This window comes from Thermomonas alba (assembly GCF_022419205.1).
Classification (GTDB): domain Bacteria; phylum Pseudomonadota; class Gammaproteobacteria; order Xanthomonadales; family Xanthomonadaceae; genus Thermomonas; species Thermomonas alba.
This window is the reverse complement of record NZ_JAJOZU010000003.1, coordinates 112,969-342,697: the sequence shown is the minus strand read 5'-3', so window position 1 is coordinate 342,697 and position 229,729 is coordinate 112,969. Positions and strand designations below refer to the sequence as shown.

The 229,729-nt window shown below is 67.9% G+C and carries 197 protein-coding genes, 8 tRNA genes, 3 pseudogenes and 1 riboswitch (2 of these 209 running past the window's edge); of the genes and pseudogenes, 74 read left to right on the top strand and 134 right to left on the bottom strand.

Going from position 1 to position 229,729, the window contains the following annotated elements; genetic code table 11:
• On the top strand, positions 1–2,691 hold the 3' portion of the coding sequence (locus ML342_RS06465; protein WP_240126212.1) for a bifunctional diguanylate cyclase/phosphodiesterase. The gene continues 321 nt to the left of window position 1, outside the view; only the last 2,691 of its 3,012 coding nucleotides appear in the window; its start codon lies beyond the left edge, outside the window; it ends in the stop codon at positions 2,689–2,691.
• A 42-nt stretch (positions 2,692–2,733) separates the two neighbouring features.
• On the opposite strand, the gene cphA is transcribed toward ML342_RS06465, so the two are convergent.
• Both cphA and ML342_RS06455 read right to left on the bottom strand, forming a co-directional pair.
• Positions 2,734–5,304, bottom strand: coding sequence for a cyanophycin synthetase (cphA, locus tag ML342_RS06460; protein ID WP_240126211.1), 2,571 nt, complete (start codon positions 5,302–5,304; stop codon positions 2,734–2,736).
• Entirely contained in the window at positions 5,304–7,505 is a 2,202-nt protein-coding gene (locus ML342_RS06455) for a cyanophycin synthetase (protein WP_240126210.1), read from the bottom strand. The genes cphA and ML342_RS06455 overlap by 1 nt, the downstream gene beginning before the upstream one ends.
• A gap of 134 nt (positions 7,506–7,639) precedes the next feature.
• On the opposite strand from ML342_RS06455, the gene ML342_RS06450 reads away from it, so the two are divergent.
• Together ML342_RS06450 and ML342_RS06445 are read left to right on the top strand one after the other, a co-directional pair.
• The gene (locus ML342_RS06450; protein ID WP_240126209.1) at positions 7,640–9,946 is read left to right on the top strand and encodes a cyanophycin metabolism-associated ABC transporter; all 2,307 of its coding nucleotides are present in this window, start codon (positions 7,640–7,642) and stop codon (positions 9,944–9,946) included.
• A complete protein-coding gene (locus ML342_RS06445; protein ID WP_240126208.1) occupies positions 9,936–10,403 on the top strand; it encodes a cyanophycin metabolism-associated DUF1854 family protein in 468 nt (155 codons plus the stop codon). Before ML342_RS06450 ends, ML342_RS06445 begins: the two co-directional genes overlap by 11 nt.
• Positions 10,404–10,589: 186 nt before the next feature.
• On the opposite strand, the gene cysN is transcribed toward ML342_RS06445, so the two are convergent.
• From cysN to ML342_RS06345, 20 genes are all read right to left on the bottom strand, one after another.
• A complete protein-coding gene (gene cysN / locus ML342_RS06440) occupies positions 10,590–12,476 on the bottom strand; it encodes a sulfate adenylyltransferase subunit CysN (RefSeq protein WP_240126207.1) in 1,887 nt (628 codons plus the stop codon).
• Positions 12,476–13,381 carry a sulfate adenylyltransferase subunit CysD gene (gene cysD / locus ML342_RS06435; RefSeq protein WP_439655166.1) on the bottom strand — a complete coding sequence of 302 codons (906 nt, stop codon included), beginning with the start codon at positions 13,379–13,381 and terminating at the stop codon, positions 12,476–12,478. Before cysD ends, cysN begins: the two co-directional genes overlap by 1 nt.
• 40 nt (positions 13,382–13,421) lie before the next feature.
• Positions 13,422–15,062: an FMN-binding glutamate synthase family protein gene (locus tag ML342_RS06430; RefSeq protein ID WP_240126206.1), complete on the bottom strand. Its 1,641-nt coding sequence runs from the start codon at positions 15,060–15,062 to the stop codon at positions 13,422–13,424.
• Between the two features lie 17 nt (positions 15,063–15,079).
• Positions 15,080–15,166, bottom strand: a tRNA-Leu gene (locus tag ML342_RS06425).
• An 80-nt stretch (positions 15,167–15,246) separates the two neighbouring features.
• Positions 15,247–15,320: transfer RNA gene (locus ML342_RS06420), tRNA-Cys, on the bottom strand.
• Positions 15,321–15,380: 60 nt separating this feature from the next.
• Positions 15,381–15,456, bottom strand: a tRNA-Gly gene (locus tag ML342_RS06415).
• Between the two features lie 48 nt (positions 15,457–15,504).
• On the bottom strand, positions 15,505–16,092 hold the full coding sequence (pgsA, locus tag ML342_RS06410; RefSeq protein WP_240126205.1) for a CDP-diacylglycerol--glycerol-3-phosphate 3-phosphatidyltransferase: 588 nt from the start codon (positions 16,090–16,092) through the stop codon (positions 15,505–15,507).
• 9 nt (positions 16,093–16,101) lie between these two features.
• Positions 16,102–17,967 (bottom strand): excinuclease ABC subunit UvrC, encoded by a 1,866-nt coding sequence (uvrC, locus tag ML342_RS06405; protein WP_240126204.1) that lies wholly within the window; start codon positions 17,965–17,967, stop codon positions 16,102–16,104.
• Positions 17,968–17,971: 4 nt separating this feature from the next.
• A complete protein-coding gene (locus ML342_RS06400) occupies positions 17,972–18,451 on the bottom strand; it encodes a low molecular weight protein-tyrosine-phosphatase (protein ID WP_240126203.1) in 480 nt (159 codons plus the stop codon).
• Positions 18,444–19,229: a 3-deoxy-manno-octulosonate cytidylyltransferase gene (gene kdsB, locus ML342_RS06395; RefSeq protein ID WP_240126202.1), complete on the bottom strand. Its 786-nt coding sequence runs from the start codon at positions 19,227–19,229 to the stop codon at positions 18,444–18,446. Before kdsB ends, ML342_RS06400 begins: the two co-directional genes overlap by 8 nt.
• A gap of 61 nt (positions 19,230–19,290) precedes the next feature.
• Positions 19,291–20,304 carry a tetraacyldisaccharide 4'-kinase gene (gene lpxK / locus ML342_RS06390; protein ID WP_439655165.1) on the bottom strand — a complete coding sequence of 338 codons (1,014 nt, stop codon included), beginning with the start codon at positions 20,302–20,304 and terminating at the stop codon, positions 19,291–19,293.
• Entirely contained in the window at positions 20,301–22,052 is a 1,752-nt protein-coding gene (gene msbA, locus ML342_RS06385) for a lipid A export permease/ATP-binding protein MsbA (RefSeq protein WP_240126201.1), read from the bottom strand. The genes lpxK and msbA overlap by 4 nt, the downstream gene beginning before the upstream one ends.
• Positions 22,049–22,489, bottom strand: coding sequence for an ExbD/TolR family protein (locus ML342_RS06380; RefSeq protein WP_240126200.1), 441 nt, complete (start codon positions 22,487–22,489; stop codon positions 22,049–22,051). Before ML342_RS06380 ends, msbA begins: the two co-directional genes overlap by 4 nt.
• A gap of 7 nt (positions 22,490–22,496) precedes the next feature.
• Positions 22,497–23,123, bottom strand: a complete 627-nt coding sequence (locus tag ML342_RS06375) for a MotA/TolQ/ExbB proton channel family protein (protein WP_338064994.1) — start codon at positions 23,121–23,123, stop codon at positions 22,497–22,499.
• A 19-nt stretch (positions 23,124–23,142) separates the two neighbouring features.
• Complete coding sequence (locus tag ML342_RS06370; protein ID WP_240126199.1) at positions 23,143–25,581, bottom strand: DNA internalization-related competence protein ComEC/Rec2; 2,439 nt, start codon at positions 25,579–25,581, stop codon at positions 23,143–23,145.
• A 94-nt stretch (positions 25,582–25,675) separates the two neighbouring features.
• On the bottom strand, positions 25,676–26,380 hold the full coding sequence (gene lolD, locus ML342_RS06365; protein WP_240126198.1) for a lipoprotein-releasing ABC transporter ATP-binding protein LolD: 705 nt from the start codon (positions 26,378–26,380) through the stop codon (positions 25,676–25,678).
• Positions 26,373–27,617, bottom strand: a complete 1,245-nt coding sequence (locus ML342_RS06360) for a lipoprotein-releasing ABC transporter permease subunit (RefSeq protein ID WP_240126197.1) — start codon at positions 27,615–27,617, stop codon at positions 26,373–26,375. The genes lolD and ML342_RS06360 overlap by 8 nt, the downstream gene beginning before the upstream one ends.
• Positions 27,618–27,640: 23 nt before the next feature.
• Positions 27,641–28,012: a hypothetical protein gene (locus ML342_RS06355; protein WP_240126196.1), complete on the bottom strand. Its 372-nt coding sequence runs from the start codon at positions 28,010–28,012 to the stop codon at positions 27,641–27,643.
• Positions 28,013–28,043: 31 nt separating this feature from the next.
• Positions 28,044–28,304: an FAD assembly factor SdhE gene (locus ML342_RS06350; RefSeq protein WP_240126195.1), complete on the bottom strand. Its 261-nt coding sequence runs from the start codon at positions 28,302–28,304 to the stop codon at positions 28,044–28,046.
• A gap of 35 nt (positions 28,305–28,339) precedes the next feature.
• Complete coding sequence (locus ML342_RS06345; RefSeq protein ID WP_240126194.1) at positions 28,340–29,659, bottom strand: MFS transporter; 1,320 nt, start codon at positions 29,657–29,659, stop codon at positions 28,340–28,342.
• Between the two features lie 160 nt (positions 29,660–29,819).
• Between ML342_RS06345 and cyoA the strand changes: the two genes are divergently transcribed.
• Genes cyoA through ML342_RS06310 form a run of 7 tightly spaced genes read left to right on the top strand, consistent with a single transcriptional unit; the run spans position 29,820 to position 36,550 of the window.
• Positions 29,820–30,872, top strand: a complete 1,053-nt coding sequence (cyoA, locus tag ML342_RS06340; RefSeq protein WP_240126193.1) for a ubiquinol oxidase subunit II — start codon at positions 29,820–29,822, stop codon at positions 30,870–30,872.
• A gap of 24 nt (positions 30,873–30,896) precedes the next feature.
• Entirely contained in the window at positions 30,897–32,918 is a 2,022-nt protein-coding gene (gene cyoB, locus ML342_RS06335; RefSeq protein ID WP_240126192.1) for a cytochrome o ubiquinol oxidase subunit I, read from the top strand.
• Entirely contained in the window at positions 32,911–33,567 is a 657-nt protein-coding gene (gene cyoC, locus ML342_RS06330) for a cytochrome o ubiquinol oxidase subunit III (protein WP_240126191.1), read from the top strand. Before cyoB ends, cyoC begins: the two co-directional genes overlap by 8 nt.
• On the top strand, positions 33,564–33,950 hold the full coding sequence (gene cyoD / locus ML342_RS06325; protein ID WP_240126190.1) for a cytochrome o ubiquinol oxidase subunit IV: 387 nt from the start codon (positions 33,564–33,566) through the stop codon (positions 33,948–33,950). Before cyoC ends, cyoD begins: the two co-directional genes overlap by 4 nt.
• Positions 33,951–33,964: 14 nt before the next feature.
• Positions 33,965–34,693: an SURF1 family protein gene (locus ML342_RS06320; protein WP_240126300.1), complete on the top strand. Its 729-nt coding sequence runs from the start codon at positions 33,965–33,967 to the stop codon at positions 34,691–34,693.
• Positions 34,680–36,005 (top strand): ATP-binding protein, encoded by a 1,326-nt coding sequence (locus tag ML342_RS06315; protein ID WP_240126189.1) that lies wholly within the window; start codon positions 34,680–34,682, stop codon positions 36,003–36,005. Before ML342_RS06320 ends, ML342_RS06315 begins: the two co-directional genes overlap by 14 nt.
• Positions 36,002–36,550, top strand: a complete 549-nt coding sequence (locus ML342_RS06310; RefSeq protein WP_240126188.1) for a response regulator transcription factor — start codon at positions 36,002–36,004, stop codon at positions 36,548–36,550. Before ML342_RS06315 ends, ML342_RS06310 begins: the two co-directional genes overlap by 4 nt.
• A 63-nt stretch (positions 36,551–36,613) precedes the next feature.
• Here ML342_RS06310 and ML342_RS06305 read toward each other — a convergent pair whose 3' ends face one another.
• From ML342_RS06305 to ML342_RS06285, 5 genes are read right to left on the bottom strand one after another with little or no spacing between them, the layout of a single operon-like run.
• Positions 36,614–37,396: a succinate dehydrogenase iron-sulfur subunit gene (locus tag ML342_RS06305; protein WP_240126187.1), complete on the bottom strand. Its 783-nt coding sequence runs from the start codon at positions 37,394–37,396 to the stop codon at positions 36,614–36,616.
• 19 nt (positions 37,397–37,415) lie between these two features.
• Positions 37,416–39,203, bottom strand: coding sequence for a succinate dehydrogenase flavoprotein subunit (gene sdhA, locus ML342_RS06300; RefSeq protein ID WP_240126186.1), 1,788 nt, complete (start codon positions 39,201–39,203; stop codon positions 37,416–37,418).
• A 7-nt stretch (positions 39,204–39,210) separates the two neighbouring features.
• Positions 39,211–39,615 (bottom strand): succinate dehydrogenase, hydrophobic membrane anchor protein, encoded by a 405-nt coding sequence (gene sdhD / locus ML342_RS06295; protein ID WP_240126185.1) that lies wholly within the window; start codon positions 39,613–39,615, stop codon positions 39,211–39,213.
• Positions 39,612–40,028 (bottom strand): succinate dehydrogenase, cytochrome b556 subunit, encoded by a 417-nt coding sequence (gene sdhC, locus ML342_RS06290; RefSeq protein ID WP_240126184.1) that lies wholly within the window; start codon positions 40,026–40,028, stop codon positions 39,612–39,614. Before sdhC ends, sdhD begins: the two co-directional genes overlap by 4 nt.
• Before the next feature lie 51 nt (positions 40,029–40,079).
• Complete coding sequence (locus tag ML342_RS06285; protein WP_439655176.1) at positions 40,080–40,268, bottom strand: DUF1674 domain-containing protein; 189 nt, start codon at positions 40,266–40,268, stop codon at positions 40,080–40,082.
• A 40-nt stretch (positions 40,269–40,308) separates the two neighbouring features.
• Here ML342_RS06285 and ygfZ point away from each other — a divergent pair, with 40 nt between their 5' ends.
• The gene (gene ygfZ, locus ML342_RS06280; protein ID WP_439655175.1) at positions 40,309–41,160 is read left to right on the top strand and encodes a CAF17-like 4Fe-4S cluster assembly/insertion protein YgfZ; all 852 of its coding nucleotides are present in this window, start codon (positions 40,309–40,311) and stop codon (positions 41,158–41,160) included.
• Between the two features lie 155 nt (positions 41,161–41,315).
• Here the strand turns inward: ygfZ and ML342_RS06275 are convergent, their stop codons facing one another.
• Positions 41,316–41,951: a HutD/Ves family protein gene (locus ML342_RS06275; RefSeq protein ID WP_240126182.1), complete on the bottom strand. Its 636-nt coding sequence runs from the start codon at positions 41,949–41,951 to the stop codon at positions 41,316–41,318.
• On the bottom strand, positions 41,948–42,310 hold the full coding sequence (locus tag ML342_RS06270) for a ComEA family DNA-binding protein (protein WP_240126181.1): 363 nt from the start codon (positions 42,308–42,310) through the stop codon (positions 41,948–41,950). The genes ML342_RS06275 and ML342_RS06270 overlap by 4 nt, the downstream gene beginning before the upstream one ends.
• Before the next feature lie 232 nt (positions 42,311–42,542).
• On the opposite strand from ML342_RS06270, the gene ML342_RS06265 reads away from it, so the two are divergent.
• From ML342_RS06265 to ML342_RS06255, 3 genes are all read left to right on the top strand, one after another.
• The gene (locus ML342_RS06265; RefSeq protein WP_240126180.1) at positions 42,543–44,051 is read left to right on the top strand and encodes a M20 family metallopeptidase; all 1,509 of its coding nucleotides are present in this window, start codon (positions 42,543–42,545) and stop codon (positions 44,049–44,051) included.
• Positions 44,052–44,164: 113 nt separating this feature from the next.
• Positions 44,165–46,774, top strand: coding sequence for a DNA mismatch repair protein MutS (gene mutS / locus ML342_RS06260; protein WP_240126299.1), 2,610 nt, complete (start codon positions 44,165–44,167; stop codon positions 46,772–46,774).
• An 81-nt stretch (positions 46,775–46,855) separates the two neighbouring features.
• Positions 46,856–46,932 (top strand) — tRNA-Met (locus tag ML342_RS06255).
• Between the two features lie 205 nt (positions 46,933–47,137).
• Here the strand turns inward: ML342_RS06255 and nuoN are convergent.
• The 14 genes from nuoN to ML342_RS06185 are packed head-to-tail and all read right to left on the bottom strand — an operon-like array spanning position 47,138 to position 61,919.
• On the bottom strand, positions 47,138–48,601 hold the full coding sequence (gene nuoN / locus ML342_RS06250) for an NADH-quinone oxidoreductase subunit NuoN (RefSeq protein ID WP_240126179.1): 1,464 nt from the start codon (positions 48,599–48,601) through the stop codon (positions 47,138–47,140).
• 4 nt (positions 48,602–48,605) lie between these two features.
• On the bottom strand, positions 48,606–50,117 hold the full coding sequence (locus ML342_RS06245; protein WP_240126178.1) for an NADH-quinone oxidoreductase subunit M: 1,512 nt from the start codon (positions 50,115–50,117) through the stop codon (positions 48,606–48,608).
• Positions 50,118–50,151: 34 nt separating this feature from the next.
• The gene (gene nuoL / locus ML342_RS06240; RefSeq protein ID WP_240126177.1) at positions 50,152–52,218 is read right to left on the bottom strand and encodes an NADH-quinone oxidoreductase subunit L; all 2,067 of its coding nucleotides are present in this window, start codon (positions 52,216–52,218) and stop codon (positions 50,152–50,154) included.
• A 4-nt stretch (positions 52,219–52,222) separates the two neighbouring features.
• Positions 52,223–52,534, bottom strand: a complete 312-nt coding sequence (gene nuoK / locus ML342_RS06235) for an NADH-quinone oxidoreductase subunit NuoK (protein ID WP_240126298.1) — start codon at positions 52,532–52,534, stop codon at positions 52,223–52,225.
• A gap of 11 nt (positions 52,535–52,545) precedes the next feature.
• Positions 52,546–53,184 carry an NADH-quinone oxidoreductase subunit J gene (locus ML342_RS06230; RefSeq protein WP_240126176.1) on the bottom strand — a complete coding sequence of 213 codons (639 nt, stop codon included), beginning with the start codon at positions 53,182–53,184 and terminating at the stop codon, positions 52,546–52,548.
• Between the two features lie 13 nt (positions 53,185–53,197).
• Entirely contained in the window at positions 53,198–53,689 is a 492-nt protein-coding gene (gene nuoI / locus ML342_RS06225; RefSeq protein ID WP_240126175.1) for an NADH-quinone oxidoreductase subunit NuoI, read from the bottom strand.
• The gene (gene nuoH, locus ML342_RS06220; protein ID WP_240126174.1) at positions 53,686–54,795 is read right to left on the bottom strand and encodes an NADH-quinone oxidoreductase subunit NuoH; all 1,110 of its coding nucleotides are present in this window, start codon (positions 54,793–54,795) and stop codon (positions 53,686–53,688) included. The genes nuoI and nuoH overlap by 4 nt, the downstream gene beginning before the upstream one ends.
• Positions 54,792–57,026, bottom strand: coding sequence for an NADH-quinone oxidoreductase subunit NuoG (gene nuoG / locus ML342_RS06215; protein WP_240126173.1), 2,235 nt, complete (start codon positions 57,024–57,026; stop codon positions 54,792–54,794). The genes nuoH and nuoG overlap by 4 nt, the downstream gene beginning before the upstream one ends.
• The gene (gene nuoF / locus ML342_RS06210) at positions 57,023–58,390 is read right to left on the bottom strand and encodes an NADH-quinone oxidoreductase subunit NuoF (RefSeq protein ID WP_240126172.1); all 1,368 of its coding nucleotides are present in this window, start codon (positions 58,388–58,390) and stop codon (positions 57,023–57,025) included. Before nuoF ends, nuoG begins: the two co-directional genes overlap by 4 nt.
• Positions 58,390–58,917, bottom strand: coding sequence for an NADH-quinone oxidoreductase subunit NuoE (gene nuoE, locus ML342_RS06205; protein ID WP_240126171.1), 528 nt, complete (start codon positions 58,915–58,917; stop codon positions 58,390–58,392). Before nuoE ends, nuoF begins: the two co-directional genes overlap by 1 nt.
• On the bottom strand, positions 58,914–60,224 hold the full coding sequence (locus ML342_RS06200) for an NADH-quinone oxidoreductase subunit D (protein WP_240126170.1): 1,311 nt from the start codon (positions 60,222–60,224) through the stop codon (positions 58,914–58,916). The genes nuoE and ML342_RS06200 overlap by 4 nt, the downstream gene beginning before the upstream one ends.
• Positions 60,221–60,979, bottom strand: coding sequence for an NADH-quinone oxidoreductase subunit C (locus ML342_RS06195; RefSeq protein WP_240126169.1), 759 nt, complete (start codon positions 60,977–60,979; stop codon positions 60,221–60,223). Before ML342_RS06195 ends, ML342_RS06200 begins: the two co-directional genes overlap by 4 nt.
• On the bottom strand, positions 60,976–61,566 hold the full coding sequence (locus tag ML342_RS06190; RefSeq protein ID WP_240126168.1) for a NuoB/complex I 20 kDa subunit family protein: 591 nt from the start codon (positions 61,564–61,566) through the stop codon (positions 60,976–60,978). Before ML342_RS06190 ends, ML342_RS06195 begins: the two co-directional genes overlap by 4 nt.
• Positions 61,563–61,919 (bottom strand): NADH-quinone oxidoreductase subunit A, encoded by a 357-nt coding sequence (locus ML342_RS06185; protein ID WP_240126167.1) that lies wholly within the window; start codon positions 61,917–61,919, stop codon positions 61,563–61,565. Before ML342_RS06185 ends, ML342_RS06190 begins: the two co-directional genes overlap by 4 nt.
• A gap of 322 nt (positions 61,920–62,241) precedes the next feature.
• Between ML342_RS06185 and ML342_RS06180 the strand changes: the two genes are divergently transcribed.
• On the top strand, positions 62,242–64,026 hold the full coding sequence (locus ML342_RS06180; RefSeq protein ID WP_240126166.1) for a DEAD/DEAH box helicase: 1,785 nt from the start codon (positions 62,242–62,244) through the stop codon (positions 64,024–64,026).
• 221 nt (positions 64,027–64,247) lie between these two features.
• On the opposite strand, the gene ML342_RS06175 is transcribed toward ML342_RS06180, so the two are convergent.
• Both ML342_RS06175 and ML342_RS06170 read right to left on the bottom strand, forming a co-directional pair.
• Positions 64,248–64,403, bottom strand: coding sequence for a hypothetical protein (locus tag ML342_RS06175; protein ID WP_240126165.1), 156 nt, complete (start codon positions 64,401–64,403; stop codon positions 64,248–64,250).
• Entirely contained in the window at positions 64,400–65,152 is a 753-nt protein-coding gene (locus ML342_RS06170) for a sulfurtransferase (RefSeq protein WP_240126164.1), read from the bottom strand. The genes ML342_RS06175 and ML342_RS06170 overlap by 4 nt, the downstream gene beginning before the upstream one ends.
• Before the next feature lie 78 nt (positions 65,153–65,230).
• Here ML342_RS06170 and ML342_RS06165 point away from each other — a divergent pair, with 78 nt between their 5' ends.
• The gene (locus ML342_RS06165; RefSeq protein WP_240126163.1) at positions 65,231–66,487 is read left to right on the top strand and encodes a TIGR03862 family flavoprotein; all 1,257 of its coding nucleotides are present in this window, start codon (positions 65,231–65,233) and stop codon (positions 66,485–66,487) included.
• A gap of 21 nt (positions 66,488–66,508) precedes the next feature.
• Here ML342_RS06165 and ML342_RS06160 read toward each other — a convergent pair whose 3' ends face one another.
• The gene (locus ML342_RS06160; protein WP_240126162.1) at positions 66,509–68,260 is read right to left on the bottom strand and encodes a M1 family metallopeptidase; all 1,752 of its coding nucleotides are present in this window, start codon (positions 68,258–68,260) and stop codon (positions 66,509–66,511) included.
• Between the two features lie 218 nt (positions 68,261–68,478).
• Between ML342_RS06160 and ML342_RS06155 the strand changes: the two genes are divergently transcribed.
• Complete coding sequence (locus ML342_RS06155) at positions 68,479–69,786, top strand: hypothetical protein (protein WP_240126161.1); 1,308 nt, start codon at positions 68,479–68,481, stop codon at positions 69,784–69,786.
• A 59-nt stretch (positions 69,787–69,845) separates the two neighbouring features.
• On the opposite strand, the gene ML342_RS06150 is transcribed toward ML342_RS06155, so the two are convergent.
• Positions 69,846–70,112, bottom strand: a complete 267-nt coding sequence (locus ML342_RS06150; RefSeq protein ID WP_240126160.1) for a DksA/TraR family C4-type zinc finger protein — start codon at positions 70,110–70,112, stop codon at positions 69,846–69,848.
• Between the two features lie 310 nt (positions 70,113–70,422).
• Between ML342_RS06150 and ML342_RS06145 the strand changes: the two genes are divergently transcribed.
• Together ML342_RS06145 and ML342_RS06140 are read left to right on the top strand one after the other, a co-directional pair.
• Positions 70,423–72,099, top strand: a complete 1,677-nt coding sequence (locus ML342_RS06145; protein ID WP_240126159.1) for a long-chain fatty acid--CoA ligase — start codon at positions 70,423–70,425, stop codon at positions 72,097–72,099.
• 178 nt (positions 72,100–72,277) lie between these two features.
• Positions 72,278–73,174 carry a crotonase/enoyl-CoA hydratase family protein gene (locus ML342_RS06140; RefSeq protein WP_240126158.1) on the top strand — a complete coding sequence of 299 codons (897 nt, stop codon included), beginning with the start codon at positions 72,278–72,280 and terminating at the stop codon, positions 73,172–73,174.
• A 9-nt stretch (positions 73,175–73,183) separates the two neighbouring features.
• Here the strand turns inward: ML342_RS06140 and ML342_RS06135 are convergent, their stop codons facing one another.
• The 3 genes from ML342_RS06135 to lysS all read right to left on the bottom strand — a co-directional run bounded on the left by ML342_RS06135 (position 73,184) and on the right by lysS (position 78,059).
• On the bottom strand, positions 73,184–75,361 hold the full coding sequence (locus tag ML342_RS06135; protein ID WP_240126157.1) for an ATP-binding protein: 2,178 nt from the start codon (positions 75,359–75,361) through the stop codon (positions 73,184–73,186).
• A gap of 2 nt (positions 75,362–75,363) precedes the next feature.
• Positions 75,364–76,422, bottom strand: coding sequence for a response regulator (locus ML342_RS06130; RefSeq protein ID WP_240126156.1), 1,059 nt, complete (start codon positions 76,420–76,422; stop codon positions 75,364–75,366).
• Between the two features lie 125 nt (positions 76,423–76,547).
• Complete coding sequence (lysS, locus tag ML342_RS06125) at positions 76,548–78,059, bottom strand: lysine--tRNA ligase (RefSeq protein WP_240126155.1); 1,512 nt, start codon at positions 78,057–78,059, stop codon at positions 76,548–76,550.
• Positions 78,060–78,236: 177 nt separating this feature from the next.
• Here lysS and ML342_RS06120 point away from each other — a divergent pair, with 177 nt between their 5' ends.
• Complete coding sequence (locus tag ML342_RS06120; protein ID WP_240126154.1) at positions 78,237–79,274, top strand: GGDEF domain-containing protein; 1,038 nt, start codon at positions 78,237–78,239, stop codon at positions 79,272–79,274.
• A gap of 72 nt (positions 79,275–79,346) precedes the next feature.
• Here the strand turns inward: ML342_RS06120 and prfB are convergent.
• The 12 genes from prfB to hrcA all read right to left on the bottom strand — a co-directional run bounded on the left by prfB (position 79,347) and on the right by hrcA (position 96,247).
• Positions 79,347–80,475, bottom strand: a protein-coding gene (gene prfB, locus ML342_RS06115; protein ID WP_240126153.1) for a peptide chain release factor 2 whose coding sequence is annotated in 2 segments (ribosomal slippage) — positions 79,347–80,399 and positions 80,401–80,475 — 1,128 coding nt in all. Because the reading frame shifts where the segments join, the coding sequence is not laid out codon by codon here.
• Between the two features lie 51 nt (positions 80,476–80,526).
• Positions 80,527–82,206, bottom strand: a complete 1,680-nt coding sequence (gene recJ, locus ML342_RS06110) for a single-stranded-DNA-specific exonuclease RecJ (protein WP_240126152.1) — start codon at positions 82,204–82,206, stop codon at positions 80,527–80,529.
• Positions 82,203–83,126 carry a phosphoglycerate mutase gene (locus ML342_RS06105; protein WP_240126151.1) on the bottom strand — a complete coding sequence of 308 codons (924 nt, stop codon included), beginning with the start codon at positions 83,124–83,126 and terminating at the stop codon, positions 82,203–82,205. Before ML342_RS06105 ends, recJ begins: the two co-directional genes overlap by 4 nt.
• A 2-nt stretch (positions 83,127–83,128) precedes the next feature.
• Positions 83,129–83,593: a transcription elongation factor GreA gene (greA, locus tag ML342_RS06100; protein WP_500809968.1), complete on the bottom strand. Its 465-nt coding sequence runs from the start codon at positions 83,591–83,593 to the stop codon at positions 83,129–83,131.
• 11 nt (positions 83,594–83,604) lie between these two features.
• The gene (gene carB, locus ML342_RS06095) at positions 83,605–86,853 is read right to left on the bottom strand and encodes a carbamoyl-phosphate synthase large subunit (RefSeq protein WP_240126149.1); all 3,249 of its coding nucleotides are present in this window, start codon (positions 86,851–86,853) and stop codon (positions 83,605–83,607) included.
• Positions 86,846–87,991 (bottom strand): glutamine-hydrolyzing carbamoyl-phosphate synthase small subunit, encoded by a 1,146-nt coding sequence (gene carA, locus ML342_RS06090; protein ID WP_240126148.1) that lies wholly within the window; start codon positions 87,989–87,991, stop codon positions 86,846–86,848. The genes carB and carA overlap by 8 nt, the downstream gene beginning before the upstream one ends.
• A gap of 117 nt (positions 87,992–88,108) precedes the next feature.
• Positions 88,109–88,774 carry a 4-hydroxy-tetrahydrodipicolinate reductase gene (locus tag ML342_RS06085; RefSeq protein WP_439655174.1) on the bottom strand — a complete coding sequence of 222 codons (666 nt, stop codon included), beginning with the start codon at positions 88,772–88,774 and terminating at the stop codon, positions 88,109–88,111.
• 140 nt (positions 88,775–88,914) lie between these two features.
• The gene (locus tag ML342_RS06080; protein WP_240126146.1) at positions 88,915–91,131 is read right to left on the bottom strand and encodes a DUF1631 family protein; all 2,217 of its coding nucleotides are present in this window, start codon (positions 91,129–91,131) and stop codon (positions 88,915–88,917) included.
• Positions 91,132–91,284: 153 nt separating this feature from the next.
• Positions 91,285–92,409 carry a molecular chaperone DnaJ gene (dnaJ, locus tag ML342_RS06075; RefSeq protein ID WP_240126145.1) on the bottom strand — a complete coding sequence of 375 codons (1,125 nt, stop codon included), beginning with the start codon at positions 92,407–92,409 and terminating at the stop codon, positions 91,285–91,287.
• Between the two features lie 152 nt (positions 92,410–92,561).
• Positions 92,562–94,478, bottom strand: a complete 1,917-nt coding sequence (gene dnaK, locus ML342_RS06070) for a molecular chaperone DnaK (RefSeq protein WP_240126144.1) — start codon at positions 94,476–94,478, stop codon at positions 92,562–92,564.
• A gap of 113 nt (positions 94,479–94,591) precedes the next feature.
• Positions 94,592–95,140, bottom strand: coding sequence for a nucleotide exchange factor GrpE (gene grpE / locus ML342_RS06065; protein WP_240126143.1), 549 nt, complete (start codon positions 95,138–95,140; stop codon positions 94,592–94,594).
• Positions 95,141–95,197: 57 nt separating this feature from the next.
• Positions 95,198–96,247 (bottom strand): heat-inducible transcriptional repressor HrcA, encoded by a 1,050-nt coding sequence (gene hrcA, locus ML342_RS06060; protein WP_240126142.1) that lies wholly within the window; start codon positions 96,245–96,247, stop codon positions 95,198–95,200.
• A gap of 76 nt (positions 96,248–96,323) precedes the next feature.
• Here hrcA and recN point away from each other — a divergent pair, with 76 nt between their 5' ends.
• From recN to ML342_RS06040, 4 genes are read left to right on the top strand one after another with little or no spacing between them, the layout of a single operon-like run.
• On the top strand, positions 96,324–97,982 hold the full coding sequence (gene recN, locus ML342_RS06055; protein WP_240126141.1) for a DNA repair protein RecN: 1,659 nt from the start codon (positions 96,324–96,326) through the stop codon (positions 97,980–97,982).
• A 38-nt stretch (positions 97,983–98,020) separates the two neighbouring features.
• Positions 98,021–99,031, top strand: a complete 1,011-nt coding sequence (locus ML342_RS06050) for an amidohydrolase family protein (RefSeq protein WP_240126140.1) — start codon at positions 98,021–98,023, stop codon at positions 99,029–99,031.
• 25 nt (positions 99,032–99,056) lie between these two features.
• Entirely contained in the window at positions 99,057–100,331 is a 1,275-nt protein-coding gene (kynU, locus tag ML342_RS06045; RefSeq protein ID WP_240126139.1) for a kynureninase, read from the top strand.
• Positions 100,321–101,673, top strand: a complete 1,353-nt coding sequence (locus ML342_RS06040; RefSeq protein WP_240126138.1) for an FAD-dependent oxidoreductase — start codon at positions 100,321–100,323, stop codon at positions 101,671–101,673. The genes kynU and ML342_RS06040 overlap by 11 nt, the downstream gene beginning before the upstream one ends.
• Positions 101,674–101,685: 12 nt before the next feature.
• Here the strand turns inward: ML342_RS06040 and aroA are convergent, their stop codons facing one another.
• The 3 genes from aroA to ML342_RS06025 all read right to left on the bottom strand — a co-directional run bounded on the left by aroA (position 101,686) and on the right by ML342_RS06025 (position 104,482).
• Complete coding sequence (gene aroA / locus ML342_RS06035; protein WP_240126137.1) at positions 101,686–102,999, bottom strand: 3-phosphoshikimate 1-carboxyvinyltransferase; 1,314 nt, start codon at positions 102,997–102,999, stop codon at positions 101,686–101,688.
• Between the two features lie 37 nt (positions 103,000–103,036).
• Positions 103,037–104,122, bottom strand: coding sequence for a 3-phosphoserine/phosphohydroxythreonine transaminase (gene serC / locus ML342_RS06030; RefSeq protein WP_240126136.1), 1,086 nt, complete (start codon positions 104,120–104,122; stop codon positions 103,037–103,039).
• An 87-nt stretch (positions 104,123–104,209) separates the two neighbouring features.
• On the bottom strand, positions 104,210–104,482 hold the full coding sequence (locus ML342_RS06025) for a polyhydroxyalkanoic acid system family protein (RefSeq protein ID WP_240126135.1): 273 nt from the start codon (positions 104,480–104,482) through the stop codon (positions 104,210–104,212).
• Between the two features lie 106 nt (positions 104,483–104,588).
• Between ML342_RS06025 and ML342_RS06020 the strand changes: the two genes are divergently transcribed.
• Positions 104,589–105,368 carry an FHA domain-containing protein gene (locus ML342_RS06020; protein ID WP_240126134.1) on the top strand — a complete coding sequence of 260 codons (780 nt, stop codon included), beginning with the start codon at positions 104,589–104,591 and terminating at the stop codon, positions 105,366–105,368.
• A gap of 10 nt (positions 105,369–105,378) precedes the next feature.
• On the opposite strand, the gene ML342_RS06015 is transcribed toward ML342_RS06020, so the two are convergent.
• Positions 105,379–106,104: a DUF8198 family protein gene (locus tag ML342_RS06015; protein ID WP_240126133.1), complete on the bottom strand. Its 726-nt coding sequence runs from the start codon at positions 106,102–106,104 to the stop codon at positions 105,379–105,381.
• Positions 106,105–106,194: 90 nt separating this feature from the next.
• Here ML342_RS06015 and ML342_RS06010 point away from each other — a divergent pair, with 90 nt between their 5' ends.
• From ML342_RS06010 to ML342_RS06000, 3 genes are all read left to right on the top strand, one after another.
• Positions 106,195–107,460, top strand: coding sequence for a patatin-like phospholipase family protein (locus ML342_RS06010; RefSeq protein WP_240126132.1), 1,266 nt, complete (start codon positions 106,195–106,197; stop codon positions 107,458–107,460).
• A gap of 75 nt (positions 107,461–107,535) precedes the next feature.
• Positions 107,536–108,249 (top strand): phasin family protein, encoded by a 714-nt coding sequence (locus ML342_RS06005; protein ID WP_240126131.1) that lies wholly within the window; start codon positions 107,536–107,538, stop codon positions 108,247–108,249.
• Positions 108,250–108,446: 197 nt separating this feature from the next.
• Positions 108,447–109,409 carry a restriction endonuclease gene (locus tag ML342_RS06000; RefSeq protein WP_240126130.1) on the top strand — a complete coding sequence of 321 codons (963 nt, stop codon included), beginning with the start codon at positions 108,447–108,449 and terminating at the stop codon, positions 109,407–109,409.
• Positions 109,410–109,458: 49 nt separating this feature from the next.
• On the opposite strand, the gene ML342_RS05995 is transcribed toward ML342_RS06000, so the two are convergent.
• Positions 109,459–111,447 (bottom strand): SDR family oxidoreductase, encoded by a 1,989-nt coding sequence (locus ML342_RS05995; protein WP_240126129.1) that lies wholly within the window; start codon positions 111,445–111,447, stop codon positions 109,459–109,461.
• 147 nt (positions 111,448–111,594) lie between these two features.
• On the opposite strand from ML342_RS05995, the gene ML342_RS05990 reads away from it, so the two are divergent.
• The 13 genes and pseudogenes from ML342_RS05990 to ML342_RS05935 all read left to right on the top strand — a co-directional run bounded on the left by ML342_RS05990 (position 111,595) and on the right by ML342_RS05935 (position 120,950).
• The gene (locus tag ML342_RS05990; protein WP_240126128.1) at positions 111,595–111,852 is read left to right on the top strand and encodes an acyl-CoA-binding protein; all 258 of its coding nucleotides are present in this window, start codon (positions 111,595–111,597) and stop codon (positions 111,850–111,852) included.
• 13 nt (positions 111,853–111,865) lie between these two features.
• Positions 111,866–112,492 (top strand): TetR/AcrR family transcriptional regulator, encoded by a 627-nt coding sequence (locus tag ML342_RS05985; RefSeq protein WP_240126127.1) that lies wholly within the window; start codon positions 111,866–111,868, stop codon positions 112,490–112,492.
• Positions 112,493–112,690: 198 nt separating this feature from the next.
• Complete coding sequence (locus ML342_RS05980) at positions 112,691–113,308, top strand: cysteine dioxygenase family protein (RefSeq protein ID WP_240126126.1); 618 nt, start codon at positions 112,691–112,693, stop codon at positions 113,306–113,308.
• 315 nt (positions 113,309–113,623) lie between these two features.
• Positions 113,624–114,775: a glycosyltransferase family 4 protein gene (locus ML342_RS05975; protein WP_240126125.1), complete on the top strand. Its 1,152-nt coding sequence runs from the start codon at positions 113,624–113,626 to the stop codon at positions 114,773–114,775.
• Complete coding sequence (locus tag ML342_RS05970) at positions 114,753–115,304, top strand: phosphatase PAP2 family protein (RefSeq protein WP_240126124.1); 552 nt, start codon at positions 114,753–114,755, stop codon at positions 115,302–115,304. The genes ML342_RS05975 and ML342_RS05970 overlap by 23 nt, the downstream gene beginning before the upstream one ends.
• A 67-nt stretch (positions 115,305–115,371) precedes the next feature.
• Positions 115,372–116,157: an SDR family oxidoreductase gene (locus tag ML342_RS05965; RefSeq protein WP_240126123.1), complete on the top strand. Its 786-nt coding sequence runs from the start codon at positions 115,372–115,374 to the stop codon at positions 116,155–116,157.
• A gap of 4 nt (positions 116,158–116,161) precedes the next feature.
• Positions 116,162–116,440 (top strand): annotated as a pseudogene (locus tag ML342_RS05960) (DNA-formamidopyrimidine glycosylase family protein); the annotation flags it as partial.
• Positions 116,383–116,601 carry a zinc finger domain-containing protein gene (locus ML342_RS11995; protein ID WP_369408258.1) on the top strand — a complete coding sequence of 73 codons (219 nt, stop codon included), beginning with the start codon at positions 116,383–116,385 and terminating at the stop codon, positions 116,599–116,601. The pseudogene ML342_RS05960 and the gene ML342_RS11995, both read left to right, overlap by 58 nt.
• A gap of 9 nt (positions 116,602–116,610) precedes the next feature.
• Positions 116,611–118,038, top strand: coding sequence for an aldehyde dehydrogenase (locus tag ML342_RS05955; RefSeq protein ID WP_240126122.1), 1,428 nt, complete (start codon positions 116,611–116,613; stop codon positions 118,036–118,038).
• Complete coding sequence (locus tag ML342_RS05950) at positions 118,035–119,315, top strand: TraB/GumN family protein (RefSeq protein ID WP_240126121.1); 1,281 nt, start codon at positions 118,035–118,037, stop codon at positions 119,313–119,315. Before ML342_RS05955 ends, ML342_RS05950 begins: the two co-directional genes overlap by 4 nt.
• Positions 119,312–119,977 (top strand): carbonate dehydratase, encoded by a 666-nt coding sequence (gene can / locus ML342_RS05945; RefSeq protein ID WP_240126120.1) that lies wholly within the window; start codon positions 119,312–119,314, stop codon positions 119,975–119,977. The genes ML342_RS05950 and can overlap by 4 nt, the downstream gene beginning before the upstream one ends.
• Complete coding sequence (locus ML342_RS05940; RefSeq protein ID WP_240126119.1) at positions 119,974–120,399, top strand: RidA family protein; 426 nt, start codon at positions 119,974–119,976, stop codon at positions 120,397–120,399. Before can ends, ML342_RS05940 begins: the two co-directional genes overlap by 4 nt.
• Positions 120,400–120,404: 5 nt before the next feature.
• Positions 120,405–120,950: a 3-hydroxyanthranilate 3,4-dioxygenase gene (locus ML342_RS05935; RefSeq protein ID WP_240126118.1), complete on the top strand. Its 546-nt coding sequence runs from the start codon at positions 120,405–120,407 to the stop codon at positions 120,948–120,950.
• A gap of 96 nt (positions 120,951–121,046) precedes the next feature.
• Here the strand turns inward: ML342_RS05935 and pnp are convergent, their stop codons facing one another.
• From pnp to moaA, 26 genes and pseudogenes are all read right to left on the bottom strand, one after another.
• The gene (gene pnp / locus ML342_RS05930; RefSeq protein WP_240126117.1) at positions 121,047–123,140 is read right to left on the bottom strand and encodes a polyribonucleotide nucleotidyltransferase; all 2,094 of its coding nucleotides are present in this window, start codon (positions 123,138–123,140) and stop codon (positions 121,047–121,049) included.
• Between the two features lie 162 nt (positions 123,141–123,302).
• Positions 123,303–123,563, bottom strand: a complete 261-nt coding sequence (gene rpsO, locus ML342_RS05925) for a 30S ribosomal protein S15 (RefSeq protein ID WP_240126116.1) — start codon at positions 123,561–123,563, stop codon at positions 123,303–123,305.
• 134 nt (positions 123,564–123,697) lie between these two features.
• Positions 123,698–124,699 carry a tRNA pseudouridine(55) synthase TruB gene (gene truB / locus ML342_RS05920; RefSeq protein ID WP_240126115.1) on the bottom strand — a complete coding sequence of 334 codons (1,002 nt, stop codon included), beginning with the start codon at positions 124,697–124,699 and terminating at the stop codon, positions 123,698–123,700.
• Positions 124,689–125,060, bottom strand: coding sequence for a 30S ribosome-binding factor RbfA (rbfA, locus tag ML342_RS05915; protein WP_240126114.1), 372 nt, complete (start codon positions 125,058–125,060; stop codon positions 124,689–124,691). The genes truB and rbfA overlap by 11 nt, the downstream gene beginning before the upstream one ends.
• A 16-nt stretch (positions 125,061–125,076) precedes the next feature.
• Positions 125,077–127,026, bottom strand: a pseudogene (infB, locus tag ML342_RS05910) (translation initiation factor IF-2); the annotation flags it as partial.
• A gap of 141 nt (positions 127,027–127,167) precedes the next feature.
• A pseudogene (locus ML342_RS12040) lies at positions 127,168–127,707 on the bottom strand (translation initiation factor IF-2); the annotation flags it as partial.
• Between the two features lie 98 nt (positions 127,708–127,805).
• Positions 127,806–129,293 carry a transcription termination factor NusA gene (nusA, locus tag ML342_RS05905; RefSeq protein ID WP_240126112.1) on the bottom strand — a complete coding sequence of 496 codons (1,488 nt, stop codon included), beginning with the start codon at positions 129,291–129,293 and terminating at the stop codon, positions 127,806–127,808.
• 6 nt (positions 129,294–129,299) lie between these two features.
• Positions 129,300–129,911 carry a ribosome maturation factor RimP gene (gene rimP / locus ML342_RS05900; RefSeq protein ID WP_240126111.1) on the bottom strand — a complete coding sequence of 204 codons (612 nt, stop codon included), beginning with the start codon at positions 129,909–129,911 and terminating at the stop codon, positions 129,300–129,302.
• Between the two features lie 337 nt (positions 129,912–130,248).
• A complete protein-coding gene (gene ffh / locus ML342_RS05895) occupies positions 130,249–131,616 on the bottom strand; it encodes a signal recognition particle protein (RefSeq protein WP_240126110.1) in 1,368 nt (455 codons plus the stop codon).
• Between the two features lie 103 nt (positions 131,617–131,719).
• Complete coding sequence (gene modC / locus ML342_RS05890; RefSeq protein ID WP_240126109.1) at positions 131,720–132,787, bottom strand: molybdenum ABC transporter ATP-binding protein; 1,068 nt, start codon at positions 132,785–132,787, stop codon at positions 131,720–131,722.
• Position 132,788: 1 nt separating this feature from the next.
• A complete protein-coding gene (modB, locus tag ML342_RS05885) occupies positions 132,789–133,466 on the bottom strand; it encodes a molybdate ABC transporter permease subunit (RefSeq protein WP_240126108.1) in 678 nt (225 codons plus the stop codon).
• Between the two features lie 42 nt (positions 133,467–133,508).
• A complete protein-coding gene (gene modA / locus ML342_RS05880) occupies positions 133,509–134,426 on the bottom strand; it encodes a molybdate ABC transporter substrate-binding protein (RefSeq protein WP_240126107.1) in 918 nt (305 codons plus the stop codon).
• A 33-nt stretch (positions 134,427–134,459) separates the two neighbouring features.
• Positions 134,460–135,776, bottom strand: a complete 1,317-nt coding sequence (locus tag ML342_RS05875; protein WP_240126106.1) for an MFS transporter — start codon at positions 135,774–135,776, stop codon at positions 134,460–134,462.
• A gap of 19 nt (positions 135,777–135,795) precedes the next feature.
• Complete coding sequence (locus tag ML342_RS05870; protein WP_240126105.1) at positions 135,796–136,671, bottom strand: peptidylprolyl isomerase; 876 nt, start codon at positions 136,669–136,671, stop codon at positions 135,796–135,798.
• A gap of 3 nt (positions 136,672–136,674) precedes the next feature.
• Positions 136,675–137,376, bottom strand: coding sequence for a respiratory nitrate reductase subunit gamma (narI, locus tag ML342_RS05865; protein ID WP_240126104.1), 702 nt, complete (start codon positions 137,374–137,376; stop codon positions 136,675–136,677).
• Between the two features lie 4 nt (positions 137,377–137,380).
• The gene (gene narJ, locus ML342_RS05860) at positions 137,381–138,082 is read right to left on the bottom strand and encodes a nitrate reductase molybdenum cofactor assembly chaperone (protein ID WP_240126103.1); all 702 of its coding nucleotides are present in this window, start codon (positions 138,080–138,082) and stop codon (positions 137,381–137,383) included.
• Entirely contained in the window at positions 138,079–139,626 is a 1,548-nt protein-coding gene (gene narH, locus ML342_RS05855) for a nitrate reductase subunit beta (RefSeq protein ID WP_240126102.1), read from the bottom strand. Before narH ends, narJ begins: the two co-directional genes overlap by 4 nt.
• Positions 139,623–143,366 carry a nitrate reductase subunit alpha gene (locus ML342_RS05850; protein ID WP_240126101.1) on the bottom strand — a complete coding sequence of 1,248 codons (3,744 nt, stop codon included), beginning with the start codon at positions 143,364–143,366 and terminating at the stop codon, positions 139,623–139,625. The genes narH and ML342_RS05850 overlap by 4 nt, the downstream gene beginning before the upstream one ends.
• Before the next feature lie 28 nt (positions 143,367–143,394).
• Positions 143,395–144,897: a NarK family nitrate/nitrite MFS transporter gene (locus ML342_RS05845; RefSeq protein ID WP_275672397.1), complete on the bottom strand. Its 1,503-nt coding sequence runs from the start codon at positions 144,895–144,897 to the stop codon at positions 143,395–143,397.
• A gap of 42 nt (positions 144,898–144,939) precedes the next feature.
• Positions 144,940–145,305 carry a DUF7009 family protein gene (locus ML342_RS05840; RefSeq protein ID WP_240126100.1) on the bottom strand — a complete coding sequence of 122 codons (366 nt, stop codon included), beginning with the start codon at positions 145,303–145,305 and terminating at the stop codon, positions 144,940–144,942.
• Complete coding sequence (mobA, locus tag ML342_RS05835; protein WP_275672407.1) at positions 145,253–145,876, bottom strand: molybdenum cofactor guanylyltransferase; 624 nt, start codon at positions 145,874–145,876, stop codon at positions 145,253–145,255. Before mobA ends, ML342_RS05840 begins: the two co-directional genes overlap by 53 nt.
• Entirely contained in the window at positions 145,857–146,351 is a 495-nt protein-coding gene (locus tag ML342_RS05830) for a molybdenum cofactor biosynthesis protein MoaE (protein WP_240126097.1), read from the bottom strand. The genes mobA and ML342_RS05830 overlap by 20 nt, the downstream gene beginning before the upstream one ends.
• A 3-nt stretch (positions 146,352–146,354) precedes the next feature.
• Positions 146,355–146,618, bottom strand: a complete 264-nt coding sequence (locus tag ML342_RS05825; protein ID WP_240126095.1) for a MoaD/ThiS family protein — start codon at positions 146,616–146,618, stop codon at positions 146,355–146,357.
• Positions 146,618–147,871, bottom strand: coding sequence for a molybdopterin molybdotransferase MoeA (locus ML342_RS05820; RefSeq protein WP_240126093.1), 1,254 nt, complete (start codon positions 147,869–147,871; stop codon positions 146,618–146,620). The genes ML342_RS05825 and ML342_RS05820 overlap by 1 nt, the downstream gene beginning before the upstream one ends.
• Positions 147,868–148,869, bottom strand: a complete 1,002-nt coding sequence (moaCB, locus tag ML342_RS05815) for a bifunctional molybdenum cofactor biosynthesis protein MoaC/MoaB (RefSeq protein WP_072756288.1) — start codon at positions 148,867–148,869, stop codon at positions 147,868–147,870. Before moaCB ends, ML342_RS05820 begins: the two co-directional genes overlap by 4 nt.
• A gap of 28 nt (positions 148,870–148,897) precedes the next feature.
• The gene (gene moaA, locus ML342_RS05810) at positions 148,898–149,878 is read right to left on the bottom strand and encodes a GTP 3',8-cyclase MoaA (protein ID WP_072756295.1); all 981 of its coding nucleotides are present in this window, start codon (positions 149,876–149,878) and stop codon (positions 148,898–148,900) included.
• Positions 149,870–150,026, bottom strand: a riboswitch (molybdenum cofactor riboswitch). (Overlaps the previous gene by 9 nt.)
• Positions 150,027–150,272: 246 nt before the next feature.
• On the opposite strand from moaA, the gene ML342_RS05805 reads away from it, so the two are divergent.
• Positions 150,273–150,677 carry a ribonucleotide reductase subunit alpha gene (locus tag ML342_RS05805; protein WP_072756287.1) on the top strand — a complete coding sequence of 135 codons (405 nt, stop codon included), beginning with the start codon at positions 150,273–150,275 and terminating at the stop codon, positions 150,675–150,677.
• A 1-nt stretch (position 150,678) separates the two neighbouring features.
• On the opposite strand, the gene ML342_RS05800 is transcribed toward ML342_RS05805, so the two are convergent.
• Positions 150,679–151,011, bottom strand: coding sequence for a hypothetical protein (locus ML342_RS05800; protein WP_240126092.1), 333 nt, complete (start codon positions 151,009–151,011; stop codon positions 150,679–150,681).
• A gap of 156 nt (positions 151,012–151,167) precedes the next feature.
• Between ML342_RS05800 and moeB the strand changes: the two genes are divergently transcribed.
• The 4 genes from moeB (at position 151,168) to ML342_RS05780 (ending at position 154,987) form a co-directional block, all read left to right on the top strand.
• Positions 151,168–152,298 (top strand): molybdopterin-synthase adenylyltransferase MoeB, encoded by a 1,131-nt coding sequence (gene moeB, locus ML342_RS05795; RefSeq protein ID WP_240126090.1) that lies wholly within the window; start codon positions 151,168–151,170, stop codon positions 152,296–152,298.
• 27 nt (positions 152,299–152,325) lie between these two features.
• Positions 152,326–153,117: a cytochrome C assembly family protein gene (locus tag ML342_RS05790; protein WP_240126088.1), complete on the top strand. Its 792-nt coding sequence runs from the start codon at positions 152,326–152,328 to the stop codon at positions 153,115–153,117.
• 83 nt (positions 153,118–153,200) lie between these two features.
• Positions 153,201–153,659, top strand: coding sequence for a MarR family winged helix-turn-helix transcriptional regulator (locus ML342_RS05785; RefSeq protein WP_240126086.1), 459 nt, complete (start codon positions 153,201–153,203; stop codon positions 153,657–153,659).
• Positions 153,660–154,009: 350 nt separating this feature from the next.
• Positions 154,010–154,987, top strand: a complete 978-nt coding sequence (locus ML342_RS05780; RefSeq protein WP_240126085.1) for a zinc-binding dehydrogenase — start codon at positions 154,010–154,012, stop codon at positions 154,985–154,987.
• Between the two features lie 19 nt (positions 154,988–155,006).
• On the opposite strand, the gene radA is transcribed toward ML342_RS05780, so the two are convergent.
• A complete protein-coding gene (gene radA, locus ML342_RS05775) occupies positions 155,007–156,395 on the bottom strand; it encodes a DNA repair protein RadA (protein WP_240126084.1) in 1,389 nt (462 codons plus the stop codon).
• A 207-nt stretch (positions 156,396–156,602) separates the two neighbouring features.
• Between radA and ML342_RS05770 the strand changes: the two genes are divergently transcribed.
• From ML342_RS05770 to ML342_RS05730, 9 genes are all read left to right on the top strand, one after another.
• Positions 156,603–157,853 carry a dicarboxylate/amino acid:cation symporter gene (locus ML342_RS05770; protein WP_240126082.1) on the top strand — a complete coding sequence of 417 codons (1,251 nt, stop codon included), beginning with the start codon at positions 156,603–156,605 and terminating at the stop codon, positions 157,851–157,853.
• Positions 157,850–158,779 carry a homoserine kinase gene (locus ML342_RS05765; RefSeq protein WP_240126080.1) on the top strand — a complete coding sequence of 310 codons (930 nt, stop codon included), beginning with the start codon at positions 157,850–157,852 and terminating at the stop codon, positions 158,777–158,779. Before ML342_RS05770 ends, ML342_RS05765 begins: the two co-directional genes overlap by 4 nt.
• A gap of 114 nt (positions 158,780–158,893) precedes the next feature.
• Positions 158,894–158,970, top strand: a tRNA-Arg gene (locus ML342_RS05760).
• Between the two features lie 55 nt (positions 158,971–159,025).
• Entirely contained in the window at positions 159,026–160,558 is a 1,533-nt protein-coding gene (amaB, locus tag ML342_RS05755) for an L-piperidine-6-carboxylate dehydrogenase (RefSeq protein ID WP_240126079.1), read from the top strand.
• Between the two features lie 10 nt (positions 160,559–160,568).
• Positions 160,569–160,859, top strand: a complete 291-nt coding sequence (locus ML342_RS05750) for a DUF4190 domain-containing protein (protein ID WP_240126077.1) — start codon at positions 160,569–160,571, stop codon at positions 160,857–160,859.
• Positions 160,860–160,863: 4 nt separating this feature from the next.
• On the top strand, positions 160,864–161,919 hold the full coding sequence (locus tag ML342_RS05745) for a quinone-dependent dihydroorotate dehydrogenase (RefSeq protein WP_240126075.1): 1,056 nt from the start codon (positions 160,864–160,866) through the stop codon (positions 161,917–161,919).
• Positions 161,916–162,971, top strand: a complete 1,056-nt coding sequence (gene murB, locus ML342_RS05740; RefSeq protein ID WP_240126074.1) for a UDP-N-acetylmuramate dehydrogenase — start codon at positions 161,916–161,918, stop codon at positions 162,969–162,971. Before ML342_RS05745 ends, murB begins: the two co-directional genes overlap by 4 nt.
• A 38-nt stretch (positions 162,972–163,009) precedes the next feature.
• Positions 163,010–163,909, top strand: coding sequence for a DMT family transporter (locus tag ML342_RS05735; protein WP_240126296.1), 900 nt, complete (start codon positions 163,010–163,012; stop codon positions 163,907–163,909).
• An 83-nt stretch (positions 163,910–163,992) separates the two neighbouring features.
• Positions 163,993–164,556: a hypothetical protein gene (locus ML342_RS05730; RefSeq protein WP_240126072.1), complete on the top strand. Its 564-nt coding sequence runs from the start codon at positions 163,993–163,995 to the stop codon at positions 164,554–164,556.
• A 30-nt stretch (positions 164,557–164,586) separates the two neighbouring features.
• On the opposite strand, the gene ispG is transcribed toward ML342_RS05730, so the two are convergent.
• Positions 164,587–165,840 carry a flavodoxin-dependent (E)-4-hydroxy-3-methylbut-2-enyl-diphosphate synthase gene (gene ispG, locus ML342_RS05725; protein WP_240126070.1) on the bottom strand — a complete coding sequence of 418 codons (1,254 nt, stop codon included), beginning with the start codon at positions 165,838–165,840 and terminating at the stop codon, positions 164,587–164,589.
• 59 nt (positions 165,841–165,899) lie between these two features.
• On the opposite strand from ispG, the gene xseA reads away from it, so the two are divergent.
• The gene (gene xseA, locus ML342_RS05720; protein WP_240126068.1) at positions 165,900–167,504 is read left to right on the top strand and encodes an exodeoxyribonuclease VII large subunit; all 1,605 of its coding nucleotides are present in this window, start codon (positions 165,900–165,902) and stop codon (positions 167,502–167,504) included.
• Here the strand turns inward: xseA and ML342_RS05715 are convergent.
• Entirely contained in the window at positions 167,473–170,313 is a 2,841-nt protein-coding gene (locus tag ML342_RS05715) for a bifunctional diguanylate cyclase/phosphodiesterase (RefSeq protein WP_240126066.1), read from the bottom strand. The genes xseA and ML342_RS05715 overlap by 32 nt on opposite strands.
• Positions 170,314–170,407: 94 nt before the next feature.
• Here ML342_RS05715 and ML342_RS05710 point away from each other — a divergent pair, with 94 nt between their 5' ends.
• Positions 170,408–172,174, top strand: a complete 1,767-nt coding sequence (locus ML342_RS05710) for an ABC transporter transmembrane domain-containing protein (RefSeq protein WP_240126065.1) — start codon at positions 170,408–170,410, stop codon at positions 172,172–172,174.
• A 44-nt stretch (positions 172,175–172,218) separates the two neighbouring features.
• Here the strand turns inward: ML342_RS05710 and ML342_RS05705 are convergent, their stop codons facing one another.
• Positions 172,219–172,839 (bottom strand): YdbL family probable chaperone protein, encoded by a 621-nt coding sequence (locus tag ML342_RS05705; protein ID WP_240126063.1) that lies wholly within the window; start codon positions 172,837–172,839, stop codon positions 172,219–172,221.
• 29 nt (positions 172,840–172,868) lie between these two features.
• Positions 172,869–174,884 carry a hypothetical protein gene (locus ML342_RS05700; protein WP_240126062.1) on the bottom strand — a complete coding sequence of 672 codons (2,016 nt, stop codon included), beginning with the start codon at positions 174,882–174,884 and terminating at the stop codon, positions 172,869–172,871.
• Between the two features lie 33 nt (positions 174,885–174,917).
• On the opposite strand from ML342_RS05700, the gene ML342_RS05695 reads away from it, so the two are divergent.
• Positions 174,918–175,649 (top strand): response regulator, encoded by a 732-nt coding sequence (locus tag ML342_RS05695; RefSeq protein ID WP_240126054.1) that lies wholly within the window; start codon positions 174,918–174,920, stop codon positions 175,647–175,649.
• A gap of 154 nt (positions 175,650–175,803) precedes the next feature.
• On the opposite strand, the gene pgi is transcribed toward ML342_RS05695, so the two are convergent.
• The 6 genes from pgi to pcnB form a co-directional block, all read right to left on the bottom strand.
• Positions 175,804–177,309 carry a glucose-6-phosphate isomerase gene (gene pgi / locus ML342_RS05690; protein ID WP_240126052.1) on the bottom strand — a complete coding sequence of 502 codons (1,506 nt, stop codon included), beginning with the start codon at positions 177,307–177,309 and terminating at the stop codon, positions 175,804–175,806.
• An 11-nt stretch (positions 177,310–177,320) separates the two neighbouring features.
• Positions 177,321–177,701 (bottom strand): aspartate 1-decarboxylase, encoded by a 381-nt coding sequence (panD, locus tag ML342_RS05685; RefSeq protein ID WP_240126051.1) that lies wholly within the window; start codon positions 177,699–177,701, stop codon positions 177,321–177,323.
• Positions 177,702–177,800: 99 nt separating this feature from the next.
• Positions 177,801–178,655: a pantoate--beta-alanine ligase gene (panC, locus tag ML342_RS05680; protein WP_240126049.1), complete on the bottom strand. Its 855-nt coding sequence runs from the start codon at positions 178,653–178,655 to the stop codon at positions 177,801–177,803.
• Positions 178,652–179,467: a 3-methyl-2-oxobutanoate hydroxymethyltransferase gene (panB, locus tag ML342_RS05675; RefSeq protein ID WP_240126047.1), complete on the bottom strand. Its 816-nt coding sequence runs from the start codon at positions 179,465–179,467 to the stop codon at positions 178,652–178,654. The genes panC and panB overlap by 4 nt, the downstream gene beginning before the upstream one ends.
• A 66-nt stretch (positions 179,468–179,533) precedes the next feature.
• Positions 179,534–180,043 carry a 2-amino-4-hydroxy-6-hydroxymethyldihydropteridine diphosphokinase gene (gene folK, locus ML342_RS05670; protein WP_240126045.1) on the bottom strand — a complete coding sequence of 170 codons (510 nt, stop codon included), beginning with the start codon at positions 180,041–180,043 and terminating at the stop codon, positions 179,534–179,536.
• Positions 180,040–181,314 (bottom strand): polynucleotide adenylyltransferase PcnB, encoded by a 1,275-nt coding sequence (pcnB, locus tag ML342_RS05665; RefSeq protein ID WP_439655173.1) that lies wholly within the window; start codon positions 181,312–181,314, stop codon positions 180,040–180,042. Before pcnB ends, folK begins: the two co-directional genes overlap by 4 nt.
• Before the next feature lie 212 nt (positions 181,315–181,526).
• Between pcnB and ML342_RS05660 the strand changes: the two genes are divergently transcribed.
• Positions 181,527–181,602, top strand: a tRNA-Glu gene (locus ML342_RS05660).
• A gap of 124 nt (positions 181,603–181,726) precedes the next feature.
• Positions 181,727–182,050 carry a ferredoxin FdxA gene (gene fdxA / locus ML342_RS05655; RefSeq protein WP_240126042.1) on the top strand — a complete coding sequence of 108 codons (324 nt, stop codon included), beginning with the start codon at positions 181,727–181,729 and terminating at the stop codon, positions 182,048–182,050.
• Between the two features lie 103 nt (positions 182,051–182,153).
• Here fdxA and ML342_RS05650 read toward each other — a convergent pair whose 3' ends face one another.
• Positions 182,154–182,657: a hypothetical protein gene (locus ML342_RS05650; RefSeq protein ID WP_240126040.1), complete on the bottom strand. Its 504-nt coding sequence runs from the start codon at positions 182,655–182,657 to the stop codon at positions 182,154–182,156.
• Positions 182,658–182,669: 12 nt separating this feature from the next.
• Entirely contained in the window at positions 182,670–183,575 is a 906-nt protein-coding gene (gene dapA, locus ML342_RS05645; RefSeq protein WP_240126039.1) for a 4-hydroxy-tetrahydrodipicolinate synthase, read from the bottom strand.
• 180 nt (positions 183,576–183,755) lie between these two features.
• On the opposite strand from dapA, the gene ML342_RS05640 reads away from it, so the two are divergent.
• The 3 genes from ML342_RS05640 (at position 183,756) to ML342_RS05630 (ending at position 186,284) form a co-directional block, all read left to right on the top strand.
• Positions 183,756–184,316, top strand: a complete 561-nt coding sequence (locus ML342_RS05640) for a glycine cleavage system transcriptional repressor (RefSeq protein ID WP_240126037.1) — start codon at positions 183,756–183,758, stop codon at positions 184,314–184,316.
• 14 nt (positions 184,317–184,330) lie between these two features.
• On the top strand, positions 184,331–184,804 hold the full coding sequence (locus ML342_RS05635; RefSeq protein ID WP_240126036.1) for a peroxiredoxin: 474 nt from the start codon (positions 184,331–184,333) through the stop codon (positions 184,802–184,804).
• An 82-nt stretch (positions 184,805–184,886) separates the two neighbouring features.
• On the top strand, positions 184,887–186,284 hold the full coding sequence (locus ML342_RS05630; protein WP_240126035.1) for a PhoH family protein: 1,398 nt from the start codon (positions 184,887–184,889) through the stop codon (positions 186,282–186,284).
• Here ML342_RS05630 and ML342_RS05625 read toward each other — a convergent pair.
• The 18 genes from ML342_RS05625 to rimO all read right to left on the bottom strand — a co-directional run bounded on the left by ML342_RS05625 (position 186,263) and on the right by rimO (position 205,926).
• Positions 186,263–187,936, bottom strand: a complete 1,674-nt coding sequence (locus ML342_RS05625; protein ID WP_240126033.1) for a SulP family inorganic anion transporter — start codon at positions 187,934–187,936, stop codon at positions 186,263–186,265. The genes ML342_RS05630 and ML342_RS05625 overlap by 22 nt on opposite strands.
• On the bottom strand, positions 187,933–188,193 hold the full coding sequence (locus ML342_RS05620; protein ID WP_240126031.1) for a helix-turn-helix domain-containing protein: 261 nt from the start codon (positions 188,191–188,193) through the stop codon (positions 187,933–187,935). The genes ML342_RS05625 and ML342_RS05620 overlap by 4 nt, the downstream gene beginning before the upstream one ends.
• A gap of 284 nt (positions 188,194–188,477) precedes the next feature.
• Positions 188,478–188,554, bottom strand: a tRNA-Arg gene (locus ML342_RS05615).
• A gap of 89 nt (positions 188,555–188,643) precedes the next feature.
• A tRNA-Ser gene (locus ML342_RS05610) sits at positions 188,644–188,736 on the bottom strand.
• A 54-nt stretch (positions 188,737–188,790) separates the two neighbouring features.
• Positions 188,791–188,997, bottom strand: coding sequence for a carbon storage regulator CsrA (gene csrA / locus ML342_RS05605; protein WP_240126030.1), 207 nt, complete (start codon positions 188,995–188,997; stop codon positions 188,791–188,793).
• A gap of 137 nt (positions 188,998–189,134) precedes the next feature.
• Entirely contained in the window at positions 189,135–191,768 is a 2,634-nt protein-coding gene (gene alaS / locus ML342_RS05600; protein WP_240126028.1) for an alanine--tRNA ligase, read from the bottom strand.
• A 192-nt stretch (positions 191,769–191,960) separates the two neighbouring features.
• The gene (locus ML342_RS05595) at positions 191,961–192,467 is read right to left on the bottom strand and encodes a regulatory protein RecX (protein WP_240126026.1); all 507 of its coding nucleotides are present in this window, start codon (positions 192,465–192,467) and stop codon (positions 191,961–191,963) included.
• A complete protein-coding gene (gene recA / locus ML342_RS05590) occupies positions 192,464–193,498 on the bottom strand; it encodes a recombinase RecA (RefSeq protein WP_240126025.1) in 1,035 nt (344 codons plus the stop codon). The genes ML342_RS05595 and recA overlap by 4 nt, the downstream gene beginning before the upstream one ends.
• Before the next feature lie 183 nt (positions 193,499–193,681).
• Complete coding sequence (gene lexA, locus ML342_RS05585) at positions 193,682–194,317, bottom strand: transcriptional repressor LexA (RefSeq protein WP_240126023.1); 636 nt, start codon at positions 194,315–194,317, stop codon at positions 193,682–193,684.
• 33 nt (positions 194,318–194,350) lie between these two features.
• Positions 194,351–194,851: a CinA family protein gene (locus ML342_RS05580; RefSeq protein ID WP_240126021.1), complete on the bottom strand. Its 501-nt coding sequence runs from the start codon at positions 194,849–194,851 to the stop codon at positions 194,351–194,353.
• Positions 194,852–194,956: 105 nt separating this feature from the next.
• Positions 194,957–197,578 (bottom strand): TonB-dependent receptor, encoded by a 2,622-nt coding sequence (locus ML342_RS05575; protein ID WP_240126020.1) that lies wholly within the window; start codon positions 197,576–197,578, stop codon positions 194,957–194,959.
• A gap of 236 nt (positions 197,579–197,814) precedes the next feature.
• Entirely contained in the window at positions 197,815–198,210 is a 396-nt protein-coding gene (locus ML342_RS05570) for a type IV pilin protein (protein WP_240126018.1), read from the bottom strand.
• Positions 198,211–198,242: 32 nt separating this feature from the next.
• Positions 198,243–201,974 carry a PilC/PilY family type IV pilus protein gene (locus ML342_RS05565; protein WP_240126016.1) on the bottom strand — a complete coding sequence of 1,244 codons (3,732 nt, stop codon included), beginning with the start codon at positions 201,972–201,974 and terminating at the stop codon, positions 198,243–198,245.
• Positions 201,975–202,002: 28 nt separating this feature from the next.
• A complete protein-coding gene (locus tag ML342_RS05560; RefSeq protein WP_240126015.1) occupies positions 202,003–202,566 on the bottom strand; it encodes a pilus assembly PilX family protein in 564 nt (187 codons plus the stop codon).
• Positions 202,563–203,405, bottom strand: a complete 843-nt coding sequence (locus tag ML342_RS05555) for a PilW family protein (RefSeq protein WP_240126013.1) — start codon at positions 203,403–203,405, stop codon at positions 202,563–202,565. The genes ML342_RS05560 and ML342_RS05555 overlap by 4 nt, the downstream gene beginning before the upstream one ends.
• A 20-nt stretch (positions 203,406–203,425) precedes the next feature.
• Positions 203,426–203,896, bottom strand: coding sequence for a type IV pilus modification protein PilV (gene pilV / locus ML342_RS05550; protein ID WP_240126011.1), 471 nt, complete (start codon positions 203,894–203,896; stop codon positions 203,426–203,428).
• Between the two features lie 14 nt (positions 203,897–203,910).
• A complete protein-coding gene (locus tag ML342_RS05545; RefSeq protein ID WP_338064992.1) occupies positions 203,911–204,450 on the bottom strand; it encodes a GspH/FimT family pseudopilin in 540 nt (179 codons plus the stop codon).
• Between the two features lie 129 nt (positions 204,451–204,579).
• Positions 204,580–205,926: a 30S ribosomal protein S12 methylthiotransferase RimO gene (rimO, locus tag ML342_RS05540; protein ID WP_240126007.1), complete on the bottom strand. Its 1,347-nt coding sequence runs from the start codon at positions 205,924–205,926 to the stop codon at positions 204,580–204,582.
• A 114-nt stretch (positions 205,927–206,040) separates the two neighbouring features.
• Here rimO and ML342_RS05535 point away from each other — a divergent pair, with 114 nt between their 5' ends.
• Together ML342_RS05535 and ML342_RS05530 are read left to right on the top strand one after the other, a co-directional pair.
• Positions 206,041–206,706 carry a dienelactone hydrolase family protein gene (locus ML342_RS05535; RefSeq protein WP_240126006.1) on the top strand — a complete coding sequence of 222 codons (666 nt, stop codon included), beginning with the start codon at positions 206,041–206,043 and terminating at the stop codon, positions 206,704–206,706.
• Positions 206,703–207,122, top strand: coding sequence for an HIT domain-containing protein (locus ML342_RS05530; RefSeq protein WP_240126005.1), 420 nt, complete (start codon positions 206,703–206,705; stop codon positions 207,120–207,122). The genes ML342_RS05535 and ML342_RS05530 overlap by 4 nt, the downstream gene beginning before the upstream one ends.
• 7 nt (positions 207,123–207,129) lie before the next feature.
• On the opposite strand, the gene dcd is transcribed toward ML342_RS05530, so the two are convergent.
• On the bottom strand, positions 207,130–207,705 hold the full coding sequence (dcd, locus tag ML342_RS05525; RefSeq protein WP_240126003.1) for a dCTP deaminase: 576 nt from the start codon (positions 207,703–207,705) through the stop codon (positions 207,130–207,132).
• Positions 207,706–207,786: 81 nt separating this feature from the next.
• Entirely contained in the window at positions 207,787–208,635 is an 849-nt protein-coding gene (gene apbC / locus ML342_RS05520) for an iron-sulfur cluster carrier protein ApbC (protein WP_240126001.1), read from the bottom strand.
• 119 nt (positions 208,636–208,754) lie between these two features.
• Between apbC and ML342_RS05515 the strand changes: the two genes are divergently transcribed.
• The 3 genes from ML342_RS05515 to rnfB all read left to right on the top strand — a co-directional run bounded on the left by ML342_RS05515 (position 208,755) and on the right by rnfB (position 211,986).
• Positions 208,755–209,204 (top strand): DUF2147 domain-containing protein, encoded by a 450-nt coding sequence (locus tag ML342_RS05515; RefSeq protein WP_240125999.1) that lies wholly within the window; start codon positions 208,755–208,757, stop codon positions 209,202–209,204.
• A gap of 114 nt (positions 209,205–209,318) precedes the next feature.
• Positions 209,319–211,376 carry a methionine--tRNA ligase gene (gene metG, locus ML342_RS05510; RefSeq protein ID WP_240125997.1) on the top strand — a complete coding sequence of 686 codons (2,058 nt, stop codon included), beginning with the start codon at positions 209,319–209,321 and terminating at the stop codon, positions 211,374–211,376.
• Positions 211,377–211,557: 181 nt separating this feature from the next.
• Positions 211,558–211,986 carry an Rnf electron transport complex subunit RnfB gene (gene rnfB, locus ML342_RS05505; RefSeq protein WP_240125995.1) on the top strand — a complete coding sequence of 143 codons (429 nt, stop codon included), beginning with the start codon at positions 211,558–211,560 and terminating at the stop codon, positions 211,984–211,986.
• A gap of 21 nt (positions 211,987–212,007) precedes the next feature.
• Here the strand turns inward: rnfB and ML342_RS05500 are convergent, their stop codons facing one another.
• The 6 genes from ML342_RS05500 to ML342_RS05475 all read right to left on the bottom strand — a co-directional run bounded on the left by ML342_RS05500 (position 212,008) and on the right by ML342_RS05475 (position 219,196).
• On the bottom strand, positions 212,008–212,937 hold the full coding sequence (locus tag ML342_RS05500; RefSeq protein WP_240125994.1) for a TraB/GumN family protein: 930 nt from the start codon (positions 212,935–212,937) through the stop codon (positions 212,008–212,010).
• On the bottom strand, positions 212,934–213,893 hold the full coding sequence (locus ML342_RS05495; protein ID WP_240125992.1) for a DUF1684 domain-containing protein: 960 nt from the start codon (positions 213,891–213,893) through the stop codon (positions 212,934–212,936). Before ML342_RS05495 ends, ML342_RS05500 begins: the two co-directional genes overlap by 4 nt.
• The gene (mutL, locus tag ML342_RS05490; protein ID WP_240126295.1) at positions 213,872–215,677 is read right to left on the bottom strand and encodes a DNA mismatch repair endonuclease MutL; all 1,806 of its coding nucleotides are present in this window, start codon (positions 215,675–215,677) and stop codon (positions 213,872–213,874) included. The genes ML342_RS05495 and mutL overlap by 22 nt, the downstream gene beginning before the upstream one ends.
• Positions 215,678–215,715: 38 nt before the next feature.
• Complete coding sequence (locus ML342_RS05485) at positions 215,716–217,146, bottom strand: N-acetylmuramoyl-L-alanine amidase (RefSeq protein WP_439655164.1); 1,431 nt, start codon at positions 217,144–217,146, stop codon at positions 215,716–215,718.
• A 117-nt stretch (positions 217,147–217,263) separates the two neighbouring features.
• On the bottom strand, positions 217,264–217,719 hold the full coding sequence (gene tsaE / locus ML342_RS05480; RefSeq protein WP_240125990.1) for a tRNA (adenosine(37)-N6)-threonylcarbamoyltransferase complex ATPase subunit type 1 TsaE: 456 nt from the start codon (positions 217,717–217,719) through the stop codon (positions 217,264–217,266).
• A 4-nt stretch (positions 217,720–217,723) separates the two neighbouring features.
• Positions 217,724–219,196, bottom strand: a complete 1,473-nt coding sequence (locus ML342_RS05475; protein ID WP_240125989.1) for an NAD(P)H-hydrate dehydratase — start codon at positions 219,194–219,196, stop codon at positions 217,724–217,726.
• Positions 219,197–219,275: 79 nt separating this feature from the next.
• Here ML342_RS05475 and queG point away from each other — a divergent pair, with 79 nt between their 5' ends.
• The 6 genes from queG (at position 219,276) to ML342_RS05445 (ending at position 227,965) form a co-directional block, all read left to right on the top strand.
• Positions 219,276–220,340, top strand: coding sequence for a tRNA epoxyqueuosine(34) reductase QueG (gene queG / locus ML342_RS05470; RefSeq protein WP_240125988.1), 1,065 nt, complete (start codon positions 219,276–219,278; stop codon positions 220,338–220,340).
• Between the two features lie 9 nt (positions 220,341–220,349).
• Entirely contained in the window at positions 220,350–222,599 is a 2,250-nt protein-coding gene (gene parC, locus ML342_RS05465) for a DNA topoisomerase IV subunit A (protein WP_240125986.1), read from the top strand.
• Positions 222,600–222,699: 100 nt separating this feature from the next.
• A complete protein-coding gene (locus ML342_RS05460; protein WP_240125984.1) occupies positions 222,700–223,353 on the top strand; it encodes a thiopurine S-methyltransferase in 654 nt (217 codons plus the stop codon).
• A 64-nt stretch (positions 223,354–223,417) separates the two neighbouring features.
• Entirely contained in the window at positions 223,418–224,818 is a 1,401-nt protein-coding gene (gene hemN, locus ML342_RS05455) for an oxygen-independent coproporphyrinogen III oxidase (RefSeq protein ID WP_240125982.1), read from the top strand.
• Between the two features lie 40 nt (positions 224,819–224,858).
• A complete protein-coding gene (locus ML342_RS05450; RefSeq protein WP_240125980.1) occupies positions 224,859–225,611 on the top strand; it encodes a helix-turn-helix domain-containing protein in 753 nt (250 codons plus the stop codon).
• Positions 225,612–225,715: 104 nt separating this feature from the next.
• Entirely contained in the window at positions 225,716–227,965 is a 2,250-nt protein-coding gene (locus tag ML342_RS05445) for a nitric-oxide reductase large subunit (protein ID WP_240125978.1), read from the top strand.
• Between the two features lie 72 nt (positions 227,966–228,037).
• Here the strand turns inward: ML342_RS05445 and rlmKL are convergent, their stop codons facing one another.
• On the bottom strand, positions 228,038–229,729 hold the 3' portion of the coding sequence (gene rlmKL / locus ML342_RS05440) for a bifunctional 23S rRNA (guanine(2069)-N(7))-methyltransferase RlmK/23S rRNA (guanine(2445)-N(2))-methyltransferase RlmL (RefSeq protein WP_240125976.1). It continues 468 nt past the right edge of the window; only the last 1,692 of its 2,160 coding nucleotides appear in the window; its start codon lies off the right edge, out of view — the gene reads right to left on this strand; it ends in the stop codon at positions 228,038–228,040.

The window sequence follows — 229,729 nt, the reverse complement described above, 5'->3', positions numbered from 1 at the left end:
CATGCGCCCACCCTGTACCTGCACCAGCCGGCCCAGGGGCTGGGCGAATCGGCGCGAATCCGCGCGGTCGTGGCGTTTGATCTGCTGCGCGAACAGGGCCCGGCGCTGGTTCCACCGTTCTACTCGGTGTACATGGACTTCGTCGAGGACGGCCTGCTGGTGTACTCGCGCGGTCGCAATCTCGCCGCTGCCGCAACCGCCAGCTATACCAATCGCGACTACCCCACGATGCAGGGCTCGCAGCCGCAGCGCAACCCGCTGCGCCAACGGTTCTGGACGCCGGTCTATCTGGATCATCAGGCCAACACCTGGATGGTGTCGGTGATCCAGCCGCTGGACTGGCAAGGGCAGTGGGTCGGCACCGTCGGCCACGACGTCGCCATACAGACCTTGCTCGAGCACAATGCGGCGGCGGACGAAGTCGATGGTCTGAACGCCGTGATCAGCCGGCAAGGCGATCTGATCGCGCATCCGCAGCTGCATCGATGGACCGCTTCCGGAAACCGGCCGTTGCGCATCACGACCCTCGGCGATCCGCTGCTGACGCAGGCCTTCGCCACCATCACCGCCGCCGGCACCGCCCAGGGTGCGCGGCGCTCTCCGGATGGCCGGCTATGGGTGGCATGGGCGACCATCCACGGCCCGGGCTGGTACCAGATCTATGTGCTACCGCAGGCCTTGCTCGATCGCCTGCTGGCGTGGGGGCTCGCGGCCCTGTTCGCGATCGGGGTGCTGGGCCTGCTGCCGGGGATGTGGCTGCTGCGGCGTCGGATCGAGCGGCTGATCGCGCGGCCGCTACGCCAACTCACGCGCGCCGCCGATGAGCTCAGCCAGGGCCTGGACCCCAATCCGGTGGTGCTCGACGGAAACGACGAGCTGAGCCGGCTGGCAACGGCCTTCAACGACATGGTCGAAGAGCTGGCGCAGCAGCGCGCCTTGCAGCAGGCGCACGCCCAGGCGCTGCAGACCGAAGTGGACGATCGTCGCGAGTTCATGCAGCGCCTGGAGGAGGAACGCACCCGCCTGCACACCCTGCTCGGCGCGATGCGTCAAGGCATCTTGTTCGTGGATGCGCAGCAGCAGGTGGTGTATTGCAATCCCGCCTTTCTCGGCATCTGGGGCTTTGCCAGCGCGGATCGGGTCATCGGGCGCAACGCCGTCGAGGGCCTGGCCGAGATCGTGCCGCTGTTAAGCGATCCGGCCGCGCTGCAAGCGCGCCTGGCGCATGCGATCGAACATCCGCTGGAGCCGGCGCATTTCGAGATCCCGCTGAAGGACGGCCGCATCATCACCCACGACGCCTACCCGCTGCAGGATGCGCAGGGCCGGCACATGGGCCGGCTATGGGTACAGGAAGACGTCACTCGCGAGCGCGAAGTCGCAGCGCAGCTGGTCGCGCTGGCCGAATGCGACACGCTGACCGGCCTTCACAACCGCCATCGCTTCGAGCAGGACCTCGACGCCTTCTTCCACACCGCCGAGCGCACGCCCAGCCAGCTGGCGCTGCTGGTGTTCGATCTCGACGAGTTCAAATACGTCAACGACACCTACGGCCATCGCGCCGGCGACGCCGTGCTCAACCGGGTCGCGGTCGAGGTGCGCACGCTGATCCGCAGCGAGGACACCCTGTACCGGCTGGGCGGCGATGAGTTCGTGGTGCTGATGGCGCACGCCAGCCAGCATGAGGCCGCCCAGCTGGCCGAGCGCATCGTCCGCCGCATCACCCAGATTCCCCAGGAAATCGAGGGGCAGACCCTGCGCCTGACCTGCAGCCTGGGCATCGCCCACTTCCCCACCCACGCCGGCAACATCCAGGATCTGCTGGCGCATGCCGACACGGCGATGTACCAGGCCAAGCACACCGGCAAGAACCGCTGGAGCATCTACCGCCCGGATCACGATGCCTCGCGCGCGATGGCCATTCATTTGAGCTGGAACGACCGCATTGCGGAGGCTCTCGAACGCGGCCGGTTGCGCCTGCATTTCCAGGGCATCTACCGCGCCCGTGATGGCCATCTGGAGCATCTGGAAGCATTGCTGCGAATGGAAGATGCCGCCCACCCCGGCACCTTGATCCTGCCTTCGGAGTTCATCGGCCACGCCGAAAAGAGCGGCAAGATCCTGGACATCGACCGCTGGGTGATCCGCCAGTGCATCGGCCTGCTGGCCGCGCATCCGCACCTGCCGGCGCTGGCGGTGAACATCTCAGGACGCTCGTTCGACGATCCCGACCTGCCCGCCTTCATCGCCGATGAACTGCGCCAGCGGCACGTCGCGCCGCGCCGGCTGCTGGTGGAGCTGACCGAGACCGCGGCAGTCTCGGACATGGGCGATGCCGCGCGCTTCATCGCGGCGCTGCGCCGCACCGGCTGCCTGGTATGCCTGGACGATTTCGGCGCCGGCTTCGCCTCGTTCGCCTACCTCAAGCACCTCAATGCGGACATCCTCAAGATCGACGGCATGTTCATCCGCAACCTGCCGCAGGACATCGACAATCAGGCGTTCGTGCGCGCGATCATCGAAGTGGCGCGCGGCATGGGCAAGCAGACCGTGGCCGAGTTCGTGGAAGACGGACGCACCCTGCTGATGCTGCGCGAGATGGGCGTGGACATGGTCCAGGGCTATCACCTGGACCGCCCCAAGGCCGAGCACCCGGCCCTGCACCCGCCGCCGTTTCGCGCACGCGAGTAGCGCTCACGCCGGGCGGACCGATGCGCGCCAGCGCCAATGTGCTCAGCCGGCGCCGATGCGCGCGCGCAGGTGCGCCAATGACTCCTCGACCTGATCGACCAGCACCAGGCACAGCTCGCCCGGCTGCAGCAGCTCGAGCGCGCGGTCGATCGCGGCGAACTCGCCGCGGATCTCTTCCACCACCCGGGTACGCGGCGCGCCCTGCAGGCCCTCGCGCAGCAGCCGCAGCACCTCGCCGTCGGCACGTCCGCGCTGGCAGGCGTCCTGGTACAGGATCACCGTGTCGAACGCCGCGCCGAGGATGCGGGTCTGCTTCCGGATATCCTCATCGCGACGGTCGCCGGCGCCGCTGATCACCACCGTGCGCCGCAGCGCCGGCAGGTTCTCCACGGCCGCGACCAGTGCCGCCATCGCATCCGGGTTGTGGCCGTAGTCGGCGATCACGGTGGCGCCCTTGAACGGCAGCACGTTGAAGCGGCCCGGGGCGTTTGCCGTGTCGGCATTGAAGCTGGCCAGGCCCTGGCGGATCACGCCCCAGTCAAGCCCCAGCGCCCAGCCCGCGGCGAGCGCGGCCATCGCGTTGTCCACCTGGAAGCCGATGCGGCCGCCGTGGGTCAGCGGCACCCCGGCCAGCGGCACCCGGATCTCGACGCTGCCCTCCATCGCCACCAGGTCGCCGTTCTGCACGAATACCACCCGCCCGCCCTGGGCGCGGTGCGCGGCCAGCACCGGCTGCTCGCCATCCGCGGCGAAGAAGATCACCTTGCCCGGACACTGCCTGGCCATCGCCGCAACCACCGGATCGGCCGCATTGAGCACCGCAAAGCCGGATCGGGCGACATTGCGCACCACCACGCGTTTGAGCACCGCGAGATCCTCCACGGTGGTGATGAAGTTCAGCCCGAGATGGTCACCGCTGCCGATGTTGGTCACCACCGCCACGTCGGCCTGATCGAACCCCAGGCCCTCGCGCAGCAGCCCGCCGCGCGCGGTTTCCAGTACCGCCGCCTCCACCAGCGGGTTCATCAGCACGTTGCGCGCGCTGCGCGGGCCGGAGCAGTCACCGGAATCGATCTGCACGCCATTGACGTAGATGCCATCGGTACTGGTCATGCCCACGCTCAGCCCACGGGTGCGCAGCAGATGCGCGATCAGGCGTACGGTGGTGGTCTTGCCGTTGGTGCCGGTCACTGCGACGATCGGTATCCGCCCGTTTTCGCCGGGCGGGAACATGGCGTCGATGATCGCCTTGCCCACGTCGCGCGGCTTGCCGTACGACGGCGCCAGGTGCATGCGCAGACCCGGCGCGGCATTGACCTCGACGATTCCGCCGCCCTGCTCTTCCAGCGGGCGCAGCACCGTCTCGCAGACCACGTCCACCCCGCAGATGTCCAGCCCGACCATGCGCGCGGCCTCCACCGCGCGCGCCGCCACCTCCGGATGCACGTCGTCGGTGACATCGGTGGCGGTGCCGCCGGTGGACAGGTTGGCGTTGTTGCGCAGCACCACCCGGCGCCCTTTCTCGGGGATCGAATCCGGGCCAAGACCCTGCTTCTCCAGCGTGCGCAGGGCGATTTCATCGAGCCGGATGCGGGTCAGCGAGGTCGCATGGCCCTCACCGCGGCGTGGATCGGCATTCACCTGCTCGATCAGCGCACGCACGCTGGAGACGCCATCCCCGATCACGTTCGGCGGCTCGCGCCGGGCCGCCGCCACCAGCCGATCCCCGACCACCAGCAGACGGTAATCACCACCGGGCAGGTAGCGCTCCACCATCACCTCGTCGCGGAACTCGCGCGCTACCTCGAACGCGCGGCGGATGTCGGCTTCGGTGTGCAGATTGACGGTGACGCCCTTGCCCTGGTTGCCGTCCAGCGGCTTGACCACCACCGGCAGGCCGATCTCCTGCGCGGCCGCCCAGGCATCGTCGGCGCTGGCCACCGGCCGCCCCTCCGGCACCGGCACCCCGGCGGCGCGCAGCAGCTTCTTGGTCAGCGCCTTGTCCTGCGCGATGGCTTCCGCGATCGCGCTGGTGCTGTCCATCTCCGCGGCCTGGATGCGCCGCTGGCGGCTGCCCCAGCCGAGCTGCACCAGACTGCCGGAGGTCAGACGCCGGTACGGGATGCCGCGGTTCACCGCGGCTTCCACGATGGCACCGGTGCTGGGCCCCAGGCGCTCGTCCTCGTCCAGCGCGCGCAGCTCCGCGAGCGCGGCTTCGAGATCGAACGGCGCGTCTTCGCGCGCGGCCCGACACAGCTGCTCCGCCAGTTCCAGCGCGCGCCGCCCGACCGCCTCCTCGCTGTACTCCACCACGATCTGGAACACGCCCGGCTCCACCGTGCGCGCGGTGCGGCTGAAGGTCACCGGGCAGCCGGCCTGCGCCTGCAGGCACAGCGCGGTGAACTCCAGCGCGTGCGCCAGGGTGAGGGTCTCGGACTGGCGGGTGGCACGCAAAAAGCCGAGTTCCGGAAAACGCTGGCGCAGGCGTTCCTCGAAGCCCGGGATGGCCTCCAGCGGCTGCTCACCCTGGCGCAGCGTGACGATGGCCTCGATCGCGGTGCGCCGCGTCCACAGATTGGGGCCGCGCAGGGCCCGGATGCGGGAGATTTCCATTACGCGCCCATCGCGTCATTGGCGCGGGCAGTGGCCGCCCGCTCCTGTTCGAAATGTTCGATGCCAGATGGAATCAACGCCACCGGCACCTCCGCCGCCCAGGCGGCGGCAATCGCTGCCAGCACCGCATCCAGCTGCGCCGATGGCGCTCCGGATGCCGTCAGCCGGAAGCGCGACAGCCGCGCCAGCGGCTCTTCGTTGCCGTCACTGGCCAGCACGATCGCGCCGCTGCGCACGAACACCGCGCGCCCGCCCTGCGCCAGATGCGGCTCCAGCGGCGCGGCATCGGCCTCGCGCGCGAACAGGATGACTTCGCCATCGCACAGCCCGGCCATCCCAGCCACCGCAGGCTCGCAGGCATTGAGCACCGCGACGCCCTGCGCCAGCACCACGTCCACCTGGGTACGCAGCACCGCGTGCAGGCGCCCGGGCGAATCGATGTAGAACTCCGCCAGCGCGGGATCCGGATCGGCATCGGTCAGCACGCCGACCTGGCAGCGGTCGTACGGCAGTCCCTCGCTCAGGATCGCGCGGGCGCTGGTCTCGATCACGGCCGCCTCGATCTCGCGGTTGATCAGCAGCCGCTGGCCGGCATCGAAATGCTGGCTGGGAAGCGCTGTCAGCCGGCGCTGATCGAGGAACAACCCCTCGCCGCAGGCCAGACCGACCCGCCGCCCGGCCAGACGCAGCAGGTGCGCGGTCAAGCGCGCCAGCAGCGCCGGTTCGCGCCGTCCGAGCACGCCGACGATCGGGATGCGGCCGTCGTCGCCCGGCGGGAAAAGATGATCCACGATCGCCTGCCCGACCGGGCGCGGCCTGCCGACCGCGGGCTTGAGGTGCATCAGCAGGCTGGGGCCGGCGTTGACCTCGACGATCGCGCCGCGCGTCTCCGACAGCGGCCGCGCGACGTCGCGCGTCACCAGATCGATCCCGGCGATGTCCAACCCGACCACCCGCGCGGCCTGGATGGCGGCCGCGGCGACTTCGGGATGCACCTCGTCGGTGACGTCGAAGGCCATGTTGCCGTGGCGCAGGATGAGCACCTCCTGCCCGGCCGGCGGCACCGACTCCGGCGTATAGCCCTGGCGCTGCAGCTCGTGGAGGGCGATCGGTTCGCGCTCCAGTAATAGGGTTTCCAGCGGGAAGCCCTCCTCCTCGCCGCGGCGCGGGTCGCTGTTGATCTGCAGGTCGATCAGCTCGCGGATGGTCGAGCGGCCGTCGCCCACCACCCGCGCGGTGTCGCCCTTGTTGGCCGCCACCAGCCTGCCGCCGACCACCAGCAGGCGGTGCTCGTCGCCCTCGATGAATCGCTCCACCATCACCGCGCTGCCTTCGGCCAGCGCGCCGGCGTACGCGGTTTCCACGTCCTGCCGGGTCTTGAGGTCGGCGAACACGCCGCGCCCGTGGTTGGCATCCAGCGGCTTGACCACCACCGGCAGGCCGATCTCCTGCGCCGCCGTCCAGGCGTCCGCGGCATCCTCCACCAGCCGCCCTTCCGGCACCGGCACGCCGCAGCTGGCTAGCAGGGTCTTGGTGAGGTCCTTGTCGCGCGAGATGCTCTCGGCAATGGCGCTGGTGCGCTCGGTCTCGGCGGTCCAGATCCGGCGCTGGCGGCGGCCGTAGCCCAGCTGCACCAGGTTGCCGTCGGTGAGCCCCAGGTGCGGGATGCCGCGTTCGCCGGCCGCTTCCACGATGGCCGCGGTGCTGGGCCCGAGCAGGCGGCGGTCGGCCAACTCACGCAGCGGGGCCAGGCGCGCCGGCAGGTCGAACCCGGTGTCGTTGATCGCCGCCATCAGCAGATCGCGCGCCAGCAGCAGGCAGGCGCGGCTGACCTGCTCGTCGCGCGAGCGCACGGCCACCTTGTAGAGGCCGCGCGGCCCGGCCTCGCGCGCCTTGCCGAAGCCGGTCTGCATGCCGACCTGGGTCTGCAGTTCAAGGGTGACATGCTCGAGGATGTGCGCCGGCCAGGTGCCTTCGCGCAGACGCTGCACGAAGCCGCCCGGCGCGCCCACGCTGCAGCGATGCTCCTGCAGTCCCGGCAGCCAGGCCAGCAGGCGCTCGGTGAGCCCGTCGATGCGGTTGGAGGGATAGTCCTCGAGACCACCGATATCCACCCAGGCTTCCAACACCGGGCGGTAGGTCCAGAGGTTGGGGCCGCGTAGATAAATGGTCCGCAGAATGATGATGTCGTCGTGTTTCATGCCCGGCGCTGCGACGGCCAGACGCGCCCCACATGGGCATCGTTGCCGCTCGCTATACTTTCTCCCTCTGGATGCGACACAGAGTAGCGGAGCCGGGCTCTGCCGTCATATTACGGATTCTTAAGAAAGCCCTCATGCCCGCCCCTGCCCATCAGACTCCCGACGCCTCGCCCTCCATTTGCCAGGGGTTGCCCGACCACTGGCAACAGCCGCTGCAGCAGCGGCTGCAGCCCGGCGAAACCGCACTGGCCGCGCTCACGATCGACCTCGACGATGCCCTGCACTACGGCGACGGCGTGCTGGTGCTGACCGACCGCCGCCTGCTCGCATGCCCGCCGCGCGCCGCGCAGTGGCAGGACTGGGCGCTGACCGAGGACCTGCAGCTGCGCCACGGCGACCACGCCGGGATCGGCCAACTGGAGCTGGTGGATGCCCACCGCCGCCTGTTCCACTGCCGCTTCACCCTCGACCAGAACCTGGCCGCGCTGCGCCTGCTGGCCCAGTTCGAACGCCTGCAGCGGCGCGCCGAAGATTCCGACGCCGCGCATGAGGACGACGAGCCGCTGTGCCCGCTCTGCAAGGCGCCGCTGCCGCCGGACGAGGACGAATGCCCGGCCTGCGTGCGCGAACTGCATACGCCGCCCTCCACCTGGACCCTGCTGCGCCTGTGGCGGTTCGCGCGCCCCTACCGCGGCGCGCTGCTGGCCGGCTTCCTGCTCACCCTGGCCTCGACCGGCGCCACCCTGGTGCCGCCGTACCTGACCATGCCGCTGATGGACAAGGTGCTGATCCCGTTCCAGAACGGGCAGCCGATCGACCAGCGCCTGGTGCTGATGCTGCTGGGCGGCATCCTCGGCTCGGCGCTGCTCGCCTGGTTCCTGGGCTGGGCGCGCACCTACATCCTGGCGCTGGTGTCCGAGCGCATCGGCTGCGACCTGCGCACGGTGACCTATGAACATCTGCTCACGCTGTCGCTGGAATACTTCGGCGGCAAGCGCACCGGCGACCTGCTGGCACGGATCGGCTCGGAGTCCGACCGCATCTGCCTGTACCTGTCGCTGCACCTGCTGGACTTCGCCACCGACGTGCTGATGCTGGCGATGATCGCGGCCATCCTGTTCTCGATCAATCCGATGCTGGCGCTGGTGACGCTGCTGCCGCTGCCGCTGATCGCATGGCTGATCCAGTTGGTGCGCAACCGCCTGCGCACCGGCTTCGAAAAGATCGACCGCGCCTGGTCGGATCTGAGCAGCGTGCTGGCCGACACCATCCCCGGCATCCGGGTGGTCAAGGCATTCGCCCAGGAGGGCCGCGAAGCCCGCCGCTTCCGCGAGGCCAACCGCCACTACCTCGCGATCAACGACCGCCTGAACAAGGTGTGGTCGCTGTTCACCCCGACCGTGACCTTGCTCACCGAGCTAGGGCTGATCGTGGTATGGGCATTCGGCATCTGGCAGGTGTCGCGGCACCAGATCACGGTGGGCGTGCTGACCGCGTTTCTGACTTACATCGGGCGCTTCTATACCCGTCTGGATTCGATGAGCCGGATCGTGTCGGTGACCCAGAAAGCAGCCGCCGGCGCCAAGCGCATCTTCGACATCCTCGACCATATCTCCAGCGTGCCGGAGCCGGCACAACCGGTGCCGCTGCCCGCGCCGCGCGGGGCGCTGACGCTGCGCGACGTCGGCTTCCGCTACGGCAGCCGCGGCGTGCTGCGCGGCGTGAGCCTGGACATTCGCCCCGGCGAGATGATCGGCCTGGTCGGCCACAGCGGCTCCGGCAAGACCACCCTGGTCAACCTGATCTGCCGCTTCTACGACGTCACCCAGGGCGCGATCCTGGTGGACGGCATCGACATCCGCTCGGTCGCGCTGGCCGACTACCGCCGCCACATCGGGCTGGTGCTGCAGGAACCCTTCCTGTTCTTCGGCACCATCGCCGAGAACATCGCCTACGGCCGCCCCGACGCCAGCCGCGAGGAGATCGTGGCCGCCGCCCGCGCCGCGCACGCGCACGAGTTCATCCTGCGCCTGCCGCACGGCTACGACTCGCTGGTGGGCGAACGCGGCCAGGGCCTGTCGGGCGGCGAACGCCAGCGCATCTCGATCGCGCGCGCGCTGCTGATCGACCCGCGCTTTTTGATCCTGGACGAGGCCACCTCGTCGGTGGACACTGAAACCGAGAAGGAAATCCAGCGCGCGCTCGACAACCTGGTTCAAGGCCGCACCACCATCGCCATCGCCCATCGCCTGTCCACCCTGCGCAAAGCCGACCGGCTGGTGGTCATGGAGCGCGGCCGGATCGTGGAGGTGGGCCCGCACGACGAGCTGATGGCACGCCAGGGCGCGTACTGGCGGCTGTACCAGGCGCAGCTGCGCAACGTGGACCAGGAAGAGGCGCTGGCCGAACTGCCGCTGGAGGGGGTGGCGCATGAGCGCTGAGTACCGGCTCGAACGCAATGCCTTCGGGCGGCTGGTGCTGACCACCGCCGATGGCCGCGTGCACGAGGGCGTGGTGGCGGTGCGCGCCTTCCCGCTGAGCGCGCCAGACACCGGGATCGCGCTGGTCGGCGGCGATGGCCACGAGCTGGCCTGGATCCCGCGCCTGGATGCGCTGGACCCGGCACGGCGCGCACTGGTGGAGGCCGAACTCGGCCAGCGCGAGTTCGTGCCGGTGATCCGGCGCCTGCGCGAGGTGTCCACCTTCGCCACCCCCAGCCAGTGGACGGTAGAGACCGATCGCGGTGAAACCCGCTTCATCCTCAAGAGCGAGGACGATATCCGCCGGCTGGGCGCGCACGCCCTGCTGGTCGCCGACAGCCACGGCGTGCACTACCTGATCCCGGACCTGCTGGCACTGGACCGCCACAGCCGCCGCCTGCTCGACCGTTTCCTCTAGGGAAGGTCTGAACAACGCCATCCAGGCGTTGTCAGCCCACGCCGAGTCCGGTACAGGCCCGGACTCGGCTCACACGCATCAATCACTTGCGTGATTGATGCGTGGCCGGCCCTCCATGGCCGGCGGGACCCTCTGAGTTGATCAGAGGGTCCCTAGCGCACCGCCGCTTCCTTCCTGCTTCTCGCGCTAGACCTCCAGCCCCAGCGCCGCGATCACCTGGTCGGCCAGCGCCACCGGGTCGGCGCCGCTGGTACGCAGATGCAGCTCCGGATGTTCCGGCGGCTCGTAGGGTGAATCGATGCCGGTGAAGTTGCGCAGTTCGCCGCGCCGGGCCTTCGCATACAGGCCCTTCACGTCGCGCCGTTCGGCTTCTTCCAGCGGCGTATCCACGAATACTTCGAGAAACTCGCCCGGCTCGAACAGACTGCGCGCCAGCTCGCGTTCGGCGCGGAACGGGCTGATGAAGCTGACCAGCACGATCAGCCCGGCGTCGGTCATCAGCCTGGCCACTTCGGCCACCCGGCGGATGTTCTCCACTCGGTCCTCCGGGGTGAAGCCTAGGTCCTTGTTGAGCCCATGCCGCACGTTGTCGCCATCCAGCACGTAGGCGTGCCGGCCCAGCGCCAGCAGCTTGCGGTCCACCAGATTGGCGATGGTGGACTTGCCGGCGCCGGACAGTCCGGTGAACCACACGCAGCGCGGCGACTGGTGTTTGATCCGGGCACGCGCGGCCTTGTCCACGTCCAGGTGCTGCCAGTGGATGTTGGCGGCGCGACGCAGGGCGAAGTCGAGCGTGCCGGCGGCGACCGTGGCATTGCTGTGGCGGTCGATCAGGATGAAACCACCGAGGGTGCGGTCCTCGGCATATGGCGCGAACGCCAGCGGCTGGTCGAGGTGCAGGTTGCACACCGCGACTTCGTTCAGTTCCAGGTGCTTGGCCGCCAGCGCCTCCTGGGTGTTGACGTCGATCTTGTGCTTGATCTCGGTGACCGAGGCGCCGACCGTGCGTGTGCCGAGCTTGAGCAGGTACGGCCGGCCCGGCAGCAGCGGCGCATCGTCCATCCACAGCAGGTGCGCCGCGAACTGGTCGGCCACTTCGGGCGGGGCGGCCGCGGCAGCGATCACATCGCCGCGGCTGGCATCGACTTCATCGGTCAGCGTCAGGATCACCGACTGCCCGGCCACCGCCTGTGCCAGATCCCCGCCGGCAGTGACGATCCGCGCCACCCGCGAACGCCGCCCGGACGGCAGCACCACCACTTCGTCGCCCGGCGCCACCCGACCGCAGGCCACGGTGCCGGCAAAGCCGCGAAAATCCTGATTGGGGCGGCACACACACTGCACCGGCATCCGGAACGGCGCATCGCCGCGTTCACGTGTGATCGGCGCCGTTTCCAGCAGTTCCAGCAGCGCCGGGCCGTCGTACCACGGCATCGCCGGGGAGCGCGCGATCATGTTGTCGCCGCGCAGGGCCGACAGCGGCACGGCGTCCACCCGCGCGATGCCCAGCTGCGCAGCCAGCGCGCGGTAGGCCTCCTCGATCCGCGCGAACACCGCCGGGTCGTAGCCCACCAGGTCCATCTTGTTGACCGCCAGCACCACGTGACGGATGCCCAGCAGCGACACGATGTAACTGTGCCGGCGGGTCTGGGTGAGCAGGCCCTTGCGCGCGTCCACCAGCACCACCGCGAGGTCGGCGGTGGAAGCGCCGGTGGCCATGTTGCGGGTGTACTGCTCGTGCCCCGGGCAGTCGGCGACGATGAACTTGCGGCACGCGGTATCGAAGAAGCGGTAGGCGACGTCGATGGTGATGCCCTGCTCGCGCTCGGCGGCCAGCCCGTCCACCAGCAGGGCGAAGTCGATCTCGCCGTTCTGGGTGCCGTGGCGGCGGCTGTCGGCTTCGAGCGCACGCAGCTGGTCGTCCATCAGCTGCCGCGTGTCGTGCAGCAGGCGGCCGATCAGGGTGCTCTTGCCGTCGTCCACGCTGCCGCAGGTGATGAAGCGCAGCAGCTGCTTGTGCTCGTGCTGACGCAGGAGGTCGGCCACCTGCGCCTCGGCATCCTGCATGTGCATCAGAAGTAGCCCTCCTGCTTCTTCTTCTCCATCGAATCGGCCGGGTCGTGGTCGATCACCCGGCCCTGGCGCTCGGAGGTGCGCGCGGCCAGCACCTCGGCCACCACCTGCGCGGGGGTTTCGGCCTCGGACTCCACCCCGCCGGTCAGCGGGTAGCAGCCCAGGGTGCGGAAGCGCACCTTCTTTTGCTGCGGCACCTCCCCTTCGCACAGCGGCATGCGCTCATCGTCCACCATGATCAGCACGCCGTCGCGCTCCACCACCGGGCGCACCTTCGCGAAGTACAGCGGCGGCAGCGCGATGCCCTCGCGCAGGATGTACAGCCACACGTCCAGCTCGGTCCAGTTCGAGAGCGGGAATGCGCGCACCGACTCGCCCTTGTGGATGCGGGTGTTGTACAGGCTCCACAGCTCCGGGCGCTGGTTCTTCGGCTCCCAGCGGTGCTGAGCGGTGCGGAAGCTGAAGATGCGCTCCTTGGCGCGCGATTTCTCCTCGTCACGGCGGGCGCCGCCGATCGCACAGTCGTAGCCGCCCTGCTCCAGCGCCTGGCGCAGCGCGCGGGTGCGCATGATCTCGGTATAGACGCTGACGCCATGAGTGAACGGATTGATGCCCTGGCGCACGCCTTCTTCGTTGATGTGGACACGCAGCTCCACGTCGCCGCGCGCGGCCACCTGCGCGCGGAAGGCGTAGGCTTCATGGAACTCGAAGGTGCTGTCGATGTGTAAAAGCGGGATGGGCGGGCGCGCCGGGTAAAACGCCTTGCGCAGCAGATGCAGCAGCACCGTGCTGTCCTTGCCGATCGAATACAGCAGGACCGGGTTGCGGAACTCGGCCGCAACCTCGCGCAGGATGTGGATGCTTTCGGACTCGAGCCGGTCGAGGTGGGAGAGGTGCGTATCCAATGCCAGTGAACCAGGATGCCTCGGCAGGCCGGCAAGCGTATCAGGTCGCCTTGCTCTCCCGCAGGCGCAGGACATGCGCCGGCGGCGTGAAGGCATCGCTGCGCGCGTGCGCCCAGAAATCGCGGAACACCGCATGCCCCGGCACCCGCCCGCCCAGCAGGTCGCCCGGCGCGAGAAAACGATACAGCGCCGCCAGCGAACGCACCTCGGTCGGCGACACCCGACGCAGGATGTGCTCAGGGCCGAGCTGGGCGGGATGCGACAGCCCCGCCGCGCACAGCAGATCGCGCAGCGCCGCGACGGTATTGCGGTGGAACTCGTACACCCGGGTCGCCTTGTCGGCCACGTCCAGATGCTTCCAGCGTGATGGGTCCTGGGTGGCGATCCCGGTCGGACAGCGGTTGGTGTGGCAGCTCAGCGACTGAATGCAGCCCAGCGCGAACATGAAGCCGCGCGCGGCGTTGCACCAGTCGGCGCCCATCGCCAGGGTGCGCGCGATGTCGAACGCGCTGACGATCTTACCGGCTGCGCCGATGCGAATGCGCTCGCGCAGGTTCAGCCCGACCAGGGTGTTGTGCACCAGCATCAGGCCCTCGTGCATCGGCACCCCGACGTGGTCGATGAACTCGGCCGGAGCCGCGCCGGTGCCGCCCTCGGCCCCATCGACCACGATGAAATCCGGCAGCAGCTGGGGCTGGGCATCGGCGTGTTCGACCATCGCCTTGGCGATCGCGAACCATTCCCAGGGATGCCCGATCGCGAGCTTGAAGCCGGTCGGCTTGCCACCCGCCAGTTCGCGCAGGCGGGCCACGAACTGCAGCAGTTCCAGCGGCGTGGAAAAGGCCGAATGGCGGGCCGGCGAGACGCAGTCGCGCCCCATCGGCACCCCGCGGGTGGCCGCGATCTCGGCGGTCAGCTTGGCCGCCGGCAGCACCCCGCCGTGGCCGGGCTTGGCGCCCTGCGACAGCTTTACCTCGATCATCTTCACCTGCGGATCGCGCGCCTGCGCGGCGAAGCGCTCCGCGCTGAAGCTGCCGTCCTCGTTGCGGCAGCCGAAATAGCCTGAGCCGATCTCCCACACCAGGTCGCCGCCGCCCTCGCGGTGATAGGGCGAAATCGAGCCCTCGCCGGTGTCGTGGTAGAAGCCGCCGCGCTTGGCGCCCGCGTTGAGCGCGCGGATCGCCGCCGCCGAGAGCGCGCCGAAGCTCATCGCCGAGATGTTGAACACGCTGGCCGAATAGGGCTGCGCACAGCCGGCGCCGACCAGGATGCGGAAGTCGGGATCCAGTACCTCCACCGGGCTGAGCGAGTGGTTGATCCACTCGTAGTCGATCCCGTACACGTCCTGCAGGCTGCCGAACGGACGCACGTCGCTGACGTGCTTGGCGCGCTGGTACACCAGCGCGCGCTGCTCGCGCGAGAACGGAGCCTGCTCGGTATCGGACTGGATGAAGTACTGCCGCATCTCCGGGCCGATGGTTTCGAGGCCATAGCGCACATGCGCCAGCAGCGGATAGTTGCGGCGCAGGGTGCTCTTGCGCTGCAACAGGTCGAAAGTGCCAACCGCGGCGAGTGCGCCGAATACGGCCACGCCCCACCACGCATGGGGATGCCACCGCGACAACGTCAGAAAGAGCGCCGCCAGCAGCAGGCTGGCGACGTACACAGCATAGCGGGCCACGGCGACTCCCTGCGAAATGGTGCCCGGAGTCGGGATCGAACCGACATGGCCTTGCGGCCGAGGGATTTTAAGTCCCTTGCGTCTACCAGTTTCGCCATCCGGGCTGTTCCCGAAGCTTAGCGCGAAGCACGCAGCGGCCGCACCCGGAAAACGAAAAGCCCCGCAGCGCTGCGGGGCTTTGGATTGGAGGCCGGGGTCGGAATTGAACCGGCGTACGCGGATTTGCAGTCCGCTGCATAACCACTCTGCCACCCGGCCGGTGACGATGTCATCTTACCGAAACGACGAAGCCCCGCGGAACGGGGCTTCGTTGAGATTTGGAGCGGGAAACGAGACTCGAACTCGCGACCCCGACCTTGGCAAGGTCGTGCTCTACCAACTGAGCTATTCCCGCGTTGGAGCCCGGCATTTTACGGGCTTTTTTCAGGGCGTCAACAGGGTCTCACGGATTTTTTTCGTTCGCGCCGCATGCCTCGTCAGCCCGCAGGGTTGGCCAGGCCGCGCGCAGGTACTCGAAGCCAGACCATAGGGTCAACAGGGCCGCTGCCGCCAGCAGCCACTCGCCGATCACGAATACCGGGATCCCGAGCAGCGGCGCGCGGTACAGCAGGAACGCCAGCGCCACCATCTGCACGATGGTCTTGATCTTGCCCACCAGCGCCACCGCCACCTTGGCGCGCTGGCCCAGCTCGGCCATCCACTCGCGCAGGGCCGACACCGCGATCTCGCGACCGATGATCACGCTGGCCCATAGCGCCATCCACACCGTATGGTGGTGCTGCACGGTGATCACCAGCGCGGTGGAGACCATCAACTTGTCCGCCACCGGATCCAGGAATGCCCCGAAGCGCGAGAACATCCGGTAGCGACGCGCGATCCAGCCATCCAGCCAGTCGGTGAGCGAGGCCGCGACGAATACCACGGTGGCGGCCAGGTTCGACCAGCGGACATCGAGGTAATACACCGCCACCAGCACCGGAATCAGGGCGATGCGGGCCAGGGTCAGCCAGGTCGGGACGGTCAGCGTCATCCGCGCATTCTACTGGTCGCCCTCGCCCGGCGCCGCCTGCGCCAGCCCGTGCAGGGCATCCCACAGGCGCTGCGCCAGCGCGCGGTTGATGCCCTCGACCCTGGCGATCTCATCCACCGATGCCGACTTGAGGCCCTGCAAGCCGCCGAAATGCTTGAGCAGCGCGGCCCGCCGGCGCGGCCCGATACCCGGAACGTCCTCCAGCCGGCTGCTGCTGCGCGCTTTCTGGCGTCTGCCGCGATGACCGGTGATCGCGAAGCGGTGCGCCTCGTCGCGCACCTGCTGGATCAGCTGCAGCGCCGGGGAAGCGGCGCCCGGCTGGACTTCGCGGCCATCGGGCAGCAGCAACGTCTCCGCCCCCGGCTTACGCTCCGGACCCTTGGCCACGCCGACCAGCACGACCCCGGTGATGCCCGCCTCGGTCAGCACGTCGCGCGCCTGCGCCACCTGCCCGGCGCCGCCGTCGATCAGCAGCACGTCCGGCCGCACCGCCTCCGGCGCGCCCTCGGCGGCGGGCCGGAAGCGGCGCTGCAGCGCCTGGCGCATGGCCGCGTAGTCGTCGCCCGGCTCGATCCCGGCGATGTTGTAGCGCCGGTACTGCGTGCGCACCGGACCGTGCGCGTCGAACACCACGCACGAGGCCACGGTGGCCTCGCCCATGGTGTGGCTGATGTCGAAGCATTCGATCCGTGCCGGCACCTCAGCCATCCCCAGCAGCTCGCGCAGGGCCTGAAGGCGCGCCTGCTGCGCGCCGCTGCTAGCCAGCTCCGCCGCCAGCGCCAGCTGGGCATTGCGCCGCACCAGTTCCAGATGCGCGGCGCGCTCGCCGCGTACGTTCACGCGCAGGGCGACCTTGCGACCGGCATGCTCGGAAAGGGCCTGCTCGATCAGCATGCGCTCGGGGATGTCGCCGTCCAGCACGATCTCCGCCGGCGGCGGCTGTTCGGCGTAATACTGCGAGACGAACGCGGCCAGCACCTCGCCCGCGCTGTCCTCTCCGTTGGTCTTCGGGAAGAACGCGCGGGTGCCGAGATTGCGGCCGCCGCGGAATGCCAGCAGCAGCACGCAGGCCGCTCCGCCCTGCATCGCCACCCCCAGCACGTCGAGGTCGGCGCTGCGGCCGTCCATGGTGTGGCGCGCCTGCAGCCTGCGGATGGTCGCGATCAAATCGCGCAGGCGTGCGGCCTGCTCGAACTCCAGGGCATCGCTGGCCGCCTGCATCGCCGCCGCCAGGTCTGCGTCCAGCTGCTGACTCTTACCTTCCAGAAAAAGCCCGGCGCGGCGCACCGCATCGGCGTATTCAGTCGCCTCTACCCGCCCCACGCAGGGCGCGCTGCAGCGGCCGATCTGGTACTGCAGACAGGGCCGGCTGCGGTTGTGGAACACGCTGTCCTCGCAGCTGCGCAGGCGGAACAGCTTGTGCATCAGGTCGAGCGTTTCGCGCACGGACGCCGCGCTCGGATACGGCCCGAAATAGCGCCCCGGGATCGCGCGCGGGCCGCGATGGAAGGCCAGCCGCGGCCACTCCTCATGGGTCAGCAGCACGAACGGGTAGCTCTTGTCGTCGCGCAGCATCACGTTGTAGCGCGGCTTGAGCGATTTGATCAGCTGGTTTTCCAGCAGCAGCGCATCGGCCTCGCTGTGGGTGACGGTGGTTTCGATGCGCGCCACCTGCGCCAGCATCGCCATGATCCGCGCCGGCTTCGGCGCGGCGTTGAAATAGCTGCCGACGCGGTGGCGCAATGCGCGCGCCTTGCCGACGTACAGCACGTTCCCGGCGGCATCCAGCATGCGATAGACGCCAGGTGCCAGCGGCAGCGACGCCGCAAATGCGCGGCCGTCGAAATCCGCAGCGGTCGTCCTGCGCCGGTTCATGCGCTCACAGCCGCCCCAGGCGCACCCGCTCCACGATGCCCTGCGCCGCCGCCTCGATCAGCCGAAAGGCGCGCTCGAAATCGCGCGCGCTGCCGTAGTACGGGTCGGGAACGTCTTTGTTCCCCAATCCGGCCCACTCCAGCAGCAGCTCCACCTGCGCGTGCGAAGTGCGCGGCTTGCGGATGCGCGCCTCGTGCAGGATGGTACGGTCGGCGCACAGGATCAGGTCGAAGGTTTCGAAATCCTCCGACGTCAAGCGACGTGCGCGCAGCATCGAAATATCGACGCCATGCCCGGCCGCGCAGGCGATCGCGCGCGGGTCCGGCGCCTGGCCCAGGTGCGAATCGCCGGTGCCGGCGGAGTCCACCCGCACCCGCGCATCCAGCCCCGCGGCCTGCAGGCGCGCGCGCAGCACGCCCTCGGCGGTCGGCGAGCGGCAGATGTTGCCCAGGCACAGCATCAGGATCGAAAACGGTCTAGCCATTCGGTTCCTTGCCTCGTTGCTCCCTGTAAATACGCTCGGCGCGCGCCAGATCCTCCTCGGTGTCCACCCCCGGCGGGAACGGCGACGGCGCCAGTTCCACCGCGATCCGCCAGCCGGCCTCCAGCGCGCGCAGCTGTTCCAGCGCCTCCACCTGCTCCAGCCGCCCAGGCGGCAGCGCCGCGAATGCGCGCAGCGCAGACACCCGGTAGCCGTAGATGCCGATGTGGCGCAGCCATTGGCCTTCCGGCATCGCGGTGCGGTCACGCGCAAATGCATCGCGCGGCCACGGCACCGGGGCACGGCTGAAATACAGCGCATCGCCGCTGGCCGCGCGCACCACCTTGACCGCGTTGGGATCGAGCAGGGTCGCGAGCGCATCGATCGGCGTGGCCAGGGTGGCGATGCCGGCGCCGCTGGTGGCCACCGCGCGCGCCACGCAGGCGATGCCATCCGCCGGCGCGAAGGGCTCGTCGCCCTGCAGGTTGACCACGATCGTGTCCGCGTCCCAGCCAGCCATGCGCGCGCATTCGGCCAGGCGGTCGGTGCCGGAGGCATGCGCGGCCGAGGTCATCGCCACCTGCACCCCGCTGCCTTCCAGCGCTGCGGCGATGCGGGCGTCGTCGGTGGCCACCCACACCTGCCGGGCGCCGGCGGCAAGCGCGCGGCGGGCCACGTGCAGCACCATCGGAATGCCGCCGATCGTGCGCAGCGGCTTGCCCGGCAGGCGCGAGGCCGCATAGCGGGCAGGAATGGCAACGATGAAATCCGGCGTGTTCATAAGGACATTATCGCCGCTCGCCTGCGCAGACGGGCCGGTCGTTTGCACCTGGCGGCGGCGCTCACGGCGCGCGCGTCGGCAGCCGCGCCCGCAGCGCCTGCCAGAAGGCCTCCGGCAGCTGCGCCCGGACCGGCACCGCGTACCAGTCTGGGCGCGCAAAGGCGGCGCATTTGACCGCATCCTTCTCGGTCATCAGCACCGGTAACGGGCTGCCGAACGTGAAATCCTCCGGCGCATAAACGTGATGATCGGGGAATGCGTGCGGCACCACCGCGATCCCGACCGCGCGCAGCATGGCGAAGAATCGCTCCGGCTCGGCGATCCCGGCAACCGCATGCACCCGCTGCCCGGCCAGCGCGCTCAGCGGCAGGCGGCGCCCGCCGCCAAGCGGACGTAGCTCGCCCGGTGCCAGCCGCATCGGCCATTCGCCGGCGCCTGCGGCGAGCTCGGCACCTGCGAGCGCACCGAGGTTGAGCACGCGCAGATCGCAATCGGCGGCGCGCTCCAGCGGCTCACGCAGCGGACCGGCCGGAAGCAGGCGGCCGTTACCGTAGCGGCGGCGCACGTCCTGCACCTCGATCTCCACGTCGCGCGCCAGTCGGTAATGCTGCAACCCGTCGTCGCAGACCACGATATCGCACCCCGCTTCCGCCAGTGCGCGCGCCGCCGCCACGCGGTCACGGTCCACCCGTACCAGCACGCCGGTCGCCTGCGCGATCAGCAGCGGCTCGTCGCCGCACTGCGCCGGCGACATATCCGGAGTGACCCAGCGCGGCGTGCGCGCATGCTGGCGGCCATATCCGCGACTGGCGACTCCGGGCGTCCAGCCCGCAGCGCGCAGGTGCTCCACCAGCGCCAGCACCAGCGGGGTCTTGCCGCTGCCGCCGGCCACCAGATTGCCGACGACGATCACCGGCACGCCGGGGTGCCAGCGCCGCCACCAGCCACGCCGATACCCGAGGCGACGCAGCGCGACGACTGCGGCATAGACCACCGCCAGCAGGCGCGCCCAGACCGGTGGCGGGCTGCCGTCGAACCACCAGGCGGGCGTGTGCGGCAGACGCCGCGGGCTCAAGCGCCGCCCTCCCGGAACTGCATCGCGTGTAGATGCGCATACACGCCGCCGCGCGCCAGCAGTTCGGCATGGGTGCCCTGCTCCACCAGCCGGCCTTCATCCAGCACCAGGATCTGGTCGGCGTGCTCGACGGTGGACAGCCGGTGCGCGATCACCAGGGTGGTGCGGTCCGGGATCAGGTGGGCCAGCGCCTCCTGCACCAGCCGTTCGGAGGCGTTGTCGAGCGCTGCGGTAGCCTCGTCCAGGATCAGGATCGGCGCATCCTTGAGCATGGCGCGCGCGATCGCCAGGCGCTGGCGCTGGCCGCCGGAGAGCTTGCCGCCCTTGATGCCGATATGGCTGTCCGCGCCCTGGGGCATGTGCGCCACGAACTCCAGCGCATTGGCGCCACGCAGCACCCGCTGCACGTCCTCCGGCGAAGCCTGCTGCAGTTCGCCATAGGCGACGTTCTCGGCCACGCTGCCGTCGAACAGCATGACCTGCTGGCCGACCATCGCCAGCTGCCGGCGCAGGTCGGCCAGGCGGTATTCGGGCAGCGGATGTCCATCCAGCAAAATCTGCCCGCCGGCGGGCTCATAGAACCGCGGAATCAGTTTGACCAGGCTGGATTTTCCGCTGCCGGAGCGGCCGACGATCGCGGTGACCGTGCCGGGACGCGCCACGAAGCTGATGCCCTGCAGCGCCGGGCGCGGCTGGCCGGGATACTGCAGGGTCACGTCGCGAAACTCGATCAAGCCGCGCGCGCGCTGCAACGGACGGGTGCCCGTATCGACCTCATCCTCGGCATCCAGCACGTGGAACAGACGCTCGGCCGAGGCCACCCCGCGTTGCAGCATGCCCTGCACGTTGGTCAGCTGCTTCAGCGCCGGGATGATCGCCAGCATCGAAATCATCAGCTGCACGAACCCGCCCGCGGTCAGGCGCCCGGCCAGGGCCTCGCGCCCGGCGAAGAACAGCAGCAGGGCCAGCCCCACCGCGCCGGTCAGCTGCACCACCGCCGAGGAGATGCTGCGGGTGGCCTCCACCTTCAGGCTCAGACGCAGATTGTCGTCGGCCAGCCTGGCATAGCGCGCGATTTCCATCGCCTGCGCGCCGTATACCTTCACGTCCTGCTGATTGGACAGCGCCTGGTCGGCGGCCTGCATCATCTGCGCCGACGTCTCCTGCACCTTGTGCCCGTAGCGGCGGTAGCGCCGGCCCACCCTGTCCATCATCCATGCGATCAACGGCCCCAGCAACAGCACCGCCAAGGTCACCCGCCAACTGGCGTACAGCATCACCGCCAGCATCGCCACCACCTGCAGTGACTGCTGCAGCATGACCTTGCCAGCATCCACCACCGCCTGCGCCACCTGGTCGCTGTCGGACCCCAGCCGCACCAGCATGGATGGCACCGGCTCGCCGTCGAAGCGCAGGCCCGGCAGGCGCAGGTATTTGTCCATCGCGCGCACGCGCATGTCGCGCGCCATTCCGCGCGCGGCCTTGGCCATGTAGATGTCGGTGAGATAGCCGGCCATGCCGCGCACCACGAAGATGCCGACGATCGCCAGCGGCAGCAGGATGCCGAACTCGCGATTGCGGGCGACGAAGGTTTCATCGACCATCGGCTTGGTCAGCACGCCGAACGCGCCGGCGGCGGCCCCCTCCACCAGCAGCCCCAGCAGCGCCAGCAGCAGCATGCCGCGATAGGGAACGATCAAGGTGAGCAGCCGCCGATAGACCGCCCAGGCGGTAGGCGACAGGCTCATTGGGAGCTCCCGCGCGCGCCGGCAGTATCCGGCGCGGTGGCATTGGCGATCGTACGGAACCCGAGCTGGCCCAGCGCCTCGTAGGCGGTCACCACTGCCTGCCAGGGCGTGCGCGCATCGGCGCGGATCAACACCACCCGCTCGCGGTCATCGCCGGCGACCTCACGCAGCGCCTGCTTGAGGGACTCCACGTCGGTGCGCAGCACTTCGCGATCGCCCACGAAATAGCGGCCCTGCGCGTTGATCAGGATGCCCAGCGGCTGCGCGCGCGTATCCGCTGGCTGGCCGTCGGCGCGCGGTAGCTGCAGCTTGAGCACCGAACGCGCGTCGAACGTGGTGGTGACCACGAAGAAGATCAGCAGGCACAGCACCACGTCGATCAACGGCACCAGGTTGATCTCGGGAACATCGTCGCTGCGGTGGTCGGCAATCCGCATGCTCGCCTCAGCCCTTCTTCTTGTTGCTGGCGACGGCATCCAGCACATCGGCCAGCTGCATCGCCTCGTGCTCCATGTCCACGATGTAGCCGGCGATGCGGCTGCGGAAATGGCGGTGGAAGACCAGCGCCGGGATCGCCACGACCATGCCCGTGGCGGTGCACACCAGCGCCTTGCCGATGCCCCCCGCCAGCTGGTTGGCATCGCCGATGCCGTGGTCGAGGATGCCGAGGAACATCTGGATCATGCCGACCACGGTGCCGAACAGGCCCAGCAGCGGGCCGGCGGCGGCGATCGTGCCGAGTGCGTTCAGGTAGCGCTCCATCCGGTACACCAGGTGGCGGCCCACATCCTCGACCCGCTCGCGCATCACCTCGCGCCCACGCCCGCGCACGTCCAGCTGCGCCGCCAGGAGTGCGCCCAGCGGCGAAGTCGCGCGCAGCGATTCAATGTGCGCAGGTTCCAGCGGCTTGCCGCCCCCAACCCATTCGCGCACTTCCTCGCCCAGGCCCGGCGGCAGCACGCGTTCGCGACGCAGGCTCCAGAAGCGCTCGAGGATGATGGCCAGCGCGGCCACCGCCAGCAGCAACAGCGGGATCATCGGCCAGCCACCAGCCTTGATCAGTTCCAGCACGGGTCGCTCCTTTCGGCCTTCATGGCCGCGAAAACTCCGGCGCGTAGCATAGCCCAGCCATCTGCCCACGCCGGCGCACCGCATCCCATAGCCGCGGTTGCGCGCGGCGCTGCTCGCGCAGCTGCACGCCCGTCGCCGTCAGCCAGACCCGGATCGCGCCCGAGCGCGCGCTATCCAGCACCTCGGTCCCTGCCCCGCACCAGCGCCTTACCACCTCCCCACGCGGATGGCCGAAGCGGTTGTCGGCCCCGGAGGACACCAGCGCCAGGCGCGCACCGGTGGCCGCCACGAACTCCGGCGCGGAGGAGCCGGCGCTGCCGTGGTGCGGGACCACGACCACCGTGCTGGCCACGGCCTGCGGCTGTTCGCGCAGCAGTTTGCGCTCCACATACCCCCCGATGTCGCCAGCGAGCAGCGCGCTGGCATGGGCGGTTTCGATCCGCAGCACGCAGGCCGCCTCGTTGCCCAGATATGGGAACCCCGGCCCCGGATGCAGCACGCGGAAGCGCACGCCGTCCCACTGCCATTGCTGGCCCGCCAGGCAGGGCGCATCGCCGCGCGCCGGGCTGCCCTCGGGCGCCAGCACCCGCGGCAGTGGAAACGCCGCCGCCACCGCCTCGCGCCCACCGGCATGGTCGTTGTCGCCGTGGCTGATGATCGCCAGATCGAGGCGGCGCACGCCCAGCGCATGCAGGGCCGGCACCACCGCGCGCTCGCCGGCGTCGAACCCGTCCGCCTGCGCCGGCCCCATGTCGTACAGCAGCGCGTGCCCGGCGGTGCGCACCAGCACCGCCAGGCCCTGGCCGACGTCGATGACCACCAGTTCCGCCTCGCCCGGGGCCGGCAGCTCGCGCGGCGGGAGCAGCAGCGGCAGCCACAGCAGCAGACCCAGCCAGCGCGCGGGCAGCCCGCGCGGCAGCAGCAGCCACAGCGCCCCGAGCAGGGCCAGCGGCAAGGCATACCAGCGCGCCTGCGGCAGCCAGGCCAGCGCCAGCGGGCTATCCGCAATGGCGGCCAGCAGCGGCCACGGCAGGTCGAAACAGGTGGCCGCGGCCTGCCAGCACCACGCGCCCCAGCCCGCGTGCAGGACCTCGGCCAGCACCCCCAGCAGGCTCAGCGGCACCACCACCAGGCTCCACCACGGCACCGCCACCCCATTCGCCAGCGGCCCCGCCAGCGAGGCCTGCCCGAACAGCACCACGCACAGCGGCAGCAGCCCCAGGCTCGCCACTCCCTGCGCTTTGAGGAAGCCGCCCAGCAGGCCGCGCCAGCCGCGGCCATCACCCTCCGGCAGGCACCACAGCAGCCAGGCCACCCCGGCGAAACTGAGCCAGAAGCCGGCCCCGAGCACAGCCAGCGGGTCCAGCGCCAGCAGCACCCAGACGCCCAGCGCCAGCGCATCGGCCATCCCCAGCCGTCGCCGCAGCCAGCGCGCGAGCACCAGCACCGCAATCATCACCGCGGTGCGCAGGGTGGGTACCGCCATCCCGGTCAGCAGCGCGTACCCGAAGGCCCCCAGCACCGCCCCTGCCCCGGCCGCGAACGGCCGCGGCCGCCAGCGGCAGAGCGGCGGCCACAGCCACCACAGCGCGCCCGCCAGCAGCGCGCAGAATCCCGCCACCAGCCCGACATGGAAGCCGGAAATCGCGATCAGGTGGGTCAGCCCGGCCGCACGCAGGCGCGTCCAGTCGCGGGTGTCGAGCGCGCGGGTATCGCCCAGCGCCAGCGCCTGCACGTAGCGCGCGGAAGGCCCGGGCACCGCCGCGGCGATGCGCTCGCTCATGTCCTCGCGCCAGGCGTCGATCCCGGCCGGGGCGGCCAACTGCCGCGCCGTCGCCGGTTTCTGCAGGGTACCGGTGGCGGCGATGCGCGCGCCCAGCGCGTACATCTCGGCATCGCCGCCACCGGGGTTGCGCAGTCCGCGCGGGGCGCGCAGGCGTGCCTGCAGCACCCAGCGGCTGCCGGCGCGCAGCTGCAGACGCGGACGCGGGTCGTCCTCGTACCAGGCCAGGCGCAGGCGCTGGCCGCGCAGCGCCGGCGGCAGCGTGGCCGCATCGTCAAGCTGGAACAGGAACCGGGTTCGGCGCGGCTCGTGCACCGGCAGGTCGAGCACCTGCCCCTGCAGCCGGACTACCTGCCCCTGCAGCGACGCCGGCAGCTGCGCCGCCAGCACCACGGTGGCTTGCAGGCCAGCATAGGCCAGGCCGAGCAGGAATCCGCCAACCAGGCGTGCGATGCCGCCCCGCAAGAACAGACCCAGGCCCATCACGCCGACAACGGCCAGCAATGGCCAGCGCGGCAGCGACGGCAGCGCCAATACGGCACCGACCCCGGCCAGCAGCATCGCGGCGCTGGCCGGCCCGAACGGGGCCACCGGGATCGCCGCAATCCCTGGCCATGACCAGCGCGGGAGTGGCAATGCCGTGGGGGATGCCGGGGCCGCGATCGGGGATGCCATGGCGGCAGTCTCGGCCGTGGCCATCCGCGCGTCGCTCGGCGGATGACGCGCGTCGGGGTCGGGGTTTTCTTGCCGCGCCCGAAGGCAGCGAGGCTTACACCTCGGAATGCGCCAGCGGGCGCAGGCGTCCCTCGTGCAGCTCCAGCACCCGGTCCAGCCGGCGCGCCAACCCGCGGTCGTGGGTCACCAGCACCAGGCTGGTGCGCTGCGCGCGGTTGAGTTCGAGCATTTGCGCGAACACCTGCGCGGCAGTTTTCTCATCCAGGTTGCCGGTGGGCTCATCGCCGAGCACGCAGGCCGGCTTGTTGACCAACGCGCGCGCCACCGCAGTGCGCTGACGCTCGCCGCCCGACAGTTCGCCCGGCTTGTGCTGCAGGCGTTGCCCCAAGCCGACGGCCTCCAACATCGCGCTGGCACGCTGGCGCGCCACTTCCGGCGACTGCCCGGCCAGCAGCACCGGCATCATCACGTTTTCCAGCGCGGTGAACTCCGGCAGCAGATGGTGGAACTGATAGACGAACCCCAGCGCGCGGTTGCGCAGGCGGCCACGCGCGGCGTCCGACAGCGCGCTCATCTTGTGCCCGGTCACGTACACCTCGCCAGCGGTGGGTACGTCCAGCCCGCCCAGCAGGTGCAGCAGGGTGCTCTTGCCTGCCCCGGACGCGCCGAGGATGGCCACCGTCTCGCCCGCATGCACGCAAAAATCGAGACCGTCGAACACCGGCGTATAGAGCCTGCCTTCGGCGTAAGTCTTGCCGAGATTTTCGGCGCGGATCACCGCCTGCATCGCCTCACTCATAGCGCAGGGCCTCCGCCGGAGCCGTGCGCGCCGCGCGCCAGGCCGGATACAAGGTGGCGATGAAGGCCATCGTCAGCGCCACCAGGACGATGACGACCACATCCTGGGTCTGCATGTCAGTCGGCAATCCGGTGATGTAGTACACGTCTTCCGGCAGCAGCTGCACCCCCAATAAGGATTCGATCGCCTGCAGGATGCGGTTGAGGTTGAGGGTGAGCAGGATGCCGCCGATCACGCCGGCCACGGTGCCGATGATCCCGATCAGGCTGCCCTGCACCATGAACACCCGCATCACCTGCCCCGGGGTCAGGCCGAGGGTGCGCAGGATGGCGATGTCAGCCTGCTTGTCGGTCACCAGCATCACCTGCGAGGACACCAGGTTGAACGCGCCCATCGCCACGATCAGCGACAGCAGGATGCCCATCACCGTCTTTTCCATCTTCAGCGCGCGGAACAGATTGGCGTTGTCCTGGGTCCAGTCGCTCACCCGATACGGCCCCTTCAGCTTCAGCGCCAGCGCGCGCGCCACGTCGAAGGCCTGGTCCATGTCATGCAGCTTCAGGCGCACCCCGGTCACGCCCTCGCCCATCCGCAGCAAGCGCTGGAGGTCGGCCAGGTTGACGACCGCCAGGCCCTTGTCGAACTCGTTGTAGCCGGCCTCGAAGATGCCGCTGACCCGGAACCGCTTCATGGTCTGCACCCCGCCCACCGGGGTGCTGCGGAAATCGGCCAGGGTGACGATCACATCGTCGCCCACCGACACCCCCAGCCACAGCGCCAGCTCCTTGCCCAGCACGATGTTGAAACTGCCGGGCGTGAGCTGCGCCAGCGTGCCCTGCACCATCTTCGCCGGCAGCACCGACACCTTGCCTTCCTGCGCCGGGTCCACCCCGCGCAGCATCGCCGGCTGGTTGCTGGCACCGGAAATCAGCGCCTCCTTCTCGATGTAGGGCGCGGCCCCGGCCACCCGCGGGTCGGCCATCGCCACCTGCACCGCATGCCGCCAGTCCTGCAGCGGCTGGCCGTAGCCGCTGACGGTGGCGTGCGCGGCCATGCCCAGCATGCGATTGCGGATCTCCTTCTGGAAGCCGCTCATCACCGCCAGCGTGGTGATCAATGCCGTGACGCCCAGCGCGATGCCGAGGATCGACGCCAGCGAGATGAACGAGATGAAGCCGTTGCGGCGCTTGGCGCGCAGATAGCGCAGGCCGATGGCGACAGGAAGCGGTCTGAACATCGCAATCCTTGGCAGAAAGACGCTTATCCTGCCACCGATCCTGGATCCGCGGCAGGCGCCAGCCGCCGAATCGCCAGCTGCAGTTCACGCCGACCCGCGGCGCCGAGCTGATCCGGCCAGAACAGCCGCCATGTCCAGCACCCGTCTGCCCGCTGCCAGCCGACGAAGGTCAGCGGCCCGCGCACCCGCACGCGCAGCGCGCGCAGCAACTGACCATCGCAACGCATGCTGCCGGTGGCAGGCATGATCTCCACTACGCAGCCTGGCAAGCGCCGATAGCGGCGCAGCTGCGCGCTTGCGCCCGCGACCACCAGCAGCGCGCCCGGCCAGGCCAGCGCGACGGGCAGGTCGCAAGCCAGCACACAGAACACGCCCAGCGCGGCCAGGCCGGCCAATGCGGCCTGGCCCAGGCGAGAGGGCCGCCATTCAAACCGGCAGCTGGCGGATGTGCTGGATGAGCGCGGCGAGGTCGGCATCGGGCGGGGTCTCGTGGCCGAGGAACCAGCGCCAGAGTCTGTCGTCTTCGGTATCCAGTAGCCGCAGGAACACTTCGCGCTCGTGGGTCGGACTTTGCCGCCACCGGCGCTCCAGCCAGCGCTCGAGCAGCTGATCCAGCTCGCGCATGCCACGCCGGCAGCGCCAGCGCAGTTTGCGCAGCTCGGCCTCGTCGTCCGGCGCCTGACTCATCACATCCGTCCTCTCACCCTATGCGCCGTGCCGGCTCAAGCCTGCATCTCGCCACGCCGGATGCGGTGGTGGATCAGCAGCGCCACGAACGTGCTGATCGCGCCCGAGAGCAGGTAGGCGCCGAGGAAAGCCAGCCCGAAGTTGGCGCACAGCCACAGTGCCACCAGCGGGGCGAAGGCGGCGCCGATCAACCAGGCAAAATCGGTGCTGAGCGCGGCGCCGGTGTAGCGATAGCGCGCGCCGAAGTTGCGGGTGACCGCGCCGGAGGACTGCCCATAGGACAGCCCCAGCAGCAGGAAGCCAATCAGGATGAAGGCATCCTGGGCGAGCTTACCGCCCCCCAGCAAGGTCGGCGCGAAACCGCTGAACATCGCGATCGCCAGCGCCAGCCCGCCCAGGGTGGGAATCCGCCCGAAGCGGTCGGCGATCACGCCCGAGGCCAGCACCCCACCGATGGCGATGAAGCCCCCCAGCACCTGCAGCCACAGCAGATCGACGATCGACTGCCGTTCGAACAGCAGCCACCACGACAGCGGAAAAATGGTGACGATGTGGAACAGCGCATAGCTGGCCAGCGGAGCGAAGGCGCCGATCACCACGTGGCGGCCCTTGACCTCGATCAGCTCGCGCAGCGGCACCGGCTCCAGCTCGCTCTGATGCATTTCCCGCTCGTATTCGCGCGTGACCACCAGGCGCAGGCGCGCGAACAGCGCCACCACGTTGATGGCGAAGGCGGCGTAGAACGGATAACGCCAGCCCCAATCGTAGAAATCCTCCGGACCCAGGCTGGCGAGCAGGTAGGCGAACAGGGCCGCGGCCACGATGAAGCCCACCGGCGCCCCCAGCTGGCCGAGCATGGCGTACCAGCCGCGCCTGTGCTTGGGCGCGTTGATCGCCAGCAGCGAGGGCAGCCCGTCCCAGGAGCCGCCCATCGCCATGCCCTGCAGCATCCGCAGCAACGCCAGCAGGACGATGGCCGCGCTGCCCAGCGTGGCATAGCCCGGCAGGAAGGCGATCCCAGCGGTGGCGATTCCCAGCATGAACAGCGCCACCGTGAGCTTGGTGCCGCGGTCCCAGCGCCGCTGGATCTGCATCGACAGCACCGTGCCCAGGGGACGCACCACGAATGCCAGCGCAAAGATGGCGAAGGAATACAACGCGCCGGTCAGCGCGTCGGTGAACGGGAAGAACACCTTGGGAAATACCAGCGCCGAGGCGATGCCATACACGAAGAAATCGAAGTTCTCGGAGGCGCGGCCGATCACCACGCCGACCGCGATCTCGCCCGGGGCCACATCGTGGCTGGCTTGACGGCCGTGGTCATGGTCGGTAGCAGTGGAGAGCTGGGCAGACATGAGCTTTTCCTGAATGCGGATGTGCGCCAGGCACGGAACACCGCTATCAAACCATAGGTGATGCGTTTTGTCCTTGCGATAGGACAAAACGTCCAATCGTCTTCATGCGCAGCTGACGTTAAAGTGTGCGCCGACTCCCCCAAGTCGATTCTCGCCAACCATGCCCAAGCTCTCCCGTGCCGCGTGGCTGCTGCCCGCGCTGCTGGCCGTTTCCGGCTGCGCACGCACCGTCGTGCTCGATCCCTCCGGCGACGTCGCCCGCCAGCAAGGTCAACTGATCGTCGTCGCTACCGCGCTGATGCTGATCGTGATCGTGCCGGTGATCGCGCTCACCCTGTTCTTCGCCTGGCGCTACCGCGCCTCCAACCGCGCCGCCAAGTACACCCCGGACTGGGACCACTCCACCCAACTGGAACTGGTGATCTGGGGCGGCCCGCTGCTGATCATCCTGGCGCTGGGCGCGATCACCTGGATCACCACCCATACCCTCGACCCCTACCGCCCGCTGGACCGCATCGCGCCCGGCAAGCCGGTGCCAGCGGACGTCAAGCCGCTCGAAGTGCAGGTGGTCTCGCTGGACTGGAAGTGGCTGTTCATCTACCCCGAGCAGGGGGTGGCCGCGGTGAACGAGCTGGCCCTGCCGGTGGATCGCCCGGTGCGCTTCAAGCTCACCTCATCCAACGTAATGAACGCGTTCTACATCCCCGAGCTGGCCGGCATGATCTACACCATGCCCGGCATGCAGACCGAGCTGAACGCGGTCGCCAACAAGCCGGGCAAGTTCGTTGGCTTCTCCTCCAACTACAGCGGCGCCGGGTTCTCCTGGATGCGCTTCGCCGTGCACGCCACCGACGCTGCCGGCTTCGACGCCTGGGTGGCAAAGGCCCGCGCCAGCGGCAGCGCGCTGGATCGCGCCACTTACCTGCAGCTGGAGAAACCGAGCGAGCGCGAGCCCGTTCGCCTGTTCGCGCACGTCGACCCGACCCTGTACGACGCCGTCCTGAACCGCTGCGTGGATCCGAGCCGGATGTGCATGCACGAAATGATGGCGATCGACGCCACCGGCGGCCGGCGCGCCGCCGACAGCGGCATGGCCGTGCTGCGCGAGCGCAGCCGCGGCGATCTGCGCGGCCGTCCTTATGTCCCCGGTGCCACCTGCACCGCCGACGAGGTCAAGCCCGCCGCGTGGACCCTGGCCCTGCGCGCTCCCTGATTCTTCGTTTCTGAAATGACGATCATGACCCCCACCCCTTCCCCCGATCCCTACGCCAGCGTCTCGCCCTGGCTGGGCAAGCTCAGCCTGGCGGCGATCCCGTATCACGAGCCGATCCTGGTCGCGACCTTCATCGGTGCCAGCCTCGCCGCGTTGACGGTGCTGGCGCTCATGACCAAATACCGCCTGTGGGGCACCTTCTGGCGCGATTGGGCCACCAGCATCGACCACAAGAAGATCGGCATCATGTACATGGTGCTGGGTCTGGTGATGCTGCTGCGCGGCTTTGCCGACGCACTGATGATGCGCGCTCAGCAAGCGATCGCCTTCGGCGACAACCTCGGCTATCTGCCGCCGCATCACTACGACCAGATCTTCACCGCGCACGGCGTGATCATGATCTTCTTCGTGGCCATGCCGTTCATCACCGGGCTGATGAACTACGTGGTACCGCTGCAGATCGGCGCGCGCGACGTGGCATTCCCGTTCCTGAACAACTTCAGCTTCTGGATGACCACCGCCGGCGCGATGCTGGTGATGATCTCGCTGTTCGTGGGTGAGTTTTCCAAGGCCGGCTGGCTGGCGATGGCGCCACTTTCTGGGATCGACTACAGCCCCGACGTAGGCATGGACTACTACATCTGGGCGCTGCAGATCGCGGGTGTGGGGACCACGCTGTCGGGCATCAACCTGATCGTGACCATCATCAAGATGCGCGCGCCGGGCATGAGCCTGATGAAGATGCCGGTGTTCACCTGGACCTCGCTGTGCTCGAACATCCTGATCGTGGCCAGCTTCCCGGTGCTGACCGCGGTGCTGGCGATGCTGACGATGGACCGCTACATCGGCACCAACTTCTTCACCAACGACCTCGGCGGCAACCCGATGTTGTACGTGAACCTGATCTGGATCTGGGGCCATCCCGAGGTCTACATCCTGATCCTGCCGCTGTTCGGCGTGTTCTCCGAAGTGGTGTCCACCTTCACCGGCAAGCGCCTGTTCGGCTATAGCTCGATGGTGTACGCGACCGTGTGCATCACCATCCTGTCGTACCTGGTGTGGCTGCACCACTTCTTCACCATGGGCTCGGGCGCCAGCGTGAACTCGTTCTTCGGGATCACCACCATGATCATCTCGATCCCGACCGGCGCGAAGATGTTCAACTGGCTGTTCACCATGTACCGCGGCCGCATCCGCTTCGAGGTGCCGATGCTGTGGACGATCGGCTTCATGGTGACCTTCACCGTGGGCGGCATGACCGGCGTGCTGCTGGCGGTGCCGCCGGCCGACTTCGTGCTGCACAACTCGCTGTTCCTGGTCGCGCACTTCCACAACGTGATCATCGGCGGCGTGGTGTTCGGCGTGTTCGCCGGCATGTACTACTGGTTCCCGAAGGCGTTCGGCTACAAGCTCGATCCATTCCTCGGGAAGGTTTCGTTCTGGTTCTGGTTCCTGGGCTACTGGTTCGCGTTCACCCCGCTGTACGTGCTGGGCCTGATGGGCGTCACCCGCCGCATGAGCCACTTCGACGACCCCAGCCTGCAGCCGTGGTTCATCGTGGCCGCGTTCGGCGCGCTGCTGATCGCATTCGGCATCGCCGCGTTCCTGCTCAACCTGTTCGTCAGCTTCCGCAAGCGCGAGCAGCTGCGCGACGTCACCGGCGACCCGTGGGATGGCCGCACCCTGGAATGGTCCACTTCCTCGCCGCCGCCGGCCTACAACTTCGCCTTCACCCCGGTGGTGCGCGACAACGATGCGTGGTGGGACATGAAACAGCACGGCTACAAGCGCCCGCAGAGCGGCTTCCTGCCGATCCACATGCCCAAGAACACCGCCGCCGGCGTGGTGCTGGCTGCGATCAGCCTGGTGCTGGGCTTTGCCCTGGTCTGGCACATCTGGTGGCTGGCGATCGCCTCGTTCGTGGCCCTGGTCGGCGCCGCCATCGTGCACACCTTCAACTACCAGCGCGACTTCTACATTCCGGCCGCCGAAGTGGCCGCGACCGAAGCTGCGCGCACCCAGCAACTTGCCAACGCCCATGTCTGACGCAACCCTCTCTGACGCGACCCTGCTGCCCGCGAGCGGCCGTCCGGCCGACCCCACTGCGGCCTTTCTCGACCTGAAGGGGCAGCACCATCCGGAGAACGGCTCGCTGCTGGGCTTCTGGATCTACCTGATGAGCGACCTGCTCATCTTCGCCTGCCTGTTCGCGACCTTCGGGGTCCTCGGCCGTAGCTACGCCGCTGGTCCCTCCGGCGCCGAGCTGTTCGACCTCGAGCTGGTGGCAGTCAACACCGCGCTGCTGCTGCTGTCGTCGATCACCTACGGCTTCGCGATGATCGCAATGCAGGCCGGCAGCAAGCGCGGCGTGCTCGGCTGGCTGGCGGTCACCGGCCTGCTCGGCGCGGCTTTCGTGAGCCTGGAACTCTACGAGTTCCTGCACCTGATCCACGAGGGCGCAGGCCCGCAGCGCAGCGCGTTTTTGACTTCGTTCTTCGCGCTGGTCGGCACCCACGGCCTGCACGTCAGCTTCGGCATCGTCTGGCTGCTGACCATGCTGGTGCAGGTGGGCCGCTTCGGCCTGACCAGCGCCAACCGCCGGCGCCTGCTGTGCCTGTCGATGTTCTGGCACTTCCTGGACCTGGTCTGGATCGGCGTGTTCACCTTCGTTTACCTGATGGGCGTGCTGCAATGAGCCAACATCCGCATTCCTCCCACGAGCACCACGACGACCACGGCGCCCCGCACGTTCATTTCAGCCTGCGCGGCTATGTCACCGGTTTTCTGCTGTCGGTGATCCTGACTGCGATCCCGTTCTGGCTGGTGATGGACAAGGTCATTCCCAGCGCGACCATCACCGGTATCGTGCTGGTGGCGTTCGCGGTCGTGCAGATCCTGGTGCACATGGTGTATTTCCTGCACCTCGACGCCCGTTCGGAAGGCGGCTGGAACCTGCTTTCGGTGATCTTCACCGTGATCTTGGTGGTGATCCTGCTGGCCGGCACCCTGTGGGTCATGTACCACATGAACGCCAACATGATGCCGATGAGCGCGCACGGCGCGCAGATGGTGGACTGACGCGGGGGTTGCCGATGCACGCAAATCGCTGCGGCCGGATTGCGTTACTGGCGCTTCTGGCCGTCTGCGGCATCGGCTTCATCGCGCTGGGAATCTGGCAGGTGCAGCGCCTGCACTGGAAGCGTGCGCTGATCGCACGGGTCGAGCAGCGCGTGCATGCCCCGCCCGCGCCTCCTCCGGCTCCCGCCGCATGGCCCCGCGTGAGTGCAGAGCGCGACGAATATCGACATGTGGCGCTGCAAGGCCGCTATCTGCAGGGAAAAGACACCCTGACCCAAGCCACCACCGAACTCGGCGCCGGGTACTGGGTGCTGAGCCCGCTGCAGTTGGCCGATGGGACGCTGATCCTGGTCAATCGCGGCTTCGTGCCGCAAGGGCTGCGCCCCCCGCCGCCTCCCTCCGGCCTGGTCCAGGTACGCGGCCTGCTGCGCATCAGCGAACCGGGCGGCGGATTCCTGCGCGTCAACCGACCCGCCGAGGATCGCTGGTACTCACGTGACGTGACCGCCATCGCGCAGACGCGGGGCCTGCGCAACGTCGCGCCCTACTTTGTGGACGCCGAGGCGAGCGACGAGCCTTCCGGCTGGCCACGCGGCGGATTGACGGTCATTCATTTCCGCAACCAGCACCTGCAGTACGCGCTGACCTGGTTCGTGCTCGCAGGCATGGCGCTATGGGGCGTCTGGCGCCTGCTGTCCGAGCAGCGCCAAATGCGGCACCATGCCCCTGATGGCAGCCCCTGATCCCACCCGCGCGTCCTACCATCGTGGCCATCGCCGCGCGGATTGGCGCGACACGGCACGCGGCAAGAACATGCAGCAGCTGCAGCAGCTGCGCTGGATCGCGATCGGCGGCCAGCTGCTGGCGATCCTGGTCGTGCACTTCGGCATGGACATTCGCCTGCCGCTGGCGCCGATGCTGCTGGTGCTGGCCGGGCTGTGCCTGTTCAACCTCGCCGCGCCGCTGTACTGGCGGCGTCTGCACCACGTCCGCCAGCGCCACCTGCTGCTGTCGCTGCTGGTGGATGCCGCTGCCCTGACCATCCTGCTGCATTTGGCCGGCGGCATCGCCAACCCGTTCGTGTTTTTGTACCTGCTGCAGGTCGTGCTGGCAGCGATTCTGCTGCGCCCGCGCGCGCGCTGGCTGATGGTGGCGGTGACCAGCTCCTGTCTATTGTGGCTGGCCCTGACTCCAAGCCCGGTGCGCCTGGCCGCGCATCCCGATGCCGGCCTGGCTGACCGCTATGTGCAGGGCCTGCTGCTGTGCTTCGTGCTGGTGGCCGCGCTGCTGGTGGTGTTCATGGGCCGGATCGGAGAGATCCTGCGCGCCCGCGACGCGCGCCTGGCCGCGCTGCGTCAGCGCGCAATCGAGGAGGAACACATCGTGCGAATGGGCCTGCTGGCCACCGGCGCCGCGCATGAGCTGGGCACCCCGCTGGCCACCCTGGCCGTGATTCTCGGCGACTGGCAGCACCTGCCGCACTTCACGTCCGATCCTGAGCTGCTGAACGACGTGGTCGAGATGCAGGCGCAAGTCTTGCGCTGTAAAGCCATCGTGCGCGGCATCCTGCAATCGGCCGGTGAACCCCGTGGAGAGGCGCCACACCTGACCGATCTGCGCACATACGTAGACACCCTGGCCCAGGAATGGCGCCAGCGCACCCAGGACCGGCTGGCCCTGGACAACCAGCTGCAGCCGGGCATTACCATCATCGCAGATCCGGGCCTGCAGCAAATGCTGTTCAATGTGCTCGACAACGCACAGGAAGCCTCGCCCGGCCAGGTATCGCTGACCGCTACCCTGGGGTCGGATACCCTGGTATTCACCGTGGAGGACATGGGCCCGGGGTTTCCGCCGGAGGTACTCGAGCGCCTGGGCAGCCCCTATCTTTCCAGCAAGCAGACGCCCGGGCGCGGCCTGGGCTTGTTCTTGTCGATGAACGTGGCGCGCACCCTGGGGGGCAAGATCAGCGCCAGCAATCGGCCCGAAGGCGGCGCGCGTGTACAGATACGCATCCCCCTGCAGGCCGTGACTCACGATTCGGAGGCCCCATGACCGAAGCCAGTGCTCGCAAGCTGCTGCTGATCGAAGACGATGCCTCCTTCGCGCGCACGCTCGCCCGCTCGTTCGAACGCCGCGGCTACGAGGTCCGCACCGTGCCCAGCCTGGAAGCGCTGCAGGCCATGCTGGCCGATGATGCGTTCTCCCCCACCCACGCCGTGGTCGATCTCAAACTGGCGGGTGGCAGTTCGGGGCTGACCTGCGTCAAGGCCCTGCACGCCCACGACCCCAACATCGTGATCGTGGTGCTCACCGGCTACGCCAGCATCGCCACTGCGGTGGAAGCGATCAAACTCGGCGCCCGCCACTATCTGGCCAAGCCGTCGAATACCGACGATATCGAAGCGGCGTTCGCGCGCGAGCAGGGCGATCCGGATGCGGCGCTGGGAAGCCGCCAGACTTCGATCAAGACGTTGGAGTGGGAGCACATCCACGAAGTCTTGGCCGCCACCGGCTTCAACATCTCGGAAGCCGCGCGTCAGCTCGGCATGCATCGGCGCACGCTGGCACGCAAGCTGGAAAAACGGCATGTCAAGTAAGGACAGAAATGCAAAGGCCGCCGCCGGTGAAGGCGACGGCCTTGCCGAGGCAGCACTCGGTGCTCAGACCTTGCGCGCCAGCATCAGCTTTTTGATCTCGGCGATCGCCTTGGCGGGGTTCAGCCCCTTCGGGCAGGTGCGCGCGCAGTTCATGATGGTGTGGCAGCGGTAGAGCTTGAATGGATCTTCCAGCTCGTCCAGGCGCGCCCCGGTGTCCTCGTCGCGGCTGTCCACGATCCAGCGGTAGGCCTGCAACAGGATCGCCGGGCCGAGGTAGCGCTCGCCATTCCACCAGTAGCTGGGGCAGGACGTGCTACAGCAGGCGCACAGGATGCATTCGTATAGGCCATCCAGCTTGGCGCGGTCTTCCTTGCTCTGCAGGCGCTCGCGGTCCGGCGGCGGCGGAGTCTGGCTGCGCAGCCACGGGCGGATGCTGGCGTGCTGGGCGTAGAAATGGGTGAGATCCGGCACCAGGTCCTTCACCACCGGCATGTGCGGCAGCGGGTAGATGCTGATTTCCTTACCCTTCACGTCCTCGACCGCGCAGATGCAGGCCAGGGTGTTGGTGCCACCGATGTTCATCGCGCAGGAGCCGCAGATGCCCTCGCGGCAGGAGCGGCGGAAGGTCAGGGTTGGATCGATCTCGTTTTTGATCTTGATCAGCGCATCCAACACCATCGGGCCGCATGCCGCCATGTCCACTTCATAAGTGTCCATGCGCGGGTTCGCGCCATCGTCCGGATTCCAGCGGTAGATCTTGAAGGTGCGCGGCTGCTTGGCGTCCTTCGCCGGGAAATGCTTGCCCGGCTGGATCTTGGAGTGCTTCGGGAGGGTGAATTCAGCCATGGAGTTTCGTCTCCCGGAATCAATAGACACGCTTCTTCGGCGGCACCACTTCGACGTCGCCGGTGAGCGTGTACATGTGCACCGGGCGGTAGTCGATGCGGGTGTTGCCTGCTTCGTCGGCCCAGCAAATGGTGTGCTTGAGCCAGTTTTCGTCATCGCGCTCGGGGAAGTCTTCGCGCGCATGTGCGCCGCGTGACTCCTTGCGGTTTTCGGCGGAGACGATCGTCACCAACGCCTGGCCCAGCAGGTTCTGCAGTTCCAGGGTCTCGATCAGATCCGAGTTCCACACCAGCGAACGGTCGGACACTTTCACATCGGCGAAGCTGGCATGGATCTCGCGGATGGTCTTCACACCCTCGGCCAGGGTCTCACCGGTGCGGAACACCGCGGCATCGCGCTGCATGGCGCGCTGCATGTCGAGGCGGATCTTGGCGGTGGGGAGGTCACCATCGGCATGCCGCAGGCGATCCAGATTCGCCAGCGACTTGTCGCAGGCATCTGCCGGAAGCGGCTTGTGCGGCGCCCCCGGCTTGATGGTCTCGGCGCAGCGATTGGCCACCGCGCGACCGAACACCACCAGATCCAGCAGCGAGTTGGAGCCGAGGCGGTTGGCCCCGTGCACCGACACGCAGGCGGCCTCGCCGATCGCGTACAGGCCAGGCACCACCGCGTCGGGGTCGCCATTCTTCAGCTGCACCACTTCACCATGGTAGTTGGTGGGGATGCCGCCCATGTTGTAGTGCACGGTCGGGATCACCGGAATCGGCTGCTTGGTGACATCCACGCCCGCGAAGATGCGGGCGCTCTCGGCGATGCCCGGCAGCTTCTCGTGGATGTCTTTTGGATCGAGGTGGGTGAGATCCAGATGGATGTGATCTTTGAGCGGACCAACGCCCCGACCCTCGCGGATTTCGATGGTCATCGAGCGCGATACCACGTCGCGGCTGGCCAGGTCCTTCGCGTTCGGCGCGTAGCGCTCCATGAAGCGCTCGCCGTTGGCATTGCGCAGGATGCCGCCTTCACCGCGCACGCCCTCGGTGATCAGGCAGCCCGCGCCATAGATGCCGGTCGGATGGAACTGCACGAACTCCATGTCCTGCAATCCCAGCCCGGCGCGCAGCGCCATCCCGCCGCCGTCGCCGGTACAGGTGTGAGCGGAGGTCGCGGAGAAATAGGCACGCCCATACCCGCCGGTCGCCAGCACCACGCCGTGCGCGCGGAACAGATGCAGGGTGCCTTCGGCCATATTCAGAGCCAGCACACCGCGGCAGACGCCCTCCTCATCCATGATCAGGTCGAGCGCGAAGTACTCGATGAAGAACTGCGCCTGGTGCGCCAGCGCCTGCTGATAAAGCGTATGCAGAATGGCATGGCCGGTGCGGTCGGCGGCGGCACAGGTACGCTGGGCGATGCCCTTGCCGTAGTGGGTGGTCATACCGCCGAACGGGCGCTGGTAGATCTTGCCGTCCTCGGTGCGGCTGAACGGCACCCCCTGATGTTCGAGTTCGATCACCGCCGGAATCGCCTCGCGGCACATGTACTCGATGGCGTCCTGGTCGCCCAGCCAATCGGAGCCCTTGATGGTGTCGTAGAAGTGGAAACGCCAGTCGTCCTCACCCATGTTGCCCAGCGCGGCAGAGATGCCGCCCTGCGCCGCCACCGTGTGGCTGCGGGTGGGAAAAACCTTGGTCAAGCATGCAGTCTGCAACCCTTTCTGGGCCAGACCGAACGTGGCACGCAGGCCGGCGCCGCCGGCACCGACCACCACCATGTCGAACTTGTGTTCCTGAATCTTGTAAGCAGGCATCTTGAGATCAGCTCCCGAGCGCGACGCGCAGCACTGCAAGCACGCCGGCAATGGCCGCCAGCGCACAGACGAAAAGGATGGCCAGCTGCGCCAGGGTGGCGGTCAGCGGGGTGTGTACATAATCCTCGACGATCACCTGCAGGCCGAGCCGCGCATGCCAGAACATGCCCAGCAGGAATGCCACCAGCACGGCGGCATTGACCGGATCGGCCACCAGCGCATGCATCACCGCGTAATCAGCACTGCGCAGGGCCAGCAGCATGCCCAGCAGCCACAGGCCGGACAGGCCGGTGGCGATCGCGGTGACGCGCTGCCAGATGAAATGGTGCGTGCCGTCTTTGGCGGACCCAAGTCCACGCGCACGCTTGAGTGGAGTCCGCATCTCCATACCGCCATTCATGCCCGTATTCATGCCTGCCCCCAGTGCGACAGCACCACGCCCCAGCCAATCGCCGCCAGCACCACGCTGCCGATGATCGAGATCCAACTGTTGCGCACGAAATCGGGAACCGAAAACCCCAGGCCGCCATCCTGCAGCAGGTGGCGGATGCCGTTGATGAGGTGGTAAGCCAGGGCCCAGCTGAAACCAGCCATCAGTACCCGTCCCAACGGCGACCCCAGGCATTCGGTGAAGGCAGCCCAGCGCTGCACGCCGCCGGCCAGCGCCATCAAGCCATACACGAAAGCCAGGGCCCCGACGGCAAGAATCGCGCCGGTGATGCGGTGAAGGATGGAGGAGGCCATCTGCGCCTGCCAGCGGTAGATCTGCAGATGCGGCGAGAGCGGGCGCTGGCGAAAGCGCGGTTCGGAATCGGAAGCAGCCATGCTGGTGCGTTCTCCGGGCTGGGCGGCCAAGGCCGCATGACGACGGGTGGGTCAGAAATCGATGCAGCGGCCGTTCTTTTCCCAGTCGCCGTAACGGGTAGGATCCAGACCTCCGCGACCACCGATCTCGATACGGTCGGGACGCTCGGCCGGATGCTTCGGCGCCGCAGCCACGGCCTCGGTAGCCGGTTCAGGCGCAACGGGCGTGGATGCAGGCGGTGCCGGGGATTGGCCTATGATCGACGTATTCACGATTCCGCAAGTTTACGCCTGCCAAGCAATGGACAACAAGCCGCACGCCGCCGCTCATGCTTTCCGTCTGCCGGACCACCGGATCCTGGCCATCACCGGCCAGGATGCGCTGGCATTCGCGCAGGCGCAGTTCATGAACGACCTCACCCTGCTCACCGATGGGCAGTGGCAATGGAACGGCTGGCTGACTGCAAAAGGCCGGGTGATCGTTCTGTTCGCTCTGCTGCGGCTGGACCCGCAAACGCTCTGGCTGCTGCTGCCGGACGCAGATCCCGCCCCGCTGGCCGAAGCGTTGCGGCGCTACGTGTTTCGCAGCAAAGTCTCGTTTTCGTTGCCTGCGCTGGACGTCGCTGGCCGGTTCATCGCACCCGCGCAGGCTGCAGGCAATCGCTTTGCGCAGCCGACGCAAACATGGTTCGAACTGGATATGAGCGGCGATGCCGGCGCGCGCACGCTGATGATCGGCGCGCCCGCGACCGAAGACGCAGCCGCGCGTGCGCAGTGGGATGCATCTGACCTGATCCACGGCCTGCCCCGCCTGCCGCGCTCGCAGGCCGAACTCTGGACGCCGCAGCAGCTTTCACTGGAGCGGCTGCGCGCCTTCAGCGTCAAGAAAGGATGCTATCCAGGACAGGAAATCGTGGCGCGCACCCACTTCCTGGGCCAGGCCAAGCGCGGGCTGGCGCTGCTGGAGGCCGATGCGCCGCTGGCGGTCGGCAGCGATGTGCTACTCGCGGGACAAGCGCTCGGCACCATCGTCTCTTGCGTAGAGCGCACCGCCCTTGCCGTCTTGCCGCACGAGCGCGCGGCCGGCCTTTTGCAAACGCAGGATGGCCAGCCGCTGCAGGAGCGCTCGCTGGCGGGTGGGCTGGCGCGCTGATCCGGGCCGTCCGACGGGCGACGGCCGAGAACCCGCCGCAAGCCCCCCCCCGAAAAAACGCGGCACGTCCCTGTGCCGCCGGTGGTGTCGCGTCCTGCCACACCGCCCAAAAACGCTCCAGACAAGCATGCGCCTCCAACTGCCAAGAAGCGCGTTCACAACCGGGTGATGCGCACCAGCAGCGCCGCGCCTTCACCTGACAGCGCCAGACGGCTGATGGCCTCGCCTCCCTCCAGAACCAGGGTGTCGCCGGCGTGCATCACCGCATCCGTCGCTGCGATTTGCTGTCGGGCCTGCCCTTGCAGCAAGTGCAGCAGCCAGGTTTCACGCCGGCCTGCGAACAGCACCATCGAACCCGTGAGCGGCCGATGCCAAAGCTGGACATCCAGATGTCCGCGCTTCCACATCAAGCCGAAATCTCGGCACGGCCCACCCAGCAACTCGGCACGAACGGCACGGTCTCCGGAAAAGCGCAGCACCCCGTACGGCAAACGCAACTCCTGGGTACGCCCATCCTCGAACACGATCCGCATGCCATCGCCCTGCAGCAGCACCAGCAAGCGTTCCATGCCGGGATACGCGGAGAACGGCGCGTCCTGGTCGATCTCGGCCAGCGACAGCCGCCAGTCCCAGTCCTCGCGCTCCGGCATCCGCAGCACTTCCGAGGTCCAGCCAGCCCCGTTCTTCCAGCGCATGCGGCGGTACTCGGACGCGCGCAGGATGCGCACGCCGCACGGCGGGGCGTCCTGCCCCGCCGTCACGGCACCGTCGCAGGCGCAATCGGCGCTCACCGGCGCACCACCTGCGCCGGCTTGACCGCTGGCTTGGCGATTGGCTTGGCCCCGCCGGCCGGCTGAGCCGCAGAGGTCAACGGACGCGCACCGCCCACCGAAATCCGGTCGCGGTTCTTTTCCACCGTCTTCAGGCCGATACCCTTGACCATCGCCAGCTGCTCCGGACTGCGGAAGGGGCCATTGGCCTTGCGGTAATCGACGATCGCCTGCGCCTTGGCCGGACCGACGTTGACCAGCACGCGATCCAGGGTGGCGGCATCGGCGGTGTTGATGTTGACGGTCTCGCCGGCGAATGCGCTGCCGGCCAGCGCGACGCACAAAACCAGCGCGGACAGCAGGGAAAACAGAGATTTCATGACGGTACTCCTCAAAGGTGGTGGGCTTCCTTGCCGGAGCGCATACCGCGTCCCGGTGTGCATAGCGTGCGCGGCGGGACATCAGCAGCCTATCGGGCGGCATCTCGGTCCGCATCGGAGGTTTTCCGGTATGTGGGGTAGGAAAAATCTGATCCCGCGACACGCTTCTCACGGCCGCCCGGAGCCGGGGCGTACAATCAGAAGATTCACGACTCTCTGAGTGGACTCCCGCATGTCTAGCCCTCACGTCGATATCGACGCCCTGCGCGCCTTCGTGGATCGCCAATGGGATGTCGAGATCGTTCCGCAGTTGATCGAGTACATCCGCATTCCGAACAAATCGCCGATGTTCGACCCGGACTGGGTGGAGAACGGCCATATGGACCGGGCCGTGGCGCTGATGGAATCCTGGGCCAAGGCGCAGCCGATCCCGGGCATGCAGGTGGAAGTGGTGCGCCTGGAGGGCCGCACGCCGCTGATCTTCATCGACATCCCGGCCGCCAACGGCGGGCGCGACGATGACTGCGTGCTGCTGTACGGTCATCTCGACAAGCAGCCGGAAATGACCGGTTGGGATGCCGACAAAGGGCCTTGGCTCCCGGTGCTGCAGGGCGATCGCCTGTACGGCCGCGGCGGGGCCGACGATGGGTACGCGATCTACGGCTCGCTAACCGCGATCATGGCGCTGCAGGCGCAAGGCGCCGCCCACGCGCGCTGCGTGGTACTGATCGAGGCCTGCGAGGAATCCGGCAGCTATGACCTGCCCTATTACGTGGACCACCTGGCCGATCGCATCGGCAAACCCTCGCTGGTGGTCTGCCTGGATTCCGGCTGCGGCAACTACGAGCAGCTGTGGTGCACCACCTCGCTGCGCGGGCTGGCCGGCGGCAATCTCACCGTGAAGGTGCTGTCGGAAGGCGTGCATTCCGGCGATGCCTCGGGGATCGTGCCCTCCAGCTTCCGCATCCTGCGCGATCTGCTCTCCAGGATCGAGGACGAAGACACCGGGCGCATCCTGCTCGACGGGCTGTACGTGGAGATCCCGGCCGAACGCCGCGCGCAGGCGCAGAAGGTGGCCGAAGTGCTGGGCAACGCGGTGTACGACAAGTTCCCGCTGCTGTCCGGCATGGTGCCGATGAGCGACGACCTGACCGAGCTGGTGCTCAACCGCACCTGGCGCCCGGCGCTGTCGATCACCGGCGTGGACGGCATCCCGCCACTGGATTCCGCCGGCAACGTGTTGCGCCCGTTCACGGCAGTCAAGCTCAGCCTGCGTCTGCCGCCTACGCTGGATGGCAAACGCGCCGGCGAACTGCTGCAGGAAGCCCTGCTGCGGGATCCGCCCTACGGCGCCCACGTCAGCCTCCATCTGGAGAAAGCCAGCACCGGCTGGAATGCCCCGCCGATGGCGCCGTGGCTGGAGCAGGCGATCGAGCAGGCCAGCCAGGACTTTTTTGGCAAGCCTGCGATGTACATGGGCGAAGGCGGCACCATCCCGTTCATGGGCATGCTGGGCGAGAAGTTCCCGGGCGCGCAGTTCATGATCACCGGCGTGCTGGGCCCGCATTCCAACGCGCACGGCCCGAATGAGTTCCTGCACATTCCGATGGGCAAGGCGGTCACCGCCTGCGTGGCGCGGGTGGTGTCCGCGCACCATGCCGCCAGCCTGCGCGGCGAAACCAACGGCGTGCCCGTCGCCGCCGGCAATGCCTACGCCGGCACTCGGCATGCCTGCTGCTGATTGATCCTGCCCCGCCGCGCCCGCGCGGCGCGGCGGCGCCCTCCCGCCGCGACATCCTTCTACAATCGGGCCACGGCATGCGATATCTCGCGGCCGCCTGCCCGTATCAGCCCATGCCTGTCGATCCCGCTGCCGCTGCCGCCGCCAAGCCCGCCGAACACACTCCGCTGATGAAGCAGTACTTCGCCGCCAAGGCGGAGCATCCGGATGTGCTGCTGTTCTTCCGCATGGGCGACTTCTACGAGCTGTTCTATGACGACGCCCGCAAGGCAGCGCGGCTGCTGGACATCACCCTGACCCAGCGCGGGCAATCGGCCGGCCAGCCGATTCCGATGGCCGGGGTGCCGGTGCATGCCTATGAAAGCTATCTGGCGCGGCTGGTGGCGCTGGGTGAATCGGTGGCCATCTGCGAGCAGATCGGTGACCCAGCGCAGGCCAAAGGCCTGGTGGAGCGCAAGGTCGTGCGCATCGTCACTCCGGGTACGGTGACCGACGAAGCCCTGCTGGACGATCGCCGCGACACCCTGCTGCTGGCGATCAGCCGCGGCGGTCCGTCCAGCAAGGGCCGAAGCTACGGCCTGGCCTGGGCCGATCTCGCCAGCGGCCGCCTGCGCGCAAACGAAGTGACGGGCGAGGATGCGCTGGAAGCCGAGCTTGCACGCCTGCAGCCCGCCGAGCTGCTGATCGCCGATGACGATGGCTGGCCGACGTGGATACTCGAATCCCGCGGCCTGCGCCGGCGCGCGCCGTGGCTGTTCGACCCTGACAGCGGCCGCCGCCAGCTGCTGCAGTTCTTCGGCGTGCACGATCTCAGTGGCTTCGGTCTGGAAACCCGCCCGCTGGCGATCGCGGCCACGGCCGCGCTGCTCGGCTATGTCGAGGAAACCCAGAAGCAGCGCTTGCCACATCTGCGCAGCATTGCGCTGGAGTCTGGCGATGAGGCGATCGCCATGAACGCCGCCACCCGCCGCCATCTGGAGCTCGATTCACGGGCCGATGGCGACAGCCGCGCCACGCTGCTCGGCGTGCTGGACAGCACCGTGACGCCAATGGGCGGGCGCCTGCTGCGGCGCTGGCTGCATCGCCCATTGCGCGATCATCAGGTGCTACGCGAACGCCATCACGCCGTGCAGACCCTGCTGGAGAGCGACGCGCATGCCGCATTGCGCGAGATCTTCCGGGGCCTTGGCGATGTCGAGCGCATCCTCGCGCGGGTCGCCCTGCGCAGCGCGCGGCCGCGCGATCTGTCCACCCTGCGCGATGCGCTCGCGCTGCTGCCGCGGATTCGGCATGCGCTCGCCGCGCTGGATTCGCCGCGGCTGCAGACGCTCGGCATGGAGCTCGGTGAACATGCCGACAGCGCCGCCTACCTGCAGGCCGCGATCGTCGCGCAACCGCCGCTGCTGGCCCGCGACGGCGGCGTGATCGCCGACGGCTTCGACGCCGAGCTGGACGAACTGCGCCGCCTGTCCACCCATGCCGACCAGTTCCTGGTGGAATTGGAAGCGCGCGAGCGCGCTGCGACCGGCATCGCCAATCTCAAGGTCGGCTACAACCGGGTGCACGGGTATTACATCGAGATCAGCAAAGGCCAGACTGACAAGGCCCCGATGCACTACACCCGGCGCCAGACCCTGACCGGAGCCGAGCGCTATATCACCGAGGAGCTCAAAGCGTTCGAAGACAAGGTGCTCTCCGCGCGCGAGCGCGCGCTCTCGCGCGAAAAACTGCTGTATGAGGGGGTGCTGGATCGCCTCAACGAGACACTGGAACCTCTGCGTCGCTGCGCCCAAGCGCTGGCCGAACTCGACGTGCTGACGTGTTTTGCCGAGCGCGCGCAGACGCTGGATTGGGCTCGTCCGGAGCTGCGCCAGGCGCCCGGGATCGTGATCGAGCGCGGGCGTCATCCAGTGGTCGAGGCGCTGCGCGAGGCGCCGTTCGAGCCGAATGACCTCATCTTCGATGAAACCACGCGGATGTACGTCATCACCGGCCCGAACATGGGCGGCAAAAGCACTTTCATGCGCCAGAACGCGCTGATCGTCCTGCTCGCCCACATCGGCAGCTTCGTGCCGGCGGCACGGGCGCAGATCGGCCCGATCGACCGCATCCTCACCCGCATCGGCGCCGGCGACGATCTCGCCCGCGGGCAATCCACCTTCATGGTCGAGATGAGCGAGACTGCCTACATCCTGCATCACGCCACCGAGCATTCGCTGGTGCTGATGGACGAGATCGGCCGCGGCACCTCGACCTACGACGGCCTGGCGCTGGCCGACGCCGTGGCGCGCCAACTGGCGGCGGTGAATCGCAGTTACACCCTGTTTGCCACCCACTACTTCGAACTGACGACCCTCGCCGAGCCTGGCAGCGGCATCGCCAATCTGCATTTGGATGCGATCGAACATGGCGATAGGCTGGTGTTCATGCACGCGGTGCGTCCAGGGCCGGCCAACCGCAGCTTCGGGTTGCAGGTGGCGGCGCTGGCCGGCCTGCCGAAAACCGTCCTGCAGCAGGCGCGCGCGCGCCTGGCGGAACTCGAAGCCCAGCAGCGGAATGCTCCAGCCACGCCGATGGCGGCCCCTGCGTTGGATCAGCCCCAACAGTTCGGCCTGTTTCCGCCCACCACTGCGGCGCTGGAGGCGCTGGCCGCGCTGGATCCCGACGACTTGACGCCGCGCCAGGCACTGGAGGCCCTGTATCGGCTGAAAGCGCTGCTATAGCCGCAAGCGGCGGTGGCAACGCAACAGACACATAGAAGGGCTTGCGCGATTCTGCATCCCTGCTATACTTACCGACTCTGCTGCGGGGTGGAGCAGTCTGGCAGCTCGTCGGGCTCATAACCCGAAGGTCGCAGGTTCAAATCCTGCCCCCGCTACCACATTCGGCACGAACGAAACGGCGATCCGGGCAACCGCATCGCCGTTTTCGTTTGTGCTTTCGCGCCTCTCGCCAGCTCGCCGCTGGCATCCTGCATCTCAGCGCCGGTCTTCTGCCCCACCACCACGCATCTGGCGTCCCGCCCAAACGCACGGGGCGCACCGAAGTGCGCCCCGTGATCGATTGCAGGAAAGCCCGACGCGCGATCAGACGAACGCGGCCTGGCACCAGGCCATCAGCGGGTTCCAGAACACGCCCAGCGCCAGCAGCACCAGCGCGTTCACGCCGAACACCACGCGCAGCAGGCGATCATCGCGCGGACGCATCGCCTCGCCCACCGGCTCGTCGAAGTACATGACCTTGATGACGCGCAGGTAGTAGAACGCGCCGATCACCGCGAACACCACGCCGGTGATCGCCAGCCACAGCATGCCGCCATCCAGCGCCGCGCGCAGCACCGCCAGCTTGGCCCAGAAGCCGAGGAACGGCGGGATGCCGGCCAGCGACGCCATCACGCACAGCACCATGCCGGCGCTCCACGGATCGCGCGCATTCAGACCCTTGAAGTCGTCGATGGCATCGGCCTCGAACCCACGCCGCGACAGCAGCACGATCGCACCGAACGCGGCGGTCGCCATCAGCGCGTAGCTGATCGCGTAGAACATCGCCGCCGCGTAGCCACCGGCGCCGCCGCCGGCCAGGCCGAGGAACAGGAAGCCGACGTGCGAGATGGTCGAATACGCCAGCATGCGCTTGAGGTTGGTCTGCATCAGCGCGACCACGTTGCCAACCAGCAGCGACAGCGCCGCCAGCACCGCCAGCATTGGCTGCCAGTCACCCGCAAGAGGCGCGGCGCCCACTCCCAGCAGACGCACGACCATCGCAAACGCAGCCAGCTTGGGCGCCGAACCGATGAACAGCGTGATCGGCGTCGGCGCGCCGTGGTAGACGTCCGGCAGCCACATGTGGAACGGGGCCGCGCCGAACTTGAAGGCGATGCCCGCCAGCATGAACACCACGCCGGCCAGCAGCAGGGTCGGCTGCGCGACGGACGGGGCGGCCTCGCGGATGCTGGCCAGGTCCAGGCTGCCGGTAGCGCCATAGACCAGCGACATGCCGTACAGCAGCAGGCCCGAGGCCAGCGCGCCCAGCACGAAATACTTCATCGCCGCTTCCGAAGCCAGGCGGCTGTCGCGGTCGATCGCCACCAGCGCATACGAGCTCAGCGCCAGCAGCTCCAGGCCCAGATACACCATCACCAGGCTGCCGGCCGAGATCAGCAGCAGCATGCCGAGCACGGCGAACAGCACCAGCACCGAGACTTCGCCCTTGTACAGGGCACGCTCGCGCAGATAGGGCCAGAAGAACAACAGCGCGGCCGCGGAGATCACGCAGGTGACGACTTTCAGCACGTCGGCCATGGTGTCGCGGATAAACATGCCGTTGAGCACGGAGGCCTCTGGACCGCCGCCCACACCCGCGAGGATCAGCGCTGTCACCACCAGCAGGGTGACGATCGAGAGCACGTGGGTGAGCACGCGCTGGCCGTCCTTGAGGAACAGATCCAGCATCAGCAGCAAGAACGCAGAGCCCACCAGCGCAAGTTCGGGAATCAGCGGCAGCAGCTCGGTGGCGGCCGGCATGGCGAGAGTGGATTGCATCGTCGTCATGTCCTCAAAGCTTGGTCGCGGCGAGTTGGCCCGCCAGTTGCGCGATGGAAGGCTCCATCAGGTCGGTCAGCGGCTTGGGATCGATGCCCAGCGCCAGGGTGAAGGCGGCGAACACGCCCAGCACGATCCATTCACGCAGATCAATGTCCTTCAGCTCGGCGACATGCGCATTGCCCACGTCGCCCCAGATGATGCGCTTGGTGAGCCAAAGCGAATAAGCGGCGCCGATGATCAGGGTCAGCGCAGCCGCCAGCGCGATCAGCGGGCTATGCTGGAACGCGGCCAGGATGACCACGAACTCACCGACGAAACCGCTGGTGCCCGGCAGGCCGGAGTTGGCCATCGCAAACAGCACCCAGAACAGCGCAAACCAAGGCATGACCTTGGCCACTCCGCCGTAGTCCTTGATCATGCGCGTGTGCATGCGGTCGTAGAGCACGCCGACGCAGGAGAACATCGCGCCGGAGATGAAGCCGTGGGACACCATCTGCACCATCGCGCCCTGCAGGCCAAGGCGTGCCGCATCCATCGCCTGCTGGTCGCGCACCAGCGAAAAGGCGATGAAGGTGCCGAGAATCACGAACCCCATGTGCGCGACCGACGAGTAAGCGATCAGCTTTTTCATGTCGGCCTGCACCAGCGCCACCAGGCCGACGTACACGATCGCAATCAGGCTGAAGGCGATCATCAGCCAGGCAAACGCATGCCCGGCATCTGGAACGATCGGCAAAGTGAAGCGCAGAAAACCGTAGCCGCCGATCTTGAGCATGATCGCCGCCAGCACCACCGAGCCGCCGGTCGGCGCCTCCACGTGCGCATCCGGCAGCCAGGTGTGGACCGGGAACATCGGCACCTTGATCGCGAACGCGCCGAAAAAGGCGAAGAACAGCCAGGTCTGCTCGGTCATGGTCAGCGGCAGCGCGGCCATGTCCGCGATCTGCCAGCTGCCGCCCTTCAGGTACAGGTAGATCAGCCCGACCAGCATGAACACCGAGCCGAGGAAGGTGTACAGGAAGAACTTCAGCGCGGCGTAGATGCGGCGCGGGCCGCCCCACACGCCGATCACGATGAACATCGGGATCAGCATGGCCTCGAAGAACACGTAGAACAGCAGGGAATCGAGCGCGCAGAACACGCCGACCATCGCGCCTTCCAGCAGCATCAGGCTGGCGAAATACTGCGCCACCCGCTTTTCTACCGAGCCCCAGGCACCGATCAGCACCAGCACGCCGACCAGCGTGGTCAGGCCGATCAGCGGCACCGACAGGCCATCGACGCCAAGGTGGTACTGGATGTCATATGCCGGAATCCAGGGCCGCTGCTCGACGAACTGCATCGCCGCGCTGCCGTACTCGAAGCCGGTGAACAGCGGGATGCTGAGCAGGAAAGTCAGCAGCGCGAAGACGAGCGCGGTCCAGCGCGCCAGCTGCGGGCGCTGGTTGCCGGCCAGCAGAGTCAACACGCCGCCGAGGATCGGCAGCCAGATCAGAAGGCTGAGCAGGGGCCAGTGGGTCACGCTTGCGGTATCCATCTCGTCGTCGGTTCCGACCTTACTGCCAGTAATAGCGGGCCATCGCCAGCAGCGCGACCAGGCCCAGGATCATGGCGAAGGCATAGTGATAGAGGTAGCCGGTCTGCACCCGGCGCAATGTTCCTGCGAGCGCGGCGACCAGGCGCGCGCTGCCGTTCACGATGCCGTCGATCAGGCCAGCATCGATCGCACTGGATGCCTTGCCGAGCTTGAGGCCGCCACCGGCGAAGACATTGATCCAGAGATCGTCCATGTAGAACTTGCGCTGCAGGACGCGGATCGGGCCCGCCAGCGCGCGGGTGATGTCCGCGCGCAGCTGCGGCTTGATCAGGTACAGCAGGGTGGCCAGCAGGAACCCGGCCAACGCCAGCCAGAAGGCCGGCGCCAGAAAGCCGTGCAGCGCGAACGCCACTGGGCCGTGGAACTCCTCGGCCAGCCTGGCCATCACGTCGTTCTGCTCCAGCACCTGGATCGCGCCAGCGAAATACGGCGCCTGCTTCACGTGGCCCAGCACGTCGGTGCCGAACAGCATCGGCCCGGCCGTGAAAAAGCCGATCAACACGGAGGGAATCGCCAGCAGCACCAGCGGCAGCGTCACCACCCATGGGCTTTCGTGCGGGGCATGCTCGCCATGATGGCCATGGCCGTGCTCATCGTGATGATGGGCATGGTGATGATCGCCGTGCGCATGCCGGAAACGCTCCTCGCCGAAGAAGGTCAGGTACAGCAGGCGGAAGCTGTAGAAACTGGTCACGAACGCACCCAAGAGCACTGCCCAATGAGCGTACTGCGCGATCCACCCGGCATGGGTCTGCGCATGCTCGGCGGCCGCCTCGATGATGGTGTCCTTCGAGTAGAAGCCGCTGAAGAACGGGGTACCGACCAAGGCCAGGGTGCCGATCCACATGGTCAGGTGGGTGACCGGCATGTATTTACGCAGGCCGCCCATCTTGGTCATGTCCTGCTCGTGGTGCATGCCGATGATGACCGAGCCGGCGCCCAGGAACAGCAGCGCCTTGAAAAAAGCGTGGGTCATCAGGTGATACACCGCGGCCGAGTATGCCGACACACCCAGCGCCACCGTCATGTAGCCCAGCTGCGACAGGGTGGAGTACGCCACCACGCGCTTGATGTCGTTCTGCACCATGCCGATCAGGCCAGTCCAGAAGGCGGTAGTGGCGCCGACGAACAGCACGAAGTTCAACGCCGTCTCCGACAGCTCGAACAGCGGCGACATGCGCGCCACCATGAAGATACCGGCGGTCACCATGGTCGCGGCGTGGATCAGCGCGGAGATCGGAGTCGGGCCTTCCATCGAATCCGGCAGCCACACGTGCAGCGGCACCTGCGCGGACTTGCCCATGGCGCCGATGAACAGGCAGATGCAGATCACGGTGGCGACCGACCAGGCGTGACCCGGCAGGATCTCGACGCTGGCGCCGCGGATCGCGTCGGCATTGGCGAAGGCGGTGCCGTAGTCCAGGGTGCCCAGCCACAGCAGCACGCCGGCGATGCCCAGCAGGAAGCCGAAATCGCCCACGCGGTTGACCAGGAACGCCTTGAGGTTGGCGAACACCGCGGTCGGACGCTTGTACCAGAAGCCGATCAGCAGATAGGACACCAGCCCCACCGCCTCCCAGCCGAAGAACAGCTGCATGAAGTTGTTGCTCATCACGAGCATCAACATCGAGAAGGTGAACAGCGAGATGTAGCTGAAGAAGCGCTGGTAGCCGTCGTCATCGGCCATGTAGCCGATGGTGTAGATGTGGACCAGCAGCGACACGAAGGTGACGACCACCATCATCATCGCGGTCAGCTTGTCCACCAGGAAGCCGACGTTCACCGAGATATCGCCCACCTGCATCCAGGTGTACAGGTTCTCGTTGAATACCGGCGCGCCGTGCAGCAGCTGCCACAGCACGTGCACCGACAGCGCGCAGCTGGCGGCAACGCCGAGGATGGTCACGGTGTGCGCGCCGGCGCGGCCGATCTGGCGCCCAAACAGGCCGGCCAGCAGGCTACCCAGCAGCGGCAGCAGCACCACCAGCACGAGCTGGGTCTTGGAAATCATGAGTGCCGAATCCATCAGCTCAGCCCTTCAAGCTATCGATGTCCGCCACGTCGATCGTGCGGCGGTTGCGGAACAGGGTCACCAAGATCGCCAGGCCGATCGCAGCTTCGGCCGCGGCCACGGTGAGGATGAAGAACACGAACACCTGACCGGCGGCGTCGCCCAACGCGCGCGAGAACGCGACGAAGTTGATGTTCACCGAGAGCAGCATCAGCTCCAGTGAGACCAGCAGCATGATCACGTTTTTGCGGTTGAGAAACAGGCCAGCGACGCTGATGCAGAACAGCAGAGCGCCCAGCGCGAGGTAATGCCCCAAGGTCAGGGCCGACATCAGGTTTGCCATTACGCGCCCTCCCCGGTCCGGCCATCGTGTGCTGGCATTTCCGCCGCCATCTTCACCATCCGCACGCGCTCGGCCGCACGCACCCGCACCTGCTCGGACGGATTCTGGTGGCGCGTTCCTTCACGCCGCCGCAGGGTCAGCATGACGGCGGCCACGACTGCCACGGTCAGGATCACCGCCGCCACTTCGAATGGCAGCATGAAATCGGTGAACAGCGCCCGTGCTAGCCAGGTGGTATTGGGAATGTCTCCAGCCACTGCGGCAGTGTCGGACAGCGGCGTCTGTACGGCGCTGCGCACACCGATCAGGGCCAGCATTTCCAGCAGCATCGCCACCGCCACCAGCAAGCCGATCGGCAGGTAGCGCACATAGCCCTGGCGGATCGGCGCCTTGTCCATGTCCAGCATCATCACCACGAACAGGAACAACACCATCACCGCGCCCACGTACACCAACACCAAGGCGATGCCGAGGAACTCGGCGCCACCGACGATCCAGGTGCAGGCCACCGAGAAGAAAGTCAGCACCAGATACAGCACGGCGTGCACCGGGTTACGCGCGGCAATGGTGGCCAGCGCGGCGATCGCGGCCACCGCCGCAAAGCCCAGGAAGGCAAGAGTCGGAAAATCGAAATCCATGGAAAGTCCTGCCTCAACGGTAGGGAGCATCGGCGGCGCGGCGCTCGGCGATTTCCGCCTCCAGGCGGTCGCCGATGGCCAGCAGCTGAGGCTTGGTCAGGATGTTCTGACCGCGCTTGTCGAAGTGGTATTCGTGCACGTGGGTTTCGACGATCGAATCGGTCGGACACGACTCCTCGCAGAATCCGCAGAAGATGCACTTGAACAGGTCGATCTCGTAGCGGGTGGTGCGGCGGCTGCCGTCGTCTGCGCGCGGCCCGGCCTCGATGGTGATCGCCAGCGCCGGGCACACCGCCTCGCACAGCTTGCATGCGATGCAACGCTCCTCACCGTTCGGATACCGCCGCAGCGCATGGATGCCGCGGAAGCGCGGCGACTGCGGAATCTTTTCCATCGGGTACATCATCGTGTACTTCGGACGGAACAGATATTTCAGCGTCAGCCATAGGCCGCCGAGCAGCTCCAGCAGCAGCAGGCTCTTGAAGTAGGACACTACCTTGCTCATGCCGCCGCCCCCATCGCATTGCCACCGATCACGCCGAAATACACCAGCAGCGCGGTCACGAAGATCCAGGTGATGGTGATCGGGATGAACACCTTCCAGCCCAGCCGCATGATCTGGTCGTAGCGGTAGCGCGGGAACGCGGCGCGGAACCAGATGAAGCAGGTGGCGAAGAAGAACACCTTGGCCAGCAGCCACCACCAGCCATCCGCCGACAGCAGCGGGATGCCCCAGCCGTGGAACGGGCTGAGCCAGCCACCAAGGAAGAAGATCGAGGTCAGGAAGCTGACCAGCAGCATGTTGGCGTATTCGGCCAGGAAGAACAGCGCGAACTGCGAGCCGGAGTACTCCACCATGTGGCCGGCCACGATCTCGGACTCGCCTTCCACCACGTCGAACGGCGCGCGGTTGGTCTCGGCCACACCGGACACGAAGTAGACGACGAACAGCGGCAGCAGCGGAATGAAGAACCAGCTCAGGAAGCCGTGTCCCGCCTGCGCCATCACGATCTCGGACAGGTTCAGGCTGCCCGCGGCGATCAGCACGCCGACCAGCGCGAAGCCCATCGCGATTTCGTAGCTGATCATCTGTGCGGAGGCACGCATGGCGCCCAGAAAAGCGTACTTCGAGTTCGACGCCCAGCCGGCGAGGATCACGCCGTAGATGCCCAGCGAGGTCATCGCCAGCAGATACAGCAAGCCGGCATTGACATTGGCCAGCACCACCTTGGCATCAAAAGGCACGACCGCCCAGGCGGCAAATGCCGGCACCAGCGCCAGCAAGGGCGCCAGGCGGTACAGCACCGGGTGCGCCGCCGTTGGCTGCACCACTTCCTTGAACAGCAGCTTGAACACGTCGGCGAACGCCTGCAGCACGCCCCAGCCGACATACATCGGGCCGTGACGCACGTGCATCCAGCCGATGATCTTGCGCTCCCAGACCACGTAGAAGGCCACGGTGACGATCACCGGGACGGCAATCGCCAGGATCTTCAAAACGGTCCAGACCAGCAGGCCGAGGGTGCCGAACGACAGCAGGCCCGCGTGCAGCGGGTCGATCAGATGTTGCATCAGCGGATTGACGTGCAGGGCGTAGAGGGTCGTACTCATGCTCGTGCTACCTCCAGCGTGGCCGCGGCCAGCAGCGGCGCGATCGCCGCGTAGCCAGACTCCAGCCACACGCAGCCCGGGGCCACGCGCGCATCCAGCCGCACCTGCAGGGTGGCGGTGCCGGCGGCGGTGGAGAACTTCGCCATCGCACCCTGCACCAGGCCGATCGCGGCGGCATCCGCCGGGCTCAGGCTGGCATGCGGGCCGGCATTCAGCGGATGTGCCTGCAGCGCATGGCTGCGACGCACCACCGCATCCACCCGGTAGATCGCCTGCGAGGCGGCCACCTGCAACCCATTGCCAGCGGCCGGCGCGGCGCTGCCCGCGGCGACCTGCACGGCCACCGGGGCCAGCCCGGCGCGCAGGCCGTCGAGGTCGGTGAACTCGAAGCCCGGCAGCGCCAGCGCGCCGCCGAGGGCGCGCAGCACGCGCCAGCCGGGGCGGGCCTGGCCAGGCAGCTTGGCTGCCGCCATCGCCTGCTGATCGCGGCCGTCCAGGTTGGTCAGGGTGGCATCGATTTCCGGCAGCGCGCCGATCGGCAGGATCACCTCGGCGACCGCGCGGGTCGATGTGCAGGCGAACTGGCTGAACGCCACCACCCGCGCGCCGCCCAGCGCCTTCAGCGCGGCCTGCTGGTCGGCGAAGTCCAAGCCCGGCTCGATCCCGTACAGCACGTAGGCCTTGCGCGGCTGGCGCAGCATCGCCTGCGCATCCAGCCCGGTGGGCAGCACACCATGCCGGGTCAAGCCCAGGGCGTTCGCACCCTGCGGGATACGGCACAGCTTCGCATTGCGGGCCGCGGCGAACGCCGCCGCTGCCTGGCGAATGGCGGCCGCATGCGGGCCGTTTTCGGCCACGCCGCCCACGATCACCGCAACGCGCGTGGCGTCACCCAGATCGACGCCAGCGAGCGCCGAAGCCAGCTGCGCCGGCGGCACGATGTGCTTGGACGCCGATTTGAAGGTGAAATCGAAGTCCACCGGATTGACCACGTGCACCTTCGCCCCGCGCTTGGCCGCCTTGTGCACGCGCTGGTGCAGCAGCGGAACTTCATGGCGCAGGTTGGAGCCGACGATGACGATGGCATCTGCCTGCTCGATCTCGGCCACCGGCATCGCGAACGCCTCGGCAACGGCGCCGTCGGAGAGGTCGAGCTGCCCGATGCGGTGATCGATGTTGCCGCAGCCAAGTCCCTTGGCCAGCCGCGCCAGCAGGGCACCCTCCTCGTTCGACGTCGCCGGATGCACCAGCACGCCGAGGTCGTCGCCAGCAGACTCGCGCAGGATCTGCGCAGCGCGCGCCAACGCATCGTCCCAGGTCGCCTCGCGGAAGCCGTCGCCCTCGCGCAGCAGCGGCACCGTGGCGCGATCGTCGGCGGTCAGCCCTTCATGCGCGTAGCGGTCGCGGTCGGACAGCCAGCACTCGTTCACCGCCTCGTTGTCGCGCGGCACGCTGCGCAGAAGCTCGCCGCGGCGGACGTGATGGAACAGGTTGCTGCCGAGAGCGTCGTGATAGCCGAGCGAAGGCCGCGCGATCAGCTCCCACGGACGCGCCTTGAAGCGAAACACTTTGTTGGTGAGCGCGCCAACCGGGCACACGTCGATCACGTTGCCGGACAGCTCGGTCATCAGCGGCTGGCCGTCGTAGGTACCGATCTGCAGATTCTCGCCGCGCTGCATGCCGCCCAGCTCGTAAGTGCCGGCGATTTCCGCAGTGAAACGCACGCAGCGCGTGCACTGGATGCAGCGGGTCATCTCGGTGGCGACCAGCGGGCCGAGATCCTCGTCTGGCACCACCCGCTTGCGCTCGACGAAGCGGCCGACCGAGCGGCCATAGCCCAGCGACAGGTCCTGCAGTTCGCACTCGCCACCCTGATCGCAAATCGGGCAGTCCAGCGGGTGATTGATCAGCAGGAACTCCATCACGTTGCGCTGCGCCTTCAGCGCCTTCTCGTTGCGGGTGAATACCTTCATCCCGTCCATGACCGGGGTGGCGCAGGCCGGCGACGGCTTGGGCGCAGGGCGTCCGCCGATCTCGGTGTCCACCAGGCACATACGGCAGTTGGCGGCGATCGGCAGCTTCTCGTGATAGCAAAAACGCGGGATCGGGATGCCCGCCTTGTCGGCGGCCTGAATGATCATCGACCCCTTCGGCACCGCCATTTCGACACCATCGATGGTGATGGTGACATGATCAGGCGGCAGATTCGGATTGACGGGTTGTGCGCTCACGCCACCACCTTCTCAGCCTTGGCCAGCGTACCGGCGCGTTCGTCATCGACGTAAAAGCGCTTGTTCACGATGGCGTATTCGAACTCATGCCAGAAATGCCGCAGGAAGCCCTGCACCGGCCACGCCGCAGCCTCGCCGAAGGCACAGATGGTGTGCCCCTCGATCTGCCCCGCGGCTGCGCGCAGCATGACCAGGTCATCCATCGTCGCCTCGAAGTTCACGATCCGCGTCAGCATGCGGTACATCCAGCCGGTGCCCTCACGGCAGGGAGTGCACTGGCCGCAGCTTTCGGCTTTGTAGAACCGCGCGATGCGCTGGCAGGCGCGCACCATGCAGGTGGTGTCGTCCATCACCACGACCGCGCCCGAGCCAAGCCCGGAGCCGGCCTTCTGGATGCTGTCGTAGTCCATGGTCAGGCCCATCATCACCTCGCCGGGCAGCACTGGCATCGACGAGCCGCCGGGAATCACCGCTTTCAGCGTGCGCCCCGGACGCAAGCCGCCGGCCATCTCCAGCAGTTCTGCGAACGGAGTGCCGAGGCGGATCTCGTAGTTGCCGGGCCTGGTGACATGGCCGGACACCGAGAAGATCTTGCAGCCGCCGTTGTTGGGCTTGCCCAGCCCCATGAACCACTCCGGCCCATTGCGGATGATGGCCGGCACCGATGCATAGGTTTCGGTGTTGTTGATGGTGGTCGGCTTGCCGTACAGACCGAAGTTGGCCGGAAACGGCGGCTTATAGCGCGGCTGGCCTTTCTTGCCTTCCAGCGATTCCATCAGCGCCGTCTCTTCGCCGCAGATGTAGGCGCCAGCCCCCAGCACGTTGTAGATATCGATGTCGATACCGCTGCCGAGGATGTTCTTGCCCAGCCAGCCATGCTTGTAGGCCTCGGCCAGCGCTTCCTCCATATGCTCGAACGGCTCGTGGTGGAACTCGCCACGCATGTAGTTGTAAGCCACGGTGCTGCCGGTGGCATAGCAGGCGATCGCCATGCCCTCGATCACCGCGTGCGGGTTGTAGCGCAGGATGTCGCGATCCTTGCAGGTACCCGGCTCGGATTCGTCGGAGTTGCACAGGATGTATTTCTGACCAGGCCCCTTGGGCATGAAGCTCCACTTCAGGCCAGTCGGAAAGCCCGCGCCACCGCGGCCACGCAGGCCGGAGGCCTTGACCATCTCGATGATGTCGGCCGGCGGGATTTTCTCGGTCAGCACTTTGCGCAGCGCCTGGTAGCCGCCGGTCTTGAGATAGTTCTCGTACGACCAGGGCTTGTCGAAGTGCAGCGTGGTGTACACCGCCTGGTATTCCTTCGGCGCGGGACCGACAGGACCATAACCTTCGGAGTAGTGCGAATGTCCGCCCATCACTTCAGCCCGTCCAGCAGCTCGTCCACCTTCTCAGGGGTGAGCTTTTCGTGGTAATGCCCGTTGATCACCACCACCGGCGCGCCGCAGCAGGCGGCCACGCATTCTTCCTCGCGCTTGAGGTAGATGCGGCCATCGGCAGTGGATTCACCCAGCTTGCACCCCAGCTTCTTCTCGGCATGCGCGACCAGATCTTCCGCGCCATTGAGCCAGCAGCTGATGTTGGTGCAGAACGCCACGTTGTTGCGGCCGACCTTCTTGGTCTCGAACATCGAGTAGAACGTCGCCACCTCGTAAGCCCATACCGGCGGGAGGTCCAGGTACTTGGCCACAGCCGCCATGAGTTCGTCGGTCAGCCAGCCGCCATTCTGCTCCTGGGCGGCGAACAGCCCCTGCAGCAGCGCCGAACGCTTGCGATCCGGCGGAAACTTGGTCAGCCAGTGGTCGATGTGGGCCCGCGTCGCATCCGACAGCACAACCATCGGATCGACATGGCGACAGGCCTCGAAATTGCCGGTTGCTCTCATCGGTCGATCTCACCAAAGACGATGTCGTAGGTGCCGATCATGGCCACCACGTCGGCCAGCATGTGGCCTTTGACGATTTCATCCATCGAGGACAGATGGGCGAAACCGGGCGCGCGCAGGTGCACGCGGAATGGCTTGTTGGCGCCATCGCTGATCAGGTAGCAGCCGAACTCTCCCTTCGGCGCTTCCACCGCGGCGTAAGTCTCGCCGGCAGGCACGCAATAGCCCTCGGTGAACAGCTTGAAGTGGTGGATCAGCGCTTCCATGCTCTGCTTCATGTCCGCGCGCGAAGGCGGCGCCACCTTGTAGTTGTCCAGCATCACCGGGCCCGGATTGGCCTTCAGCCACTTCACGCACTGGGCGATGATGCGGTTGGACTCGCGCATCTCCGCGATGCGCACCAGGTAGCGATCGTAGCAGTCGCCGTTCACACCCACCGGGATGTCGAAATCCACCTCGGCATATTTGGCATACGGCTGCTTCTTGCGCAGGTCCCAGGCGACCCCGGAGCCTCGCAGCATGGGGCCGCTCATGCCCCAGGCCTTGGCCTGCTCGGGCGTGACCACGCCGATCCCGACGGTGCGCTGCTTCCAGATGCGGTTGTCGGTCAGCAGGGTCTCGTACTCATCGATCCGCTTGGGGAAGTCCTGGGTGAAATGCTCCAGGAAATCCAGCAGCGAACCTTCGCGCCACTCGTTGAAGCGCTTGAGCTTGGCGCCCTTGCGCCAGGGCGATTCCTTGTACTGCGGCATCCGGTCAGGCAGGTCGCGATAGACGCCGCCGGGTCGGTAGTAGGCCGCATGCATGCGCGCGCCGCTGACCGCCTCATAGCAGTCCATCAGCTCCTCGCGCTCGCGGAAGGCATACAGGAATACCGCCATCGCGCCGAGGTCGAGCGCGTTCGAGCCGACCCACATCAGGTGGTTCAGGATGCGGGTGATCTCGTCGAACATGGTGCGGATCCACTGCGCCCGCTCCGGCGCCTCGATCCCCAGCAGCGTCTCGATCGCGCGCACGTAGGCGTGCTCGTTGCACATCATCGAGACGTAGTCGAGCCGGTCCATGTAGCCGATCGACTGGTTGAACGGCTTGCTCTCGGCGAGCTTTTCGGTAGCGCGGTGAAGCAGGCCGATATGCGGGTCGGCGCGACGCACCACCTCGCCATCCATCTCCAGGATCAGACGCAGCACGCCATGCGCGGCCGGGTGCTGCGGGCCGAAGTTCAGCGTGTAGTTGCGGATCTCCTGCTGCGCTTCGGCCGGATTGCTGGCAAACGCGTCGCTGGTTGGAAGCGGATGTGCACTCATCGGCGCACCTCACGGCTCAGGATGCGGCTGCTGCGCTCGGCCTCGGCAACGGCCAGCCGGGCATCGTGACGGATCACGCGGGCCACGCCCACGCGCGGCTCGACGCTGGTGACAGGCTCATACACCACGCGCTGCTTCTCCTCGTCGTAGCGCACCTCGACATTGCCGATCAACGGGAAATCCTTGCGGAACGGATGCCCCACGAAACCGTAGTCGGTCAGGATCCGGCGCAAGTCCGGATGCCCTTCGAAAATGATCCCGAACAGATCGAACGCCTCGCGCTCGAACCAGTTGGCGCCCGGCCACACCGACGTGATGGAGGCCACCACCGGCAGCCCATCGTCGGGCGCGAAGCAACGCACCCGCAGACGCTGGTTGCGGGCGATCGACAGCAAATGCGCAACCACCGCAAAACGCCGGCTGGGGCGCTCATCCGGCAGCATCGCCACCGGCTCCTCGACCTGGTGCATGGGGCGTTGCCCCCACGCGAAGCGCCCCGGGCCCTGCCCTTCCACGCCACGGCTGAATCCTTCCGAGGTCACTCCCTCGGTATCCCATTCGTCTTCGCCGTAGCCGAGGTAATCGACCCCGCACAGGTCGATGAAGGTATCGAAGCCGAACGCGTCGCGCAGCTCGGCGCACACCGACAGCCAGTCGGACGCCGGGACCTCCAGCGTCACCTCGCCGCGCGGCTGCGCGACCTGCACCGCAGACGCGCCGAAGCGTGCGGCCAACTCTCGTGCCAAAGCGGTCATGCGCGCGCACCCTCCGGCTTGGGCGTCCGCGAGAATGGATTCTGTTCCATGCGGCGAATCTTCTTCTGCAGTTGCAGGATGCCGTACACCAATGCTTCCGCCGTCGGCGGGCACCCAGGCACATACACATCCACTGGCACGATGCGGTCGCAGCCGCGCACCACCGAGTACGAATAGTGGTAGTAGCCACCACCGTTGGCACAGCTGCCCATCGAGATCACCCATTTGGGATCGGGCATCTGGTCATAGACCTTGCGCAGCGCCGGGGCCATCTTGTTGACCAGGGTGCCGGCCACGATCATCACGTCGGACTGGCGCGGCGACGGGCGAAACACCACGCCGTAGCGGTCGAGATCCAGGCGCGCCGCGCCGGCGTGCATCATCTCCACCGCGCAGCAGGCCAGACCGAAGGTCATCGGCCACATCGAGCCGGTGCGCGCCCAGTTCCACAGCGCATCCATGCTGGTGGTGACGAAGCCGTTCTGCAGCAGCGGATTGTCACCATCCGGACGCAGGATGTCGTCCAGGCGCCCTTCCGGCAGCGGATTACTGGCGGCCTCCAGTACTGATCGGACGATATTGCTCATTCCCACTCCAGCGCGCCGCGCTTCCACACGTACACGAAGCCGATCACCAGCAGCGTGAGGAACACGCCCATTTCGATCAGGCCGAACACCCCCAGCTCGCGGAACACCACGGCCCAGGGGAAGACGAAGGCGATTTCCAGGTCGAACACGATGAACAGGATCGCGACCAGGTAGTAGCGCACATCGAACGGCATGCGCGCGTTCTCGAAGGCGCCGAAGCCGCACTCATAGGGCGACAGTTTCTCGGGGTCGGGACGCTTGGGCCCGAGCACATTGCCGGCGATGATCAGGGCGATGCCGATCCCGGCAGCGACGATCAAAAACAGCAGGGTGGGCAGGTATTCGGCCAACACGCTTGCCTCTTCTGGTTGTTCGTGGGCTTGCCGGCCATGATGGCCGCTCGCAGAGATCGCGCATTCTAACCGGCGGCCGATGACCACGACCAGACCTAAGGCGCATGATCGGCTGCGATTTGCGCCCGCACTTCACGCTTTCGCAGGCTTTTCAAGAACCGTTCTCAACTTGCGGCGCGAAACACCCGGGGCGAACTACCGAGCGGATCACGGCAGACTGTACCTACGCCATCCGAGGATGCGCATCCTCATCCGCCGTGGCTGGCGCACGGCGTACACTAAGCGATCCTTATTACTCCCGGCGATCCCGCCCAGAGGCACCATGCGCGGCGAGACCGCCCCCGTCCTGTTTTCCGACCTCGGCCTGCCCGAGCCCCTGCTGGCCGCACTGCGCGAGGTCGGCTACGAGACACCCTCGCCGATCCAGGCCGCCACCATCCCGCCGCTGCTAGCAGGCCGCGACGTGCTGGGTCAGGCCCAGACCGGCACCGGCAAGACCGCCGCCTTCGCCCTGCCCGCGCTGGCGCGGCTGGATCCTGCTCCAGGCAAGCCGCAGGTGCTGGTGCTGGCGCCGACCCGGGAACTCGCGATCCAGGTGGCGGAAGCCTTCCAGAAATACGCACATCACATGCCCGGCTTTCATGTGCTGCCGATCTACGGCGGCCAGGGCTATGGCCCGCAGCTGCACGCACTGCGTCGTGGCGTGCATGTGGTGGTAGGCACCCCGGGCCGGGTGATCGACCACCTGGAGCGCGGCACCCTGGACCTGTCCGAGCTGCGCATGCTGGTCCTGGACGAAGCCGACGAAATGCTGCGCATGGGCTTCATCGACGACGTCGAGGCGGTGCTGAAGAAGACCCCGGAGACCCGCCAGGTGGCGCTGTTCTCCGCCACCATGCCGGCGCCGATCAAGCGCATCGCCCAGACCTACCTACGCGAGCCTGTGGAGATCGCGATCAAGGCGCAGACCACCACCGCGGCCAGCATCCGCCAGCGCTACTGGATGGTCAGCGGCACCAACAAGCTGGACGCACTGACCCGGATCATGGAGGCCGAGCCATTCGAGGCGATGATCATCTTCGCGCGCACCAAGCTGGGCACCGAGGAGCTGGCCGAGAAACTGGCCGCGCGCGGATTTTCGGCGGCTGCGATCAATGGCGACGTCGATCAGAAGACCCGCGAGCGCACCATCCAGCGCCTGAAGGACGGCGACATCGACGTGCTGGTGGCCACCGACGTGGCCGCGCGTGGGCTGGACGTGGAGCGCATCAGCCACGTGCTGAACTACGACATCCCCTACGACACCGAAAGCTACGTGCACCGGATCGGCCGCACCGGGCGTGCCGGCCGCAGCGGCGAGGCCATTCTGTTCGTGGCCCCGCGCGAGCGCGGCATGCTCGGCGCGATCGAGCGCGCCACCCGCCAGAAGATCGAGCCGATGGCCCTGCCTAGCGTCGAGGCCGTGAACGAACGCCGCATGGCCAAGTTTCTCGAACGAATCGATGCGGCGCTGCCCAGCGACGACCTGGCGGTGTTCCGCGACCTGGTGGAGCGCTACGAGCGCGAGAAGAACGTGCCGCTGGTGGAGATCGCCGCCGCGCTGGCCAAGCTGGTGCAGGGCAAGACGCCGCTGCTGCTGCCCAAGCCCGTGGCGCCGGAGAAGACCTTCGTCGCGCGCGAGGAGCAGCCGCCGCGACCCGAGCGAGCAACCCGCAAGCCGCGCGAACGCGGCCCGCGCACGCCACTGCCGGCCGATGTCGGGATGCAGACCTATCGCATCGAGGTGGGCTACCGGCACGGCGCGCAGCCCGGCCATATCGTGGGCGCCATCGCCAACGAGGCCGACCTGGAGAGCCGCTACATCGGGCGCATCGACATCCGTGACGACTACACCCTGGTGGACCTGCCGGAAGGCATGCCCGAAACGCTGCTGCGGCACATGCAGACCGTGCGGGTGGCCGGCCGCCCGCTGCGGATGCGCCCAGCCACGGATGCCGACATCGACGCGCCCAAGCGCAAGCGCGCCTTCGGCCCGGCGCGAGCGCCGCGCCCGGACGCACGCAGCCCGCGCCAGCCTGATGGATTCAAGCCGCGCCGCCAGCGCTGAACCACTGCCATCGCCCTACTCCCGCCGCATCCGGAGCAAGCGCCGGATGCCGGCGGCCGCGCTGCGAACGATGGAGCGAATGCCTAAAGAGTTTCCTGCCAGCCACGGATGACCGGCTACGCATTCATCATGCACGTGATGGATGCATGTGAGCCGAGTTCGAGCCGGCATCGGACTTGGCGTGGGCTGACAACGCCTGGATGGCGTGGTTCAGACCTCCCCTAAAACGGCAGCAGCGGCAGGCCCAAATAGGGATGAATGAACCACCACAGCGCCGCGATCACCACAGCCCAAAGCAACAGCTTAAACAGCACGCCGACGACCTTCAGCGCCAGCCACACGCACAGCACCAGCAGAACTACTCCGACCCAGGTCATGCGGCCTCCGCGGCATCGGCCAGCGGGCGCAGCTGCGGATCCAGCGCGATGCGGTCGTCGAACACGAAGCAGCGGCCGCTGTAGCCAGCGCCGCCGACGCGCTCGAAATAGCCGAGGATGCCGTCGTCCAGCTGCAGGACGTTGTCCATCCCGTCCGCGCGCATCCACAGCGCCGCCTTCTCGCAGCGGATGCCGCCGGTGCAGAAGCTCACCACCGTCGCGTCGCGCAGCGCTTCGCGGTATGGGGCCAGCGCTTCCGGCAGGTCGGTGAAACGGTCGATCGGCAGGGTCAGCGCACCCTCAAAGGTGCCGTGCGCGACCTCCTCGCGGTTGCGAGTGTCCAGCAGCACCAGCCGGCGCCCGGCATCGTCGTGGCCCTGCGCGATCCAGCGCGCCAGCGTCGGCGCATCCACCGCCGGGGCTCGCTCTCCAGCACGCAGCGGCGAGGCCGCCTCGCGCCGAAAGGTGATGATCTCCGCCTTGCGCTTGACCTTCAGCCGCGCGAACGGCACCGCCTTGCTCCAGCTTTCCTTGGCACGCAGGGCGGCAAAGCGCGGATCGGCGCGCAACCACGCCAGAAACTCGCGCAGCGGCGCCTCCGCGCCGGCCAGGAACAGGTTCAGGCCTTCCGGCGTGACCAGCATCGTGCCGCGCAGCGCCGCAGCCTCCGCCCGCGCGCGCAGGCGTGCGGCCAATGCGTCGGCATCGTCGATGGCCACGAACAGATAGGCGGCGATATTGAGGATCATGGCAGGAAGCCCAGCACACTCGGCGGTAAAGCGAGCATTCTAGTCGCCCACAGGCCGCGGACGCGGCATCCTTTGCGGATGCATACGCGCGATTCATCCCCACTGCTCGCCGTGATCGGCGGCGGCCCCGCCGGCCTGATGGCGGCCGAAACCGCACGCGCGGCCGGCGTCGAGGTGCACCTGTTCGAGGCCAAAGGCTCGGTGGGGCGCAAGTTCCTGATCGCGGGCAAGGGCGGCCTGAACCTCACCCATTCCGAGCCGCGGCCGGGTTTCGACGCCCGCTACCGCGAGCGCGCGGCAGCGGTCGCACGCTGGCTGGACGGCTTCGACGCCGACGCCCTGCGCGCCTGGGCCGCCGGGCTGGGCGTGGACACTTACGTCGGCAGTTCAGGCCGGGTGTTCCCGCGCGACCACAAGGCGGCGCCGCTGCTGCGCGCCTGGGTGCATCGCCTGCGCGAGGCTGGCGTGCAGTTCCATGTGCGTCACCAGTGGCTGGGCTGGACCGAGGACGGCGCGCTGCGCTTCACCACGCCCGCGGGCGAACGTCGCGTGCAGGCGCAAGCCGTCGTGCTCGCCCTCGGCGGCGGCAGCTGGCCGCAGCTGGGCTCCGACGGCGGCTGGATCGACACCCTGCAAGCGCGCGGCGTCGCCATCGCGCCGCTGCGTCCGGCCAACTGCGGCTTCGACATCGGCTGGAGCCCGCACCTGGCCAGCCGTTTCGCCGGCGCCCCGCTGAAGCCGGTGGTTGCGCACTGGCGCGATGCCGAAGGCCATGCGCGGGCGCTGCAGGGCGAATGCGTGCTCACCGCGACCGGGATCGAGGGCAGCCTGGTGTATGCGATCGGCGCCGACCTGCGCGATGCCATCGCCCGCGGCGGCAGCGCGCTGCTGCACCTGGACCTGGTGCCCGGCCGCGACCAGGCGCGCCTGGCGGCCGACCTGGGCAAACCGCGCAAGGGCCGCAGCCTGGGCGAACACCTGCGCCGCCAGGCCGCGCTGGACGCCGCCAAATGCGCGCTGCTGTTCGAAGTGCTGGGCCCGCCGGCGGCGCAGGACGGGCCGCCGGACATGGCCCGCATCGCGGCCTGCCTGAAACGGCTGCCGCTGCGCCTGCGCGCCCCGCGCCCGCTGGCCGAGGCGATCTCCAGCGCCGGCGGGGTGCGGCTGGAGGATCTCGACGGGCAATTGATGCTGCGCGGCCTGCCGGGCGTGTTCTGCGCCGGCGAGATGCTGGACTGGGAAGCCCCGACCGGCGGCTACCTGCTCACCGCCTGCTTCGCCAGCGGCCGCCTCGCCGGCGCGGGCGCGGCGCGCTGGCTGCTGGCGCACGCCTGAGCCATCCCGGCACGACCGCCTTCAGCGTTTTTCCGTCGCCGCGCTGTCCGTTGCCGCTTTCGCCGCCTTGGCCGCCTCCGCCGCGGCGCGCGCGCGCTCGGCCTGGTCCTGCTGGAACTCGGCCATGTACGGCAGGTCGCGCAGCACCTTCGAATGCGGATCCAGGGTGTAGCTCTCGTCCGCCGCGATCGGAACCGCGCCCTGCCCGCCGGTCATCGGCACCTCGACCACGCGGCGGCCGATCCGCACCTGCACCGGCATCGGGAACGGCCGCCCGCCCTCCACCTGCCAGCGCAGGCGCAGCATGCCGCCGTCACGCTCGGCCAGCAGCGCCGGCAGCTGCACCGTGCGCAGGTAGGCATCGAAGAACCAGCGGTAGTCGCGCCCGGTGACGCGGTTGACGATCGCCACGAAATCATCGGTCGAGGCCTGGCGCGGCTGGAACTGCCCGGGCCGGGGATCATCACTGCCGTACACCAACTCGCGGATGCTGCGGAAGAAGGCGTCGTCGCCGATCAGCCCGCGCAGGGTGTGCAGCATCAGCGCGCCCTTGTAGTACACGTCGTTGCCCGGGCCGCGGCTGGCATCCGAGACGTCCTTCTCCAGCATCGGGCGGCCGGCCACCACCGGGTGCTTCAGCATCAGCACCGAGCGCATCTTCATCAGCGCGGCGTAGTACTCCATGTCGCCGCGCAGCCACTGCAGGTACAGCGGCTGCATGTAGGTGGCGAACCCCTCGTGCAGCCAGAAGTCGTCCCAGTCGGTGTTGGTCAGCTGGTTGCCGAACCACTCGTGCGCGAACTCGTGCTGCAGCAGCCAGTCGTAGCCGGTCTCGGCCTTGCGGTAGTCGTTCCCATAGGCATTGATGGTCTGGTGCTCCATGCCCAGGTGCGGGGTTTCCACCACCCCCATCTTCTCGTCGCCGAACGGGTACGGTCCGATCATCTCCTCGAAGAACTCCAGCATCGGCGCGAATTGCGAAAACAGGCCCTCGGCCTGCGCGCGGCGGCCCTTGAGGTACCAGAAGCGCAGCGGGATGGTGTTGCCGTAGCGGGATTTGTAATCGGCCTGCAGCAACTCGTATGGACCGATGTTGAGCGCGATCGCGTAGGTGGCCGGCTGGCGCGCGCTCCAGTGGTAGGTGCGCCAGCCGTCCTTCTCCTCCATCCCGGTCTGCACGCCGTTGCTGGCCGCCACCAGCGGCGCCGGCACCGTGATGTGCTGCACCACCCGCTCCGGCTTGGCCAGCGGGTGGTCGATGCACGGCCACAGGAGGTCGCAGCCCTCGCCCTGCACCGCGGTGGCCACCCACGGCTCCCCGGTCGGCGCGGTGGCCCAGACGATGCCGCCGTCCCACGGCGCCTTCTTCGCCTCGTGCGGGTGCCCGGCATAGCGGATATGCAGCACCGGCCGCGCTCCGGCCGGCAGCGGCGCTTCCAGCGCGATGCGCATCCGCCCTTCGGGGTTGCTCCAGCGCACCGGGCGGCCGTCCACCTCCACCGTGGACACCGTGTAGTTGCGGTCCAGGTCCACCACCAGCGCCTGCAGCGGCCGGGACAGACGCAGGGTGAGGTGCGCGTCCGCGTCCAGCCACTTGCGCGCGGGATCGACCTTGAACGCGAGGTCGGCCAGTTCGATCGTGGTCGCCAGCTGCTCCGGGGTGCGCGGCAGGCCGGTGGCGGCGGTGATGGCGGTCAGCGGCGGCTGTTCGGCGTGCAGTGCGACAGCGGGCACGCACAGGGCGAAGGCAAGCAGGCAGCGGCGGACGGACATGGCGAAAGGCACCGGAGGGACTTCCACCACCTTGGCACGATCGCCGGCATGGCGTCACTGTCGTTGGTCATGCGCCGCGTCTGAAGCCCGGCTTCACGCATTCTGAACGCACACTGGCGGCCCTTTGCGGGGCGCGGAAATCTCAGCCACGATTCATCCCGAAAACCGCCTACTGCCGGCAAGGGCGCGAATGGGTCGCGCCCGGGGAGACACCCGCCATGAACCGCATTCCCGCTTTCCGTCCACTGGCTCTGGCCGTGCTGGGCTGCGCGCTGGCACTGGGCGTATCACTGCCCGCCGCGGCCCAGGATGAAGGCGACCGCCGCGAAGACCGCTGGCTGCGCCAAGGCGAGCGTGCGCGACCCAATCTGCCACCCGCGCCAGAAATCCGTCAGCCGGCTGCGGCCCCGGCCATGCGTGGCAACGATTTCCCGCGCCCGGCGCCGATCGAACCGCCGGCGGCACGCATCGAGCGCTCGCCGTTCAACCCCGGTCAGACGGCCCCCGAGATGCGCCTGCCGCGCAGCCAGGACGCGCAGCGCCAGGAGAACTGGGGCGAGCTGGCCCGCCAGCAGATGCAGCGCGAGCAGCAGCGCCAGCATTTCGAAGACCAGCGCATCGCCGACCAGCAGCGGCTGGACATGCAGCGCGAGCAGCAGCGCCAGCGTTTCGAAGACCAGCGCGTCGCCGACCAGCAGCGGCTGGACATGCAGCGCGAGCAGCAGCGCCAGCGCGCCGAGGACCAGCGCATGGCCGACCCGCAGCGGCGCAACGACGGCAACCGCCCGGCGCAGGCCCCGCGCAGCCCACAGGACTGGGCGATCCAGCAGGGCCTGGAGCGCGAGGCGCAGGCGCGTCGCAACGAGCAGGGCCCGCCCGGACGTCCCGGCTGGCCCGGCGACCGCGACGATGACCGCCCCGGCCGCATTCCGGATGCCGAGCGCCAGCGCCGGATCGAGGAGCAGCGCCGGCAGCAGGCGCAGTGGCAGCTGGAAGAAGCGCGCCGTCGCGCCGACTACGAGCGCCAGCGCGACCGGCTGGAACGCGAGCGCCGTCATGCCCAGTACCGCTATCAGCAGGATTACTGGCGGCGCTGGCTGGACGCACAGGCGCGCTGGAATGCGTACCGCTTCGACTACTACAACGATCCGTTCTTCTACACGCCCTACAGCTACCGCTACGGCTTCGCTGGCCGCTGGTATCTGACCAATGGCTACGGCATCGCGCTGCTACGCCAAGCGGTGCGCGATGGCTACCGCGAGGGTTGGTATGCCGGCCGTGCCGACCGCTACGACCGCTGGCGGTTCGACTACCGCGGCAACTACGCGTGGATCGATGGCAGCTACGGCTATCCCGGCTACTACGTCAGCTTCGACGCCTACCGCTACTACTTCCGACAGGGCTTCGAGCGCGGTTACCGCGATGGCTACTACGGTCGCCAGCAATACGGCTATTACGATGGCGGCGAGATCGACATCCTGCCCGCAGTGCTCGGAATGATCCTGACCTTCAGCATCATCCACTGACGCCACTTTCCTGCTTGCATCCTACCCACACCGCCCGGCCTTGCGCCGGGCGCGTTCTTTCAGCGCAGCTGGCTATCCTTGCTGCCACGACGGTTGTAGCCGGCGAACGCGGCCTCCTCGGCATCGCGCGCCTGCTGGCAGGCCACGCACAGGCGCACGCCGGGAATCGCCTTGCGCCGCGCCTCCGGGATCGCCGCCCCGCATTCCTCGCAATGGGTCAGCCCCGGCCCGCTGGGGAGCCGGCTGCGTGCCCGCGCGATGCCGTCCTGCACAGTCGCATCGATCTGTTCCTGCACCGCTCCGTCGCCCGCCCAACCGGTGGCCATTGGAAATCTCCTGCAGCCTGTGGGAAATGCTGTCTTGACGATACACCCGCCATGGGTCTGCCTGTAGCCTCGCGAATGACCAGGGTCCCCCAAAGACACCCCTCCGCAGCCAGTCGTCACCGCCATCGCGGATCGAGGACGCATCCCACCGGCAAAGGCGCAAGTACCGATGCTCGCCAGACGCTCGTCAGTCTTCTGGATGGATCCGCGCTACCTTGCCAGCCTTTGGGTGCTGTGCTGAAATCCGGAAAAACCAATACGCCATACGGTGGCGCATCCGCGCGCCGGAACATCTGCAGGGGAATAGCGCATGAGTATCGATCGTCCTTGGCTGGCCCATTACCCCGCTGGCGTGCCCGCCGAAATCGACCTGGATGAATTCAAGTCGATCAATGACGTCTTCGATTCCGCGATCCAGAAGTACCGCGACAATGTCGCCTTCATCAACTTTGGCAAGACGATCACCTATGGCGACCTCGATCGCCTGAGCCGCGACTTCGCGGGCTACCTGGTGGGCGAGCTGGGGCTGAAGAAAGGCGATCGTGTCGCGGTCATGATGCCGAACTGCCTGCAGTACCCGGTGGCGATCTTCGGCATCCTGCGCGCCGGCCTGACGGTGGTGAACACCAACCCGATGTACACCCCGCGCGAGCTCAAGCACCAGCTCGCCGACTCCGGCGCCAGTGTGCTGCTGGTGATGGACAACTTCGGCCACGTGGCGCAGGAGGTGCTGGCAGAGATGCCCGCCGTGCGCGCCATCACCACCGGTCTGGGCGACATGCTGGGCTTTCCGAAGGGGGCGATCGTCAACTTCGTGCTCAAGCACGTCAAGAAGATGGTCCCGGACTACGCCATTCCGGGCGCAGTGCGCTTCCGCGATGCGTTGACCCTGGGCCGGATGCACGCGCTGCCCAAAATCCGCAACGCACCCGAGGACCTCGCCTTCCTGCAGTACACCGGCGGCACCACGGGTGTCTCCAAGGGTGCGATGCTGACCCACCGCAACATGGTGGCCAACATGCAGCAAGCGGCCGCATGGGTGGGCGCCAATGTTCGCCTCGGTGAAGAAAAGATCGTCACCGCGCTGCCGCTCTACCACATCTTCGCACTGACCGCGAACTGCCTGGTGTTCATCAAGTTCGGGGCGCAGAACCTCTTGATCACCAACCCGCGCGACATGCCCGGCTTCGTGAAAGAGCTCAAGCATTCCGGCTTCACCGCCATCACCGGTGTCAACACGCTGTTCAACGGGCTGCTGAACACCCCGGGCTTCGAGCAGGTGGATTTCTCGCGTCTGCACCTGACTCTCGGCGGCGGCATGGCGGTGCAGCGCGCGGTGGCAGAGAAATGGAAGAAAGTGACGGGCGTGACTCTGGCCGAGGCTTATGGGCTCACCGAAACCTCGCCGGCTGTGTGCATCAACCCGCTCGACCTGCGCGAGTACAACGGCTCGATCGGCCTTCCGGTCCCATCCACCGATGTCTGCATCAAGGACGACGCCGGCAACGTGCTGCCGGTTGGTGAGGTCGGCGAGCTGTGCGTGAAGGGGCCGCAGGTCATGAAAGGCTACTGGCAGCGCCCAGAGGAAACCGCCAAGGTCTTCGATGCCGACGGCTGGCTGCATACCGGCGACATGGCCAAGATGGATGCCAGCGGCTACTTCTATCTGGTAGACCGCAAGAAAGACATGATCCTGGTCTCCGGCTTCAACGTGTACCCGAACGAGATCGAGGACGTGATCGCGATGATGCCGGGCGTACTCGAGGTCGCTGCGATCGGCGTGCCCGACGAGAAATCGGGCGAAGCGGTGAAAGTCTTCATCGTCAAGAAGGACCCGGCGCTCACCGCCGAAGACGTGAAGGCCTTCTGCCGCGAGAACTTGACCGGCTACAAACAGCCGAAATACATCGAGTTCCGCAGCGAGTTGCCGAAGAGCAACGTCGGCAAGATCCTGCGCAAAGAGTTGCGCCAACCCACTGCCCGCTGATCGCGCTGGACCCGACGTTTTCCGCATCCCACCCCGGAGCGCCCGCCCTCCGGGGTTTCTTTTTGTCGCCGTTGCTTGCGCTCTGGCGATTTTGGGCGCATAGAGGCCGCACGGGCGCATCTCCAACCCCTGTCCAGCCGGCATGGCCCGGGCCGGCCTCATCCTGTTTGGAGCGATCATGGCCACTGCGACCCTTGAAAAACTGAACCCCGTCCCGCGCTATTCCACTCTGCGCACGGCAACCAATACCGCTGGCGACGTGCATTGGTGTTACATGCACGCCGACCTTGCCACCTCTCCCGGGCGAGCCTGCTTCAAGCCGGCCCTGGTGGATGACATCCTGCGCTACCAGCAGACGCTGGGCGAACGCCTGTGGCGCGAGCGCCGCCAGGGCGATGTCAGCCTCAAGCACGTGGTGCTGGCATCCGACTGCGATGCCTTCAACCTGGGGGGCGATCTCGAATATTTCTGCGAGGCGATCCGCCGCCAGGACCGCTCGGCCCTGCTGCACTACGCCACCCAGTGCGTGCGCGGCGTGCACGCCTTCCACGACGGCCTGGGCGCAGGCGCGCACAGCATCGCCCTGGTGCAGGGCGACGCGCTGGGCGGCGGCTTCGAAGCCGCGCTGAGCTGCCACACCATCGTGGCGGAGGAAGGCGTCGGCATGGGCCTTCCGGAAGTGCTGTTCGACCTGTTCCCCGGCATGGGCGCGTACTCTTTCTTGTGCAAGCGCATCCCACCGCACAAGGCCGAGCAGCTGATGCTCAGCGGCGAGGTGCTGCCCAGCGAGGAACTCTACCGGATGGGCCTGGTGGACGTGCTGGCCCCACGCGGCCAAGGCGTGCAAGCGGTGGAGGACGTGATCCGTCGCAATCGCCGCATCCCGCATGCCCGCAGCGCGATGCACAAGGTTCGCGCGATGGCGCAGCCGGTGGCGCTGGAGGAACTGCTGGCGATCACCGAAACCTGGGTGGAAACCGCCCTGCAGCTCGGTGAAAAATCCCTGCGCACGATGGAGCGGCTGGTGCGCGCCCAGTATCGCCGTCACGGCAGCGCCCCGGCCATCCAGGCATGAGCACCGGTGTCAGGAATTGTCCTCGCGCGCGGGAGTCCAGCTTCCGCGCGCGGCCAGCGCCTGCTCACCCTGCTGCAGGCGCTGGCGTAGGGCCAGACAGTGCCGCTGCCAGTCACGCGCCAGTTCGAACTCCGTCATCCGCATCAACGCTCCGCTGAGGCTGGCACACTGCAACAGGCCGAGATTTCCGGCCACGCCCTTCATCGCATGCGCCTGCTCGCGGAACTGATCCCAGTCGCCGGCTTCACCGGCGGCCTGCATCCGCGCCAGCGCCGTCCGCGCATCGGTCATGCACTGACTGACGAACTCGAGCTCGAAGGCCTTGCCCATGCCTAGCGCCGCGAACTCATCGAGCGCCGCAGGATCCAGCACCTGTTCGCCCGCCACATGCAGCACGCCGCCCGGCGCCGACGTCGAAGTTGCCGCATCGCCGGCCTCCCCGGCGACGATTCCGGCAATCGTATCCAGCAGTTGTCCTGCCGTGAACGGCTTGGTGATGAACCCCCGCGCGCCGGCGTCGCGACAGGATTGTGCGGCATCGGGCGAGGCATCCGCGCTGACCACCAGCACCGGGGTGCGGATCTGCGCGCCGGCCTGCATCACCCGGAGCTGGCGCAACAGATCGATGCCGCTGATCTCGGGCATGTGCAGATCCACCAGCGCCAGATCGAAATCGCCCCCGGCAAGCGCATCCAGCGCAGCCTCGCCGTCCTCTACCGTCATCACCCGGTGCCCGGCTTTCTGCAGCACGCCCTGCAATAACAGGCGGTTGGCCGCGTGGTCGTCGGCCACCAGCACATGCAGTGAGCGCACGCGCGCGCGGTGGCGCAGGAACGGGTCTCCGAACGCGATCACGTTGGGAGAATCGCGCAACTCCAGCGGCGGGGCCTTGGCGCTCGTGTCGGGCGCCATCACCGGCACGGCAGCCGTCACATTCTCGAAGGGCAGTTCCACCCAGAACCGGCTGCCGACGTTTTCGCTGCTCTCGAAACCGATGCTGCCGCCCATCGCCTCGGTCAGTCCCTTGGCGATGGTGGTGCCAAGCCCGGTGCCCTGATGCTTGCGCGCGAGGCTGCTATCGACTTGCTCGAACGCTTCGAACAGGCGCGCCCGCGCAGAGGCCGGAATGCCGATGCCGGTATCGGAGACGGTAAAGCGCAACCGCACTTTGCCGGGCCCAGACTCGCCGACCCGCTCCACGCTCATCCGCACCTCACCCGAAGCGGTGAACTTGATCGCGTTGCTGAGCAGGTTCACCAGCACCTGCCGCAGGTGCGCGGCATCCCCTCGTAGCCGCGGGGGCACATCCGGCGCCACCGCCACTACATACTCCAGCTGCTTGGAACGCGCCTCCGGCTGCAGTATCAGGTTGATCTGCTCCAGCAGGGCGTGCAGATCGAACACCTCGACCCGCAGCTTGAGCTTGCCGGCCTCGATCACCGCGATGTCCAGCACGTCCTCCACCAGCGCCAGCAGCGCGCGGGACGCCGCCTGGATCGCCTCCAGATAACCGCGCTGCTCGGCATCCAGGCGGGTGCTGGCCAGCAGTTCCGACATCCCGGACAGACCGTTCAGCGGGGTGCGGAACTCGTGGCTCATATTGGCCAGGAACCGGCTCTTGGCTTGATTGGCGCGCCGCGCCTCTTCCACCGCCGCGGTCAGCGCGCGTAGCAGGGACAGGAAGTACAGCGGCACCGCGCCGGCCCCCAGCAGCAACCCCCAGGCCAGGTAGGCATTCTGCTGCCAGTATGGTGTCGTGAGGATCACGCTTCCGAACGACACCATCGCCAACGCGGTCGCCGCAATCAGATAGCGCGGGCCATAGCGCATCCCGTTGCCGATGGTGACCCACAGATACACTGCATACAGGGGCGCGGCAGGCTCCCCTTGCAAATACATCACCCCCGCCAGCGCCGAATAGTCGGCGAGCATGCCGATCCAGCGCCGAACGTGAGAGATAGCGGGATTGACCAGGATCGCCGCAAGCAGGCCGACCGACAGCGTCAGCTCCCCGAGCAGGATCCACCAGGTAAGCCAGGTGCGCAGACGGCCGTCGCCCCCCTCCACCTGCAACCCGAGGTACAGGGAGAACAGCGCGGTGATGACCATGCGCACCACCACCTGGGCATGCTCGCTATCGGCGCGGTTGCGCAGCCGCGATAGCACCCGGTCACGCAGCTCGCGCATGGTCAACGCCACTCCCGGCGCGGCGCGATGTGTGAGTAGCGCTCGCAGATCTCCTGCAGCCGGTGCACGTCCGCCATCAGCGCGCGCACGCAGGCGGGATCGAACATGCTGCCGCTGCGCGAGGCGATGTACGCGAGCGCCTGATCGAGACTCCACGGCGCCTTGTACGGCCGCGGCGACAGCAGGGCATCCAGCACGTCGGCCACGGTGACGATCCGCGCCTCCAGCGGAATCTGCTCGCCGGCCAGGCCATCCGGATAGCCACCGCCGTTCCAGTGTTCATGGTGGCGCAGCGCGATCTGGGCGCCGATCTGGATGAAGCGGTTCTGGCTGTCCTGCAGCAGTTCGTAGCCGATTCGCGGATGCCGCATCATGTGCGCGCGCTCGGCCTCGTCCAGAGGGCCTGGCTTCATCAGGATGGCATCGGGAATCGCGATCTTGCCGATGTCATGCAGCGGCGCCGCCAGCTCGATCAGGTGCACCTGGCTTTCCGGTAGCCGCAGGTTTTCGGCGATCAACCCAGCGATGTGCGCCATCCGCTCCAGATAGGCACTGGTGCCGATATCGCGCAGCTCGATGGCGCGGGCCAGCCGATGCAGGGTTTCGCGCTCGCGCTGCTCCACCTCGTGCATGCTGGCGAGCAGGCGTTCTTCCAGCGACAGCGCGCGCTGTTTGACCGACTCGGTCTGCTGACGCAGCTGCAGCAGATTGCGGCAGCGCGCGCGCACGTCGCGCGGACGGATCGGCTTGTGGATGAAATCGATGACACCTGCATCCAGAGCGGCTTGACGCACCGGCTCGTCATCGACGACGGTGACCAGCACGATCGGAACATCGCGATTGTGCAGAGGCTTGCGGATCGCGCGCGCCAGCTGCAGACCGTCCATGCCCGGCATGCGGTAGTCCAGCAGCAACAGATCAGGCCGGTGCGCCTCGCACCACTTCAAGGCCTCCTCCGGCGCACCGAAGTCGTGCGCAGAAATCTGAGGACCGAGGTCCCGCAACACCTGCCGCAACAAGGTACGGGCCGAAGGCTGGTCATCGACGATCACCACGTCCATAGCGCGCCTCCTCTCTCATGGCCGAACGCGGGAAACCATGCCGTCAGGCCATCCTCACCGCATTTCCTGCGCTTGGCAAGCCGGAAAGGCCCGACGCGTGCGCCTGATCGCGGTTTCTCCGGCCCTCACTGAACCGGGCGCATGTAGGGGAATAGCAGCACGTCGCGGATCGAACTTGCCCCAGTGAACAGCATGACCAGACGGTCGATACCCACGCCCAGCCCACCGGTAGGGGGCAAGCCCACTTCCAGGGCCCGGATATAGTCGGCATCAAAATGCATGGCCTCATCGTCGCCCCCTTCCTTGGCCTCGACCTGGGCGCGGAAGCGGGCTGCCTGATCCTCGGGATCGTTCAGCTCGGAGAAGCCGTTGGCCAGCTCCTTGCCGCCGATGAACAGCTCGAACCGGTCGGTGATGCCCGGCTCGTTGTCGGACTCACGCGCCAGCGGGCTGACCTCCACCGGGTAATGGGTGATGAAGGTCGGCTGGATCAACTGCGCTTCGACCGTTTTCTCGAAAATCTCCAGCAGCAGCTTGCCCCAACCATAGCCCGGCTTGACCGGAATCTTCAGACGCGCGCAGTGCGCGGCCAGCGCGTCGCGGTCGCGACAGTCGGCCACGGAGATCTCCGGGTTCAACTCACGCACCGCCTCCTCCAGCTTCCAGCGGCGGAAGCGCGGGCCGAGGTCGATGGTGTGACCGTCCCACTCGAAGACGGTAGTGCCCATCGCCTCCACAGCGACATCGCGCATCATCGCCTCGGTCAGGTCCATGATCTCGAGATACGTGGCATAGGCCTCGTACAGCTCCAGCATGGTGAACTCGGGGTTGTGGCGGGTGGACACGCCCTCGTTGCGGAAGTTGCGGTTGATCTCGTAGACGCGCTCCAGCCCGCCGACGACCAGGCGCTTGAGGTACAGCTCCGGCGCCACCCGCAGGAACAGGTCGATGTCCAGCGCGTTGTGATGGGTGACGAACGGACGCGCGGTAGCGCCGCCGGGAATGTAATGCATCATCGGCGTTTCCACCTCCAGGAAGCGGCGGGCATCCAGCCAACGACGGATGGCGGCAACGATGCGCGAGCGCGCGATGAAGACTTCGCGCACCTCCGGGTTCACGATCAGATCCACGTAGCGCTGGCGGTAGCGCTGCTCGACGTCGGCCAAACCATGAAACTTGTCCGGCAGCGGGCGCAGTGATTTGACCAGCAGCCGCAGCGACTCCACCTTGACCGACAGCTCGCCGGTCTTGGTGCGCATCAATGGCCCCTCGGCCGCCACGATGTCGCCGATGTCCCAGCCCTTGAAGGCTTCATAGGCCGCGCCCAGCGCATTGGCCTGCAGGAATAGCTGAATGCGTCCGCTCATGTCCTGCACGGTGGCGAACGCCGCCTTGCCCATCACCCGCTTGGCCAGCATCCGCCCGGCGATCATCACGCGGCGACCGCTGGCTTCCAACGCCTGGCTCGTCCAGCGATCGGCATCGGCGTACTCGGCCTGCAGATCGCCGGCGTAATCGCTACGCCTGAAATCGTTCGGGAAGGCCACCCCCTGCACGCGCAGTGCCGCCAGCTTGGCGCGGCGTTCGGCGATCAGGTGGTTTTCATCGACGGGCTGAGGGGCGGCGGTGTCGTTCATCGGGCATCCGAAGCCAGCCGCGCCGGCGCGCGGGGCCAGTGAGCGTGGGTAAGGGAAAGATCCAAAAGCATAGCAGAGGCGCGCCTCGCAACAGGCGCGCCGCCTGGTGACACAAATCCGACGCAGGAATGGCACTTTCCTTGCATCAGGAGGGACAAGCCACAGGATTTCCGACACATGGCCACCCTCCCCGCCCTGCGCTTTGCTCCGCTGCTGCTGGTGGTCCTGCTGCTCCCGGCCACGCCAGCCGCCGCTCCTGGCCCATCGAAGGAAGCCGCCCAGCTGCAGCTGGCGCAGTGCCTGAGCCTGCAAAGCCGCCTCGACCGGCAATCGCTGGCGCTGGCCGACCTGCAGGCACGCGCCCGCATCAGCGCCGCCCAGCACGAACTGGAGCAGTTGCGCCACGCGCATCAGATCGAGCAGTTGCAGAGTGAGAAGCGCCAGCTCGCCTACCTTGCCGCGATCGCCGTGCTCGCCCTGCTGCTCGGCCTGTCGACCGGCTTTGGACTCCTGCTGCGCAAGCGTCAGAAACAGCTGCGGCGGCTGAGCGAAGTGGACGCACTGACCGGCCTGGCCAATCGTCGTGCGGCCACCGCCGCGCTCGATGCCTTGGCGGCGCAGCCGGGGCCGGCCGGAACCCGCCACGTGCTGTTCCTGATCGACGTGGACCACTTCAAGCAGATCAACGACGGCTATGGCCACCATGTCGGGGACGATGTGCTGGTGACGCTGGCGCAGCGCTTGAAATCGGCCTGCCGCCCCACCGACCTGGTCGCGCGCTGGGGCGGCGAGGAGTTCCTGGTCGCATGCGCCAACCTGACGCGCGAGCAGGCCGAACAGATCGCCGCGCGCCTGCGTCGGGCAATGGCCTACACCTTCGAGACCGCCCACAGCAAGCGCATGGTCACGGTCTCGCTGGGGCTGGCGCCGATTCCACTGCATGCCAACGGCAGCGGCAGCCCGAGCCGACGCTGGGACTATGCGCTACGGATGGCCGACCGGGCCCTGTATGCCGCCAAGCGCCACCGCGATGCCTGGGTGGGCTACTGGAGCGCGGATCTGCCCGACGAAGCGACCGCCGAGGCCGTGCTGGAGCAGCCAGACGCCGCAACTGGCCTGGTCAGCGTGCTCTCCAGCGTGCCGCGACTGGTCAAAAGCGCCCCGGAGATGGCCCGCGCCCGCAGTCTGCGTGCCCTGCGCGCGCAAGCCGGATGATCGCGCACTGACTGTTGCGCCAACCAGCCACATGCCTGGCCGGCACTGCCGCTGATGGCAGCACAGGGGGCTTCAGGCGGCGTCGGTGCGCTTGGCGCCCGCTTCCAGCCCCATCTTCAGGCTGGCTTCGACAAACTCGTCGAGATCGCCATCCAGCACTTTCTGGGTGTCGCTGCGTTCGATACCGGTGCGCAGATCCTTGATCCGGCTCTGGTCGAGCACGTAGTTGCGGATCTGGCTGCCCCAACCGATGTCGGACTTGCTGGCCTCCAGCGCGTCCTTTTCGGCATTGCGCTTCTGCATCTCCAGCTCGTACAGCTTGGCTTTGAGCATCTGCATGGCGCGCTCGCGGTTGGCGTGCTGGCTGCGCTCGGTCTGGCACGCCACCACCACGCCGGTCGGCACGTGGGTGATGCGCACCGCCGACTCGGTCTTGTTCACGTGCTGGCCACCCGCACCGGACGAACGGTACACGTCGGTTTTGAGATCGGCCGGGTTGATCTCGATGTCGATGTCGTCGTTCACCTCGGGCGAGACGAACACGCTGGTGAAACTGGTGTGACGGCGATTGTCGGAATCAAACGGGCTCTTGCGCACCAGCCGGTGCACGCCGGTTTCGGTTTTCAGCCAACCATAGGCATAGTCACCCTCGACCCGGAACGTCGCCGACTTGATGCCGGCCACTTCGCCAGCGCTGACTTCCAGCAACTCGGTCTTCCAGCCGCGCGATTCGCACCAGCGCAGATACATGCGCAACAGCATCTCGGCCCAGTCCTGCGCCTCGGTGCCACCGGCGCCGGCCTGGATGTCCACGAATGCATTGGCGGCATCCATCTTGCCGGAGAACATGCGCTGGAACTCGATCTGCTCCACGCCTTTCTGGTAGCGATCGACGTCGGCAGCCACCGCCAGTGCGGTCTCCTCGTCGTTTTCCAGTTCGGCCAACTCCAGCAGCTCAGCCGCGCTGGACAGGCCTTCGCTCAGCTCTCGAATCCCGTTGACGGTCTTGTCCAGCAGCGCACGCTCGCGCCCCAGCGCCTGCGCCCGTGCCGGGTCGTTCCAGACGTCGGGATGTTCCAGTTCGCGTTCGACTTCTTCCAGACGCTCACGCTTGGCGTCGTAGTCAAAGATACCCCCGGAGCGCATCCAGCCGACCGCGCAGGTCGGCGATGCGTGCTCGGATGGGATTGAGCTCGATCATGGCAAAAACACGCAGCGGAAATGGGCGCGCATCTTACCAGCCCACAGGCGTTCAGGCCGGTTCGCGATGCGCCACCACCAGCTGGATGGCATCGCCGCCGCGCCAGTCGTCCGGCACCAGGCGGTAGGCGATCCGTACCCGCGCCGCCGGCGCCTGGCCGTCCCAGCCGTTGAAATGGATGGCATTGCAGCGCACGCCGTCCACTTCCAGCTCCAGCTTGAGGTGGCGCTCCTTCAGCACCCGGAAATCCCGCACCGTAAAGATGCCGTCGAACAGCGGCTCAGGGTAGCCCTGCCCCCAGTGGCCACCATCGCGCAGGGCGAGCGCGGTGGCGATGCCGAGCTCGTGCGCGTGCAACTCCCCGTCGCTGTATAGCGACTCGGTCAAGAGGTCGTCGGTCAGCCACTCGCGCGCAACCTGCACGAAAGCGTCGCGAAATGCCGGGAACGCGTCGCGCGGCAGGCTCAAGCCGGCCGCCATCGCATGCCCGCCGAAACGCGTCATCAGCCCCGGATGGCGGGCGTCCACCAGCGCCAGCGCGTCGCGCACGTGGAAGCCCGGAATCGAACGCGCCGAGCCGCGCAGCAGGTCGCTGCCTGGCTCGGCCGGGGCGAAGGCGATCGCCGGGCGGTGCAGGCGTTCCTTGAGCTTGGATGCCACCAACCCGACCACCCCCGGGTGCCAGTCGGGATCGTACAGGCAGACCGCATGACCGACATCGAGCCCATCCAACCGCGCCTCGGCGACATCCTGCATGTCGGCCTGCACGGCGCGGCGCTCCGCATTGATCGCATGCAGCGCCTCCGCCAAATGCCGCGCATGCGCCGGGTCATCGGTGAGCAGGCACTCGATGCCCAGGCTCATGTCCTCCAGCCGCCCCGCCGCGTTGATGCGTGGAGCGATGGCAAAGCCGATGTCGGCGGTGGTCAGCGTCGCTGCATTGCGGCCGGCGACTTCGATCAGCGCGCGCAGTCCTGCGCAGCCCTGGCCCGCGCGCAGCCGGCGCAGGCCGGCGCCGACCAGCGCCCGGTTGCAGGCGTCCAGCGGCACCAGGTCGGCGACCGTACCGACCGCCACCAGATCCAGCAGCGCTGCGAGATCCGCCTGCACTCCCAGCCGCGCGCGCAGCGCCAGCAGCAGGTAGAACACCACCCCGACGCCTGCCAGCGCCTTGCTGGGGAAACCGCATCCGGGCTGGTTGGGATTGACGATGGCGTCCGCCGGCGGGAGCGTCGGCCCCGGCAGGTGGTGGTCGGTCACCAGCACCTGCCAGCCGCGCGCCTTGGCGGCCGCAATGCCGGCGTGGCAGGCGATACCGTGGTCCACCGTCACCACCAGATCGGGCTCCAGCGTCGCCAGCTCTTCCACCAGTCCCGGCGTCAGCCCGTAGCCGTGGACGATGCGGTTGGGCACCGCATGCGAGACCTGGCGCGCGCCGAGCAGGCGCAGCCCGCGCACGCCGAGCGCGCAGGCGGTGGCACCGTCGCAATCGAAATCGCCCACGACGAGGATGTGGGCATCGCGGGCGATGGCATCACGCAGCAGCGCAACGGCGGCGTCGATTCCACGCAGGCCGGACGGCGGCGGCAGGTCGGCCAGGCGCGGCATGGCGCTGCGTCCGTCGCTGCCGCGCGCGGCATGCACCCGCCGCAGCAGGTCTGGCCAATGCGCCGGCCAGTCGCCCGATGGGACGACGGCCGGGCGGCGCACGATGCGGCGGATCGCGCTCATTCCTGGAACGCGGTGAGCGGACGCCGCCACAGGCGCCAGCGCTGTCCTCGCCGCAGCCGGAACAAGTGGCCGTCGGCGAAATCACAGGTGAGCTCGGCACGCTGCAGCGCCGGCAGCAGCCACGCCTGCACCAGCGCGCGCGCATCACGCTGGTCGCGCAGATCCACCAGCGCCTCCTCCACCTCCGGCCGGAACGCCTGCACGCCCATGCCCTGCAGCTTGCCCAGACGGGCCGCGCCGAGCACCGCAGGATCGTCGGAATAGATGATCGGCGCATGCCCCGACACCGTGTCGGGTAGCGCTCCGCCTCCCCAGAACCACAGGGCGTTGATCGCCACCCTGCCCGCAGCGGCACGCGCCGCATTGTGCGGATGATTGTGAAGGATCACCTGCGCCTCGCTTTCCAGCGCGCGCCAGCGGCGCGCCGCGTCGCCGTGCGGCGCATGCTCGAACACGTCGTCACCCAGCGCGATGTCCGGCGAGGCGAACGCGGGCAGCGGCGTGCCGGCAGGCAGCCGCAGATACCATCGGGCCGGATGCGGTGCGTCCAGGATAAAGCCGGCATCCCCGAACAGCGGCCGCAAGGCCGGCAGCAGAGCCTCGGCATCGGCCGCGTCCAGCCCCAGGCTGGCGCCCACGCCCAGCAGACGCGCGCCGTTGATGTCGGGGCGGATATGCGCCGGGTCTGCCCGCAGCCACGGCCCATGACGCGCATCGGCCTCCCCCATGTCCAGCAGCCGGGTCAGCGCCGCCGAGGGCCAGCCGCGGGGCAGCAGGTCGAAGTGCCGCGCCAGCTGGGCCGACTCCCCAGGCTCGACCTGCAGACGGTCGGCGCGCCCGAGCGCCTGCGCCAACGCCGACGGCAGCTCTATCCCCGCAAAGCGCGAGGACGGCGGCAGCAGCAGCGTCAGCCGGCTCATGCTCAGCCTCGATATTCGACCGCGACGATCTCGTATTCGCGGGTGCCGCCGGGGGCCTCGATCTTGGCGACATCGCCCTCGTGCTTGCCGATCAGGGCGCGCGCCAGCGGCGAGGAAATGGCGATCAACCCCTGTTTGATGTCGGCTTCGAGATCACCCACGATCTGATAGGTGCATTCCTCGCCGCTGTCGGCATCGGCCAGCACCACGGTCACGCCGAACACGACCTTATCGCCAGGCGCGAGCTTGGAGACATCGATGATGTGCGCGTGCGACAGCTCTGCCTCCAACTGCTTGATGCGGCCCTCGATGAAGCCCTGCTGCTCGCGCGCGGCGTGATACTCGGCGTTTTCGCGCAGATCGCCGTGGGCACGCGCCTCGGCAATCGCCGCGATCACGGCCGGACGCTTGACCGATTTCAGTTCTTCGAGCTCGGCGCGCAGACGCGCCGCGCCTTTGGCGGTAATAGGTGCACGACTCATGCCAGCTCCTTGTGCAGTTCCTGCAGCGCGAGCACGTCGCCCGCACCGCGATGATCCAGCGAGTGCAGCAGCGCGCGCGCACCCGCAACGGTCGTGGAATAGGTGACGCGCGCCTGCAAGGCTTCGCGCCGGATCGAGAAGGAATCGGCGATCGCCTGCCGACCTTCGGTGGTATTGACGATATAGCTGATCTCGCCGTTCTTGATCAAATCGACGATGTGCGGACGCCCTTCCGCCACCTTGTTCACACGCTCGCAGGCGATGCCCTGGCTGCGCAGATACTCCGCGGTTCCTCCGGTCGCGACCAGAGTGAAGCCGCGCGCCAACAGCATGCGCGCCACATCCAGCACACGCGGCTTGTCGGGATCGCGTACCGAGATGAAGGCTTTCCCAGGCTGCGGCACGCGAATATTGGCGGCTTCCTCGGCGCGCGCGAAAGCGGCGGCGAAGCTGCGGCCGACCCCCATCACCTCGCCGGTGGAACGCATTTCCGGGCCCAGGATCGGATCGACGTTCTGGAACTTGGCGAACGGGAACACCGCCTCCTTGACCGAGAAGTACGACGGCACGATTTCCCTCGTGGCGCCCTGCTCGGCCAGGGTCTTCCCGGCCATGCAGCGGGCCGCGATCTTCGCCAGCGGCCGCCCGATCGCCTTGGACACGAACGGGACGGTGCGGCTGGCGCGCGGATTCACTTCCAGCAGATAGATGGTGTCGGCTTCGACGCCGTCCGCCACCCCCACCCGGACCGCGAACTGGGTGTTCATCAGTCCGACTACATTGAGCGCCCGCGCCAGCGCCACCACCTGCTCGCGCAGGCGGGCCTGGGTGCGCGCGGACAGCGAGTACGGTGGCAGCGAGCAGGACGAGTCGCCGGAATGCACGCCGGCCTCCTCGATGTGTTCCATCACGCCGCCCACCAGCACATTGCCGTCGCGGTCGGCGATCACGTCGATGTCCACTTCCACCGCATTGTCGAGGAAGCGGTCCAGCAGCACCGGCGAATCGTTGCTCACTTGCACCGCCTCGCGCATGTAGCGCGCAAGCTCGGCATCGGAGTGCACCACTTCCATGGCGCGTCCACCCAGCACGTAGCTCGGGCGCACCACCAGCGGGTAGCCGATCTCGCGGGCCTGGGCCAGCGCCTCCTCGGTGCTGCGCGCGGTGCGGTTCGGCGGCTGCTTCAGGCCGAGCGTATCCACCAGCTTCTGGAAGCGCTCGCGGTCCTCGGCCAGATCGATGGAGTCCGGCGAGGTGCCGATGATCGGCACGCCGTTGGCTTCCAGCGCCTTCGCCAGCTTCAGCGGCGTCTGGCCACCGTACTGCACGATCACGCCGAAAGGCTTTTCCAGCTCCACGATCTCCAGCACGTCCTCCAGCGTCAGCGGCTCGAAGTACAGGCGGTCGGAGGTGTCGTAGTCGGTGGACACGGTTTCCGGGTTGCAGTTGACCATGATGGTCTCGAACCCGTCCTCGCGCAGGGCCAGCGCCGCGTGCACGCAGCAATAGTCGAACTCGATGCCCTGTCCGATGCGGTTGGGGCCGCCGCCGAGCACCATGATCTTCTTGCGATCGCTGGGCGCGGCCTCGCACTCATCCTCGTAGGTTGAATACAGATAAGCGGTGCCGGTGGCGAACTCGCCAGCGCAGCTGTCCACCCGCTTGTACACCGGGCGCACGCCGAATGCCTTGCGCAGGGCGCGCACGGCAGTCTCGTTGGTCCCCGTCAGGCGCGCGATACGCGCGTCGGAGAAGCCCATGCGCTTGAGCGCACGCAGGCGGCGGGCGTCCAGCCCGTCCAGACCGCGGTGGATGAGGTCCATCTCGGCATCCACCAGGTCCTCGATCTGGTCGAGGAACCACGGATCCACGAAGGACAGCGCGTGCACGTCTTCCACGCTCATACCGGCGCGGAAGGCATCCGCGATGTAGAAGATGCGTTCCGGGCCGGGCTCTTTGAGCTCGCGGCGCAAGGTCAACAGCCCCTCCTCCGAGTTCAGATCGAGCCCGGTCGGATCCAGCCCCACCTTGCCGGTCTCCAGCCCGCGCAAGGCTTTCTGCAGCGACTCCTGGAAGCAGCGTCCGATCGCCATCACCTCGCCCACCGACTTCATCTGAGTGGTCAAGCGCGGGTCGGCCGCCGGAAACTTCTCGAACGCGAAGCGCGGGATCTTGGTCACGACATAATCGATCGTCGGCTCGAACGAGGCCGGGGTCAGCCCGCCGGTGATCTCGTTCTTCAGCTCATCCAGGGTGTAGCCGACGGCGAGCTTGGCCGCGACCTTGGCGATCGGAAAGCCGGTCGCTTTGGAAGCCAGCGCCGACGAGCGCGACACCCGCGGATTCATCTCGATCACCACCATCCGGCCGGTCCTGGCATCGATGCCGAACTGCACGTTGGAACCGCCGGTGTCCACGCCGATCTTGCGCAGCACCGCGATCGAGGCATCGCGCAGACGCTGGTATTCCTTGTCGGTCAGGGTCTGCGCGGGGGCGACGGTGATGGAGTCGCCGGTGTGCACGCCCATCGGGTCGAAGTTCTCGATGCTGCACACGATGATGCAGTTGTCCGCACGGTCGCGGACGACTTCCATCTCGTATTCCTTCCAGCCCAGCACCGATTCCTCGATCAACACCTCGTGAGTCGGCGACAGCTCGAGGCCGCGCTTGACGATCTCCTCGAACTCCTCGCGGTTGTAGGCGATGCCGCCACCACTACCACCGAGGGTGAACGACGGGCGGATGATGGTCGGATAGCCGACCTCCTGCTGGATGCGCACCGCTTCCTCGAAGCTGCGCGCGACCTCCGATTTCGGACAATCCAGCCCGATCTCGGACATCGCGCGCTTGAACAGCTCGCGATCCTCCGCCATGCGGATGGCATCGCGCTTGGCGCCGATCAGCTCGACGCCGTACTTCTCCAGCACGCCGTGGTCGGCCAGATCCAGCGCGCAGTTGAGCGCGGTCTGCCCGCCCATGGTGGGCAGCAGCGCATCGGGGCGCTCCTTGGCGATGATCTTCTCGACCGTCTGCCAGTTGATCGGCTCGATGTACACGGCGTCGGCCATGTCCGGGTCGGTCATGATCGTGGCCGGGTTGCTGTTCACCAGCACCACCCGGTAGCCCTCCTCGCGCAATGCCTTGCATGCCTGCGCGCCGGAGTAGTCGAACTCGCAGGCCTGACCGATGACGATCGGGCCGGCGCCGATGATGAGAATGGTGTGGATATCGGTGCGCTTAGGCATTGGCGTTCCGCTCCATGAGCGCGATGAACTTGTCGAACAGCAGGGCCACGTCGTGCGGGCCGGGCGCGGCTTCCGGATGCCCCTGGAAGCCGAAGGCGGGCGCGTCGGTCAGTTCGATGCCCTGATTGGTGCCGTCGAACAGCGAGCGGTGGGTAACCCGCACGTTCCCCGGCAAACTGGTTTCATCGATGCAGAAGCCGTGGTTCTGCGAGGTGATCAGCACCCGGCCGCTGTCGAGGTCCTGCACCGGATGGTTGGCGCCGTGGTGGCCGTGCCGCATCTTCATGGTCCTGGCGCCGACCGCCAGGCCCAGGAGCTGGTGGCCCAGGCAGATGCCATACAGCGGAATCTTGGCCGCGATGAACTCGCGGATCGCGTTGATCGCATAATCGCAGGGCGCCGGATCGCCGGGACCGTTGGACAGGAATACGCCGTCCGGATCCATCGCCAGCACTTCGGCGGCAGGCGTCTGCGCCGGCACCACGTGCACGTCGCAGCCGCGCTCGGCCAGCATGCGCAGGATGTTGCGCTTGGCGCCGAAGTCGTAGGCCACCACCTTGAAACGCGGCGCGGTCGCGGCGAATGCGTTGCGGTCGAGGTCCAACTGACCCTCGTTCCAGCGGTACGGCTGGGTGGTGCTGACCACCTTGGCCAGGTCCATGTTCTTCAGGCCGGGGAACTTGCGCGCGGCTTCGATCGCATGCTCGACGTCCAGCACTTCGTCATGGCGCTCGGCGGCCAGCAGCGCGGCGTTCTGCGCGCCGCGCTCGCGCAGGAGGCGGGTGAGCTTGCGGGTCTCGATGCCCGCGATGGCACGGATCCCGCGCGCCTTCAGCCAGTCCGGCAGCGCGACCTGGCTGCGCCAGCTGCTGGGCCGGCGCGGCACATCGCGCACGATCAGGCCGGCAGCCCAGGCCTTGGCAGCCTCGTCGTCCTGGTCGGTGCAGCCGGTGTTGCCGATATGCGGATAGGTCAAGGTGACCAGCTGACGGGCATAGGAAGGATCCGTCAGGATCTCCTGATAGCCGGTCATCGCGGTGTTGAACACCGCTTCGCCCACGGCCAGGCCGGGAGCGCCCACGGAAATACCCTCGAAGACCGTACCGTCTTCAAGCGCGAGGATGGCAGGAATATTCAAGTGCGTCGCCTTGCGTGTGGTTGCAAAAAAGCGCCGAATCGGCACCAGCCGGTTCGGAGCTGCGGGAAATCAGGCGAGCGGGGATTGTACCGGGGCAGACCGGGGCACGCCACCCTGTCAGAGCAGATCGATCAGGCGATAGCGGCCTGGCGCACGCCCATTCAGGCGCCGCGCGACGTGCAGCGCGCCGCGCGCGAAGATATCGCGGTTGCTGGCGCGATGGATCAGCTCGATGCGTTCCCCGATCCCGGTGAACTGCACCAGATGCTCGCCCACGATGTCGCCGGCGCGGATCGAGGCGTAGCGAGGGCAGGCTCCACCGGCTTGCGCCGCCGCCCCCAAGGTCAACGCGGTACCCGAAGGCGCATCCTGCTTGCGGGTGTGGTGGGCTTCGACGATGTCGCAGTCCCAGCCCGGCAGTCCCTGCGCCGCGCGTGCGACCAACTCCTCCAGGATGGCGACGCCGAGGCTGAAGTTGCTGGCCCAGACCAGCGGAATCTGCGCCGCTGCCGCCTCCAGCCGCGCCTTCTGGGCGACGGACAGGCCGGTGGTGCCGGACACCAGCGCCGCGCCGCGCGCCTGGCATAGCGCCAGCACTGCATCGAACCCTTGCGGCAGGCTGAAATCGATGGCGACATCGAACGGCGGAACCGCGCTCAACTCGGCAGCCGTGAAATACGGCACGCCCTCGACCGCACACGCCGCCTCTGCGCGCGCAACCGCCGCCACCACCTGACAGCCCGCCGGCTCCTCGCGGCACAGACGCAGCAGCGCCTGCCCCATCCTGCCGGTGGCACCGTGAATCAATAGCCGAACGTCAGTCTGCATGTGCGCAGGCTAGCCGGCAGGGGCCACAGCAGCAAGCCGCGGTGGCCGCGGTGGCGATGGCGACGGGATGGGATCAGCGCGGGATCAGGCGTGGATCAGGGCTTGGCCGCCACGCTCTGCAGCCGATCGGCCACCTGATGCATGGCATCTTCGAACGCGGTGGCGGCCTCGCGCACGATCACCTTGCCGAGCTTGGCCATCACCGCCAGCTCTTCGACCGAGGCGACGAGCACGCGAATCCCGCGCCGGTTCACCAGCAGCAGGCGCGAGGAAATCGGGCTGATCCACGACACCTTGGCGGGCGCGAAATGCCCGTCGCCGGCCTGCAGCTGGATCCAACTGCCGACCTGCAGCTTGCGGATGCGCTCGAGCATCGCGGCGTCATAGTCCATGCCCGCGGTTCCGCCCACCACTTCCAGAATCGGCTCGGGCGGGGCCGGCGGCTCCAATACCGCCACCTGGCTGGGCATGCGCGGATCGGAGTCCAGCGCCGGCTCGCCGGCCGCCAGCCGCGCCAGGGCGTCGCTCAAGGCATCCAGCGCCGCCTCGCCGGCGTCGCCGGTGCAACCGGCACTGGCCAGCATCGCCAGCAGCTCGGCCTCGGGCAGCGGCCGCGCTGGATCCAGCGGCTTGCGTTCGCGCGCGCGATCGAACGCGGCAAGCAAATCATCCACCGCGCGCATCGCGCTGTCATAGCGCGGCGACCCCTTGCCGTCGCGCAGCAGCATCTGCACCAAATGGTGGGCGGCGTGCTTGGAAATGAATTCATCCAGCACCGGCGGCAGGTCGCGGTTGCCGCGGTGCCATTCCAGATCCGCCTGCACGCTGGCGCGCGCCTGCTCCAGACGCTCGCGCCCGCGCTGGGCCTCCGCTGCCCGCTTCTCGGCCAGCTCGAAGCGCTTGCGGTGCTGGGCCATGTAGGCGCGCAGCTCCTGCTCGAGCGTTTCGAAGATCGCCACGTCTTCATTGAACTCGGCAACCAGACGATCGATGATGCGATCGACCTGGTTGAGCAGCTCGCGTTCCTGCGGCGCCTCGCCGCGATTGCCTTCGCAGGCTTCGGCCACGGTGTTGAGCAGGCGCCGCGCCGGATGTTCCTTGTACAGGAACATGCGCCGGTCCTTGACCGCCACTTTGACGTAAGGCACCAGCATGCGCCCGATCTTCTGGCGAATGCGATTGTCGTACTGCGGCCCGTCCAGAAGCACGTCGAACAGCAGCGCGACCAGATCGACCGCATCGCTATCCAGCCCGTCCAGATTGAGGTTGTCCCCGGGCACGCCGAGCTTGCGCGCGCTCTGGGCCATCTGCTGGCGCAGCTGCGCCGCCAATGACAGCTGCTCACCGGAGGCAGAGGGCGTGAACGTGGTGCTGGCATCGTGCTGCATCAGCGACAGGATCGACATCAGATCGCTGGTCGGCAGCGTCGGGCCGGCGGCAGCCGCCGATCCGGGCGCGTGCCCTGCCATTCCCATCGCCGCACGCCAGACCTGCAACTGCCCCAGCAGCGTTGCAAACAACGCCTGGTCGGCCGGGCTGATCTGCATCGCGGGAGCCGCTTCCGCCGCTGCGGGCGCCGCCATCGCGGCCGGCTGCATGGCGGGCGGCACGGCCGACTCCGCAGGTGCCGCCTGGCGCATCCTGCCGGCGGACACGGGCTGCACGCGGGCGGTCGCGCGCAGCTCCGGCAGCACGCCGGCAGTTACCATCAGCGCATTGCAGCGCTCGTACACTTCGCTGAGCGCGGGAGCCAGCTCACGCTCGAAGTACTTGAACACCACGATGCGCAGGGCATCGTCCATCACGAGCTGACCCATCGCCTTGCCCAGCGCCTCGGCCAGAAAGGCCGGACCGAGCGGATTCTCGCGCTCGGGCAGCTCCTTGCGCCCGGCCACCACGGCCAGGCGCTTGCTCACCACTTCGAATGCCGGGGCATGGGTGCGCAGCACCGAAGCGGCCAGCTGCTCGATCGCCAGCTGCTGCTCCAGGGCCTGATCCGACAGCAGGCTCAGCCCGGAAACCGGCTGCGGCCCAATCGGCTGGCGCTCGCGCAACTGCCGGAAGCGGTCGAGCAACGCCTGCCGGAACTTCTGGACGATCTCGCCCCGCGCCCGCCGCATCTCGCGCAGCGCCAGCATGCTCTGTTCTTCGCCGTTCTGGGTGCGGTCGAACAGGTAGTCGTCGAGGTCCGCCAAAGCGCTGTCCAGCGCCGGACCGACCCGGTCGACCAGGTGTTTCTGGATGACATCCAGCAGCGCCAGATTGGGGGCGCTGGAAACAGGGATGGAGTCCGCGGGGGAACGGAGGCTCATGGCGGCGAACGGATGGGAGTGACCCTAGTTTCAACAGTAGCGCAAAGCCTAGCGGCGTTTGTTGATCGCCGTCATGATTCCGGACCCTGAGCGGCGCCGCCCGTCCCCCTGCGGCGACCGCCTGTCCATATCAGCCTCCGGATGCGCTTTGGCTCAGGACACCATGCGATCCCAGAACCCCTTCACGCCGTCGAGGAAGGTGCTGGATTTAGGGGAATGCCGCCGCGCATTCTCGCCCGTGAACGTGGCCTCGAACTTCTCCAGCAGCTCGCGCTGCTCGGCTGTGAGGTTGACCGGAGTCTCCACCACCACCCTGCAGTACAAGTCGCCGGGATGCCGGCTGCGTACCGATTTCACGCCCTGCCCGCGCAGGCGGAATACGCGCCCGGTCTGGGTCTCCGCCGGGATCCGCAGCTCCACTTCGCCGCCCAGGGTCGGAACGCGGATGCTGTCGCCCAGGGCCGCTTGAGAGATCCGGATCGGCACCTCGCAATGCAGATCGTCGCCATCGCGCTCGAAGATCGGGTGTGGGCGCACGCGGATTTCCACGTACAGATCGCCCGGCGACGCGCCCACCGGCCCGGCCTCGCCTTCGCCCGCCAGGCGGATGCGGTCACCGTTGTCGACCCCGGCGGGAATCCGCACCTGCAGGGTCTTTTCATCGTGCACGCGGCCGTTGCCGTTGCAGCGGCGGCAGGGAGTGGAGATGGTCCTGCCGCTGCCGTCGCAGTGCGGGCATGGCGACTGCATCACGAAGGGCCCGCGCTGGACCCGCACCTGGCCGCGACCATGGCAGCTGCGGCAGGTCTCGATCCTGCCGTCCTCCGAACCGCTGCCCTTGCACGGCTCGCATATCGCAAGCGTCGGAACCCGGATGGTTTTCTCGATTCCGGCAACAGCCTCTTCGAGATCCAGCTCCATCACATACCCGATGTCGGCGCCGCGGCGCGGCGCCTGCTGGCGGCCGCCACCGAAGATGTTGCCGAAGATGTCACCGAAAATATCGCCCATGTCGGCAAAGCCTGGGCCGGCATTGCCGCCGCCCATGCCATGCTCGAACGCGGCATGCCCGTACTGGTCGTAGAGCCGGCGCTTGCCGCCATCGCTGAGGACCTCGTAGGCCTCCTTGCACTCCTTGAACGCCGCCTCGGCCGCCTTGTCGCCGGGATTGCGATCCGGGTGGTACTTCATCGCGCAGCGACGATAGGCCTTCTTCAGCTCTTCATCGCTGGCATTGCGGGACACGCCCAGGACTTCGTAGTAATCACGCTTGCTCATGCTCTACCTCTGCCTCCTGCCTGCCGGGAGCGCGAGGGCATCCGCGCCGGAGGCATCCGGAAGGGCCTGGTGGAAGCGACAAGGGTTCGAAGCCGCGGCGCGGCCCCGAACCCTGTGCCGCCCTCTCGCTCGGGAGAGGGGCCGTGCGGGCATCAGGACTTCTTGTCGTCCTTGACCTCGGTGAACTCGGCATCCACCACGTCGTCCGACGGCTTACCGGCATTTCCTGCATCGGCGGACTGCTGACCGGCTGCCGCGGCGGCGGCCATCAGGGCACGACCAGCCTCCTCCAGCGCCCGCGCCTTGGCTTCGATCTGGGCCTTGTCGTCTCCCTTGATCGCCACCTCCAGCTCGGCGATGGCGGCTTCGGCGCGACCGATCGCATCCCCCGGCAGCTTGTCGCCGTTCTCCTTGATGGTGCTGCGGGTGGCGTGGATCAGGGCATCGGCCTGGTTACGGGCCTGCACCAGCTCGTGGAACTTGCGGTCCTCCTCACGGTGCGCCTCGGCATCCGCGACCATGCGCTGGATTTCCTCTTCCGAAAGACCCGAGCCGGCCTTGATCTCGACCTTCTGCTCCTTGCCGGTCTTCTTGTCCTTGGCGGTGACATGGACGATGCCGTTGGCGTCGATATCGAAGCTGACCTCGATCTGCGGCACCCCGCGCGGCGCCGGCTCGATCCCAGTGAGATCGAACTTGGCCAGCGACTTGTTGTAGCGGGCCTGCTCACGTTCACCCTGCAGCACGTGCACGGTCACCGCCGACTGGTTGTCCTCGGCAGTGGAGAACACCTGCGAGGCCTTGGTCGGGATGGTGGTGTTCTTCTCGATGATCTTGGTGAACACGCCACCCAGGGTCTCGATGCCCAGGCTGAGCGGGGTCACGTCCAGCAGCAGCACGTCCTTGACATCGCCGGCCAACACGCCGCCCTGGATCGCCGCGCCGATCGCCACCGCCTCGTCCGGATTGACGTCCTTGCGCGGCTCCTTGCCGAAGAACTCGGCCACCGCCTGCTGCACCTTCGGCATGCGGGTCTGGCCGCCGACCAGGATCACCTCGCTGATGTCGGCCGGGGTCAGGCCAGCATCCTTCAGCGCGATCTTGCAAGGCTCGATGGTCTTCTTGATCAGATCATCGACCAGCGCCTCCAGCTTGGCGCGGGTGAGCTTGATGTTCAGATGCTTCGGACCGCTGGCATCCGCGGTGATGTACGGCAGGTTGACATCGGTCTGCTGGTTCGAGGAGAGCTCGATCTTGGCACGCTCGGCTGCATCCTTCAGACGCTGCAACGCCAGCGGATCCTTGCGCAGATCAACGCCATCGGTCTTCTGGAACTCCTCGATGAGATAGTCGATCACGCGGTTGTCGAAGTCCTCGCCGCCGAGGAAGGTATCGCCATTGGTGGAAAGCACTTCGAACTGCTTCTCGCCATCCACGTTGGCGATCTCGATGATCGACACGTCGAAGGTGCCGCCGCCGAGGTCGTACACCGCGACCTTGCGGTCCTTGTTGTCGCCCTTGTCCAGACCATAGGCCAGCGCAGCCGCGGTCGGCTCGTTGATGATGCGCTTGACGTCCAGGCCCGCGATGCGGCCGGCATCCTTGGTGGCCTGACGCTGGCTGTCGTTGAAATAGGCCGGCACGGTGATGACCGCCTCGGTCACCGGCTCACCCAGGAAGGCCTCCGCGGTCTTCTTCATCTTCTCCAGCACCTTGGCGGACACCTCCTGCGGTGCCAGCTTCTTGCCGTTGGCCAATGCGACCCAGGCGTCGCCATTGTCGTGCTGGATGATCGAATACGGGACCACGCCGATGTCTTTCTGCACTTCGGGGTCGTTGAACTTGCGGCCAATCAGACGCTTGACCGCATAAAACGTGTTCTTCGGATTGGTGACGGCCTGCCGCTTGGCCGAAGCGCCGACCAGCACTTCGCCGTCCTTGGTCCAGGCGACGATGGAGGGAGTGGTGCGGTCGCCTTCGCTGTTCTCGATGACGCGAGGCTTGCCGCCTTCCATGATGGCGACACAGGAATTGGTGGTGCCCAGGTCGATGCCGATGATCTTGCCCATGAGTGTGTCCTCTCGATGTCTTTGAATGTCGAAATCTTTGGTGCGCGCTGCGCCTGATGGGGGCTATCTGGGGGATGCCGGCAGCGCCTTCAAGGGCCAGCCGGGCGCAACGTTCAGTCGTGCTTGGCCACGATCACCAGCGCCGGGCGCAGCAGACGCCCGTTGAGCCGATAGCCCTTCTGGAACACGGTGATGACGTGCCCAGGCGGAACGCCGTCGGCCTCGCCCTGGCTGATCGCCTGGTGATGTTCCGGGTCGAACGGCTGGCCGGTCGGGTCCAGCACCTCCATGCCGTTATCGGCGGCCACCTTGAGCAGCTGCTTGTAGGTGAGCTCCAGCCCCTGGCGCAGCGCGCCGGCGTCCGCACCGGCCGCCGCCAGACCGGCGTCGAGACTGTCGAAGACCGGCAGCAGATCGCTCAGCAGGCGCTCGTTGGCGAACTTGCGGGCCTGCTCGATGTCGCGCGCCATGCGCTTGCGCTGGTTTTCCAGATCGGCGCGCTCCAGCAAAAACTGCGCGCGCAGCTGCTCGAGCTCGGCGCGCAGCGACTGCACTTCATCCTCGGTCGAGACCGACGCCCCTCCCTGCGCCGACTGCGCGGCCGTCTGGGCGGCTTCTGGGCTTGCCTGCTGATTCTGCTCTTGGGTCGGCTCGTTGTTCATGATCCTTAAATGTCGTCCGTCGCGGCCGGCGGCCGCACCAACAAAGGCAATGGGGCCTCATGCCGGCGGATTCAAGGCATCCCCCAGCAGCGCGGCGGTTGCCTCGACCACCGGAATCACCCGCTCGTAAGCCATCCGGCTGGGGCCGATCACCCCCAATACGCCCAGCACCTTACCCTCGCGCCCATAAGGCGCGGTGACCAGCGACATGCCCTTGAGCGGCGCCAGTCCGGTCTCCTCGCCAATGAAGACGCGCAAGCCCGGCGCCTGCGCGGTGCGTTCGAGCAGCTGCAGCAGCTCGCGCTTTTCCGCGAACGCCTCGAACAGCGCGCGCAGCCGATCCAGATCGCCCAGCTCCTGCACGCCGAGCAGCCGCGCCTGCCCGGCGACCAGCATGTCGTCCTCCCCCGTCGGAGCGGTGGCTTGCTCGCCCAGATCGAGCGCATCGGCCAGCAGCTGCTGCATCTGCCGGCGCGCCTCGCGCAGTTCTCGCAGCAGGCTGGAGCGCATCACGGCCAGCGGCTGCCCGGCGAAATGGGCGTTGAGGTAGTTGGCCGCCTGCTCCAGTTCGGATGACGAAAATGCGCGCCGCACCTGCACGACCCGGTTCTGCACCTCCCCATCGGAAAAGACCAGGATCGCCAGCACCCGCTGCGCATCCAGCGGCACGAAGTCGATCTGCCGGAACGCGAAGCTGTCGCGCTTGGGCACGCTGACCATGCCAGCGAAATGGGTCATCGCCGACAGCAGCTCCGAGGTGCTGCCGAGCAGCGCCTGGGTTCCCGCGCCGGCCGGCAGCTCACTGCGCAGCCGCTCGATTTCCTCCGCCGTCAGCGGTTTGACCTGCAGCAGCGAATCCACGAACAGCCGATAGCCCTGCGCGGTCGGCACCCGCCCGGCCGAGCTGTGCGGGGAAGTCAGCAGACCGGCATCCTCCAGCGAGGCGAGAATGTTGCGAATCGTCGCCGGACTGATGTCCAGCCCGGCGTGCCGGGCCAGCGTCTGCGAGCCCACCGGCTCGCCGCTGCGGATATGGCGCGCGACCAGCGTCCGCAACAGTTGGCGGGCGCGGGGGTCGTGACGAATGTCGTGCGGTTTACGACGCATGTGCCGGTTGTAAGGCCACGACGGCCACCGCGCAACTGCTACCAGCGACCTGCAGGCGCAGGCACAATGCCGCCTCATGCTGACCCGACTCTCGATCCGCGACTTCGCCGTGGTGGCACGGGCCGAACTCGATTTCGGCCCGGGGTTGACCGTGATCTCGGGCGAAACCGGCGCCGGCAAGTCGCTGCTGGTGGATGCGCTGGGCTTTCTGTCCGGGGCGCGTGGCGATGCCGGCGCAGTGCGCCACGGCGCCGAACGTGCCGAGCTCTCCGCCGAGTTCACGCTCACCGACTGCCCGGCCGCCGCTGCCTGGCTGGCCGAAGCGGAGCTGGACGACGACGGCGCCTGCCAGCTGCGGCGCACCCTGCGCGCCGACGGCGGCTCGCGCGCCTGGATCAACGGGCGCAGCGTGACCCTGACGCAGCTGGCCGAACTGGCCGGCCTGCTGGTGGAAATCCACGGCCAGCACGCCCAGCAGGCGCTGCTGGCGCGTCCACAGCAAACCCGCCTGCTGGACGACTTCGCGCGCCACCCGGCGCTGCTAGCGGCCGTGGCGGACAGCGCCAAACGCTGGAAAGCCTTGCAGCAGGAGCGCGATGCCCTGCTCGCGCGCGGTGATGTGGGCGAACGCCAAGCCTGGCTGCAGCACCAACTGGACGAGTTGCAGGCACAGCCGCTGGATCCGGCCACGCTGGCCGAACTCGATGCCAGCCATCGCCGTCATACCCACGCCGCCGCGCTGATCGCCGCATGTGAGGCCGCGCTGGAGGCGCTGGGCGGCGACGACGCCCTGGGCGCGCGCCTGCAGCGTCTGCGCAACAGTTTGCAGCGCGAACGCGACCACGAGCCACGACTGGCCGACGTGGATGCCATGCTCGAGGCCGCATCGATCCAGCTGGACGAGGCTTTGGCCCTGCTGCAGCGGATCCGTGACGACCTCGACCTGGACCCGGCGACGCTGGCGGAGATCGAGCGTCAGCTGGGACGCATCCATGACCTGGCGCGCAAACACCGCCTTCCGCCCGACCGCCTGGCCGCGCATCGCGATGCGCTGGCCGCCGAGCTCGAATCGCTGGCGGATGCGGATGCACGTTTGCAGCAGCTGGACCGCGACATCGCCAAAGCGCTGGCCGACTGGCAGGCCGCCGCCGCCGCCCTATCAGGCTCACGCCGCGCTGCCGCTGCCAAGCTGGGCCAGGCCATCACCACGCTGATGGGCGAGCTCGGCATGGCCGGAGGCAGCTTCGAAGTCTTGCTGGACCCCAATCCCACTGGCGTGCCCGATCCGCTCGGCAGCGAACGCGCGGAGTTCATGGTCAGCGCCAACCCCGGCCAGCCGCCGCGGCCGCTGCGCAAGGTCGCCTCCGGCGGCGAGCTCTCGCGCATCTCGCTGGCGATCGAGGTGGCCACCCAGGGCCAGGACGCGGCCGCCACGCTGGTGTTCGATGAAGTGGACGCGGGTATCGGTGGCGCGGTGGCGGCGGCAGTCGGCGCCAAGCTGCGCGCCCTTGGCGCCAGCAAGCAGGTGCTGTGTGTCACCCACCAGCCGCAGGTCGCCGCCGCCGGTCATGCCCAGTACCGAGTCAGCAAGGCAGCCAAGGACGGCATCACCCAGTCCTCCGTAGTCGCGCTGGATGCCGAAGGCCGGGTGGACGAAATCGCGCGCATGCTCGGCGGCGCCAACGTCAGCCAGGAAGCGCGGGCGGCGGCGAGAAAGTTGCTGGAGAGCCCCTGAGGCAACGACGGGTGCCGGCCTCGACCTAGAATCGACGCATGCTCAAGATCGACACCCACGCCCACTACCTGCCGCGCGACTGGCCGGACCTCGCCACGAAATACGGCGACAACCGCTTTCCGGTGATCCACCACGGCGACGACGGCCGCCACCGGATCTACAAGGACGGCAAGTTCTTCCGCGAGATCTGGCCGAAGACCTGGGACCCGCAGATCCGCATCGAGGACTACGCCGGCTTCGGCGTGCAGGTGCAGGTGCTCTCGACGGTGCCGGTGATGTTCAGCTACTGGGCGAAGGCGCACCAGGCGCTGGAGCTGCACCGCGCGCTCAACGACCATATGGCCGAGGCCTGCCGCGCCTATCCGCGGCACTACGCCGGGATCGGCACGGTGCCGCTGCAGTCGCCGCAGCTGGCCATCCGCGAACTGGAGCGCTGCATGGACGAGCTGGGCCTGCAGGGCGTGCAGATCGGCTCGCACGTGGGCGACTGGAATCTGGATGCGCCGGAGCTGTTCGAGTTCTTCGAAGCGGCCAGCGAGCTGGGCGCGGCGATCCTGGTGCACCCATGGGACATGATGGGCAGCGAGTCGATGCCGAAGTACTGGCTGCCCTGGCTGGTGGGGATGCCCGCCGAGCAGGCGCGCGCCGCCTGCTGCCTGATCTTCGGCGGCGTGCTGGAGCGCCTGCCGAAGCTGCGCATCGCGCTGGCGCACGGCGGCGGCAGTTTCCCCTACACCATCGGCCGCATCGAGCACGGCTTCAAGATGCGCCCGGATCTGGTCGCCACCGACAACTTCCGCAACCCGCGCGAGTACCTCAAGCGCCTGTACTACGATTCCTGGGTGGCCGATGACGCCGCGCTGCGCTATCTGTTGGAGACCTGCGGCAGCGAGCGCGTGATGCTGGGCACCGACTACCCGTTCCCGCTGGGCGAGCAGACCCCGGGCGTCGGCATCGAACGCCTGGCGCTGAACGAAGCCGACCGCGCCCGCCTCTACCACGGCACCGCGCTGGACTGGCTGGGCCTGCCCGCCGCGCGCTTCGCCTGATCCTGTTCCGGACATCCGCCTGGCCATGACCGACCTGTTCTCCGACGCTCACGCCGCCGCCCTCGACGTCGCCGATCCCCTGCGCGATTTCCGCGACGAGTTCCACCTCCCGCTGCACGATGGCGCGCCGCAGGCGTATTTCGTCGGCAACTCGCTGGGCCTGCAGCCGAAGGGCGCGCGCGCGCACGTCGAGCAGGTGCTGGACAAGTGGGCCAGCGAAGCGGTGGAAGGCCACTTCACCGGCGAGGCGCAGTGGCTGGACTACCACGCGCTGGTGCGCGACGGCCTGGCGCGGGTGGTCGGCGCGCAGCCGTCGGAAGTGGTGGCGATGAATTCGCTGACCGTGAACCTGCACCTGCTGCTGGTCAGCTTCTACCGCCCCACCCGCGAGCGTCCGGCGATCCTGCTGGAAGCCGGCAGCTTCCCCTCCGACCGCTACGCGCTGGAATCGCAGGTGCGCTTCCACGGCTTCGACCCGGCGACCGATCTCATCGAAGTCGAGCCCGACGAGGCCGACGGCACCATATCGATGGCGGCGATCGAGCGCGCCATCGCCACCCACGGCTCGCGCCTGGCGCTGGTGCTGTGGCCGGGCGTGCAGTACCGCACCGGGCAGGCGTTCGACCTCGCCGCGATCACCCGCCTCGCCCACGCGGCCGGGGCCATCGCCGGGTTCGACCTCGCGCACGCCGTCGGCAACCTGCCGCTGGCGCTGCACGATGCCGGCGCCGACTTCGCGGTCTGGTGCCACTACAAGTACATGAACGCCGGCCCCGGCGCGGTGGCCGGCGCCTTCGTGCACGCACGCCATGCGCGCAGCGACCGCCCGCGCTTCGCCGGCTGGTGGGGCCACGACGCGGCGACCCGCTTCCGCATGGGCCCGCGGTTCATGCCCACCCCCGGTGCCGACGGCTGGCAGCTCTCCAACCCGCCGATCCTGGCACTGGCGCCGCTGCGCGCCTCGCTGGCGCTGTTCGACCGCGCCGGGATGCCGGCGCTGCGCGCCAAATCCGAACGCCTCACCGGCTATCTGGAGCAGCTGATCGACGCCGGCCTGCGCGACGTGCTGCAGGTGCTCACCCCGCGCGATGCCGCGCAACGCGGCTGCCAGCTCTCGCTGCGGGTGCGCGGTGGGCGCGAGCGCGGACGCCAGCTGTTCGAGTTCCTGGCCGCGCGCGGCGTGCTCGGCGACTGGCGCGAGCCCGACGTGATCCGCATTTCGCCGGTCCCGCTCTACAACACCTATGGCGACGTGCTGCGCTTCGCCCGCACCGTCCAGGAGTGGCGCCATGCAGCCTGAGCATGCCCTCACCATCATCGGCGGCGGTCTCGCCGGCGCCCTGCTCGCCACCCTGTTGGCCCAGCGCGGGTGGTCGGTGGACGTGTTCGAACGGCGCGGCGACCCGCGCGTGGAAGGCTATGCCGGTGGACGCTCGATCAACCTGGCGCTGGCCGAACGCGGCCTGCACGCGCTGCGCCTGGCCGGCGCGGATAGCGCGGTGCTCAAGCAGGCGGTGATGATGCGCGGCCGTTTCGTGCATCCGCTGCAGGGCACGCCCGGGTTGCAGCGCTACGGGCGCGACGATTCCGAGGTGATCTGGTCGATCAACCGCGGCGAGCTAAACCTGGTGCTGCTCACCATCGCCGAATCGCACGGCGCGCGGTTGCACTTCGACCACGCGCTGGAGCGGGTCGATTTCGACGCCCGCATCGCCTGCTTCCGCCATCATGCCGGAACCGTATCGCGCCCCTTCCATGCGCTGATCGGCGCCGATGGCGCCGGCTCCGCGCTGCGCGCGGAGATGGCGAAGGTGCAGCCCCTGGGTGAACGCACCGAGTGGCTGGACCACGGCTACAAGGAGCTGGAAATCCCGCCGGCCGCCGACGGCGGCTTCCGCATGGAGCCCAACGCCCTGCACATCTGGCCGCGCGGGCATTACATGTGCATCGCCCTGCCCAACGACGAGCGCACCTTCACGGTAACGCTGTTCCTGCCGCACCGCGGCGCGTATCCCAGCTTCGAGACGGTGCAGACCGGGGACGACGCGGTGGCGCTGTTCCGCGAGCAGTTCCCGGACGCGCTGGCGCTGATTCCGCAACTGCGAAGCCACTATGAAACCAATCCCGTCGGGCACCTGGGGACGCTCCGGCTCGACCGCTGGCACCTGGACGGGCGCGCGGTGCTGCTGGGCGATGCCGCGCACGCGATGGTGCCGTTCCACGGCCAGGGCATGAACTGCGCGTTCGAGGACTGCGTGGCGCTGGCCGAGCGGCTGCAGGACGCGTCGTCGCTGGCCGAGGCATTCGCTGCGTTCGAGGCCGAGCGCAAGCCGAACGCCGAAGCGATCCAGCAGATGGCGCTGGAGAACTACATCGAGATGCGCGACCGGGTGGACGATGCCGACTACCTGCTGCAGCGGGCGCTGGAACTGACGCTACAGGACCGCCATCCCGGCCGCTTCATCCCGCACTACGCGATGGTCACCTTCATGCGCATCCCGTACGCGCTGGCGCTGCAGCGCAGCGCACTGCAGCGGCGCATGCTGGAACAGGCCACGCAAGGGCGGCAGTCACTGGAGGAAGTGGATTTCACCGCGCTGGACCGCTGGATCCTGCGCGACTTGCCGCCGCTGGCCGCGTAAGCACCAGGGTTGCTATGGTGCCGCGTCCAGGCGCAACCCCGCCTGCCGCGCCAGCGCGTCGAACCCCGGAAACGAAGTGGCGACGTTGGCCACGTCGCAGATGCGCAGCGGCCCATGTGCGCGCTGCGCGGCGACCGCGAAGGCCATCGCGATGCGGTGGTCGCCGTGGCTGTCCACCGCACCGCCCTGCAGCGGCCCGGGATGAATCGTGGCGCCATCCGCCGTCTCGTCCACCCGCAGCCCCAGTGCGCGCAGGCCGGCCGCCATCACCGCCAAGCGGTCGGATTCCTTCACCCGTAGCTCGGCCGCCCCGCGCACTATGGTCGGTCCGTCGGCGCAGGCGGCGGCCACGAACAGCGCCGGAAACTCGTCGATCATGTCCGGCACCAGCGCCTCGGGCACCTCGATCCCGCGCAGCGGCGCATGGCGCACCACCAGATCCGCGACCGGCTCGCCGCCACAGGTGGCGGCATCCTCCTCGCGGATGTCCGCCCCCATCATCCGCAGTACCTGCAGCAGCCCGGTGCGGCGCGGGTTCAACCCCACCTGCCGCAGCCGCAGCTCGGACCCGGGCACGATGCTGGCGGCGACCAGGAAGAACGCCGCCGAGGAGAAGTCGGCCGGCACCGCCACGTCGGTCGCACGCAGGCGCTGGCCGCCGCGCAGGCGCGCGTATCCAGGCGCGAAGGCGATCTCCACGCCGAACGCGGCCAGCATGCGCTCGGTGTAGTCGCGGGTCGGGTGCGGCTCGCGCACGACGGTCTCGCCGCTGGCGTACAGCCCGGCCAGCAGCAGCGCGGATTTCACCTGCGCGCTGGCGACCTCCAGCGTGTGCTCGATGCCGACCAGACGCTGTCCGCCGTGGATGCGCAGCGGCGGCGTGCCGCCCTCCTGCGTGTCGATGCGCGCGCCCATCGCCGCCAGCGGCACGCTGACGCGGCGCATCGGCCGCTTCGACAGCGAGGCATCGCCCACCAGCACCGAATCGAAGCGCTGCGCCGCCAGCAGGCCCGCCAGCAGGCGCATGCCGGTGCCGGCATTGCCGCAGTCCAGCGGGCCATCCGGCGCCTGCAGGCCGTCGATGCCCACGCCATGCACGACCCGCCGCGACGGCGACGGCGTCTCGATGCGCACGCCCAGGCGCGTGAAGATGGCCGCGGTGGCGCGGGTGTCCTCGCCCTCCAGGAAGCCGTCGATGGTCGAGGTGCCGTCGGCCAGCGCCGCCAGCATCACCGCCCGGTGCGACACCGATTTGTCGCCGGGAATCTCCAGCGTCCCGCGCAGCGGCCCCGCGGGCGCCGCCAGCCAGTCCTGGCGTGCGCTCACGGCGCGGCTTCCTGCGCGATCGAACTCATCCAACGCCTCAGCCATGGCGCTGCTGGAAATCGCGCATGAACCCGACCAAGGCCGCCACGCCGTCCTCCGGCATCGCGTTGTAGAGCGAGGCGCGCATTCCGCCGAGCACACGGTGGCCCTTCAAACCAATCAACCCGGCCTGTCTGGCTTCGGCCAGAAACACCGAATCCAGCGCCGGATCGTGCAGGAAGAACGGCACGTTCATGCGCGAACGCGCAACCGGAGCGACTTCGTTGCGATAGAACCCACCAGAGCCATCGATGGCGGCATACAGCAGCGCCGCCTTGCGCGCGTTGCGGCGGGCGAACTCGGACACGCCGCCCTCATCCAGCATCCACTTCACGGTCAGACCCAGCACGTACCAGTTCCAGCTCGGCGGGGTGTTGAGCATCGACTCGGCCGCCAGCTGGGCGCGGTAGTCGAGGATCGGGGCGCGCGCCTGGCCCGTGCGCTCCAGCAGGTCGCGGCGAATGATGACCACGGTGATGCCCACCGGCCCGAGGTTTTTCTGCGCCCCGGCATAGATCACGCCGAACTTCGTCACGTCCAGCGGCTCGGAGGCGATCGAGGAGCTGAAGTCGGCCACCAGCGGCGCATGACCGGAATCTGGGATATCGCGCCACTCGACACCGTGGATGGTCTCGTTGGCAGTGACGTGCACATAGGCCGCATCCGCCGAAAGCTGCCAGGAATCGCGCGACGGCAGGTCGCGGAAGCCGCCGGCCTCGCTGCTGGCGGCGATGCGCGCCTCCACGCAGGGCGCGGCCTGCTTCAGCGCGGTTTTTCCCCAGTGCCCGCTGATCACGTAGTCGCAGGGCTGGCCAGGCGCGGCAAAGTTGAGCGGCAGCAGCGCCTGCACCGTGGTCGCGCCACCCGCCGTGAACAGCACCGCGTAGTCGTCCGGGATCGTCAGCAGCGCGCGCAGATCGGCCTCGGCCTGGCGCGCGACCGCGATGAACTCCGGCCCGCGGTGGCTGATCTCCAGGATCGACGCCCCGGCGTCGGGGTATTCCAGCAGCGTGGCCTGCGCCTGCCGCAATACTGGCTCGGGCAGCATCGCCGGCCCGGGACTGAAGTTGTAGGCGCGGGTCATCGGATGTGGGTTCCAGCCGTTTCGGACAAACTGCAAGTATGCCGCAGCGCAAAAAGCGCGAAATCCTGTGCGCCCACGGGGCGGACGTCAGAAGCGCTCTTTGAGCACCCGCCGGATTTCGGCCTCGATCGGCTCCTTGAACATCGCCGCCAAGAATCCCAGCTTGGCATGCACGTGCAGCCCCTTGTCCTGCACTTCGATATGGCCATCCACCCCGGAGCGGGAGAAATGGAGGGTATCGCCCTGCCAGACGCAGTCCAGAGCGAAGCGTTCCTCGAGCTTGCGCGCCACCTCCTCCACCGCCTTGCGGGCCTGGGCTTTGGACAGGGCGTGGGCGTGGCGGATGTCGATGCGGGACATGAGGGCGCTTTCGGCATTTTCAGCGTTGCGGGATACCGCATTCTGCCGGCAGCCGACCGCAGGCGACAACCGGATTCTCCGCGCGCACGTGCTAGATTGCGCGGCGATGACTGCCCTGCGCCTGCGTTTCTGCGACGACTCCCACCCCGATCTGCCGCTGGAGACCGGCGTGCACGCCCTGGCGCGCCAGGGCGATGGGCTGGTGCCGGTCGCCAGCGATGAACCGTGGCTGCTGCAGCTGTGTCACGACCGGCGCGGCCTCTGGATGACCGTGGCGCCGGGCGTGCGCGGCGTGCACGTCAATGGCCGCCCGGTGCAGCAGCTGGCCATGCTGCGCCCCGGCGACTGCATCCACGTGGAAGGCCGCGAGTTGCTGCTGATCGGGGCGCGCCGGGACGCTGCGCCGCTGCCGCGCGTCGCGGCCGCTCCCGCCGACCCCTGCGCGACCGCGCTCCGCCTGGCCCTGCGCGGCATCGGAGGCGATCACCACGGCCGCAGCCTGAGTCTGGAAAGGCCGCGCCGGGTCGGCAGCGCGGCAGGCGTTGATCTACACCTCGAAGGCCATGGCATTGCGCCGGAACAGGCCGTGCTGGAGCCGGTCGAAGATCAGGTGCTGCTGCATCGCACCGCCTCCGAAGTCATGGTGAACGGCACGCCCGTGCGGCAGGCATTGCTGCAAGCGGGCGATCAGATCGTCTTCGGCGGGCGCCACCGGTTCGTGCTGGAAGGCCCGCCCCCCACCAACCGCAGCACCCCGTCGCCCCCGCCGTCGGCGTCCCCCACGCCCGCCCCGCCGCACTGGACGCAGCGCGTGCCGTGGCTATTGGTGGCCGCGCTGCTATTGGCCGCAGCCCTGTGGGCGCTGCTGGTGTTTGGCGCGCGCTGAAAATCCCGCTTCACGCGCTTGCGAAGCCGAAGGGATCCGGATCGCCCACCAGCAGACGCCGCATCACCTGCGTCTCGGCATCCCGAATCTGAGCGAGAAAGCCCTGCGCATCCCCAAGCGCGGCGAATGCCTCGAACCCGCGTTCGAGAAATGATTGCAGGGTGCCCAAGCCAGCCGCGTGCGCTGGCCGCCGCGACAGCCGCAGCAGACGCCGCACGCCCGGCATGCGCAGGGCTGTGTCCAGCCCATGCCCGACCGCCTCGATCAATGCGATCTGGCGCGCGCGCAGACGCGGATGCCCGACCCGGCGATAAGCCTGCGCGTACAGCTCCGCGTCCAACCCCCGCCCGGACGGCGCGAGTGCGTGCAGCGCCTGCGCCATGCGCAGGTCGAAGGCATGGCTGAGCGCCGCCAGCGCGATCGCATCGGCCAGCGTCCGCAGCAAGGACTCGGGCAACAGCCGCTGCATCAGCGGCAGCACCCGCGCGATGTCGGCATCGCGCTGGCTGAAATCCTGATCGCCATACACGTCGCTGAGGAAAAACCGTGCCGCCGGCCGCTGTGCCGGATCCTGCAGGAAGGGAGCGAAACTGCGCGCCAGCCGCTGCGCCTGCCAGCGCTGCAGACGGGGCAGCCACGGCAGGCGGTTGCGCGGCTCGCAGGCGGGATCGCACAGACGCTGATACAGCCGCAGACGCCGTTGCAGTCGCGTCTGCAGATTGGAACGGGTAACCATGCCGGCAGTGTCGGGCCGAGCGCGGCCGCGACGCAACACCCCATACGCAACGGTATACACTCACCGCATCCGTCGCTCCTGCCTCACCGCATGCTGTCCCTGCACGCCGCCCAGTCCCCGCGCCCTCCCCATCGGCCGCCCCGGATCGGCCTTGCGATCGCCGGCGGCGGCCCGGTCGGCGCGATGTACGAGTTGGGGGCGCTGCGCGCGCTGGATGAAGCCTGCGAAGGGCTCGACCTCACGCGTCTGGACAGCTACGTCGGGGTCAGCTCTGGCGCCTTCTTCGCCGCCGGGCTGGCCAACGGCATGGACACCGCCACTCTGTGCCGGATCTTCATCACCGGCGATGATCCGGACGTGCGCTTCCGCCCGGAAACCTTCCTGCGCCCGGCGCTGCGCGAGTATCTCGAACGTGCGGCCTTGCTGCCGAGAATCGGGGCGCGCCTGCTGCGCGATGTGTGGTCCGGCCGGACCGATTCGCGCTGGTCAGATCTGCTGACGCGCGCCGGCAGCCTGGTGCCAACCGGGTTGTTCGACAACGACGCGGTCGAACGCTTCCTACGCGAGATCTTCACGAGATGCGGCCGCCACAATGACTTCCGCACGCTCGCACGCCCGCTGTATGTGATCGGGGTGGACCTGGACAGCGGCGAGACCATTCCCTTCGGCGCGCCCGGCTGGGACGATGTCCCGATCTCACGCGCGGTGCAGGCCAGCGCCGCGCTGCCGGGGCTCTATCCGCCGGTGGAACTGCGCGACCGCCGCGGCCGCGTGCGCCACGTGGTGGACGGCGCCCTGCGCCGCACCATGCATGCCTCGATGGTGCTCGAGCGCGGCATCGACCTGATGCTGGGGATCAATCCGCTGGTGCCGTTCAATCCAGGCACCGATGCCAACGAGGACGCGCAGACCCACCGCTTCAGCGACCGCCGGATCGCCCAGGGCGGGCTGCCCGGGGTGCTTTCGCAGACCCTGCGCACCATGCTGCAGTCGCGCATGCAGGTCGGGCTGGCGCGCTATCCGCAGCAGTACCCGGGAATCGACCAGCTGGTGTTCGAGCCCAACGCCGGCGACCGCGAACTGTTCTACACCAATATCTTCAGCTTCTCGGCACGCCGCCGCATCTCGCAGCTGGCCTACCGCAACACCTTGGCCGACCTGCGTCGCCGCCGCGCGCAGCTGGAACCGTTGCTGGCGCGGCACGGCATCCGCCTGCGCGAGGAGGTGATCGCCGACCGCCCGCGCTCGATCGTGGCGCATCTGCCGCCGGCTCGACGCCTGCCCGCATCGCTGGCCTGTCTCGAGCGTACCTTGGACGATCTCGAACGCGATCTGCATCGCCAGCGCATGGTGTGAATGCTCTAGACAGCGCGCCGATCCTGCCGTGGAATCCACACCACACGCGTCCGAATGACGCCGGGAGGCTCCATCATGGCAAAACTGAAGAAAACCGCCGCCAAGTCCACACGTAGCATCGGCGCCAAGCCGGGCAAGACCGCGCGCAGCGCCAAGACCAAGCCGGCCCGCGGAACCGGCAAGACCGGCGCCACCAGCAAGCTGCACGTCGCATTCAATCCCAAGAGCCTGACCGAATCCGCGCAGCAGATCTGGCTGGCCGGCATGGGCGCCCTGACGCGTGCCCAGGCCGAGGGCGGCAAGCTGTTCGAGACGCTGGTTCGCGATGGCCTGTCGCTGGAGCAGACCGCGCGACAGTTCGCCGGTCGTCGCGCCAGCGCCGTGCGCGAAGCGGTCGAGGATCAAGTCGACAGCGCGCGCGAGCGTGCCGCGGACACCTGGGACAAGCTGGAGAAAGTGTTCGAAGAGCGCGTCCAGCGCGCGCTGGTGAAACTGGGCGTGCCTAGCCGCGACGACCTGCGGGCGCTCAGCGAGCGGGTCGAGCGGTTGACCGAAGCCGTGCGCAAGGCCGGCGCAGACAAGCCGGGCAAGGCTGCGCCCGCGCGCGCCGCATCCGCACAGACGGCCAAGCCCAAGTCTGCCAAGTCTGCGAAGAAGGCGACCAAGGCCGTGAGCCCGGCGCGCGCGCCAGCCAAGGCTGCGCCCAAGGCCGCGCCCGCGAAGGTCGCCACCGCCAAGGCCGAGGATGCGCCGGCCAAGCCGGCAGCCCCGGCAAGCGAGGCTCAATAAGCGCCCGAAACGGCGGCTTGAGGCCCATCCTCGGGGCGAGCCGACGCGTCGTCGCCGACGGAAACACGCCCCCGCCCTGCGGGGGCGTTTCGTTTGCAACCCCATTTCCCCCGAGATGTCCCGATTCGCCCTCGAATAGCGTGTCTGCCGTATAGTGGCGCCCCTCAAATCCCCCGACTCTCTGGCACCGCTTACACATGATCGCGATCGTCATCGCCCTGTTCGCATTCGTTCTGGCCGGCTTTGGGTTGACTTACTGGCTGCAGCGCAACAGCGCCGCCCGCCTGGCCAATCAGCCGCAACCACGCGGTGCCGATCAGCTTGCAAAACTGCACTGGCGCGAGTTCGCCAAGCTGGTGCTGCAGGCCATGCATGCGCGCGGCTTCGACCCGGTGATCGAAGACGGCATGCCGGCCGACGGCATTCCCACCAACGGCAGCGACATCCTGCTCGAACGCGACGGCGAGCGTACGCTGCTTTCCTGCAAGTACGGCACCGCCTCGGTGGTTGGAGCAGCGCCGCTGCTGGGGCTGTCCAAGGCCGCGACCCTGCGCGGCGCCACCCGGGTGATCGTGGTCACGCCCGGCCGGTTCGACGAAGAGGCCACGCGTCTGGCGCTGCAGCAGGACATCGAGCTGATCGATGGCGAAACGCTGTGGCCGGAGGTGCGTCCTTATGTCGCCTCCGCGGAAGAACCAACGCCGCCGGCGCCGACCGCCGCGCAGAAGCGCAACCCGCAGCTGCTGGCCTGGGGTGGCGCCGCGATGATCGGCGCGCTGGTGTGGGCACTCGCGCTGGCCCTGCTGCCGGAGGGCGGTGCTGCAGACGACATGCCGCCTCCGCCTCCGACCATCGCGCGGGTCGGTGCCACCGCGCCCGCGCCGAAAGCGATGGAGGCGATTCCCACCGATCCGGCTCAGCTCGAGCAGCGCCGGCGCGAGGCCGCCAACGCCATTTCCACCCTGTTCGGGGTCGATCGCGCGCTATGGTCCACCCAGTCCACCTTGCTGGTGTATCTGAGCAGCGAAAACGCCGACCCGATGAACGAGCTGTGCCCGCTGCTGGAACGCTATCCGGAACTGGCCTCTTCACGCCTGCAGCTGCAGCCGCCCGCGGGCAGCAAGAAGCCGGTGCGCTTCAAGCAGTGCCGCACTTACTGACCAGCGAACAGCGCAAGTCCCGGCGCCGGCCATGCCGGCGCCTTCTCCCTCACCAATGCACCCCGCGCATCAACGCGGCGAACGCAATCTGCTCCTGACTCGGCGTCTCATCACGCAGCGCAGTCTTGTCGCCCTTGGCCGCCGCTGAATCCGGGAACAGCTCGAACGCGGTGTTCATCACCGCCTCGTAGGCCTTTGGCGCCAACGCGTTGACCAGCGCCGCGAAGATTCCCAGGCGGGTGGCGATCCGGCTGGGCTTCTCGATGATGCCCTTCACCACCAGGTCAGCGGCCTCATCCGGGGTCAGCGTCGGCACGTTTTCATAGACTTTGGTGGGCGCGATCATCGGGGTTTTCACCAGCGGCATGTTGATGGTGGTGAAGCTGATGCCCTTGCCCGACAGTTCGCCCTGCGCGCAGCGGCTGAAGGCGTCCAGCGCGGCCTTGCTGGCCACATAGGCGGAAAACCGTGGAGAGTTGGCCAACACGCCGATCGAGCTGATGTTGATGATGTGCCCCTTGCGGCGCTCGATCATGGTCGGCAAAAAGCCCATGATCAGGCGCAGGCTGCCGAAATAGTTCAGCTGCATCGTGCGCTCGAAATCGTGGAACCGGTCGAAGCTCAGCTCGATCGAGCGCCGGATCGACCGCCCGGCGTTGTTGACCAGGATGTCCACGTGCCCATGCTCCTTGAGCACGGTCTCCACCAGGCGATCGCAGTCGGCCATGTCGGAGAGATCGGCGGTATAGGCGAATACCTTGCCGCCGGCGGCATTCATTTCGTCCCGGGCGCGGAACAACTCTTCCTGCCCGCGCGCCACGATCACCGTGATGGCGCCCGCTGCCGCCACCTTTTGCGCGGTGGCCAGGCCAATCCCTGAGGAGCCGCCCGTGATCACCACCACCTTGCCCTGAACCGTGCCCTTCAGGCTGCGATCGACGAACAGATCGGGATCGAGATGACGCTCCCAGTAGTCCCACAGCCGCCAGGCGTAGTCTTCCAGGCGCGGCACCGCAATCCCGCTACCCTTGAGCGCGCGTTCGGCCTCGCGATTGTCGAAGCGGGTCGGGTAGGTGATGAACTTGAAGACCTCCTTGGGGATGCGGAAGTCGCGCAGCAGCATGGTCATGATCCGGCGCACGGGCGGCAGGCTGCCGACCGCCATGCGCACGCTGCCCGGGATGAACGCGAACATGCGCGCGTCGATGCGCATGCTCATCTCCGGCGCATGCCCGGCGCGCGCAAATATGTTCAGCACCTCGCCAACGCGCAGCGGCTCGGGATCGGTGAGGTGGAAGCAATGGCCGTCCAGGCGGGGTTTGTGCGCGATGTGATCGAGCGCGGCGGCCACGAAATCGACCGGCACGATATTGATGCGTCCGCCCTCGATGCCCAGCATCGGCATCCATGGCGGCAGTGCCTGACGCAGCTTTTTGAGAAAGGTGAAGAAGTAATACGGGCCATCGATCTTGTCGATCTCGCCGGTCTGCGAATGCCCCACCACCATGCCGGGGCGGTAGATCCGCCATTTGATCCGGGACTCGCCGCGCACCAATCCCTCGGATTCATGCTTGGTGCGCAGATAGGGATCGTCCAGTCCTTCGGCCTCCTCGAACATGTCCTCGCGGAACACCCCTGGATACAGCCCCGCCGCAGCAATCGAGCTGACGTGATGGAAGCAGCCAGCCTTGATCGCCGCCGCCAGATCCAGCGCATGCCGGGTACCGTCCACATTGGCCAGCCGCATGGCCTCGGCGCTGGCGGTCAGGTCGTAGATCGCGGCCAGATGAAAGAAGTGGCGGATCTTGCCGGACAGCGCCCGCAGCTGGGCGGCGCTGACCCCGCAGTTGGGCGCGCCCATGTCGCCCGTGACCGGCAGCACACGTTTACGATCCCAGTTGCGCTGCTGCGCCAGCGCTTCGAACTTCTTCAGCGACTCCTTGCGCACCAGCACGTGGATCGTGCCCTTGCGCCGGAGCAGGTTCTCGATCAAAAAGCGGCCGATGAAGCCGGTACCACCGGTGACGAAATAAGCCATTGCGCACTCCCCGAAATGCCCTCAGCGTAACCCAGCGCTGCTTCGTCTTACGTTGCCAGAGCCGCACGGCGGCGACAATTCCCCCGCGTATTGACCGCCCTTCGGGACGCATGCTGAGATGCCGTCTCCACAGCAAGGGGAACCGCCATGGCCGATCTCAAGACCCAGTTCGAGCAAGCCGCGCAGGACGTCAAGACCCTGACCGAGCGCCCCGACAACGAGACCCTGCTGCGCCTGTACGCGCTCTACAAGCAGGGGTCGGAAGGCGATGTCAACGGCCCCAAGCCCGGGTTCTTCGATTTCGTGGGCACCGCCAAATACGAAGCCTGGGCCAAGCTCAAGGGCACCCCTCGGGAAGAGGCGATGCAGAAATACATCGACCTGGTAAAGAAACTGACCGCCTGACCCTGCCGCGCCGATGGCCCGCCAGACCCGCCAGCGCATCCTCGATGCCTCGCTCGCCATGTTCAACGCGCAGGGCGAGCCGAACGTCACCACCAATCACATCGCCGACGAGCTGGAGATCAGCCCCGGCAATCTGTACTACCACTTCCGCAACAAGGACGACATCATCGAACATCTGTTCGCCGGCTATGAAGCGCGCATGGATGCCGCGCTCACTGCGCCGCAGGGTCGCCTGCCCGGACTTCAGGACATCTGGCTGCAGCTGCACCAGGTCTTCGAATGCATCTGGGACTATCGCTTCCTCTACCGCGACCTGGTGGACATCCTCAGCCGCAACCGCCGCCTGCGCCTGCGCTTTGCACGCATCCTCAAGCGCGCCGACGAGCAGGCGCATGCGGTGCTGCACGGCCTGGTGCGCGCCGGGGTGATGCGCGCCTCCACCACCGAACTGGATGCCGCCGCCACCAACGTGCTGGTGATCGCCACCTTCTGGCTGAACTACGCCGCCGCCCGCGGCGATCGCGATGAGCAGGCCGCGATCCGCGACGGCATCGTGCAGGTGATGATGCTGATCGCTCCATTCCTGCGCGACCCCGAGCGCGTGCATCTGCACACGCTGACCCGCGCCTATCTCGATTGAGCGCCGGCCACCGCGCCGGAATCGTCCTTGCAGAGAATCCGCAACCCTCGCTGCCGGATTGCGCCGGCGGGCAGTGCTCGGCTTTCCGGACTGCGGGAATCCCCGGCAGGCAGTCACGCACCACGCCGTCATGAAAAATAGGCATATGCAAATGCTTCGAAGCGATCAGCTCGCTCGATCCGGCGTACACTCGACGACATGAACGTGACACACGCGCCCACTGCCTTGCCTGCGGCCTCGCCTGCCTGTGTGTTTCCTGGAAGCGATCGCTTCTATGCCCTGCTGGACGCGGCGGTGGCCTTGGGCGAGCCGGAAGCCACCACCCAAGCCCTACGCGCGGCGCTGGAATCGCTGATTTGCGACCCGTCGGTACGCTTGCCGGACGCTGTGCGTACGCCAGTGGCCGGCCATTACGCCCGCCGCGAGCTGTACCGCAGCCCGGTTCACGGCTATAGCGTGGTCGCAATGACCTGGGGCCCGGGCCAGGACACCCCGCTGCACGACCATGACGGCCGCTGGTGCGTGGAAGGCGTGTGGCAGGGCGAGTTGGACATCATCCGCTACGAGTTGCTCGAAACCAACGGCGCGCGCGCGCGCTTCAAAGCCGTCGAAACGCTACGCGCCGGACGCGGCAGCGCAGGCAGCCTGATCCCACCGCATGAATACCACGTGCTGCGCAATCCGCATGCAGATGCGGTTGCGGTATCGGTACACGTCTACCAGGCGCCGCTGGTGCAGTGCGCGCGGTTCCGCCACGACGGAGACGACTGGTACGTGCGCGAGCAATGCTGCCTGACCGTCGATCCCACTGAGTAAGGCCTGAAGCCATCCAGGCGCTATCAGCCCACGCCGAGTCCGGTACCGGCCTGGACTCGACTCACACACGTCCATCACGTGCAGGATGGAGGCGTAGCCGGCCCTCCCTGGCCGGCGGGGACTTCTGAGTTGATCTGAGATTCCTCAGTTGAGGCAAGCCGCTGCGCGCTCCTCACGCACAGCGCTCAGGTGGAGGCGGCATCCGCCGCCATCTCCCGCTCAGACTCGACGTCACCCCGACTTCATCTTCCCGACACGCGGCGGTCACGCCCTGCCGCGACGCTGCGTAGCACCGGCCACCGGGGAGTACCGGCCATGCGCTACAGCCTCGTCACCGAGACCTACCCGCCCGAAGTGAACGGCGTCGCCTTGACCGTGCAGGGGCTGGAGCAGGGGCTGCGCGAACGGGGGCATGCGGTGACGCTGGTACGCCCGCGCCAGCCTGACGACCCGCTGCATCCAGGGGATACCCTGCTGGTGCGTGGCGCCGCGCTTCCGCGCTATCCCGGCCTGCGCTTCGGGCTGCCGGCCACCCGCGCGCTGCTGCGCCGCTGGGCACTGGAACGGCCAGACGCGATCTACGTCGCGACCGAAGGCCCGCTGGGCTGGTCGGCGCTGCGCGCGGCGCGCCGGCTGGGCATCCCCGCCGCCACCGGCTTCCATACCCGTTTCGACGATTACGTCCGCAGCTACGGGGCGCCCTGGCTGCAGGGCACCGCGCTGCGCTGGATGCGGCGTTTCCACAACGGCGCGCAGGCCACGCTGGTGCCCACGTGCGAACTGCAGGGCTTCCTCGAAGACCACGGCTTTCGCAACGTCGTGCGGCTGCCGCGCGCGGTGGACACCGCCGCCTTCCATCCCGATCACCGCGACCCGGCGCTGCGCATGGCCTGGGGGCTCGACGCGCAGGCGCTGGCCGTGCTGTACGTCGGCCGCATCGCGCCGGAAAAGAACCTGCCGCTGGCGGTGCGCGCTTTTCGCGAGCTGCAGCGGGTCCGCCCCGACGCGCGTTTCGTGTGGGTGGGCGATGGCCCCGCGCGCGCGGCCCTGCAGCGCGAGAATCCGGATTTCGTGTTCTGCGGAGTGCAGCGTGGCGAGGCGCTGGGCCGCCACTTCGCCAGTGGCGACCTGTTCCTGTTCCCCAGCCGCAGCGAAACCTTCGGCAACGTCATCCTGGAATCGCTGGCCAGCGGCGTGCCGCTGGTGGCCTTCGACTACGGCGCCACCCGCGAACTGGTGCGCGATGGCGTGCACGGCGCGGCGATCGCCTGCGACGACGACACCGGCTTCATCGCGGCCACGTTGCGCCTGGGCGCCAACGACGCCTTGCGCGAAGCGATGCGCACGGCCTGCCGCGAGGCGGTGGCGGCGTTGCGCCCGGCGCGGGTCGCCGAAGATTTCGACGGCCTGCTGCAATCCATCTCCATCCATGGGAGCTCTGCACATGTCGCGTCCCATGTCTCCTGAGCGCCTGCTGGCGGCCGAGCGCCGCTGGTGCCTGCACGCCAATGCGCTGTGCGCGCGCCGTTGGTTCCTGCACTACTTCGCCGCGGTCAGCCGCCTGGGCGATGGCGTCTTCTGGTACGCGCTGATGGCGGGGCTGGTGGTGGTGGATGGGCTGCACGGCCTGCGCGTCTCGCTGCACCTGGCCGCGACCGGCGCGGTCGCGCTGCTGCTGTACAAGCGCCTGAAACATTGGACCCGGCGCCCGCGGCCGTTCGCCCACGACGGCCGCATCCGCGCCTGGGTGGCCCCGCTGGACGAGTTCAGCTTTCCCTCCGGCCATACCCTGCATGCGATCGCCTTCAGCGTGGTGGCGCTGGCGCACTACCCCGTGCTGGCCTGGCTGCTGGTGCCGTTCGCCACCAGCGTGGCGGTCTCGCGCGTGGTGCTGGGCCTGCACTATCCCAGCGACGTGCTGGCCGCGACCGGCATCGGCGGGCTGCTGGCCGGAGGCTCGCTGTGGCTGGCGGGCGCGGGCGGCTGGCTGCCCTGACCGTCGTGCCAGCCGGCGCGGCCGGTTCGGGCGCCCGTACAATCGGCGGGTCGATACGGGAGCCCGCATGCAACTCGATCTCACCGGAACCCACGCGCTGGTCTGCGGCGCCTCGGAAGGCATCGGCCGCGCCACCGCGCTGGAGCTGGCCGGCCTCGGCGCCAGCGTCACCGTGCTGGCACGGCGCGAGGCCGCGCTGCGCGAAGTGGTCGCCAACCTGCCGCGCGCGCACGGACAGACGCACGGACTGCTCGCCGTCGATCTGCGTCAGACCGCCGCGCTGGCCGAGGCAGTGGCCGCGCACGCCACGCGCGCGCCGGTGCACATCCTGGTCAACAACACCGGCGGCCCGCCGGGCGGCCCCGCGCATGCGGCGCCGGCGGCGGCCTATCTGGACGCGTTCCAGGCCCACCTGATCGCCGCGCACACGCTGGTGCAGGCGCTGCTGCCCGGGATGCGCGCCGCGCGCTGGGGCCGCATCGTCAACGTGATCTCGACCTCGGTGTACGAGCCCATCCCCAACCTCGGCGTGTCCAACACCATCCGCGGCGCGATGGCCAGCTGGGCCAAGACGCTCTCGCGCGAGCTGGGCGGCGACGGCATCACCGTCAACAACGTGCTGCCGGGCTATACCCGCACGCGCCGGCTGGAGCAGATCCTGGCCGACCGCAGCGCCGCCACCGGCAAGACCGAAGACGAGGTGGCGCAGGCGATGCTGGCAACGGTCCCCGCCGCGCGCTTCGCCGAGGCGCACGAGCCGGCGAGCCTGATCGCCTTCCTGTGCAGCCCCGCCGCGGCCTATATCAACGGCCAGTCGATCGCGGTGGACGGCGGCCGCATGCAGTCGATCTGAGCCGATGCCCGAAGGCCCCGAGATCCGCCGCGCCGCCGACCGCCTGGCCGCCGCCGTAGCCGGGCAGGTGCTGGTGCGCGCGCAGTTCGCCTTCCCGACGCTGAAGCGCTTCGAACGCACGCTGCCGGGCCGCCGCATCCTGTCGATCACGCCGCGCGGCAAGGCGCTGCTGACCGCGTTCGACGACGGCTGGACGCTGTACACGCACAACCAGCTCTACGGCGTATGGCAGGTGGCCGGCCCGGGCGAGCGCCCTGCCACCTCGCGCAGCCTGCGCGTCGCGCTGGAGACCCGGCGCGCGCGGGCGAGGCGTTCCGCTTCCGCGTGTTCCAGCGCGACGGCCAGCCCTGCGAGCGCTGCGGCACGCCGATCGCGCGCATCGCCAGCCAATCGCGGCCGCTGTTCCTGTGCCCGCATTGCCAGCCCGCACGGCCACCGAAGTAAACTGGCGGGATGCGACGGTTCGGACACGTCATCGGCGCCGCCAGCGGCGGCTCACCCAGCGCGCGCTGGCTGCCGGTGTTCGACCCCGCCCATGCGCAGCCGTATGCGGAAGTGGCCGCCGGGGATGCCGCCAGCGTCGAGGCCGCGGTGGCCGCCGCCTGCGCCGCCGCGCCCGGCTGGGCCGCCCTGCGCAACAGCGAGCGCGCGCGCCACCTGGAACGCCTGGCCGACGCGCTGGAAGCACGCCTCGACACCTTCGCCCGCGCCGAAGCCATCGACGCCGGCAAGCCGCTGGCGCTGGCGCGCGACATCGAGATCCCGCGCGCCGTCTCCAACCTGCGCTTCTTCGCGCATGCGGCCACCCAGTTCGCCAGCGAATCGCACCACGGCGAAGCCGGCTTGAACTACACGCTGCGCCTGCCGCTGGGCGTGGCGGGCTGCATCAGCCCGTGGAACCTGCCGCTGTACCTGTTCACCTGGAAGATCGCGCCGGCGCTGGCCGCCGGCAACACCGTCGTCGCCAAGCCGTCCGAGATCACGCCCGCCACCGCGACCATGCTCGGCGAACTGGCGCTGGAGATCGGCCTGCCGCCGGGCGTGCTCAACATCGTCCACGGCCGCGGCCCCGAGGTGGGCGAGCCGCTGGTGGCGCATCCGCAGGTCAAGGCGGTCTCGTTCACCGGCAGCACCGCGGTGGGCCGCCGCATCGCCGGCATCGCCGGGCCGCTGCTGAAGAAGGTCTCGCTGGAGCTCGGCGGCAAGAACGCCACCGTGGTCTTCGCCGACAGCGACTGGCGCGCGCAGCTCGACACGCTGGTGCGCAGCGCGTTCCAGAACAGCGGGCAGATCTGCCTGTGCGGTTCGCGCCTGCTCGTCGAGCGTGCGATCTACCCCGAGTTCCGCGACGTCTTCGTCGAACGCGCCCGCGCGCTGCGCGTCGGCGGCCCGCTGGAGGACGGCGTGCAGCTGGGGCCGATGGTGTCGCAGGCGCACTTCGACAAGGTCATGGCCGCCATCGCGCGCGCGCGCGCCGAGGGCGGCCGCGTGCTGTGCGGCGGCGCGGCGGTGGAACGCGACGGCTGGTTCATCGCGCCGACCGTCCTCGAAGGCCTGGGCCCGGACTGTGCCACCAACCGCGAAGAGATCTTCGGCCCGGTGGTCACGTTACAAGCGTTCGACAACGACGATGACGCGCTGATGCTGGCCAACGCCTGCGACTACGGCCTGTCCGCCAGCGTGTGGACGCGCGATCTGGCCCGCGCCCACCGCTTCGGCGCGCAGCTGCGGGTCGGCATCGTGTGGATCAACAGCTGGCTGCTGCGCGACCTGCGCACGCCCTTCGGCGGCACCGGCGCCTCCGGCCTTGGCCGTGAGGGCGGGCTGGAGGCCATGCGGTTCTTCACCGAGCCGCGCAATGTCGGTCTCGCTGTCCCATGAGTCGTGCGGCTGCAATCGGCGCAGGACTGTGCCTGGCACTGCTGGCCGGCGTCGCCGTGGCAACGGGCACCGGCGATGACGCGCCCGCCGACCCGATCGCCGCGTATTTCGCGCGGATGCGCGAAATGCGGACACCGTTTGCGGAGTTCCGGTTCATGACCGGATCCGAGGTGGCCGCCAATCCGACCTGGAAGCAGATTGCGGGGCAAACGTTGGCGGCCAGCCTGGCCACCCTGGGACGGCCGAACGACGCCATCCGCAGCTTCCCCCTCCATGACCGTCGCGCCGCGCCCGACGACCTGCCGACACCCGCCACCCACGCCGCACAGCCGGCGGTGGACTGGATCGTCGACCGCGCCGCCGACCTGCGCGTGATCATGGTCAACGAGGCGCACCATCGCCCGGAGACCCGGCAACTGACGCTGGCCCTGCTGGCACCGCTGCGGGCACGCGGCTTCACCCATCTCGCCGTGGAAGCCCTGGCCGATCCGCCGCTGCCCAAGGGCTACCCCACGCTCGATACGGGTTATTACACGCGCGAGCCGGTCTTTGCCGAAATGCTCCGCGAAGCACGCCGCCAGGGCTATGTACTGGTGCCCTACGAACCCGCCTCGAAGCCGGGGCTGACCCAGCAGCAACGCGAAACCGGCATGGCGACGACACTGGCTGGGCTGTTACGCGCCCACCCCAAAGCCAAAGTGCTGATTCATGCCGGCTACGGCCACATCAGCAAAAGAGCGGGAAGCCAGCCTGGCAATGCCGATCCGATGGCGCTGGAGTTCATGCGCCTGTCCGGGCTGCCGATCCTCGCCGTCGACCAGACCCGGCTGACATGGGAGGACGGCGCCGCGGCCGACCGGCTTGCGCGGACCTTCGACGTGCAGGCACCCGCGGTACTGGAAGATCGGCATACGCATCGCGTTTGGAGCGCTTCACCCGACGGATACGACGCCAGCATCGTTCTGCCCGCTTCGGATACCTCATCTGTTCGGCCCTCCTGGCTCACGCTCGACGCCCGCCGCCAGCCGGTCACGATCGACCTGACGCCCTGCAAAACCCACCTGCCCTGCCTCGCCGAAGCCCGCTACGCCAGCGAAGGCGACGACGCCATTCCCGCCGACCAGTTCGTGCTGCTGGCCGATGGCGAAACCGACACACCGCTCTACCTCGCCCCCGGCCAGTACCGCCTGCGTCTGACCGGTCCCGACGACACCGTGCTCGCGGACCGGACGCTGGACGTCCCCGCGCACGACCCATCCCCATCGGACACCCCATGAAGAAGCAACTCCAGACCCTGCTGCGCAACAACCAGGCGTGGGCCGACCGCGTCACCCAGGAAGACCCCACGTTCTTCGACCGCCTGTCGCGCCAGCAAAGCCCGGAATACCTGTGGATCGGCTGCTCCGACTCGCGGGTGCCGGCCAACCAGGTGGTGGACCTGCTGCCGGGCGAGGTGTTCGTCCACCGCAACATCGCCAACGTGGTCGTGTACACCGACCTCAACTGCCTGTCGGTACTGCAGTTCGCAGTGGATGTCCTGAAAGTGAAACACGTGCTGGTCGTCGGCCATTACGGCTGCGGCGGGGTCGGCGCCGCCCTGCACGGCACCCGGCTGGGCCTGGCCGACAACTGGATCCGCCACGTCGGCGACGTCGCGCTCAAGCACGCCGCGCTGCTGGACGGCCTGCCCGAAGAGCAGCGCCACGATGCGTTGTGCGAGCTGAACGCGATCGAGCAGGCCGTGAACGTGTGCCAGACCACGGTGATCGCCGACGCATGGGCGCGCGGCCAGCCGCTGGCCGTGCACGGCTGGGTGTATAGCCTGGCCGATGGCCGCGTGCGCGAGCTGGGCATGGACGTGGACGGCATCGATGCGCTGGATCGCGCGCAGCAGGCTGCGGTTTCCGCCGTGGCATTGCGCCGCAGGAGCACTCCATGAGCACCGGCATTTACGCCAGTCAGGCGCCGAAAGCAGTCGGCCACTACCCGCACGCGCGCCGGGTCGGCAACCTGCTGTTTCTCTCCGGCATCGGCCCGCGCGATCCCGCCACCAACACGATTCCCGGCAATCGCTACGATCCGGAAGGGCGGTTGATCGGCTATGACATCCGCGCGCAGACGCACGCGGTGTTCGCCAACGTACGCGCAGTGCTGCAGGCCAGCGGCGCGCGCTGGGAGGACCTGGTGGACGTGACGGTCTATCTCACCGACATGGCGCGCGATTTCACGGCCTACAACGCCGTATGGGCCGAGTATTTCCCCGACCCCGCGCTCGCGCCCTGCCGCACCACGCTGGGCATCACCGCGCTGCCCACGCCGATCGCCATCGAGCTCAAGTGCATTGCCCGGATCGAGGACTGAACGCCATGCTGCCCGCCGCCTTCAACCTGCACGCCTGGATCGAGAAACACCGCCACCTGCTGAAGCCGCCGGTGGGCAACAAGTGCATCGTCCAGGACGATTTCATCGTGATGGTGGTCGGCGGCCCGAACGCGCGCACCGACTACCACGTCGAAGAAGGGCCGGAGTGGTTCTACCAGCTGGAAGGCGAGATGGTGCTGCGCGTGCAGGAAGACTTCGACGGCGAACGCGGCCGCGTGCGCGACATCCCCATCCGCGCCGGCGAGGTGTTCTACCTGCCGCCGCGGGTACCGCACTCGCCGCAGCGGATGCCGGATTCGGTGGGGCTGGTGATCGAGCGCAAGCGCCTGCCGCACGAGGACGACGCGCTGATGTGGTTCTGCGTGAACTGCAACCACAAGCTCTACGCGGAGTTCTTCCACCTCGTCGATATCGAGCAGGACTTCTTCCGCGTGTTCGAACGCTTCTACCGCGACGACCACCTGCGCACCTGCGCGCAGTGCGGCACGCTCAACCCGCGGCCGGCGCGCTATGAGCAATCGGTCGAATAAGCCCCCTGGCGCCGGAGCAGACACCCTCAACAAGCAGCTAACAACGAAAAAGCGGGCCGCAGCCCGCTTTCTCTTATCCGGCACGGAGCACAGCGATTACTCGCCCTCGGTGACGGCCTTGATCGACAGGCGGATGCGGCCCTGCTTGTCCACTTCCAGCACCTTGACCTTCACCAGGTCGCCTTCCTTGAGCTTGTCGGAAACCTTCTCCACGCGCTCGCTGGAGATCTGCGAGACGTGCACCAGGCCGTCCTTGCCGGGGGCGATGGTCACGAACGCGCCGAAATCCATGATCTTGGCGACCTTGCCCTCGTAGGTGCGTCCGGGCTCGACGTCCGAGGTGATCTGTTCGATGCGCGCCTTGGCGGCGATCCCGGCGGCGGCATTGACCGAAGCAATGGTGATGGTGCCGTCGTCCTGGATGTCGATCTGGGTGCCGGTTTCCTTGGTGATCGCCTGGATCACCGAACCGCCCTTACCGATGACCTCGCGGATCTTGTCCGGATGGATCTTCATGGTGATCAGACGCGGCGCATAGTCGGACAGCTCCGGGCGCGGCGCGCTGATCGCTTTGGCCATCTCGCCGAGGATGTGCAGGCGGCCCTGCTTGGCCTGCGCCAGCGCGACCTGCATGATCTCCTCGGTGATGCCCTGGATCTTGATGTCCATCTGCAGCGCGGTGACGCCGCGCTCGCTGCCGGCCACCTTGAAGTCCATGTCGCCGAGATGATCCTCATCGCCAAGGATGTCGGACAGCACCACGTACTTGTCCCCTTCCTTCACCAACCCCATGGCGATGCCGGCGACCGGGCGCTTGATCGGCACGCCGGCGTCCATCAGCGCCAGCGAGGAGCCGCACACCGAGGCCATCGAAGACGAACCGTTCGACTCGGTGATCTCGGAGACCACGCGGATGGTGTAGGGAAACTCTTCGATGCTGGGCATCATCGCCAGCACGCCACGCTTGGCCAGGCGACCGTGCCCGATCTCGCGCCGCTTGGGCGCGCCGAAACGGCCGGTCTCGCCCACGCAGAACGGCGGGAAGTTGTAGTGGAACAGGAAGTGTTCCTTCCACTCGCCGGCCACGTCGTCCATGATCTGGCCATCCCGCGCAGTGCCCAGGGTGGTCACCACCAACGCCTGGGTCTCGCCGCGGGTGAACAGCGCCGAACCGTGCACGCGCGGCAGCACGCCGACCTTGCAGGAAATCGGCCGGACTTCGTCCAGCTTGCGGCCGTCGATGCGGATCTGGGTATCGAGCACCGCGCTGCGCATGGTCTGATATTCCAGCTCGCCGAACTCCTTGGCCATCTCGGCCTGGCTCCAGCCCTCGGCCTCGGCGCGCCCGGCCAGGGCCTGCAGCACATCCTGCTTGATCGCGGCGATGGCATCGCGGCGCTGCAGCTTGTCGGTGATCTTGAACGCATCGGCCAACTGCCCGCCCACGGCCTCCTTCAGCGCGGCGATCATGGCGGCGTTCTTCTCCGGCGCCTGCCAGGTGCACGGCGGGGTGCCGGCTTCGGTCACCAGTTCGTTGATGGCGTTGATCACCTTCTGCATCTCACGATGACCGAACATCACCGCGCCCAGCATCACGTCTTCGGAGAGCTCCTTGGCTTCCGATTCCACCATCAGCACCGCGCTCGAAGTGCCGGCCACGACCAGTTCCAGGTCGCTGGTCTTGAGCTCGGATACCGTCGGGTTCAGTACGTACTGGCCATTGACATAACCGACCTTGGCGGCGCCGATCGGGCCCTGGAACGGGCTGCCGCACAGCGACAGCGCGGCGGAGGCGCCGATCAGCGCGGGGATGTCGCCCTCGATCTCGGGATTCAGCGACAACAGCTGGGCGATGATCTGGACTTCGTTGCGGTAATCCTCCGGGAACAGCGGGCGGATCGGGCGGTCGATCAGGCGGCTGATCAGGGTTTCCTTCTCGGTCGGCCGGCCTTCACGCTTGAAGAAGCCGCCTGGGATGCGGCCGCCGGCATAGAACTTCTCCTGGTAGTCCACGGTCAGCGGGAAGAAGTCCTGACCTTCGCGCGCGGCCTTGGCGACCACCGCGGTCACCAGCACCTCGGTGCCATCGACCTTCACCAGCACCGCGCCGCCAGCCTGACGCGCGATCTCACCGGTTTCCAGGGTCACTTGGTGCTTACCGTACTGGAAGGTTTTGCTGATCTTTGCCACTTGGGAAATCCTTGTATGTCTTGAGTCATCGACGCAGGCAAGCCCTGCTTGCTGCGCTGCACCGCACGGGCGATGCGGGGGATGCGGCCTGGCCGCGACGGGTGGAACGGGTACCTCTCAAACGAACCGCGGCGCATTCCTGCGCCGCGGCGGGTGGGGCGATCAGCGACGCAGACCGAGCTTGCCGATCAGCGCCTTGTAGCGCTCTGCATCCTTGCGATGCAGATAGTCGAGCAGGCTGCGCCGACGGTTGACCATCATCAGCAGACCGCGCCGGCTGTGGTGGTCCTGCTTGTGGGTCTTGAAGTGCTCGGTGAGCTGCTCGATGCGGGCAGTCAACAGGGCGATCTGGACCTCCGGCGAGCCGGTGTCGTTGTCGCTGCGCTTGTGCTCGTTGATGATTTTCTGGGTGTCGATGGACATGATGGCCTCGTAGTCGCGTAGCCGGCAGGAACGGGCGGAACATGCGCGCCCGCACCGCACGGCTCGCCGTGAATGATGCGGAAAAGTGGTGTGATTCGCCCCGAAGAGCTTTGGAAGTATAGCCGTTTGCGGAATCAGCGGCAATGCGCGGCATTCTCGGCCGTCCCGCAGGCAGCGACTGCCGCCCAGCGAAACAGGCGGATCGGCCGCAACGCGCCGTCGGCATCGACCTCTCCCAATCCCAGGCCGCGACCATGCTCGTCCAGGATTGCGACCTGCCGCCCGCGCGCCGGATACGGGCCGCGCAAGCCCTGCCCGCGCCCCAGGCGCTGCGCCTGCGCCGCATTCACCCGCACCTCGGGCCAGGACGCCATGCCGGCTTCGATCGGCAGCAGACAGGATTCCAGCACGCGCTCACCGGCCTGCTCGCGCAGCTGCTCCAACCCGTCCAGGGTCCACATGCGCGGATCGCGGAATGGATCGACCCACAGCCGGCGCAGCTCCGCGACGTGCGCCCCGCAGCCCAGCAGTTCGCCCAAATCGCGCACCAGGCTGCGCACATAGGTGCCGGAGCCGCACTCTACGTGCAGGCGCAGCAGCGGCTCGCCGCCGTCCAGCAGGTCAGCGGCGTTGAGCAAGTCGAAGGCGTGCACCTCGACCTCGCGCTCCTCCACCGCGATCGTTTCCCCGCGGCGGGCCTTCGCGTACAGCGGCTCGCCGCCGCGCTTGAGCGCGGAATAGATCGGCGGGCGCTGCAGAATGCGTCCGGTGAGGCGTCGCAGCGCTGCATCGATGGTGTCGATGGTCAGCGCCGGCACCGGGCGCTCGCGCAGGGTTTGACCTTCGGCGTCGTCGGTGTCGGTGGTGATACCGAGCCTGGCGACGGTTTCGTAGGCCTTGCGCGCGCCCAGCAGGCCGCCGGCGATCTTGGTCGCCTCACCGAAGCACACCGGCAGCAGGCCGGTGGCCAGCGGGTCGAGGCTACCGGTGTGGCCCGCCTTGTCGGCACGGAACAGGTGGCGCGCCCGCTGTAACGCCTGATTCGAGGACACCCCCTGCGGCTTGTCCAGCAGCAGGATACCGTCCAGACGACGAAAAGCAGTGCGTGGGCGACGCTCGCGCGAATCAGTCGGCATCGCCGCCGGCATGAACATCGGGCAGATCGCGCAGCAGGCTGTCGATGCGCTCGCCGCGATCCACCGACTCATCGTAGTGGAAATGCAGTTCGGGCACGTGCCGCATCCGCACCATCCGCGCCAGCTGGTAGCGGAACTCCGGCGCCAGCGCTCTCAGCGCCTGCACCGTCTCTGCCGCGCGTTCCGGCTGGAGCACGGTCACGAACACCTTGGCATGCGCCATGTCTCGCGTCACCTCGACGTCGGAGACGCTGGCAGAGCCCAGGCCATGCTCGCGCACGAAGGTATGCACCAGCGTGCCCAGCTCGCGGCGGAGCTGGGCGGAGACGCGGTCGGTACGGTGGAAGGATTTCTGCGCCATGGCTGGACCGCGCGCCTCACAGCGTGCGCTGCACCTCGATGCGTTCGAAGCATTCGATCTGATCGCCCGGGCGGACGTCGTTGTAGGCCTTCACGCCGATGCCGCACTCGTTGCCCTGGCGCACCTCGTCCACCGGATCCTTGAAGCGGCGCAGCGATTCCAGCTCGCCTTCGAAGATGACCGTATTGTCGCGCAGCACGCGGATCGGCTTGGCCTTCTTGACCACGCCCTCCACCACCATGCAGCCGGCGATCGCGCCGAACTTGGAGCTGCGGAACACGTCGCGGACCTCGGCAATACCGATGATCTCTTCGCGGATTTCCTTGCCCAGCACATTGGAGGCGACCTGCTTCACCTGGTCGATCACGTCATAGATGATCGAGAAGTAGCGCAGGTCGAGATTGTTGCTCTCGATGACCTTGCGTGCGGAGGCGTCGGCGCGCACGTTGAAGCCGATGATGGTGGCTTTGGAGGTCGCCGCCAGCTGCGCATCGGATTCGGTGATGCCACCCACGCCCGCGCCGATCACATTGATGCGGATCTGGTCGTTGGACAGCGCGGTCAAGGCCTCGCGCAGGGCCTGCATGGTGCCGTGGACGTCCGCCTTGACCACCAGATTGAGCGTCTGCTGGGTCGCGCCTTCGCCCATCTGCGCCATGATGTCTTCCATGCGATTGCCCGCGGACGCCACCAGCCGCAGTTCGCGGCGCTTGGCATCACGCTGCTGCGCCACGTCCTTGGCCAGCCGCTCGTCGGCCACCACCACGAAATCGTCTCCGGCTTCCGGCACTCCGGACAGACCGAGGATCTGCACCGGAATGGATGGCCCCGCGTCCTGGACCTGACGGCCGGTCTCGTCGAACAGCGCGCGCACGCGGCCGTACTGGATGCCGCACACCAGGTAATCCCCCTTGGCCAGGCGGCCCTGCTGCACCAGCACCGTGGCCACCGGCCCGCGCCCCTTGTCCAGCGAGGATTCGATCACCACGCCGGTGGCGCGGCCATTCGGCACCGCCCTCAAGTCGAGCAGCTCGGCCTGCAGGGTGATCGCATCCAGCAGATCGTCCACCCCCTGGCCGGTCTTGGCCGAGAGCTCCACCGCCTGCACGTCGCCGCCGAACTCTTCCACCACCACGTCGTGCGCGAGGAGATCGTTCTTGACGCGCGCGGGGTCGGCGCCCGATTTGTCGATCTTGTTGATGGCGACGATCAGCGGCACCTTGGCGGCGCGCGCGTGCTGGATCGCCTCCACTGTCTGTGGCATCACCCCGTCGTCGGCCGCAACCACCAGCACCACGATGTCGGTGAGCTTGGCGCCACGCTGACGCATCTGCGCGAATGCCGCATGGCCAGGAGTATCCAGGAAACTGATCACGCCCTTGGGCGTGGTCACGTGATAGGCGCCGATGTGCTGGGTGATGCCACCGGCCTCGCCGCTGGCGACCTTGGTGCGCCGGATGTAATCCAGCAGTGAAGTCTTGCCGTGATCGACGTGCCCCATGATGGTGACCACCGGCGGCCGCGGGACTTTCTCGCCCTGGACCTGCTCGAGGTGCGCCAGCAGTTCAGACTCGGCATCGTTGGTATTTGCGGAAACCGCTTTGTGGCCGAGCTCTTCGGTCACCAGCACCGCGGTATCGTGATCGATGGTCTGATTGATGGTCGCCATCACGCCCATCTTGAACAGCGCCTTGACCACGTCGCCGCCCTTCATCGCCAGCTTCTGGGCGAGATCGGCCACGGTGATGGCCTCGCCGATGGCGACTTCACGCACCACCGGCGCGGTCGGCTTGGTGAAGCCGCTGCCCGTGCGCGCGGGATCCGGGCCACGCTTGACGGGCTTGGGGCGCGCGCGCGGCGCGCTGCTGCGGCGCGCCCGGTCGGACGCGGACAGGTGCAACTGGCCGGCGAAGCGGGCGACCGTCTCGTCATCATCGACGCCGACCTGCATCACATGCGAGCCACGATGCGGCTTGGGCTTGTGCGAAGCGCCCTTCTCGGATTCGCGCGCGACCGCGCCCGACTTTGCAGCATGCCCGTGGCCATGCCCTTTCGTCTTGCCAGCCTCTTCCTGCTCCAAATCGGGATCATCCCCGGCCGCGGCGGCAGCTGCGGCCGCAGCCTCGGCCGCAGCGCGCCGCTCGGCCTCTTCCTGCTCGCGCCGGCGCCGTTCCTCCAGTTCGGCCGCGCGCTGGCGATCTTTCTCGGCCAGTGCCTGCTGCTCGGCCAGATTGCGCGCGCGCGATTCTTCCAGCTTGCGCAAGGCATCCAGACGCTCGGCGTCGAGCTCCTGGGCGGTGGGGGTCGCCGCGCGGCTCTCGCTCGGCTTGATCGTGATCTTCTTGCGCGTTACCACCTCCACGGTGCTGGCACCGCGCCCGGACTTGCCGCTGCCGCCGACGGTGATCTCCTGCTTGCGGCTGCGGCTCAAGGTGATCTTGCCCGGCGCGATGACCTCATCGACCGGCTTGTCGGCCTTGCCGTGCGCACGCCGCAGAAAGCCGTGCAGCTTGAGTTTCTCGGCACTGGTGATGACCTGATCTGGACCGCTGAACTGCATGCCGGCCTCGGCCAGCTGTTCCAGCAGTTTTTCGACTGGGATGTTCACCAGTTCGGCGAGTTTGCGGATGGTGGTTTGCTGCGACATTCGGTTTCCGGTGTCATTGGTCGCCGCACGGGCGACCGGATATGGCGATTGTAGGACGGAGCCGCTTCCGCCGGCGGTGGCGCTCGCGCCGGCGGCGCTTACTCGAACCAGTGCTTGCGTGCTTCCATGATCAGCGCGGCGGCACGCTCCTTACCGATGCCCTCGATGTCGGCGATTTCATCGGTCGCCGCCTCGGCCAGGTCCTCACGGGTGCGAATGCCGCGCGCGGCCAGCGCGTAGGCGGTCGCATCGTCCATGCCTTCGAGCGCGAGCAGATCCTCGGCGGGCTGGTGCTCTTCGAGGGTCTCCTCGGCCGCCAGCGCTTCGTTCAACAGGGCGTCGCGCGCGCGCGAGCGCAGCTCTTCGACGATGTCCTCATCGAAGCCATCCACGGCCAGCAGCTCGGCAACCGGCACATAGGCGATTTCTTCGATCGAGCTGAAACCCTCGCTGACCAGAATGCCGGCGATCTCTTCATCGACCTCCAGCTTGTCCATGAACAGCTTGCGCGCCGCAGCCTGCTCGGCCTCGGACTTGGCCTGCACCTGCTCGGCGGTCATCACGTTGAGCTGCCAGCCGGTCAGGCGGCTGGCCAGGCGCACGTTCTGGCCACCGCGCCCGATCGCCTTGGCGAGATTGTCCTCGGCCACCGCGATGTCCATCGAATGCTTGTCCTCATCGACGATGATCGACTGCACTTCGGCCGGCGCCATCGCGTTGATCACGAACTGCGCAGGATTGTCGCTCCACAGCACGATGTCCACACGCTCGCCGTTGAGCTCGTTGGTCACCGCCTGCACGCGCGAGCCGCGCATGCCGATGCAGGCGCCGATCGGATCGGTGCGATTGTCGTGCGCCAGCACCGCGATCTTGGCGCGATCACCAGGATCACGCGCGCAGGCCATGATCGAGACCAGGCCCTGACTGACTTCCGGCACCTCGAGCTTGAACAGCTCGATCATGAACTCCGGCGCGGCCCGGCTGATGAACAGCTGCGGCCCGCGCGGCTCGCTGCGCACGTCATACAGGTAGCCGCGCACGCGATCTCCGGCGCGCAGCACGTCGCGCGGGATGCCCTTGTCCTTGGGGATGATGGCCTCGGCATTGCCGCCCAGGTCGACATACACGTTGCCACGCTCGACCCGCTTGACCACGCCAGTCACCAGCTCACCGACGCGATGCTTCCAGGCGTCCACCACCTGCTGGCGCTCGGCCTCGCGCACGCGCTGCACGATCACTTGTTTGGCCGCCTGCGCCGCGATGCGGCCGAACTCGGGGTTCTCGATCTGCTCTTCGATGTAATCGCCGACTTCGACGCCCTCGGCCTCCTCGATCGCATCCATCAGCCGGATTTGGCGATCCGGCGATTCCATCACCGCATCGTCGGCGATCACCTCCCAGCGCCGGAAGGTCTGATAGCTGCCGTCCTTGGGGTCGATCTGCACGCGCACCAGCACGTCCTGGTCTGCGTAGCGCTTCTTCGCCGCGGACGCCAGCGCCGCCTCGATCGCCTCCAGGATCACCGATTCCGGCACGCCCTTCTCGGCAGCCACCGCATCCGCGACCAGCAACAATTCCTTGCTCATGCCCGCTTACTCCGCATCGGACGACCTGCTGGCCGCCGTCTTGTTGGTTGAATGTGCCTTGCCCGCCTTGCCGGCGGTCTTCTTCTGTTTGCCCGGCCGCGGATCGCGCCCGGGTTTGTCCTGCACGGGCGCCAGCCCCAGAGCAGCCCAATCGGGCACCAGCCGTGCCTTGTCGATATTGGCCGCGACCACCGCGAACTCGGCGCCGTCGAGATCGAACACCACCGTGTCGCCGTCCACCCGGAGGATGCGACCCTGCAGCCGGCGCCGCCCGTCCTGCGGCAGCTTCAGCGCGACCTTGGCGGTTTCGCCCACGAACCGCGCGAACTGGGCCGCGCCGAACAGCGGCCGATCGATCCCGGGCGAGGACACCTCCAGCGTGTAATGGCCGCTGATCGGATCCTCCACGTCCAGCTGCGCGGAGACCTCGCGGCTGACGGCCTCGCAATCGTCGATGCTCACCATGCGCGTGTCAGCCTCGGCGACCGGCACATCGATGTACAGGCGCAGGGTGGCGCCACCCGGGGCTGGCAGGTACTCGACGCCCAACAGCTCCAGCCCCATCGCGGAAACGGTGGGCGCGAGCATCGCGGCGATGTCGTCGGCTTTCTCTGTCACGTTGTGCCTATCGTTAGAAAATCTGCATCCCGGAAGATTCCGAAAGCGCCCAAGCACCAGCTGGATTTGCCGCGCCGGCCGCCCTTGAGGACCGTCGCGCGCAAAATGGACGCCCGGAAACGAAAAAAGGACCCACAGGGCCCTTGTCCGATGACGCTGGAGTGCGGAGACCGCAAGCGGCGTCCGCGAGCCCGAGTCCGCTGCCGCTTCCGCGGCATCCAAACTGGCGGGGTGGCCGCCTTCACCTGACGACGCACCGCATTTCAAGGGGAGAAAGATAGCCGCCGGCATGCAGGATTGCAAGCGCCGGGCGGCCAGCGGCCGGACGGCAGATGGGTCAGCGCAGCGGCAGCCCCCCGCGCCCGCCCATCACCCCGGACAGCCCGCGCAGCATGCCCTTCATGCCGCCGCGCCCCAGCTTGCCCATCAGCTTTTCCATTTGCTGGTACTGCTTGAGCACGCGATTGACATCGGCCGGGGTCAGGCCAGCGCCGCGGGCGATGCGCGCGCGCCGCGAGCCGTTCAGGATGTCGGGATTGCGGCGCTCCTTCTTGGTCATCGAGTTGATGATCGCGATCATGCGCGGGATTTCCTTGCCGGTCACCTGCTGCTTGACCGCCTCCGGCAGCTGACCGATGCCGGGCAGCTTGTCCATCAGCCCATGCAGGCCACCCATCGCCTGCATCTGCTCGAGTTGGTCGCGCATGTCGTTGAGGTCGAACTTCTTGCCCTTGGCGACCTTCTCGGCCAGCTTGGCGGCCTTGTCCTTGTCCACCTGGGCCTCGACCTGCTCCACCAGCGACAGCACGTCGCCCATGTCGAGGATGCGGCCGGCGGCGCGGTCAGGGTGGAACACGTCCAGCCCGTCGGGCTTCTCGCCCACGCCGACGAACTTGATCGGCTTGCCGGTGATGTAGCGCACCGACAGCGCGGCGCCGCCGCGAGCGTCGCCGTCGGTCTTGGTCAGCACCACGCCAGTCAGCGGCAGCGCCTCGCCGAAATGCTTGGCGGTGACCGCGGCATCCTGGCCGGTCATGGCATCGACCACGAACAGGGTTTCGACCGGCTTCACCGCGGCGTGCAGGGCCTTGATCTCGGCCATCATGGCCTCGTCGATGCTGGTGCGGCCGGCGGTATCCACGATCAGCACGTCCACATACGAGCGACGAGCCTCGTCGATCGCGGCCTTGACGATGGCCTCCGGCGTCTGCCCGGGGTCGGACGGGAAGAACAGCGCCCCCACCTGCCCGGCCAAGGTCTGCAACTGCTCGATCGCAGCCGGACGATACACGTCGGCCGAGACCACCATCACCTTCTTCTTGCGCTTGTCCTTCAGATACTTGGCCAACTTGGCCACGGTGGTGGTCTTGCCGGCACCCTGCAAACCGGCCATCAGGATCACTGCCGGCGGCTGCACGTTCAGATTGAGGTCGGTGGCCTGCGCGCCCATCACCGCGGCCAGCTCGTCGCGCACGATCTTGACCAGCACCTGGCCCGGAGTGAGCGAGCGCATCACCTCTTGCCCGACCGCGCGCACTTTGATGCGCTGGATCAGGGCCTGCACCACCGGCAGCGCCACGTCCGCCTCGAGCAGCGCGATGCGCACCTCGCGCACGGCCTCGCTGATGTTGGATTCGGTCAGGCGGCCGCGGCCGCGCAGGCGCTCGATGGTGCCGGACAGACGCTGGGTAAGTGATTCGAACACGCGGGAAGCCCTGAAAATACGGGAGACCGTCGATTATATCGACTCACTTCATCGCGCCCGCAAGATCGCGCAGCTTGCCAGCTGCGCTTCAGGGCCGGGCAAGCTACTCGACCAAGGCCGCTGACTTGATCTGGGTCCAAACCCTCTGCCCGACCGCGATCCCGAGCCGTGACACTGCACGCCGCGCCAGGCGCGCCAACAACAGCGCTGCTCCCACCCGCACGCGAACTAACGCGATGCCAGGATGCGTATCCTCACCGACGGCATCCACCTCACTCAGCAAGACGTTCTGGATGCTGGTCACCCCAGGCTGCAAAGCCAGGCTCACATCTCGCGCCAACACATGTACCCGCACGTGCTGCCCCACTCGTACTCCACCATCACGCACCCAGAGGCTGCCCCCATCGAACTCCACCCGCGCCAAATGCCAGGCGACATCCTTCTCGGCCACCACGCCGGCAAGCACCACGCCTACGTCATCAGCCAGCCTGACGGGCAACTCCATACGCGCGGACATGTCAGACAGCGCCCCGCTCGCCAAAACTTTCCCGCCTTCCATCAGCACCAGATGATCAGCCAGGCGCGCGACTTCTTCATGCAAGTGACTGACATACAAAATGGGAATATCAAGTTCGTCGCGCAGACGCTCAAGGAAAGGGAGGATTTCCCGCTTGCGCTGCAAATCCAGCGCGGCAAGGGGCTCGTCCATCAGCAACAAGCGCGGGCAAACCGCGACGGCACGAGCGATCGCGACCCGCTGACGCTCCCCGCCCGATAGACGATCCGGCTTGCGATCGAGCAAATGCCCGATGCCCAGCATATCGATGATCTGATCGAGCCGCACCCGGCCAGTACTGCGGCTACGCGCATAGCCGTAGCGCAAATTCCCCATCACGGTCAGATGGGGGAACAAACTGGCGTCCTGGGACACATAGCCAATCGGCCGCTGATGTGTTGGCCGCCAGTGCTTCGCATCCTGCCAGGTTTCACCCTCAAAGATGAGCCGCCCTTCGGGAACCCGCTCCAGACCGGCGATACAGCGCAGAAAAGTAGTTTTTCCCGATCCAGAATGACCAAACAGGGCAGTCACCCCGTGACCCGGAAGCTCAAGATCCACATCCAAGACGAACCCTGGTCGTTCGAGCAAGAAGCGCGCGTGGATGCCCCCCATCTCAACCGCCTCGCCGATGCCCCGAGCGCCAAGCGTAGACGGGCATCAGCACGAGAAACGAAAACACCAGCATTACCGCAGCCAGACTATGGGCCTGCATATATTCCATGGCTTCCACATGATCGTATATCCGCACCGACGCCACCCGGGTGACGCCCGGCAGATTTCCGCCCACCATCAAAACGACACCAAATTCGCCTACGGTATGGGCAAAGCTCAAAATCGCCCCTGTGAGGAATCCGGGGATCGCCAGCGGCACGCCCACCGTAAAGAACGCATCCATCGGGGAAGCCCGCAAAGTCGTCGCCGCCTCGAGGATGCGCTCATCCACCGCCTCGAACGCGGCCTGCAACGGCTGCACCATGAAAGGTAGTGAATAGAACACCGACGCAACGACCAGTCCCGGGAAGGTAAACGCCAGCGGGCCAAGACCGAGTGCCAGCATTGCTTTCCCCAACGGACCACCCGGCCCCATCGCCAGCAGCAGGTAGAAGCCCAGTACCGAGGGCGGCAAAACCAAAGGCAGCGCCACCACGGCGCTGACCGGCCCCTTCCACCACGCCTTGGTGCGCGCCAGCCACCAGGCAATCGGTGTCCCCAACACTAAAAGAATCAGGGTGACGATCCCGGCAAGACGCGCGGTCAGCCCGATCGCCTGAAGATCACTATCTGTCAGCATCCGCGCCCCGGGGAGCCCAGCTCCAGAAAATGCGTATGAAGTCTATCCCCCAATCCGCTCATCCGGAAGCACGAAACCATATCGCCTCATCAGCGCACGCACCGAAGCACTCAGCATGTATCGCGCGAAGCGGCGCGCCAGCCCGCTGTTCTTGCCATGCTCGGTGACGATAAAGCATTGCTCCATTGGCGCATGCAGGCGCTGCGGAATCAGCCAGTACCCCCCGCGCATGGCCAGCTCGGGACTGAGCGCGAGAGACAGCGCGATGATCCCGATCTGCGCATTGCCGGTCCGCACAAACTCTGCCGTTTGCGAAACATTCTCTCCATAAACCAGTTTTGGCTTGATTTTCTCCAACAGCCCAAGAGCCCGCAGTGCCTCTTCGGCCCGCTTTCCGTACGGCGCATGCTTAGGATTGGCGATGGCTATCCGGGTAATCCTAGGATCGGTCAGACCGGCCAGCGTCATTCGGCTGGCATCCATGCTTGTACTCCATAACACGATGCGCCCAAAGGCGTATGGCGTGACGGCAGACGCACTGAACCCGGCCTTGGCCAACCCGCGCGGGAACTCGCAATCCGCAGAAAAATACAAGTCAAACGGCGCTCCCTGCTGAATCTGGGCGTAGAACTTCCCCGATGAACCATAGATGACTTCGACGTCGTCCCCAGGGTTGGCCTTCTCGAAGGATGCGACGATTTCATCCATCGCAAACTTCAAATCAGCCGCGGCGGCGACACGGATTTGCTCGGCCCGCACCAGCGGCACGAAAGATAGCCACCCCCCACACACCAGCAGACAGGGACCGAGCATGCCGCGCACGGCCTGCGCGGCTATCCCCAACATCCGCCATTGCGTTTGCGTCTTCACAGGCATCACCGCATCAGCTCGCCACTGGCTACCATGGATCACCACGCCCGCACTGACCACAAAGGAAGACCCGGAGGGCGTGAACCGCATTCCTTTGCGCGCCCTCCGGTCCGAATCCACCCCTCACCCCTTCTGTGCTCGGGCACTCATGATTTCGGGCAAGTCGGTTTCGGTATCGATCTGCGGGAAGTGCATGCGCTCCATCCGGCGGATGGCGAAGTGCATCCAGGTCAGGGCCACGCTGACCAGGACGAACAGCAGCATGAAGCAGCTCGTCCAGATCCCGATCAGGTCGTTGAGCGCACCGAAGGCGATGGGCAGGACGAACCCGCCGAGGCCGCCAATCAGGCCGACCACACCACCGACGGCCCCGACGTGCTGCGGGTAATACACCGGGATGTGCTTGTACACCGCCGCCTTGCCCAGTGACATGAAGAAGCCGAGCACGAAGATCAGCACCGTGAACGGCACCACCCCCATGGCCAGCGTGAACTCGATCGGACCGCGAATGCCCTGCACGATGTAGGTAGTGGGCGGGTAGGACAGGAGGAAGGTACATACGACGGACACGCCGAACGTCCAGTACATCACCTTACGTGCGCCGATGCGGTCGCTCAGCCAGCCGCCGACGATGCGGAACAGCGAGGCGGGGATCGAATAGCAGGCAGCGAGCAGACCCGCGGTTTTGATGTCGAGCCCGTAGGCTCCGACCATCAGCCGTGGCAGCCACAGCGCCAGCGCCACAAAGGCGCCAAACACAAAGAAGTAGTACAGACCGAAGCGCCAGACCTGCAGGTTGCGCAGCGGACGCAACTGCTCGACGAACGGGGTCGGCTTGATCTCGCCGGACGCACGCCTGACCTGGTCGGGATCCTCCCGGGTCAGCAGGAAGAACAGCACGGCAGTGACCGCAAGGCCGATCGCCCAGTAGCTGGCCACGGCCTTCCAGCCCATAGCCACCATCACCATCGGCGCGAGCAGCTTGGTGACCGCCGCACCGATATTGCCGGCGCCAAAGATGCCCAGCACCGTGCCCTGCTTTTCAGGTGGGAACCACTTGGAAACGTAGGGGATGCCGACCGAGAAGCTACCGCCCGCGAGTCCGATCAACAGAGCGGCGAAGAGGTAGCCCTCGTAGCTACTCATGAACGTCAGCAGCCAGGTTGCGGCGGCCGCGCACAGCATCACGGAGGTGAACACGCGCCGCCCACCGAACTGATCGGTCCAGATACCGAGAAAGAGGCGGGAGAGCGAGCCGGAGAGGATGGGCATGGCAATCAGCAGGCCGAACTGGGTGTCGTTCAGGCCCAGCTCCTGCTTGATCTGCACGCCGATGATGGAAAAGATCGTCCAGACCGCAAAACAGACCGTAAAGGCAAACGTGCTCGCCCAGAGGGCGGTCTGCTGCTGGGCAGGCGTGGGCGCCACGGCGGTGTTCATGGCTTGTCTCCTTGCTGTATTAGGGGAAATCGTCGAGCCCTACGACCGGGTACCGCTGTGCGAGCGCCCCGAGGTACTGATGGATGGCGTTCTGCCTGGCCTGGGTTTCCAGATAGGCGGCGACGCGCGGGGCAGCCTCGTGCCATTCCAGGGGAGCGCCCCGCTCGATGGCATCGACCCAGACCACGTGATGCCCCCAGCGTGACTCCACCGTCAGCCCGGCAAGTCCAGGGCGCAGCATGAACAGCTGCCGCTCGAACTCCGGCGTTGTCTCTCCGCGCTCGACCCATCCAAGGTCTCCGCCAGCGTCGCGCGAAGGGCAGTCAGAGTGCCGCATGGCCAGCTCGGTGAAACGCTCCGGGTGCTCGCGCAGTTCGGCGATCAGCGCCTCGCCGCGCTCGCGGGCCGTTGCCCGCGCCACGGCATCGGCGGGAGGCGCCGCCAGCAGGATATGGCGCACCTTGATCCGGTCAGGATGGTGCAAGCGCTCCCGGTTCTGCTCGAAATAGCGTCGGCAGGCCGCCTCCTCCGGCACCGGCACGGAGATTTCCCGTTCCAGCAACACGCGAATGCAGGCGTCCTCCTGCGTCTCGCCAGGCTCGGGGCAAACCGACTCGGCCAGGCCCAGACGCGCGATCTCACGCCGGAGCAACTCGCGCACGACCAAGGCACGCGCGGCTTCGTGGCGTGCGACGTGCGGATCGCGTGCGGGATGGTACTGCATTTCGCGCGCGATCTCGGCCTCGCTGATGGGAGTGTCGCCGACATGCACCCAGGCCGGCGGAGGCGGTGGAATGGCCGTTCTCCCGACTTCAGGATCGGGGGTGTCCAACGCAGACCTGGCCGCATCCGAGAGTGAGCCGGCATCCATCACGATCGGAACCTCGCGCGCCATGACTCAGCGGCTCCCGTAGTCGAGTGGCGCAGAACGCTTGCGTACCACCTGATAGGGACGGGTGAGGTAGGACAGCGGGATCGACCAGATATGGACGAGGCGGGTGAACGGGAAGATCAGGATCAGGGTCATGCCCAGGAACACGTGGGCCTTGTAGATCCAGTGCGCATCATGGATGTATTCCGCCGCGCCGGGGCGGAAGGTGACGATGTGCTGCGCCCACTCGGCCAGCTTCATCATCTGCACCCCGTCCATGTGGCCGGCCGAGACGTAGATCGAGGACAGCCCGAGCAGAAGCTGTGCATACAGCAGTACCAGCACCAGGATGTCGCGGGCGGACGAGGTGGCGCGGATCCTCGGATTGAAAAGACGGCGTAGCAGCAGGATGGTCAGCCCGATAAAGCACATCACGCCGAAGAATCCTCCCACCGCCATGGCCAAGACCTGCTTCTGACCCGCACTGATGAAGCGCTCATAGAGCGCATGTGGGGTAAGCAGCCCGACGAAATGGCCGAGCAGAATGGCGATCACACCGACGTGAAACCAGTTGCTCCCCAGCCGCATCCACCGCCCCGAGAGGAGCTGGCTGGAGCCGGTTCGCCAGGTGTTGGCGGCAAGATCGAAGCGCGCCCAGCTGCCGATGAGAAACACGCCCAGCGCGAGGTAGGGGAAGATCTGGAAGCAGAAGTAGTCGATGGCAGTCATGGCATCACCTTGCGGTTGCAGTGGCGCCCTGGGCCGGAACGGCGGCGCGTGGGGCTCGCTGGGGGCTGGAAGTGGGCTGGCACGGGCCTTCGTCGGTGGCAGAGCCGAAACGCACGGCTTCCTCCTCCCACACGGCATCGATCGCCTCACGGGTGTCATCCCGCGCCTCACTCGCCACCCGCCGGCGCAGGGGGCCGAGATCGACGCGTCCCATCGCCAGCTCGACCAGCGCTTCGAGCACGCTGGCGTATTCGCTGTCACGCTCGATCGCCCTCGCGCAGAGCAGCTCGAGGATGTGGCCGATGTGGTGGAGCCAGTCGGCGACCTCCTCCTCGGGGCGCTGGGAGAGGAACTCCAGCACCACGGGCAGGTAGTCGGGCAGTTCCTTCGTGTTCAGCTCGAAGCCGGCGCGCCGATAGGTTTCGAGCAGATCGACCATGGCCTGTCCGCGATCCCTGGACTCGCCATGGATGTGCTCGAACAGCAGGAGACTCATGCTGCGACCGCGGTCGAACAGGGCCAGCCAGCGTTCCTGGGCCTGCATCGGCTCCATGTCCAGCAGCTGCGTGAGGAAGGCGCCGAGCCGCGCGCGACGCTCCTCCGACAAGGGTGCTGCCGCGCAGGCCGCACGCAGTTCGTCGCCGTGCTCCCACAGCGCCTCATCCGGGTAGTCGAGCAGCAGGCCGATCAGCTTGAGCACTTTCATGCGGGCTCCCTTTCCGGTTGCTGCCGTGCTGGCGGCACCTGGTAGGTGGTGCTGGGGCGTCCGCCGAACAGTGCTTCGGCCGGGGATGCCGGGCTGCAGCCATTGCCGAAGGTGAAGCCGCAGCCGCCACGCTCGCCGAAGGCGTCGTTGGCGTACTCGCGGTGCGCACTCGGCACTACGAACCGGTCTTCGTAGTTGGCGATGGCGAGGTAGCGGTACATCTCCTCGGCTTGCGCCACGCTCAGACCGACCTGATCCAGGGCAGAGGTATCGTTCACGCCATCCACATGCAGGGAGCGGCGCCACAGGCGCATTGCCAGCATCCTCTCCAGTGCGCGCACGACCGGCCCCTCGTCGCCTGCCGTGAGCATGTTGGCGAGGTAGCGCACCGGAATGCGCAGCGATCCCACGTCGGGCAACTCACCCTTCATCGCGATGTCGCCGCGTTCTGCCGCCGACTGGATCGGCGACAGCGGCGGGACGTACCAGACCATCGGCAGCGTGCGGTACTCGGGATGCAGCGGCAGCGCGAGCTTCCAGTCGATCGCCAGCTTGTACACCGGCGAGGCTTTGGCCGCCTCCAGCCAGCTGTCGGGGATGCCTTCGGCGCGGGCGGCCTCGATGACTTTGGGATCGTTCGGATCCAGGAAGATCTCGAGGTGCGCCGGATACAGATCCTTCTCGGAGGCCACGCTCGCCGCCTGCTCGATGCGGTCGGCGTCATACAGCATCACGCCGAGATAGCGGATGCGGCCGACGCAGGTTTCCGAGCAGACCGTCGGTTCGCCCATCTCGATCCGTGGGTAGCAGAAGATGCACTTTTCCGACTTCCCGGTCTTCCAGTTGTAGTAGATCTTCTTGTATGGGCAGCCGGACACGCACATCCGCCAGCCGCGGCACTTGTCCTGATCGATCAGGACGATGCCATCCTCCTCGCGCTTGTAGATCGCGCCACTGGGGCAGGATGCCACGCAGGCCGGGTTCAGGCAGTGCTCGCACAGGCGCGGCAGGTACATCATGAAGGTCTTCTCGAACGCGCCGTAGATCTCCTTCTGCACGTTGTCGAAGTTCTTGTCGCGCGAGCGCTTGGCGAACTCGGTGCCGAGGATCTCCTCCCAGTTCGGCCCCCAGTGGATCTTCTGCATCCGCTGGCCGGTGATCAGCGAGCGCGGCCGCGCGGTCGGCTGATGCGCACCCTCGGGCGCCTCGTGCAGATGGTGGTAGTCGAAATCGAACGGCTCGTAGTAGTCGTCGATCTGCGGCAGGTCCGGGTTGGCGAAGATCTTGGACAGCAGGCGGAAGCGCCCTCCCGCCTTGAGCTGGAGCTTGCCATTCGCGGTCCGCACCCAGCCGCCGTTCCACTTCTGCTGGTTCTCCCACTCCTTGGGATAGCCGACGCCGGGCTTGGTCTCGACGTTGTTGAACCAGGCGTACTCGACGCCCTCGCGCGAGGTCCAGACGTTCTTGCAGGTGATCGAGCAAGTATGGCACCCGATGCACTTGTCCAGATTGAGGACCATCGCGATCTGCGCACGCACTTTCATCGGGAAGCCTCCTCGGTTACCGGGACGGCTTCGCCGTCCAGCCAGTCCACCTTGCTCATCTTGCGAACGATCACGAACTCGTCACGGTTGGTACCGACCGTGCCGTAGTAGTTGAAGCCATAGGAGAGCTGCGCATAGCCACCGATCATGTGGGTCGGCTTCACCACCACGCGGGTCACCGAGTTGTGGATGCCGCCGCGGGTGCCGGTGACCTCGCTGCCCGGCGTGTTGATGATGCGCTCCTGGGCGTGATACATCATCGCCATGCCAGGCATGACGCGCTGGCTGACCACGGCACGCGCGGCGATCGCGCCGTTGACGTTGAACAGCTCGATCCAGTCGTTGTCCTCGATGCCGGCTTCCCTGGCGTCCGCCTCGCTCAGCCAGACGATCGGCCCGCCGCGCGAGAGCGTCTGCATGATCAGGTTGTCGCTGTAGGTGCTGTGGATGCCCCACTTCTGGTGCGGGGTGATCCAGTTCAGCACGATCTCGCGGTTGCCGTTCGGCTTCTTGCCAAGGATCGGCGCGATGGTCTTGGTATTGACCGGCGGGCGGTACTGCATGAAGCCTTCGCCGAAGGCAAGCATCCACTCGTGGTCCTGGTAGAACTGCTGCCGCCCGGTCAGCGTGCGCCACGGAATCAGTTCGTGGACGTTGGTGTAGCCGGCGTTGTAGCTGACGTGCTCGTCCTCCAGCCCCGACCAGACCGGCGAGGAGATGATCTTGCGCGGCTGCGCCTGGATGTCGCGGAACCGAATCGCCTCGTGTTCCTTGCCGACTGCCAGATGCGTATGCTCGCGACCGGTGACCTTGCCCAGCGCATCCCATGCCTTGACCGCCACATGCCCGTTGGTCTCGGGCGCAAGATGCAGGATGACCTCCGCCGCATCGATGGCCGATTCGATCCGTGGCCGACCCTTGGACACGCCGTCCTGTTCGACGCTGCCGTTGAGCTTGCCGAGGAAGGCGACCTCGTCACGGGTATCCCAGGTCAGGCCCTTGCCCCAGTTGCCGAGCTTGTCGAGCAGCGGGCCGAGGGAGGTGAACTTGCGATACAGGTTGGGGTAGTCGCGCTCGACCACGACCATGTTGGGCATGGTCTTGCCGGGCACCGGCTCGCATTCGCCCTTCTTCCAGTCGCGCACCTCGGGCATGGCCAGCTCGTTGGGCGTGTCGTGCAGGGTCGGCACCAGCACCAGATCCTTCTCGACACCCAGCACGCCCGGTGCCAGCTCGCTGACGGTGCGCGCGATGCCCTTGAAGATGTCCCAGTCGCTGCGTGCCTCCCAGGCCGGATCCACCGCCTTGGACAGCGGGTGGATGAACGGATGCATGTCGGAGGTGTTGAGGTCGTTCTTCTCGTACCAGGTCGCCGTCGGCAGCACCACGTCCGAGTACAGCGCGGTGGTGCACATGCGGAAGTCGAGGGTCACCAGCAGGTCGAGCTTGCCCTCTGGAGCCTCATCGCGCCAACGCACTTCCTCGGGCTTCCTGGCACCGCGTTCGCCGAGGTCCTTGCCCTGCAGACCATGGCGGGTGCCGAGCAGGTGCCGGAGCATGTATTCGTGCCCCTTGCCCGACGAGCCGAGCAGGTTGGAGCGCCAGATGAACAGGTTGCGCGGGAAGTTCTGCGGCGCGTCGGGATCGGCGAAGGCGAAATCCAGCGCTCCGTTCCTGAACTGCTCGACGGCGTGCTGCACCGGATCCTTGCCCTGGGACTCGGCCTCCCGCACCAGATCGAGCGGGTTGCGGTCGAGCTGCGGCGCGCAGGGCAGCCAGCCCATGCGCACCGCGCGCAGGTTGAAGTCGGCGAGGCTGCCGGAGTACTTCGTCGGATCGGCGAGCGGCGAGAGGATCTCCTCGACGCCCAGCTTCTCGTAGCGCCACTGGTCGGAGTTGAAGTACCAGAAGCTGGTGCCGTTCATCTGCCGTGGCGGGCGGCTCCAGTCGAGCGCGAACGCGAGCGGCAGCCAGCCCGACTGCGGACGCAGCTTCTCCTGGCCGACGTAATGCGCCCACCCCCCGCCGCTCTGACCGACGCAGCCGCACATCACGAGCACGTTGATCAGCCCGCGGTAGTTCATGTCGTTGTGGAACCAGTGGTTCATCGCCGCGCCGACGATGATCATCGAGCGGCCGCGCGTCTTGTCCGCATTGCGGGCGAACTCACGGGCGATGCGGATGACCTGGCCGCGCGGAACCCCGGTGATCTTCTCCTGCCAGGCCGGCGTGCCGGGCACGTTGGCGTCGTAGTCGCGGGTGACATACGGGCCGCCGAGCCCGTTGTCGACGCCATACTGGGCCAGCAGAAGGTCGTACACGGTCGCGACCAGGCACTCCTTGCCGTCGACGAGGCGCAGGCGGCGCACCGGCACGCGCTTCTCCAGCACGTCCGCGATCTTGTTGGCGTTCCACTTCTCGTGCTCGACGCCGCCAAAGTAGGGGAAGGCGACCTCCACGATCTCGTCATGCTCATCCTTCAGGCTCAGACGCAGTCGGGTCGCCCGGCCCCGGCTGTCGCGCTCCTCGATGTTCCACTTGCCCTGCTCGCCCCAGCGGAAGCCGATCGAGCCGTTGGGCACGACGATCTCGCCGCTGATCTCGTCGAGGGCGAGGGTCTTCCACTCGGGGTTGTTGGCCTCACCGAGCGCGCCGTCCAGATCGGAGGCACGCAGGAAACGCCCGGTGGTCAGCCGTCCATCGGCGGCGCGATCGATGCGCACCAGGAGCGGCATGTCGGAGTACTGGCGGCAGTAGTCCTGGAAATACTGCGAGGGCTGATCGACATGGAACTCGCGCAGGATCACGTGACCCATGGCGAAGGCCAGCGCCGCATCGGTGCCCTGCTTGGGATGCAGCCACTCGTCGGTGAGCTTGGCGACCTCGGAATAGTCCGGCGTGATCGCCACCGTCTTGGTGCCGTTGTAGCGGGCCTCGACGAAGAAATGCGCATCCGGCGTGCGCGTCTGCGGCACGTTGGAGCCCCAGGCGATGATGTACTTGGAGTTGTACCAGTCGGCCGACTCCGGCACGTCGGTCTGCTCGCCCCAGACCTGCGGGCTGGAGGGCGGCAGGTCGCAGTACCAGTCGTAGAAGCTCAGGCAGGCACCGCCGAGCAGCGACAGGTAACGCGCGCCGGCGGCGTAGGACACCATCGACATGGCCGGGATCGGAGAGAAGCCGATCACCCGGTCCGGGCCGTACTTCTTGACCGTGTACAGGTTCGCTGCTGCGATGAGCTCGTTGGCCTCGTCCCAGCGCACGCGGACGAAGCCGCCCATGCCGCGCTTGGACTTGTACTGCTTCGCCTTGGCGGGATCCTCGACGATGCTGGCCCATGCCTCCACCGGCGCCCTGGTCTTGCGCGCCTCGCGCCAGAGGCGGAGCAGGGCCGAACGGATCAGCGGATACTTCACCCGGTTGGCGCTGTAGAGGTACCACGAATAGCTGGCGCCGCGCGGGCAGCCGCGCGGTTCGTGATTGGGCAGATCCGGGCGGGTGCGCGGATAGTCGGTCTGCTGGGTTTCCCAGGTGACCAGGCCGTTCTTGACGTAGACCTTCCAGCTGCACGAGCCGGTGCAGTTCACGCCGTGGGTCGAGCGCACGATCTTGTCGTACTGCCAGCGCCGGCGGTAGACGTCCTCCCAGGACCGGTCCTGCTGGCGGGTGATGCCATGGCCGTCGGCGAACGACTCGTCCTGACGCTTGAAGAAGGTGAGGCGATCGAGGAAATAACTCATGGGACGCTCCGGTTCTGTGCGGCGCGGATCAGCACGGCGCCTCGGCGCCGCGACGGAAGTACCACCACCAGGTAATGGCAATGCAGGTGACGTAGAAGGCAATGAACCCGTACAGCGCCGCCTCCGGGCCGCCGGTCAGGGCGATGGAGGTGCCGTAGCTCTTGGGCACGAAGAACCCGCCGTAGGCACCCACGGCCGAGGAGAAGCCGATCACCGCGGCGGACTCGAGACCCGCCTGCCGCGAGGCCCTGGCCTTCTCCTCCTCGCTGCGGCCGGCGGCGGCCTTCTCGTGCATGCTGCGGAAGATGATCGGGATCATCCGGAAGGTGCTGGCGTTGCCGATGCCGGTGAGGATGAACAGCAGCATGAACATCGCCATGAAGCCGCCGAAGTGACCGCCGGAAGGGCCGCTCGGCAGGAAGTAGAGAACACCGAACACTGCAGCCACCATCAGTACGAAGACCCAGAAGGTGAGGAAGGCGCCGCCCAGGCGATCGCTCATCCAGCCACCGATCGGCCGCGCCAGCGCGCCGACCAGCGGCCCCAGGAACGCGTAGGACAGCGCGTTGACCTCGGGAAACTGGGTCTTGATCAGCATCGGAAACCCGGCCGAGTAGCCGATGAAGCTGCCGAACGTGCCGATGTAGAGCCAGCACATCAGCCAGTTGTGCTTGCGCCGGAAGATCACCGCCTGCTCGGCGAACGAAGAGCGCGCGCAGGCCAGGTCGTTCATGCCGAACCAGGCCGCAAGGGTGCAGACAAGCAGAAACGGAACCCAGATGAAGCCGGCGTTCTGAAGGTAGAGGTGTTCACCATCAGGGGTCACCTGCGGCCCGCCGGCAAGACTCCCAAACACCGAAGTGGTAATCACCAGCGGAATCACAAACTGCGTCGCCGACACCCCGAGATTGCCAAGCCCGGCATTCATGCCAAGCGCGTAGCCCTGCTGGGCCTTGGGGAAGAAGAAGCTGATGTTGGACATCGAGGAGGCGAAGTTGCCACCGCCGAACCCGGCGAGGATGGCGATGGCCGCGAACTGCCAGAACGGCGTACCAGGGTCCTGCACCACGATGCCGAGCCATATGGCGGGGATCAGCAGCAGGGCGGTCGAGATCGCAGTCCAGCGGCGGCCGCCGAAGATCGGCACCATGAAGGAGTAGAAGATGCGCAGCGTGGCGCCGGACAGGCCGGGCAGTGCCGCCAGCCAGAACAGCTGGTCGGTGCTGAACCGAAAGCCCACCTTGGGCAAGCTCACGGTGACGGCCGAGAACATCATCCACACCGCAAAGGCCAGCAGCAGCGCGGGGATCGAGATCCACAGGTTGCGCTGGGCGATGCGGCGTCCCGTGTTTTCCCAGAAAACAGGATCTTCGGGCCGCCAATCCTGGATGGCAGCATTCATAACCTCGTACTGCTTGACTCTGGCGTTCATGATGGCCTGACCGTTTTGGACATGGAGGGTGCACGCGGGTTCAGCGTCCGATCGCACTGACGCAAGTATCGGCGCTCCCCGCCGGCCGATCTTGATCATGATCAAATCCATTCCCGGAAACGCCCACGGGCTTGACCCACGTCAAGCCGATCCAGGCCCAGGATCGACGCCCCTGCGCACACGAACGCTGTCGCGCACGTCCACCTCGAACTCGACCTCCAGCGTCCGCTCATCCGCGCCGTCTGCAGGAAAGCGGAGCTCCACCCCTTTGCGGCTCGGCAGCCTGGCCGCATAGGCCTCCAGCAACGCCCGCGGCAACTGCAATCGCAGCCCCACAGCGGTCAGCGCCAACGCCGGCGCATCGCTCACACCTACCCGGATGGACTGCACCCATTGCACCGCATCGAAGCGCGTCACATTGGTCACCTCGTCGCCGGAGACGAGCGCCGCCAGCTCATCCTCGCTGATCCTGAACCGGATCTTCTGGCCATGCAATTGCACCTTCATTTGCTATCTCCGCTCGCCACTGCTCCGGTGTATTGAGGTTTTTCAGCTCTGCCTGCCGATCTTTCGGAAGAGGCAGGGAAATCCCAGAGAACGCGCCGTGCAGCGCCTGCAGCGAACGCTGCCGAGGAGTCTGCTCGATCGCCCAAGCCAGCCAGACCCGGACCGCGGCATTCAGACGGATCCAAAGCGGCATGACGTGTCCTTCGTAGCAGGCGCAAGAAGCATTCGATCGCACCAGCCCTTGCAGCAAACCTGCGCTCAGTCGCGGCATGTCGACGGGAACGATCAGGATGGGACCGTCATCCAATGTTTCCGCAACGCTGGCGATCCCACCCAGGGGACCAAGATCTGGGACACGGTCGGCGACGGCCTGCAATTGCGGGTGATCACCACTGATAACCACACGACCGGCGCCCGCCTTCTCCAGCAGGGCGCACATGTGCTGTAACAGGGGCCTGCCATGCCACAGCAGCGATGCCTTGTCGCGCCCCATCCGACGCGAGCGCCCCCCCGCAAGCACCACCCCCACCCACGGAGACCCAGCTCCAGCCTCAGCCTGTGCGTTGACCATGTCCCACGTGAACATCTCCCGCCTGTGTATGCGTGCACAGCGAACACCCCTCGCTCCACACGCTATCGCCATCCGCGTAATGCTCCTGCTTCCAGATGGGACTTGTGTGCTTGATGGCTTCGATGGCCTGCCGACAGGCGCGGAAGGCCTCGTCGCGATGCGGCGTTCCTGCCGCCACCACCACGGCCGTGTCGCCTACCCCGAGTCGACCCTTGGCATGCGCAAGATACAGCCGAATCTTCGGGCCAAAATCATCCGCGCAGCGCGCGGCGATTTCCTCGAACCCCTTGAGTGCCAGGGCATCGTACATATCGTAGCTGACCCCAGTGACCACCCGCCCGTGATTGAAGTCGCGCACGCGTCCGACGAACATGGCGACCCCACCGAACCCCGGACTGGACACGAACTCCAGCGCCGCGCAGGGATCAAGCCTGCCAGACTCGACGTCCACGATTGCACAATGACGTTCACTCATGCATCACCCTCCACTCACCGGTGGCAATACGGCAACTTCGCCATTGGCAGGCAACGGATCATCCTCGCGCAACACCCCTTCATCACTGGCAAAAGCGGAATAGCCAAGAAGCCCAGGCTGTAGCCGCGGCCAATGCCCGGCAGCGTACGCCTGCAGCCCTCGGCGAACATCCGCAACCCGCGGCGCATCCGCCTCCAGATCCAGGATCACGCTCCCCTGCGGCTCGTGATCACGAAACGCACCGAACAACCTCACGCGGACCTGCATCATCCCAATCCTTCGTTTAACTGAAACCCCGATAGATGCCCCACCGGATACACCTCCACGCTGGTGCCTGCAGGTAGATCGGCGTCTGGCTCATCCAACACGATCCAGGCATTGCTCCAGGCCAACGGCGCAATCCGGAATGACTCCTGCCCGGGCAGCACCTGTGCCCACAGCCGCCCGGCGGCATCCGGCATGACCCGACCTTTGAGATGGACGCGCACGCCTTGCCGTTTGCCATACGGCGCGCTCAACGGCAGCTTCAACGGACGCTCCGGAGGCAACCCGGTCAGCATGCGCAACGCCGGTTCGACAAAGAACCTAAGACCCACCGCACTGGAGACCGGGTTACCAGGCAGACCGAAGAACAAGGCGCCCCCTGGAAGGGTGGCAAAGAGCACCGGTTTGCCCGGGCGGATACGCACCTTGTGGAAATGGATGGTCGCGCCGATCTGGCGGAGGGCGTCCGGAACAAAGTCGTAGCGCCCCATCGACACGGCACCGGTACTGAGCAGGACGTCTGCACCGGCCGCCAGCGCCCGCTCCAGCGCATTCAAGAAATCCGCCGGGTCATCGGCGACGGTTTCGCGAACCACCAAGACAGCTCCAGCGTCAGCAATACGCGCGGCCAGGAACGGGCCATTGCTGTTGCGAATCTGGCCCGAGGCCAGCGGCTGCATCGGGTCGTCCACCAGCTCGCGGCCGGTATTGAGCAGCGCCACCCGCGGCGGGCGACGGGCCGCGATTTCGGCCACCCCCAGGGCGGCCAGCAGCATCTGCTGAGGCGCCGCAATGCGGGTTCCGGCCGTCAACACGCGCTCGCCCCGCGCGACATCCTCACCCGCACGCCGCACATGTTGCCCCTGCGGGAGATCAGCCTGCAGCCGGATGCGCAACGCGCGTCCATCCGATGCGCGTTCCAGCACCTCGACCTGTTCCACCGGGATCACCGCATCCAGCCCCTCCGGCATACGGGCTCCGGTCATGATCTCCCATGCCACACCAGGCTGTGCCTGCAGGCCGGCATCGCCAGCCGCCTGCGCTCCAGCGACGGGATAGCAGCTGCCGGCCGCCGCCCCCGCAGTCCCCACACACAGTGCAAAGCCGTCCATGGCGGCGTTGTCGAATGGCGGCAGCGCCGCATCGCTGAAAACATCCTCAGCCAGCACCAGCCCCGGTGCGCAGGCAAGCCGTTGCACTGGAAGAGGCCGACAGACATTCCGCAGGATCGCCAATGCGTCGTTGTATCCGATCATGGATGGGCGCCTCCCTCGATCATCGCCACGGCATGGGCCAACAGCGGCGCCAGGATGTCCATGCCCTGCCGAACCGCCCGCGGGCTGCCGGGCAGGGCCAGCACCAGCATGTTGCCCACCAGGGCCGCCTCGGCCCGACTGAGCCAGGCCAGCGGCGTATGCCGGGCGCTCTCGCTGCGAAACATTTCGGCCAGGCCCGGCACCCTCCGGTCGGCCACGCTGCACACGGCGTCCGGGGTCAGATCGCGCGGCCCCAGGCCAGTGCCGCCCGTGCATAGACACAGCCGCACACCGTCTTCGGCAAGCGTACGCAACCGCTGCGTCAGAAGCTCGACGCCATCAGGCAGAACTTCGACGTGGCGGATGTCGGCATGCAGGCGTTGCAGCCCTTCGACCAGCACTGGGCCGGAACGGTCTTCGTACTCACCCTGGCTTGCACGATCGCTCAAGGTGATGACCGCGCAAGACACACCCGCCAGACTGGGGATCCCACGCGGACGGTAATGCGCCCGCTCTACCTCGGTCATGCCGTCGGGATGCAGCCATAGCCCTTTCTTGCCGCCTTCCTTGAACAACAGCCGGATCGCGGTCATCGCCAGCGCCGGCTCGACCGGTTTGGTCAGGTCATACAGGGTGAGTAATGCGGCATTGACGCCTGCCAGCGCCTCCATCTCCACACCCGTACGGGCCTCGGTTGCGCACTCGCAATACACCCGGATGGCCTGACGCTCCGGCACCGGAACACAGCGCACTTGCACCAGTTCCAAGGCCAGCGGGTGACAGAGTGGCATCAGCATCGATGCCATCTTGGCCCCCTGGATTCCGGCCACTTCCGCCATCATCAAAGCATCCCCCTTGGGCAGGCGACGCTCCACGATCAGCGGAAACGCCAGGGGACCGGCCAGCAATTCGCCCACCGCCACGGCACGGCGACGGGTTGGCCGCTTGTCGCGGATATCGGCCATGTGAAATGCCGCCGCGTTCAATTCATCGATCATGCCCGGATCATCCTTTCTGGTGTTGGACTCATCCGCCCACCGAGGCCAAATGCGGCGTCATGCCAGTCCGCCCCTCGTGCAGGCCGTGGCCTGCGGCCTTCAGCCCCAACTGCATGGAAATACGCGCCACCAATGCGTCGAAATCGTCGTCCGACTGCAGCAGAGGCCGCAGCGGTATGCCAAACTCACCAAACAGGCACAGCCGCAGATCGCCTCGCGCAGTCACCCGCAGACGGTTGCAGCCAGCGCAGAAATCCTTCGAGTACGGCGCAATCACGCCGATCCGGCCGCGATAGTCCGGGTGCGCGTACTCCCGCGCCGGCCCGGCATCCCGCGCCCTGGGCTGCAACATCCAGCCTGCCTCCCGCAAATCCGCCTCCAGGCGTTCAGCCCGGACGTGGTGACGTTCGAAATATGCCTGATTGTCGCCGGTCCGCATCAGCTCGATGAAACGCACCGATACGTCGCGGTCGCGCAGGTATTCGCACCAGGCGGGCAGTTCGTCGTCATTGACCCCACGCAACAGCACCGCGTTGAGCTTGACCGACGCAAATCCCAGCGTCTGGGCGATCTCCACCCCTTCCCAGACGTCGGCAAAGCGGTCATGCCCGGTAATCGCTGCAAAGCGAGCCGGATTCAGGCTGTCCAGACTGACGTTGAGCGCCGTCAATCCAGCCTCACGCCAGCGGCGCACATGGCGCGGCAACGTACAGCCGTTGGTGGTGAGTGCGATCGTGTCGACTCCTGGCGTTGCCGCCACCGCCGCAATGATGGCCGGAAGATCCTTGCGCAGACTGGGTTCACCGCCAGTGAGGCGAATCTTGCGCATGCCAAGCGCAGCGAACGCGCGCACCAGTCGGCGGATCTCATCGAGGGTGAGGAACCCGGGCCGCCCATCCGGGCGATACCCATCGGGCAGGCAATAGCTGCAACGGAAGTTGCAGGCTTCGGTCAGGGACAGGCGCAGATAGGGAAAGGTGCGACCGTAGCCATCGATGAGGCGGGTCATGCTGACACTCCATTCCAGAACGGGAAGGCCAGCCCGTTTCCAGCCTGACCCGGTGACCCGTCACACACCCGGGCCACGGCCCTTTGCCATATGCAACACGGGGCTCCGCGATGCACCCAGGCAGCAGGGCTTGGAGATGAAACAAGGCCAGTCTAACTCCGGCACTGCCGGGTGCACTTGACCAGAATCAAGAATGACGGCCATCGACCGTGCTAGCCTGCGCAATGAGGTCTGGACAGTCCCATCCTGGACGTGTCAGCCCACGCCAAGCCCGGCCCATGTCCGAACCTGGGGTTTGCGTGCCCAATCGCGTACATCGCTGCTGAGCGAGCCACAATTCTTGATCGATGGCGCCTCTGCCACGAGGTTGTCCAGGCAAACACGGTACTCCCCCATGTCCCTGTATTCCTTCCAGGATCTGCTCACCGCTGCCCGCCACCAGCCAGAACCACAACGGCTTCTGTTCGTGTTTGCCCGGGTGGAGCTGCCGGAAAACGCCACCCCCGCGCAGCGTGAACGCTTTGAACGCGGCGAAGGCGGCACGCTTGCACCCTGCCTGTGTGTCGACAAGACGCCGGACGAGATCGACTCGTTCGCGACCTTAGTCACCGAGTCGATGCAGACCGGCCAGCACTGGGACATGGTGTTCGTCGGTTGCCTGAGCGGTCGCGCCGGCATCGCGCCCAGCCCGGACGAAGCCGCCCAGCCGCTGCGATTCATGGTCAATGCCATCAACGGCGGCCGAATCAGCCAGTTTGCCGCCTTCGACCGTGATGGCCAGCCGATTCAGTTCATCTGATTCAGCTGCCCAACAACGTGCGCACCAGCGAGGCCCCCAGGAACAGCACCATCAGGACGGTATTGATCGCCCAGGCCACGGTCAGTGCCCGCGCAATCATCCCGTAGCGCGGCTCTGTGGCCTTGGGCGCAGCCCGCCATACCGCCATCACGATCCATGCCGTGTAGCCAAGCAGAAACACCAGCAGCCCCAGCGTCGCACCTGGCAGTTGACCGTGATCCACCAACCAGGCCACCAGCAGCCAGAGCAGATTGCTGGGGATCACTCCGTACAACCAGAACACTTTCCACAACGGGCTGCGCTCGGGCAGGAAACCAGCATGCGAAGCAGACATGACAACCTCCTGGATGAGAGGGACTGCGCCCCCATCCTACTCCGACCAGCACGCCCTTCAATCCCCCCGCCCTTTTCGCTCTGCCCCACCTTCGGGCCTCCACTGTCCCGGGCGCTACCATGCTCCACTCTCCTGCCTCTGAAGTGATGTGTCGCCATGACCACCCACACTCCCGAGTTATCGCCTGAAGAGGCGCTTGCCCGTCTGCAGGCCGGCATCCCACTGCTGGACGTGCGCGGAGACGGCGAACGCGCCGCCGGCATGGCCGAAGGCGCACGCGCGGTCGCGCTGAATCAGTTACTGGCGTCACCGGAGCGTTGGCTGCCGGGGCCGGAGGCCGAAGTCGGCCTGATCTGCGCCACCGGCGTCCGCACCCGCGCTGCGGTGGAACGGCTGCGGGCACAGGGGTATGCCCGGCTGTGGTCGGTCGCCGGCGGAACCCGTCGATGGGCACAGGCCGGCCTGCCGATGACCGCCGCGCAGGAATCCCCGGAATTTCTCGAGCGCTATTCCCGCCACCTGCGCCTGCCCGAGGTCGGGCTGGAAGGCCAGCGCCGCCTGCGCAGCGCCCGGGTAGCGCTGCTCGGCGCCGGCGGACTGGGCTGTCCGGCCGCGCTCTATCTGACCGCTGCTGGCATCGGCCGCTTGACCGTGATCGATGGCGACGTGGTCGAACGCAGCAATCTGCAGCGGCAGGTACTGCACGGCGAGGCCGATATCGGGCGTGCCAAGACGTCCTCGGCACGCGACCGCCTGCATGCCTTGAATCCGGACATCCGGATCATCGAGCAGCCGGTGCGGCTGGATGCCGACAATGTCGATGCATTGCTTCGCAACCACGACGTGGTGATCGACGGAACCGACAATTTCTTCACCCGCTATCTCGTCAACGCTGCCTGCATTCGCCTCGGGATCCCCTGGGTCTACGGTGCCGTGGAGCGCTTCCGCGGCCAGGTGGCGGTGTTCGATCCGCATCCGGGAAGCCGGCACGGCTGTTATCAATGCGTGTTTCCGCAGCCGCCTCCACCCGAACTTGCACCCAACTGCGCCGAAGCCGGGGTGTTGGGCGTGCTGCCAGGCTTGATCGGCCTGCTACAGGCCACGGAAGCCATCAAGCTGCTGCTGGGCATCGGAACCTCCCTCCGGGGCCGAATGCTGGCTGTGGATGCGCTCGGCATGGAGTTCGAGCAGATTCCACTGGGCCGCGATCCGGATTGCACCGCATGCGGCACGCCCGACTGCCAACTCCTTCCCAAGCTACGCCATCATTGCCAGGCAAGCCGCTGACCATCTCCCCTGTGCGACACTGTCGGGATGCTGATGCCACTCCTTGCCATCGCTCTGTATTTGCTCGCGACCGCGCTGCTATGGCGCGCGGCGGCCGGCGGCCATGCGCAGGCACGCGGCTGGGTGCCGGTGGCGGCGCTGGGGCTGGTGTTCCATGCCGAGGCCCACGTGGAGGCCTGGCGCCTGCTGCAGGGGCCGGACATGCATTTCTTCGCTGCGCTGTCGCTGGTCGGGATCGGGATGGCCGCGCTGACCACCGCCTACGGCGCTGGCGGCCGGATGCCAGCGCTGGGCATCGTGGTGTTCCCGCTGGCCACGCTGTCCCTGCTGGGCTACGTGCTGTACGGCCACGCCGACGCGGCCAGCCGGCTCGACTGGCGCCTGCAGCTGCACGCCTGGCTGGCCCTGCTGGCCTATGCCACCCTGGCGCTGGCGGCGGTGCTGGCGACCTTCCTGTGGGCGCAGGAGCGCGCGCTGCGCCGGCGCGAGTTCCACGCCTGGCTGCGCGCGCTGCCGCCGCTGACCGAACTGGAAACCCTGCTGTTCCGCAGCATCGCGGTGGGCTTTACGCTGCTGACCGCCACCCTGCTGACCGGCGTGCTGTTCGTCGAGAACCTGCTGGCCCAGCATCTGGTGCACAAGACCGTGCTCAGCGCGCTGTCGTGGCTGGCGTTCGGCGCGCTGCTGCTGGGACGCTGGCGGTACGGTTGGCGCGGCGCCATCGCGGTGCGCTGGACGCTGGCGGCGATGGCGCTGCTGGTGCTGGCTTTCTTCGGTAGCAAGTTCGTACTGGAGCTGGTGCTGCGCCGGGCCGGCTGAAGTGCCCGTTGAAGGCGACATGCTTGCCAGCCGAATATTTGCATTGCGAACTATTGCGCTGGCCATCAAAATACGCGCCCATCATGATGACGCCCGTCACCTCCGTCGAGGCCTGCACCGGTTCCGCCCTCGGCCTGCTGTTCCGGCAGGTGCGCGATGCCATGTGGACGCGCATGGAACGCGAGCTGGCCGCAGCCGGTCATGCGCTGACCTTCAGCCAGTACATCGTCATCCGCCAGCTGGCCGACGGCAGCGCCAACGTCACCGATCTTGCGCGTGCCGCCCATCTCAACCCTGGGGCCATGACCCGCCTGCTGGACAAGCTGGAGGCGCGCGGCATCCTGACTCGGGCAGTCGATCCCAACGACCGCCGCGCCTTGCATATTCATCTGACCCAGGTCGGCTATGCCATGTGGCGCGACATCCAGCAGTGTGGCGCGCGCGTGCGCGAACGCGCCCTGCGCGGCATGGACGAAGCCACCCGCGCGCAGCTGACCCGCCTGCTGGAGCAGGCCCGCGACAACCTCCTCGCACCAGACTGACCCATGCCCAGATTCCCTCTCCTCACCGCCGCGCTGGCCAGTGCCCTGCTCGCTGCCGGCTGCGCCTTCGACACACGGCGCACCGACGGCCCGCTCCACGGCCACGCGCCCTGACCGCTTACGCAGGAGTCGCGCTGGGGCGTTCCGCCACCTCCCTCCCCCTCCGGGTGGCGCGCATCCATGCTGGCGGCAAGCGCCGCCGCTCCTGCTCCATCCTCCTTTCGCAACTCCGCCCGATCGCAGGCGCCATCGCTCCACGAAACCATCGCAAATCCGTGTATCCACCGCGGCGGCACGTTGACATCGCGCCTGACACCTCACCCACATCCCATCCCGCAGGAGAACCCCGCATGCGCTGCGCCCTCTACCAGAGCTTCGGCGACCCCACCAAGGTGCTGGCCGTGGGCGATGCCCCGCTGCCGCAGCCGCGGGCGGGCGAGGTGCGTATCCGCACCCTGCTGGCGCCGATCCACAACCACGACCTGCTCACCGTGCGCGGCCAGTACGGCTACCGGCCCGCGCTGCCGGCGATCGGCGGCAGCGAGGCGGTCGGCATCGTGGACGCGCTGGGCGAAGGCGTGGAAGGCCTGGCGGTCGGCCAGCGCGTGGCCACCCCGGCCGGGCGCGGCACCTGGGCCGAGTACTTCATCGCGCCGGCGCGGATGACGGTGCCGCTGCCGGACGGCATCCCCGACGAGACCGCGGCGCAGCTGCTGGCGATGCCGCTGAGCGCGCTGATGCTGCTGGAGACGCTGGCGCTGCCGGCCGGTGCGTGGATCGTGCAGAACGCGGCCAACGGCGCGGTCGGCAAGGCGCTGGCGATGCTGGCCGGCGCGCGCGGCCTGCGGGTGGTCAACATCGTGCGCGGCGAGGCGGGCGTTGCCGCCCTCACCGCGCTCGGGCTTGCACACGTGGTCTGCAGCGCGCACGCGGACTGGATGCAGCAGGTGCGCGCGATCACCGGGCCGGGGCTGGCGCAGGCGGCGATCGATTCGGTCGGCGGCCGCGCCAGCGGCGCGCTGCTGGCGCTGCTCGGCGAGGGCGGCGTGCTGGTGTCGTTCGGCGCGCTGACCGGCGAGCCGATGCAGCTCTCGCCGGCCGACCTGATCTTCAAGCAGGCCATCGTGAAGGGATTCTGGGGCAGCAAGGCGAGCCAGGCGCTGTCGGCCGAGGAGCGCCGCCGGCTGGTGGGCGAACTGCTGCAGCGCGCTCTGGCCGGCGAGCTGCGGCTGCCGGTGGATGCGGTCCACGACCTCGCCGACATCGGCCAGGCAGCGGCCGCCAGCCTGCGCCCGGGACGCCCCGGCAAGGTCCTGCTGCGCCCCTGAACGCGATTGGGCGCTGCCGTCAGGCCTGCTCCAGCGCCTCCGCCAGGCGCTCCACCGCGACCACCTCCAGGCCTTTGTAGTGGCCCGATTTGGGCGCGTTGGCGCGGGGCACGATCGCGCGCTTGAAGCCGTGCGAGGCGGCCTCGCGCAGGCGCTCCTCGCCGTTCGGGACCGGGCGGATCTCGCCGGACAGGCCGACTTCGCCGAACGCCACCGTCTTCTCCGCCAGCGGGCGGTCGCGCAGCGAGGACAGCACCGCCAGCAGCACCGGCAGGTCGGCCGCGGTTTCCTGCACGCGGATCCCGCCGACCACGTTCAAGAACACGTCCTGGTCGCCCACCATCACCCCGCCATGGCGGTGCAGCACCGCCAGCAGCAGCGCCAGCCGGTTGCCCTCCAGCCCCACCACCACCCGCCGCGGGTTGGACAGCGGCGAGGCGTCCACCAGCGCCTGCACCTCCACCAGCAGCGGGCGGGTGCCCTCGCGCGTGACCATCACGCAGCTACCGGGCTGAGCCGCGCCCATGCCGGAGAGGAAGATCGCGGACGGGTTGGCCACTTCGCGCAGGCCGGCATCGGACATCGCGAACACGCCCAGCTCGTTGACCGCGCCGAAGCGGTTCTTGAACGCGCGCAGCACCCGGAAGCGGCTGCCGGAATCGCCTTCGAAATACAGCACCGCGTCCACCATGTGCTCCAGCACGCGCGGGCCGGCGATGCCGCCCTCCTTGGTGACGTGCCCGACCAGGAACACCGCGGTGCCGGTCTCCTTGGCGTAGCGCACCAGGCGTGCGGCGGACTCGCGCACCTGCGACACCGAGCCGGGCGCGGCGGTCAGGGTCTCCGTCCACAGGGTCTGGATGGAATCGGCCACCAGCAGGCGCGGGCGCGCGGCGACGGCATGTTCGAGGATGCGCTCGACGCAGGTCTCGGCCAGCGCCTTGAGGCCGTCCAGCGGCAGCCCGAGGCGCTGCGCGCGGCCGGCCACCTGCGCCAGCGACTCCTCGCCGGTGACGTACAGCCCGGGCAGGGCCGGCGCCATCTTCGCCAGCGCCTGCAGCAGCAGGGTGGACTTGCCGATCCCCGGATCGCCGCCGACCAGCACCACCGCCCCTTCCGCCAGGCCGCCGCCGAGCACGCGGTCGAACTCGCCGATGCCGGTCGAGGCGCGCACCTGCGCCTCCAGCCGCACATCGGCCAGCGCGGTGATCTTCGGCGCGTCCACCTTGCCCGCCCAACCACTGCGGCGCTGCGCCGGCGCCCGCGCGGACGCGGCCGGCTCCAGCGCGATCTCCGAGAGCGTGTTCCAGGCGCCGCAGGCCTCGCACTGGCCCTGCCATTTCGGATAGTCGGCGCCGCATTCGCTGCAGACGTAGGCGGTACGGGACTTGGCGCTGACCTTGGACATGGCGGCTCACGGAACGGACAGGCCGCCACTGTAGCCGGCGCGGGTCGCACCCGGTAAGACGCAGTGCGCCGGAGGATGACCGCGCGCCGCGCCTGCGGCATGCTTGCGGGCCTGCCTCTTCCCGTCCGGATGCCCGATGCCGACTCGCCTGCCGGCGGCACTGCCGCCCCTGTCCCGCGCTACAACGCTGCCACCGGGAGCCACGCCATGAGCCAGACCGCGCGCGTCCTGGCCGGCCTTGCCGGCGGCCTCCTGACCGGCATCCTGCTGGCCTGGCAGGCACCCGACCTGGGGCTGCACATCGCCGCCGTCGTCGAGCCGTTCGGAAAACTGTGGCTCAACGCGCTGCAGATGACCGTGGTACCGCTGGTGTTCGCGCTGGTGGTGGTGGGCATCAACCAGGCCAGCGACGCCGCGCATTCCGGGCGGGTGGCGCGGCAGGCGCTCCTGACCTTCGTGGTGCTGCTCACCGCCGCCGGTGCGATGACCGCGCTGCTGGCGCCGCTAGTGTTGGCGCAGTGGACGCCCGATCCGGCGGTGGCCGCCGCCCTGCGCGGGCATGGCGCGCCGGTGGCCACCGCGATCGGCGGCTGGGCGGATGCCCTCACCGCGCTGATCCCGAGCAACGCGATCGCCGCCGCCGCGGCGAGCGCGATGCTGCCGCTGGTGAGCTTCGCGCTGTTCTTCGGCTTCGCCCTCACCCGGCTTGAGGCCGTGCCGCGCGCGCAGGTGGTCGGCCTGCTGAAGGCGATCAGCGACGCCATGATCGTGATCGTGCACTGGGTGCTGCTCGCCGCGCCGCTGGGCATCTTCGCGCTGGTGCTGGCGCTCGCCGCGCGCGCCGGTCCGGCCATGCTGCAGGCGCTGGGCCTCTACATCCTGCTGGAATGCGCGCTGTACGCGCTGGCGGTGGTGTTGCTGATCGCGGTGGCGGTCACCGCCGGCAAGCAGCGGCTGCGCCACTTCATGGGCGGGCTGGTGCCGGTGCAGGCGGTCGCGGCCAGCACGCAGTCCTCGCTGGCCACCCTGCCGGCGATGCTGGACAGCGCGCAGCACCGGCTAGACATCCCCGCGCGCGTGTCCGGCTTGGTGCTACCGATGGCGGTGTCGCTGTTCCGCATCACCTCGCCGATCCAATACCTGGCCACCGCCAGCTTCATCGCCTGGGCGCTGGGGGTCGAGCTGACCGCCGCACAGCTGGCCACCGGCGTCGTGCTGGGCGTGCTGGTCAGCATGGGCTCGGTGGGGCTGCCGGGGCAGGCGATTTTCCTCGCCACCAACCTGCCGGTGACCTCCGCGATGGGCCTGCCGATCGCCCCGCTGCCGGTGCTGATGGCGGTGGATGCGATCCCCGACGTGCTGGCCACGGTCGGCAACGTCACCGCCGACATGACCGCGACCGCGGTGGTGGAGGCGCGCAGCGGGGAGGCCCGCGCCGCGACGGACCCGAGCGCATGAGCGGCAATCCGCAGGCCCGGGCCTTCAGCCCCGGCTCGGTCGGCAACATCGGCGTCGGCTTCGACCTGCTCGGGCACCCCATCGCCGGCATCGGCGACATCGCCACGGTGCGCCGGATCGAGACGCCGATGGTGCGGATCACCGCCATCCGCGGCTGCGTCCGCGACCTGCCGCGGGAGCCGGAGCGCAACACCGCAGGTGTCGCGCTCATGGCGTTGCGCGAGGAGTTGGCGCTGCCGTTCGGCTTCGAGATCGAGCTGGACAAGGGCATCCCGCTGGGGTCCGGCATGGGCGGCTCGGCCGCTTCCTGCGTGGCGGCGCTGGTGGCCGCCAATACGCTGCTGGAAACGCCGCTGCCGGTGGAGGCGCTGTATCCGCTGGCGCTGCGCGGGGAATCCATCGCCAGCGGCGGCCGCACCGGCGACAACGTCGGCCCGATGCTGGCCGGCGGGCTGGTGCTGGCCACCCCCGAGCGCCTGCTGCGCCTGCGCGTGCCCGCGGCCTGGCATGCCGCGGTGGTGCATCCGCATCAGGTGCTGGAAACCCTGCAGGCGCGGCGCGTGCTGCGGGGCGCCTACGCGCTGTCCGAGTTCGTGGCGCAGAGCGCCAATCTCGCCCAGGTGCTGCTGGGCTGCGAACGCGGCGATGCCGCGCTGGTGCGGGCCGGCCTCGACGACGTGCTGGTGGAACCGCGGCGAGCGCCGCTCATCCCCGGGTTCGACGCGGTGAAACGCGCCGCGCTGGCCGCCGGCGCGCTGGGCGCCAGCCTCTCCGGCGCCGGCCCCAGCGTGTTCGCCTGGTGCGAGACGGCCGCGCGCGCAGCGGAGGTGGGCGAGGCGATGCAGGCAGCCTTCGCCGCGCATGGCCAGGACAGCGACCTGCACCTGACGCCGATCGCGGCCCCTGCGGCGCGGATACTCGACTGACACCATTGCAATCAGCACGCGCGCTTCGTCGAAATGCCAAAAGTACTCCGGCAATGCGACAGCTTCGCGGTCGGATTGGCCTGATCCGTGACCTGCTGCAATAATGCGCAGCCTGGCCTCGTAGCTCAGCTGGATAGAGCGTCCCCCTCCTAAGGGGAAGGTCGCACGTTCGAATCGTGTCGGGGCCGCCACATTACTTCCACCCTGCCGCCGGCCAGCGTCGGCGCGCCCGTTCCGGAGTTCGCCATGTCCCATCCCGTCCTCACCGCGCTCGGCCTGACCGCCGTCGAATCCGGCACCTACCTTGGCAACGGCGAGTGGTCGCAGACCCGCGACGCCGGCGTGCTGGAGCCGGTCAACCCGACCACCGGCGAGGTGTTGGGCCGCGTGCATGCCTCTTCGCAAGCCGACTACGAGCTGATCATCGAGCGCGCCCAGGCCGCGTTCAAGATTTGGCGCAGCACTCCGGCGCCCAAGCGTGGGGAGGCGATCCGCCTGTGTGCCGATGCGCTGCGCACGCACAAGGATGCGCTGGGCTCGCTGGTCGCGCTGGAGATGGGCAAGTCGAAGCCGGAAGGCGACGGCGAAGTGCAGGAGATGATCGACATCGGCGAGTTCGCCGTCGGCCTGTCGCGCCAGCTGTACGGCCTGACCATGCACAGCGAGCGTCCCGGCCACCGCATGTATGAGCAATGGCATCCGCTGGGCCTGGTCGGGATCATCTCCGCCTTCAACTTCCCGGTCGCAGTGTGGGCCTGGAACAGCTTCATTGCGGCGGTGTGCGGCGACATCTCGATCTGGAAGCCCTCGCCCAAGACCCCGCTGTCCGCCATCGCCGCGATGAAGATCTGCAACGAGGCACTGCGCAAGGGCGGTTTCCCCGACATTTTCTTCCTGTTCAACGACGCCGGCACCGCGCTGGCCGAGCGCTTCGTGGACGATACGCGCATCCCGCTGATCAGCTTCACCGGCTCGACCCGGGTCGGGCGCATCGTCGGCGAGCGCGTGGCGCGCCGCATGGGCCGCAGCCTACTGGAGCTGGGCGGCAACAACGCGATCATCGTGGACGAGACCGCCGACCTCGCGCTTGCCATCCCCGCCATCGTGTTCGGCGCGGTGGGCACCGCCGGCCAGCGCTGCACCACCACCCGCCGCCTGATCGTGCACGAGTCCATCTTCGATGACGTGCTGGCGCGGCTGATCGCGGCCTACAAACAGGTGGAGAAGAAGATCGGCGACCCCACCGACCCGGCCAACCTGATGGGCCCGCTGAACAGCCAGGATGGCGTCAACGCGTATCTCGATGCCATCGCCAAGGCCAAGGCCGCCGGCGGCAAGATCGAAACCGGAGGCGCCGCGCTCGATCGGCCCGGCTATTTCGTGCTGCCCACCATCATCACCGGCCTGAGCAACGACGCCGAGATCGTCCAGCACGAGACCTTCGCGCCGATCCTGTACGTGATGAAGTACAAGGAACTGGACGAGGCCATCGAGATGCAGAACGCGGTGCCGCAGGGCCTGTCGTCGGCGATCTTCACCACCAACCTCAAGCGCGCCGAGGCGTTCCTGTCGGCGGCCGGCTCCGACTGCGGCATCGCCAACGTCAACATCGGCACCAGCGGCGCCGAGATCGGCGGCGCGTTCGGCGGCGAGAAGGAAACCGGCGGCGGCCGCGAGTCCGGTTCCGACGCGTGGAAGGCCTACATGCGCCGCCAGACCAATACAATCAACTATTCTGACGCCCTGCCGCTGGCCCAGGGCATCAAGTTCGATCTCTAATGGACGCCGCATGAGCACATCTCCCCGGCAAACGAGCGCACTGGCCGTGGTCAGCCTGATCTCCGGCATCCTGGGCTGGACGCTGCTGCCGTTCCTCGGCAGCGTGGTGGCGATCGTGTGCGGGCACCTGGCGCGCGCCGAGATCCGACGCTCGCCGCAAACGCTGGAGGGCGACGGCCTGGCGATCGCCGGCCTGGTCATGGGCTATCTGGTGATCGGCCTGGCGCTGCTGGCGCTGATCGGCGCCATCCTGTTCTTTGGCGGGCTGGCGGCCCTGCTGGCCTTTGCTGCGGGGCATTGACGGCTTGTACGCGCTCGCCCGCCCACTGCTGTTCGCGCTCGACGGCGAACGCGCCCATGGCGCCGGACTCGCCGCGCTGGAAGCCGCCTACCGTTGCGGCCTGTCGCCGCTGCTGACCAGCCCGCCGCGGCCGCTGCCGACCAAGGCCTTCGGCCTGACCTTCCCCAATCCGGTCGGCCTGGCCGCCGGGCTGGACAAGAACGGCGCGCACGTGGATGCCCTGCTGGCGCTGGGCTTCGGCTTCGTCGAGGTAGGCACGGTGACCCCGCTGCCGCAGCCTGGCAACCCGCGTCCACGCCTGTTCCGCCTGCCGCAGCACGAGGCGGTGATCAACCGCATGGGCTTCAACAACGAGGGCGTGGATGTCCTGGTGCGCAACGTCGAGCGCGCGCGCCGCCGCAGCGGTCTGGTCGGCATCAACATCGGCAAGAACAAGGACACCCCGAACGAGCGCGCGGTTGCCGATTATCTGCTGTGCCTGCGCCGGGTGTATGCGGTGGCCGACTATGTGGCGGTCAACATCTCCTCGCCCAATACCGCTGGGCTGCGCGAGCTGCAGGAAGAGCAAGCCCTGCGCCGGTTGGTGGGCAGCCTGCGCGAGGAACAGGAAAAGCTGGCCGCGCGCCACGGCAAGCGCGTGCCCGTGCTGGTGAAGATCGCGCCCGATCTGTCGGAGAACGACATCGACGCCGCCGGCCGCGTGCTGGGCGATCTGCAGGTAGACGGCGTGATCGCCACCAACACCACGCTCTCGCGCGAGGGAGTCGAGGATTCGCCGCTGGCCGACGAGGCAGGCGGGCTGTCCGGCGCGCCGCTGATGTCACGCGCGACCACCGTGCTGCGCATGCTGCGCACCCGCCTGCGCGATGACATTCCGATCATCGGCGTCGGCGGCATCCTGCACGGGGCCGACGCGGCCACCAAGCAGGCCGCCGGCGCGGTGCTGGTGCAGACCTACACCGGCCTGATCTACCGCGGCCCGGCACTGATCGGCGAATGCGTGGAGGCCCTGCGCCGACGCAAGGAAGCCCCCAGCCGCGGCCATCTGCCACCGGAATGAGCCAGGCCTCTGCTCCCGGCTATCGCATCAGCGAACACGCCCGGCTGGATGCGCGCAACACCTTTGGCGTGCGCGCACGCGCGCCCATGCTGGTGGAGGTGAACGATACCGCCGCCCTGCCAGAGCTGTTCGGCTATGCGATGCTGCGCGCCCCGGATCTGCTGATCCTCGGCGGCGGCAGCAATCTACTACTCGCCGCAGATCCGCCGGGAGCCGTGCTGTCGCTGGAAACCCGCACGATCCGCCCGCTCGCAGACGATGGCGACACGGCGATCGTGCGCGCCGACGCCGGCGTGATCTGGCACGACTTCGTGCTGTGGACACTGGGCCATGGCCTCACCGGTCTGGAGAATCTGGCCCTGATCCCTGGCACGGTCGGCGCGGCGCCGATCCAGAACATCGGCGCCTACGGCGTGGAGGTGCGCGAATCCGTGCACGTGGTGGAGGCCTTCGACCGGAAACACCGCGGCTTCGTCCGTCTGGCGGCTTCCGAGTGCGCATTCGGCTATCGCGACTCGCTGTTCAAGCACCAGCCCGAGCGCTACCTGGTGACGGCCGTCGAGTTCCGCCTGAGCCGGCGCTTCCGGCCGCGGCTGGACTACGCGGGCATCCCGGAGGAGTTGCGCGCGATGGGCGTGACGGACACTCCGCGCGCGGCGCAGGTTGCCGAGGCCGTGATCCGCATCCGCCGCCGCAAGCTGCCGGACCCGGCGGTGCTGGGCAACGCCGGCAGCTTCTTCAAGAACCCGATCGTCCCGACCGCGCAGGCCGAGGCGCTGCTGGCCGTAAATCCCGGCATGCCGGTGTTCCGCAGCGCCGGCGCCGACCGCCGCAAGCTGTCGGCAGCCTGGCTGATCGAGCAGTGCGGCTGGAAGGGCCACCGCGACGGCGATGCCGGCGTCAGCGCGCAGCATGCGCTGGTGCTGGTCAATCACGGCCAGGCCAGCGGCCAGGATCTGCTGGCGCTGGCACGCCGTATCACCGCCTCGGTGCATGATCGCTTCGGAGTGGCGCTCGAACCCGAGCCGCGCATCATCGGAGCAACCTGGTGAGCGGATCGCGCAACGTCCATGTACGCGCCGCCTGGCTGATGCTGGGCAGCACCCTGGGCTTCGGCTTGATGGCGGTGTTCATCCGCCTGGCCTCGCACTCGATGCCGACCTGGGAAGTGGCGTTCTTTCGCAACACTTTCGGTTTTCTTGCCCTGCTGCCCGTGCTGCTGTGGCCCCTGCGGCATGAGAAGCAGCCGCTGTCCGCGTTCGCCGCCAGCGTGCGCACCGACCAGCTGCCGCGCTACCTGATGCGCACTGCGATCGGCATCGGCAGCATGTTCTGCGGGTTCTGGGCGATCGCCCACCTGCCACTGGCGCAGGCCATCTCGCTGGCCTACTCCTCACCGATCTTCGTCACCATCGCCGCGATCGTGCTGCTGGGCGAGCGCGTGCGCGCGCGCCGCTGGACGGCGGTGGCGCTGGGCTTCCTCGGCGTGCTGGTGATCGTGCGGCCGTGGTCGCACGCCTTCAGCCTCGGCACTCTGGTCGCGGTCGCGGCGGCAGCACTGAGTGCGCTGGTGGCGATCCAGATCAAGCAGCTCTCGCAGATCGACAAGGCCGACACCATCGTGTTCTGGACCTACGCGCTGTGGGTGCCGATGTCGCTGCTGCCCTCGCTGCTCACATGGCGTTGGCCGCACGGGATCGAATGGCTATGGCTGCTGGCGACCGGCGCGATGGGCACGGTCGGGCAGCTGCTGTGGACACGCGCGCTGAAGCTGGGCGAAGTCTCGGCCCTGACGCCGATCAGCTTCATGCAGCTACCAGTGGTCACTTTCGCCGGTTGGCTGCTGTTCGGTGAGACGGTGGACGCCGCGACCCTGGCCGGTGCCGCCATCATCCTGGCCAGCACGTTCTACATCACCCACCGCGAAGCGCAGCTGGCGCGCCAGCGGCGCAGCGCAGCGCCGAGCGAGGCGGTCGAACCGGGCGTGTGAGCCGCCGCAGCCGTGCATTCCGGCACGGGCGGCATCGCCCGCGCAGTGGTATTCCTGGCGCACCTATCCACGGAAAGCCGCCGATGCGCCCTGCCCTGCTGCTGTTGCTCGCCGCCCTCGCCGCGCCCGCGGCGGCCCAGACCCCGCCTGCCACGCCGCCTCCGCCGCAGCCCGTCAACTACAGCGTGCCGGCCGCCGCGGAACAGGATGTGGCCAGCCTCGACGCGATCATCGCGGCGCTGTACGACGTGATTTCCGGCCCCGTCGGCAAGGCGCGCGACTGGAACCGCCTGCGCTCCCTGTTCATTCCGGAAGGGCGGATGATGCCGGTGGGCGTGCGCCCGGACGGCAGCGTCGGCATGCGCCTGCTGGCTGTCAACGACTACATCGCGCTGTCCGGCCCGCTGCTGGTCGAGCGCGGCTTCCACGAACGCGAGCTGGCGCGGCGCACCGAGCAGTTCGGCCACATCGCGCACGTGTTCAGCACCTACGAGGGTAAGGTTGCCGGCGACGCCCCGCCGATGCGCGGCATCAATACGATCCAGCTGATGAACGACGGCAGGCGCTGGTGGATCGTGTCGCTGATGTGGGAAGCCGAAAGCCCCGGGCTGGCGCTGCCGGCACACTACCTGCCGGCCGCGAAGTAATGAAGTAATGCGAGCGACGCGAGCGCGCCGTCAGTCCTGGCGGGCAGCCCGGTAGCGGCGGTCCACGTAGTCGTCGATCAGCGCAATGAACTCGGCGGCGATGTTGTCCCCACGCAAGGTCGTGGCCTTCTCACCGTCGATGAACACCGGCGCCACCGGCGCTTCACCGGTGCCGGGCAGGCTGATGCCGATGTTGGCATGACGGGACTCGCCCGGACCGTTCACCACGCAACCCATGACGGCCAGCGTCATGTTCTCGGCGCCGGGATGGCTGATCTTCCACTCCGGCATCTTCGCGCGCACGTGCTGCTGCACCACGCGGGCCAGCTCCTGGAAGAACTCGGAGGTGGTGCGGCCGCAGCCCGGGCAGGCGGTGACCATCGGCGTGAACGCGCGCAGCCCCATGGTCTGCAGCAGCTCCTGCGCCACCACCACTTCCTGGGTGCGCGAAGTGCCCGGCTCGGGGGTGAGCGAGACGCGGATGGTGTCGCCGATGCCTTCCTGCAGCAGCACCGCCAGCGCCGCGCTGGACGCCACGATGCCCTTGCTGCCGATGCCGGCCTCGGTCAGTCCCAGGTGCAGGGCAAAATCGCTGCGCATGGCCAGCTCGCGGTAGACCGCGATCAGCTCCTGCACCCCGCTGACCTTGGCGCTGAGCACGATGCGTTCCTTCGGCAGGCCCAGCTCCAGCGCGCGCTGCGCCGACTCCAGCGCGGACAGGATCAGCGCCTCGCGCATCACCCGCCCGGCGTCCCACGGCTCGGCGCGCCGGGCGTTCTCGTCCATCAGGCGCGCCGCCAGGGCCTGATCCAGCGAGCCCCAGTTGGCGCCGATCCGCACCGGCTTGCCGTAGCGGATGGCGAACTCGATCAGCTGCGCGAACTGGGCATCCTTCTTCTTGCCGAAGCCGACGTTGCCGGGGTTGATGCGGTACTTCGCCAGCGCTTCCGCGCAGGCCGGCTCGTTCGCCAGCAGGGTGTGGCCGTTGTAGTGGAAGTCGCCGATGATCGGCACGCGGATGCCCATCCGGTCGAGCTTTTCCACGATCCGCGGCACCGCTGCGGCGGCCTCCGCGGTATTCACCGTCACCCGCACCAGCTCGGAGCCGGCGCGCCAGAGCTCGGCCACCTGCTTCACCGTGGCGGCGACGTCGGCGGTGTCGGTATTGGTCATCGACTGCACCACCACCGGCGCGCCGCCGCCCACTTTCACCCCGCCGATTTCCACTTGACGGGTAACGTGGCGGGGTTCGGGGCCGAAGCGCTGCGTGGGGGGCGTGTCCATGCGCGCATTTTAGCGGGCCCGACGGGCCGCTGCCGGCTGCGCGTCATATCCTATGCGACATGTCTCGTGAGCAACGCATCCTGACGCCCAGCCAGCTCAACACGCTGGCACGCGAGCTGCTGGAGGGCAGCTTCCCGAACGTGCAGGTGGAAGGCGAGATCGGCAGTCTCTCGCGACCGAGTTCCGGGCATCTGTACTTCAACCTCAAGGATGCGCGCGCGCAGGTGCGCTGCGCCCTGTTCAGGCCCAAGAGCCAGTGGCTGAAGTTCACCCCGCGCGACGGCATGCGCGTGGTGGCGCGCGGTCGGCTCACCCTGTACGAGGCGCGCGGCGATTGCCAATTGGTCTGCGACACCCTGGAAGAAGCCGGCGAAGGCGCCCTGCGGCGCGCGTTCGAGGCATTGCAGGCGCGCCTGCAGGCGGAGGGCGTGTTCGATTTCGACCGCAAGCGCCCGCTACCGAAGTTCCCGCGCCGGATCGCGGTGCTCACCTCGCCCACCGGCGCAGTGATCCGCGACATCGTGAGCGTGCTGCGCCGGCGCTTTCCGCTGCTGGAAGTGGAGCTACTGCCAGTGCCGGTGCAGGGCGAAGGCGCCGCGGCCAAGATCCGCGCGATGCTGCAGGCGGCCGATGCCTGCGGCCGCTACGACGTGCTGCTGCTGGCACGCGGCGGCGGCTCGCTGGAAGACCTGTGGGCCTTCAACGACGAAGCGCTGACGCGCGCGGTGGCGGCCTGCGCGACACCGGTGATCTCCGCGATCGGGCACGAAACGGATTTCTCGCTCACCGACTTCGCCGCCGACGTGCGCGCGCCCACCCCCTCGGCCGCCGCCGAAGTGCTGGCACCGGATGGCGCGGCACTGGCCGCGCAACTGGGCGCCCTCGCGCGGCGCCTGCACGCCAGCTATGCCAATACGCTGCAGCAGTCCGCGCAGCGCGCGGATCGCGCGTGGCTGCGCCTGTCCGCCCAGCATCCGCAGGCGCGCCTGGCGCTCCAGCGCCAGCGCCTGCGGCAGGCCGGCCAACGTCTGCATGCGGCGATCCGGCGCCGTCTCGAACGCGATGCCGCCGACCTGCGCCATGCCGGCGCCGTGCTGCGTCAGCAACATCCGCAGCAGCGGCTGGCCCATCTGCGGGCGGTGCTGGAGCACACCCATCCGCGTCTGCACCGCGCACTCGAGCGAAGCCTGCAGCGCGTGCGCGAACGCCTGCAGCGCGCCGCCGTCACGCTACGCCGCGAGCACCCGCAGCACCTGTTGCAGCGCCTGCGGCAACGGCTGGAGGCATTGCGTCCACGGCCGCAGCAGCTGCTGGAACGTCAGCTACACACCGCGCGTCTACGGCTAGCGCGGCTGGCCGACCGCCCGCAGGCGCTGCTCGCGGCTCGCTTGCAGCACGATCTCCTGCGCCTGAAAGGCCTGGTGCGCTCGCTGCATGCCGTCAGCCCGACGGCGACGATCGCCCGCGGCTTCAGCATTCTGCTGCGCGAGCAAGGTCAGATCGTGCGCAGGGTGGCGGACGTCACGCCGGGCGAACGCCTGCGCGCGCAAGTCAGCGACGGATATCTGCTCCTGCGGGTGGAAGGTCGCCAGCAGCTTGGCCTGCCTCCTGCGACGTCCGCCGCTGGCGCGGTCACGCCGCCGGCAGTGGCACCGGCGGACTGAACAGGAAACCCTGCCCGCAGCCGACGCCCAGCGCCAGCAAGCGATCGCGCTGATGGCGGGTTTCGACACCTTCCGCGATCAGCTCGATGCCGAGGCTGCCGGCCAGTGCCGCGATCGCGCGGATGACCGCCACGCTCTCGGAGCTGGAGTCGCCCTCCAGCCCCGCCACGAAACTGCGGTCGATCTTCAGGCTGGCGATCGGGAACCGGTGCAAATACGACAGCGCCGAGAACCCGGTGCCGAAATCGTCCAACTGCGCCAGCACCCCGTGCCGTTTCAGTAGCGCCAGGCATTCCAGCGTACGCGGCGCATCGTCCAGCAGGGCGACCTCGGTGATCTCCACCCGGATCCGCGCTGGCGCCAGCCCGGCCTGATCCAGCAGGGCGAGCAGGCGCTCGGCGAAATCCGGGGCGCGGAAGTGCTGCGGCGAGACGTTGATGGCCACATAGCCCGACAGCCCATGGCGCGCCACGTCATCGATCACCTTGGCGTACATCAGCCAGTCGATCTGCTCGATCAGACCGCTGTCCTCGCCGACATCCAGAAACTCGCCCGGCACCAGCAGCCCATTGTGTTCGTGGTGCCAGCGCAGCAGCGCTTCGTGGCCAACCGGCTCACCGCTGGCCATGTCCACGATCGGCTGGTAATACGGCACGAAGCGCTCGGCCTGGATCGCGCGCCGCAGATCCATCTCCATGTCCAGGCTGCGCATCGCCGCGCGGTGCATCTGTTCGTCGAACAGCGCGTAGCGGTCGCGGCCATCGGCCTTGGCGCGGTACATCGCGGCATCCGCATCGCGCAGCATCTCCTCGCCGTTCTTGTAGCGCGGATGCCAGAGCGCGATGCCGATGCTGGCGCTGGGAAACAGTTCGCGGCCGGCCACCCATACCGGCGCGTTGAGCGCGGCCAGCACCCGCATCGCCAGATCTTCGGCCATACCGGGGCCGTCGAGTCCTTCGGCAAGGATGGCGAACTCATCGCCACCCAGCCGCGCCACGACGTCCTCACTGCGCACGCTGGCCACGATCCGGCGCCCGGCCTCCACCAGCAGCTCATCGCCGACCGCATGCCCCACGCTGTCGTTGACCAGCTTGAAGCGGTCCAGATCCATGAACAGCACCGCAAAGCAGGTGTCTGGCTGGCTACGCGCATTGGCGATGGCGCGGGTCAGGCGCTCGAGCAGCTGCAGCCGGTTTGGCAGTCCGGTCAGCGCATCGTGCATGGTCTGGTGCAGGAGCTTGCGTTCGATCCGGATGCGCTCGCCGATCTGCTCCATCAGCTCGGCATTGGCTTCCGCCAACTCGCGGGTGCGCTCGCTGACGCGCTGCTCGAGGCTGGCATAGGCCTGCACCAGCCGGTCCTGCGCCTGCTTGCGCGCCAGGCTGCTGCCGATGTGGAAGGACACGAAGGTGAGCAAATCCTGATCGCGCTGGCTGAACATGATGTCAGTGGAATAGCTCTGCACCGCGATCACGCCGACCACCTTGTCTTCGCGGAACAGCGGCACGCCCAGCCAGCAGTGCGCCATGCTGCCATGGATGCGCACCTTGCCTTCGGCCACCAGCGCCATGATCTTTTCGCGGTCGGCCAGCAGCGGCTGCCCGCTTCGGATCACGTATTCGGTCAGGCCGTCGGCGAGCTGGCGCGGCTTGCGCTCGGGATCGCGCTCGTCCACCGAATACGGAAACTCCAGCATGCCGCCATCCTCGGACAGGATGGCGATGTAGAAGTTGTGCGCATAGACCAGCTCGCTGACCGTGACGTGGATCTCGGCGAAGAACTGGGTCAGGGTGTCGCTGGTCATCGAAAGCTCGGCGATCCGGAACAGCGCGCGCTGGATCTCCTGCACCCGCTGCCGCTCGAAGATTTCGATCTGCAGCTCTTCGTTCGTCCGCTGCAGCTCGGCGGTACGCTCGGCCACCCGCGCCTCCAGCCGTCTGCGCGCCTCGCGTCGATCCAGCGCGATCAGCACATGCTGCGCCACATAGGTCAGCAGCTCGCGATCGTCCTCGGAATACACCCCGGCCTGGCGATAGCTCTGTACGACCAAGGCACCAGCCACGCGCCCATCGCGGCGCATCGGCACGCCCAGCCAGTCCGCGCTGTCCGGGCCGGAGTTCTCGTTGAACGCAATTCCCAGGCGCTCGCGCAGCTCGCGCGAGGAGCCACGCAAAGACTCGCCGGTGCGCAGCAGGCGGATGGTCAGGCTGTCGTCGCCATCGGCGAGTGCGATCTCACGCTCCGGATCGTTACCCCATGGATCGAGCTGATCCACGAAATACGCAAAGCGCATGGTGCGCCGGTATTCGTCATACAGCACGACATAGAAATTCTCGGCGCACATCAGCTCGCCAACGATCGCATGCACCCGCCGCAGCATCACTGGCAACTCGAGGTTGCTGCCGGCGAGATCGGCGATCTCGAACAGCGCCTGGCGCAGCCGCTCGGAGCGCTGCAGCGAGACGATGGCGCGATTGGCCAGCGTCAACTCCAGCGCCAGCTCCAGCTGCTGGCAGGCCGTGCGCAGCCAGGCCTGCCGCGCCTCCTCCGGCCAGTCCGATGGACACTCGGCCAACAGCATCAGGGATGCCCCATGCGGGCCCTGCCATTCCTGCCGCAACGCAGGCGGCTCCTGCGGCACGTCCGCAGGGGTGGCATCGCTCCCCTCGCCCAGTTCGGATTGCCGCCATGTCACCTGCACCCACGCGCCCTCTGGAAGGGTGCGCGCCAGACGTTGCGCCACCCCCTCCAGCCCCGCGAATGCGGGGACGTACACCGGGCCGGAGTGCGCGGACGGAAGGGCTGTCAAGGAGGCGTTCATTATCCCCACCATATTGCCTTCCCAATCGCACCTGCGCCATCCACCCCGCAAGCACAAACGCCCATGGCTATAAAATGCCGGCATGACCTCCTCTGCGCCGGCGCGCATCAAGGCGCCCCTCGGTTCCCTGCGCGCCCTGTGGCCGTTTCTCAAGCGCCACCGTGGCCTGTTCCTGGCCTGGCTGCTGGCCCTGGGCGTCTCTTCCACAGCCTCGCTGAGCCTGCCGGTCGCGTTCCGGACCATGATCGACCATGGCTTCCGCAGCGGTGCGCCCGGCGAGATCGACCGCGCCTTCCTGCTGCTGTTCCTGGTCGCGCTGGTGCTGGCGGCGGCGACCGCGGCACGGTTTTTCTTCGTCTCCCTGCTCGGCGAGAAAGTCGTGGCCGACCTGCGCACCCGTCTGTATGCGCATCTGATCTCGCTGGATGCCGAGTTCCACGACCGCACCCGCAGCGGCGAGCTGGTCTCGCGCCTGACCGCTGATGTCGAGCTGATCCGCAACCTGGTCGGCAGCGTGATGTCGATCGCCCTGCGCAGCAGCATCACCGCCATCGGCGCGCTGGTGATGCTGTTCGTCACCAGTCCGCGGCTGGCGGCGTGGGCGCTGCTGGGCATTCCGGCCGCGGTGGTGCCGGTCGTGCTCGGCGCGCGCCGCATCCGCAAGGTCGCGCGCCACAGCCAGGACAAGGTGGCCGAAGCCAATGCGCTGGCCAGCGAGACCCTGGGCGCGGTGCGCACGGTGCAGGCGCATGCGCGCGAAACCTACGAGCAGGGCCGCTTCGCGCAGGCAGTGGCGCATGCGGTGGGCGTGGCGCGGCGGCGGATCACGGCGCAGGCGCTGATGACCGGCATCACCATCACCCTGTTCTTCGGCGCGATCTCGCTGGTGCTGTGGTCGGGCGCGCACGACGTGATCGCCGGGCGCATGAGCGCCGGCACCCTGCTGCAGTTCGTGCTGTACGCGGTATTCGGCGGCGGCTCGGTGGCGGCGCTGGCGGAGGTCTGGAACGAGTTGCAGAAGGCTGCCGGCGGCATGGGCCGGATCGACGACCTGCTGCGCCAGCCGCGCACTATCGTGGCCCCACCGCAGCCCCGCCCGCTGCCGCGCCCTTTGCGTGGCGAGATCGCGTTCGAGCACGTCACCTTCCACTACCCGCAGCACCCCGAACGCCCCGCCCTGCGCGACTTCAGCCTGCGCATCGCGCCCGGCGAGACGGTGGCGCTGGTGGGCCCGTCCGGCGCCGGCAAGAGCACCGTGCTGGCGCTGCTGCTGCGCTTCCATGACCCGCAGGCCGGCCGCATCCTGGTGGACGGCATCGACATCCGCCAGGTGGATCCGGTGCAGTTGCGCGAAGCGATCGGGCTGGTGCCGCAGGCGCCGGTGATCTTCGCCGCCAGCGCGCGGGACAACATCCGCTACGGCCAGCTGCAGGCCAGCGATGCCGAAGTGGAGCAGGCGGCGCGCCTGGCGGAAGCCGACGAGTTCATCCGTCGGCTCCCGCAGAGCTATGCCACCGAGCTGGGCGAGCGCGGCGCGCGCCTGTCCGGCGGCCAGCAGCAGCGGATCGCGATCGCGCGCGCGCTGCTCAAGGACGCCTCGGTGCTGCTGCTGGACGAGGCGACGTCCGCGCTGGACGCGCAGAGCGAGCGCGCGGTGCAGACCGCGCTGGAGCACCTCATGGCCGGGCGCACCACGCTGGTGATCGCGCACCGGCTGGCCACCGTGCTGCGTGCCGACCGCATCGTGGTGATGGACGCCGGGCAAGTGGTGGCCGAAGGCACCCACGCGCAGCTGCTGGCGCAGGGCGGGCTATACGCCGAGCTGGCGAAACTGCAGTTCCTGGACTGATCCGGACGCGCCCCGTCCGGTAAGGGCGCGGGCGCAGCCAGCGCTTACTTCTGCTTCCAGCTACCGCCGGACTGGTACCACCAGCCCGGGCGCGCGCTGGCGATCCACTGGCGCGCGAACACCGCGCGGATCTGGTCTTCCCACTCCGGATGCCCGTTGGCCACCGCCACCTCGCGGTACACCGCCTTGCGGTCGCGGTTGTCGTCGGCCACCGCCGAGTTCAGCGCCACCCGGTCCTTCAGGTCCACTTTCGAGGGATCGCGCACGGTGATGAAGCCGTCCTCGGTGAAGCCCAGCGCGCCGCTGTCGAATCCAGCACGCAGGATGCTGGCGAACCGTGCTTCCATGCGGGTCTGGATCGCCTGGATCGCCGGGGTCTTGATGGTGATGTCGGGCGCCGCCTGCGCCTGCGCGCTGCCGATGCCCACCAACACCCAGGGATCGAACCCGGACAGGTCGCTGCGGATGACCTGCCGCATCGCCATGCCGCCACCGCCGGCGGGCGGCATCTCCTTCACCTCGACCTTGTCGGCATTCTGGATGACCTTCTCGACGAACTCCTTGGCCGCCTCCTTGGCCTCGGCCGCCGGGAAATACACGTTGATCGTCACGCAGGCGCTGAGCAGCAACGCCCCCACCACCGGCACGCCCATCCACTGCTTCATGGTCCGTCTCCCTCGTTAGCTGTGCTGCGTCAATGAATCACCGGCGCCACGTCGCCCTTGCCCGCGGCCATCAGGCGCTCGACCAGGGTGGGCCAGTCCACCACGCGGTTGTGACCCACCACATCCAGCCGCGGCAGGCCCTGACCTTCGACGATAGTAAAGGCGTTGCCTTCTGAACGCAGGCCGGACATGGCGCAGACCTGGTTCGCCAGCCGGCACCCGATCCCGATCCGGCGATAGCCAAAATCCTGGAACAGCGCGATCAGCTGGCCCTGCAGGGACTGCACCAGCGAAGCCCCGCCAACGCGGCTGATGTCCTGCACCGCGCGCTGGCTGATCCGGCGGCGCACGCCCGGCGCATCGGCGGTAGCCAGCCAGGCATCGAATGCCACCGGCGTCCAGTCCACCAGGCGCAGGCCGTCGATGCGGCCGTCCAGGCGCCCGCTGATGCTGCCGAAGCCCAGCACCTCGGTCAGCCGCAGCAAGTCCAGCCCGCGCAGGGCGATGTCCGCGCTCAGGCTGGGCGCGGTTCCGAACGGACGCTCCAGCGCCAGCGAGGTAAACGTCACCCGTCCGTCGAACACTCCCAGCTGCAGCCCGCCCTCGAACTCGATCCGGTCGCGGGCGTAGTGCGCGCGCGGGATGTCGCCTTGCAGACGCCCCTGGAACGCCGGCAAGGCCAGCGCCTGCGCCACCTGGCCGAAATCGACGTCGGCCAGACGCAGCCCGAAATAGACCTCCAGGCCATCGCCATCGCGCGGCGGCCGGATCACCGCATCGCGCAGCGTCAGGCGACCGCCCGACAGCGGAACGGTCGCCTGCGGCAGGGCCAGCACGCCGCCGGCGCTGGTGAAGGGCAGCGCTGCGGCGCCGAACTCGAGGCCATACAGCCGCCCGCCCTGCCATTGCAGGACGCTGGCGACCGGCGTGCCTGCGGAATAGCGCAGATCGCCCTGCAACCGGTCGAACACGAAGCGGCCGGCCGGATCGCGCACGTCCACCTGCCGCAGATTGGCCTGCAGCGCCTGCAATCGCCCGTCCTGCACCTCGGCCTGCAGGGCCAGGCCGCCGTGCAGGTCCACCCCGCCGAGCCCGGCCAGCCCCATCCATCCCGAGAGATAGCGCGGCTTGAGCGGGCCGAGGTCGTCGCTGCGCGCCTGCACCGACAGGCGGTCGAGGTGGCCCTCGGCATCCAGCGCCGCCTGCGCGGTGGCCGCCAGCACCGCGCCGTCGTCCCAGACGATGCGCGGCAATCGCCATCCATCCCGCCCCTGCTGGACCGCCTCCACCTGCACCCCGACCGGGGTTTCGGGCAGGGCCACATAGGTATTGCCGACCAGGAACTCGCCGCCCCGCAGTTCCCCGGCGACGGCGACCCGCGTCGCCCCCGCCTCGGCGCGATAGCGCAGCTGCAGGCGCGCGCCGAGGCCTTCGCCTGCGATGCTGCCGTCGTCATTCTGCAGCCCGAGTGCGCCAAACTGCAGCGGGCCCTCGGCCTGCATGGCGCGCGCATCCGCCTGCACGCGCAGGGTTGCATCCAGCCGACCGCCGCTGAAGCGCGCCTGCGGCCAGGCCTGTTCCAGCAGGCCCTGCATCCACGCCAGCGGGACCTGCTGCAGCACCAGCGCGAACTGGTCCGGCCGGGCCGCCTCGCGCGCCAGCTGCACGCGGGTGCCGGCGCGCGCCAGCTCGGCGCGCAGGGCCGTCTCGTCCAGCCGGATCGCCAGCCGCATCGGCGCGATGCCGGCAGCGCGCAGCGCGCCCGCGCAGGTCCAGCCGGACCCCGGCAACCGCTGCAGCGGGCAGCGCCAGCGCACCGCGCGCAGGCGGCCGCCCAGCGCCGGCAGGTCCACCCGCGCGGCCTCCAGTGCGAGGGTGCCGGCCTCGGCATTGGCCGGCCAGTCCAGGTTTATCCGTAGCTGCTCCACGGAGCCGGCCGGCGTTGCGACCCGGGCCACCTGCAGCTGCGCACTGCGCGCCTGCAGCGCGGGCGCGGCCAGCACTGCCAGCAGGCCCAGGCCACAGGTTAGGATCGGACGCGCCATGGCCGCAGCATACAAAGCGCAGGGACCGCACGCATGACCCCGACTGTCTCCGCATCTCCACTCTCCCCCTCGATGGCACCGCGGGTGCTGCTGGTCGAGGACGATCCGGCCAGCGCCGCGTTCATGACCGCAGTCGCATCCGCGCTGCCGGCGCGGGTGCATCTGGCAGAGACGCTCGCCGATAGTGAGGCTGCCTGCCAGCAGCAGGACTTCGACCTGCTGCTGGTGGACGCCAATCTGCCCGATGGCGCCGGCGCGGATCTCCTGCGTCGACTGCGCGCGCGTGGCAAACCGGTTCCCCCCGCTCTGGCCCATACCGCCGATCCGGATCACGACCTGCACGCCCACCTGCGCGCCGCCGGCTTCAGCGAAGTACTGCTCAAGCCGATCACCGCGGCGGCCCTGCGTGAAGCGCTGCGGCGACATTTGCCGAGCGGCAGCCGGCCTCCGGCGGACTGGGATGATGCCGCCGCGCTGAGCGTGCTCGGGGGTCAGAGCGCGCATCTACAGGCCATGCGCCGCCTGTTTTTGACCGAACTGCCGCAGCAGCGGCAGCGGATCGTGCAAGCCGCCATTCATGCCGACATCCCGGCCCTGCGCGCCGAGCTGCATCGGCTGGTGGCCAGCTGCGGATTCGTCGGCGCCACCCGCCTGGACGCCGCCGTCCGTGCGCTGCAAGCCGCGCTCCTGGATCCGGACGCGCTGCGCGCGGTGGAGAGCGCGATCGAGACCCTGCTGGAAGAGTCGCCCGACCAGTTCGATTAGGGAACTCTGATCAACTCGGAGGTTCCCGCCGGCCATGGAGGGCCGACCGCGCATCCATCATGCAAGTGATGGATGCGTGTGAGCCGAGTCCGGGCCCATACCGGACTCGGCGCGGGCTGACAACGCCGCCTGGATGGGGTTGCTCGGAGTCTCCCTAACCTTTCACGCTGCTGGCACGCAGCGCATCCAGGACCGCCTGCGTCACCGGATCGCTGGCCTCGCCCACCCCATCCAGCGTCGGCAGCAGGCGCCGTGCCAACTGCTTGCCCAACTCCACGCCGAACTGGTCAAAGGCATTGATCTGCCACAGCACCGACTGTAGATACACGCTGTGCTCGTACAGCGCGATCAGCATTCCCAGCGTCCGCGGCGTCAGCGCATCCAGCAGCAACAGCGTGCTCGGACGGTTGCCAGGGTAGCGGCGATGCGGATCTTCGCTGTCCTGGCCGTTGGCCAACGCCTCGGTCTGCGCCAGCAGATTGGCCAGCAGCGCGGCGTGATTGTCGGCATAGGCGTGTTCGGCGCGGATCACGCCGATGAAGTCGGCGGGCACCACCTGGGTGCCCTGGTGCAGGGCCTGGAAGAAACTGTGCTGGGCATCGGTGCCGGCGCCTCCCCACCACACCGGGACGGTATGCAGGTCGATATCGCTCCCGTCCAGCCGCACCGACTTGCCCAGGCTCTCCATCACCAGCTGCTGCAGATAGCTCGGCAGCAGGCGCAGCCGTTCGTCGTACGGCAGCACGGCCTGGGTCGAGGCATGCAGACCATTGCGATTCCATACCGCCGTCAGCGCATGCCACACCGGCAGGTTCTCACGCGGCGGCGCATGCAGCGCGTGCGCATCCATCTCGGCCGCGCCTTCCAGCAACTGCTCGAAGTCATGCATCCCAAGCGCCAGCGCGATCGGAAACCCGACCGCCGACCACAGCGAGTAGCGCCCGCCGACCCAATCCCACATCGGCAAGGTGCGCTCGGGCGGGATGCCGAACTCGGCCACCTGCTGCGGGTTGGCGCTCACTGCATACAGCCGCGAAGCATCGCCCAGCCAATCACGCACGATGGCGCCGTTGAGCAGGGTTTCCTGGGTGGTGAAGGTCTTGGAGATCATCACCGCGGCGGTACGCGCCGGCGCCAGCCTCGCCAGCACCCGCTGCGCCGCGTGCCCGTCCACATTGGATATGAAATGCACGTTGAAGCGCGCATCCGGCCTTGCCAGCGCATCCACCACCAGACGTGGCCCGAGATCGGAGCCACCGATGCCGATGCTCACGATGTCGGTGACGTCGCTGGCCTCCAGCTCCGCGACCAGCTCGCGCATCCGCAGCTGCGCCGAAAGCGCCTGCGCGCGTGCGGCCAGAGCGAAGGCCGAGCGCGCCAGGTCGCTGCGCAGCGCGCTATGCAGCGCCGGACGCGCCTCGGTGAGGTTGACGGGCTCCCCCTCCAGCAACCGGCGCATGGCGCCGCTCAGGTCGGCGCGATCGGCGATCTCGAACAGCGCCTGCAGCGCCGCACGATCGTAGCGCTGGCGTGCGAAGTTGGCATACAGCGGTCCGCAGCGCAGCGCGAATTCCTCGGCGCGCGCCGGGTCAGCGGCGATCAGGGCTGAGAGCGGCGTCGCTGCGAGCCGCTGCGCATGGGCCTGCAACTCATGCAGCATGGCCCGGCGCCTCAGGCGGCCTGCTTGGGCATCGAATGATTGGTATGGGTCAGACGGTTTTCGCGATCGACATAGACGCACACCGGCTTGTGCTGGGCCGCCTCCGCCTCATCGCACTGCACATAGGCGCAGATGATGATCAGGTTGCCGACCTGCGACTTGTGCGCCGCCGCGCCATTGACCGAAATCACCCCGGAGCCTTCCTCGCCGCGGATCGCGTAAGTGGAATAGCGTTCACCGCTGGTGACATCGTAGATCTCGATGCGCTCGTATTCGCGAATGCCGGCAATGTCCAGCAGCCGCCCGTCGATCGCACACGACCCTTCGTAATGCAACTCGGCGTGGGTGACGGTGGCGCGGTGGATCTTGCCCTTGAGCAGTGTCAGTTGCATGGGGGGAACTCCGGTGGCACGGGGCCGCGCGCATTCGCGCACAGCCTGTGAAGTATAGGCCGCGATGGCGCAGCGCAACAAATCACGCCGCTTCCGGGCTCAGGCAGGCAGGTCGAACTCGAGGTTGTCGATCAGCCGGGTCTGGCCCAGGCGCGCCGCGATCAGCGCCACCCGCGCGCCGCGCTCGCCGTCTGCCGGCTCGCTGAAATCCGGGCGGCGGATCACCGCGTAGTCGGGTTGGAACCCGGCCGCACGCAGCGCCGCGTCCGCCTCGGCCTCGATCCGCGCGCGCGGCAGGCCTTGCAAGGCGGAATCGCGCATCGCCTGCAGCGTGCGATGGAGGGCGGGCGCCAGCGCGCGCTCCTCGGGCGACAGGTATTGATTGCGCGAACTCAGCGCCAGCCCATCGGCATCGCGCACGATCTCGCCGGCCAGGATCTGCACCGGAATCTGCAAATCGGCGACCAGTTGGCGGATCACCGCCAGTTGCTGGTAATCCTTGCGTCCGAACACCGCCAGATCCGGCTGCACCTGGTTGAACAGGCGCGTCACCACCGTGCACACGCCGTCGAAATGACCGGGCCGGGCCGCGCCCTCCAGCACCGCGCTCACGCCCGGCACGTGCACGCTGGCCGCCGCTTGCAGTCCGAACGGATACATCGTGGCCACATCGGGCAGCCAGAGCACGTCGCAGCCGGCCTCCTGCAGCCCACGCGCATCGGCTTCCGGGGTGCGCGGATAGCGGGAGAAATCCTCGTTCGGGCCGAACTGGGTGGGATTGACGAAGACGCTGGCCACCACCCGATCCGCATGCTGCCGCGCCAGCTCGATCAGCGAGTAGTGGCCGGCGTGCAGATTGCCCATGGTCGGCACGAAGCCGACCGTCAGGCCCTGCCGCCGCCAATCGCGGATCCGCGCCCGTAGCGTCTCCAGTCGGGTGATCGTCTCGATCATGTGTAGCTGTGCTCCGCGCTCGGGAAGGTTCCGTTGCGCACCGCCTCGGCGTAAGCACGCACGGCCCCCGCAATGGAGCCGCCCTCGGCCAGGAAATCCTTGACGAACTTGGGCTTGCGGTGGCCGGTATCGATCCCCAGCAGGTCGTGCAGCACCAGCACCTGGCCGTCGCAGCCGGGGCCGGCGCCGATGCCGATGGTGGGGATCGGGCTGGCGGCGGTGATCTCCGCCGCGAGCGCGGCCGGCACGCCTTCCAGCACCAGCAGCGCCGCGCCCGCCTCCGCCACCGCCAGCGCGTCGGCGCGCAGACGCTCGGCCGCCGCCTGCTCGCGCCCCTGCACCTTGAACCCTCCCATGCGCAGCACCGCCTGCGGAGTCAGGCCCAGGTGCGCGCATACCGGAATCTCGCGCGCGACCAGAAAGCGGATGATGTCCAGCTTGTGGCCAGCGCCTTCCAGCTTGACCATCGCCGCGCCCGCCTGGATGAAGCGCACTGCCGCGGCATGGGCCTGCTCCGGGGTGGCGTCGGCGCCGAACGGGAAATCGGCGATCTTCAGCGCGCGCGGCGCCCCGCGCGCCACCGCCGCAGTGTGATAGACGATGTCCTCGACGCGGACCGGCAAGGTGGAGTCATGCCCCTGCACCACCATGCCCAGTGAGTCGCCGATCAGGATCAGGTCGATCCCGGCATCGTCCAGCACCCGCGCGAAGCTGGCGTCGTAGCAGGTCAGCATCACCAGGCGGCGCCCCTCGGCGCGCGCCTGCGCCAGCTGCGGCACGCTCCAGGATTTTCGCTCGGCATGAACGCTCATCGAAGGGCTCCGGGATAGGGGCCCGCATTATGGCGCACACTGGACGCAACGCCGCAGGCAGCGCCATCAGAGATCATCGATCGCCTCCACGCCACTGCAATCGACTTCCCGCAACGCCTCGCCCACGCGGCCGTGGCCGGGGAACGGCGCATCGGGCGCGATTTCGGCCAGCGGCGCCAGCGCGAAGGCGCGCGCGTGCAGATACGGATGCGGCACCCGTAGCCCAGGCTCGTCGATCACTCGCTCGCCATACAGCAACAGGTCGAGATCGAGCACGCGGGGCCCCCAGCGGCCCGAAGCATGCTCGCTCGCCCGATCGCGACCGGCGTGTTGCTCGATCGCCAGCAGCGCGTCGAGCAACTGGCGCGGAGAAAGCGCAGTCTCCAGCACGGCGGCGGCATTCACGTAATCGGGCTGGTCCACGCGCCCCCAAGCCGGCGTGCGGTACAGACGCGAGACCGCCACCAGGCGCGACTCCGGCAGCGACTGCAGCGCCTGGATCGCCGCGCGCACCGCCGCCACCGGATCGCCCAAGTTGGCGCCGATCCCGATGCAGGCGCGCACCGGCCTGCTCATGCCTCGCTCCTCGGCTTGCGCCGACGGCGCCGACGCTTGCGCGGAGCCTCCGGCGCGGATTCGCCCTGCTCGGGCACCGCCGCTTCGGGTACGACCGGCGCGCTGGCGAGGGTCTCCAGGACAGCGGCCGGGTGCCGCTGCGCCTCGCGCCAGAAGGCGACGTCGGCCGCATGCGAATCCGAAGCCGCCAACCGCAGTTCGAGGAAGTCGAACGCGGCACGGAAGCGCGGATGCGCCAGCAGGCGGAACACGCGCTTGCGCTGGCGCAGCGAGAACCGCGGCTGCAGCAGCCAGATCTCCTGCATCGGCAGCGAGAACCGGCGCGGCAGCGCAGTGCGCGCGAGCTGATGCAGGGTGACCCGATCGGCCGCGCGCCGCTGCGCCTCGGCCAAGGGCATGCCCTGCGCCTGCAACTGCGCCAGCGCCCGGCAATACGCCGGCCACAGCAGGACGGCGTACAAAAACGCCGGCGATACCGGCTCGTCATTGGCGACTCGCATGTCGGTATTGCGCAGCCCCTGCACCAGCATCCGCCGCAGCGCACCGGAAGGATTGGCTGCCAGCGCCTGCGCGGTCTCGGGCAGCAGCACCGGCAGCAGGCCGGTGGCGTCCAGCTGCTCGAAGCTGGCCACCGCATGCCCCTTCAAGAACAGCTTGAGAGACTCGTCGAACAGGCGCGCGGGCGAGGATTCGGCCAAGAGCGGCGCCAGATGCGGAATCGGCGCCGCCGTCGCCGGCGCGATGGTGAAGCCGAGCTTGGCCGCCAGCCGCGCCGCGCGCAGCATTCGGACCGGGTCCTCGCGGTAGCGGGCCTCGGGATCGCCGATCAGACGCAACACCCGCGCCTGCACGTCGGCATAGCCGCCCACATAGTCGCGTACCGAGAAATCCTCGATCGCGTAATACAGCGCGTTGACGGTAAAGTCGCGGCGCACTGCATCTTCCTCGATCGTCCCGTACACGTTGTCGCGCAGCAGGCGACCAGCATCGTCGGTCTCACGGTCTCCCGTGTCGTCGCCGCCATTGGCGCGGAAGGTGGCGACCTCGATGATTTCCTGCCCGAAGATGACGTGCGCGAGGCGGAACCGGCGACCGATCAGCCGGCAGTTGCGAAACAGCGCCTTGACCTGCTCCGGGGTGGCGTCGGTCGCCACGTCGAAATCCTTCGGGTGCCCACCGATCAGCAGGTCACGCACCGCGCCGCCCACCAAATAGGCCCCGAAGCCGGCTTCGCGCAGGCGATACAGCACGCGCAGGGCATTGGCGCTCATCTGCTTGCGGGAGACCCCGTGCACATCGCGCGGGATCACGCGCAGATGGGGGATGGGCGCGGCGGAAGAGGGGTCGGAATCGGTCATGCAATCGAGGCGGGGAGAGATGACGGTCGGGCGTTGCCAATGGCGAGGCCAGCCCTCTATACTAGCAAGCTCGGCGCGTCGCTCCGACCCCGCCGAGCCGGACGTCCAACCGGCATGACTGCTTTGCTCCCTTCGTCTAGAGGCCTAGGACGTGGCCCTCTCAAGGCTAAAACACGGGTTCGAATCCCGTAGGGAGCGCCATTTCCATCGAAGGCCCGCGTCACCGACGCGGGCCTTCGCGTTTTGCGCTCCCGCCGCATGCCTGCTATCGCGCAGGCCGCAGCGTTAAACTACGCGTAACGCACCATCGCCCCACGGATGCCCCATGCCTTTCGTCGTCACCGAAAACTGCATCAAGTGCAAGCACACCGACTGCGTCGAAGTGTGTCCGGTGGACTGTTTCCATGAAGGCCCGAACTTCCTGGTGATCGATCCCGACGAGTGCATCGACTGCACCCTGTGCGAACCCGAATGCCCGGTCGGCGCGATCTTCCCGGAAGAAGACGTGCCGGCCGGCCAGGAAGTCTTCATCGGCCTGAACGCGGAGCTGGCCAAACAATGGCCGGTGATCACCGTGCGCAAGGACCCCCTGCCGGACCACGCCGAGTGGGACGGTAAACCCGGAAAACTCGCGCTGCTGGAACGCTGAGGGGCAGCCCCCTCCCACCGCCGCCACCTAGCCACGGGTCGATATGACGCAGGGCGCCCGATGGCGCCCTGCGTGCATTCGTGGACCTGCGCCAGGCCCGCGGTTACGGCGCGATCGCCGCTTTGAGCGCCGCGATCAGCTTGCCCGCGGCCTCACCGCTGGGCGGCAGCCCGCGCGGATCCACGGCGGAGACGAACGCGCCATCGCCGGCCTTGGTGACGCGCACCAGAAACTTGCTGCCCATGTAATCGATGTCGTAAGTGCCGAGGATTTCGGCCTTGCTGGCGATCTGCACCCCGGGCGTGGCCGCCAGCACCTCCCCGACCTTGGCGAACACCGCATCACGATCGGCCGCGACGGAAAAGCCGGTCGCCGCCTGCGCGCGCGTGGACGCAGTACTGACGCTGGTCGCCGCCGGCAGCGCCATGGCCTTGTCGGCCGCCGGGCGATCCAGATCCGGCGGAACTTCCAATGGGCGCGCCTCGCCGCTCAGGGTATAGAGCTCGTTTTTCTTCTTGAACCAATGGCAGCCGGACAGGCTGGTCAGCAGCAGGACGGCAGCCAACGGCGCGGCAGCCTTGGAGATGCGGGAAGCGGGATGAAACATCGGGTTCTCCTGTCAGGCCGCGTCGCTGCGGCCGTGGGCGTGTTCGAGTCGGTGGACGAGCGCAAGCAAACGCTCCGCCTGGGCAGTATGGGCGGATGATAGCGGCTGCAGCGGCAGCCGCAGCCCATGGCCGATGCCATCGAGCGCCAGCAGGGCCTTGACCGGGATCGGGTTCGGCTCGATGCCGAGGAAGTGATAAAGCTCGACCAGCTGCGCATCGATCGCCTCGGCACGCGCGAAATCCCCGCTGCGTGCCGCATCGCACAGCAAGCGAAAGCTGCGCGGCACGACGTTCGATGCGACCGAGATCACCCCGTCGGCGCCGGCACGCATCGCCCGCAGGGCGGTCGGATCGTCGCCGCTGAGCACCACGAACTCCTCGCGCCGCAGCGGCAGCAGGGCCTGCATGCGCTCTTCCTCGGCGCGCGCCTCCTTGATGCCGATGATGTTGGCATGCAGCGACAGCTCGCCGGTGGTGTCCGGAAGCATGTCGCAGCCGGTGCGGCCCGGCACGTTGTAGAGCACCACCGGCAGCCCGCCGTCGTCGGCCACCGCGCGGAAATGCGCCAGCAGCCCTGCCTGGGTGGGGCGCACGTAGGGGGGTGTCACCACCAGCGCCGCATCCGCGCCGCAGCGGGCGGCGCGCTGGGTGGCCTGGACCGTCTTGGCGGTGTTGGACTGGCCAGTCCCGGCCAGCACCGGAATGCGGCCGCCGCAGATGTCCACCGCGCGCCGCAGCAGGCGCTCGTATTCATCATCGAACAGCGCCGCGGCCTCGCCGGTGGAGCCGGCCACCACGACCGCCTGGGTGCCGGCGGCCAGCTGCGCCTGGAGCAAGCGCTCCCAGGCAGGAAAGTCGATATCGCCCGCCGCGGTGAACGGCGTGGCCAGTGCGGTGATGCTGCCGGAAAGTCGCAAGGGGATATCCGATGAACGCGCGACCGAAGCCGCACTGCGAAGCTGTGGACGAACGGATGGACGCCGCGAAGTTCACGGCTAGTCGATCTTACTTGCGGCCGGAAAGGGGCGGCAAGTATCCTGACTTCCGTTCAGCCGCCGCATGCGGCAGGATTTCCCCCTCGCTTTCGGTATCGCGCATTGAGCAAGACTGCCTCCCGCCCATCTCCGAACGAAAACTACCTGCTGATCAACGCGTACACCACGCATCCGCAGTCTCCCCTGCTGGCGGTCACCCGCCGCATCGCGGACTCCGGATGCAATCTGGTCGATGCGCGTCTGGCCACGGTCGGGCGTGATGTGTCGGTCACCGCGCTGGCTACTGGCTCGTGGGACGCGGTGGCCAAGCTCGAAACCATGCTGGCCAAGCTGGAGCGCGAGGAAGGGCTGAAGCTGGTGTGGTACCGCACCGGCCCGAAATCGCTGCAATCCAACCTGCTGCCTTATGTGGTGGAAGTGATCGCCGCCGACAAGCCGGGCATCCTCTACCAGATCGCCGACTTCTTCGATCACCAGGGCATCACCATCGAGAGCCTGCACTGCACGCGCTATCGCGCGATGCAGACCGGGGCCGACATGTTCTCGGCCCAGCTCACGATCGGTGTTCCATCCGACATGCACATCGCCGCCCTGCGCGAGGATTTCCTGGAGTTCTGCGACCATCTGAACCTCGACGCCATCATGGATCCGATGAAATACTGAACCGGAGCCGCACGATGATCGACATCGGCGACCGCATTCCTGATCTTCCGCTCGCGCTGACCAGTGGCCAAGCTGCAACGCTGGCCCGTTATGCCGCCGGCCGATGGCTGGTGCTGTACTTCTATCCCAAGGATTCCACCCCCGGCTGCACCACCGAAGGGCTGGATTTCAACGCCCTGCTGCCCAGGTTCGAGCGCGCGGGCGCCGTAGTTCTCGGCGTCTCCAGGGATTCGCTCAAATCCCACCAGAACTTTCGCGCCAAGCAGGGCTTCGGGTTCGACCTGGTCAGCGACGCCGACGGCGCCCTGTGCGACGCCTTCGGCGTGGTCCAGCCCAAGAAGCTGTATGGCCGCGAGTACCTCGGCATCGTGCGCAGCACGTTCCTGATCGACCCCGCCGGCGTGGTGCGCATGAAATGGCAGCCGGTGAAGGTGCCGGGCCATGCGCAGGCCGTGCTCGACGCGCTGCAGGCCGCCCAAGCCCAGTGATCGTCCTCGCTCCCCTCCCCGCCCACTGCCCCGCCACGCGGGATGCGGTGGTTCGCCGCCGTCCGACCCGAGGAGCTACCGCATGACCCGAAGCAAGCGCATCTACGTCCTCGACACCAACGTGCTGATGCACGACCCGACCGCACTGTTCAAGTTCGAGGAGCACGATGTGTACCTGCCGATGCAGGTGATGGAGGAACTGGACAACGGCAAGAAAGGCACCTCCGAAGCCAGTCGCAACGCGCGCCAGGTCAGCCGCTTCCTCAACGAGCTGATCGAAGCACACGGAAGCAGCGACGTCAGCCAGGGCATCGCCCTGAGACGCCCCCAGGGCGTGCAGCTGCGCGGCGCCGAAAGCATCGGCCGGCTGCGCTTTCAGACCGGCGACTTCGATGCCGGCAAGCGCTTCGGCACCGCAATCCCGGACAACAACATCCTTGGCGCGATCCTCGCCCTCAAAGAGGCCGAACCGGAGACGCCGGTGGTGTTCGTATCGAAGGACATCAACCTGCGCATCAAGGCGTCGATCGCCGGCATCGTCAGCGAGGATTACGAGAACGACCGCGCGCTGGACGATTTCAGCCTGCTCTACACCGGCGCCACCCCGCTGCCGGAGGATTTCTGGCAGCGCCACGGGCAAGACCTCAAATCGTGGACCGAAAAGGGCCGCACCTATTACGAGATCACCGCTGGCAAGGGCGAGAACTGGTATCCCAACCAGTTCGTATTCCTGCCCGGCGACGAACAGTCGGAAATGAAGGTGGCGCGCCTGCAGGACGGCAAAGTGGTGCTGCAGATCGTGGACGATTTCCGCCACGGCCAGCACGCGGTCTGGGGCATCACCGCGCGCAACCGTGAGCAGAACTTCGCGCTCAACGCGCTGATGGACCCGGAGATCGACTTCGTCACCCTGCTCGGCACCGCCGGCACCGGCAAGACCCTGCTGGCGCTGGCCGCGGGCCTGGCGCAGACCATGGACCAGCAGCGCTACCGTGAGATCATCATGACCCGCGCCACCGTGAGCGTGGGCGAGGACATCGGCTTCTTGCCCGGCACCGAGGAAGAAAAGATGACGCCGTGGATGGGCGCGCTGACCGACAACCTCGAGGTGCTCACCCACAACCAGGAGGGCGGCGCCTGGGGCCGCGCGGCCACCAACGACCTGCTGGCCAGCCGCATCAAGATCCGCTCGCTGAACTTCATGCGCGGGCGCACCTTCCTGTCCCGCTACCTGATCCTGGACGAGGCGCAGAACCTCACGCCCAAGCAGATGAAGACGCTGATCACCCGCGCTGGCCCCGGCACCAAGATCGTCTGCCTGGGCAACGTGGAGCAGATCGACACGCCCTACCTCACCGAGACCACCTCCGGCCTCACCTATGCCGTGGACCGCTTCAAGTCCTGGCAGCACAGCGCGCACGTGACGCTGCGCCGCGGCGAGCGCTCGCGCCTGGCCGACTACGCCTCCGACGTGCTCTGATCCTCCTCCTGCGTGCGCTCGTGCAGCGCGCGCAGCGCGGTGGCCAGGTCGGCGAAATAGCCGTCCGGATGGTCGCGCCGCACCAGCTGCGCCCGCACCAGCTTGCGCAGCACGCGCGGACTGGCCCCGCACAGCACGACCTTCACCCCGCGGCGGTGCAGGGCCTCGACCGTGGACTCCAGCCGCTTGAGGCCGGTGGCATCGATCACCGGCATCCGCTCCAGCCACAGCACCACATGACGGGGCGGCTGCTGCGACCAGGACAGCGCGCGCTCGAGCGAATCCACCGAGCCGAAGAAGAACGGCCCGTCGATCGCATACACCACCACGCCCGGCGGCAGCGTCTGCAGCCCGGCCTGGGCCAGCTGCGCGCGCAGGCTGTGCGCTCCGTGCTCGACCACTTCCACCGCCGCGCTCATGCGACGCATGAACTGGAACATCGCCAGGATCACCCCGATGTTGACCGCCACCACCAGATCGGTGAGAACGGTCAGCGCGAAGGTGATCACCAGAATGGCGGCGTCTGATCGTGGCGCATACCGCAGCAGGCGCAGGACGCGATGCGCCTCGCTCATGTTCCAGGCCACCACGAACAGGATCGCCGCCAGCGCCGCCAGCGGCACCTTGCCCGCATACGGCGCGAATATCAGCAGGATCAGCAGCAGAGTCAGCCCATGCACGACACCCGCCAGCGGGCTGGTGCCGCCGTTGCGGATGTTGGTGGCCGTGCGCGCGATCGCGCCGGTGGCGGCGATCCCGCCGAACAGCGGCGAAAGGATGTTGGCGATGCCCTGCCCGATCAGCTCCTGGTTGGAATCATGCCGGGTGCCGGCCATGCCGTCGGCCACCACCGCCGACAGCAGCGACTCGATCGCCCCCAGCATGGCGATGGTGAAGGCCGACGGCAGCAGTGTCATCCAGCGGTCGAAATGCGCCTGCGGCAGTTGCAGGCTGGGCAGGCTGCGCGGAATCGCGCCGAAGGTGGACTCGATCGTCGCCACCCCATCCAGATGCAGCGCCTGCACGGCCACGGTCGCCACCAGCATCGCCAGCAGCGGCCCCGGCACCCGTGAAAGCCCGGGGATCCGCGCGCCCCACAGCGTCAGCGCCAGGCTCAGCAGGCCGATGGCGGTGGTGGCGGGATGCAGCTGTGGCAGCGCCTGTAGCAGCGTCCAGGTCTTCAGGTAGAACGGCCCGGCGCCGGGCGCCGGCAACCCGAAGAAGTACTGCCACTGCCCCACCCAGATGATCACGCCGATCCCCGCGGTGAAACCGACGATCACCGGATCGGGGATGAAGCGGATCACGGAACCCAGCCGCGCCCAGCCCATGGCCAGCAGGATGACCCCGGCCATCAGGGTCGCCAGCAGCAGGCCGTCCACCCCGAACTGCGCCACCACCCCGGCCAGGATCACGATGAAGGCGCCGGTCGGTCCGGCGATCTGCACCCGCGAGCCGCCGAACAGCGACACCGCGATGCCGGCGATGATCGCGGTGTACAGCCCCTGTTCCGGCCGCACCCCGGAGGCGATCGCAAATGCCATCGACAGCGGCAGCGCCACCACCCCGACGATGGCGCCAGCCGCCAGGTTGCGCCCCCAGTGCTCGCGCCGCAGCAGGCCCGCGCGTGCGGCCTCCACGATGGCGATCATGCCGGCGTCCTCCGCGCCTTCAGCCGCACGCCGCGGCCCCCGTCGAGACTGGCCGCGCCCTCACCGATCAGTTCCACGCCGGCGGCGTCCAGCGCTTCGACCACCCGCGTCAGCGACTCCACCACGCCGCGCACGTTGCCGTCACTGGCCTCCATGCGCTGGATGGTCGGCAGCGACAGCCCGGCCATCTGCGCCAGGGTTCTCTGGTCGATCCCGAGCAGCGCCCGGGCGGCTTTCAGTTGCGCGGCGGTCAGCATGGCAAAGCATCCCGACATATCAATGTAGAGACTCTAAGCATCCATAATCATTCAATCAATATCCATAATGATGTTTTAAACATCTTTTCGAACAGGCTTCGACATGCGCATGCATGCGCCTCATGCGGGCGCCGCACTGGCGTCGAACCGCTCGGGCGCGTCTTGTCGCCAGGCATGACCACCCCGCGCCGCGATCGACAGACGATCGCGCTTGCGCTGGGAACGTCGCAACGGGCGAAAAAGCAAAACGCCGGCGCATGGCCGGCGTTGCGTGTCTTCAAGAATGGCGCGCCCGGAAGGATTCGAACCTCCGACCCCCAAGTTCGTAGCCTGGTGCTCTATCCAACTGAGCTACGGGCGCAAGCAAGAGGCGGCATTATCTAGAAAGCCTGCCCGCACGTCAACGAAAATTTTCGGTTCCGTGCTGTGATGATCGCGATTCGCCGCAAGTGGCGGAGACTGAGGGATTCGAACCCTCGATAGAGCTTTTGGCCCTATACTCCCTTAGCAGGGGAGCCCCTTCGGCCTCTCGGGCAAGTCTCCGTGAGGCGATTCGCGAGCCGGAAAGGATACAGGCTCACACGCGTTCCGGCAAACCTATTTTTCTTCTGGCTGGGCCTGGGACTGGCCTTGATGGTCCTCGCCGCTGCGGATGCGCTGATAGATCTCCTCGCGGTGCACGGCCACGTCCTTGGGCGCGGTGATGCCGATTCGCACCTGGTTGCCCTTGATGCCCAGCACGGTGACCGTGATCGCATCGCCGATCATCAAGGTCTCGCCTACTCGTCTCGTCAGAATCAGCATGGCTCTGCAACTCCCCTGTCGCTGGCGCTCACGCACGACCAGAAGAAGTCCAGCCGGCTGACATCCAGATTTGGGCGATCATACTGGTCAAGCTTCCTATGCTACAAGCCGTGCCTGCGCATCGGCAGGCATGCGCCTTACACCCGCTGGCGCACCCAATCCGGCACACCGGCGAGCGCCGCGCGCAGGGCCGGGCCGTCTTCGCCGCCACCCTGCGCCATGTCCGGGCGTCCGCCCCCCTTGCCGTTGGCCTGACGCGCGACCTCGCCCAGCACCTCGCCGGCCTTGATCTTGCCCAGGGCCGCGCCAGAGACGCCGGCCACCAGCGCGACCCGGCCGCCCTCGGCGCCAGCCAGTACCACCACGGCATCCCCCAGTTGTTGCTTGAGACGATCCATGACCTCGCGCAGAGCCTTGGCATCGAAGCCTTCCAGACGCGCGGCCAGCACCTTGATCCCGGCAACGTCCTGGGCCTGGGTGGCCAGGTCGCCGGTGGCGCTGGACGCCGCCTTGGCCTTGAGCTGCTCCAGCTCGCGCTCCAGCTTCTTCTGCCGCTCCAGCAGCGCGCGCAGTCTGTCGGCCACATCCGCGACATTCCCACCCAACGCCTGCGCGACTTCGCGCAGGCGCTGCTCTTCGCTGGCCACGTGATCCAACGCGCCCTGCCCGGTGACGGCCTCGATCCGGCGCACCCCGGCAGACACGCCACTCTCGCCGATGATCTTGAACAGGCCAATGTCACCGGTGCGGCCGACGTGGGTGCCGCCGCACAGTTCGGTGGACGCCTCACCGAAGCGCAGCACGCGCACGCGCTCGCCGTATTTCTCGCCGAACAGGGCGATCGCGCCGAACTCCAGCGCTTCCTGCATGCCCATGTGGTGCACCTCGCCGACGTGGTTGGCGCGGATCTGGGCATTGACGCGGCGCTCGATCTCGGCGAGCTCGGCCGCCGTCAGCGGCTGGAAATGCGAAAAGTCGAAGCGCAGCCGGTCCGGCGCGACCAGCGAGCCCTTCTGCTGCACGTGCGGCCCCAGCACCTCGCGCAGCGCGGCGTGCAGCAGGTGGGTGGCGCTGTGGTTGAGCACGGTCGCGCCGCGGCGGTCTGCATCGACCGCCCCGTGCAGGCGGTCGCCCACGCGCAGGCGGCCAAACTGGACGCGTCCGAGATGCCCGTGGAACTGGCCGGCGAGCTTGAGCGTGTCATTTACCGTGAAGCGGCTCTCGACCCCATCGAGCTCACCGGTATCGCCCACCTGACCGCCGGATTCGGCATAGAACGGAGTGGCATCGAGGATCACGATGGCCTCTTCGCCAGCTTCCACCGCCTCCACCGGCTTGCCGTCTTTCAGCAGGGCCAGGACGTGGAGATCGCCCGCCTCCAGGGTGTCGTACCCCAGGAACCGGGTCGGTGCGAGCCGCGCCACCAGTTCCGCCGGAAGCTGCACGCCGCCGCCGAACTTGCCGGCTGCGCGCGCGGCCTCCTTCTGCTGCGCCATCGCGGCATCGAAGCCGGCCACGTCCACCGTCATCCCGCGCTCGCGCGCCATGTCCTGGGTGAGGTCGAGCGGAAAGCCGTAAGTGTCGTACAGGCGGAAAGCATCGCTGCCGGGTATCACCCCGTCGGTGACGCGAGCGGCGACCTCATCGAAGATGCGCATGCCAGCATCCAGGGTTTCCGCGAAGCGCTCCTCCTCGGCCAGCAACGCGCGCTCGGCGGTGGCCCGGCCTTCGCGCAGAATCGGATACGCCTCGCCCATCAGCGCGTCGAGGGTGGCGACGAGTTGATGGAAGAACGGCTGGCGCACGCCCAGCATCCAGCCGTGGCGCAGGGCGCGGCGGATGATCCGGCGCAGCACGTAGCCGCGGCCTTCGTTGGACGGCAGCACGCCATCGACGATCAGGAAGGCGCAGGCGCGAATGTGGTCGGCGATCACCCGCAGCGACTTGTTCTCCAGATCCGTCGTTCCGGTCAGCTCGGCCGCGCGCTTGATCAGCGTCTGGAACAGGTCGATCTCGTAGTTGGAATGCACGCCCTGCAGGATCGCGGTGATGCGCTCCAGCCCCATGCCGGTATCGACGCAGGGCGCGGGCAGCGGGGTCAAGGTGCCGTCCGCAGCGCGGTCGAACTGCATGAACACCAGGTTCCAGATCTCGATGAAGCGGTCGCCATCCTCATCGGGCGAGCCGGGCGGACCTCCCGGCACTTCCGGGCCGTGGTCATAGAAGATCTCCGTGCACGGGCCGCACGGGCCGGTATCCGCCATCTGCCAGAAATTGTCGGAGGCATAGGGCGCGCCCTTGTTGTCGCCGATGCGGATGATGCGGTCCTCCGGCAGCCCGATCACGTCGCGCCAGATGGCATAGGCCTCATCGTCGGTGTGGTAGACGGTGGCAAGCAGGCGCTCCCTTGGCAGCTTCCAGATCTCGGTCAACAGCTCCCAGGCCCAGATGATCGCCTCCTTCTTGAAATAGTCGCCGAACGACCAGTTGCCCAGCATCTCGAAGAAGGTGTGGTGACGCGCGGTATAACCGACCGAATCGAGATCGTTGTGCTTGCCGCCCGCGCGCAGACAGCGCTGCACGTCGGCCGCACGCACATAGCTGCGCTTCTCCGCGCCCAGGAACACGTCCTTGAACTGGACCATGCCGGAGTTGGTGAACAGCAGGGTCGGGTCGTTGCCTGGCACCAGCGGCGACGATGGCACGATGGTGTGGCCCTTGGAGGCGAAAAACTCGAGGAAATCGCGGCGGATGTCGGAAGTCGTTTTCATGCGGGCATCGGAAGTGAGCGGACGGCCATAAGCCCGCAGCCCGGCAGCGCTGAGGCCGCGGACTTGCGTTGGCCACCCAATCCCGCAAGTTTACAGGCCGGCGCCGTGAGTTGGCCGATGCCCGCTCGATCGAAACATCCGATCGCCCCGATCACAGGCCCTGATCGCTGGCGATGCCTGCTTCCGCTCCCGTCACTCCCCGCTCGCCAGGGCCGCGCTCACCTGATCCCGTGTAAACCCGCGCCGGAACAGGAAATCCGCCGCCTTGCGCTGCGCCTGGCGATCGCCCTGCAAGGCCTGTGGGTGCCGCCGCTCCAGTAGTCGTCTGGCATTTGCGGCCCAGTCGCCGTCGAACCCCTGTAGCGCCGTTTCCACCAGCTCCGCCGCCAGGCCGTGGGTGTTCAGCTCGGCGCGGATATAGGCCGGACCAAACCCACTGGCAGCACGATTGCGCACGAGAGACTCCGCAAAGCGCGCATCGTCCTGCCAGCCCGCCTGCGCCAGACGGGCGACCGCCTCGGCGGCCGCCTCCGGCTCGACTCCGCGCTGCTCGAGCTTGCACAGCAGTTCGCGGCGCGAGTGCTCGCGGCGGGTCAACAGGCCGAGCGCCCGCTGGAGAGGCGTGGGTTCCGGGCGGCGGCGACGCCCAGGCGCTGACGAGGACGCCGCCCCGTCGCCGCCACCAGCGGAATGGCTCATTCGTCGACGCCGGCGTCGCCATCCTCACGCACGGCGTCCTGGGGCACGTATTTTTCACGCAGCGCCGCTTCCAGCTTCTGCGCCACCGCCGGGTTGTCCTTCAGATACTGGCGGGCGTTCTCCTTGCCCTGACCGATGCGCTCGCCGTCATAGCTGTACCAGGCACCGGATTTTTCGACCAGCTTGGCCTCCACGCCCATGTCGATCAGCTCGCCCTCGCGCGAGATGCCCTCGCCGTACAGGATCTCGGTGACGACCTGCTTGAACGGAGGCGCAAGCTTGTTCTTCACGACCTTGATGCGGGTCTGGTTGCCGATGATTTCCTCGCCCTTCTTGATGCTGCCGATGCGGCGGATGTCCAGCCGGACCGAGGCGTAGAACTTGAGTGCGTTCCCGCCGGTGGTGGTTTCCGGGCTCTGCCCCGGCATCATCACGCCGATCTTCATGCGCAGCTGGTTGATGAAGATCACCAGGCAGTTGCTGCGCTTGATGTTGGCCGTCAGCTTGCGCAGGGCCTGGCTCATCAGGCGGGCCTGCAATCCCGGCAGCTGGTCGCCCATCTCACCCTCGATTTCGGCCTTGGGGGTCAGCGCGGCCACCGAGTCCACCACCACCATGTCGATGGCATTGGAACGCACCAGCATGTCGGCGATCTCCAGCGCCTGCTCGCCGGTATCCGGCTGCGACAGGTAGAGCTCATCGAGATTGACGCCCAGCTTCTGCGCATAGACCGGGTCCAACGCATGCTCGGCGTCGATGAACGCGCAGGTGCCGCCGGCCTTCTGGCACTGGGCGATGGCCTGCAACGTCAAGGTCGTCTTGCCGGAGGATTCCGGCCCGTAGATTTCGACCACCCGCCCCCTGGGCAAGCCGCCGATGCCAAGGGCGATGTCCAGCATCAAGGAGCCGGTGCCGATGGTTTCCACCGCCTCCACCGTGCGGTCGCCCATGCGCATCACCGAGCCCTTGCCGAACTGGCGCTCGATCTGGCCCAGGGCCGCCGCGAGTGCGCGCTTTTTGTTCTCGTCCATCGTGATGCTCCTTTGCGTCGGTCGTGTCGGGAATGTGGTCAGCTTAGGCGGGATACGTCGCACGGATTGCGACGCGGGAACGCGTCGTGAACCTTCGCGCAGCGGATCATGCGCGAGGCATCGGCCAACGCCGGGCGAACGCCTCGGGATTTTCCGCAGGGACGCGCCAGAACGGCAGCCGGATCACGCATGGGGGCGCACCAGCCCGCAATACAGGCCCTCGATGGCGAAGTCCTGCCCTGGCTGGACTTCGATCGGAGCATGGTCGGGATTGCGCGGCAGCAGGCGGATTTTTCCCTGCGCGATCTTGAGCAGCTTGACCGTGATCTCATCGTCGATGCGGGCGATGACGATCTGCCCGTTGCGGGCCTCGGACGTGCGGTGCACGCCGATCAAATCGCCGTCGAAGATGCCTTCATCGCGCATGGAGTCGCCCTTGACCTTGAGCAGGTAATCGGGCCGCGGCGAGAACAGCGCGCGATCCAGCAGCAGCACCTGGTCGCTGCCGATGTCGGCGCCGATCGGCACGCCGGCGGCGACCTGCCCCAGCACCGGCAGATGCAACGCCTCATCGTGGGCAGGCAGCTCCAGCTGGCGCGGCCGCACGGGCCGCTGTCGCAGGCGCAGGCTGCGCGCGCGGCCCGGGCTGCGCTCGATGACGCCGGCGGCCTCCAGCGCCTCCAGGTGATACTGGGCGGCGCGCACGCCCTTGAAGCCGAAGGCGCGGGCGATCTCGGCCTGCGAGGGAGCGAAGCCATCGGCCGCGATGCGCTCCGCGATGAAGGCGTGGATGGCGCGCTGGGTGTCGGTCAGACTCATGCTTAGTAGTAATACTACTAAGCACACTCTCCGTCAATCACCCAGCTGCCGCTGCAATCCGCGCAACGCTGCCACCACGGTCTGCCGGCGCACCGCGTCGCGATCACCCTCGAAGCGGAAAAGTTCCGCGCGTGCATAGCCGCCGCGGCGCTTCCAACCGATCCAGACCGAGCCGACCGGCTTGTCCTCGCTGCCGCCGCCAGGGCCGGCAATGCCGGTGACGGCCACCGCGAGCGTGGCGCCGGAATGCACCAGCGCGCCGGACACCATCTCCACCACGGTTTCGCGGCTGACCGCGCCGAACTGCTCCAGGGTCTGCGGGCGCACGCCCAGCAGGGCCTGCTTGGCCTCGTAGCTGTAGGCGACCATACCGCAATCGAACCAGGCCGAGGAGCCGGGAATGTCGGTGATGCATTTGGCGATCCAACCGCCGGTGCAGCTTTCAGCGGTGACCAGCATCTGGCGCAGCTGCAACAGCTGCTGGCCGAGCGCTCGCGCGAGCGCGTCGAGATCGGCATCGGAAGGCAAGGACATGGCGTCGGGCAGTCGCGGATGAGGCTCCCGTTGTAGCGCATGCCCAGGAAAAACGAAACCGGCCTGCGTGTGCAGGCCGGCCCGCGAACCACCTGACGGCAGCCCTCAGAACCGCAGGCGCAGCGTCGCCCCCAGCACGCGCGGTGCGCCCAGGAACGCATCGTAGGTATTGCGCGGATTGCCCGGCTCGGGCGTGCCCAGCGCCTGCAGCGGCCCGTCGAATCCGACCTGCACGTAGTCCTGGTTGAACAGGTTGGTGGCCCACAGCTCTACCTGCCAGCGCTGGTCGCGGCGGCCGATGCCGATGCGGGCATTCACCAGCGCATAGCCCTTCTGCAGTTTCTCGGCATCCAGGTCGGAGCCGGTGTTGTAGCCGGTCATGTACTTGCCACCGATGTTGAAGCGGCCACGCAGCGTCGCGCCGATATCCCATTGATAGGTCAGCGACAGCGTGCCGGAAAACGCCGGCGCAAAGCTGATACGCGCCCCTGGCAGCTTGTACAACGCCCCCGGATAGACGAAATCCGCCCCCGGGATGTGCTTGCCGTAGCGGGTATCCGCCCACATCGCGCCTGCCTGCAGCATCAGCCCGCGCAACGACTTGGGCTGCCACAGCAGCTCGGCATCCAGCCCACGCGAAACCACTTCCGGGATCGAACGCACCACGAAACTGGTGCCAAGGAAGCTGTTGAGCTGGAAATCGCTGTAACGCTGATGGAACAGGGCACCATTGAGCAGCAGGTTGCCGCCCGCCCAGGTGGTCTTGGCCCCCAGCTCCCAGCTATTGACGAACTCGCCCGGGAATGAGGTGTCATTGACCGGCCGGATGCCGGGACCTCCGCTGGACAGGCCATTGGCAGACTGCACGCGGTCCAGGTTGAAGCCGCCGGCCTTGTAGCCCCGCGCGTAGGACAGATAGGTCATGACGTGCGGGTTCCAGCGATAGGCCGCCTTCAACGTGCCCGACCACTCGTTTTCGGCCATCGACTGATTGGTGACCCGGCCGTTATGCAGCACATTGGCCCAGGGCAGACAGCTGTAGGCCACCACATTGCTGATGATCGACTGCTGGGTGGCCGCCGGCAGCAGCGAGAACGGCACGCCGCGTGCGGTCAGGGCGGTGGCGATGCGGCCGATGGCCGCGGCGCTGATAGTGCCGTTGGGATCGAAATATGAGGCACAGCCAAGACCGCCGTTGGGGTTGGCATACTGCGAACGCAGATCCTTGGTTTCCCGGGTGTAACGCAGGCCCAGGGTGACATCCAGGCCTTCGCTGGCGTGCCAGGTGTTGTTGCTGAACAGCGCGCTGCTGCGCGACTTCTGGCGGTAGTGGTCGAGCGCGCCCAGTCCGGCGAATACCGTGCCGTAGGGACGCCCGGTGGCATCGGCCAGGAAGGTGGCCGCGTTCGGCAGGCTGGCCGAGGGCGGGTTGATCAGCGAGAGCAGGCCGATCGACAGATACGGCTCGTAGGCCGCGCCGATCCGGTAGCTTTCGGTGCGGTGGATGGTCTCGTCGCTGTAGAACGCGCCGACCAGCCAGTCGAAATGCTCGCTGCTGCCGGCCAGCCGCAGCTCCTGGCTGAAGGTCTTGAACTGGCTGTAGGATTCGTCCTTCTGCGGGTTCATGTAGATCAGGTCGGCGGTACTGAAATCGAAATCGCGGCCGTTCACCGCATCCCAGTCGCGGCTGGCGGTGACCGAGGTCAGGGTGGCGCCGCCCAGCGCATCCATGCTGTAGGTCAGCTCGGCCTGCACGCCGCGGTCGTTGATCTTCTGGGTGGTATCACGGTTGCTGTAGGCCACCCGCGCCCACGGATTGACTGGGATCGCGATGGCATTGCCGCCGCCCAGCGCGTTGATCAGCGGCGCGCTGCTGCCGCTGACCAGCTGCACGGCGGTGCAGCAGTTTTCGTTGCGATGAGTGCTGTCCGCCGACAGCAGCACCTCCAGGCGGTCGCTGGCCTGCCAAAGCAGCTTGGCGCGGAAGGTATCGTAGTTCTGGTCGTAATCGCGGTCGCGGCTGCGCGGGCCGGCACCGGTCACCACCTTCATCCAGCCATCGCGCTCGCGATGCGCGGCATACAGGCGCAGCGCGGCGGCATCGCCCAGCGGCGCGTTGAACCAGGCCGAGCCGCCGCGCGCGTTGTAATCGCCGAGGGTCAGCTCGCCGCCGCCGGCCAGCTCGAAATCCGGCTTGCGGGTGACGATGTTGATCACGCCGGCCGAAGTGTTCTTGCCGAACAGCGTGCCCTGCGGGCCTTTCAGCACCTCGATCCGCTCGAGTTCGCCAAGGTCGCCGAAGCCGACCGAGTTGCGCGGACGGTACACGCCGTCGATGACCACGCCGACCGAGGATTCCAGCCCGATGTTGTCACCCACCGTGCCGATGCCGCGCAGGCGCGCGGTGGTGATCGCCTCGCTCTGGGTGCTGGTGACGGTCAGGCCGGGCACCAGCACCTGCAGGTCCTTGATGTCGCGCACGCCGGCATCCTGCAGCGCCTGCTTCGATAGCGCGGTCACCGTCACCGGCACGTCCTGGAGCAACTCCTCGCGCTTCTGCGCGGTCACCACCAGGGTGTCCAGGGTCTTCGCCTCCAGGTTCTCGGCAGGCTTTGCCTCGGACTTCGCCCCGGCATCCTGCGCCGCCGCCGGCGCCATGCCGGCCACCATCAATGCCGCCGCCACCGCGACGGCCACGCCCTTGGGCTGCAAACGGATGTACTGCATGATCGACACCTCCCGATGATCATGTGGATGGAAACGACGACCAGCCTCCCCGCCGGTCACCGCTCTGGAATCGTCTCGAACCCCCTCGCGCGCCCTGCCCTTCCCCGAGAGGTGCGCGCTTTTGAACCATAGCGCACCGGAACGCCTGCGTGTAGCCCAGCACGCGCAATCCCCCGCAAGAAAGAAACCCGCCTGGCGGCGGGTTTCGATCGATACAGTAGACGGCGCGCGGCGGGTTACCAGCAGCCGGAGGTAGAAGGGGACTTCACGCCGGCCTGATTCAGGCTCAGCGTGCCGCAGGAGTCGCCCGCCTGCTTGCCGGTGGGGGCCGCGGAGATCGTGTAGGTCTTGGCCCCAGTGGTCAGCGAAAAATTGTAGAAGCTCAGCGTGTCCGGCTCACACGCCGCCGTCAGGGTACCGATGGCCGGTGCCGTCGCATAGGTGAGATCGGTGGTGTACACCCGCTCCAGCCGCTGCGCTATGGCGACCAAGCAGGCCTCGCCGGCAGCGCGGCGGGTCTTGCGCTGATGCTCGTTGTAGGACGGCAGCGCGATCGAGGCCAGAATGCCCACGATGGCCACCACCACCATCAGTTCGATCAGGCTGAAGCCGCTGGCGCGGGATGCTCGCATGACGCGCATGGAATGCTCCTCGAAAATGATCATCAGTCGTTGCGGATCTCGCGCCAGGACACGCGCTGCCAGGTCATGATCTGCTTGCCGAAGCTGCTGGCCCCGACCCCGGCGCTGCCATCCACCACGCCGATGCCGGGCAGCAGCACCGGACGGGTGGGCATGCCCACGCCGAGGTTGACCGAGCCGATCGGGTGCCCGCCGGCACCGGTGTCGTCGGTGCTGCCGTTCTTGTCCAGGTCGAAGTAGGACTTGCCGCCACTGGTGCCGGTGAACGCGTCGATGGCATTGAGGAAGCCGCTACCCGACGCATCGCAGGCATCGCCCTCCGGGATCATGCTCGCAGCCACCATGTAGTTATTGTCGATCTGCACGTCCTGCACGATGCGCTCGCCCTTGCCCGGCAGGTCCACGTACCAGCCCTTGGATGCCGCCGGCAATGCCGCCTTGTCTTCGAAGTAGCGGTAGTCGCCCGCCACGGTGATGCTGCGCGCGGTCAAGTCGGCACGCGTATAAGAGCCACCGTCGTCCATGAAGCCGTACATGCTCTGCGCGTAGCTGGTCTTGTCGTTGGCATCGTCATTGGTCATGAAGCGACCGGTGCCGAAGAAGATCCAGCGCTTGTTGGTCTTCAGGTCGATGGCCGAGGCCAGCCCGCCGGTGATCGGCTGCGGGCTGCCCGCGGTCTTTTCGGCATGGAAGATCTTGGTGGCAGTCCAGGCCGAGGGCGTGCTGGCGCGCAGATCGAACTTCCAGATATTGCCCTGCATGTCGCCGGCATAGGCATAGACCAGGGTCTTGCCATCCGCGGCATACACGCCCAGCGGCGCAAACAGGCCGTTGTTGGTGGTGTTGTCGGTGGGGATCTCGCGGATCACGTTGCCGGTGGCAAGATCCATCACGATCAGCACGGCCTTGTCATTGGTGCTGTTGGGACCATTGCCGAAGATCACGGCCGGCGTAGGCGACCCATTGCGCACCTGCGCCAGGACCGGCGTGCCGACGACGTAGCCCATATTGTTGCCGGGCGTGTCCTTGCGCTCCCACTTGAAATTGCTGGCGCCGAAGGAGGCCGGCGCGCTCACGTCCAGCGCATACAGGCCCTTGCCGCCGCGCCCGAGCGTGCCCACCAGGATGTTCTGACCCGGGGTGAGCGTGCGCGGGCTGACCACGATGGGGCCATCCACGAAGAACTTGTGGTCATAGTCGCCGCGGCTGAGCTGCTTGAGGTCGGCGAAATTCAGGATGTTCGGCACATAGGCGAACAGCTCCTGGCCATTGGCCGCATCGAACGCGTGCAGCATGCCGTCGTTGGCGCCGATGTACACCGTGCCGGCGCTGGTGCCATCGCCATAAGCGCCGCCCGGGACATAGGCGGGCGACGAGTTGACGATGTCGCCCAGCACCGTGGTCGGCCGGTTGCGCAGGTTGCTGACGCCGTTGCGCTCCTCGCGACTGGCATCGCCCTTGATGTAGGCCGCATTCTGCGCGCCGGTGGCCTCGTAGTTGGCCGGGCCGACGCCGCTGTTATCCAGCGCCGAAGTCTGCGACGCGGTCGGGAAGGTAGCGCCGCTGGTACCGGCCTGTCCCGGCGTGCCGTTGGCCGTGAACACCTTGCGCGCCCCCACAGCGGGAATGGTGGCCGTCCAGCTCTGCGCGCCCACGCCGGTGCGGCTCACGGCCTGCGCCTTGAGCGCGCCCGTCCACACGCCGGAGACATAACTGGCCGAGAAAATCTGCGCGCCGGTGTTGAGCGAGGTGGAGTTGGCGGTGACGTTGGAGAACGAGCTGGTGCGCTGGGTGATGGTGGCCAACGCCTTGTTCAGGCCCTGCGCGAACAGCTCCGGGCTGGTGGCCGGGGTGAACTCGCCGTGGCCGTTGACCGCCGCGTGCAGCAGGTCGTCCAGACGCTTGGCGTTGTCATTGCCTGCATTGCTGGTGTCGGGATCAGGCCAGGAGTCCCCGCCCTGTAGCGCGGTGGTGGCCTCGGCCACGCTGCCCCAGCCCTTGGTGGTCTTCAGGCCGATGGCCAGGGTAAAAGTCACCATGTGCTGCCAGAACGCCGGGTCGGCATCGCTGGTCGGCACGTTGTTGTTGTTCGGGCTGGACGCATTGCCCATGTAGCTTTCGGTGCGCAGGTCCGTCATCCAATACTTCATCGCGATGTCGGCCAGCGTATTGCTGTAGCCATCCTGGAACGGCGCCGCCGGGCTGTAGGTATAGCTTGCGCCCTTCGGACCTTTGATCAGGCTGCCGCTGCTGCCGTCGGCATTGCCAGTGGTACTGACGATCGAGTTATTCCAGTAGCCATCCGTGGTCAGGATCGTGAAGTTCTGCCGGCAGGACAGCTGGTCGGAGCCAGACTCCGGACCGTAGGGGCCGGCGCTGTCCGCGCGTTTGAAATACTGACCAGCGCCATCCAGGGCCTTCTGTAATGGCGTGCTTCCGGACGCATAGGACTTGAACAGACTGTTGAACCAGTCGCTGCGGCTGCTCGTGGCCGGGCTGACGCTGTCGATGAAGCGGCCGTCGTTGCCGTCCTTGACGGGGATATCGAGATTATTGCGATCCCAGATGGTGCGAAAACCCACGCGCACCTTGTTGCCCAGGCCGCCGAAAGCCTCTGCTGCGCCTGCCTTGGCGGTCTTGATGCGGGTGCGGTGGTAGGAATACCAGGTGGCGAAGTTGGCCAGCTCCGCAGAGACCGAACGCCCGGTGGGCGTGGCCGAGGTGCAGTTGATCCAGTCGTTACCGCTGGTGCTTCCAGAGCAGCTGTTGGTAGTGGTGTAAGTGACCGTCAAGGTCACGTTGGAAAATGCCTTGGCGGCATACAGGCCGATACCGTATGAAGAGGACGTGACCGGCGAGTTGATCGTGCAGCTTTCACTGTTACTATTGCTGTGACTGGACTTACAGGTATAAGCGCTGGTCGTAGGATTGGCGCCCTGACGCACATACAGATCGGCATCACCGCTACCACCGCTACTGCTGACCGTGAACGATGCCGCATTGGCAGGCAGGGAACCCGTGTAATAGCGCCAGTTGTTTTTACTCTGGCTCAGGCCGGATATCGGGTAGCCGGGGAGCGTAAACGGGCCACTGAGCACCACCCCGCCATACTCCGAGCGGACCACACTGGTTCCGCCAGCGGGAATCTGGTAGCGGTAGTAATTGCTGACATTCGACAGATAACTTGCAGAGGTGTTCGCCGGATTCTTGGGTACATAGAACGTCTGCGTTTTTGCAGACAGGTCTTTGGTGCCACTACTCGTTCCAGCAGGCGAATAATTGACGTAGTTGTTGTCGCTATAGACGGACGTGAAACTGGTGCCACCCGTCATGCGGTTGCCGTTCGGCATCATCCACGGCTGGTAGTTGGTGTACGGGTTGTAATACAGGCTATTGGTGGCATAGCTCTGCATGTACATCGCGCCGTTGCCGGCCGTTTCCGTCGTTACCCCCGTGCCCGAGCTCACGCCATTGGCATCCGGCGTGCTGCTGAAGCCGCCGGGCCCGGTGATCGCCGAGACCGACTGATTGTTGATATTGGCCCAGGCCATCGACCCCGAATCGTCGAGGATGAACAGGATGTTCGGCGCCACCCGGTTGCCGGTGGTCAGGGGTTGGTCCGGGAACACGATGGCGGCATTGACCGGCAGCGCCAGCAGGGTGGCCAGGCAGGCGGCCGGCAGCGCCCACCACGCGCGCGCGGACGGCAGCGCGTGGGACAGGCGGCGGTGGGCGGGGGAGGCATTGCGCTTCATGGCAGGCTCTCTTTGCTGATCGCAGGCATCAGCGGCTGACGACATTGGCTTGCAGCACCACTTCCGCCGAGCCCGCAGTACGGCCGCGGGCGGTGATGCGGAACATCGGGCGCTGGCACTGGTAGTTGGAGATGGCGGCGGTGGTCTCGCACACGCCCTGCAGGGTGGACCCCTTGCCGGTGCCAAGGTATTCGATGGTGTAGGTGGAGCGCCCGTCCGGCGCGGTCTTGGCGACCGGCGTCTCGCCCGTGGTGGCATCGCAGATGCCGTTGGCGGAGCAAAACACCGGCTTGCCAGCGGCACGCATCTCGGCCAGGGTCTTGCCGTATTGCAGATCGGAAATCGCCGGGTTGCCGAGCACGTCTTCCTGCGCGACCCGCAAGGCCGTCTCGGCGGCCTGGAACGCAAGATTGCGGTCGCGCAGGTTGGCAGTCATGCGCTCCTGCATCGCGGAGCTGCGCAGCACAGCCAGCCCCAGCACCGACATCACGATCAGCAGGATCAGCACGATCACCAGCGAGATGCCGTGCTGACGCCGGCGCGAGGCCAGTCCGTGAACGCGGGGAATCCGGGTCTGGTCAAGCCTGTTCACAGCGTGCGGCTCCTGAGGCTGATGACGTTGGAGAAGTTGCGGCTGACGGTCTTGTTATCCACCTGGTTAGTGCCGGTCAGGGTCATGTTGACCCGCACCGCCACCACGTCCGGCCAGCTGGTGGGCGTGGCGGTATAGGTGTTGGACCCATTCTGGCGATACGCGAAGCTGAGCGCGGTGACGCCATCGGCGACCTGCTGCCCCGCCGCGCCGTTGCGCGAGACGTACAGCCCATTCCCACTGCGGTACCAGCGCACGTTGCGGAAGCGCGCCACCATCACCGTGGCGGGCGGCGCCATGGGATCCACGTTCATCGCAACGGGAGTCGCCGGCGAGAAGGAGACCGTGTTGGTGGAGACGGCGGTGGCGGTCACTACATAGAACTGGTTGGCATTGCAGAGGATGAGTTTGTCGCCGACCTTGAAGGCGTCGTTCGCATCCGCGATCTGGGTGGAATCCAGCGTGACGCTGTTGGTGGTCGCGCCCGTGATGCGGTAGGCGGTGTCATCGCCGGAAGCCGCCACCAGCTCGGTGCCGGCCGCCGCGCCGTTGTCGCTCACCGGTGCGGTGAGCAACTGGGTTTCGTCCGCATTGAGCGTGTGCTCCGCATCCGGCCGCGCCAGGTTGGAGCAGGCAGTGCCGCCAGCGGCGCGGATATCACGCGAGATCAGCTCATACGCCACTCGCGCGCTTTCCTGGATGCGGTTCAATCCCTCATTGGCCTGGAAGCTGCGCTGGTTGGACTGGAACACGGCAAACGCCGCCCCCATCACCAGCAAGCCCAGCACCATGGCGATCATCAGCTCGATCAGGCCAAAGCCCGACTGGGTCGTGCGCATGCCTCGACTCTCCCTGCATTTCATATGCGCGCCCTCGTCTCCACCATGCGCGCCGCGCCGCCCTGGTCGGTACCAGTGCGCGAGTCATCCCAGTACACCCGGACCTGGCAGTTGGCCGGGCAACCCAGGATCTCGCCGCAGGTGGTGGTATCGCTAGCGCCGGAGCCGATGGTGGTCTTCATCGTCGTGATCCATGCGATCAAATCCTGGGAACGCACGTCGGTGCCGGTGATGGCGGCGGCGCTGCAGGTCTTGCCAATGTTGTAGTTGGCCGTGGGATTGGCCCGCATCGCCTCGATGATGGAATTGGCCTGCATGATCGCCTGGCTGGTTTCCAGCGAGCTCTGCCCGCCGCGCAGCGCCAGCGACTGCATCGCCGCCACGCCCAGCAACCCCACCGCCAATACCAGCACGGATACCAGCACTTCGATCATGCCCATGCCCTGCGCATGCCGACGGCCCAGATACATCCCGGCTCCACGCCTGCTCATCATCGCCATCCTCCTCATGGGCAAGCCCCGCCACCGTCATACTTGGAAGACGTCACCACGCCACTGACCATCACCGTCAGCACCCGCTGATTCTGGTTTGGGTTGGTCGTCGGCATGCACACCGTCACCGTCTGCTGGGAATCGATCAGTCCGGAAGGACGGAACACGATGCCGGCAGCCGGGCCACTGATCTGCACGCCACCGGATGCGCGATTGCTGCGAATCACATCGTCGGTGGCAGTGATGTTGTCGCGCCCGCGCACTACCCACTGGCTCCAGTTGGTGCTCGATGCGCAGGTCGAGCCGTCACTGCTTGGGCAGACCGTCACCCGCGCGTTACGACGGATGGCCTCGGCGCGCGCCAGCTGCAGCGAGCTCACCATTTCCTCGGCCTGGCCGTTGAGTCGGCTGCTGTTGATCAGGGCAGTCATCCCGGGAACGGCAACCGCCGCGAGGATGGCGATGACGGACACCGTCACCATCAACTCGACCAGGGTGAAGCCGCGCGATGCGCGGCGAACGACCAGACGATACGGGCAGGAATGTCGTAGCACGGAACCCCCTCGGAGTGCGGCATGAGTACCGTAATGATGCCGCAACCGGGAATCCAGCCTACAGCCGACAGGCGGAACCACGGCGGGGACGAGCGGCACGCCCGTCCGTGCGATCCGGCGAGTCCGAGGTCAAACCTGGGGCTCGACCTCGCCGTACAAGTCGTGTTCGTCGCTGCCCATGATCCGCACCTGCGCGAACTGGCCGGGCCTGAGGCCCGCCTGACGACCGTCCTGCACCTGCACCAGGCCGTCGATCTCCGGGGCATCGGCCATCGAGCGGGCGATGGCCAGTTCGCCATCGATCGCATCCACCAGCACCTGCTGCACGGTGCCGACCTTCGCCGCGAGGCGCGCCTCGGAAATCGCCGCCTGCCGCGCCATGAAGCGGGCCAGGCGCTCCTGCTTGACCTCCTCCGGCACCGGGTCCGGCAGCGCGTTGGCGGCGGCGCCTTCCACCGGGGAGTAGGCGAACGCGCCGACACGGTCGAGCTGCGCTTCGTCGAGAAAGTCCAGCAGCTGCTCGAACTCGGCCTCCGTCTCGCCGGGAAAGCCGACGATGAAGGTGCTGCGCAGGGTCAGGTCCGGGCAGATCGCCCGCCAGCGCTGAATGCGCTCCAGGGTCTTGTCCACCGCGCCGGGGCGCTTCATCAGCTTGAGGATGCGCGGACTCGAGTGCTGCAGCGGGATGTCCAGGTACGGCAGCAGCTTGCCGTCCGCCATCAGCGGGATCACCTCGTCCACGTGCGGGTACGGATAGACGTAATGCAGGCGCGTCCACACGCCAAGCTGCGACAAGCCTTCACACAGTGCCTGCAAGCGGGTTTCATACACACCATCACGCCATGGCCGCGACGCGTATTTCAGATCCACGCCGTAGGCGCTGGTGTCCTGCGACACCACCAGCAGCTCCTTGACCCCGCCACGCACCAGCCTCTCGGCCTCGCGCAGCACATCGTCCACCGGGCGTGAGACCAGGTCGCCACGCAGCGACGGGATGATGCAGAAGCTGCAGCGGTGATTGCAGCCCTCGGAAATCTTCAGGTAGGCGTAGTGCTTGGGTGTGAGCTTGATGCCGTAATCCGGCACCACGTCGAGGAAAGGATCGTGTCTGGGCGGCAGGACGGCATGTACCGCCTCCATCACGCTGGCATAGTCCTGCGGGCCGCTGATGGCCAGCACGCCGGGATGCGCCTGGCGGATCACGTCGGCGCGCTTGCCCAGGCAGCCGGTGACGATGACCTTGCCATTCTCGGCCATGGCCTCACCGATGGCATCCAGCGATTCGGCCACTGCCGCATCGATGAAGCCGCAGGTGTTGACCACCACCACGTCGGCCTCCTCATAGGTCTGCACCAGGTCATAGCCTTCCACCCGCAGCTGGGTGAGGATGCGCTCGGAATCGACCAGCGCCTTGGGGCAGCCGAGGCTGACGAAGCCGACCTTGCTGCCCTTGCTCGATGCGTTCTGCACAGACATGCCGCGCCTACCGGGAAAAGGTGCGAGATTATACGGGCCCGGCACCGACCGGCCGGGCCGCGCCACCGTCATGCGGCGCGGTCATCCCGATCCCTGCATATCGAGGAGCCTGCGATGGGTCACTGGCAGCCACTCTCCACTCCCGCCGGCACGCTGCACGCCTGGCGTGAGGATCCAGAAGGCCCGCCGCGCGGCGCCGTGGTGGTGGTACAGGAGATCTTCGGCGTCACCGACCACATTCGCGCGGTGTGCGCCCGGCTGGCCGCGGCCGGATTCGTCGCCCTGGCCCCGGCCTTCTTCGATCCGCTCGCCCCCGGCAGCGTGCTGCCTTACGACGATGCCGGCACCGCTCGAGGGCGGGCGCTGGTCGAGCAGCTCGGGATGGATCGCGCACTGGCGATTACCGCCGCCGCTGCCGAATCGCTGCGCGCGCAGGGGCTGACCGTGGGCATCGCGGGGTTCTGCTGGGGCGGCACGGTGGCGCTGCTCGGCAATACCCGCCTCGGTCTGCCGGCCGTGAGCTTCTACGGCGCGCGTAATGTGCAGTACCTGGACGAACCAGCGCAGGCGCCCCTGATGTTCCACTTCGGCGCCGAAGACCCACTGATCCCACTGGATGCGGTGGAGACGCACCGGCGCAAGCAGCCACAGGCGCTGGTGCATGTCTACCCCGAGGCAGGACACGCCTTCCTGCGCGAGCCGGAACCACCGTGGCACCCGCAGGCCGCCGCTTTGGCCTGGCAGCGCACACTCGATTTCCTCAAGGAGCATCTGCAATGACCACCTGGCATCTGGACCCGCGCCTGGCCGACGATTCGGCCCCGGTGATCGAACTTCCGCTGTGCGAGGTGCGGCTGATGGACGACGCCAACCACCCTTGGCTGATCCTGGTACCGCGGGTGCCGGAGGCAGTGGAGATCATCGATCTCGACCCGGCCCAGCGCACCCGCCTGAGCGCGGAGATCGACCTCGCATCGCGCGTGCTGAAGACGCTGTTCAGGCCAGACAAGCTGAACGTGGCGGCGCTGGGCAACCAGGTGCCGCAGCTGCACGTCCACGTGATCGCCCGCTTCCACAACGACATCGCCTGGCCACGGCCGGTGTGGGGGGCGGCGAATGCGCGCCCGTATGCGCCGGAAGAGCTGGTGCAGCGGGTGAACGCGCTGCGCGCCGCATTCGGCGCCCGCCCGGGCTGAGCGGCGCTCAGGTGCGCGGCAGGGTCACGCCGGTCTGGCCCTGATACTTGCCGCCGCGGTCACGATAGCTGGTCTGGCACACGTCATCGGCATCTGCCTGGAAGAACAGCATCTGCGCCACGCCCTCGCCGGCGTAGATCCGCGCCGGCAGCGGGGTGGTGTTGGAAAACTCCAGGGTGACATGCCCTTCCCACTCCGGCTCCAGCGGGGTCACGTTGACGATGATTCCGCAGCGGGCGTAGGTGCTCTTGCCCAGACATACCACCAGCACGTCGCGCGGGATGCGGAAATACTCCACCGTGCGCGCGAGCGCGAATGAGTTGGGCGGGATGATGCACACATCGTCTTCCACGTCCACGAAACTCTTCGGGTCGAAATGCTTGGGATCGACGATGGTCGAGTTGATGTTGGTGAACACCTTGAACTCGCGCGCGCAGCGCACGTCGTAACCGTAGCTGGAAGTCCCGTAACTGACGATGCGGTGGCCGTCGGCGGCGGTCTTGACCTGATCCGGCGCGAACGGCTCGATCATGCCGTGCTGCTCGGCCATGCGGCGGATCCAGCGGTCGCTCTTGATGCTCATGCGGTTTTCTCGAATCGAAGGACGCCGATTGTAGGCGCTTCCACCCGCTTCTTCGCAGCGGGCGCAAGCCGCGGGCGATCGTCAGTCGCCCAGGAGGGACGCCAGGATTCCACTGCGCACCACCGGCCGCTGCGCCAGCTGATCCAGCAGCGCCCGCGCCGCCGCGCGGTAAGCCTGCGCGGCCTGCGACTGCGGCTGCGCGGCGACGATCGGCACCCCGGCATCGCCCTGCTCGCGGATCGCCGCATCCAGCGGCAGCGCGCCCAGCAGCGGCACCCCGTACTGCGCCGCCATGCGCTCACCGCCGCCCGCGCCGAACACATGCTCGGCGTGGCCGCACTGCGAACACACGTGCAGGGCCATGTTCTCCACCAGCCCGAGGACGGCGATGCCGACCTTGCGGAACATCATCAGCGCGCGCCGGGCATCCAGCGTGGCCACCTCCTGCGGAGTGGTGACGATCACCGCGCCGGCTACCGGGATCTTCTGCGCCAGGGTCAGCTGGATGTCGCCGGTGCCGGGCGGCAGATCCACCACCAGCACGTCCACATCGTCCCAGGCCGTCTGCTGCAGCAGCTGTGTCAGCGCCTGGGTCACCATCGGCCCGCGCCAGATCATCGGCGCGTCCTGATCCACCAGCAGCCCGATCGAAACCGCCTGCACCCCGTGCGCGCGGGGCGGGAGGATGGTCTTGCCGTCGGGACTCTCGGGCTTGCCCGCCAGCCCCAGCATCAGCGGCACGCTGGGCCCGTAGATATCGGCATCCAGCACGCCCACCCGCACCCCATCGGCCGCCAGCGCCAGCGCCAGATTGACCGCGACCGTGGACTTGCCCACCCCGCCCTTGCCGGAGCCGACGGCGATGATGTTGCGGACATTGGCGAGCGGCTTGAGCTCGCCCTGGACGGCATGGGAAGGCAGGCGGGGCATGGGGCTGTCTCTTGATTCGCCGTCATTCTAAAGTCGGCCACTCCATACCGCCACGAATGGGGTATAAAGCGCGACAGGGGCGCGCCGCGCCCTGTTGATCCTCGGGAGGGATGACCAAAATGCGCAAGAACCACACGAGCAAGATGATCCTGCTGAGCCTGCTGGCTTCGCTGTCGCTGTCGGCTGCCGCCCAGCACACGTCGGCCTCACCGGTCGGCAAGTGGAAGACGCTGGACGACAAGACCGGCAAGCCGATGACCATCACCGAAATCTACGAAGCCAAGAACGGCACGCTGGCCGCGAAGATCGTGGAGAACCTCGGGCTGCCGGCCACCTGCGAGGAATGCAGCGGCCAGTACAAGGGCAAGCCGTTCGTCGGCATCGTCACCCTGTGGAACCTCAAGCCGCAGAACGACGGCAGCTGGGGCGATGGCAACGGCTACAAGCCCTCCGAGGATCGCAGCTTCAAGGCCAAGTCGGTCAAGCTGATCGACGGCGGCAAGAAGCTGGAGGTCAAGGGCTGCGTGGCTTTCATCTGCCGCACGGCGACCTGGGTCCGGGTGGAGTGAACGCCCGACACCGTCTCGCCTCGCCAGAAAACCCCGGCCATGCCGGGGTTTTCGCGTTCTGGGCGCCTGGCGCGCGCATGCGATAATCGCGCTCCCTTTCGCACCGTCACGCCCATGCCCCGCGCCGCGCTCGTCACCAATGCCCTGCCCTATGCCAACGGCCCACTGCACCTGGGCCATCTGGTCGGCTACATCCAGGCCGACATCTGGGTGCGGGCGCGGCGCATGCGCGGCGACACGGTGCACTACGTCTGCGCCGACGACACCCACGGCACGCCGATCATGCTGGCGGCGGAAAAGGCCGGGACCACGCCCGAGGCCTTCATCGCCGCGATCCAGGCCGGGCACGAGCGCGACTTCGCCGCGTTCGGGGTGGCGTTCGACCACTACGACTCCACCCACTCCGCCGCCAACCGCGCGCTGACCGAGGCGATCTATGCCGCGCTGGAGGCGGGCGGCCACATCCGCCGCCGCGACGTGGCGCAGCTGTATGACCCGGTCAAGGGCATGTTCCTGCCCGACCGCTACGTCAAGGGCATCTGTCCGAACTGCGGCGCTCCCGACCAGTACGGCGACAACTGCGAGGTCTGCGGCGCCACCTATGCGCCCACCGACCTCAAAGATCCGAAATCGGCGGTCTCCGGGGCCACTCCGGAGCTGCGGCAGTCCGAGCATTTCTTCTTCGAGCTGGGCCAGTTCGACGGCTTCCTGCGCCAATGGCTGGCCGGTGACGTGGCGGTGCCCGGGGTCAAGGCCAAGCTGATGGAATGGCTTGACGCCGAGGGCGGGCTGCGTGCCTGGGACATCTCGCGCGATGCGCCCTATTTCGGCTTCCAAATCCCCGGCCATCCGGGCAAGTTTTTCTACGTCTGGCTGGATGCGCCGATCGGCTACCTGTCCAGCTTCCAAACCCTGTGCCAGCGCGCCGGGATCGACTTCGACGCCTTCGTGCGCGCCGGCGCGGAGGCCAGCACCGAGCTGCATCACTTCCTGGGCAAGGACATCGTCAACTTCCATGGCCTGTTCTGGCCGGCGGTGCTGCACGGCGCTGGCCTGCGCACCCCGACCCGCCTGCACGTCAACGGCTACCTGACGGTGGACGGCGCCAAGATGAGCAAGTCGCGCGGCACCTTCATCATGGCGCGCACCTATCTCGACGCCGGGCTGGACCCGGAAGCGCTGCGCTATTACTTCGCGGCCAAGTCCTCGGGCGGGGTGGACGACCTCGACCTCAACCTGGCCGACTTCACCGCGCGCGTGAACAGCGACGTGGTCGGCAAGTTCGTGAACCTGGCCAGCCGCTGCGCCGGCTTCATCGAAAAGCGCTTCGCCGGCCAGCTGGCGCCGGCGCTGCCGGATCCCGGCCAGTACGCGCGCTTCCTCGCCGCGCTGGAGCCGGTGCGCGAGGCCTACGAGCGCAACGATCCGGCCAGCGCGATCCGCCAGGTGATGGCGCTGGCGGACGAAGCCAACAAGTACATCGACGAGGTCAAGCCGTGGGTGATCGCCAGGGATGCCGCGCGCGAGGCCGAACTGCAGGCGGTCTGCACCCAGGGTCTGAACCTGTTCCGGGTGCTGGCCACCGCGCTGGCGCCGATCCTGCCGCGCACCAGCGCGCAGGCCGCCGCCTTCCTCGGCGCCCCGGTGCTGACCTGGAGCGATCTCGAAACGCCGCTGCTGGCGCGCGCCATCCAGCCCTACACCCCACTGTTCACCCGCATCGACCCCAAGCAGATCGACGCCATGATCGAGGCCTCCAAGGACACCCTCGCCGCGCCCGCGGCCACCACCTCGCCCAACGGGGACAAGCCCGCTCCCTCTGCCGCACCTGCCGCCGCTGCGACGGTCAGCATCGACGATTTCGCCAAGCTCGACCTGCGCATCGGCAAGGTGCTCGAATGCGGCTTCGTCGAGGGTAGCGACAAGCTGCTGCGCTTTTTGCTGGATGCCGGTGAGCTTGGCCAGCGCCAGATCTTCTCCGGCATTCGCAAGAGCTATGGCGAGCCTGAAAAGCTCGTCGGCCGCAGCGTGGTGTTCATCGCCAACCTCGCCCCGCGCAAGATGCGCTTCGGCGTGAGCGAAGGCATGATCCTCTCCGCCGGGTTCGACGGCGGCGATCTGTTCCTGCTGGATGCCGACAGCGGCGCGCAGCCCGGGATGCCGGTGCGCTGATCCCGTCTGGCTAGCCCGCTGCCGCACCCAGGCCTCCACTCATCCCGGTTGGACTGGCTGCAACGATGGGGTATCGCTCCCGCTTCCGCGAATGTCCCCCGATGCCGGCCGTCGGCCGGCATCTCCTCCTTGATTTCGCTACAGCGGAAGCGATACCCCGTCGCGCCGCATGCCGGCCGTGATGTCCACTGGAGCCCCCGACCTCACCGAGCGCCTCGACCGCCTGCTGCCACAGACCCAGTGCGGGCAGTGCGGATTCGCCGGCTGCCGCCCGTACGCGGAGGCGATGGCGCGCGGCGAGGCCGGGCCGGAGCGCTGCCCGCCGGGTGGTGATACCGGCGCGCGCGCGCTGGCGCATGCGCTCGGCCTGCCGGACGCCTCCGCAGCCCGCTACGACCGCGACCGCGGCGTGCAGGCGCCGGCGCACGCGGTGCGGATCGTGGAGGCCGACTGCATCGGCTGCACCAAGTGCATCCAGGCCTGCCCGGTGGATGCCATCGTCGGCGGCCCCAAGCACATGCACACCGTGCTGGAACCGCTGTGCACCGGCTGCGACCTGTGCATCCCCGCCTGCCCGGTGGACTGCATCATCCGCGTCGCGCCGGCCTGAAGCGCAGCCACCCGCGGCGCCTCAATGCGCCGTCGGCACGGGAAGCGCGCAGCCGTCGCAAATGCGTTCGACCTTGTAGCCCCTGGCGCGCAACTGCTCGACCAGCCCATCCGGGCCCAGCAGATGCAGCGCGCCCACCACCACCAGGATATTGTCCCGGTGCGAATCGGCCAGCCGCTTCTCCAGCTGCGGCAGCCAGGCCTGGTTGCGCTCCACGTCCAGCAGGCGATAGCTCTCCGGGGTCTTGCGCGCCATTTCCGCGCGCATCTCCGCGTCGAGCCTGTCGGCATCGCCGGCCCGCCACCACGCATGCAGATCCTGCAGCTGGCGCGCGGCCCGCGGCGGGTCGGCCAGAAACTCTTCCAGCTGCTGCACCTGTTCGGCATACGGCACGCCGTCCATCGCCTGCAGCTGGGCTTCCACGGTCTCCAGCCCCGCCACGGGCTTGCCGGCCTGCGCGGCGCGCTGCATCAGGTAGCGGTCCAGGCCGAGGTCCGCGCGCAGGCCCAGCGCCTGGGTGATGCCCAAGGTCAGGCTGAGATTGACCGCCCACGGCTCGCTGTGCTCCAGCGCCTGCAGGCTGCCGCCGCTGGCCGCCACCAGCACGCCCAGCCTGTCCAGCGTCGTCTTGGGCAGGACATCGCCGAGCGTCTTGCCGTCGCTCAGCGCCGTGTATTTGCGCATCGCCGCGAGGGTGTCGGGCGAGGTCATCGCGGCCGGATCGACTTCGAACAGCAGCGCGGCGCTGTCGTCGAACGCACGCTCCACCTCCGCCGGCAGCGGGTAATCGTCGACCTTGAGCAGGTGGAACGCGCCCAGCAGGTACACCGCGCTGTCGGCGTCGGACACCTTCCACAGCAGCGGGTGATACGCCGCTGCCGGCGCGTCGGCCCGCGAGATCGGGGCCACCAGGACCAGGCACAGCAGCAGGAACAGGCGACGCAGGCTCATGCGGCAGGGCTCACCGGAACGGGCCGTTCAACCGGCTTGCGATACGCCTTCTCGCCGGCTTCCACCCGCAGGTTCAGGCGGTTCTCGGGCGGCGGCAGCGGACAGGTCGAAAACAGGGTGAACGCGCACGGCGGGTTGTAGGCGCGGTTGAAATCCAGCAGCACGCGGCCCTGCGCATCCGGGCGCGGCACGTCGAGAAAGCGGCCGGCGCCATAGCTGCCGTGGCCGCTGGTGCGGTCGGCGAACACCACCAGCAGGGTGCCCTCGCCTTCGTCCAGCGCCTCCAGCCGGTAGCGGTTGCCGTTGCGGGTGAACTCCAGCACGCCGGGATTGGGGATGTTCTCGGTCGTGCCGATGATGTTCACCACCGGCAGCGTTTTCCCCGGCGGATGCGGGATGAAACGCGCCGGCAACCGCCACTGCGGCCCGCCCGGCCAGTACGTCAGGCCGGTGAAGTGCAGGCGGGTGGGCGCATCGGCATGCTTCACCCGCAGCGCCAGCCGGCCGCCACGCGCGATCACCAGCGCCTGGCCCTTGCCGTCATCGAAGCCGATAACGCTGGCGCCGCCGGGATCGGCATCGCTGCGCAGCTCGCCGCCGCGGGCAGGCACGCCGTCGATGCTCACCTCGGTGTCCGCCACGAAATGCACCTTGCCGGCGCGCACCGTGAACACGCCCAGATGCGCCGGCCCCAGCGCGAGCCGGATGCCGTTGTCGGCGCCGCTGCCCACCCGGTGTGTGCCCGGGTCCAGCCAGTGCAGCCCGACCAGGCTGGTCCAGCCGTCGGGCCGGGTCAGGTCGGCCAGCCGCTGCGTGCGCCAGGCCTGCTCGGAGGCCTCGAAGGCGGCGCGGGCTTTCGCACGCGCGGCCAGGGCCGCCGCACTCGGGCCAGTATCGCGACTGCAGGCGGCCAGCAGCGCCGCCGCCAGCAGGATCAGCGTCCGCGCAGGAACCATTTGTCCATCTCCGCAAGCGAGAAACGCGTCCAGGTCGGACGGCCGTGGTTGCATTGGCCGGAGCGCTCGGTGGCCTCCATCTGGCGCAGCAGGGCGTTCATCTCCGGGATCGTGAGCCGGCGGTTGGCGCGCACCGCGCCGTGGCAGGCCATGGTGGCCAGCAGCGCGTCGCGGGTTTCGGCCACGCGGCGGGTGCTGCCGTGCTCGCGCAGGTCGGCGAGCACGTCGCGCAACAGCGCCTCCACGTCGCCGTGCGCGAGCAGCGCCGGCACGCTGCGCAGCAGCAGCGACTGCGTGCCGCTGCGCTGCACCTCGAAGCCCAACTGCATCAGGGTGTCGGCCTCGCGCTCGGCGATGTCCGCCTCGCGCTCGGACACCGCGAGACTGGACGGCACCAGCAGCGGCTGCGTGCGCAGGCCTTCGCCGTCGTGCGCAGACTTGAGGCGTTCATAGAGGATGCGCTCGTGCGCGGCGTGCATGTCCACCACGATCAGGCCGTCGGCGTTCTCGGCCAGGATGTAGAGGCCGTGCAACTGGGCGATGGCAAAGCCCAGCGGCGGCATGCCGCCGGGCGCGTCGTCGGGCATCGTCGCGGTGGGCGCGGATGGCGCCTGCATGGCCTGCTCGCGCGAGGCATACAGCGCGGCGTAGGCCGCCGGCGCATCGGCCACGCGCAGGCCGATCACCTGCTGCTGCGGCGCAGCCGGTGCCGGCCAGCGGGGCGCCTGCCCATTGCCGGCAGCTGGCGCGGCGATCGGTCGCAAGTCCACCGCACCCGGCGTACTCCCGGCCCGGGTCTCGGCCAATGCCGCATGCAAGGTGCGATAGACGAAGTCGTGCACCAGGCGCGCCTCGCGGAAGCGCACCTCGTGCTTGGCCGGGTGCACATTCACGTCCACCCCGCGCGGATCGAGTTCGAGGAACAGCACGTAGGCCGGATGGCGACCGTGAAACAGCACGTCCTGGTAGGCCTGGCGCACCGCGTGGGCGATGTTGCGGTCGCGCACGCTGCGGCCATTGACATACAGGTACTGCTGGTCGGCGCTGGCGCGGTTGTAGACGGGCTGCGCGATCCAGCCATGCAGGCGCATGCCCGCGCCGGCATGGTCCACGCGCAGCGCGTTGCGCGCGAACTCTTCGCCCAGCGCCTCATGCAGGCGCACGTCGCCGAGCAGGTGACCTTCGCCCTTCCAGCGCCGCGCCGGCTTACCGTTGTGGCTGACCCGGATCTCCACGTCGGGCCGCGCCAGCGCCAGGGTGCGCAGCCAATCTTCGATATGCAGGTATTCGGTGCGCTCGGCGCGCAGGAACTTGCGCCGCGCCGGGACGTTGAAGAACAGATCGCGCACTTCCACGGTGGTGCCGGGTGGATGCGCCTGCGGCGCGACCTCTCCCATGCGGCCGCCATCGATCCGCAGTTCCGCCCCATGCGCGGCCTCACGCTGGCGTGAAACCAGCCGGAAACGGCTGACCGAGGCGATCGAGGGCAGCGCCTCGCCACGAAACCCCAGCGTGGTTACCGCTTCCAGATCGTCGATCGACGTGATCTTGCTGGTGGCGTGCCGGCTGACCGCCAGCGGCAGTTCCTCCGGCGCGATCCCGTCGCCATCGTCACGCACCCGGATCAGGCGCACGCCGCCTTCTTCGAGATCGATGTCGAGGCGACGGGCACCGGCGTCCAGCGCGTTTTCCACCAGTTCTTTGACCACCGAGGCCGGGCGCTCGATGACTTCGCCGGCGGCGATCTGGTCGATGAGGGTGTCGGGAAGCTGGCGGATCGGCATAGGCGGACGGCTCACCCGCCCAGTGTACCGGCTACTGCTCAGCGGCTGCCGCCGATGCCGCTACGCGCGATATCCGTCGCCTGCGCGTGCTGCGCGGCCTGCGCGCGCACGGCATACAGCGTGCCTGGCGGCGGCTGGCGCGAGAAATAGGCATCGATGCCATCCAGGATGGCGCGCGCCAGGGTGCGCTGGAATGCCGGCTCGGTCAGCCGCTTTTCTTCTTCCGGATTGGAGATGAAGGCGGTTTCCACCAGCATCGCCGGCATCTTGTCGGAGGTGCGCAAGACCGCGAAGTTCGCGCGCTCGATGTCCGGCTTGTGGTTGTTGCCGACCCGCTTGAGCCCCTCCAGCACGTGCGCGGCGGCGTCCTCCGACGCCTTCAGGTTGCCACTCTGGGTCAAATCCAGCAGCACCGAGGTCAGGGTACTGTCGGCCACCCGCACCCGCGCGCCGCCGATCACGTCGGCCGCGTTTTCCTTGTCGGCCAGCCAGCGCGCGCGCTGTGAGGAGGCGCCGCGGGTGGACAGGATGTACACCGACGACCCGCGTGCGCCGCGGTTCTCGGCGGCGTCGGCGTGAATGGAAATGAAGATGTCGGCCTTGTTGGCGCTGGCGCGGCGGGCACGGTATTCCAGCGGGATGAACACATCGCTGTCGCGGGTGAGATAGGCCTTCAGCCCCGGCGTGGCATTCACCTGGCGCGCCAGCTCGCGCGCGATCGCCAGGGTGACGTCCTTCTCGCGGGTACCGCCGGGGCCGCGCGCGCCGGGGTCTTGCCCGCCGTGGCCGGCATCGATGGCCACCACCAGCGGCCGCACCCCGCCCCGCAGCGCCGGCCGCGGGGGCGCTGGCAACGGCGGATCGGCCGGCGCTGGGGCGCTGTCGCTCGCGGCAGGCGGCAGCGCGTCCACCGGCGCTTGCGCAGCCGTCTGGCCTGCGCTCGCGGATACCGGCGACTTCGTCAGCGCGAAGGCCGCGATCGGATCGCTCGGGGCGGCACTCGGGGCACCGACTGACGCAGCAGCCGGCGCGGGCGCCGAAGCGACGGCCGGCGCCGGGGCGGGGCCGTCACCCGGCCATTCCAGCACCAGCACGGCGCCGCCATTGGCGCTGTCCAGCGTGGTCGGGATCGCCTTCACCTTGCCGGTCAGATCGAACACCACCCGCAGCGTGCCCGGCACCGGCTGCCCAGTGCGCACGCCTTTCACCGCTCCGGCGGCGTCCGGCAGGGCCAGCCCGCGCGCCAGATGGCTGCCGGGGAAATCCACCGCCAGCCGCTCGGGATTCGACAGCGGAATCAGGCGATACTCGCCCAGCTTGTCCAGATGCAGTTCGGCACGCGTGCCGGCCGGCCCCGCTTCGAGCCGCAACCGCCTGATTTCAGAGGCTTTTACCGGAATCATCGCGAGCGCGAGCAGGCCGATGGCGGCCGCGACGGCAGATTTGCGGTGGCTCCCCCTCAGGCGCATGGCCCGGAGTGAAGCACCTTCCAGGCGGAATCGCAAGCATTTTTCTCGAATAATCGAGCACCTGCGAGATTTTTCTCATTCAGGACGCGCAGACATCGCCGCAACTTACCGAAGCCGTCACTCGAGCCCAGCCTGCGCCAGCCACGCGCGTCCGGCTGGGGTCTGCGCTTCCAGCGTGCAGACGCGCCCAGCGCCCTGCAGCGCCAGCCGGATGTCCAGATCCGGCGGCGGCAGCGCGCCGCGCCCGCGCTGCGGCCATTCCACCAGCCACAGCCGGGCGGCATCGGGATCCAGCCCGAGGAACTCCAGCTCGCCAGGATCGCCGATGCGGTACAGGTCCAGATGCAGCGCGGTGCCGCCGGCCGGCAGCGGGTACGGTTCGACCAGGGTGTAGGTGGGGCTGCGGATGGTGCCAATGACGCCCAGCGCGCGCAGCAGCGCCCGCGCCAGCGAGGACTTGCCGGCGCCCAGGTCGCCGTGGAGATGGACCACGGCGCGCGCGGGCAGCGCCTGCGCCAGGCGGGCGCCGAGGGCGTCGGTGGCCGCGGCATCGGGAAGGAAGAGCTCGGACATCCGCCTATCGTCGCATCGGATTGGCCAGGCGGCGCAGCCACGGCAGCAGGTCGGAGGGCAGCAACCCGCGCTCGCCGTCCTCGCGCGCGGCCGCATCGCCGGCGGCGGCGTGCAGCAGCGCGCCGGCCACCGCCGCATCGTGCGCGGCGAACCCTTGCCCACGCAGCGCCGCGACCACGCCGGTGAGCAGGTCGCCCATGCCGCCGGTGCCCATGCCGGGGTTGCCGGCACACAGCACCACCGGCGGCACGCCGGGCGCCTGCACCAGCGTGCCCGCGCCCTTCAGCACCGCGACGCCGCCCCAGCGCGCCTGCAGCGCGGCGACCGCGGCGAAGCGGTCGCGCTGGACCTCGGCGGTGGTGGTGCCGAGCAGGCGCGCCGCCTCGCCGGGATGCGGCGTGACCACGTCGTCGGGCCGCAGCGTCGCGCCGGACGCCGCCAGCAGCGACAGCGCCTCGGCGTCGAACACGCGCGGTTTGTCGCAGGCCAGCACGCGCTCGAACAGCGCCCGCCCCCACGCGCCCTGCCCCAGCCCGGGGCCGATGGCCACGACATCCGCGCGCGCCAGCAGGGCATCCAGCTGCGCGACCTCCTCGACCGCGTGGGCCATCGCTTCCGGGCAGCGCGCCAGCAGCGCCGGCACGTGCGCCGCACGGGTCGCCACGCTGACCAGGCCCGCGCCGCAGCGCAGCGCGGCCTGCGCCGCCAGCAGCACCGCACCGCCGCTGCCGGCCTCGCCGCCGATGCACAGCACATGGCCGTTGCGGCCCTTGTGGGTATCGCGCGGCCGCAGCGGAAAGAAGCTCGCCAGCGCATCGGCGCGATAGGCCAGCGCCACAGGGGCGAGTCCCTCGAACACACCGGCCGGCAGATCCAGCGTCGCCAGTTCCAGTTCGCCGCAGTGATCCAGCGCCGCGCCGGTGCGCAGGCCGCGGTGGCGGGCGATGAACTGCAGCGTGCATTCGGCCCGGACCGCCGCACCCGGCGCGCTGCCGCGATCGGCATCCACCCCGCTGGGCACGTCCAGCGCCAGCACCGGCGCCGGATGCGCGTTGATGGCCGCGATCAGCGCCGCTGCCGGCCCCTCCGGCGCGCGCGACAGGCCGATCCCGAACAGCGCATCGACGATCAGGTCGGCATCCCCCAGCGCATCCGCGATCGCGCCGCCCGCCGCCCGATACTCGGCGCAGGCGCGCTGCGCGAGCGCGCTGGCCGACTCAGCGCCTTGCACCACGCGCACGTCACGCCCGGCCTCGCGCGCGTGGCGCGCCAGCACGTAGCCGTCGCCGCCGTTGTTGCCCGGCCCGCAGGCCACCACGATCCGCTGCGCCTGCGGCCAGTGCTTCAGCACGCAGCGCCAGGCCGCCTGCCCGGCGCGGGCCATCAGCGCAAACGCATCGCCGCCACAGGCGACGATCCCGCGCGCCTCCAGCGTGCGCAACGCAGCGGTATCGAACAGGGGAAGCGGCATCGGCATGCATCTGATTCTAGACCGGCCTGTTCTGGACCGGCCTGCCAAGACCAGCGCGAGCGTCGCCACGCCTATACTTGCGCCGATGACGACACCCGACTACGCCGCGCTGGCCGACCGCATCCGCGCGCTGGCACGGGCCGCGGGCTTTCAGCGCGTGGGCATTTCCGGCATCGAGCTGGGTGAGGACGAAGCCCACCTGCTCGACTGGCTGGCGCAGGGCCTGTACGGCTCGATGGAGTGGATGGCACGCCACGGCGCCCTGCGCGCGCGTCCGGCGGAGCTGCTGCCGGGCACGCTGCGGGTGATCTCGGTCGGGCTGGACTACGGCCAGGACCCCGAGGTGGCCTGGCAGACGCTTCGGGACGGCGAGCGTGCGTACGTGGCCCGCTACGCGCTCGGCCGCGATTACCACAAGCTGCTGCGCCAGCGTCTGCAAAAGCTCGCAGAGCAGGTGCAGGCGGAGATCGGCCCGTTCGGTTACCGCGCCTTCACCGACTCAGCGCCGGTGCTGGAACGCGCGCTGGCGCGCAACGCCGGGCTGGGCTGGATCGGCAAGCACACCTGCCTGATCGACCGCGACGGCGGCAGCTGGTTCTTCCTCGGCGAACTGTTCGTGGACCTGCCGCTGCCGGTGGATCCGCCGGCCAGCGCGCACTGCGGCACCTGCACGCGCTGCATCGAGATTTGCCCGACCCGGGCGATCACCGCGCCGTACCGGCTGGATGCGCGCCGCTGCATCGCGTATCTGACCATCGAACACGACGGCCCGATCGACGAGGAACTGCGTCCGCTGATCGGCAACCGCATCTTCGGCTGCGACGACTGCCAGCTGGTCTGCCCGTGGAACAAGTTCGCCCGCCGCACCGACGAGCCCGACTTCCGCGCCCGCAATGGGCTGGACCGGGCCACGCTGACGGAGCTGTTCGCCTGGGAGGAGGACGAGTTCCTGCGCCGCACCGAGGGCAGCGCGATCCGCCGCAGCGGGTACGAGCGCTGGCTGCGCAACATCGCCGTCGCGCTGGGCAACGCGCCGACCACGCCGGCCGTGCTGGCCGCGCTGGCCAGCCGCCGCGACCACCCTTCGCCGCTGGTGCGCGAGCACGTGGCCTGGGCGCTGGCGCGGCACGCGGCGCGGCCGTCCCCGTAAAATGCGGGAATGAGCGACCAACTTCCCCGCCCCAGCTTCCACGGCTTCGAACAGATCCCACTGCGCGAGTACGCCGAGCGCGCCTACCTCGACTACTCGATGTACGTGGTGCTCGACCGCGCCCTGCCGTTCATCGGCGACGGGCTCAAGCCGGTCCAGCGCCGCATCGTGTACGCGATGAGCGAGCTGGGCCTGAATGCCGCCGCCAAGCCCAAGAAATCCGCGCGCACCGTGGGCGACGTGATCGGCAAGTACCACCCGCACGGAGACTCCGCCTGCTACGAGGCGCTGGTGCTGATGGCGCAGCCGTTCTCGTACCGCTACCCGCTGATCGACGGCCAGGGCAACTTCGGCTCCAGCGACGATCCGAAATCGTTCGCCGCGATGCGCTACACCGAATCCAAGCTCGCGCCGATCGCCGAGGTGCTGCTGGGCGAGCTGGGCCAGGGCACGGTGGACTGGGTTCCCAACTTCGATGGCACGCTGCAAGAGCCCAGCTGGCTTCCGGCACGGCTGCCGCACCTGCTGCTCAACGGCACCACCGGGATTGCCGTGGGCATGGCCACCGACATCCCGCCGCACAATCTGAACGAAATCGTCAGCGCCTGCATCCGCTTGCTCGATGACCCCGACGCCAGCGTGCGCGACCTGTGCGAGCACGTGCGCGGCCCCGACTACCCCACCGCGGCGGAGATCATCACCCCGCACGCCGATCTGCGCGCGATCTACGAAACCGGAAGCGGCAGCGTGCGCGCGCGGGCGGTGTATGTGCGCGAGCAGGGCAACATCGTCATCACCGAACTGCCCTACCAGGTCAGCCCCGGCAAGGTGATCGAGCAGATTGCCCAGCAGATGCGCGCCAAGAAACTGCCGTGGCTGGAGGACATCCGCGACGAGTCCGACCACGCCAACCCCACCCGCATCGTGCTGGTGCCGCGCAGCAGCCGGGTGGACGCCGAGCAGCTGATGAGCCACCTGTTCGCCACCACCGACCTCGAGAAGAGTTACCGGGTCAACCTCAACGTGATCGGGCTGGACGGGCGCCCGCAGGTGAAGAACCTGAAGATGCTGCTGACAGAGTGGCTGGCGTTCCGGCAGGACACCGTCACCCGCCGCCTCAGGCACCGGCTGGATAAGGTCGAGCGCCGTCTGCACCTGCTGGACGGCCTGCTGGTGGCCTTCCTCAATCTCGACGAGGTGATCCGCATCATCCGCAGCGAGGACGAGCCCAAGCCCGTGCTGATGGCGCGCTTCGGGCTGTCCGAAGATCAGGCCGACTACATCCTCGACACCAAGCTGCGCCAGCTGGCGCGGCTGGAGGAGATGAAGATCCGCGGCGAGCAGGACGAACTGGCTGCCGAGCGCAAGACCCTGCTGGCCACTCTCGAGAGCAAGGCCAAGCTGAGGAAGCTGATCAAGGACGAGCTGCTGGCGGATGCGAAGAAGTTCGGCGACGCCCGCCGCAGCCCGCTGGTGGAACGGCAGGCCGCGCAGGCGCTGGACGAGACCGAGCTGGTCGCCAGCGAGCCGATGACCGTGGTGCTGAGCGAGAAAGGCTGGGTGCGCGCGGCCAAAGGCCACGACATCGACGCCGCCGGCCTGTCCTATCGCGAAGGCGACGGGCTGCTGGCCGCGGTGCGCACGCGCAGCAACCAGCAGGTCGCGTTCCTCGACTCCACCGGGCGCAGCTATTCCACCGCCGTGCATACGCTGCCTTCGGCGCGCGGCAACGGCGAGCCGCTGACCGGCCGCTTCAGCCCACCGCCAGGCGCCAGCTTCCAGGCGCTGGCCAGCGCCGGCAGCGAGGACCGCCTGGTGCTCGCCTCCAGCCACGGCTACGGCTTCGTCACCCGCTTCGAGAACCTGATCAGCCGGCAGAAGGCGGGCAAGGCGCTGCTCGCGCTCGCGGATGGCGCGCGCGTGCTGGCCCCCGCGCCGGTGCACGACCCCGCCGGCGACCGCATCGTCGTGGTCACCAGCGCCGGGCACGTGCTGGCGTTCCCGGTGGCCGAGCTGCCCGAGCTGGACAAGGGCAAGGGCAACAAGCTGATCGAGATTCCCAAGGCCAAGCGCGGCACCGAGCGGGTAGTCGCGGTCGCCGCGGTGCCGCCCACCGGCAGGCTGCAGGTGAAGTCCGGCGCGCGCACGATGACGCTGACGTTCAAGGAACTGGATGCCTACCTCGGCGCGCGCGGCAGCCGCGGCGGGCTGCTGCCGCGTGGCTGGCAGAAGGTGGACGGATTGTCGGTGGAACCATGATCCATCGTTCGACGGCGCCTACCGCCGGGCGTTTCGCTCTGCGGCTCGAAATACCGCTACGCGGATCACCCGACGGTCTCGCCGTCGATGGGAGCCTAACGTGAGCCCGGAATTCTGGCATCAACGCTGGGCCAACCACGACATTGGCTTCCATCAGTCAGCGCCGACCCCGCTGCTGCTCAAGCACTGGCCAGCGCTGGAAGTACCGGCCGGCGCGCAGGTGTTCGTGCCGCTGTGCGGCAAGTCGCTGGACATGGCCTGGCTGGCCGGCCAGGGCTATCGCGTGCTGGGCGTGGAGCTGTCGCAGATCGCGGTGGATGAGTTCTTCGCCGAGCACGGGCTGGTGCCCGAGGTCGAGGACACCCGCTACGGCCGTCATCACCACGCCGGCGGCATCGAGCTGATCTGCGGCGATGCTTTCGGGCTGGACGCCGATCTGCTGGCTGGCTGCGCCGCGGTGTTCGATCGCGCCGCGCTGATCGCGCTGCCGCCGCCGCTGCGCCGGCGCTACGCAGGGGAGCTGTATGCGCGCCTGCCCCAGGGCTGCCGCGGCCTGCTGATCACGCTGGAATATCCGCAGGCCGAGCGCGAGGGCCCGCCATTCAGCGTGGAGGAGGCGGAAGTCGCGACGCTGTATGCAGATACCTGGAGTGTGCGGGTGCTGGAACGTCGGCCGATTCCTCCCGACAACCCTGGCTACATCGCCGGCGTCTCGCGCCTGCAAACCGCTGCATATCGGCTGGATCGCCGCTGAGCCTGGCATGCCGCACTTGATCAAGATCAAGTCGCGGCCGTCCGCGGCCACCTAAGCTGCGGGCATGCACCCTCAGAACGTCACCTTCGACGCCGATCTGCTGCGCCGCTATGACCGGCCCGGTCCGCGCTATACCTCGTATCCGACCGCGCCGCAGTTCAGCGCCGAGTTCGGCGAGGCCGAGCTGCGCGCGGTGATCCAGGCCAGCAACGAGGATCCGATCCCGCGCCGGCTGTCGCTGTACGTGCATGTCCCGTTCTGCTTCAGCCCCTGCTTCTACTGCGGCTGCAACCGCGTGATCACCCGCGACACCGCGCGCGGCGAGGCCTATCTGGCGCGGCTGCACCGCGAGATCGCCCTGATCGCGCCGCTGTTCGACCGCGACCGCGAAGTGATCCAGCTGCACTTCGGCGGAGGCACCCCCAACTTCCTGAGCCCGCAGCAGCTGGGCGACGTGGTGGACGCCCTGCGCCGCCAGTTCCACTTCACCCAAGCCCGCGACCGCGATATCTCGATCGAGATCGACCCGCGCGTGTGCCCGCCCGAATGGCTGCCGGAGCTCGCCGGGATCGGGTTCAACCGGATCAGCCTCGGCGTGCAGGACTTCGACCCGAAAGTGCAGGAAGCGGTGAACCGGGTGCAGAGCGTGGAGCAGACCCGCGCGGTGATCGAGGCCGCGCGCGCCGCCGGCATTGGCTCGATCAACGTCGATCTGATCTACGGATTGCCGGCGCAGACACTGGACGGGTTTGGCCAGACGCTGGAGACCGTCATCGCCCTCCGTCCGGATCGGCTGGCGGTCTACAGCTACGCCCATCTGCCGCATCTGTTCAAACCTCAGAAGCAGATCGACGAAACCCTGCTGCTCGGCGGCGAGGCCAAGCTGGCGCTATTGCAGCTGGCGGTGCAAAGGCTCACCGCCGCCGGCTACGTGTACATCGGCATGGACCATTTCGCCCTGCCCGACGACGAACTGGCGCGCGCGCAGCAGCGCGGCGGGCTGCACCGCAATTTCATGGGCTACACCACCCATGCCGACAGCGACCTGATCGGGCTGGGGGTGTCGGCGATCAGCCATATCGGCAACAGCTTCAGCCAGAACCCGCGCGACCTGCCCAGCTGGGAGGCCGCGATCGACGATGGCCGCCTGCCGGTGTTCCGCGGCATGCGCCTGAGCGAGGACGACGAACTGCGCGCCGACCTCATCCAGTCGCTGATGTGCCAGGGCGAGATCCCGATCGCCGCGCTGGAGCGCCGCTACGGGATCGATTTCCGCAGCTACTTCGCCGAAGACCTGGCGCGTCTGGAACCACTGTTCGCAGACGGCCTGATCCAATCCCTGCCAGACCGCATTCGTGCGACGTCGCGAGGACGGCTATTACTGCGTAATATTGCCATGTGCTTCGATCGCTACCTCGCCCCGCCCGCCCCCAATGCCCGGCCGCTCTTCTCGCGCGCGATCTGAGCCGCGCATGCCGGATGCCTGCGCCCAGTCCGGGGGGGCGATGAGCACGCCGACCTACCCGCGGCTAAACACGCAGGTCCTGTCCGACGACGGCGACGAGCTGCAGTTCTGCTCCACCTGCGCGTTCTCGCATGCCTGCCTGTCGCAGGGCATGGACAAGAGCGCGCTCAAGGAACTGCACTTCCTGGTCGAGCATGTCGGTCCGTTCCATGCCGGAGAAACCCTGTTCCGCGAGGGAGATCCATTCGACGCGATCGCCGCAGTGCGCGCCGGCTGCGTCAAGACCCGGGTGATCGACCGCGACGGCCGCGAGCACGTGCTCGGCTTCCATTTTCCGGGCGAGGTGATCGGCCTGAACGCGATCGACGGCCACCGCTATCCGTGCGATGCGATCGCGCTGGACACGGTGATGCTCTGCCGCTTCTCGTTCCCGAAGATGTCGCTGCTGGCGACCAAGGTGCCCGGCCTGCAGCGCGAGCTGTTCCGGCTGCTGAGCCGCGACATCGGCCGCGCCGCCCTGCTCGCCGGCGACTGGAGCGCCGACCAGCGGATGGCCGCGTTCCTGGTCGGGATGGCGCGACGCCTGGCGGCGCGCGGTTTTTCCGCGACCCGCTTCCAGCTGACGATGGCACGTACCGACATCGCCAACTACCTGCGGCTGGCGCCGGAGACGGTGAGCAGGGTGCTGCGCCGGATGCAGGACGACGGCGTGCTGGCGGTCGATCGCCGCGAAGTCGAACTGCTCGATCCTGCGCGTCTGGAAGTGCTGGCCGCGCCGATCCTGCGCGACTGACACGCGCTGCAGCGGGCACATCGCCTGCGCTTGACGCGCGTCATGGAGTCGCGATCGCGCTCGCCCGAAGATGACCGCGACCATCCAACCGTAGGAGAGTCGCAATGTCCATCACCAAACGGCTATGGCTGGGCTTGGGGGCCCTCCTGGCCGCAAGCTTCGCCGTCATGCTTTGGCTTGGCGTGGATCTGATCCAGACCAAGCCCCCCATTCCAGATCGCGTCGTCGCGGCCAACGGCCAGGTGCTTTACACCAAGGACGACATCCAGAAGGGCCAGCAGGTCTGGCAGAGCATCGGCGGCCAGCAACTCGGCTCCGTCTGGGGCCACGGCGCGCTGATCGCGCCCGACTGGTCGGCCGACTGGCTGCACCGCGAGACCGAAGCCATGCTGGAACTGCAGGCGCGCGCGGATACCGGGCAGTCGTACGCCAGCCTGGACCCGGGCGAACAGGCGAAGGTGCAGGCCGCGGTCAAGCCGCTGATGCGCGCCAATACCTACGATCCCGGCAAGGACGAGATCGTGGTCAGCGATCAGCGCGCACGCGCGATCAGCGCGGTTGCCGCGCACTACGAAAGCCTGTTCTCGAACGATCCGGCTACCCACGCGCTGCGCGTGGACTATGCGATGCGCGAGGGCACGGTGCCGGATGCCGACAACCGGCGGGCACTGACCGCGTTCTTCTTCTGGACGGCCTGGGCCGCCGGCACCGACCGTCCCGGCGAGACGCACCGCACCTATACCAACAACTGGCCGTACGAGCCGCTGACCGGCAACACGCCGACCTCGGACACCTTCATCTGGTCGGTGTTCTCGCTGCTGTTCCTGATCGGCGGCATCGGCCTGCTGGCATGGCACTACGCCGGCTGGCACAGCAAGGAGCAAGCGCCGGTTCCACCGCCGCAGGACCCGCTGAAGGGGCTGACCCTCACGCCCTCGATGCGTGCCACCGCCAAATATTTCTGGGTCGTCGGCGCGCTGTTCCTGGTGCAGATCCTGCTGGGTGCCACCACGGCGCACTACCAGGTGGAAGGGCAGCAAGCCTACGGGTTCCAGATCGCCAATATCCTGCCCTACTCGCTGACCCGCAGTTGGCACACCCAGCTGGCGGTGCTGTGGATCGCGACCGCGTGGCTCGCTACCGGGCTGTACATAGCCCCGGCGATCTCCGGGCACGAGCCGAAGTACCAGCGCGCCGGCGTCAATTTCCTGTTCGTCTGCCTGCTGGTCATCGTGGTCGGCGCCTTCGCCGGGCAGTGGTTCGCGGTGATGCAGAAGCTGGGCCTGAAGTACAACTTCTGGTTCGGCCACCAGGGCTGGGAATACGTGGACATCGGCCGCTTCTGGCAGGCGTTCCTGTTCATCGGGCTGCTGCTGTGGCTGGTGCTGGTGGGGCGCGCGCTGTGGCCGGCACTCAAGCGCCGGGACGAGATGAGCTCGATCGTCGGCCTGCTGTTCCTCTCCACGATCGCCATCGGCCTGTTCTACGGCGCCGGCCTGATGTGGGGCGAGCACAGCCACATCTCGGTGGTCGAATACTGGCGCTGGTGGGTGGTACACCTGTGGGTGGAAGGCTTCTTCGAGGTGTTCGCGGTGGCGGTCATCAGCTTCCTGTTCGTGAAGCTGGGACTGATCCGCGGCAGCTCGGCCACCGTCAATGTGCTGTTTGCGACCATCGTGTACCTCACCGGCGGCGTACTCGGCATGTTCCACCATCTGTACTTCACTGGCACTACGACCGCGGCGGTCGCCCTCGGCGCGTGCTTCTCGGCGCTGGAGGTGGTCCCGCTGGCGCTGATCGGGCTGGAGGCGCATGAAACCTGGAGCCACAGCCGCGCCACGCCCTGGATGGCGCGCTACCGCTGGCCAATCATGTTCTTTCTGGCGGTGAGTTTCTGGAACCTGGTCGGCGCCGGGCTGTTCGGGTTCCTGATCAACACCCCGATCGCGCTGTACTACATGCAGGGCCTGAACCTGACCCCGCTGCACGGCCATACCGCGCTGTTCGGGGTGTACGGGATGCTGGGGATCGGCCTGATGCTGTTCTGCCTGCGCGGGCTGCGGCCGCAGGTGCAGTGGCCGGAAGGCCTGCTGCGCGCGGCGTTCTGGTGCTTCAACATCGGGCTGGGCCTGATGGCGCTGCTGACCCTGCTGCCGATGGGAACTCTGCAGCTCAATGCCGCGCTGGAGCACGGCTACTGGTTCGCGCGTTCGGCCGAGTTCATGACCCGGCCCATCATCCACATGCTGGTGTGGATGCGCATGCCGGGCGACCTGGTCTTCGCCAGCGGCGCGCTGCTGCTGTGCCTGTTCATCGCCCGCCTGTGGCTGAAGCCGCAGCCAGCACGGAATTGACCGGCGCCAGATGGCATCGGAGCGGGGCGGCGGACAGCCGCCCCGCTTCGCTTCGGGAAACCACACCGAGCGTCAGCCCGCGCGCTGCAGACGCCACGCGCGGTGGATGCGCGGGTTGCGCGCGAAGTCCGGTGGGATGGTGGAGGCGCTGATGTCCTCCACCTGCGCGAACCCGGCCAGCGCCGCCTGGTCCAGCTTGAAGCGACGGAAGTTGTTGCTGAAGTAGAGCACCCCGCCGGGCGCCAGCCGCGCCAGCGCCGCGCGCAGCAGGCGCACGTGGTCGCGCTGCACGTCGAAGTCGTCGGCGCGCTTGGAGTTGGAGAAGGTGGGCGGATCGCAGAAGATCACGTCATACTCGTTGGTATCGGCCTCGATCCACCTCAATGCATCGGCCTGGGCGATGCGGTGGCGGGTGCCGCCGATGCCGTTGCCACGCAGGTTGTCGGCCAGCCATTCCAGATAGGTCGCCGACAGGTCCACGCTGGTGGTCAGCAAGGCGCCCTGCACCGCCGCCTGCACGGTGGCCACGCCGGTGTAGCAGAACAGGTTGAGGAAGCGCTTGCCGCGCGCCTCCAGCGCCATCCGCGCGCGCAGCGGGCGGTGATCGAGGAACAGGCCCGTGTCGAGGTAATCGAACAGATTGACCCGCAGTCTTGCCGCGCCCTCCTCCACCGTGAGGAACTGCCCGCGGTGATCGAAGTGGCCATACTTGCTGCCGCCCTTGCCGGTGCGGCGGGTCTTCACCGCCACCCGCTCGCGCGGCACGCCGAACACCTCGCGCACCGCCAGCAGCAGCTCGCTCAGACGCCTACGGGTGACGGCTTCGGGAATCTCCGGTGGCGCGGCGTACTCCTGCACGTGCAGCCAGGTCTCACCGCCCACGGTGGTGTAAACGTCCACTGCGCAGGCGTATTCGGGGATGTCGGCATCGTAGGCGCGGAAACAGGAAACCTGCTCCTGCTGGCGCCAGCGCGCCAGCTTGTCGAGGTTCTTGCGCAGGCGGTTGGCCACCATCTGTGCCCCGGGGGAAATCCCCCCGGGGGACGCGCCTTCCGGCCGGGCGCGCTTCTCCGTTCCCTCACGCTGCGGCGGGGCGATGGGATCCACCGCGATCAGGCTGCATTCGATGGCGCCGTTGAACAGCTGGTAGCGCTTTTTCGCGCGCAGCCCGGTGGCGCGGGCCAGTTCGCCGTCGCCGCACAGCAGCGCCGCGCGCCACTGCGGCGCCGCCCGTTTCAACGCATCGCCGAGCGCGCGATACAGCGCCGGATCGGCCGCCAGTCGCGCATCGTAGGGCGGATTGCAGGCGACCACGCCGCGCAGGTTCTCCATCGGCGGCAAGTCGGCGATGTCACGCACGGACCAGCCGATGGCGCTCGCGACGCCGGCCGCCTGCGCGTTCTCGCGGGCGGCGCGGATGGCGTGCGGGTCCACGTCGCTGCCGTGGAAACAGGGCCGTAGCGCGGCGCGACCGCGCGCCTCGCGGGCGATGGCCTCGCTGCGCAGGCCTGCCCATGCCTCGCCGTCGAACCCGATCCAGCGGGTCGGCGGCGCATCGCCGTAACGCCCCAGCCCCGGCGCCACGTCGGCCGCCATCAGCGCGCCCTCGATCAGCAGTGTGCCGCTGCCGCACATCGGATCGAGCAGGTCACCGCCCTCGGCATAGGCCTGCGGCCAGCCACCGCGGTACAACACCGCGGCAGCCACGGTTTCCTTCAGCGGCGCGGCGCCCTGCACCCGCCGCCAGCCACGGCGGTGCATTGG

Excerpts from the sequence above, each read along its gene's own strand:
- cphA (WP_240126211.1), bottom strand. The coding sequence starts at position 5,304 with ATGGAAATCTCCCGCATCCGGGCCCTGCGCGGCCCCAATCTGTGGACG.
- ML342_RS06455 (WP_240126210.1), bottom strand. The coding sequence starts at position 7,505 with ATGAAACACGACGACATCATCATTCTGCGGACCATTTATCTACGCGGC.
- ML342_RS06450 (WP_240126209.1), top strand. The coding sequence starts at position 7,640 with ATGCCCGCCCCTGCCCATCAGACTCCCGACGCCTCGCCCTCCATTTGC.
- ML342_RS06445 (WP_240126208.1), top strand. The coding sequence starts at position 9,936 with ATGAGCGCTGAGTACCGGCTCGAACGCAATGCCTTCGGGCGGCTGGTG.
- cysN (WP_240126207.1), bottom strand. The coding sequence starts at position 12,476 with ATGCACATGCAGGATGCCGAGGCGCAGGTGGCCGACCTCCTGCGTCAG.
- pgsA (WP_240126205.1), bottom strand. The coding sequence starts at position 16,092 with ATGACGCTGACCGTCCCGACCTGGCTGACCCTGGCCCGCATCGCCCTG.
- uvrC (WP_240126204.1), bottom strand. The coding sequence starts at position 17,967 with ATGAACCGGCGCAGGACGACCGCTGCGGATTTCGACGGCCGCGCATTT.
- ML342_RS06400 (WP_240126203.1), bottom strand. The coding sequence starts at position 18,451 with ATGGCTAGACCGTTTTCGATCCTGATGCTGTGCCTGGGCAACATCTGC.
- kdsB (WP_240126202.1), bottom strand. The coding sequence starts at position 19,229 with ATGAACACGCCGGATTTCATCGTTGCCATTCCTGCCCGCTATGCGGCC.
- msbA (WP_240126201.1), bottom strand. The coding sequence starts at position 22,052 with ATGAGCCTGTCGCCTACCGCCTGGGCGGTCTATCGGCGGCTGCTCACC.
- ML342_RS06380 (WP_240126200.1), bottom strand. The coding sequence starts at position 22,489 with ATGCGGATTGCCGACCACCGCAGCGACGATGTTCCCGAGATCAACCTG.
- ML342_RS06370 (WP_240126199.1), bottom strand. The coding sequence starts at position 25,581 with ATGGCATCCCCGATCGCGGCCCCGGCATCCCCCACGGCATTGCCACTC.
- lolD (WP_240126198.1), bottom strand. The coding sequence starts at position 26,380 with ATGAGTGAGGCGATGCAGGCGGTGATCCGCGCCGAAAATCTCGGCAAG.
- ML342_RS06360 (WP_240126197.1), bottom strand. The coding sequence starts at position 27,617 with ATGTTCAGACCGCTTCCTGTCGCCATCGGCCTGCGCTATCTGCGCGCC.
- ML342_RS06350 (WP_240126195.1), bottom strand. The coding sequence starts at position 28,304 with ATGAGTCAGGCGCCGGACGACGAGGCCGAGCTGCGCAAACTGCGCTGG.
- ML342_RS06345 (WP_240126194.1), bottom strand. The coding sequence starts at position 29,659 with ATGTCTGCCCAGCTCTCCACTGCTACCGACCATGACCACGGCCGTCAA.
- cyoA (WP_240126193.1), top strand. The coding sequence starts at position 29,820 with ATGCCCAAGCTCTCCCGTGCCGCGTGGCTGCTGCCCGCGCTGCTGGCC.
- cyoB (WP_240126192.1), top strand. The coding sequence starts at position 30,897 with ATGACCCCCACCCCTTCCCCCGATCCCTACGCCAGCGTCTCGCCCTGG.
- cyoC (WP_240126191.1), top strand. The coding sequence starts at position 32,911 with ATGTCTGACGCAACCCTCTCTGACGCGACCCTGCTGCCCGCGAGCGGC.
- cyoD (WP_240126190.1), top strand. The coding sequence starts at position 33,564 with ATGAGCCAACATCCGCATTCCTCCCACGAGCACCACGACGACCACGGC.
- ML342_RS06320 (WP_240126300.1), top strand. The coding sequence starts at position 33,965 with ATGCACGCAAATCGCTGCGGCCGGATTGCGTTACTGGCGCTTCTGGCC.
- ML342_RS06315 (WP_240126189.1), top strand. The coding sequence starts at position 34,680 with ATGGCAGCCCCTGATCCCACCCGCGCGTCCTACCATCGTGGCCATCGC.
- ML342_RS06310 (WP_240126188.1), top strand. The coding sequence starts at position 36,002 with ATGACCGAAGCCAGTGCTCGCAAGCTGCTGCTGATCGAAGACGATGCC.
- ML342_RS06305 (WP_240126187.1), bottom strand. The coding sequence starts at position 37,396 with ATGGCTGAATTCACCCTCCCGAAGCACTCCAAGATCCAGCCGGGCAAG.
- sdhA (WP_240126186.1), bottom strand. The coding sequence starts at position 39,203 with ATGCCTGCTTACAAGATTCAGGAACACAAGTTCGACATGGTGGTGGTC.
- sdhD (WP_240126185.1), bottom strand. The coding sequence starts at position 39,615 with ATGAATACGGGCATGAATGGCGGTATGGAGATGCGGACTCCACTCAAG.
- sdhC (WP_240126184.1), bottom strand. The coding sequence starts at position 40,028 with ATGGCTGCTTCCGATTCCGAACCGCGCTTTCGCCAGCGCCCGCTCTCG.
- ygfZ (WP_439655175.1), top strand. The coding sequence starts at position 40,309 with ATGGACAACAAGCCGCACGCCGCCGCTCATGCTTTCCGTCTGCCGGAC.
- ML342_RS06270 (WP_240126181.1), bottom strand. The coding sequence starts at position 42,310 with ATGAAATCTCTGTTTTCCCTGCTGTCCGCGCTGGTTTTGTGCGTCGCG.
- ML342_RS06265 (WP_240126180.1), top strand. The coding sequence starts at position 42,543 with ATGTCTAGCCCTCACGTCGATATCGACGCCCTGCGCGCCTTCGTGGAT.
- mutS (WP_240126299.1), top strand. The coding sequence starts at position 44,165 with ATGCCTGTCGATCCCGCTGCCGCTGCCGCCGCCAAGCCCGCCGAACAC.
- nuoN (WP_240126179.1), bottom strand. The coding sequence starts at position 48,601 with ATGACGACGATGCAATCCACTCTCGCCATGCCGGCCGCCACCGAGCTG.
- nuoL (WP_240126177.1), bottom strand. The coding sequence starts at position 52,218 with ATGGATTCGGCACTCATGATTTCCAAGACCCAGCTCGTGCTGGTGGTG.
- nuoK (WP_240126298.1), bottom strand. The coding sequence starts at position 52,534 with ATGTCGGCCCTGACCTTGGGGCATTACCTCGCGCTGGGCGCTCTGCTG.
- ML342_RS06230 (WP_240126176.1), bottom strand. The coding sequence starts at position 53,184 with ATGGATTTCGATTTTCCGACTCTTGCCTTCCTGGGCTTTGCGGCGGTG.
- nuoI (WP_240126175.1), bottom strand. The coding sequence starts at position 53,689 with ATGAGCAAGGTAGTGTCCTACTTCAAGAGCCTGCTGCTGCTGGAGCTG.
- nuoH (WP_240126174.1), bottom strand. The coding sequence starts at position 54,795 with ATGAGTACGACCCTCTACGCCCTGCACGTCAATCCGCTGATGCAACAT.
- nuoF (WP_240126172.1), bottom strand. The coding sequence starts at position 58,390 with ATGGGCGGACATTCGCACTACTCCGAAGGTTATGGTCCTGTCGGTCCC.
- nuoE (WP_240126171.1), bottom strand. The coding sequence starts at position 58,917 with ATGAGAGCAACCGGCAATTTCGAGGCCTGTCGCCATGTCGATCCGATG.
- ML342_RS06200 (WP_240126170.1), bottom strand. The coding sequence starts at position 60,224 with ATGAGTGCACATCCGCTTCCAACCAGCGACGCGTTTGCCAGCAATCCG.
- ML342_RS06195 (WP_240126169.1), bottom strand. The coding sequence starts at position 60,979 with ATGACCGCTTTGGCACGAGAGTTGGCCGCACGCTTCGGCGCGTCTGCG.
- ML342_RS06190 (WP_240126168.1), bottom strand. The coding sequence starts at position 61,566 with ATGAGCAATATCGTCCGATCAGTACTGGAGGCCGCCAGTAATCCGCTG.
- ML342_RS06180 (WP_240126166.1), top strand. The coding sequence starts at position 62,242 with ATGCGCGGCGAGACCGCCCCCGTCCTGTTTTCCGACCTCGGCCTGCCC.
- ML342_RS06175 (WP_240126165.1), bottom strand. The coding sequence starts at position 64,403 with ATGACCTGGGTCGGAGTAGTTCTGCTGGTGCTGTGCGTGTGGCTGGCG.
- ML342_RS06170 (WP_240126164.1), bottom strand. The coding sequence starts at position 65,152 with ATGATCCTCAATATCGCCGCCTATCTGTTCGTGGCCATCGACGATGCC.
- ML342_RS06165 (WP_240126163.1), top strand. The coding sequence starts at position 65,231 with ATGCATACGCGCGATTCATCCCCACTGCTCGCCGTGATCGGCGGCGGC.
- ML342_RS06160 (WP_240126162.1), bottom strand. The coding sequence starts at position 68,260 with ATGTCCGTCCGCCGCTGCCTGCTTGCCTTCGCCCTGTGCGTGCCCGCT.
- ML342_RS06155 (WP_240126161.1), top strand. The coding sequence starts at position 68,479 with ATGAACCGCATTCCCGCTTTCCGTCCACTGGCTCTGGCCGTGCTGGGC.
- ML342_RS06150 (WP_240126160.1), bottom strand. The coding sequence starts at position 70,112 with ATGGCCACCGGTTGGGCGGGCGACGGAGCGGTGCAGGAACAGATCGAT.
- ML342_RS06145 (WP_240126159.1), top strand. The coding sequence starts at position 70,423 with ATGAGTATCGATCGTCCTTGGCTGGCCCATTACCCCGCTGGCGTGCCC.
- ML342_RS06140 (WP_240126158.1), top strand. The coding sequence starts at position 72,278 with ATGGCCACTGCGACCCTTGAAAAACTGAACCCCGTCCCGCGCTATTCC.
- ML342_RS06135 (WP_240126157.1), bottom strand. The coding sequence starts at position 75,361 with ATGCGCGAGCTGCGTGACCGGGTGCTATCGCGGCTGCGCAACCGCGCC.
- ML342_RS06130 (WP_240126156.1), bottom strand. The coding sequence starts at position 76,422 with ATGGACGTGGTGATCGTCGATGACCAGCCTTCGGCCCGTACCTTGTTG.
- lysS (WP_240126155.1), bottom strand. The coding sequence starts at position 78,059 with ATGAACGACACCGCCGCCCCTCAGCCCGTCGATGAAAACCACCTGATC.
- ML342_RS06120 (WP_240126154.1), top strand. The coding sequence starts at position 78,237 with ATGGCCACCCTCCCCGCCCTGCGCTTTGCTCCGCTGCTGCTGGTGGTC.
- recJ (WP_240126152.1), bottom strand. The coding sequence starts at position 82,206 with ATGAGCGCGATCCGCCGCATCGTGCGCCGCCCGGCCGTCGTCCCATCG.
- ML342_RS06105 (WP_240126151.1), bottom strand. The coding sequence starts at position 83,126 with ATGAGCCGGCTGACGCTGCTGCTGCCGCCGTCCTCGCGCTTTGCGGGG.
- carB (WP_240126149.1), bottom strand. The coding sequence starts at position 86,853 with ATGCCTAAGCGCACCGATATCCACACCATTCTCATCATCGGCGCCGGC.
- ML342_RS06085 (WP_439655174.1), bottom strand. The coding sequence starts at position 88,774 with ATGGGGCAGGCGCTGCTGCGTCTGTGCCGCGAGGAGCCGGCGGGCTGT.
- ML342_RS06080 (WP_240126146.1), bottom strand. The coding sequence starts at position 91,131 with ATGAGCCTCCGTTCCCCCGCGGACTCCATCCCTGTTTCCAGCGCCCCC.
- dnaJ (WP_240126145.1), bottom strand. The coding sequence starts at position 92,409 with ATGAGCAAGCGTGATTACTACGAAGTCCTGGGCGTGTCCCGCAATGCC.
- dnaK (WP_240126144.1), bottom strand. The coding sequence starts at position 94,478 with ATGGGCAAGATCATCGGCATCGACCTGGGCACCACCAATTCCTGTGTC.
- grpE (WP_240126143.1), bottom strand. The coding sequence starts at position 95,140 with ATGAACAACGAGCCGACCCAAGAGCAGAATCAGCAGGCAAGCCCAGAA.
- hrcA (WP_240126142.1), bottom strand. The coding sequence starts at position 96,247 with ATGCGTCGTAAACCGCACGACATTCGTCACGACCCCCGCGCCCGCCAA.
- recN (WP_240126141.1), top strand. The coding sequence starts at position 96,324 with ATGCTGACCCGACTCTCGATCCGCGACTTCGCCGTGGTGGCACGGGCC.
- ML342_RS06050 (WP_240126140.1), top strand. The coding sequence starts at position 98,021 with ATGCTCAAGATCGACACCCACGCCCACTACCTGCCGCGCGACTGGCCG.
- kynU (WP_240126139.1), top strand. The coding sequence starts at position 99,057 with ATGACCGACCTGTTCTCCGACGCTCACGCCGCCGCCCTCGACGTCGCC.
- ML342_RS06040 (WP_240126138.1), top strand. The coding sequence starts at position 100,321 with ATGCAGCCTGAGCATGCCCTCACCATCATCGGCGGCGGTCTCGCCGGC.
- serC (WP_240126136.1), bottom strand. The coding sequence starts at position 104,122 with ATGACCCGCGCCTACAACTTCAGTCCCGGGCCGGCGATGCTGCCCGAG.
- ML342_RS06025 (WP_240126135.1), bottom strand. The coding sequence starts at position 104,482 with ATGTCCCGCATCGACATCCGCCACGCCCACGCCCTGTCCAAAGCCCAG.
- ML342_RS06020 (WP_240126134.1), top strand. The coding sequence starts at position 104,589 with ATGACTGCCCTGCGCCTGCGTTTCTGCGACGACTCCCACCCCGATCTG.
- ML342_RS06015 (WP_240126133.1), bottom strand. The coding sequence starts at position 106,104 with ATGGTTACCCGTTCCAATCTGCAGACGCGACTGCAACGGCGTCTGCGG.
- ML342_RS06010 (WP_240126132.1), top strand. The coding sequence starts at position 106,195 with ATGCTGTCCCTGCACGCCGCCCAGTCCCCGCGCCCTCCCCATCGGCCG.
- ML342_RS06005 (WP_240126131.1), top strand. The coding sequence starts at position 107,536 with ATGGCAAAACTGAAGAAAACCGCCGCCAAGTCCACACGTAGCATCGGC.
- ML342_RS06000 (WP_240126130.1), top strand. The coding sequence starts at position 108,447 with ATGATCGCGATCGTCATCGCCCTGTTCGCATTCGTTCTGGCCGGCTTT.
- ML342_RS05995 (WP_240126129.1), bottom strand. The coding sequence starts at position 111,447 with ATGGCTTATTTCGTCACCGGTGGTACCGGCTTCATCGGCCGCTTTTTG.
- ML342_RS05990 (WP_240126128.1), top strand. The coding sequence starts at position 111,595 with ATGGCCGATCTCAAGACCCAGTTCGAGCAAGCCGCGCAGGACGTCAAG.
- ML342_RS05985 (WP_240126127.1), top strand. The coding sequence starts at position 111,866 with ATGGCCCGCCAGACCCGCCAGCGCATCCTCGATGCCTCGCTCGCCATG.
- ML342_RS05980 (WP_240126126.1), top strand. The coding sequence starts at position 112,691 with ATGAACGTGACACACGCGCCCACTGCCTTGCCTGCGGCCTCGCCTGCC.
- ML342_RS05975 (WP_240126125.1), top strand. The coding sequence starts at position 113,624 with ATGCGCTACAGCCTCGTCACCGAGACCTACCCGCCCGAAGTGAACGGC.
- ML342_RS05970 (WP_240126124.1), top strand. The coding sequence starts at position 114,753 with ATGTCGCGTCCCATGTCTCCTGAGCGCCTGCTGGCGGCCGAGCGCCGC.
- ML342_RS05965 (WP_240126123.1), top strand. The coding sequence starts at position 115,372 with ATGCAACTCGATCTCACCGGAACCCACGCGCTGGTCTGCGGCGCCTCG.
- ML342_RS11995 (WP_369408258.1), top strand. The coding sequence starts at position 116,383 with ATGGCAGGTGGCCGGCCCGGGCGAGCGCCCTGCCACCTCGCGCAGCCT.
- ML342_RS05955 (WP_240126122.1), top strand. The coding sequence starts at position 116,611 with ATGCGACGGTTCGGACACGTCATCGGCGCCGCCAGCGGCGGCTCACCC.
- ML342_RS05950 (WP_240126121.1), top strand. The coding sequence starts at position 118,035 with ATGAGTCGTGCGGCTGCAATCGGCGCAGGACTGTGCCTGGCACTGCTG.
- can (WP_240126120.1), top strand. The coding sequence starts at position 119,312 with ATGAAGAAGCAACTCCAGACCCTGCTGCGCAACAACCAGGCGTGGGCC.
- ML342_RS05940 (WP_240126119.1), top strand. The coding sequence starts at position 119,974 with ATGAGCACCGGCATTTACGCCAGTCAGGCGCCGAAAGCAGTCGGCCAC.
- ML342_RS05935 (WP_240126118.1), top strand. The coding sequence starts at position 120,405 with ATGCTGCCCGCCGCCTTCAACCTGCACGCCTGGATCGAGAAACACCGC.
- rpsO (WP_240126116.1), bottom strand. The coding sequence starts at position 123,563 with ATGTCCATCGACACCCAGAAAATCATCAACGAGCACAAGCGCAGCGAC.
- truB (WP_240126115.1), bottom strand. The coding sequence starts at position 124,699 with ATGCCGACTGATTCGCGCGAGCGTCGCCCACGCACTGCTTTTCGTCGT.
- rbfA (WP_240126114.1), bottom strand. The coding sequence starts at position 125,060 with ATGGCGCAGAAATCCTTCCACCGTACCGACCGCGTCTCCGCCCAGCTC.
- nusA (WP_240126112.1), bottom strand. The coding sequence starts at position 129,293 with ATGAGCAAGGAATTGTTGCTGGTCGCGGATGCGGTGGCTGCCGAGAAG.
- modC (WP_240126109.1), bottom strand. The coding sequence starts at position 132,787 with ATGGGGGGCATCCACGCGCGCTTCTTGCTCGAACGACCAGGGTTCGTC.
- modB (WP_240126108.1), bottom strand. The coding sequence starts at position 133,466 with ATGCTGACAGATAGTGATCTTCAGGCGATCGGGCTGACCGCGCGTCTT.
- modA (WP_240126107.1), bottom strand. The coding sequence starts at position 134,426 with ATGCGGTTCACGCCCTCCGGGTCTTCCTTTGTGGTCAGTGCGGGCGTG.
- ML342_RS05875 (WP_240126106.1), bottom strand. The coding sequence starts at position 135,776 with ATGAACACCGCCGTGGCGCCCACGCCTGCCCAGCAGCAGACCGCCCTC.
- ML342_RS05870 (WP_240126105.1), bottom strand. The coding sequence starts at position 136,671 with ATGGCGCGCGAGGTTCCGATCGTGATGGATGCCGGCTCACTCTCGGAT.
- narI (WP_240126104.1), bottom strand. The coding sequence starts at position 137,376 with ATGACTGCCATCGACTACTTCTGCTTCCAGATCTTCCCCTACCTCGCG.
- narJ (WP_240126103.1), bottom strand. The coding sequence starts at position 138,082 with ATGAAAGTGCTCAAGCTGATCGGCCTGCTGCTCGACTACCCGGATGAG.
- narH (WP_240126102.1), bottom strand. The coding sequence starts at position 139,626 with ATGAAAGTGCGTGCGCAGATCGCGATGGTCCTCAATCTGGACAAGTGC.
- ML342_RS05850 (WP_240126101.1), bottom strand. The coding sequence starts at position 143,366 with ATGAGTTATTTCCTCGATCGCCTCACCTTCTTCAAGCGTCAGGACGAG.
- ML342_RS05845 (WP_275672397.1), bottom strand. The coding sequence starts at position 144,897 with ATGATCAAGATCGGCCGGCGGGGAGCGCCGATACTTGCGTCAGTGCGA.
- ML342_RS05840 (WP_240126100.1), bottom strand. The coding sequence starts at position 145,305 with ATGAAGGTGCAATTGCATGGCCAGAAGATCCGGTTCAGGATCAGCGAG.
- mobA (WP_275672407.1), bottom strand. The coding sequence starts at position 145,876 with ATGGTCAACGCACAGGCTGAGGCTGGAGCTGGGTCTCCGTGGGTGGGG.
- ML342_RS05830 (WP_240126097.1), bottom strand. The coding sequence starts at position 146,351 with ATGAGTGAACGTCATTGTGCAATCGTGGACGTCGAGTCTGGCAGGCTT.
- ML342_RS05825 (WP_240126095.1), bottom strand. The coding sequence starts at position 146,618 with ATGCAGGTCCGCGTGAGGTTGTTCGGTGCGTTTCGTGATCACGAGCCG.
- ML342_RS05820 (WP_240126093.1), bottom strand. The coding sequence starts at position 147,871 with ATGATCGGATACAACGACGCATTGGCGATCCTGCGGAATGTCTGTCGG.
- moaCB (WP_072756288.1), bottom strand. The coding sequence starts at position 148,869 with ATGATCGATGAATTGAACGCGGCGGCATTTCACATGGCCGATATCCGC.
- moaA (WP_072756295.1), bottom strand. The coding sequence starts at position 149,878 with ATGACCCGCCTCATCGATGGCTACGGTCGCACCTTTCCCTATCTGCGC.
- ML342_RS05805 (WP_072756287.1), top strand. The coding sequence starts at position 150,273 with ATGTCCCTGTATTCCTTCCAGGATCTGCTCACCGCTGCCCGCCACCAG.
- ML342_RS05800 (WP_240126092.1), bottom strand. The coding sequence starts at position 151,011 with ATGTCTGCTTCGCATGCTGGTTTCCTGCCCGAGCGCAGCCCGTTGTGG.
- moeB (WP_240126090.1), top strand. The coding sequence starts at position 151,168 with ATGACCACCCACACTCCCGAGTTATCGCCTGAAGAGGCGCTTGCCCGT.
- ML342_RS05790 (WP_240126088.1), top strand. The coding sequence starts at position 152,326 with ATGCTGATGCCACTCCTTGCCATCGCTCTGTATTTGCTCGCGACCGCG.
- ML342_RS05785 (WP_240126086.1), top strand. The coding sequence starts at position 153,201 with ATGATGACGCCCGTCACCTCCGTCGAGGCCTGCACCGGTTCCGCCCTC.
- ML342_RS05780 (WP_240126085.1), top strand. The coding sequence starts at position 154,010 with ATGCGCTGCGCCCTCTACCAGAGCTTCGGCGACCCCACCAAGGTGCTG.
- radA (WP_240126084.1), bottom strand. The coding sequence starts at position 156,395 with ATGTCCAAGGTCAGCGCCAAGTCCCGTACCGCCTACGTCTGCAGCGAA.
- ML342_RS05770 (WP_240126082.1), top strand. The coding sequence starts at position 156,603 with ATGAGCCAGACCGCGCGCGTCCTGGCCGGCCTTGCCGGCGGCCTCCTG.
- ML342_RS05765 (WP_240126080.1), top strand. The coding sequence starts at position 157,850 with ATGAGCGGCAATCCGCAGGCCCGGGCCTTCAGCCCCGGCTCGGTCGGC.
- amaB (WP_240126079.1), top strand. The coding sequence starts at position 159,026 with ATGTCCCATCCCGTCCTCACCGCGCTCGGCCTGACCGCCGTCGAATCC.
- ML342_RS05750 (WP_240126077.1), top strand. The coding sequence starts at position 160,569 with ATGAGCACATCTCCCCGGCAAACGAGCGCACTGGCCGTGGTCAGCCTG.
- murB (WP_240126074.1), top strand. The coding sequence starts at position 161,916 with ATGAGCCAGGCCTCTGCTCCCGGCTATCGCATCAGCGAACACGCCCGG.
- ML342_RS05735 (WP_240126296.1), top strand. The coding sequence starts at position 163,010 with ATGCTGGGCAGCACCCTGGGCTTCGGCTTGATGGCGGTGTTCATCCGC.
- ML342_RS05730 (WP_240126072.1), top strand. The coding sequence starts at position 163,993 with ATGCGCCCTGCCCTGCTGCTGTTGCTCGCCGCCCTCGCCGCGCCCGCG.
- ispG (WP_240126070.1), bottom strand. The coding sequence starts at position 165,840 with ATGGACACGCCCCCCACGCAGCGCTTCGGCCCCGAACCCCGCCACGTT.
- xseA (WP_240126068.1), top strand. The coding sequence starts at position 165,900 with ATGTCTCGTGAGCAACGCATCCTGACGCCCAGCCAGCTCAACACGCTG.
- ML342_RS05710 (WP_240126065.1), top strand. The coding sequence starts at position 170,408 with ATGACCTCCTCTGCGCCGGCGCGCATCAAGGCGCCCCTCGGTTCCCTG.
- ML342_RS05705 (WP_240126063.1), bottom strand. The coding sequence starts at position 172,839 with ATGAAGCAGTGGATGGGCGTGCCGGTGGTGGGGGCGTTGCTGCTCAGC.
- ML342_RS05700 (WP_240126062.1), bottom strand. The coding sequence starts at position 174,884 with ATGGCGCGTCCGATCCTAACCTGTGGCCTGGGCCTGCTGGCAGTGCTG.
- ML342_RS05695 (WP_240126054.1), top strand. The coding sequence starts at position 174,918 with ATGACCCCGACTGTCTCCGCATCTCCACTCTCCCCCTCGATGGCACCG.
- pgi (WP_240126052.1), bottom strand. The coding sequence starts at position 177,309 with ATGCTGCATGAGTTGCAGGCCCATGCGCAGCGGCTCGCAGCGACGCCG.
- panD (WP_240126051.1), bottom strand. The coding sequence starts at position 177,701 with ATGCAACTGACACTGCTCAAGGGCAAGATCCACCGCGCCACCGTCACC.
- panC (WP_240126049.1), bottom strand. The coding sequence starts at position 178,655 with ATGATCGAGACGATCACCCGACTGGAGACGCTACGGGCGCGGATCCGC.
- panB (WP_240126047.1), bottom strand. The coding sequence starts at position 179,467 with ATGAGCGTTCATGCCGAGCGAAAATCCTGGAGCGTGCCGCAGCTGGCG.
- folK (WP_240126045.1), bottom strand. The coding sequence starts at position 180,043 with ATGAGCAGGCCGGTGCGCGCCTGCATCGGGATCGGCGCCAACTTGGGC.
- pcnB (WP_439655173.1), bottom strand. The coding sequence starts at position 181,314 with ATGAGCGCCAATGCCCTGCGCGTGCTGTATCGCCTGCGCGAAGCCGGC.
- fdxA (WP_240126042.1), top strand. The coding sequence starts at position 181,727 with ATGCCTTTCGTCGTCACCGAAAACTGCATCAAGTGCAAGCACACCGAC.
- ML342_RS05650 (WP_240126040.1), bottom strand. The coding sequence starts at position 182,657 with ATGTTTCATCCCGCTTCCCGCATCTCCAAGGCTGCCGCGCCGTTGGCT.
- ML342_RS05635 (WP_240126036.1), top strand. The coding sequence starts at position 184,331 with ATGATCGACATCGGCGACCGCATTCCTGATCTTCCGCTCGCGCTGACC.
- ML342_RS05630 (WP_240126035.1), top strand. The coding sequence starts at position 184,887 with ATGACCCGAAGCAAGCGCATCTACGTCCTCGACACCAACGTGCTGATG.
- ML342_RS05625 (WP_240126033.1), bottom strand. The coding sequence starts at position 187,936 with ATGATCGCCATCGTGGAGGCCGCACGCGCGGGCCTGCTGCGGCGCGAG.
- ML342_RS05620 (WP_240126031.1), bottom strand. The coding sequence starts at position 188,193 with ATGCTGACCGCCGCGCAACTGAAAGCCGCCCGGGCGCTGCTCGGGATC.
- csrA (WP_240126030.1), bottom strand. The coding sequence starts at position 188,997 with ATGCTGATTCTGACGAGACGAGTAGGCGAGACCTTGATGATCGGCGAT.
- alaS (WP_240126028.1), bottom strand. The coding sequence starts at position 191,768 with ATGAAAACGACTTCCGACATCCGCCGCGATTTCCTCGAGTTTTTCGCC.
- ML342_RS05595 (WP_240126026.1), bottom strand. The coding sequence starts at position 192,467 with ATGAGCCATTCCGCTGGTGGCGGCGACGGGGCGGCGTCCTCGTCAGCG.
- recA (WP_240126025.1), bottom strand. The coding sequence starts at position 193,498 with ATGGACGAGAACAAAAAGCGCGCACTCGCGGCGGCCCTGGGCCAGATC.
- lexA (WP_240126023.1), bottom strand. The coding sequence starts at position 194,317 with ATGAGTCTGACCGACACCCAGCGCGCCATCCACGCCTTCATCGCGGAG.
- ML342_RS05580 (WP_240126021.1), bottom strand. The coding sequence starts at position 194,851 with ATGTCCTTGCCTTCCGATGCCGATCTCGACGCGCTCGCGCGAGCGCTC.
- ML342_RS05575 (WP_240126020.1), bottom strand. The coding sequence starts at position 197,578 with ATGCAGTACATCCGTTTGCAGCCCAAGGGCGTGGCCGTCGCGGTGGCG.
- ML342_RS05570 (WP_240126018.1), bottom strand. The coding sequence starts at position 198,210 with ATGCGAGCATCCCGCGCCAGCGGCTTCAGCCTGATCGAACTGATGGTG.
- ML342_RS05565 (WP_240126016.1), bottom strand. The coding sequence starts at position 201,974 with ATGAAGCGCAATGCCTCCCCCGCCCACCGCCGCCTGTCCCACGCGCTG.
- ML342_RS05555 (WP_240126013.1), bottom strand. The coding sequence starts at position 203,405 with ATGCGCACGACCCAGTCGGGCTTTGGCCTGATCGAGCTGATGATCGCC.
- pilV (WP_240126011.1), bottom strand. The coding sequence starts at position 203,896 with ATGAGCAGGCGTGGAGCCGGGATGTATCTGGGCCGTCGGCATGCGCAG.
- rimO (WP_240126007.1), bottom strand. The coding sequence starts at position 205,926 with ATGTCTGTGCAGAACGCATCGAGCAAGGGCAGCAAGGTCGGCTTCGTC.
- ML342_RS05535 (WP_240126006.1), top strand. The coding sequence starts at position 206,041 with ATGGGTCACTGGCAGCCACTCTCCACTCCCGCCGGCACGCTGCACGCC.
- ML342_RS05530 (WP_240126005.1), top strand. The coding sequence starts at position 206,703 with ATGACCACCTGGCATCTGGACCCGCGCCTGGCCGACGATTCGGCCCCG.
- dcd (WP_240126003.1), bottom strand. The coding sequence starts at position 207,705 with ATGAGCATCAAGAGCGACCGCTGGATCCGCCGCATGGCCGAGCAGCAC.
- apbC (WP_240126001.1), bottom strand. The coding sequence starts at position 208,635 with ATGCCCCGCCTGCCTTCCCATGCCGTCCAGGGCGAGCTCAAGCCGCTC.
- ML342_RS05515 (WP_240125999.1), top strand. The coding sequence starts at position 208,755 with ATGCGCAAGAACCACACGAGCAAGATGATCCTGCTGAGCCTGCTGGCT.
- metG (WP_240125997.1), top strand. The coding sequence starts at position 209,319 with ATGCCCCGCGCCGCGCTCGTCACCAATGCCCTGCCCTATGCCAACGGC.
- rnfB (WP_240125995.1), top strand. The coding sequence starts at position 211,558 with ATGTCCACTGGAGCCCCCGACCTCACCGAGCGCCTCGACCGCCTGCTG.
- ML342_RS05500 (WP_240125994.1), bottom strand. The coding sequence starts at position 212,937 with ATGAGCCTGCGTCGCCTGTTCCTGCTGCTGTGCCTGGTCCTGGTGGCC.
- ML342_RS05495 (WP_240125992.1), bottom strand. The coding sequence starts at position 213,893 with ATGGTTCCTGCGCGGACGCTGATCCTGCTGGCGGCGGCGCTGCTGGCC.
- mutL (WP_240126295.1), bottom strand. The coding sequence starts at position 215,677 with ATGCCGATCCGCCAGCTTCCCGACACCCTCATCGACCAGATCGCCGCC.
- ML342_RS05485 (WP_439655164.1), bottom strand. The coding sequence starts at position 217,146 with ATGCGCCTGAGGGGGAGCCACCGCAAATCTGCCGTCGCGGCCGCCATC.
- tsaE (WP_240125990.1), bottom strand. The coding sequence starts at position 217,719 with ATGTCCGAGCTCTTCCTTCCCGATGCCGCGGCCACCGACGCCCTCGGC.
- ML342_RS05475 (WP_240125989.1), bottom strand. The coding sequence starts at position 219,196 with ATGCCGATGCCGCTTCCCCTGTTCGATACCGCTGCGTTGCGCACGCTG.
- queG (WP_240125988.1), top strand. The coding sequence starts at position 219,276 with ATGACGACACCCGACTACGCCGCGCTGGCCGACCGCATCCGCGCGCTG.
- parC (WP_240125986.1), top strand. The coding sequence starts at position 220,350 with ATGAGCGACCAACTTCCCCGCCCCAGCTTCCACGGCTTCGAACAGATC.
- hemN (WP_240125982.1), top strand. The coding sequence starts at position 223,418 with ATGCACCCTCAGAACGTCACCTTCGACGCCGATCTGCTGCGCCGCTAT.
- ML342_RS05450 (WP_240125980.1), top strand. The coding sequence starts at position 224,859 with ATGAGCACGCCGACCTACCCGCGGCTAAACACGCAGGTCCTGTCCGAC.
- ML342_RS05445 (WP_240125978.1), top strand. The coding sequence starts at position 225,716 with ATGTCCATCACCAAACGGCTATGGCTGGGCTTGGGGGCCCTCCTGGCC.